The organism is Bradyrhizobium sp. TM233 (assembly GCF_036247965.1).
Lineage (GTDB): Bacteria > Pseudomonadota > Alphaproteobacteria > Rhizobiales > Xanthobacteraceae > Bradyrhizobium > Bradyrhizobium ottawaense.
In genome coordinates this window covers 1-196,544 of the sequence record NZ_BTIG01000018.1, presented here as the reverse complement: position 1 = coordinate 196,544, position 196,544 = coordinate 1, and the positions used below count along the sequence as shown (strand labels likewise).

Below are 196,544 nucleotides of genomic sequence, written 5' to 3'. Positions count from 1 at the left end.
AGTCATTTCGATCCAAGGAATTTTTCGTCCATGCCGAACTGCGAAACAGGCGGAGCAATCGCGCCGCTCTAGCCGTTATCTAAAGAGGCGTGATCGATGCGCCGACCGATTGAGACTGCACCCAGGGACGGAGAAGACATCTGGGTGGAAGATGCGACCGGGGTCGTTGACGTCGCTCGCTGGTCGCCTCAAGCAGGCAAATGGGTCTCCAAAGACGGCGCTCCAATCGACGCTGAGCCGACCCATTGGTATCCCGAAACTGAGGACATTGACCCAGACGGCGGACCATTGGGCAATCCGCTCGCAGCGGCTCTCATTTTGCTTCCTGCGATCCTGATTGGAGCGGCTTTACTGGGTGTGTTCGACACTTTCGGCGCACGAGCGATTCCGGAAAGGACGCAAATCGGCGGCGAGAATGCCCTCAGCTCCGACCAACGGCCGGAAATAGGGGCGGGGTCGCAAGCGCTCCTGCAGCGCGAAGCGAGCGGAGCCCTGACGTACACGGTGCCGGCGGGCATGGTGCAGCCTGAGCCATGGCCCGATCGAGATGCTTTGCACAGTAATGCGCGCGCCAGTGAACTGGACGGGGCGCGCAAGGAACTTGAGGAGGCGGTCCAGCACGCCCACGCCGCAAAGATTACGGCGGACGAGTTGCGGCAGTCGCTGCAACAGCAGCAGGCGCGCAACGCTGCGCTCGCGAACGAAGTTGCTGAGTTCCGCCGCGAGATCGATGCCCGCGACGCAGGATCGCGGAAGGCGGAGGATGTGGCCGCGCAGCAGAGAGAGGCGGCGCAGCGGGAGATCGCGGAACTAGAGCAGTCTCTGCAGCGCGAGCGGGAAAATAGCGCCGTCCGCGCAAGGCAGGTGAACGCCGCACAGGCAGCAGCAGCGAGCGCTGAGCAGGAACGCCACGAGACGCAGTTGCGCGCCGCCGCGCTCGCGAGCGAACTCGCCGGAATGCCGCGCCGCTTGGTTATGACGGAAGCTGCGACCCCGGAGCAAAGCCAGGCGGCGGGGCCGGAGATTGCCGAACTGCGGCAGTCCCTGCAGCAAGAGCGGGAAAAGAATGCCGTTCTCGTCACGGAAGCCAAAGCAGCGCAGGCAGCAGCTGCCGATGCCGATCAACAACGCCGCGCTCTCGAAGCGGCTCAGGCGCACGCCGCTGCGCTGGAGAGCGAACTTGCCGAAGTGCGCCGGGAGATCGAAACCCGCAACGTGCAATTGCGCGAGGCCGAAAATGCGACCTTGCAGCAGAAACAGGCCGCGAAACGAGAGATCAGTGAACTGCGGCAGACGCTGAAACAGGAACTGAGCAAAACCGAGGCCAGGGAGACAGATCTTGCACCGGGGTGGCGCTCCACCCATGAGCGCGTCCTCGCCGAGCAAGCAAATGACGCCCCGGTCTTGCCGGCGACGCGGAGCGTGGAAGTGGCGGAGCCACCGACCGCCGCGGTCCAGAACGAGGCGGAGGCCCGTTTGATCCCGCGTGCCAGGGCGCTGCTCGATCAGGGAAATATTGGTGCAGCACGCATTGTACTCGAGCTCGCGGCTGAGAAAGACATTGCGCAAGCGAGTTTCATGCTCGCCGAGACCTACGATCCGGCGGTTCTATCCGCCTGGGGTACTTATGGAACTCGCGGCGAAGCGGCCAAGGCGCGCGAACTCTACGCGAAGGCACACAGGGGCGGGATTCGCGAAGCGAAGGAACGGCTGGATGCGTTGCGACCATGAGAATGGGCTTCTTGCAGTCCGAGAGAACGAAAGCCTGCGATGGCTGAGCCGGAAGGGAACGACATGAACAAGGCGCCAAAGTCACGCTCGTTGCTCCTGCTTACCTGGTTGGTGCCGGTCGCCATGATGCTTCAAACGGCCTGCTTGGAAGCGCAAACGGCGAGAAATGCCAAGGCCGATGCACAGCTCGTCCGACGGCCGCTTCCGAACGAGAACGAAAAGGACCGGATGAACGCCTGGACGGTCGGGCTCGCCGGAGGCCTGCTCGAGGGCGCGCCGATCCGCCTCGCCGCAGAAATGGCTCGCGTCGTCGACGACGGAGCAGACCTGCATCTCCTGCCGATCGTCACCCGGGGGGCCACCGACAATCTGAATGCGCTGCTCTATTTGCGCGGCGTCGACACAGCCATCATCAATTCCGACGCGCTCGAGGAGTATAAGATCCAGGCACCGCAGATCCGAAGCCGCATCACCTATCTGCTCAATCTCTTCCCATCCGAGCTGCACATTTTTGTGCGGCCTGAAATCACAAGCCTGCAGGATCTTGTCGGCAAGAAGGTGAACTTCAACACCCTGGGAACTGCGGCCGCCTATTCAGGACCACTGATCTTCAGCCGTCTCGGGATCGATGTCGAAAAGACATTCATCCCGCATCAGCTTGCCCTGGAACAGATGCGCAAAGGCGAAATGTCGGCCGTGGTGTTCATCACATCGAAACCCGTCGACGCCTTCGTAAAGGGCCGCTGGGAGGCTGGATTCAAGTTCCTCCCGATCCGTTACGACAAGATGTTCGAGGACTATTATCTGCCCGCGACCTTGGACGCCAATGAGTATCCTAATCTGATCAAGCAGGGTGAGCGGGTCTCGACCATCGCGGTCCCGACAGCGCTTGTCGCTTTCAACTGGCCGCCAGGCTCCAATCGCTACCAACGCGTGGCTCGCCTTGTCGAGTACCTGTTCTCGCGCATCGACCGCCTGCAGGCACCAGGCTTCGATCCGAAATGGCAGTCGATCAATCTTGCGGCATCCGTCCCGGGTCTCACCCGCTTCCAAGCCGCGCAGGAATGGCTGGATCGCAAAGCGCGCAGCGTACAGGCGAGGCCATGAAGACTGCCGCTCCTCCGCTCGCTGTCGCCTTCAACGTCGCCTGCGGTATCGCCTACGCGCAAAGCACGAGCGATCCCATGGAAACACTTAGGGCTTGTTCGGCGATGGAGGGACAAGCCCGGCTGGAATGCCTGCAAGACTTATCGCGCAAGATTCCACCGTCCAGTCGGGGCAGCCGGGATGCTGGCTGGATCGTCAGCGAGACGACTTCGCCAGTCGATTATCTGCCGGTCGTCACCGCCACCGCCACTTCTGTCGGCAGCTCGGATGGCGCCGCGATGCAGCTCGCAATCCACTGCCGCAGAGGCCGCACGGAAGTCATAGTCGCCGGACCGGCGCTGTCACGCAGCGCCAACGAATACGTCATCTCCTTTCGGCTGAATGCGGATACGCCAATGCAACTCGCAGCAGCGTCGCCGTCATTCGGCTCCGGCGTCGCCTTCGGGGGCGACGTCGTAAAGCTGTTAAGCTCACTGCCCGACGACGGTCACATCGTTGTGAGCCTTTTCACCCGCACTGGCCCGGCGCAGGACGGACAATTCCTGCTCAGCGGATTCGAAAACGTGCGCAAGAAAATGGCGGCTGCATGCAAATGGCCACATGCCGTCGCAAGACCGGGTAGGTGATGGTCAGGAATTGGGAGACACGAGATGATCAATCCAAGATTGGTGATGGCAGTCATCGGCGGCTTGACGATGCTGCTTCTGGTCGGACCAGGCGCGCAGGCGCAGCAGGACACCCAGTGGATCCCGCAGGCGCGCGAGAAGAGCCAGGCGAGCAACCCGAAGCATCCGGGTGGACAGAAGCAGGTGAGCAAGCCGCGGCAGAACCACGCGATCAGGCAGGATCCTCCGAACAACACGAAGATGGCTCAGGCTACGAAGACCGAGAGTGCGAAAAAGCCGCACCGGCTGGTGCTGCAGGTCAATTCCAACGAACCTGCGATGATGAACCTCACGCTCAACAATGCGAGCAACGTCGCGCAATACTATCGCGATCTCGGTGAACCAGTGTCGATCGAGGTCGTCACCTTTGGTCCAGGCCTTCACATGCTGCGCGATGACACCTCGCCGGTAAAGCCGCGCATCGAGGTGCTCGCGATGAGCCATCCCGAAATCTCCTTTAAAGCCTGTGGCAACACGCAGGAAAACATGCGCAAGGCGGAGAACAAGGACATAAACCTGATTCCACAGGCCACGATCGTCAAATCCGGCGTCGTCCGCGTCATGGAGCTGCAGGAGCAGGGCTGGAGCTACGTCAAACCGTGAGATCCGGCGGCAAACCGGAGAGGGCGTGCGTTCGCGGGCTGTGGATTTGGGAGGCCAACCCTAAAACTGATACCGCCTCAGTCCCCCGTCCACCGGGATCACCGTGCCCGTGATGTAGCGCGCCACCGGCGAGGCCAGAAACACCGCGAGTGCGGCCAGATCCTCCGGTTCGCCCCAATAGCCGACCGGGATTTCCTCTTCCGCAAAGCGCTCGCGATAATCAGGCGCGTAGTTGCGGCGGATCTGCTCGCTCATGATGCGGCCGGGCGGGATGCAGTTGATGGTGATGCCGTGCTCGCCGATCTCGCGGGACAGGCCCTTGGCCCAGGCGTGCACGGCGGCCTTGGCGGCGAACGCCGCGTTGAGCCCTTCCGGCTCGGACTTGCCGGTGATGTTGACGATGCGGCCCCATTTGCGTTCGATCATCTGCGGCAGCAGCGCATGCGCGATGCGGCGGTAGCTGGTGAAGTTCAGCGCGATCGCCTCGTCCCATTTGCTGTCGGGGGCATCGACCGGCAGGGGGCGGCTGCCGCCGGCATTGTTGATGAGGATGTCGACATGGCCGAGCTCCTTCAACGCAAAGGCTGCGATCCGCTCCGCCGCGTCCTTGGCCATGACGTCCTGCTCGAACGGCGTGATCAGCCCGGAGCCTTCCTCCTTCACCAGCTCGGCGAGAAGATCGGTGCGCCGCGCCACGCCGACGACACGCACGCCCTCGGCGGCGAGGCCCTTGGCGATGGCCCGGCCGATGCCGATGCTCGCGCCGGTGACGACAGCGGTTTTCGATTTGAGCCCGAGGTCCATGGTCACACGCTCTCTTGTCTGGTTCTTGCTTATTGCTGTTCGTTTCCTGCCCGTCCCGCGGGCCTTGCGAATTGCCTGAGCGGGACGAGCAGTGGTAACCAAGAGCGACGTTGAAGGAAACACGAAAAAGAAAAAGGCGTTGAGCGATGGTCTGGGATCCGCAGCAATATCTGAAATTCTCCGGCCACCGGCTCCGGCCCGCCGTAGACCTCTTGATGCGGATTCCGGATTTTGGCCCGCGCGAGATTGTCGATCTCGGCGCGGGCGCCGGCAACGTGACGAAACTGATCAGGGAGCGCTGGCCAGAGGCGAGCGTGACCGGCGTCGAGGGCTCGGCCGAGATGGTTGCCGCCGGCCGCAAGGCGGCGCCGGACGTGGAATGGTCGCATGAAGACCTTGGGCATTGGAGTCCGGCGAAGCAATATGATTTGGTCTATTCCAATGCCGCACTGCACTGGCTGCCCGATCATAAGGCGCTGTTTCCATCGGTCATGGCGAAGGTGAAGCCCGGCGGCATGCTTGCGGTGCAGATGCCGCGCAACTTTCTGGCGCCGTCGCATGTGCTGATCGGTGAGACCGCGCTCGATGGTCCGTGGCGATCCAAGGTCGAGCATCTCGTGACGCCGCCGCCGGTGGAGGGGCCGGCTTTCTATCACGATCTTCTTGCGCCGATGTCGGCCAGCATCGACATCTGGGAGACCGAATATCTGCAGGTCCTCGAAGGCGAGAACCCCGTCAAGGAATGGACCAAGGGGACCTGGCTGACGCGCTATCTCGACGTGCTCGCAGGCGAGGAGAAGATCGCATTTGAAGCTGCCTATGGCGCGCGGGTTGCGAAGGCCTATCCGAAGAATGCGGCGGGGCAGACCCTGTTTCCGTTCCGCCGCCTCTTCATGGTTGTGCAGCGGAAGAGCTGATGCACTGCCGCAATGCGACATAAGGGCTCGTTCCCAACCACGGAAGCAACTGCCGGGTTGCGTAGACAGCGCTCGTCAAGATAGCTTGGCTGCGGCAAATTGGGCTTAGGTCTAGTTGTTCGGCCTGCGGATTGCTGCCACTACTGACCTGCAAAACAAAAAGCACCCGGCTTGTCTGGGGTTGTTAGGGAGGCTTCATGCGTAAACTGCTTCTTGCGGTCGCGGCGGCTGCGCTGATTCTGGCCCCTGCCGCTGCGCAGGCCCAAACTCCAATCGTCATCAAGTTCAGCCACGTCGTCGCCAACGACACCCCGAAGGGGAAGGGCGCGCTGAAGTTCAAGGAGCTCGCCGAGAAATATACCGACGGCAAGGTCAAGGTCGAAATCTACCCGAACTCCACGCTCTACAAGGACAAGGAGGAGATCGAGGCGCTGCAGCTCGGCTCGGTGCAGATGCTCGCGCCCTCGACCGCGAAATTCGCGCCGCTCGGCATCAAGGAGTTCGAGGCGCTCGACTTGCCCTGGCTGTTCAAGGACGATGCGACCTATTCCAACGCGATGAAGGGCACGGTCGGCAAGTGGCTGTTCCAGAAGCTCGAGGCCAAGGGCATCACCGGGCTGGCTTATTGGGACAACGGCTTCCACATGCTCTCCGCCAACCGTCCTCTGGTGAAGCCGACCGATTTTCAGGGCTTGAAGGTCCGCATCTCCGGATCGAAGGTCGCGGACCAGTATTTCCGCCTGCTCGGGACGATCCCACAGATCATGGCGTTCTCCGAAGTCTACCAAGCGCTCCAGACCGGCGTGGTCGACGGCTGCGAGAACACCGCTTCCAACTATCTGACGCAGAAATTCTACGAGGTGCAGAAGGACATCACCGTGTCCTATCACGCCCATCTGCAATATGCCGTCATCGTCAATGCGAAGTTCTGGTCGGGCCTGCCGCCCGACATCCGCACCCAACTCGACAAGGCGATGGCGGACGCGACCGACTACACCAACTCGATCGCGCGGCAGGAAAACGAGGACGCGCTGGCCGAGATCAAGAAGACGGGCAAGACCACGCTGCATTATCTGACTGACGCGGATCGCAAGGCATGGCAGGAAGCGATGCAGCCGACGTATAAATGGGCAAAGGGCCGAGTCGGGCAGGAAGTGCTCGATCTCGTCGCCAAGGAACTCGACGTCAAGATGAACTGACGGCCGCGCCCTGACGAGAGCAACGGCAACGGTCGGGCGTGATCGCACTCCCGGCCGTTTCGCTCTTGAATGGACGAGCCAATGCTGGGGGGACGAAGTTGCTGCGTGTGCTGAATCGTGTGCTCGATCATCTCGAGGAATGGCTGATCGCGACGATGATCGCGGCTGCGACGTCGCTCATCTTCGTCGCCGTGCTGCACCGCTACGGCGCCGGCCTGTCGATCGACATCGCCAAATGGGCGGAAGCCCGTAATCTTTCCTTCCTCGCCGTCCCGGCGCGCGCGGCGTTCGTCTGGCTTGCCGCGCTCGATTTGTCCTGGGCGCAGGAACTCTGCATCTACATGTTCATCTGGATGGCGAAATTCGGCGCCGCCTACGGCGTGCGGACCGGAATCCATGTCGGCGTCGACGTGCTCGTCAACATCCTGCCCGGCGGATCGCGCCGGCGCGTCATCACCTTCGGGCTGTTGTGCGGTGCTCTCTTCACCGCCATCGTCGCCTATTTCGGCGCCGCGTTCGTCGGGCAGATGTGGCAGACCGGCCAGCAGTCCAACGATTTGGAAGCACCGATGTGGATGGTGTATCTCACCATCCCGATCGGCTCCGGCCTGATGTGCTTCCGCTTCCTGCAGGTCGCCTGGTCGTTCCATCGCACCGGAGAGCTGCCGCATCACGACATGGCCGGCGTCGAGGGCGTGGAGGTGGACCCGGTGCATCCGGCCCCGGTCACGCCCAGCCAGGTCGTCCGGGACGAGCGCAGCCCGCTCGGCTGGATTCTGATGCTGCTGCCGGTGCTGATCGTCGCCATCTGCTTCGCTCATTCGGCTCACCTCATCACGCTGCCGCAGGGCTTGCGCGTCTTCATCGTGTTCGCACTGCTGCTCTCGCTGATGTTGACGGGCATGCCGATCTCGATCGCGCTTGGTCTCACCGTGCTCAGCTTCATGTTCACGCTGACCGACGTGCGAACGGAATCGGTGGCTCTGAAGCTGTTCACCGGCATCGAGAACTTCGAGATCATGGCGATCCCGTTCTTCATCCTCGCCGGCAACTTCCTGACTCATGGCGGGGTGGCGCGGCGGATGATCACCTTCGCGACCTCGCTGGTCGGCCATTGGTACGGCGGTCTCGCGCTGTCGGGGGTGGTGGCCTGTGCGCTGTTCGCCGCGATTTCCGGCTCCTCGCCGGCGACCGTGGTGGCGATCGGCTCGGTGATCCTGCCGGCGATGGTCGCACAAGGCTTTCCGAAGAGGTTCGGCGCGGGCGTGATCACGACGTCGGGCTCGCTCGGCATTCTCATCCCGCCGTCGATCCCGATGGTGCTCTACGCCGTCTCCACCAACAGCTCGGTCGGCAAGCTCTTCATCGCCGGCATCATCCCGGGATTGGTCCTGGCCACGCTGCTCGGCGCCACGACATTTTATCGGGCCTGGCGCAACGACTATCCGCGGATGCGCAAGGCAACGTTGTTCGAGCGCTTCGATGCCTTCCGCAAGTCGATCTGGGGCATCCTGCTGATCGTGATCGTGATCGGCGGCATCTACAGCGGCCTGTTCACCCCGACCGAAGCTGCCGCCGTCAGTGCGGTCTACGCCTTCATCGTCGCGGTGTTCATCTACAAGGACCTGAAACTGAGCGACGTGCCGCGGGTGCTGCTGTCGTCGGCAAATCTGTCGGCGATGCTGCTCTACATCATCACCAACGCCGTCTTGTTCTCGTTCCTGATGACCTACGAGAACGTGCCGCAAGCGCTGGCGCAATGGATGATCGACCAGGGCTTGGGGTGGATCGGCTTCCTGCTCCTCGTCAACCTGCTGCTGCTGCTGGCCGGCAACGTGATGGAGCCATCCTCGATCATCCTGATCATGGCCCCGATCCTGTTTCCGGTCGCGATCAAGCTCGGCATCGATCCGATCCATTTCGGCATCCTGATGACGGTCAACATGGAGGTCGGCCTGTGCCATCCGCCTGTCGGCCTCAACCTCTACGTCGCCTCGGGCATCGCCAAGATGGGCATCACCGAGCTCACCGTCGCGGTGTGGCCATGGCTGCTGACGATGCTGGGATTCCTGGTGGTGGTGACGTATTGGCCCGGCCTGTCGCTGTGGCTGCCGCGCTTGCTGGGGATGTAGCGGCGCGAGCGATGGACGCGCCCCTTGTGGGAGAGGGTGGCTTCACGAAGCGAAGCCGGGTGAGGGGGCTCTCTCCTCACGACCAGTCTTGCCAATGGAAAGAACCCCTCATCCGGCGCCCCGCACCACCTTCTCCCACAAGGGGAGAAGGGAAGAGAACACCGTCCCGGGAGGAGCGAGCATGACTGAACCCAGCAGCGAGCCGAAGGACGCGAGCGCGTCCGTCATCACGCAGCAAGCGGCGATGCTCACCGCGCTGCCGTTTTCCGACACGCGGGATTTCGACGATGCCGCGCGCGGCTTCCTTGGCACGATCGAGGATGCGGCGATCACGAACCCGCAGGGGCGGACGGTCTGGAGCCTTGCGCCCTATGGCTTCCTGGCGGACGAACAGGCGCCGCCCACGGTCAATCCGAGCCTGTGGCGGCAGTCGCGTCTCAACATGCAGCACGGCCTGTTCGAGGTCGTGCCCGGTGTCTACCAGGTGCGCGGGCTCGACATCGCCAACATGACGCTGATCGAGGGCGACAGCGGCGTCATCGTCGTCGACACGCTGACCTCGATCGAGGGGGCACGGGCCGCGCTCGATCTCTACTTTAGGCATCGCGGCCTGAAGCCGGTCGCCGCCGTCATGTTCACCCACACCCACACCGACCACTGGGGCGGCGCGCGCGGCGTGCTGGAGGAGGACGCGCTCGCCACCGGCCGTGTGCCGATCATCGCGCCGAACCTGTTCATGGAGCACGCGGTGTCCGAGAACATCATCGCAGGCCCCGCGATGCTGCGGCGGGCGCAGTACCAGTTCGGGCCGCTGCTCGCCAAGGGGCCGCGGGGTCAGGTCGATTGCGGGCTCGGCAAGTCGATGGCGGCAGGCTCGGTCGCGCTGCTGCGCCCGACCGATTTGATCATGGCGACCGGCGACAGGCGCGTCATCGACGGCGTCGAATTCGAATTCCAGATGGCCCCGAACAGCGAAGCGCCGGCGGAGATGCACTTCTTCATCCCGCGCTACAGGGTGTTGAACCTCGCCGAGAACTGCACGCACAATTTCCATAATCTGCTGCCGTTCCGCGGTGCCGACGTGCGCGACGCGCTGGCCTGGTCGAAGTACCTCAACGAGGCTTTGCAGCTCTGGGACGGTAAGGCGGAAGCGATGTGCGGCCAGCATCACTGGCCGGTATGGGGAGCTGAGCGCATCGGCGCGATGATCCGGCAGCAGCGCGATCTCTACAAATTCGCGCATGACCAGACCATCCGCCTGATGAATCACGGCCTCACCGCGGCCGAGATCGCCGAGACGATCCAGTTGCCGGAGAGCCTGGAGGGCGCCTGGCACGGCCGCGGCTATTACGGCCACATCCGGCATAACGTGAAGGCGATCTACCAGAAATACCTCGGCTGGTACGACGCCAACCCGGTCAATCTCGATCCGCTGCCGCCGGTGGAGTCGGGCAAGAAATACGTCGAGTATATGGGCGGCGCGGATGCGATCCTCGCGCGGGCGCGTGCCGATTTCGACAAGGGCGAGTTTCGTTTCGTCGCGCAAGTGCTCGGCCATCTCGTCTTCGCCGAGCCGGACAATGCGGCGGCGCGCAGTCTGCTGGCCGACACGCTGGAGCAGCTCGGTTACGCCGCCGAAAGCGCGACCTGGCGCAACGCCTATCTGTTCGGCGCGCAGGAATTGCGCCAGGGCATGCCGAAGGTGCCGGCGCGCCCGCCGATGCCGCGCGAGACGCTGGCGGCGCTGCGCACCTCCCAGCTCTGGGACGTGCTCGGCATCCGCCTCAACGGTCCCAAGGCCGAGGGCAAGCACATCGTGCTGAACTGGAGCTTTTCGGATACCGGCGAGACCTTCGTGCTCAATCTGGAGAACTGCGCGTTGACCTATACCGAGGGCGTGCAGGCGGAGGGCGCCGATGCCAGCTTCACGCTGGCGCGCGCAACGCTCGACGAGGTGATCGCCAAGTTGACGAGCTTTCCGGAAGCGGTCGCCGCCGGCAAGGTGAAGCTGTCGGGCAACCCCATGAAGCTCGCCGAGCTTATGGGCCTGATGGACGAATTCCCAAGGATGTTCGAGATCGTCGAGCCGAAGCGGGCGGTGGTGAGGTAGGGGAGGTCGTGTTGACGCGCTGAGGGCGCGTCACACCCCGCTGTCATCCCCGCGAAGGCGGGGACCCATAACCCCAGGGAGAGGTTTAGGCGCGAGCTGGTCACTCCGAGTCTTCGCCAAACAACGTCCTGTGGTTATCGCGACGAGCGCAAGCGCTCGCGCGGGCGTCCCGGATCTGCGCTGACGCTGTCCGGGACGACAGCTGAGGGTTTGGCAATTACTCCGCGCTGCTCACCAGCTTGATCCGCGGCGCCTTTTCCTCGGCGAGGCTGCGGTAGGCCGCGAGATAGTCCAGTGCCATCCGCCGCGCGGTGAAACGCGTCTCGAACTGCCTGCGGATCGCGGTGCGGTCGAGTTGGGCGAGGCGGCCGACGACGCCGGCTGCGCTGAGCACGTCCTCGACGATGAAGCCGGTCAGCCCCTCGTCGATGATTTCAGGCACCGAGCCACGGTTGAAGGCAACGACCGGCGTTCCGCAGGCCATGGCTTCGATCATCACGAGACCAAACGGCTCCGGCCAGTCGATCGGCAGCAGAAGGCCGAGCGCGCCGCTCAGGAATTCCGACTTCTCGTGATCGCTGATCTCACCGATGAACTCAACCAGCGGATTGTTCTCGATCATCGGCCGGATCAGCTCGTCGTAGTAGTCCTGATCGGCGCGATCGACCTTGGCCGCGATCTTTAGCGGAATGCCGCAATGGGTCGCGATCTTGATGGCGCGGTCGACGCCCTTCTCGGGCGCGATGCGGCCGAGCACGGCGAGGTATTCCTGTTTCGCCGGCTTCGGCGTCAGCAAATTCTCCGGAAGACCGTGATGGATCGTCGTCACCCAGTTCGCCTGCGGCACCGGCCGTCGCTGCGCATTGGAGATCGAGATGACGGGCATCTTGGAGAAGGTGTTGAACACCGGCTGATGCTCCGGCAGGTCGAGCCGGCCGTGCAGCGTGGTCAGGAACGGCGTCGGCTGCCGGTGGAACAACGACCACGGATAATAGTCGAGATGGAAGTGCAGGAAGTCGAACTCCTCGTCGTCACATTTTTGCCGCACACGCTCCAGCAGCACCATGTGCAGTGCATTGGGGTCACGCACGGAACCGTCGAGACGGAGCGCCTTCGGCCACAACGCATCCAGCTTGGCCGAGGTCTGCGAGTCGCCACTGGCGAAAAGCGTCACGTCGTGCCCGAGGGCCACCAGTTCTTCCGTCAACCAATGCACCACCCGCTCGGTGCCGCCATACAGCTTGGGTGGAACAGCCTCCGTCAACGGAGCAACCTGCGCGATGCGCATCTCACCATCTCCTTTGTGCGATCATGATCGTAGAAAGCCCCCGCGTGCCGGCACCGGCAATGCCAGCCAAGGGAACGTTCCCGCACTTGCGAAGTTCCTTCCTCCGAACGTTACTTATTAGACACGTCCGGTTTCGTCGCGATGCTGCCATCACATCTTCGCAGATCGCCCGCATCCGCATGTCGTGATGACGTTGCCCGGGAACCGAGGCGAACTGGTCGATGTTCAGTCGATCAGTAACAAAATGAAGATCAGCAGAACGGGGCGATAGCCATATGGATCAACTTTCTGGATATGCGCGCAGGCCATTTGCCTTTGTCTTGCGCTATCTTCGGATGCGAATGGCATCGCATCTGGTGATCCTGACCGCGGTCGTTGGAGCGGTTGCCTGCTCCGTAGGCACCCAGTATGGGGTCAAATCCCTTGTCGACGCCTTGTCTGCGGGTCCTTCGCAAGGCGGTGGCGTATGGCTGGCATTCATTTTACTCATGTCGCTGATCACCGCCGACAACTTCCTCTGGCGTATCGCGAGCTGGACGGCGAGCTTCACCTTCGTTCGCGTCACGGGTGATTTACGGCGTGACATATTTCGTCATCTGACCGGCCACGCGCCGAGCTACTTCTCGGACCGGATGCCCGGGATGCTGACGAGCCGCATCACGGCGACGTCGAACGCGGTGTTCACGGTCGAGAACATGTTGGTCTGGAACGTGCTGCCGCCCTGCATTGCCACAATTGCGGCAATCGCCTTGATTGGAACCGTCAGTCCTTACATGGCGCTTGGCCTGATCGTGATTGCCGGCGGCATGGTGCTTGCCATGTTCCGTCTCGCCGCCGCCGGCAAGCCGCTGCATGACGACTTCGCCGACAAGGCCGCCGTGGTCGACGGCGAGATGATTGACGTCATCAGCAACATGCCCTTGGTGCGGGCCTTCTGCGGCATCGGCCACGAGCACGAGCGGTTCGACGCCACGGTGAACCGGGAGCTCACCGCTCGCGGCCGCAGCCTGCGTTACCTGGAGAAACTGCGGCTCACGCATGCCGGCGTGACCGTGCTGTTGACGGTGGCGCTGATGGCCTGGGCCATCACCCTCTGGCAGAAGGGCGAGGCGACCACCGGCGACGTGGTGCTGGTTTGCACGCTCGGCCTTTCGATTCTCAATGCGACGCGCGATCTCGCGGTGGCGCTGGTCGACGTCACCCAGCACGTCGCGCGGCTGACCGAGGCGATTGCCACGCTGCTGGTGCCGCACGATCTGCGCGATCACCCCGACGCCGAGCCGCTGGTGAAGAGCGGCGCGGCGATCGCGTTCAACAACGTCACCTTCGGCTATCCCGGGGCTGAGAAGATCTTCGAGCGGTTCAGCCTGCGGCTCCAGCCCGGCCAGCGCGTCGGCCTGGTCGGCCAGTCCGGCGGCGGCAAGTCCACGCTGTTCACGCTGCTGCAGCGATTCTACGATGCCGACGAGGGCAACATCACCATCGACGGCCAGGACATTTCGATGGTCACGCAGCTCAGCCTGCGCGAGGCGATCTCCGTCGTGCCGCAGGACATCTCGCTGTTTCATCGCTCCATCCGCGAGAACATCCGCTACGGCCGCCCGAACGCGACCGACGACGAGGTGCTGCGCGCGGCGATCGCGGCGCGCTGCGATTTCGTCGAGAGCCTGCCCGATGGTCTCGACACCATGGTCGGCGACCGCGGCGTCAAGATGTCCGGCGGCCAGCGCCAGCGCATCGCCATCGCGCGTGCCTTCCTCAAGGACGCGCCAATCCTGCTGCTGGACGAGGCCACTGCGGCACTCGACAGCGAGTCCGAGGAAGCGATCCGCGAGGCGCTGTCGCGCCTTATGCGCGGCCGGACCGTCATCGCGATCGCGCACCGGTTGGCGACGCTGCGCAATTTCGACCGCGTGGTGGTGCTGAAGCATGGTAAGATCATCGAGGACGGCTCGCCGGAGCGTCTGATGCAGGGCCACGGGCCATATCGTGAGCTGGTCACGCGGGAAATGAGCCGGCTCGCGCAAGCCGCCGCGTAAACCCACAGTCGCGTTCTCGAGTCGGTTGCGTTTCGAAACAAGCGCAGGGGAGCAGCTCATGTCGGCCGAAGCCGTAGCCCAATTCGTCTCCGTGACGCGCACCTCCGAACAGGTTGCGGAACAGCCTTTCTACATTCCCATGACCGGGCCGTCCGCCCGGCCGCGGCGGTCCCTGAAGCACGACGACACCTTCATCGTGCTCGACAGCCATGGCGACATCGGCGCCTCCGCCGGCGGGCCGGACGGTCTCTTTCACTACGACACGCGCTATCTGGCGCGGCTGGAGCTCGTGCTCGACGACCTCCAGCCGCTGCTGCTCGGCTCCAACCTGCGCGACGATAATTCGTCGCTCACCGTCGATCTCACCAATCCCGACATCTACCGTCAGGGCCGCCTCGTCTTCCAGAAGGACCTGCTGCACATCGTGCGCACGATCTTCCTGTGGCGCGGCACGGCCTATCAGCGCATCGGCGTGCAGAACCACGGCGACGGGCGGGCCAGTTTCGAGCTGACGCTGCTGTTCGACAACGACTTTGCCGATCTGTTCGAGGTCCGCGGCGAGCGCCGCCCGCGCCGCGGGGCCGGCACGAGCAAATTGCTCGGGCCGACCGACGTGCTGTTCGAATATCGCGGCCTCGACGACACCGAGCGCACCACGGGCCTGCATTTCGACCCGCGTCCGACGCGGCTGTCGGTGAATGCCGCGACCTGGCAGATCGAGCTGGACCCGCACGAGTCCAAATCGCTGTTCGTCGCCGTATCCTGCAACCGGCCGGTCGCGGAGAAGCCCGCACGCTTCTTCAGGGGCCTGCTCGCCCATCGCCGCGAGATGCGCCGGTCCACGATGGGCGCCGCCAGCATCGAGACCTCGAACAACATCTTCAACGAGGTGCTGTGCCAGGCTATGGCCGACCTCAACATGCTGATGACGGAGACGCCGCAGGGGCGTTATCCCTATGCCGGCATTCCCTGGTACTCGACGACGTTCGGCCGAGATGGCCTGATCACCGCCCTCCAGATGCTGTGGGTCGATCCGCGCGTCGCCAAGGGCGTCTTGCGCCGGCTTGCGCATTTCCAGGCCAAGGCGGTGGATCCGCTCGCCGATGCCGCGCCCGGCAAGATCCTGCATGAGATGCGCGGCGGCGAGATGGCGGCGCTGCGCGAGGTGCCGTTCGCGCAATATTATGGCAGCGTCGATTCGACCGCGCTGTTCGTGCTGCTCGCCGGGAGTTATTTCGAACGGACCGGCGACGAGAAGACCTTGATCGAGCTATGGCCGGCGATCGAGGCGGGGCTGGCCTGGATCGACGGTCCCGGAGATCCGGACCAGGACGGCTTCGTCGAATACCAGCGCGCGACCGAGAAGGGGCTCGCCAACCAGGGCTGGAAGGACTCGTACGACGCGATCTTCCATGCCGACGGCCAGCTTGCCGAAGGCAATATCGCGCTCGCCGAAGTCCAGGGCTATGTCTACGCCGCCAAGCAGCTCGCCGCGCGTTGCGCGCTGAGGCTCGGCAAGCCCGACCGTGCGCGCAAGCTCGAGGCCGAAGCCAGGACGCTGGCTGAGCGCTTCGAGGAGGCGTTCTGGTGCGAAGAGCTCAGCAGCTACGCTCTCGCCCTCGACGGCAAGAAGCGGCCCTGCAAGGTGCGGACATCGAACGCCGGCCAGGTGCTGTTCAGCGGCATGATCCGCGAGGACCGTGCCCGCCTCGTCGCCGCCGATTTGATGCGGCCGCATTTCTTCTCGGGTTGGGGCATCCGCACGGTCGCCGTCGGTGAGGTGCGCTACAACCCGATGTCCTATCATGACGGGTCGATCTGGCCGCACGACAACGCGCTGATCGCGCTCGGGCTCGCGCGCTATGGCCTCAAGCATTCGGTCGCGCATGTCTTCAAGGGGCTGTTCGACGCCGCCACCTATATGGACCTGCGCCGGTTGCCCGAATTGTTCTGCGGCTTCCGGCGCGAGAAGCGCCGCGGCCCGACGCTCTATCCGGTCGCCTGCGCGCCGCAGGCCTGGGCCAGCGCGACGCCGTTCACGCTGCTGGAGGCGGCGCTCGGCATCGAGTTCGACGTGGCGCGCAACGAGATTCGCCTGCGCAACCCGCATCTGCCGGCGTTCCTCCACGAGGTGATCCTGCGCGATCTCAGGCTCGGCGGATCCAGCGTCGACCTTCGTGTCAGCCGACACGGCGACGACGTGGCACTGGAAGTCTTGCGCACGCGCGGCCAGATCCAGGTCTCGATCGTGCTGGCGCGCTAGCGGCGCGCAGGGAGAGTGTCATGCGTGCGATCGGAGCGTTGATCCTTGGCATAGCCATCGTCGCGGGCCTGGCGGTGACCACATCGCGCGCCGCAGATGAGCCGCCTGCAGGGCCGAGCGAGGCGAAAGCGCCGACGGCACCGTCGCCGACCTCGGCCGTCCCGGTCACGCCGAAGGACGCCGCGCCGCCGCCGTCTGTGACCATCATCGGCGCGAGCGAAGCCCATGGCGTGCTCGGCCGCGACGTACGCAGCGCCGCGGATGAGGACATGGGCCGCATCGTCGACGTCATCGTCGATCGCGGCGGCCATGTCCGCGCCGCGGCCATCGATTTCGGCGGGTTTCTCGGTGTCGGCAGCCGCAAGATCGTGGTGGACTGGAACGCATTGCGCTTCGGCAAGATTGTCAACAAGAAGGACAGCATCACGCTGGAATTGACCAAGGCGCAGGTCGCAGCCGCGCCGGAATACAAGGAAGACACGCCGATCGTCGTGCTCGGCGCGTCCGGCAGCCTTCAACCGCTGCAAGCGATCCAGTGAGGTGCCGGGAGGGCTGACCGCCTGTGCTGTTGTCGAGGAAGCCGAACCATGCAGATCGTGACGGCCGCGCCGAGCAGGACTACGTCGCCGCGCCAACGGCCGCGGGCATTCCTGCGCCGTCGCGCCAGAGCCTGCGCGGTCTCGACTGGTTCATCTTCTTCCTCGCCGACGTGCAGACCGGATTCGGTCCCTTCATCGCGGTCTATCTGACGACCCAGAAATGGACCCAGGTCGAGATCGGCCTCGTGCTGTCGATCGGCGGCATCGTCGCGTTGATCGGGCAGATGCCCGGCGGGGCGATCATCGATGCCGCGAAATCGGAGCGACTGGTCGCCGCCCTCGCAATCGCGACCATCGGCGCTTGCGCGCTGGCCTATGCCGCGATGCCGATCTTTCCCGTGGTGGTGGCCGCGGCTACCTTGCACGCGGCGGCGAGCTGCGTGCTGGGGCCGGCGATTGCGGCGATCAGCCTTGGCCTCGTTGGCCCGCTCGCGATCGGCGAGCGGCTCGGCCGCAACGCGCGCTTTGCCTCGCTCGGGAGCGGCGTTGCCGCGGCGGTGATGGGCACCGTCGGTTATCTCCTGTCGAGCCGCGCGGTGTTCCTGGTCACCTTCCTGCTCGTGATTCCGACCCTGATCGCGCTCTCGCGCATCCGCGAGCACGAGGTCGACATTGCGCGCTGTCACGGTGAGATGCCGCGCGAGGCGGCCGAGCGTGGCGACACCAATATCTGGCACCTGATCCGGCAGCGGCCGCTCATCATCTTCGCCCTCAGCGTGCTGCTGTTGCAGCTCGCGAACGCCGCGATGATGCCACTGATGGCGAGCGCGGTGACGGCGCGGTCCGCCCAATGGGCGACGGTGCTCGTCGCCTTTTGCATCGTCGTCCCGCAGGCGATCGTGGCGCTGCTGTCGCCGACGGTCGGGCGCAAGGCGCAAGCGTGGGGCCGGCGGCCGCTGCTACTGATCGGATTCGGCGCGCTGACGATTCGCGGCCTGCTGTTTGCGACCGTGCGCGATCCGTATCTGCTGGTCGCGGTGCAGGTGTTCGACGGCCTCACGGCGGCGGTGTTCGCGGTGATGATTCCGCTGATCGTCGCCGATGTCGCCTTCGGCAGCGGCCATTTCAACCTGGCACAGGGCATCGTCGGCACCGCGACCGGCATCGGCGCATCCTTAAGCACCGCGCTCGGAGGCTATGTCAGCGACAAGTTCGGCAATGCGACCGCCTTCATCGGGCTGTCCGGCGTTGCCGCGACCGGGCTCCTGCTGGTTCTTTTCGTGATGCCGGAGACGCGGCGCACGGCATGATTCGCCAGCCAAAGAAAATGGCCGGCCGAAACGCGTTCGGCCGGCCAAGTGGGTAGGGAGGAGGAAGAATAGCGAAGATCAGGCGTCGAGATGTTGCAGGCGCTGGCGGTTGCGCAGCACGATCTGGCGGGCGCCGGAGAAGCCCAGAATGCCCTGGGCGTGAAGCTGCGACAGCGCGCGCGACACGGTTTCGAGGGTGAGGCCGAGATAGTCGCCGATGTCACGGCGGCACATCGGCAGTGCCATCATGCCGGCAACGGCGAGGCGGCGGTCCATTTCGAGCAGGAAGGTCGCAACGCGCTCCATCGCGGTCTTGCGGCCCAGCAGCAGCATGTGGTCCTCGGCATGACGCAGCTCGGAGGCGGTCATCGCCCAGAGCTTGCGGGCGACCTGGACGTCGGTGCCTGCGGCCTTCTCGAGGCTGGCGCGCTTCACGAGGCGCACGGTGGTGTCGATGATGGCTTCGGCAGCAAGGCGGTGAGCGGGGCCGGATTCGAGGCCGAACACGTCGCCGGGAAGATGGAAGGCGCCGATCTGGCGGCGGCCGTCGGACAGGAGCTTGTAGCTGCTCACTGCGCCGGTCACGACCTGGTAGACATATTCGGCCGGCTCGTCTTCGCCGTAGATTTCCTCGTCCTTGCGGTAGGAGAACTCGGTGGCGACGAGGCCGACATGGCCGGTGATGGCGCCGAACTGGTCGGTGACGGGATGGGCGGGGGCGATCTTGCCAACAATCTGGGTGTTGATCGCCTGGGTGTTGAGGGTCTGGGTGAGCATCTGCGCCATCTCCGTTGTGATGACGCTTTGGTACGCGGTATCGGGGGCTTCGAAAATTTCGAGCGATATCTTAAGGGGGTCTACCTACGTAGAATCCCGTAGGTCACGCGCGGGGGCTGTCCTGAATGGCGCGGCGGATGCGCTTGACCAGGTTTTCGTCGAGAAGCGGCTTCAAAACCACGTCTTTGACGCCCGCAGCTGCCGCCCGGGTCGAAATGTTCTCGTCCGGATAGCCGGTAATCAGGATCACGGGCGTGCTGTCGTCGGCCTCGCGCAGGCGGCCTGCCAGCTCGATGCCGTTGATGTCCGGCATCTTGTAGTCGATCACGTAGCAGTCCGCCCCGCGCGAACCGCCGGCGTTGAGCAACGCAGTGCCGCTCCTGAAGGTCCGCACGGCAAAGCCGTCGGTTTCCAGCAGGAAACGCAGAGAGCCCAGGACGGCGGCATCATCGTCGACCACGTAGACAATGGGGAGCGATGAGGACGACGGCCGCTCATAATGTGAACCGACCTCGATCATGCTCCTTGGCTAGCACGGCGCCGGGAAGTAGCCTTGACTTGCCTCAATCCGGCTCGTTCTCAGTCGTTGAGCATGCCGGCTCGCATTGCGAGGCGGACCAGTTCCGACAGGCTGTTGGCTTGCATCTTGGTCATGACGTTGGCGCGGTAGACCTCGATGGTGCGCGGGCTGATGTCGTATTCGCGGGCGATCAGCTTGTTGGACAGGCCCGCGATCAGCCCTTCCATGACCTGGCGTTCCCGGGGGCTCAAGGAGGTGACGCGGGCGGCGATGTCCTGCGTGACGGCCTCGCTCTTGGCGGCGGGCTCGGCCTGGCGGATCGCCGATTCGATCATGGTGGTGAGGCGGTCGTCCTCGAACGGCTTTTCCAGGAAATCGACGGCCCCCAGCTTCATCGCCTCGACCGCGAGGGGCACGTCGCCGTGACCGGTCATGATCAGGATCGGAAACGGGCTTTGCTGCGCCTTCATCCGCTTGAGCAGCTCGATCCCGTCGAGTCCCGGCATGCGCACGTCGGAGACGACGCAGCCGAAGGCGAGGCCGGGCAGGGCGTCGATGAAGCTCTGCGCATTGTCGAACAGCGTGACGCCGAAGCCGGCGGAATCCAGCAGGAAGTTCAGCGAATCCCGCATCGCCGCATCGTCGTCGATGACGTAGATATGTCCCTTGGTGGTCATGAATCGGTTCTCGTCAGTCAGTTCTCGGCGGTCGCCGGCAGGGTGAAGCGGAAGGTCGCGCCGCCCGATGCATTGCTCTCGGCCCACATGCGACCGCCGTGAGCCTCGATGATCGAGCGGCTGATGGACAATCCCACGCCCATGCCGGTTTCCTTGGTGGTGAAGAAGGTCTGAAACAGGTTTGGCATGACGTCGCCCTGGAAGCCGGAACCGGTGTCCGAGACCTCCACCTCGATCATGTCGTCGGCGACACAGGCGTTGGCGACGACGAGCTCGCGGCGCGGCGATTGCGCCATCGCCTCCAGTGCATTGCGGAACAGATTGACCAGCACCTGCTGGATCTGCACCCGGTCGGCGAGGACGAGATCGGCGTCGGGATCGAGGCTGAAGCGGAGCTGCACGCTCTGCTCGCGCGCGCCGGCGAGCCCGAGCGCGCCGGCCTCCTCGATCAGCTTGGACAGGCTCTCGACCCGCTTCTCCGACTCGCCGCGGGAGACGAAGTCGCGCAGGCGCCGGATGATCTGGCCGGCGCGCAAGGCCTGCTCCGCCGCGCGATCCAGCGCGCTTTCGATCTTCGGCGTGTTCACGTCGGTGCTGCCGGCGAGCAGCCGCCGCGATCCCTTCATGTAGTTGCTGATCGCGGCCAGCGGCTGGTTGAGCTCGTGGGCGAGCGCGGAGGCCATTTCGCCCATCGCGGTCAATCGCGAGACGTGGACCAGCTCGGATTGCAATTCCTGGAGCCGGGCCTGGGTCTGCTGGTGCTCGGTGAGGTCGCGGACGAATCCGGTGAAATAGGGCTCGCCGGCGGATTCCATCTCGCCGATCGACAGGTGCATCGGAAAGGTCGTGCCGTCGCGGCGCTTGCCGGTCACGATGCGGCCGATGCCGATGATGTGCGGATCGTTGGTGGAGCGGTAGCGGGCGATGTAGCCGTCGTGGCGGGTGCGATCGGGCTCCGGCATCAGGATGCTGACGTTTTTGCCGATCGCCTCGTGCTCGGACCAGCCGAACAGGCGCTCCGCGGCCGTACTGAAGAGCTGCATGATGCCGTGGCCGTCGATGACGATCATGGCGTCGGGAATGGTCTGGAGGATCGAGCGGAGGTGGGTCTCGCGCGTGCGCAGCGCCTCCTCGACCTGCTTTTCCTCGTCGATGTCGAGAAAGATGCCGCTGAGATGACGCGCGGCGCCGGCTTCGTCCCGAATGAGTCCGGCCCGGGCGCGGATCCATTGCCCGCTGCCCGAGGCATTCGCGACCTTGAACGACACGTCGAAGCTGCCGCCACGCTCGGAAACGCGCTTGATCGCGCTTTCGACCCGTTCTCTGTCCGTCGGTTGAAGCCGCGACAGAAAGAGGTCGTAGCTCGCCGGCTGGTCCAGTTCGACCCCGAGCAGAGCCCTGGCGGTCTCGGACCAGTCCAATTCCCGTGTGGCGAGGTCGAGATCCCAGGTGCCGACGCCAAACCCTTCGATCCGAACGAGAAAACGTTCGCCCCGGCCGTCGTCCTGCGAGTGCGTTACGCGGGTCGGCGACAAATGATGCTCCTCATCCTGATGCGGCGGCTCCGGACGCGGTTACCGCTCCCCTAATGTCGCCTAAGGCCGGGCTGGAGGCAAGTTCTGTCGGCTTGCCGATTGACGGCAAGTCGGGCGCCGGCGCCCTCCTTGATCTATCTCATCCCGATGTCCGGAAGCGGGCGTAACTTTCACCAAAGTTTTTGCACTGGAGAATTCCGATGACATACGCGACGGTGATGGTCAGCCTGGCGCTCGACCAGCCCAACGAAGCGCGTCTTCAGGTCGCGGGCGAGCTCGCCGAGCGATTCGAGGCAGCCATCGTCGGGGTCGCCGCGGCCCAGTTCGCGCCGCCGCTCTATTTCACCGACGGCGCCGAGGCGCAAGCACTGATCGACGAGGGCGAAGCTTCGGTCAAGCGGAGACTGGCTGGCCTCGAGGCGCAATTCCGCGCCGCCACCAAGAATCGCGGCGGTCATGCGGAGTGGCGCAGCGCCATGGACTTTCCGGCGCGATTCGTCCTGGCGCAGGCGCGCTGCGCCGACATCGTGGTCAGCGGCGGGCAGAGCCCGGCCTTCTCCGATGCGTTCGCGCTCGCGAGCCCCAAGGACCTGGTGATGCAGGCCGGCCGTCCGCTTCTCGTCGTCCCCGACCGGGCCAACTGGCTCGACCTGCGCAGCGTGCTGGTGGCGTGGAAGGACACGCCGGAGGCCCGGCGGGCGGTGTCCGACGCGCTGCCGATGCTGCGCAAGGCGAGGGACGTCACCATCACCACAATTCCGGAGCGCGACGACGACCGTTCGGTCGTGATGGCCGGCGTCACCGACGTTGCCGCCTGGCTCGCCCGCCACGGCGTCACCGCGACCGCGCGCATCTACGAAGGCACCCGGAACGAAACCGCCGCCGCACAATTGGAGAAAGTCGCCGGCGACGTCGATGCCGGCCTGATCGTTGCGGGCGCCTATGGCCATTCGAGGTTTCGTGAACTGATCCTGGGAGGCGTCACCCAATATCTGGTCACGCAGACCGCCCGCAGCGTGCTGCTGTCGCACTGACGGCCGGCCGGAATCGAATCGAGGAGGACGCGCCGTGTACAGATTTCTTGAACAGACGGTCGACGGCTACATGACGCGCAACGTCAAGGCGGTGCAGCGCGACCGTGACCTGCTCGAGCTCAGCGAGATGTTCGAGACCGATGATTTCAACTCCTATCCGGTCGAGGACGACGGGCAGGTGGTCGGCATCGTCACCAAATTCGACATCCTGAAGTGCTTCGCCTTCACGCCGAGCCAGATGCTGCCCCGCTATCACGACCTGATGAGCCGCAAGATCGGCGATGTCATGACGCCCGAGTTCATCTATGTCAGCCCCGACACGCGACTGACGCGCGTGCTCCAGATCATGGTGGAGCACCGTATCAGGAGCATCATCGTGCTCGACGGTGCGCAGAAGCTGGTCGGAATCATCGCCCGCGAGGACGTCATCGCGGCGCTCAAGGCGACGGCGCGCGACTGACGGAATACGCCTGATCGGAATCCGTTATCGCCTCCGTGATTTTACGGAGGCTGCTCCCCTTTTGTACGTCGCGCCGGAGCGAAGCTCCGGCGATGGCGCCGAATGAGGGGCTCCTTCCGCGGAAAAACGTCCGATGCGGAGCCGCCCCACCCAAATGAGCTTGCTGCACGGTCGTCGCTGCCCCTCGCAAGGGGAACCGTAACCGGCTGCGCAGAAGTCTGGAAGAAACCAACAGGATCGTCGCCGGCTACGAAGAACTTAAATGCCTGTCTTGATTTCAATCAATTCCCGGTGAGGGTGGATGTGGTTTCTGGCGCTGTGTTCTTTCAGAGAGAATCCGCATGAGCCAGCCCTCCATTTCCAAATCCATGACCATCGGTGAAAGCGGCCTGGCTGTCGTGTTCGCAGTCACCGCCTTCCTCTGCGTGATCGCCTCGGCCAAGGCGCTCGATGCGCCCTTCGCCTTCCATGCCGCGCTCAGCGCGGCGGCGAGCCTTGCTGCGGTCTTCGTCATCGTCAACCGCTACCTCGACCGTCCGGCGGCGCTGCCGCCGGCGGAGATCAACGGGCGCCCCAACTACAACATGGGCCCGATCAAATTCTCCTCCTTCATGGCGATGTTCTGGGGCATTGCCGGCTTCCTCGTCGGCCTCCTCATCGCCTCGCAACTGGCCTGGCCCGCACTGAACTTCGATCTGCCCTGGACCAGCTTCGGCCGCCTGCGGCCGCTGCACACCTCCGCGGTGATCTTCGCCTTCGGCGGCAACGTGCTGATCGCGACCTCCTTCTACGTGGTGCAGAAGTCCTGCCGCGCGCGCCTCGCCGGCGATCTCGCGCCGTGGTTCGTCGTGGTGGGCTACAATTTCTTCATTCTGATCGCCGGCACCGGCTATCTGCTCGGCGTCACCCAGTCGAAGGAATATGCCGAGCCGGAATGGTATGCCGATTTGTGGCTGACCATCGTCTGGGTCGTCTATCTGCTCGTCTTCCTTGCCACCGTCATCAAGCGCAAGGAGCCGCACATCTTCGTCGCGAACTGGTTCTATCTCGCCTTCATCGTGACGATCGCGGTCCTGCATCTCGGCAACAACCCGGCGCTTCCCGTCTCGGTGTTCGGCTCGAAGTCCTACGTCGCCTGGGGCGGCATCCAGGACGCCATGTTCCAGTGGTGGTACGGCCACAACGCGGTCGGCTTCTTCCTGACCGCCGGCTTCCTCGCCATCATGTACTACTTCATCCCGAAGCGCGCCGAGCGGCCGATCTATTCCTACCGGCTGTCGATCATCCACTTCTGGGCGCTGATCTTCCTCTACATCTGGGCCGGCCCGCACCATCTGCACTACACGGCGCTGCCGGACTGGACGCAGACGCTCGGCATGACCTTCTCGATCATGCTGTGGATGCCCTCCTGGGGCGGCATGATCAACGGCCTGATGACGCTGTCGGGTGCCTGGGACAAGCTGCGCACCGATCCCGTGCTGCGCATGCTCGTGGTCTCCGTCGCCTTCTACGGCATGTCGACCTTCGAGGGCCCGATGATGTCGATCAAGGTGGTCAACTCGCTCAGCCACTACACCGACTGGACCATCGGCCACGTGCACTCCGGCGCGCTCGGCTGGGTCGGCTTCGTCTCCTTCGGCGCGCTTTACTGCCTGGTGCCGTGGGCCTGGAATCGCAAGGGGCTCTACAGCCTGAAGCTCGTCAATTGGCACTTCTGGGTCGCGACCCTCGGCATCGTCCTCTACATCTCGGCGATGTGGGTGTCCGGCATCCTCCAGGGCCTGATGTGGCGCGCCTACACCTCGCTCGGCTTCCTCGAATATTCCTTCATCGAGACCGTCGAGGCGATGCATCCCTTCTACATCATCCGCGCCGCCGGCGGCGGGCTGTTCCTGATCGGCTCGTTGATCATGGCCTATAACCTCTGGATGACCGTTCGTGTCGGCGAACAGGAAGTCCAGATGCCCGTCGCTCTTCAGCCGGCGGAATGAGGAGTTCCACCATGTCGTTCTGGACACGCCACCAAATCTTCGAAAAGAACTCGATCATCCTGATCGTCGGCATCCTGCTGGTGATCGCGATCGGCGGTCTCGTCGAGATCACCCCGCTGTTCTACCTCAAGAGCACGATCGAGAAGGTCGACGGGGTCAGGCCCTACACGCCGCTGGAGCTGGCGGGCCGCAACGTCTACGTCCGCGAGGGCTGCTATCTCTGCCACTCGCAGATGGTCCGCCCCCTGCGCGACGAGGTCGAGCGCTACGGCCACTTCTCGCTCGCCGCCGAGAGCATGTTCGACCACCCGTTCCAGTGGGGCTCCAAGCGCACCGGTCCGGATCTCGCCCGCGTCGGCGCCAAATATTCCGACGACTGGCACGTCACCCATCTGACCAACCCGCGTGCGATCGTGCCGCAGTCGGTGATGCCGGGCTATTCGTTCCTCAGCCACAGCGAGGTCGATCCGGACACGATCGCCGACCACATGCGCACGCTCAGGACCGTCGGTGTGCCCTACACGGACGACCAGATCGCGAGCGCCAGCGCCGATCTGAAGGCCCAGGCCGATCCGGAGAATGCCGGCGCCGACGCCTTCAACAAGCGCTACGCCAAGGCCGCCGTGCGCAATTTCGACGGCAAGACCGGCACGCCGACCGAGATGGACGCGCTGATCGCGTACCTGCAGATGCTCGGCACGCTGGTCGACTTCAAGATCTACAACGAGAAAGCCAATCTTCGCTGAGAAGGCATGAACGATGAAAGCTATCCTGTCAGTCCATAATCTAGCGTCCGAGCTCGTGACGACGATCTGGACGCCGGTGTTCGTCGCGATCTTTCTCGCGATCATCGCCTACGCATTTTGGCCCCGTAACAAGGCTGTTTTCGATGAAGCAGCGCACCTGCCGTTGCGGGAGGAGTGAGAGACCATGACCGACCATCATAGCGACATCGATTCCGTCTCCGGCAAGTCCACGACCGGACATGAGTGGGACGGCATCAAGGAGCTCAACACGCCGCTGCCACGCTGGTGGGTGATCTGCTTCTACCTCACCATCGTCTGGGCGATCGGCTACTGGATCGTCTATCCGGCCTGGCCGCTGATCTCCAGCAACACCACGGGCATGTTCGGCTACTCCTCGCGCGCCGACGTCGCGGTCGAGCTTGCCAACCTCGAGAAGATCCGCGGTGACAAGATGGTGGCGCTGGGCGCGGCCTCGCTCGCCGACATCGAGAAGGACCCGGCCTTGCTGGCGCTCGCCCGCGCCAAGGGCAAAACCGTGTTCGGCGACAATTGCGCGCCCTGCCACGGCACTGGCGCCGCCGGCGCCAAGGGCTATCCGAACCTGAACGACGACGACTGGCTGTGGGGCGGCACGCTCGACCAGATCATGCAGACCATCCAGTTCGGCGCGCGCTCCGGTCATACCAAGACCCATGAGGGCCAGATGCTCGCCTTCGGCAAGGACGGCGTGCTGAAGCCCGACGAGATCGTCACGGTCGCCAATTACGTGCGGTCGCTGTCGGGCCTTCCGACCCGCAACGGCTTCGATGCCGCCAAGGGCGAGAAGATCTTCGCGGAGAATTGCGTCGCCTGCCACGGCGACGGCGGCAAGGGCAACCAGGAGATGGGCGCACCGAACCTGACCGACAAGATCTGGCTCTACGGCTCCGACGAAGCGGCTCTGATCGAGACCATCAGCCAGGGACGTGCCGGCGTCATGCCGGCCTGGGAAGGGCGGCTCGATCCCGCCACCATCAAGGCGATGGCGGTCTACGTCCACTCGCTAGGCGGTGGAAAATAGCGGATCCGTGGCAAAAGGGTTCAGACGGGGGTGAACAAAAGTGCCCCCGTTTGAGCTGGATCAACTGACGCGGCGATGTCGGGTCTAGGTTTAATCGCACCTCTTCGAGAAGTTCCAAGCGATGAACAAGACCGTCAACCCGAACGAACTCAAGCCTGTGGACGACAACGGGCCGCTCTACGCAGCCCACAAGAAGGTCTATCCCCAGAGCGTCTCCGGCACGTTCCGCCGGATCAAATGGAGCCTGATGGCGATCTGCCTCGGCGTCTATTATTTCCTGCCGTTCGTGCGCTGGAACCGCGGCCTCGGCGCCCCCAGCCAGGCGGTGCTGATCGATCTTCCCAATAGCCGCTTCTACTTCTTCTTCATCGAGCTGTGGCCGCAGGAGGTCTACTACTTCACCGGCCTGCTGATCGTGGCCGCGGTGGCGTTGTTCCTGATGAACTCGGTCGGCGGCCGCATCTGGTGCGGCTATCTCTGTCCGCAGACGGTGTGGACCGACCTGTTCTATGCCGTCGAGCGTCTGATCGAAGGTGACCGGCGCGAGCGGATGAAGAAGGACAAATCGTCCGACCCGCTGAAGCTCGAGCGGATCTCCGAGATCGTGCTCAAGCATTCGATCTGGCTCATGATCGCCTGGTGGACCGGTGGCGCCTGGGTGCTCTACTTCAACGACGCACCGACCCTGGTGAAAGAGCTCGTCACCTTCCAGGGGCCGATGATCGCCTATATCTGGATCGGCATTCTCACGGCCTCGACCTATCTGCTCGCCGGCTACATGCGCGAGCAGGTCTGCACCTATATGTGCCCGTGGCCGCGCATCCAGGCCGCGCTCACCGACGAATGGGCGCTGAACGTCACCTACCGTTACGACCGCGGCGAGAAGCGTACCTCGGTCAAGAAGGCCGCCGAACTGCGCGCGCTCGGCGAGCAGGTTGGCGATTGCGTCGATTGCTACCAGTGCGTCGCGGTTTGCCCGACCGGAATCGACATTCGCAACGGACCGCAGATGGAATGCATCCAGTGCGGCCTTTGCATCGACGCCTGCGACAACGTGATGACGAAGATCGGCCGGCCGAAGCGCTTAATCGGCTACGACAACGACATCAACATCCATCGACGCCAGGAAGGCAAGGCGCCGATCTACCGGATCGTCCGGGCACGCACCATCGTCTACAGCGCGATCATCGCGGCGATCGGCGGCTTCATGGTCTATACGCTCGCGACCCGCAGCCTGCTCGACGTCAACGTGCTGCACGACCGCAATCCGGTCGCGGTCAAGCTCAGCGACGGCTCGATCCGCAACGCCTACACGGTGCGGCTGCTGAACAAGAGCGGCTACGACCGCGCCATCGCCATCGACGTGGAGGGGCCAGCCAATCCCACGATGCACGTCGTCGGCGTCGATTCGGTGACGCCGGATCGGCCGATCATCGTGATCCCGCGCGACTCCACCAGCGAGCTGCGGCTGCTCGTCACCGCGCCGGCCGAAAACAATCCGGAGAAGTCGATTCCGGTCCGCTTCCACGTCATGGATATTGGACTGGGCGTCGCCGCGAGCGCCACCGACAATTTCGTCGCGCCGTAAATCCAGGAGACCGTCATGTCATCCAAGCCGCTGACCGGAACCAAGGTCTTCCTGATGCTGGTCGCTTTCTTCGGCCTCGTGATCGGCGTCAACGTCACGATGATGAAGCTGGCGATCGCGACGCTGCCCGGCACCGACGTCGACAGCCCCTATGCGGCCGGCTTGACCTACGACCGCGAGATCTCGGCGGCGCAGGACCAGGCCGCGCGCAAATGGAAGGTCAACGCCCATATCGAACGCCGCAACGACGGCGGCGCGGTGGTCCAGGTCGAGGCGCGCGATGCCGGCGGCCAGCCGATCTCCGGACTGAAATTCGGCGGGCGCCTGGAGCGGCCGACCGACAAGCGCGCCGATCTCGCCGTCGAGCTCACCGAGGCCGGCATCGGCCTCTATCGGGGCGATGCCGCGTCCGTCGCGCCGGGCCAGTGGGACCTGGTGATCGAGGGCGAGGCGCGGGGCACGCGCGTGTTCCTGTCGCGAAACCGCGTGATCCTGAACTGAAGGACTTCGACATGCACGTCACGCGGGATTTCTCGCACTACGTCCGGACCGCGGGCGAGGGCGTCCAGCACATCGATCTCGCGGTTGAAGGCGTTCACTGCGCCGGCTGCATGGCCAAGATCGAACGCGGCCTGTCCGCCATTCCCGACGTCACGTTGGCGCGCGTCAACCTCACCGACCGTCGCGTCGCGCTGGAATGGAAGGCGGGTACGCTCGACCCCGGCCGTTTCATCGATCGCCTCGAGGAGCTCGGCTACAAGGCCTATCCGTTCGAGACCGAGAGTGCGGAAGTGGCGGAGGTCGCCGAATCGCGCTTCCTGCTGCGCTGCCTCGGCGTCGCGGCCTTCGCCACCATGAACGTGATGATGCTGTCGATCCCGGTGTGGTCGGGCAACGTCTCGGACATGCTGCCGGAGCAGCGCGACTTCTTCCACTGGCTGTCGGCGCTGATCGCGTTGCCGGCGGCGGCCTATGCCGGCCAGCCGTTCTTCCGCTCGGCCTGGCGCGCGCTGTCGGCGAAGACGACCAACATGGACGTGCCGATCTCGATCGGCGTGGTCCTGGCGCTCGGCATGTCCGTGGTCGAGACCATCCACCACGCCGAGCACGCCTATTTCGACGCGGCGATCATGCTGCTGACCTTCCTGCTTGTCGGCCGCTTCCTCGACCAGAACATGCGACGGCGCACCCGCGCAGTCGCCGGCAATCTCGCCGCGCTGAAGGCGGAGACGGCGGCCAAGTTCGTCGGTCCCGACGAGATATCGCAGGTCCCGGTGGCCGCGATTAATCCCGGCGACATCGTGCTGCTCCGGCCCGGCGAGCGCTGCGCGGTCGACGGCACCGTGATCGAGGGCCGTTCGGAGATCGACCAGAGCCTGATCACCGGGGAGACGCTCTACGTCACGGCCGAGCAGGGCACGCCGGTCTATGCGGGCTCCATGAACATCTCCGGCACGCTGCGGGTGCGGGTTTCGGCCGCGTCCGAGGCGACGCTGCTCGCCGAGATCACGCGGCTGCTCGACAACGCGCTCCAGGCGCGCTCGCGCTATATGCGCCTCGCCGACCGCGCCTCGCGGCTGTATGCGCCGGTGGTGCATGCGACTGCGTTCATCACCATCCTCGGTTGGGTCATTGCCGGCGCGTCCTGGCATGATGCGATCGTGACGGGCGTCGCCGTGCTGATCATCACCTGTCCCTGCGCGCTGGGGCTTGCCATTCCGACCGTGCAGACCATCGCCTCCGGCGCAATGTTCAAGTCCGGCGTGCTGCTGAATTCCGGCGACGCGATCGAGCGGCTGGCCGAGGCCGACCATGTCATCTTCGACAAGACCGGCACGCTGACGCTGCCCGATCTCGAAGTGATGAATGCCGCCAACATCCCCGCCGACATCTTCGAGCTCGCCGGCCGGCTCGCGCTGTCGAGCCATCATCCGGTCGCCGCCGCCGTGGCGCAGGCCGCCGCCGCCAAATCGCCTGTTGTCGGTGCGGTCGAAGAGGCCGGGCAGGGCGTCCGTGCGACCGTGGACGGCGTCGAGCTTCGCCTTGGCCGACCCTCCTTCTGCGGCGCGGAGGCGCTGGTTGGCAGCACCGTCGTCGATCCCGAAGCCTCCATCGTCGCGTTCAGCAAGGGCAGCGAGAGGTTCGTGCTCTCGGTCCGCCAGGGCCTGCGTCCGGACGCGCAGGCTGTGATCGCGGCGCTGAAGGCGCGCAACATCGGCATCGAGATTCTCTCCGGCGACCGCGAGCCGGCGGTGAAGGCCGCGGCTCATGCGCTCGAAATCCCCGAATGGCGCGCCGGCGTCACGCCGGCCGACAAGATCGCGCGGATCGAGGAACTGAAGCAGCGCGGCGCCAGGGTGCTGATGGTCGGCGACGGCATGAACGACGCGCCGTCGCTCGCGGCAGCCCATGTCTCGATGTCGCCGATCTCGGCCGCGCATCTGAGCCAGGCCACCGCCGATCTCGTCTTTCTCGGCCGGCCGTTGGCTCCGGTGGTCGCCGCCATCGACGCCTCGCGCAAGGCGCTGCATTTGATGCGGCAGAACCTTTGGCTCGCCATCGGCTACAATGTCTTGGCCGTGCCGGTTGCGATCAGCGGCGTCGTGACGCCCCTGATTGCGGCGGCGGCCATGAGCGGATCGTCGATCCTGGTCATGCTGAACTCGCTGCGCGCCCGCAGCACCTCACGGGAGATCGTGTGATGGAGATCCTGGTCATCCTGGTCCCGCTGGCCTTGATGCTCGGCGGCGCCGGTCTCGTCGCCTTTCTCTGGTCGCTCCGGAGCGGCCAGTACGACGATCTCGATGGTGCCGCCTGGCGCGCCATCGCTGACGACGAGCCGCCGCAGGAAGCCCCAGTCAAGCGCTAGTGCTTCAAGTTCAGCGCGAACAGGCCAGCGGCCGCAAGGGCTATGCCCACGCCGGTCACGCAAGCGTGCCAGCCGAAGGAATCGAACAGTCGGCCGAGAACGGCTGTGCCGACGAGCCCTCCACAGAAATAGCACGCAAGATAGGTGCCACTGGCGACCCCACGGTTCTCGGTCGCCGTCTGCCCGACGAAGCCGGTGGCCGCCGCCTGTGCAAAGAAGGTTCCGACCGCGACGAGCACCATTCCGGTGAGCACTTCAGGCAGCCGCGCAGTCAGCATCAGCGGCAGGCCGATGCCGGCAACGGCGAGCGAGCCCCAGATCGTCGGGCGCGCTCCAATGCGTGAGGCGACCCGTCCCGCCAGCAAGGTCGTGACGACCGAGGGCAGGAACACCAGATAGACAAGGCCAAGATCCATCATGCCGAGCGACAGCGGCGGTCGGACCAGAACGAAATTAACGAAGGTGAAGGTGCCGATGAAGGCGAACAGAATGCAGAAGCCAATACCATAGGCCGCGCGCAATCGCGGATTGCGCCAATGCGCGACCGTGGCTTTGAGCGGCGAAGCAGCCGGCATCATCGCATGCATCGGCTGCACGCGTCGAATCGTGAAATAGACCAGCACCGCGCCGGCCAGATTGAGCGCTGCGAACAGATAGAAATTCCAGGCAAGGCCCAGGCCGTCTGCAACGGCGGCCGAGATCACCCGGCCGACGAGATTGCTCGCGACATTGCCGGTGATGTAGGCGGCAAAGGCGCCGCCGGCGTCCATCGCGCTGCATTGCTCGCCGAGATAGGCGAGGGTGAGCGCGAAGGCGGAGGCCATGCACAGGCCCTGTGCGACGCGCAGGACGGTGAACACGGCGAGATTTGGCGCGATCGCCAGCAGGCTGGTCGGGAGCGCGAGCAGCATCAAGCTGAGAAAAATGCCGGTCCGGCGGTCGACATGCGGGCTGAGAAAGCCAACCACGAGGCTGGCTGTGGCCATGCCGAACGTGCTGGCGTTGACGGCAAAGCCCATTGCTGCGGGCGTGACGCCGTAATGGCGCGTCAGCGAGGGCAGGATCGCCTGTGTTGCGAAGAGGTCGACGACGGTCAGGAACGCGGTGAGGCCGATCACGAGCGAGCGTAGCGCCAGACCCGGCGAGTGCGCCTCCATCGTCATCGCGGCCGGCTTGATCGGTGCGGAAAGATCGGTCATGGCCTGATTGTCCTGTGAGGATGTGGCGCCCGGCATGGGGATCGCGGGCGCCACATCCATAACGGGTGCGCTGGGGCTGGAATGCGCTCGTTACATGTGGTGATCGTTGGGATCCTTGCGGACGTCGCCGACATAGAGAATGACGGTCTCCTTGCCGAGGTTCTTCCACCAATGCGAGGTGCCGTAGACCTCGGGGCGGATGTCGCCGGCCTTGTGCACGATCGGGTCGACGCAGTTGGAGGCGTATTCGACGATTTCGCCCTGCTGCACGAAGATGAGAGCGGGGCGGTCGTCATGGCTGTGCCAGGGCACGATGCCACCGGGCTCGATGGTGAGCTTGCGGAAGCGCAGCTCGCGGCCCTCGATATGCGCCGGCTGCTTGCCGAGATCGATCGCCCCGAGCGTGACGTCGGTAACGCCGACGGGTTTGTAGTCGACCATCTGCTGGGCGTTCGGCTTGATCTTACCGGCCGGGCACTCGCCGGCAACGACCGGCTGCGCCGAGAGTGTGAGCGCGCTGACGATGGCAAGGCCCGGCCAGATCAGACGCGATAGAGCGTAGCCCTTGAACATGGGGAGGTCTCCTGTGTTGGCCGCAACCCCGCTGGTCGCCGGCGATGACGGGAGCTTCATCGAGATCGCGTCGATCCTGAAATGCCGGCTTGCTCTCGATGCGATAGCGGTGCGCTATGTTGATGCGCGGCGGCTATCGATCCGATTGGGCAACGGCATTTCCGCTTTCGCGGCATTCGGCGTCCGATGGCACGGCGCCCGATTGGCGGGCGTTCACGTCAATCCGCAGGAGCCCCAATGCCGAAATTGTCCAAGACCCTGATCGCCACCGCCGCGTTTGCGGTCATCGCCACCTCGGCCTTCTCGGAGGCCGCCTGGGACTTCAAGGCCGGCATGGCCTACGTCTATGGCGGCCCCGGCAAGATGTCGGCGATGGCCATGGCTCCGGCCGAGAAGAACCACGAGGCGATGATGAAGAACGCCAAGAAGGTGCCCGACAACACCGTCTTCTTCATGAGCAACGGATCGCTGTACTCCACCTCGGGACGGCTCGATCCGACCGGCAATTTCTACGTGAACTGAACAGGCCCCGGCATCGCGGCCGCCCCCTTGCGGGCGGCCGAACCGGGAAACTAAGATTGGCCGAATGCCGGAGCAGAAGATGACATCTCTCTCGCCAGCCGATGCCGAACAGCTCAGGCTTGCTTTCCAGCGCTGCCGCGACATGGACGGCACGCTGAACGAACAGCTCCGCGCCTATGCCGATGCCAGCCGTGCGGTCTTTCCGGCCTATGGCGAGGCCGTCGATCGCCTGGTGGCGAGATTGGGCGGGAACGGCGGTGGCGAGACCGCGCCTCACCCGGGCGATGCGATGCCGGCGTTCATGCTGCCGGACGAGGCCGGGCGTCTCGTCACGCTGCCTTCGCTGCTGCAGCGCGGTCCGCTCGCCGTGATGTTCTTCCGCGGCCATTGGTGTCCCTATTGCCGGCTCAATGTCCGTGCCGTGGTCCAGGCGCTCGATCGCATCGAGGCCATGGGTGCGCAGATTGTTGCGGTCATGCCGGAGACGCAGGAATTTACCCGCCAGCTCAAGGCTGAATCCGGCGCGCCGTTTCCGGTCCTGACCGATCTCGACAACGGCTATGCGCTGTCGCTCAATCTCGCGATCTGGCTCGGTGCCGAGATCCAGCGCCTGTTGTCCTATCAGGACATGGCGAAATTCCACGGCAATGACGGCTGGATGCTGCCGATCCCGGCCGTGTTCGTGGTCGGCCGCGACGGCATCGTGAAGGCCCGCTTCGTCGATCCCGATTTCCGCAAGCGCATGGAGATCGACGATCTGCTCGCCGCGCTGGAGAGCGCGGGCAGGGAGAACTAGGTTCTCACCTTCTCCCCTTATCAAAGACCGTTCTCGCTACCCCGCGATCTCGCGCCAGTCGGCACCGCGCAGCATGCGCATCACGGCGTTCGCGACCGCCGTGCGCTGCCGGCCGGCCACGCCGTAAAGGCTGACGGTGCGGCGGGCGTCCAGGCCGGCGACGGCGGCACGCGTCAGCTTCTCCGGCAAAGGCGAGGTGTGCGGCACCATGGCGACGCCGATGTCGGCCTCGACCAGCTCGATCAGGTCGCGCTCGCTCCAAACCTCGTGGCCTTGCTCGATGCCGTGCTCGCGCAGGCTCGCGGAGATGCGGCGCGCGTGCTCGCAGAACGTCCGGTCCAACAGTTGCTCCGAGCGCAAATCGTCCAGTTCGATGCTGCTGCGGCCGGCCAGCCGATGTCTGTCGCCAACCACGAGCTCGAAGCTCTCGGTGAACAGCGGCCAGGCGTCGAGCCGTTCCCAGGCCTCGTCGATCTCGGCGGCGATGCCGAGCTCGGCTTCACCTTTCTTCAGGAATTCACCGACCTCGCGGCTGGTCCCGCGCAGGAAGCGGAATTCGAGCTGGTTGAATTGCCGCCTGATCTCGTTGAGATGCGGAATGAGCAGCGCGAGGTCGATCGAATGCGTCAAGGCGACGCGCAACGCGCCGACCTCTCCGCTTTTGAACGAGGATGCGAGCGAGCGCGCGCCGGCGGCAGCGTCAAAACACTGCTTCAGGAGCGGATGCATGCGCTGGCCGAGCTCGGTCAGTTGCGCGGCCGGCCGTTCTCGGCGGAACAGGTCGCCGCCAAGCTCGGCCTCGAGCTGCTTGATCGCGCGCGTCAGCGAGGGCTGCGTCACGTTGCACTCCTCGGCGGCGCGCGTAAAATTGAGTAGCTGCGCCACCGCGAGGAAATAGCGGACCTGGTGCATTTCCATGGATCGGCTCCCAGCAAGATCGACCTCAAATCTAGCCGATCGGAACCAGAAATGACATCCCGCGCGCGATAGCGCGGGCGTATGGACTCGGAAGCCAACTGGCATTTCAAAAGGTCCCGCGATCTCTTAAAATGATCGCGCGTAACAGTACCGCCGCGTCCGACGAAAATTCGGCCGGTGCAGGCTCACCAGGAGCGAACCATGAACGGCATGAAGGGCAAAGGTGCGGATATCCCAGGTCAGGTCGTGCTGGTGCTTCAGGGCGGCGGTGCGCTCGGCTCCTATCAGGCGGGCGTCTACCAGGCGCTGCACGAGGCCGGCATAGAGCCGGACTGGGTCATCGGCACCTCGATCGGCGCCATCAATGCGAGCCTGATTGCCGGCAACGTGCCGGAGCAACGGCTGGCGCGCCTGAAGGAATTCTGGAAGCGGATGGAGCAGACCCTGGTCTGGACCCTGGGCGGCGCCTTTCCCGACTTCAACGAGCGGCTCGCTTATTGGTCGACTGTCACCGGCGGCATTCGCGGCTTCTTCCGGCCCAATCCACTGGCGCATGCGGGCGATTCCTATCCGCTCGGTGCCGACAACGCGGGCTATTATTCGACCGCGCCGCTGGAGAAGACTCTGAGCGAGCTGGTCGATTTCGATCTCGCCAATCGCTGCGCGCCGCGCCTGACGGTCGGTGCGGCTCACGTCGGCACCAGTGAAATGCGCTATTTCGACAGCCGCAACGGTGAACTGACGGTGAAGCATGTGATGGCGTCCGGCGCGCTGCCGCCGGCTTTCCCGGCGGTGCGCATCGACGGCGAGCTCTATTGGGACGGCGGCATCCTGTCGAACACGCCGACGGAAGCGGTGTTCGACGACAATCCGCGCAGGGATTCGCTGATCTTCTCCGTGCATCTCTGGAATCCCGTCGGGGCCGAGCCGAACACGATCGCGGAGGTGCTGAACCGGCACAAGGACGTGCAATATTCCAGCCGCATTTCGAGCCAGATTGCGCGCCAGCAGCAGGCCCATCGCCTGCGCCATGTCATCAACCAGCTCGCGGCACGGCTTCCGGAGAGCGAGCGCAGCGATCCTGCGGTGAGAGAGTTGATGAGCTATGGCTGTCCAACCCGCATGCATGTGGTACGGCTGCTGGCGCCGCAGCTCGAGCGCGAGACCCATACCAAGGATATCGACTTCAGCCCGTCGGGGATCACACGGCGCTGGCACGCCGGTTATGCTCACACGCGATCGGTCCTGGCGCGCAAGCCTTGGATCGGCGAATTCGATCCGCTCGCCGGCGTGGTGCTGCACGAGCATATGGAGGAGATGCCGATTGCGGCGGAGTGAGGGATTCGTTCGTGATTGTCTTTCGCAGTGACGATTTCCCGACGGCGCGGTCTGGGCTATTGTTGCCGCGTCTTCGTGGCGAGGCTCGCAATTGGTCGCTGAGAAAGATCTCGAGGTAACGCTCGATCAGGTCCGCGCCAACGCGGCGGGACCGGTGGCGGGCGTGTTCGGCCCTGATACGCTGACCTGGCAGATCGACCGCGAGGCTGTCATCTTTCTCGGTGCCGGCCGCGCGTTGTTGCTTCAGCTGGCCCATCCCTGGGTCGCCGCCGCCATCGCCGAGCATTCGAAAACTCTGGCCGATCCGATCGGCCGCTTCCATCGCACCTTCGACATCGTCTTTGCCATGGTGTTCGGCTCGCTCGACCGTGCCTTGCGCTCGTCCCGGCAGCTGCATCGGCGGCACAGCATGATCGTCGGAGAGATGCCCGAGACGGTCGGCCCTTTCGCGGCGGGTTCGCGCTATTGTGCCAACGACATTCCGTCGCTGCGTTGGGTTCACGCGACGCTGGTCGAGACGGCGTTGATGGCGCACGATCTGGTTCTTCCGCCATTCTCGGCGGAGGAGCGCGAGCGCTACTGGACCGAGAGTCGGACGTTCGGTGCATTGTTCGGATTGACGGCGGATGACCTGCCCGCGGACTGGTCGGGCTTTACGGCCTACACTGCGGCGATGGCGCAGTCGGACACGCTGACCGTTAGCCCGGCGGCGCGCGAGATCGCCGCGCAAATCTTCAGCGGCGCGCGTCCGTGGTTGCGGCCGCCGCGATGGTATCGCGCGCTGACGGCGAGCCTGCTGTCGGAACGCTTGCGCGCCGGCTTCGGGTTTGAGCTCGGCGAGCGAGAGGTCAGATCGGCCGACAACGCGCTGCGATGGATCCGGCGCATCTATCCGACATTGCCGGACCGGCTGCGTTATGTCGGCCCCTACCAGGAAGCGCAGGCGCGCTTGCGGGGCGAGCCGCACCCGGACTGGATGACGCGCTGCCTCAACAGGGCCTGGATCGGACGGCCGCAGATGGACGCGCGCGAGAAGGGGTGACGTGCTCCGCTCTTAATCCCGTCATCCTGAGGTGCGAGTGGCGCGATGCAAATGCATCGCGCCATGAGCCTCGAAGGATGCACAGCCCCGCAGCTGCAGCCGGGCCGTCGCCCTTCGAGGGCCGCTGAAGAAGCGGCCACTTCAGGGTGACGGTGATGGATGAGTGCGCTCGCAATGACGGAGAAGGAGGAAGCGGCTTGTCTCACACCGACGCCAGCTTCCGATACAGCGCGTTGTAGCTGCCGGCCGAAGTGCTCCAGGAGAAGGACCGTCCCATGGCGCTGCGGCGCATGGTGTCGAGCTGGTCTTGCGCCATGAAAGCCGAGAAGGCGCGGCGGACGCCGCCAAGGAAGGACTCGCGCGAGGGCCTTGAGAACAGGAAGCCGGTCTCACCGTCGGTGATGGTTTCGGCAAGGCCGCCGGTCTGGTGCCCGATCGGCAGCGAGCCGAAGCGCTGGGCGTACATCTGGCTGAGCCCGCACGGCTCGAAGCGCGACGGCATCAGGGTGAAATCGCTGCCGGCAAAGATGCGACGGGCCTGGGCATCGTTGAAGCCGATTACCACCCCGATGGCGTCGGGGCGGCGGCGATGCGCGTCGATCAAGGCCTGCTCCAGCGCCGGCTCGCCGGAGCCGGTGACCACGATCTGCCCGCCGGCATCGACGATCTCGTCGGCCGCCGACAGCACGAGGTCGATGCCCTTCTGATGCACGAGGCGCGCGACGATGCCGAACATCGGGCCGCGCGACACCGCAAGCCCGAACTGCTTGCGGACGTAATCCGCGTTGGCCCTCTTGCCGACCCAGTCGCCGGCGCCGAACTGCTGGGCGAGCTGGGCGCAGGAGCGCGGGTCCCAGCTCTCGTCGATGCCATTGAGGATGCCGGTGAGTTCGGACGCGTCCGAGCGAAGTCGGAGCAAGCCCTCCAGGCCGCAGCCGAATTCGGCCGTGGTGATCTCGCGTGCATAGGTGCCGCTGACGGTGGTGAGGTGCGAGGCGTAGACGAGGCCCGCCTTGAGGAAGGACAGCTGGTCGTAGAACTCGACACCATCGATGTGGAAAGAGCTCTCCGGTGCGCCGATCCGCCGCAGCGAGTCCTTCGGGAAGAGGCCCTGGTAGGCGAGGTTGTGAATGGTCAGGATCGACGGCAGCTTGGCGCCGCGCCAGGCGAGATAGGCCGGCACGAGCGAGGCCTGCCAGTCATTGGCATGGATCAGGTCAGCTGCCCAATTCTTGTCCAGCTTGCCCATGGCGAGCTCAGCGGCGGCAGAGGCAAAGCGCGCGAAGCGGATGTCGTTGTCCGGCCAGTCGCGCCCGGACTCGTCGCCATAGGGGTTGCCGGGCCGGTCGTAGAGTTGCGAGCACAGCAGCACGTAGACCGGCAGCCCGTCCTTGGTCGCGGCCCGTCCGAGCGAGCAGGCCGGCATCTCCGCGAAGGCCGGGCAGCGGCCAACGATATGAATATGCGTGAGTTGCTCGATGATGTCGCGATAGCCGGGCAGCATGATCCGGATATCGGCGAAGGAGCGAAGGGCGCGTGGCAGGGCAGCGGACACGGCTCCAAGGCCGCCGACGCGGATGAAGTCGTCCATCTCCGTGGTGACGAACAAGACCCTCAAGAACAGCTGCCCTCTGTCGATCCCGTTTGCTGCTATGCAAGAACGGGTCCAGTTGTCCCGAAATTCTCAAAGCCCGCCCACGCGGCGCGTCTGTTCGGTAAACACTTTCCTACTCAGCCGCCGCCCTCTAGGGTCGCCGCATCAACAACAGAGAACTTCGAGAGTTCCTAGGAGACCCAAGGACGTGAGCAGGCATGCAGCTAGCAGATAAGCATGATGGGACGACGACAAAGGCCTTCGCGGGCCTCAGGGTCCTGGATTTTTCGACCACCATTGCCGGTCCTCACTGCGCGCGGATGCTTGCCGACATGGGTGCCGAGGTCATCAAGATCGAGACCGACGGCGGGGAGACGATGCGGACCCGGCCGCCGCTGCGCAAGGGGTGCAGCACCGCGTTTGGGCAGCTCAATGTCGGCAAGAAGAGCGTGGTGCTCGACCTCAAGTCCGAGGACGGCAAGGAGGCGGTGCGCCGGCTGGCCGCGACATCGGACATCCTGGTGGAGAATTTCCGCCCCGGCGTGATGCACCGGCTGCGCCTCGACTACGACAGCATGCGTCAGGTCAACCCGAAGCTGATCTATTGCTCGATCTCGGGCTATGGCCAGACCGGCCCCTCGGCCGAGCTGCCGGCCTATGCTCCGGTGATCCATGCGGCCTCCGGCTACGACATGGCGCATCTGGCCTACCAGCCCGGTCGTCATCGCCCCGACTATTGCGGCATCTATCACGCCGACGTGGTCACCGGCACCTACGGCTTCGGCGCGATCGCGTCCGCGCTCTATCAGCGCACCGTGACCGGCCTTGGCCAGCACATCGACGTGTCCATGCTGGAATCGATGCTGTCGCTGACGCTGACCGAATTGCAGAGCGCGCAATTCGCCGTGAAGCCGCCGCCGCGCCCGATGTTCGGCCCGACCGAGACGGCAAGCGGCTATGTCATGATCACGGTGGCCAGCGAGAAGACGTTCCAAGCCCTGATGCAGGTGATCAGCCGCCCCAAATGGATCTCCGATCCGCGCTTTGCGACCTATGCCGCGCGCCGCGATAATTGGGCGGAGGTGATCGACGGCGTCGAAGCCTGGTCGCGGCAGCTCACGACCGAGGCTTGTCTCGCAGCGCTCGGCGCGGCCGGCGTGCCGGCGTCGGCCTATCGCACCGTGTCCGAGGCGCTGGCCGATCCGCAGCTCGCGCACCGGCGGGCGCTCTCCGAGGTGCGGGACGAGGGTGGCTCTTTCCAGGTGCTGAACCTGCCGTTCCGGATGTCGGGTGCCGATACTACGCCGGCCAAGACGATGGCCGTGCTCGGCGAGCATACGGATGCGCTGCGCGAGGAGATCAGGCTCGCCAGTGACGCGTCAATTCCGACAGGCAAAACTGCCGCGACAGGCTGAGCACCATTACGCCGTACGTGCCGCGTGTGATCTGTCGGGTGTTCCTCTTGCCGTGGCGAGCATTTGTCGCCAATCTCCTCCCAGTCATTCAACGATCCGAAATATCGGACGAGGGATCCCGGGAGGAACCATGACGAAGATTGCTGCGGCGGCGCGCAAGCACGCGCCGATTTTCCTTGCTGCGGCATTTGCCCTGGCGACTCCGGCTGCGGCGCAGAAGCCAGGCGGCAGCATCACCGTCGGTCAGGAACTCGACATTCCCGGCTTCGACCCGCTCAAGGTTGGCGTTTACGACACGTCGACCAACACCGCTGCCGCCGCGATCTTCGACACGCTGACAACGCTCGATGACAAGGGCGAGCCGGCACCGAAGCTCGCGGTGTCCTGGACCCATTCCGAGGATTACAAGACCTGGACCTTCAAGCTGCGCGAGGGCGTGAAATTCCATGACGGCACGCCGTTCAATGCGCAGGCCTTCAAGGAGAATTTTGACCGGCAGAAAGACCCCGCCAACAAGTGCCGCTGCGCCTTCTACATCACCAACATCAAGGAGGTGCTGGCGCCGGACGAACACACCGTTGTCTTCAATCTGACCGATCCCTCCGTGAACCTGCCGGCAACGATCACCATTCAGAGCCAAAACAATGTCGTGCATTCGCCGACGGCCTGGAAGACCAGGGGCGACGACTACAACCGCAACCCCGTCGGCACCGGTCCCTACATCCTGAAATCATGGACCGCCGGCGACCGCATGGTGCTGGAGAAGAATCCCAATTACTGGGACAAGGGCCGGCCCTATCTGGACCGCATTGTCCTGAAGCCGTTGCCCGATGCGCAGTCGCGCTTCGCCTCGCTGCAATCGGGCGAGGCCGACATCATCTGGGACGACGAGAACGACGCCGACAACATCATGAAGGCGCAGAAGGACTCCAAGCTCACCGTCCACACCTACAAGGGCTCGGGTGCGCAGGTCTACGCCTTCAACACCAAGGTGGCGCCATTCGACGACGTTCGTGTGCGACAGGCGCTGGTGATGGCGATCGATCGCCCGAAGATGTCACAGGCGATTACCAATGGCCTCAGCCGGCCCGCGAGCAATCCTTACGGTGACGGCTCCTGGGTCAAGTGCAAGGACGACGGCGCGCTGCCATTTGACGTCGAGAAGGCCAAGGCGCTGATCAAGGATTACGGCAAGCCGGTCGAGTTCAAGACGCTGGTGACCGCGACGCCCCGGGGCCGCATGGTCGGACAGGTGCTCCAGCAGTTCTGGAAGCGCGTCGGCGCCAACATGGAGATCGAGCAGGTCGACCAGGCCACCATTCCCTCGCGTGCTTTCACCCGCCAGTTCCAGATGACGCCGTGGCGCATCGTCGATCTCGCCGATCCAGATCCGCAAATGTACGCGAATTTCCGCACCGGCAGCCCGCTGGCGCTCGCCGGGTATTCGAACCCCGAGCTCGACAAGCTGCTGGACCACGCCCGCGTCACCGCCGATGTCGGCCAGCGCACCGAGGATTACTGCGCCATCGGCCGCCTGATCAACAAGGAGGCGATCTGGTTCTGGACCTTCCAGAACACCTATTACGCGCTGTCGAGCGCCAAGCTGAAGGGCTTCCCGAAGATCTACAACGGCGTGATCGACGTTTCGACGACCTGGCTGGAATGACGGCGCGATGCTGAACTTCGTCGTTCGGCGACTGCTTGCCATGCTGCCGGTGCTGCTCGCGGTCTCGCTGCTGACTTTTCTGATTGCCTCGCTGCTGCCGGGCGATCTCGCTCTCGTCATCCTCGGCGATCAGGCGACGCCGGAGAACGTGGCGGCGCTGCGCCGCGACATGGGGCTCGACCAGCCGCTGTGGTGGCGTTATCTGAGCTGGCTCGGTCACGTCCTGCAAGGCGATCTCGGCCGCTCGTTCCGCACCGGGCAGTCGGTGTTGCAGGCGGTCGCCGAGCGCATTCCGGTCTCGCTCGAGCTGATGCTGATGGCCGAGTTCATCGGCCTCTTGATCGGCGTTCCCGTCGCGATCGCCTGTGCCGCGCGGGCCGGCGGCGCGTTCGACCGCTTCATGACGGGCAGCGCGTTCGCGATGCTGTCGATGCCGTCTTTCCTGATGGCGATCCTGCTGATCTATCTGTTTGCGGTCGAGCTGCATTGGCTGCCGGCGACCGGCTATGTGCCGTTCACCGAGGAGCCGCTGAGCAATCTGCGCTTCTTCGTGCTGCCGGCGCTGACGCTGGCGCTGGCGGAATGGCCTGGCATCATGCGGGTGCTGCGCTCCGACATGATCGCGACCCTGCAGGAGGACTATATCGCGCTCGCCAAGGCAAAAGGCCTCAAGCCGGCGCGTATCCTGTTCGTGCATGCGCTGAAGCCGTCGTCGCTGACTCTGGTGACGGTCACCGGCATCAATATCGGCCGCCTGCTCGGCGGCACGCTGATCGTGGAATCGATCTTTGCGCTGCCCGGCATCGGCCGGCTGCTGGTCGGGGCGATCTACACCCGCGACCTCGTCATTCTCCAGGGGGTGGTGCTGCTGGTCGCCTGCGGCTTTGTCATCGTGAACTTTATCGTCGACATGCTCTACGCCGTGCTCGACCCCAGGATCCGCCATGGCCACGCTTGAGCTGTCGATGCAGGACGAGGCGGTGCCCGTGCCGGTTGGCCGCAAGCGCAAGCTCGGCCTCCTGTTCTGGATCGCGAGCACCTGGCTCGCGATCATCCTTGCCCTCGCGATCCTCGCGCCGGTGCTGCCGCTGCAAAATCCCGTCGACATGGACATGCTGGAGCGACGTGCGGCGTTCTCCAGCGAGCACTGGCTCGGCACCGACGGGCTCGGCCGCGACGAACTCGCCCGCCTGATTTTTGGCGCGCGGGCCTCGCTGACGGTCGGGTTGATCGCACCGATGATCGGCCTCACCATCGGCGGCGCGTTTGGCCTCCTTGCCGGCTATTTCCGCGGCCGGTTCGAGACAATCGTGGTCGGCAGCATGGACGTGCTGCTCGCCTTTCCGCCGCTTATCTTCGCGCTCGCGGTGACCGCCTATCTCGGCCAGTCGGTCCCCAACCTCACCCTGATCCTCGGCGTGCTCGGCATTCCCGCCTTCATGCGTGTGGCGCGGGCCGCGACGCTGACGCTGGCGCGGCGGGAATTCGTGATCGCGGCCGAGGCGTTAGGTGCCAGCCATGCGCGCATCCTGCTGCGCGAGCTGTTGCCGAACGTGATCCTGCCGCTGCTGGCCTTCTTCCTGCTCGGCGTTGCCGTCACCATCGTCGTCGAGGGTGCGCTGTCCTTCCTCGGTCTTGGGGTGCCGCCGCCGATGGCGAGCTGGGGCAGCATGATCGGCGAGGGGCGGGACAGCCTGGACGTCGCGCCGCGGCTGGCGTTCCTGCCGGCGGCCGGATTGTTCCTCACCGTGCTGGCCTTCAATCTGGTCGGCGACACCTTGCGGGCGTTGACCGACCCGCGTCAGGGGGCGCTGTGAGCGCCCCGCTGCTGACCATCGCGGACGTCGCAGTCGAGCTGCCGACGCCGCGCGGCAATTTGCGCGCCGTGGATCATGTCGACCTGTCGCTGCAGGCGGGCCGCACCCTGGGCATCGTCGGCGAGTCCGGCTGCGGCAAGACCATGCTGTCGCGTGCGGTGCTTCAGCTCTTGCCGAAGAAGGCCAAGCTCACGGGACGAGTGATGTTCGACGGCCAGGATCTGGTGCGGCTCGCGCCTGAAAGCCTGCGGCGCCTGCGCGGGCGCGACCTTGCAGTCGTGTTCCAGGATCCCATGACCTCGCTCAACCCAGTGCTGACCATCGGCACGCAGCTGATGGAGACGATCCAGGAGCATCTCGAGCTCGATGCCTCCGCGGCACGGAAGCGCAGCATCGAGCTGCTGGCGGCTGTTGGTATTCCGGCGCCGGAGCAGCGGCTCACGCAATATCCGCATCAATGTTCCGGCGGCATGCGCCAGCGTATCGCAATCGCGATCGCGCTGTCCTGCGAGCCGAAGTTGCTGATCGCGGACGAGCCGACGACCGCGCTCGACGTGACCATCCAGGCGCAGATCCTCGATCTGCTCGCACGCGAGCAGCGCCGTCGCCACATGGCCATGATCATCATCACCCACGATCTCGGCGTGGTCGCGGGCCGCGCCGACGAGGTCGCGGTGATGTATGCGGGCAGGGTGGTGGAGCGCGCGCCAACCCAGGCGCTCTTCAAGCGCATGCACATGCCCTACACCGAGGCGCTGCTGTCGGCGATCCCGAAGCTGGATGCCGCGCCGCATACGCCGCTGCGCGCGATCTCCGGCCGTCCGCCCGATCCGACACGGCCGCTCCGTGGCTGCTCCTTCGCGCCGCGCTGCCGCTATGCCGCTAGCCGCTGTCATGAGGCCAAGCCCGACCTGAAGAGCGCCGAGATGCCTGGTCATTTCTATGCCTGCTTCCACCCGATCCAGATGGTGGAGGGCGTTGGCGCATGATGCAGCTTGCCGTGCGCGCCGAGCCGCTGCTGAACGTCGACAGTCTCGTCGTCGAGTATGGTCTCGGCAACAGGACGGTTCACGCCGTCTCGGGTGTCAGCCTCCAGGTCGCGCGCGGGGAGACGCTGGGGCTGGTCGGCGAGTCCGGCTGCGGCAAGTCGACGCTGGGACGCGCCGTGCTGCAATTGCGTCGCGCCAGGTCCGGCCGGGTGCTGTTCGACGGCGAGGACCTCACCGCGATGGAGGGCGAGGCGCTGCGCAAGATGCGCCGCCGCGTGCAGCTTATTTTCCAGGATCCGATCGCCTCGCTCAATCCGCGCCGTCGCATCGGCGACATCGTGGCCGAGCCGCTGATCATCGCCGGCGTCAAGGACGGTGCAGAGCGCAAGCGTAGGGTTCATGAGGTGCTCAGCGCGGTCGGGCTCGATCCCGACATCGTGGCGGGCCGCCTGCCGCACGAATTCTCCGGTGGGCAGTGCCAGCGCATCTGTATCGCGCGGTCGCTCGTCCTCAATCCGGAATTCATTGTCTGCGACGAACCGGTCTCGGCGCTGGACGTCTCCATCCGCGCGCAGATCCTCAATTTGCTGGAGGAGATGAAGGCGCGCTTCGGCCTGACGCTGCTGTTCATCGCGCATGATCTCGCGGTGGTCAAAGCGGTCAGCGACCGCGTCGCGGTGATGTATCTCGGCCGGCTCTGCGAGGTCGGTCCGTCCGAGCAATTGTTCGCAAAGCCTGTGCATCCCTACACGAACTTGCTGTTGCAGGCGATCCCGGTGCCTGATCCGGATGTGCGTCCCGCCGAGAGTGTGGCGGCGGGTGAGCCACCATCGCCGATTGCGCCGCCGTCGGGCTGCCGCTTCCGCACCCGCTGCCCGCGGGCCGATCAGCGATGCAGCGCGGAGATACCGGAGTTGCGCGAAGTCGGGCCCGGCCAGTTCGCGGCTTGCCATCATCCGCTGACCTGAACTAAGACCGGTTTGTCTCGCCTCGCCGGCCATGGCATGGTGGCGCGACAACGACAAGCATGCCGGGAGAACGCCGATGAAGAGTTTCAAGGTCGCCGACTTCAAGGCGCCGCTGAAGGAGTTCGACGAGGCGACGCCGCAGCCCTCGGGCACGCAGGTGCTGATCAAGGTGAAGGCCGCTGGCGTCTGCCACAGCGACCTCCACATCTGGGAAGGCGGCTACGATCTCGGCCATGGCCGCAAGCCGCTGTCGCTGAAGGATCGCGGCATCAACCTTCCGCTGACCATGGGTCACGAGACGGTCGGCGAAATCCTGGCCTTTGGCCCTGACGTGAAACCGACCGACCAGGGCGATCTCAAGCTCGGCGATGTCGGGCTGGTCTATCCCTGGATCGGCTGCGGCAAGTGCGCGACGTGCCTTGCCGGCGACGAGAACATGTGCCTGACGCCGCGCTCGCTCGGCGTCTATTGCGACGGCGGCTATTCCGATCACATGCTGGTGCCGCATCCGCGCTATCTGCTCAATCTGAAAGGCCTCGATCCCGCGTCGGCCGCGCCCTACGCCTGCTCGGGCGTCACCACCTACAGTGCGCTCAAAAAGGTCGAGCAGCATTTCGACACGCCGATCGTGATGTTCGGCGCCGGCGGTCTCGGCTTGATGGCGCTGTCGCTGCTCAAGGCGATGGGCGGCAAGGGCGCGATCATGGTCGATATCGACGCCAGGAAGCGCGAGGCGGCGGAAAAGGCCGGCGCGCTCGCCACTGTCGACCCGAAGGCGCCGGATGCGCTGGAGCAACTCGCCAAGAAAGCGGGCGGGCCGATCCGCGCCGTGATCGACCTCGTCGGCAATGCCGCGACGACGCAGCTTGGCTTCGACTGCCTGACCAAGGGCGGCAAGCTCGTGATCGTCGGCCTGTTCGGCGGCGGCGCGACCTGGGCGCTGCCGCTGATTCCGATCAAGGCGGTGACGATCCAGGGCAGCTATGTCGGAAACTTGCGCGAGACGCAGGAATTGCTCGACCTTGTCCGCACCAAGAAGGTGCCGCCGATCCCGGTGACGACAGCGCCGCTCGCCAAGGCCAACGACGCGCTGCTGCAATTGCAGCGGGGCGCGGTGGTCGGGCGCACGGTGCTGACCCCGTAGTGTATTCGTCGTTCCGGGGCGATGCGGAGCATCGAACCCGGAACCTCGAGATTCCGGGTTCGGTCCTGCGGACCGCCCCGGAATGACGCCTGAAAATACAGGAACCCCAATGTCCGCAAACAACGCCTTCCACATTGCCGTGCTCGCCGGTGACGGCATCGGTCCCGAAGTCATGGCGCCGGCGCTCGAGGTGCTGCGCAAGGTCGGCGAAAAGTCCGGCCTCGGCTTCCGCTTCACCGAGGCACCGGCCGGGGCCAACAATTATCTCGCCACCGGCAAATCGATGCCGGACAGCACCATCAAGCTGTGCGAGGAGGCGGACGCGATCCTGCTCGGGGCCTGCGGACTGCCGTCGGTGCGCTACCCCGACAATACCGAGATCGCGCCGCAGATCGAGCTGCGCTTCATCTTCGATCTCTATGCGGGCGTGCGACCCGCGCGCCTGATCCCGGGCGTGCCGAGCCCGATCGTCGGCGCCGATGCGCGCGGCATCGATCTCGTCGTGATCCGGGAATCGACTGAAGGCCTGTTCGCCTCGATGGGCAAGGGCGTCGTCACCCATGAGGACGCGCGCGAGACCATGGTGATCACGCGCAGGACCTCGGAGCGCCTGTTCGAGTTCTCGTTTCGCCTGGCCGAGCGGCGTAAGGCGCGCGGCAAGCCGGGGATGCTCACCTGCGTCGACAAGGCCAACGTGTTCAAGGCGTTTGCCTTCTTCCGCGGCATTTTCGACGAGATCGAAAAGAAGCATCCCACCGTGAAGACCGACCGGCTCTATGTCGATGCCTGCTCGGCGATGCTGGTGAAGCGTCCCTGGGATTTCGACGTGATGGTGATGGAGAACATGTTCGGCGACATCGTCTCCGACATCACCGCGAGCCTGATCGGCGGCCTCGGCATGGCGCCGTCGGCCGACATCGGCGACAAATACGCCGTGTTCCAGCCCTGCCACGGCACCGCGCCTGACATCATGGGGCAGGGCAAGGCCAATCCCACCGGCATGATCCTGTCGGCGGCGATGATGCTGGACTGGCTCGCCGACAAGCACGGCGTCGAGAGCGCGGCGGAAGCCGGCGAGACGATCGAACGTGCGGTGGATCAGGTCTATGCCGGCGGCATCAAGCCGATGGAGTTCGGCGGCAGCAACGGCACCGCGGATATCACGAAAGCGGTGTTGGCGGCGCTCTGAGAAGCAGTCGAGCCGCGGCGCCGGTTCATCTCAAAAGAAGAGGGGCCTCGCGGCCCCTTTGTCGTTCACCAGCGGCGCCAATGGTGGTGGCGATGGCCCCAGCCCCACGGGCGCGGGCCGTAGAAGCGTCGTGGGCCGCCGTAATAGCCGTAGGCGCCGTAATAGTTCGGCCGCCAGAAGCAGCGGCCCCAGGGGTTACACACCCAGCGCACCTGATCGACGTCAGCGACCGGACCGCTTGCAATCTTGTCCGCCTGCGGGATGCCATTCGGCATTGCCGCGAGCGCCCCGCCCGACGCGAGCGCCACACCGCCGATGGCGGCCAGAGCAAGAACAGCAAATTTCAGTGTCATCGCGATCTCCCTCGTTGTGGCGGGAGAACTTTCGCCAGATCAACTGGTTGCTACCGCGCTGAGCTGCAAGAGGAATTTAATCTTCCTGAACGTCGGTTCAGCTTCAACGTCCCTGGAACTGCGGCTTGCGCTTCTCCATGAAGGCCTGCCGGCCCTCGCGGAAATCCCGGGAATCCATGCAGGCATTGCCGATCGCCTTGATCGCGTCCATGTCGCGCTGGCTCTCATCCTTCAGCACTTGTGCGATGGTGATCTTGGCGGCCTTGATCGCGAGCGGGGCGTTCTGCGAGATCGTCTCGGCAATCGTCATGGTCTCGCCCCAGAGCTCGTCGACCGGGAACACGCGTTCGACGAGGCCGATGCGCAGCGCTTCATCCGAATCGATACGCATGCCCGTGTACATCAGAAGCCGAGCCCAGGACGGGCCGACCAGCGACACCAGGTGCCGCAGGCCGTCAAAGCCATAGGCGATGCCGAGCTTGGCCGCGGGAATGCCGAACTGGCTGCCACGCGCGGCGATGCGGATGTCGGCGAGCATCGCGACCTGCATGCCGCCGCCGAGGCAAAAGCCCTCGATGCAGGCGATCGTCGGCTTGGGATAGTCGGCGAGCAGTGCGCGCTGGGCGGCGCTGCGCCTGGCGTATTCCTCGGAGGCCGCCGCGTTATGGCGGGTCTTCTCGAACTGGCTGATGTCGGCGCCGGAGACGAAGGCCTTGCCGCCGGCTCCGCGCAGGATCACGACGCGCACCGTCTCGTCGTCGCGCAGGCTGGTCAAGGCCTCGCCAAATCCCTCCCACATCTCCAGCGACATCGCGTTGCGCTTGTCGGGATTATTGAAGGTGATCACGCCGATGCCGCTGGTCGTATGCCGGAGGATCTTGCCGTCGGCGTAGGGCACTTCGGTCGTGCTGAAGATGTCGGGCATCGCTTGCTCGCTGGTCATGTGCGAGGGGCAATGTGCTGCGCTGGCGCTTCCGGGGTCAACCGCGGCAGGGTGGGCGAGTCTGCATCCGCCTGTACCGGGATTGCATGGCGCGTGGTCCCGAGTGTCGCGCGCGCAAAGAAAAGGGGCGGTCGTGCCGCCCCGCAAAGGCCGCGCGCAAGCGCGCGAGCCGGAATATGCTCGTTCAATCCGGCCGCGCCCCCGTGACGCGGCGGATTGAAGATCGGCCTTGAGCAGACCGTCGGTCGATCTCAGCTCTCGTTCGCCGCGATCGATTCCATCAGCGAGACCAGCTGACGCTGCACGGTCTGGTCCTTGATCTTGCTGTAGGCGCGCAGCAGGCGGAGGCTGAAGGCCGAATCGAGGAACAGCAGGCTCTCGACTTCGCGCGCCTTGTTGTCACCGTCGTAGAAGAAGGTCACGGGCACGTCGAGGGCGGAGGCGATCTGCTGCAGTCGAGCCGCGCCGACGCGATTGACGCCCTTCTCATATTTCTGGACCTGCTGGAAGCTGACGCCGAGCTTCTCGCCGAGCTCGGCCTGCGAGATCTTCATCTCGACGCGCCGCAGACGGATCCGCTTGCCAAGCTCGATGTCCGGCTTGCCGGCACTGCGCTGCTTCATTCTTTTCGCCGCTGCTTTCATCTTCGTTTTCACCTTTGTTCTTCGGTTGAAAATCCCCCGAAGAGCTGGGTCAGGGGTTCGCCCATATACGAGTCCTTGAATTCATGCGGATGCACGAACTCTTCCTTAAACCACGGGAAGCGAGCCGGACTGAAAGCTTCGATCAGCCAATCAATCATGTGCCGCACGCGCGGAATACGGCCGCTACCAGGATGGTAGGACAACCAGATATCCAGCGGTCGGTTCAACTCGACCTCCAGTGGAATCAACTTCCCGCCAAGCGCAATGGCGTAGCTCGGGAAGACGCCGATGCCGGCGCCATTCGCGACCGCCCAGTAGTTGGCGCTCGAGACGTTGGTCTTCATGACCAGAAGGTCACGTTCCGACACGCCCGGGAAGAAGCTCTCGAAGGATTCCTTGGCGGCAAGCTGGTCGGCGAATTGCAGCACCAGGCGATGCTTGATCAATTCCGTCGCCGAGCGCGGCGCGCCATGCTTCTCGATGTACTTCTCGGAGGCCCAGAACATCAGATGCATGCGGCCGAGCCGCACCAGCTTGATGTCGAGCGCCGAAGGACGCGACAGATGGATGGCGACGTCGGCCTCGTGGCGAGAGACGTCGGCCGAGCGCATCGCGCAATGCAGGTCGACGAGGATCTTCGGATAAGCCTGCTGGAATTCAACCAGGCGCGGGGCGAGCCAGAACGTGCCGAGCCCCTCGGTGACAGCGACCCGGACCTCGCCGGACAGGGCGTTGGCCATCGAATCGCTGGCGCGCAGCACGTCGAAGGTGGCGGCCTCCATGCGCTCGACGGCGGAGACCACCAGCGCGCCTTCATCGGTCAGATGAGTGCCATGGACGTCGCGGGTGAAGAGTGTGGTGCCGGTCTGGCGTTCGAAATCGTCGATTCGCCGGCGCACGGCGTTGATCGACAAGGACAGACGTTCAGCCGCCGAGCGGAAACTGCCGCATCGGACGACTTCGAGAAATATGCGAGCCGTATCCCAATCGGAGAGGCCGCTGATGTTTGTCTTTGGGCGTTCCGCCAGAGGAACGCCCCTTTCCGCCAAGGAGTGCATACAAGTCCCTTCGGGTGACTAAACTGGCAGAATCTGGCGCAAACCACAACCACTGCGGGTTGGGGGATGATGAGTTTTAAACGTCATCCTTACTACCTCGTGGGTGGTATCTGAGTGCTGCCAAGAATTGGGAATCGGGCAGGTCGTCGCCCGGATGAGGGGTGTGGCGTGAGTTCCGTTGCGAGCCGTGAAATGGCTGCGGGATTGCAGGCGCTGTCCGCGATGAACGTGCTTGCGCGAAAGCCGCCGCCGGCTCCTTCAATGGATCAATCACAGCACGCCAGGCGTTTGCTCTCGAACTGCTTCGACCATGGCCAACGGCGCAGTGCGGCGAGGTTAGCCGGAACCGCAGTTCCGAGGCAGAAACCTACTGAAATCAGGTTCAGAGGCGCAGCGGCCTCATGCTATCCTCGGTATTCCATGGGGGCCGAAGGGGTCGTCACAACCACGTCTCGCAGGCCGAATTAACGGAAAGAACGCCGGTGTCGCATTCAGACGAACAGTTGCAGTTGGTGCTGGAAACGCTCGAGGGGTGCCGCAGGGCTCTCAACGCGTGCGACAGCCGTGAGTCGGCCGAGCTGCTGTCCATTGTCATCCTCGACGTCAGGATGAAACTCAAAGGAATTGACAGTGCCGATCTCAAGGCACTGTGCGACGAAATGCTGCGGAGCGCTGCGAGCGAGCCGCCGTCCCCTTCCAAGCAGACGCAGGACCAGCCCCGGCGTCCGCTGCTCCGCGTGGTGAAGTAGCCGCGCCGCCGAATCTCGCTTTTTGGCGAGGTTTGTGCGCGTCCCGATGCCGCACCTGTGATCGCAGGCGGCATCGGGAGGAGCCCTGGTTTCGTGCGCCTCTGTTGCGCATTCTCCGGCATCGGTTACACCAAGGCCGGTTCGGCTTCGGGCCGCGCGCATTCCCGGCGCGCCGCACCGGTGCCTGAGATGGCTCAGACGGCATCATGCAAAATGTTTCGATCCCGGCGGCGCTGATTGCCGGCCTCGTCAGTTTCCTCTCGCCCTGCGTCCTGCCCTTGGTCCCGCCCTATTTGATCTATCTGACGGGCGCCACGATCGAGCATGTCGAGAGCGACGAGCCGGCCTCGGCCTCCAAGCGCGCGATCATGATGTCGGCGCTGCTGTTCGTGCTCGGCTTCTCCACGGTGTTCGTCGCGCTCGGCGCCAGCGCCTCGCTGATCGGCGGGCTGATTCGTGCCTGGTCGGCGGAGCTGTCGATCCTCGCCGGCATCGTCATCATCATCATGGGCCTGCACTTCCTGGGACTGACGCGCATCGGCCTGTTGATGCGCGAGGGACGGCTGCCGATCCCCAAGCCTGTCGGCCTCTGGGGTGCCTATATCATGGGGCTCGCCTTCGCCTTCGGCTGGACGCCCTGCATCGGCCCGATCCTCGCCGCGATCCTTTCGGTCGCCGCCGCTGAGGCCACAGTGACAAAGGGCGCAGGGCTGCTCGCGGTCTATTCCGCCGGTCTCGGCATTCCCTTCCTGATCGCCGCTTTGATGATCGAGCAGTTCTCCGCGCTGTTCGCGCGGATGAAAGGCCATCTCGTCAATGTCGAGCGCGCCATGGGCGTCCTGATGGTGATCACCGGCATCGGCTTTCTCACCGGCGCGGTCTCGAATGTGAGCATCTGGCTGCTTGAGACGTTCCCGGCGCTGCAGACCATCGGGTAGGGCGTGATCCGGAAATGCCGGCGCGCTGATCGCGCCGGCGTCCCCGTGTGCGGTTGACTCAGGGTTTGAACACGTAGCCCGGCGAAATCGCCGCCGTCTCCGGGATCGGCGGCAGATCGGCGAACAGTTCGGGACGATCCTTCATGACCTTGAGAATGTGCTTCGGCTCGATATGCGCATTGACGTCAAAGGTCGATTTGAGGATGCCGAGCCGCGACAGCCGGTCCTCGGCGCTCCACAGCGCACGGTAGTTGTTGGCCGACAGCCGGCGGTCCGCCTGCTGGATGTTGAACTGCATCGCTGCCTCGGCGACCTCCTGCTTGAGCCCCGGAATCCAGCGTGTGGCGACTTGCGCCGCCTGCTTCGGGTTCTTGCGCATCCATTGGTCGGCCTCGGAGACGGCGGCGAGGAATTTCTCGATGGTCTCGCCGTTGGCCTGCACCCAGGGACGGAGCGCGACGTTGAAGCCGATATAGGAGATCACGTCGCCGCCTCGGATGATCTCGACCGCGCCGGGCACATCCTTGCCGGCAACGATCGGCCAGGGATCCCAGCCCGAGAACGCGTCGATACCCTTGGCGAGCAGGGCGACGGTCATGTCCGGCGGCGGCGTGTTGACCAGCGTCACGTCGTCGGGCTTCAGCCCGGCCTTCTCCAGCGTCGCCAGGATGTAGAGGTGATTGATCGTGCCGAAGGAGGCCGCGATCTTCTTGCCCTTCAGCGTCGACAGGTCGCCCTTGACGATGCCTGAACCTTCGCGCGCGATGATCGCCATGGTGGCATCGGAGCCGGCCTTGGTGGCGTTGCCGCTGTAATTGCCGAGTGCGACAAGATCCATGCCGCGCAGCACGGCGCCGATCATGGGCACGCCGACCTGCACGATCTCGCTCTCGCCGGCTTGCAGTGCGTTCAGCGCGTCGACGCCGGTCGCGTAGGGGCGTGCGATCGTGACATCGAGCCCGTACTTCTCGAAGAAGCCGCGCTCGAGTGCGATCGGCAGGCCGATCTGGTCGATGCCGGTGACCATGCCGGCCTTCAGTTTCGTCGGGGTCTGGGCGCTCGCCGGCACCATGCCGGCCAAGAGCGCGATTCCGAGCAGCAAGAGTCGTTTCATAGCCTCAGCCTCCCTCTTTTATCGGCCCCACCGCCGTCACCCAATAGGGGCGGGCGACGGCGTTGAGGTCCGTTCGTTTGACGCCGCGTAGTTCGATCGAATGCTCATCCGTTCCCGAGACGCGTCCATATTGCTGGAATGCGAGCACGTGGAAGCGCTCCGGCGTGAACGGCAGCTCGATCTGCACGTTCACTTTTTCCGATGTGCCCTTCAGGTCCGGCGAGATCTTTCCCGGCGCGGCAACCGTCAACCAGAGTTGAAACAGCGCCCATGCGGCAATGGCGCCGAGCACGATGCGGCCCTTGGGCGAGCGCAGGACGTCGGAGGCGATGCTCATGCCGCGCGCACCATCTGGAGCACGCGCGCCGAGAGCTGCTTGAAGTCGTCGTCCTTGACGAGGTCGTCCCAGACGCGGGGACGCGGCAGGTCGACCGCGATCTCGTCCAGCACGCGTCCCTTCGACAGCACCACAACGCGGTTGGCGAGAAACACCGCTTCCGGCACGTCATGGGTGATGAAGATCACCGTCGGCTTGCGCTCCTGCCAGATCCTGGTCAGCTCCTCCTGGAGCGTCATGCGCGTCTGCGCGTCGACGCTGGCGAACGGCTCGTCCATCAGCAGGACGTCGGGATTGTTGGCGAGTGCGCGCACCACGCCGACGCGCTGCTGCATGCCGCCGGAGAGCTCGTTTGGATAGCGGTGCGCCGCGTGCGACAGCCCCGCGAGCGCGAGATATTCGCGCGCGATGCGGTCGCGCTCGGCCTTCGGCACGCCGCGCATCTTCGGGCCGAAGCCGACATTGTCGAGCACCGTCTTCCAGGGAAACAGCGCGAACGACTGGAACACGACGCCACGCTCGGGGCCGGGCCCGTGCACCGGTTTGCCGTCGAGCAGGATGTCCCCCTTCGAATAGGGGATGAAGCCGGCGATCATGTTGAGGATCGTCGTCTTGCCGCAGCCGGACGGGCCGACCACGGAGATGAACTCGCCGGGCTCGACGTCCAGCGAGACGTCGTGAACGGCGGTGACATGCGCGCCTGCGTAAGGATCGAAATAGGTCTTGCCGAGATTGCGCAGCGAAAGCGTCTTCATGATGTCACCAATCCCCAGCGTTGGCCGGTCACGCGCTCGAGCGGCGCGAGGACCCAGGCGTCCACGATGTACCAGAGCAATCCGAGAATGATCATGCCGAGCAGGATCTCGACGGTGGAGCCGGCGCGGCGGGCATCGAACATCATGAAGCCGATGCCCGATGTGCCGACGATCATCTCGACCGCGATCAGCGCGCGCCAGCCATAACCGAGGCCGTTGCGCAGGCCCGTGATGATGTTGGGCAGCGCGCCCGGCAGCGTCACCTCCCAGAGCACCCGCGCGCGCGAGGCACCGAGGCTGAGGGCGGCGCGCGCGAGGTCGCGCGGCACGGATTCAACCCCGAGCACGGTGTTGAGCACGACCGGGAACAGCACGGTGTAGACGATGACGAAGGTCATCGTCGTCAGTCCGAAGCCGAACCAGATCAAGAGGATCGGCAGCCAGGCAATGTCGCCGATCGCCTGGAAGAACAGCAGCACCGGCCAGCAGATCCGGTGTGCCCAGCGGCTCGTGCCGATCAGGATGCCCAAGGGAATGCCGAGCGCCATGCCGACGGCGGCGCCGGTTGCGAGCCGGATCAGGCTGTCCTGAAGATAGTCGGGCAGGATCCCCTTGTAGGTGAGCGTGAAGAACGCGCGCAGCACATCGGCGGGGCCGGGGAAGAACGCTCGCGGAAACACCCCGGCCTCGCTGACGGCGGTCCACAGCGCGAGCACCGGGATGAAGGGAATGATGGCCGCGATCCCCGGCCAGCGCCGGGTCAGGCGGGTATAGCCGCCCCAGATTTGCAGCAGCAGGTTCATGCGCGCCTCACCAGCCCCCAGCGTTCGATGGTCGCGCGTTCCAGCGGGACCAGCAGCAGACGGTCGATCAATAGCCAGAGCACGCCGATCACGATCATGCCGAACACGATCACCTCGGTGCGATAGAAATCGCGTGCCACGAACAGCATGTAGCCGAGCCCGACATTGGTCGCGATCATCTCGGCGGCGATCAGCCCGCGCCAGGCAAAGCCGAGGCCGGTGCGGATGCCGGTGACGATGTTGGGCAGCGCCCCCGGCAGCAGCACCTCGGTCAGCAGCGCCCAGCGGCCGGCGCCAAGCGAAGCGGCAGCATTGCGCAGCGTGTGTGGAATGGTCCTGACGCCGAGCAGGGTATTGTAGGCGACGACGAAGAACACGGCGTTGAAGATCACGAAGACGATCGCACCGAATCCGTAGCCGAACCACAAGGTCGCGATCGGGATCCAGGCGATGCCGGCGAGCACCGAGAAGAAGCGGAACAATGGCGTGAGAAAGGCCGCCACCGTCGGGCTCACGCCCATGGCGATACCGAGCGGCACGGCGGTGGCGATGCCGATCAGCGTGCCGAGGCCGACGCGCAAAAGGCTGGCGCCGACATGGGCGAACAGCGTGCCGTCGCGGATCGACTCCATGGCGGCCGCGCCGACCGCACCGACCGATGGAAACACGCGCGGATTGACGTTGAACAGCGGGACGACGATCGCCCAGATCGCCACCAGCGCAAGCAGCGGCGCGACGAACATCGCAGCGCCCGCCAGCGAATTGACGCTGCGGATCAATCGCGACGATCGACCTTTCAGACTGCCCGTCACCTGCATTTGACCTCCCTGACGCTCAGCTATGCCTGTGCCGGCATTTCACGCTGATCATTCCTGACATCGTCACCGTGTCTCGCGCGATCGCGGCTGCCCGTCGGTTGCCACGACCGCGATCCCGGGCGGAGCGTGGATGTGGGGCGAGCCCTTCCTGTCACGGTCCACGACGTTTCCTCCTGCTCGTGACGCTCGACGTCCTGGCCGCGCGCACGGCCGACCCGTTGCGAGTTGCCGCGGCGATGACCGTCTTCCGGTTCGAGAGCTTCAGGCGGGTATAGCCGAGCAGGCGTTCCATCGCGGCGCGCGCCTTCTCGGGGTTGGCGCTCTCGATAGCCCGCGCCGCCGCCACGTGGTTCGGCAAATTATCCTTGAACCAGCCCCCGGGGCTTCCGACGGCGACGGTGAAGACGGTGCTCAGGATGGTGTCGATCGCGCTGCGAAAGCCCTGCAACACCGGGTTATGGGTCGCATCCAGGATGGCAAGATGAAAGGCCTTGTCGGCGGCGAGGGCGCTGGCCTGGTCCTTTGCGGTCTGCATCGCGGCCAAGGCCGTATCGATCCGCCAGCGATCGTTCCTGGTCGCGCGTTCGGCCGCAAGCGCTGCGGCTGCAGGCTCGATGATCGAGCGCACCTCCTGGATTGCCAGCAGCAGGTCGCGATCCGGTTCGTCCTGGCCGACGAGCCAGCTCAGCACGTCGCGATCGAGCAGGCTCCATTCGTTGCGCGGCAGCACTTGCGTGCCGTGGCGCGGCCGCACGCTGACGAGGCCCTTTGCGGCAAGCGTCTTGATCGCTTCGCGCACCACACCGCGCCCGACGCCGAAACGGGCTTCGAGTTCCGGCTCCGGCGGCAGGGTGGTGCCGACGGGGATGAGATCCTGGGCGATCTCGCGGCCGAGCGTCGTCAGCACGGCGCGGATGCGGCCGGGCTTGATCAGTCTGTCGGCTGGGCTCGGCCGCGCTCTTGCCACCGGTTTGGTTCTCCCCGCCGGCCTGTCGCGGCCGGTTCATTTGTATTGGCCGCCCGCCGGCCGCTTCACAATCATCCGATGTTTAACATCGGATGATTGCGTGGGGCGAGCGCAATTGTCGCAGGAAGACTGTATTGCGCTGCGATATGGCGTCAGGCCCGGAGCGGCTACCGCGCCTCGTCCAGCGTACAGACCACCGTGCAGACCACGCCGCGCGGCAGGAAGTCGACGGTGGCCTCGCCGCCGAGCTGGTCGCGTGCGCTGCGCTCGATCAGGCGCGAGCCGAAGCCGCGCTGTACCGGCGCGGTCACCGGTGGTCCGCCGATCTCGGTCCAGATCAGGCGCAGCCGCGGTTTCGGGGCATCGGCGATGATCTCCCAGTCCAGCGTCACCCGGCCGGACTCGTTGGATAGCGCGCCATATTTCGCGGCGTTGGTGGCGATCTCGTGCACGATCATCGAGAGCACCACGGCGAGCCGCGGCGATAGCGGCACGGCGGGTCCGGCCATGCGGATGCGGTCGGGACTATTCATCAGGAACGGCTGAAGCGCGCGGGCGATCACCTCCCGCAGCTCGGAGCCCGCCCATTTCTCCTGGCTCAGCAAATTATGCGCTTCGGCCAGTGCGCCGAGCCGTCCCTCGAACTTCATCCGCTCGTCCCGGCTGGCGCTGCGGAAGGTCTGCACCGCGATCGCCTGCATCAAGGCCAGCGTGTTCTTGACGCGATGGTTGAGCTCGTCGATCAGGAGATTGTGCAGCATCTCGCCGCGCGCGATCGTGGTCGCCATCCTGACCGCGAAGGTCAGGCCGGTCAGCAGCAGGATGCCGCCGATCAGGCTGGTGATCGCGATGTTGCGCCAGAGCGGCGCAATCAGCGAGCTTTCGTCGACGCCGGCGGCGATCGTCCAGCCCGTCAGCCGCGATCGTGTGTAGGCCGCGGCCAGAGCGATGCCGTCGAGCGACACCGTCGGGAGCGATGCCTCGCTGCGGCGGAACATCTCGGCATAGAGCGAGGGCGAGGCGCGTTTGCCGAAGGTCTCGCTGGGGTTCGGCGCGCGTGCAAACACGATGCCCTTGGTGTCGAGCAGAGTCACCGTCCAGAGCCGGTCGGGCCGCTGCTTCTCCACCAGCTCCTGAAAGATGCTGATAGGCGGGCTGAAGCAGAGGTCGTAGATCACCTCGCCGTCGCGGAACACCGGAACCTCGACGGTGAGCACCTGTCGCCCGTTGATCGCGCCGGTGAATAGGTCGGAATATTGCGGCGACCTGGTCGCAAATACCCTTTCGATGATCTCGAGATGGCCGCGTGGCGGCAGGCTTGCGATGTCTTCCGTTGCGGAGGAAAACAGCAGCCGGCCCTTGCGATCGGAGATCAGCACCAGCCCGCCCTTGCCATATTGGTCGAGGAAGCCGAGCGCGATGCGGCGGAAGTTCTGGAAGTCGTCGTTACGAAGCGAATTCGTCAGTGCAAGCACTTGCAAGCCGCCGGTCATCCGCTGCACCTCGGAGTCGAGCACGAGGCGCATGCTGCGCACGTTCTCCAGCACTCGGCGGGTCGCGTCGCTTCGATCCTGCTTGTAATTGTAGAACACAATGCCAACCGCAAAGACGATCAGCGGCAACATCGTTCCCGTCACCAGAAGAGCGAGCCGGACCGGCAGGGTGAGCTTTGACAAACGCGGGCGTCCCGGTTCCGGCGCAGCGGCGCCGGATTATGATTTTGGGCAGACCATACGTGCGGGACTTGCGCGGCGCCATGTTTTTCGCAGATGGCGAGCGGTTCGGAAACGAGATGTTGCAGCGCAGTCCGGGATGTCCGCGCTTCAGCTCAAGCGGAGTGCGGTCAGAAGTGCCGATCCCGGCGTCTCGATGCGAGGTCATGCGGTCAAGCCCGGGCAGGCGACCGCCTTCAAGACGGCCGCCTCACGACTTGATCAATCGATTTCCTGAACCACTGTGCGCGAGCCTGGGTCCACGAGCATCACGCGATCGCCGGAATACACGTAGCGATACTTGGTGAGCGAGGGACCCCAATCGGACGGCACGGCCTCCAGCTCGACGTCGCCCGGCACGGTCGCGCCGACGATGATCCTTTCCTTTGTCGTGATCGGGCGAAGGTGATGCCAGTGACGTAGGATTTGATCCTGGTCTGGTCTTGCGGCTCGATCTGAACCGCTGCCGTGTGACCGGTTTCGGTGATGGTCACCACAGTGGATTGCGCGAAGGCGCCGGTCGAGATCAGAACAGCCGCGGCGGATAGCAAGAGCAGCTTCTTCATCTTTGTCCTCCTCACGAGGATAAGCGCCGGTTTTGAATGAGCCGGTCGGGAAAGCGCGGCGATTGGGGGAGAAGCAAATGAAGCTGAGAATAGTAACCGCAGCGTTGATGCTTACTGCATTGTCCCTGCCCTCGTTCGCAGCCGACGAGTTCTACGTCGTGCAGGACGTCAAGACGAAGAAGTGCACCGTCGTCGACAAGAAGCCGACGGACACGACGATGACCGTCGTCAGCCCGTCGGGCACGATCTACAAATCGCGGACCGAAGCTGAAAGCGGCATGAAGACCGTGAAGGCTGCACGTCAAACTGAGGAGGATTCAAATGCCGGTATTGATCTTGTGGGCCGTGCCGGCCGTGCTGGTGATCGGCGGCGGCATCTATCTGATCGGGCATATGCACTAGGCCAGCAGTAACGGGCGAGCGGGTCCGTGCGTGCAGCGCACAGGTCCGCTCGTGGTCCGCCTCCTACGAGAGTGCGACTGCGCCCATACGGACTGGCCGCGCCGGCAGGAGCGCGAGTTGCAGTGCAGCAGGCGTGCCGGGCGTAACCCTGCGACGAAGAGTACCTCCAGCGCACGCGAAATGACTTCCGTCCGGCCGACGTTTTTCATACGCTTCCATTTCGCAAGCCGCATACCGGCTGCGCTCACGGCCCGGCTACAGGGCCGGAGCATCAAAGGGAGGGGAGACGATGAAGCGAAGGTCATTTCTCGCTGGTATCGGTGCGACCACTGCGGCGGCCACGATTGGGATGCCGTCGATCCTCAGGGCGCAAGCGCCGATCACGCTGAACGGCGCGGTCCAGTTCAACGACGATCACGCCTTCAACCGTGCACTGCTCCGGTTCGAGGAGTTGGTGAAGAAGTACTACGGCAAGCCCGTCAACTTCACCCTGCACAGGAACTCCTCGCTCGGCCTCGAGAAGCAGTATTTCGAGTACATGTCGCAGGGCAAGGCGGTCGATTACGGCATCGTCTCGCCGGCTCACATGTCGACCTTCGCCAAGGCCGCTCCCTTCATCGATGCGCCCTTCGTGTTCAAGGGCATCGAGCACATGAACAAGGTCGTCGAAGCCAATATCCTGGCGCCGATCGCCGACGAGGTCGCGGCCAAGGCCGAGGTCGTCCTGATCGGCTATTCCGGCGGCGGCATCCGCAACATCTTCGCCAACAAGCCGCTCAAGAATCTCGCCGATCTCAAGGGACTCAAGGTTCGCGTGCAGGGCGCGCCGATCTGGTCGAAGACCTTTGCGGCGGTCGGCATGAGCCCGACGGTAATCGCCTATAACGAGATCTACAACGCGATTCAGAACGGCGTGATATCGGCCGGCGAAAACGAGGCGGCCGGCGTCGAGGCGATGAAGTTCTACGAAATCGCTCCGCATCTCAACCTGACCCAGCACGCCGTGTCGATCCGGCCGATCTGCTTCTCGGTGAAGACGCTGAAGACCCTGCCGAAGGAGCTGCAGGACGCGATCATGAAGGCCGGCAAGGAGGCCGGCGACTACGGCCGTCAGCTCGAGTCGAGCGAAGAGGTCGTCAAGCTCGACACGCTCGAGAAGGCCGGCAAGCTCAAGCGCGTTCCCTTCGAGGAGCGGGACGCCATGAAGAAGCTTGCCGACCCCGTGATGGCCACCTACGCCAAGGAAATCGGTGCGGAGGGCATTTTCGAGAAGATCAACGTCGTCTGAGGTCTTTGCGTCCGCCGACAGCACGTCCGGGCAAGCCCCGCTTCTTGCCCGGAGCTGGCGGATGAGCTGCTGCACGGAGCCCCAATGTCTGAAATGCCCGTCCCGTCCACACCGTCGCTGTGGCGCCGCGTATCGGCGGCCTATGCGAAGCTGCTGGAATTCCTGCTGGCCACCTGCGTCGGCGTCCTGGTTGTTCCGGTCACGCTGCAAATCATCTCACGCTACACGCCCTTCATTCCGTCCTACATCTGGACGGAGGAGATGGCGCGCTTCCTGTTCGTCTGGACGATCATGATCGGCGCCATGGTCGGCGTGCGCGAAGCGCAGCATTTCGAGGTCGATGTGTGGCCTGACCTGTCGCGGCGGTCGGAGGCCGCGGTGCGGATCCTCGCGCGGCTCGGCATACTGGCGCTGGCGCTGGTGTTCGTATCGGCCGGCCTCGAGTTCACCCGCTTTGCCTGGAACAGGACGTCGGAACTGGCCGATCTGCCGCTTTGGCTGATTCACGTCGCCTGGCCTGTGACCGGCGTGACGTGGATCGTCTTTGCGGGTGAACAGATCATCGATGAATTGCGCATTCTGGTTGGGGCAGGGCGATGAGCGGCAATGTACTCTCTGCCGGACAGGCCGCGATGGTGCTGTTCGGGGTCTTCATCGGCTTGCTCATCGTGCGGGTGCCGGTCGCTTTCGCACTCGGCCTTGCCTGCGTGCCGATTCTGCTGATCGAGCCTCATCTCTCGATGATGATGCTCGCGCAGGAAACCTTCAACGCCTACAATTCATTCATCCTGCTCGCGGTGCCGTTCTTCCTGCTGACGGCGAACCTGATGAGCATCGGCGGCATCACCGATCGCCTGGTGGCGCTGTCGCGTTCGATGGTCGGGCACTGGCCCGGATCGCTGGCGCAGATCAATGTCGTGCTGTCGGTGTTCTTTGCCGGCATCTCGGGCTCCTCCACCGCTGATGCAGCGAGCCAGTCAAAGATCTTCATCGATGCACAGACCAAGGAGGGCTACGATCTCTCGTTCTCGATCGCCATCACCGCGGTGTCGGCGGTCCTGGCGGTCATCATCCCGCCGTCGATCCTCATGATCGTATGGGGCGGCCTGATCTCGACCTCGATTGCGGCGATGTATCTGGCCGGCATCGTGCCGGGTTTGCTGATCGCGGGCGCGCAGATGGCGACGGTGCACGTCTATGCAGTGCGCCGCGGCTACCCGACTTATCCGAAGACAAGCTGGGTCGAGATGCGATGCGCCATTTGGAAGTCAATTCCGGCGCTGATGACACCCTTCATCATCGTTGGGGGCATTCTGCTCGGCTGGTTCACCGCAACCGAGTCCGCCTGCGTCGCGGTGCTATATTCCGTCGCGCTGTCGGCGTTCTTCTATCGAGAGACAGGCATACGGGAATTGTACAAGGCCTTGCTCGACACCGGGCGCCTTGCCGGCGTGGCGCTGTTTTGCGTCGGCACCGCAAGTGCGTTTGGCTGGCTGCTCGCCTATTACAAGATCCCTCAGGAGCTGCTGGCCAACGTCTCGACATGGGGCATGGGCACCGTCTCAGCCGGCTTCTTCATCGCCTTCTGCTTTCTGGTGGTGGGCTGCTTCCTCGACGCCATCCCGGCGATCGTCATCGTCGGCACCGTGCTGGAGCCACTGGCCAGGTCCGTCGATCTCCATCCGGTCCAGTTCGCGATCATTTCCATCGTGTCGCTGGCGTTCGGACTGGTGACGCCGCCCTATGGCCTATGTCTGATGATCGCCTGTTCGATCGCAGGCGTGCGGCTGCGCTATGCTCTGAAGGACACGGTGATCATGCTGATCCCGATGCTGCTGGTGCTGGCGGCCGTCATCGTCTGGCCAAGCGTGTCGCTGTTCCTGCCGCGCCTGATCGTGCCGGAGATGCTCAAATGAGCGTCTGATGGCGCGATCCCGCGGCGGTGGGCCGCGGGATCGGCTGGATTGGTTACAGATTGCTCTCGGTGATCGCGGCGTAGACCATGCTGCGCAGCTCGCGCCGGATCGGGTAGGCGCTCGACGGCAGCACCTGCGTCATGAAGATCGCGATCAGCTCTTCGGCCGGATCGATCCAGAACGAGGTCGTGGCCGCGCCGCCCCAATTGTATTCGCCGGGGCTGCCGGCGATCAGCGTCTCGGACGGGCGCATGGTCACCGCGAAGCCGAGGCCGAAGCCGATGCCGTTATAGGCGGCCTCGGAGAACAGCGAGCGCGACACTTCGGGCAGCGCGCGGCCGCCCGGAATGTGGTTGCTGGTCATCAGGGCCAGCGTCTTCGGTCCGATCAGCCTGACACCGCCGAGCTCACCGCCGTTGAGCAGCGCGCGGCAGAAGGTGAGATAGTCTGCGACCGTCGAGCAGAGGCCGCCGCCGCCGGAGATGAAGGAGGGCGGAGTGAGGAACGAGCTCGTTGTCGGGTCGTCCTGAAGCGTCAGGCCTTCGCGGCGCTGTCCGGCATGGAAGGTCATGCCGCCACCGGGATCTGCGGAATAGCAGGCCGCGAACCGATGCGCCTTGGAGGCCGGCACGTAGAAGTCGGTGTCGGTCATGCCGAGCGGGTCGAGGATGCGTTGCTTCAGGAATTGCTCGAAGGGGATTCCCGAGATCTTGCCGACGAGATAGCCGAGCACGTCGGTCGCGACCGAGTAGTTCCAGGCCTCGCCCGGCGAGAATTCCAGCGGGATCTTGGCCAGAGCCTCGATCATGGTCTGGAGCGTGCCCGACTTCTCGACCTCGCCGATCTTTTCAGTGCGGTAGGCGGTATCGACATTGGAGCGTTGCTGGAAGCCGTAAGTGAGGCCGGACGTGTGGCGCAGGAGGTCGACGATCAGCATCGGCCTGGACGGCGGCCGGGTCAGGAAGGCCGGCGAGTTGCCGGCAACGAACACGCCGAGATCCTTCCATTCCGGAATGTATTTGGCGACGGGCTCGTCGATGGCGACGAGGCCTTCCTCGACCAGCATCATGAAGGCGACGCTGGTGAGCGGCTTGGTCATGGAATAGATGCGGTAGATGGTGTCGTCCTTGACCGACAGCTTGCGCTCGACGTCGGCAAAGCCCTGAACCGAGCTGTGCGCGACCTTGCCGCGGCGGTAGACTAGAAGATGCGTGCCCGGGAAGCGGCCGGCATCGATGTACCGGTTCTTCAGATGCGCATCGATGCGGTCGAGCGCGGCCTTGGACATGCCGACGGATTCGGGCGAGGCGGGGGTGGGGGCGAGCATCAGTTCCTCCGGGCAGTTTTGTCGATCCGTTGATAGCCAAATGGCGGCCCCATTCCAAGCCGCTCGCGCTTAACGCGGGCGGGCCGGCTGGTGTAGGCTGCCCCCTGGAACGCCTCCAGGGAGCCCCAAGGGCCCCCAAAAGGGCCAACGAGAAAACGCAGGGCAAACCATCATGACCCAGTTCAACGAGACTGATCTTACCGAGGCCGTCGTCAAGAGCTTCGACGGCACGCCCAATCCGCGCGCGAAATTCCTGCTGCAGGAATTGGTGAAGTCGCTGCACGATTACGTGAGCAAGACGGGTCTCACCTTCGAGGAATGGGACTACGCCATCGATTTCCTGACCCGCACCGGGCAGAAATGCACCGATACCCGCCAGGAGTTCATCCTGCTGTCCGACGTGCTCGGTGTCTCCATGTTGGTCGACGCGGTCAACCATCGCGACCGTGAGGGCGCCACCCAGACCACGGTGCTCGGCCCGTTCTATGTCGGAGAGCACAAAGTGACCGCGCACGGCACCGACATCTCGCCGAACAATCAAACCGGCGAGCGGATGTTCGTGCAGAGCCGCGTCACCGACCTCCAGGGCAAGCCGCTGACCAATGTCCCCGTCGACGTCTGGCATGCCGATGACGACGGCTTCTACGATTCCCAGAAGCCGAACTATGACGAGGTCGGCGCTTCGGCGCGGGCGCGCTTCATCACCGACGCGGACGGCCGCTTCTTCTTCCGTACCATCTTGCCATGCAGCTATCCGATCCCGACCGACGGCCCGGTCGGCGAGATGATCGTGCAGACCAAGCGTCATCCGATGCGCCCGGCGCATGTGCACTTCCTGGTCAACGCCAAGGGATACGAGCCGCTGATCACGCACGTCTTCATGGACGGCGACAAATATCTCGATTCCGACGTCGTGTTCGGCGTCAAGGATGATCTCGTCGCCAAGGTCGAGCCGCGCAACGATCCGGCGATGCCCGACGGAACGAAGGCGAACGGTCAGTGGCATTTGATGACTTACGAATTCCACCTCAAGCCCGGCGGCGGCATGGCGCCGACGCCGCTCGGGGTGAAGGCTGTGGAGCGGGCCTGATGGCCCGCCGGGATGCCGCGGCAGTCCGGGCGCGTACGACGTCCGCCGTACTTCTGATAGCGGCACAATGACGGACCTCAGCGGATTTCCGAGTTGGGCCATCCACGCAAGTCGTCAACCTACCAGCGATTAAACCGACACTTGGTCGACTGATCCCGATTCACTAATCCAAGTCTACCTAAGTATGGTCACTTCATACCTGCGCGCGATGGCGCCGACCGAATGCTTGGTGTTACCGATGCATCCAGAGTGAAAAGCAACGGAACCGGCCCTGTGAGCCGGCAGTTGCGGGACAAGGCCGGCGGCGTAGCGCCCGCCGGCCCTTCTCCCGAACTAGCGGGCGCCTTGCCGTTCAACCGATGCTTATTGCCATGGTTGGTGCAGAGAGTACGCCATGAGAAACATCGCCGATCTCCTGATGCGGTTCTGGCAGGGAAGCCAACCCGCGTCCAAGACTCAGATTGCGGCTATGGCTGAAAACCAGGATCGATCCAGCATGGCTGATTTTGTCAGGATCCTTCAGGCCTATGATCAAGCCCAGTAGGGCCGACCGCGTCAGTCCGTGATACGGATGTCAGAGCAAAACAAAGCCAAGACGCGGCCTCACCGCTCGACGGGCCCGTCAGCGACAGGGATCTTGAAGTCTCCGAATTCGGCCGGTGCGCGCACAATGCGTTGCACGATCACCGATCAGGGTTTGGGACCCATTCCTCCGCGGTTGAGTCCCAATGATGGGTGTCGTCGAACTGTTTCCAGAGTGGCCGCGTTGACCTACTTTCACCGTTCTGTCGGTCTGCATTCGGTGCGCGGAGTTGGACGACGAGCGCCCCAGCCTTCATCACCCATTCGCGAGCGTTATATCGGGAGTTCCATTTGATTGCCGCGAGCATTGGATGCCTCCTTCAAAGTAAGAAGCCTTCGTCATTTTAGCCCGAGCCAAGACCCAAGGATGTAAACCACTTCACAGTTGGTCAACATCTTCGACATAGCCGCCGGCGATCTCCCCACGCGGCGACCACAACTACGTTCGCTCGATATTCCGGCCTCCGGCATGGGTCACGTTGCCGCGCGATCAAAAGGCACGCGACGAAACGCAGCATTGTGCTTGCGCGCGAAGGCGCGTCCTTTTGAGAAAGCGTATTCTATCGCTGAGGGGCGGCGCGCGCGATAGAGGCCAGCGCATGCTTGAGCTTTGGAACAGCTGGTACGACACCCTGGCCTCGGTGGAGGCGCTTGCCACGGTCATCGTCATTGTCCTAGTGGCTGCAGGCGCTATCACGCTGGCGGATAGTCGGCGCCGATAAACGTGTCCGACAAAAAGATTGATTTAGGGGAGACCTCGGCAGCAATTCTCTGACAAACGGTAAAATTTCGCATGACCGTCAGAAGCTTACGCCCTAGCGGGCGTGCAGCAATGCCAGCAGCACGACGACGGCGCAGGCGAGCGCGGCCGACGTCAGCTTCCAGAACATTAGCGGGCTGCGCTCCAGGAGCGGCGTGATCCGCGTGTCCAGATAGGCCGGATTGGGCGTGCGAAGCTCGAAGACGAATTCGGACAGGTCCTCGTGCCGCTTGTAGGGATCGGGATGGAGCGCGCGGCGGAGCGCGCCGTCGATCCAGGCCGGCACATTGCGGTCGTCGTCTGCAGGGCGATATTTGAGCCTTCGCACGTCCGCCTTGCGCCGGATCCTGGCAATTTGGGCGCCGTAGGGGAGCTTTCCCGTCAGCATCTGGTAGCAGATCACCGCCAGCGAAAACATGTCGGAGCGCGGCGAGCCGCCTTGCCCGAGAAAATACTCCGGCGCCGTGTACTGGACCGTTCCCAGGATTTCGTCGGCCTCGTCCCGTGGCGCAGCCTCCGCGACGCCCGCAACCCTGACCGATCCGAAGTCGATGATCTTCGCGGTGCCGGTCTTGTCGATCAGGATATTGTCGGGCCTGAGATCCTGATGCAGCATCTCCATGCGGTGGAAGGCGCGCAGGCCCGCGGCGATCTGCTCAATGATGCCACGCACGGTTTCGAGATCGGGGCGCGGATTGTCGGTCATCCACTGCTTCAGAGTCTGCCCTTCGACGAACTCGGTCGCGACATAGAGGTAGCTGCGTCGCCTCGACTGCGACAGCGGTTTGAGCACGTGCGGGCTGTCGATCCGGCGCGCGATCCACTCCTCCATCAGGAAGCGCTTGAGATAAGCGGCATTGTCGCGCAAATCGATCGACGGCAGCTTGAGCGCGACCGGCTCCTCGGTCTCGGCATCGACGGCGAGATAGATATGGCTGCGGCTGCTGCCGTGGATTTCCCTGATAATCCGGTAGCCGTCGAACATCGCGCGCGGCTCCGGCAGCGGAGGCAGCGGCAATTGTGACGTCTGATTGAAGATGCCGGCCGGCTCGCGCTGCGGTACCGCGTCGATGCGGATAATCTGGACCGTGATGTTGTCGTCGCTGCCGCGCCGGTAGGCTTCCTCGACGATCGCCCTTGCCGCTCCGTCGAGCTCGCCTGCGTGCTCGTTCAGCGCGCTCGTGATGAAGCGCGCGTCGACGAATTCGTAGGCGCCGTCGGTCGCCAGCAGGAACGTGTCGCCGGCCTCGACCTCGAACGCGAGGTAATCGATCTCGAGCTGCGGATTGATGCCGAGCGCGCGGCCGAGATAGGTCTGCTCCGATGACACGATGATCCGGTGATCGTCGGTCAGCTGCTCGAGCGCCTTGCCGGCGACGCGGTAGATGCGGCAGTCGCCGACATGGAAGATGTGCGCGGTAGTCGCCTTGATGACCATGGCGCTGAGGGTGCAGACATAGCCCTTGTCGCGGTCATAGGCGTATTGGCTCTTGCGCGTCTGCGCGTGCAGCCAGGAATTGGTGGCGTCCAGCACGCGGCGGGCGGAGGTCTTCACCGTCCAGGATTCCGACGTGCAGTAATAGTCCATCAGGAAGCTCTTGACCGCCGACTCGCTGGCGATCTGGCTCACGCTGCTAGAGGAGATGCCGTCGGCGAGGACCGCCGAGATGCCCTTCAGGCCGAGCAGCGGCTCCTCTGGAATGAGGACGCCGTGAAAGTCCTGGTTGACGGGCTTGCGGCCCTTGTCGGAGTGCTGGCCGACCGAAATCAGGAGTCCGCGGGTCATCGTCATCACCAGGCGAGGGGAGCCTCACCCTGCTCGGGCAAGGCTCCCCTGTCGAGACGTATTCGATCAGGCCGCAACGCGGGGCTTCGCAGCCTTGTCGACCTGGCGCTTCGGCAAGGTCATGACATGCGTGGCGTAGAGGGTCATGCCGGTGAAGGCGAGGCCGCCGACGAGGTTGCCGAGCACGGTCGGGATCTCGTTCCAGATCAGATAGTCGAGGATCGAGAACTTTGCGCCGAGCAGCAGGCCGGACGGGAACAGGAACATGTTCACGACGGAATGCTCGAACACCATGTAGAAGAACACCAGGATCGGCATCCACATCGCGATCACCTTGCCGGGGACCGAGGTCGAGATCATGGCGCCGACGACGCCGGTCGAGACCATCCAGTTGCAGAGCATGCCGCGCATGAACAGCGTCGCCATGCCGGCCGCACCGTGCGCGGCGTAGCCGAGCGTCCGGCTTTCGCCGATGATTCCGATGGCGGTACCGACCTTGTCCGGCGGCTGCGTGAAGCCGAAGGTGGTGACGAAGGCCATCATGAAGGCGACCGTGAACGCGCCGGCGAAATTACCGATGAAGACGAGACCCCAGTTGCGCAGCACGCCGCCGATCGTGACGCCAGGACGCTTGTCGATCAGGGCAAGCGGCGAGAGCACGAACACGCCCGTCAGGAGGTCGAAGCCGAGGAGGTACAGCATGACGAAGCCGACCGGAAACAAGAGCGCGCCGACCAGCGGCTGACCCGTGTTGACGTTGATCGTGACGGCGAACCAGGCGGCGAGCGTGAGGATGGCGCCGGCCATGTAGGCGCGAATGATGGTATCCCGGGTGGACATGAAGATCTTGGACTCGCCCGCATCCACCATCTTGGTGACGAATTCCGAAGGCGCGAGATACGACATCAATGGTTCCTTTTGCTTCGTAAGAGAGATCGACGCACCCCTGGCGAGAGCGCGGCTGAACATCTTTGGCCGTGCGGGCTGGCTTGCCACGCATGAGCGGTATGGAGAATTGGAAGCCGTGAGAATCGCGTCACGAGGACTGAGCCGGTGAGGGCCGCGAAGCAGTGAGCTTCCGGGATGCAGCCGCCAGAGGCTGCAACAATGCGGCGAGCCGCAGTCTTCGTTGACGGCCCAGGAAATGCAAGTCGCGTGCCGTTCGGGCCAACGAGAAAGATCAAGCAATCTCAATACGATGGGTCGCTGCTTGGTTGGCTGCCGACGTGCCCTCAAGCCTTTTGCCTGGGCTACTGCACAAGTTTTGTGCGCCGCACAAGGATTGAGCAGGCCGCAAATTTCGCGTGCGGAGCGGAGGTGCGGCAGTCTGGCGCGGTCACCGTAACCTCTTCATTGTCCTCCATTTTTGGCGATGAAGGGCTTGGCATGAAGCTTGAATGGTTCCGTGCCGACGCCATTGAAGCCGTCCCGCGAGACTTCTCATCCGACTTGCCGACGCCACCAGACGGGGGTCTCCCCCGTCGTGCGTTCGCATGCGCCAAAGACGGCGCCGCCGGACGGACGGGCTGCTCGTGTGCACTGACGCCATCAATTCTGCAACGACGCAAAGGACGACATATGACCAAGCGCACCCGCAGGCCCTCCGACAACGGGCTCAGCCGCCGCCAATTGTTGAAGGCCGCAGGCTCTACCGCCGCACTTCTCGCCGCCGCCAAACTGAATTTTCCCGCCGGCGCCTTCGCGCAGGACGCTGGCCCCGAGGTCAAGGGCGCCAAGCTCGGCTTCATCGCGCTCTCCGATGCCGGCCCGCTCTTCGTCGCCAAGGACAAGGGTCTGTTCGCCAAATATGGCATGCCCGACGTCGACGTGCAGAAGCAGGCCTCTTGGGGCACCACGCGCGACAATCTCGTGCTCGGCTCCGAGGGCAACGGCATCGACGGCGCGCATATCCTCACCCCGATGCCGTATCTGATCTCGGCCGGCAAGGTGACGCAGAACAATCAGCCGACGCCGATGTACATCCTGGCCCGGCTCAATCTCGATGCGCAGTGCATCTCGGTCGCCAAGGAATATGCCGACCTCAAGGTCGGCGTCGATGCCTCGCTGCTGAAGGCGGCGTTCGAGAAGAAGAAGGCCGAGGGCAAGTCGGCCAAGGTGGCGATGACCTTTCCCGGCGGCACGCATGACCTCTGGGTTCGCTACTGGCTCGCCGCCGGCGGCATCGATCCGGACAAGGATGTCGAGACCATCACCGTGCCGCCTCCGCAGATGGTGGCCAACATGAAGGTCGGCACCATGGATGCGTTCTGTGTCGGCGAGCCCTGGCCCGGGCAGCTGGTGCACCAGGGCATCGGCTATACCGCCGTCAACACCGGCGAGATCTGGAGCAAGCATCCCGAAAAGTCACTCGGCATGCGCGCGGCCTGGGTCGACAAGAACCCGAAGGCTGCGAAAGCGATCCTGATGGCGGTGATGGAAGCCCAGCAATGGGCCGACAAGATGGAGAACAAGGAGGAGCTCGCCACCATCATGGCCAAGCGCCAGTGGATCAACTGCCCGGTCGAGGACATCGCCGATCGCGCCAAGGGCAAGTTCGATTACGGCCTTCCCGGCAAGGTGGTCGAGAACTCGCCGCACATCATGAAGTACTGGCGCGACCATGCCTCCTATCCCTTCCAGAGCCATGATCTCTGGTTCATGACGGAGGACATCCGCTGGGGCAAATACGAGGCCGGCTTCGACAGCAAGGCGCTCATCGCCAAGGTCAATCGCGAGGACATGTGGAAGGACGCGGCCAAGACGCTCGGCGTTGCGGCTTCCGACATTCCGACCTCCACCTCGCGCGGCAAGGAGACCTTCTTCGACGGCAAGGTGTTCGATCCCGAAAATCCGGCAGCCTATCTGAAATCGCTCGCGATCAAGCGCGTCGAAGTCTGATAGAGCCCGCGGCCGCCGTCAGGCGGCCGCTTCGTCCTTTCAAGCCGGAAGAGGATTTTCGATGAACATGCCTGCCACCAAGATTGAGCTTGAGACCGCGACGCCTGCTGCGAGCGCCGCACCGGTCGTTGCGATGACGCCGAAGCGTGCGCCACGCAGTGAAGCCTACGCGCGCATGGCGCGGGAGCTGGCCGTGCGCGTCATCCCGCCACTCGTCGTAGTCGTGCTGCTGACGCTGGTGTGGGAGCTGGTCTGCCGCCGCGCCGGCTCGGCGCTGCCGCCGCCGTCAAAAGTGTTCAAGGACACGAAGGAGCTGATCCTCGATCCGTTCTTCGACCATGGCGGCATCGACAAGGGCCTGTTCTGGCATCTGTCCGCCAGTCTCCAGCGCGTCGCCTTCGGCTATTCGCTCTCGGCGATCGCCGGCATCGCGCTCGGCGTGCTGGTCGGACAGTCGGTCTGGGCGATGCGCGGGCTCGATCCGCTGTTTCAGGTGCTCCGCACCATTCCGCCGCTGGCCTGGCTGCCGCTCTCGCTCGCGGCGTTCCGCGACGGCCAGCCCTCGGCGATCTTCGTCATCTTCATCACCTCGATCTGGCCGATCATCATCAACACCGCGGTCGGCATCCGCAACATCCCGCAGGATTATCGCAACGTCGCGGCGGTGGTGCAGCTCAACCCGCTCGAGTTCTTCGCCAAGATCATGATCCCGGCGGCGGCGCCTTACATCTTCACGGGCCTTCGTATCGGCATCGGGCTGTCCTGGCTCGCCATCATCGCCGCGGAAATGCTGATCGGCGGCGTCGGCATCGGCTTCTTCATCTGGGACGCCTGGAACTCCTCGCATATCAGCGAGATCATCCTGGCGCTGTTCTATGTCGGCATCGTCGGCTTCGTGCTGGACCGCATGATCGCCGGCCTCGGCAAGGTCGTCACCCGCGGCACCGCGCTGAACTGAGGGAGAAGAGCACATGACCGCTTATCTGAAGCTCGACCACATCGACAAGGTCTTTACCCGCGGTGCCGCCACCACGGAGGTGCTGAAGGAGATCAATCTCACGATCGAGAAGGGTCAATACGTCTCGATCATCGGCCATTCCGGCTGCGGCAAGTCGACCTTGCTCAACATCATCGCGGGGTTGACCAACGCCACCACCGGCGGCGTGCTGCTGGAAAACCGCGAGGTCAACTCGCCGGGGCCGGACCGCGCCGTCGTGTTCCAGAACCACAGCCTGTTGCCGTGGCTCACCGTCTACGAGAACGTGAGGCTCGGCGTCGACAAGGTCTTTGCCAGGACCAAGTCCCGCGCCGAGCGCGACGCCTGGGTCATGCACAATCTCAACCTGGTGCAGATGGCCCACGCCAGGGACAAGCGCCCGTCCGAAATCTCCGGCGGCATGAAACAGCGCGTCGGCATCGCGCGGGCGCTGGCGATGGAGCCGAAGGTGCTGCTGCTGGATGAGCCGTTCGGCGCGCTCGACGCGCTGACCCGTGCTCACTTGCAGGACTCGGTGATGGCGCTGCATCAGAAGCTCGGCAACACCATTTTGATGATCACTCACGACGTCGACGAGGCCGTGCTGCTGTCCGACCGTATCGTGATGATGACTAATGGGCCGAGCGCGCGCATCGGCGAGGTGCTGGAGGTGCCGCTGGTGCGCCCGCGCAAGCGGCTCGAGCTCGCCACCAACACCACCTATCTGAAGTGCCGCCAGCGCGTGCTCGAATTCCTTTACGAGCGTCATCGCTTCGTCGAGGCCGCGTAAACCAAAGGTTACTGGCAGAAGGTCTGCGCCTAAATAATCGACATCAAGCTCAATCCTTGTGCGCCGCACAAGGATTGAGCGAATCGCAAATTTAGCGTGCGGAAAGGCCCTGCCAGAATTTCTGGCAATACGAATAACGTCCTGAAATCCCTGTGTTTCCAGCGTGCGCGCAACTGGCACGGAAATTGAAATGTCTTTGCGCGACGCCAACGACGACGTCCCTCAACATCATCAATCAGCATCGTGAACTCGCCACCGGGGTGAAGCCTCGGAGCGCGCCTCCATGTGAGGCGGAGCCTGCAACGACGCAGCGGTGAGCCTGGAAGGGATACTCAATGACGAAGAATCCTACTTGGATTTCAGATTGGCGCCCCGAAGATGAGGCGTTCTGGAATGCGACCGGCAAGACGATCGCGCGACGCAACCTGATCTGGTCGATCGTGGCCGAACATATCGGCTTCTCGGTCTGGCTGATCTGGAGCATCGTCACCACCAAGCTGCCGCAGGCGGGCTTTCACTACACCACCGACCAGCTGTTTCAGCTCATCGCTGTGCCGGGGCTCATCGGCGCCCTGATACGCTTTCCCTATACGTTCGCGGTCACGACCTTCGGCGGCCGCAACTGGACCATCTTCAGCGCGGCGATCCTGTTCATCCCGACGCTGTCGCTTGCCTATTTCGTGAGCCAGCCCGACACGCCGTTCTGGCTGATGCTGCTGATCGCCTCGACCGCGGGTCTCGGCGGCGGCAATTTCGCCTCCAGCATGACCAACATCTCCTTCTTCTTCCCCGACAGGATGAAGGGCTGGGCACTCGGCCTGAACGCGGCCGGCGGCAATATCGGCGTCTCCAGCGTGCAGCTCCTGACCCCGATCCTGATGACGCTCGCCGTCTTCAATCTGTTCCAGGCAACCCCGGTCGACGGCATCTTCCTGCAGAATGCCGGCCTGATGTGGGTGCTGCCGATCGCGATCGCGGTGTTCGGTGCCGTGTTCTTCATGAACAACCTGACCACGGCGAAGTCGTCGGTGAAGAACCAGCTTGCGATCGTCAAGCGCAAGCACACCTGGATCATGGCGTATCTCTACATCGGTACGTTCGGCTCCTTCATCGGCTATTCGGCTGCGTTTCCGCTGCTGATCAAGACCCAGTTCCCGCAAATCACGATTGCGATCGCGTTCCTGGGGCCGCTGGTCGGCTCGCTGTCGCGTCCGCTCGGCGGCTGGCTCGCCGACAAGATCGGTGGCTCCATCATCACCTTCTGGAACTTCATCGCGATGGCAGGCGCAACGGTGGGCGTGCTCTACTTCGTCGGGCAAAAGGATTTCATCGGCTTCCTGTCGATGTTCCTGATCCTGTTCGTGACGACGGGCATCGGCAACGGCTCGACCTATCGCATGATCCCCTCGATCTTCCGCGAAGAGAACCTGTTCAGGGTGCGCGGCAAGGGCGAGGCGGCGCGCGCGCTCGCGCTGAAGACGGCGAGCATCGAGAGCGGTGCAGCGGTGGGCTTCATCGGCGCGATCGGTGCCGTCGGCGGCTACCTGATCCCGACCGGTTTCGGCAAGTCGATCGCCCTGACCGGTGGCCCGCAGTTCGCGCTCGCGATCTATCTCGCCTTCTACGCCAGCTGCCTCGGCTTGACCTGGTGGTTCTACCTGCGTCGCGGCCCGCAGGGTGAGGGCGCCTCAAGCCTTGCCCAAGCAAGGGTCTAATACTTGGCACGAATGTCGCTTCTCCCCGTACGCGGGGAGAAGACTCTCTGATGACGTTTGACCCATGAACCTTGTTCGCAACGAAGCGCACCAAGGCAAACCGAAACAGACAGGAGAACCACATGACGCCCGAACAGATCACCCTCATCCAGCAGAGCTTCGCCAAGGTCGCGCCGATTTCGGAAGCTGCCTCCGCGTTGTTCTACGACCGCCTGTTCGAGGTGGCGCCGTCCGTGCGCGCGATGTTCCCTGAAGACATGACCGAGCAGCGCAAGAAGCTGATGGGCATGCTCGCCGCCGTCGTCAGCGGCCTGTCGAACCTGGAGACGATTCTTCCCGCGGCCTCCGCGCTCGCCAAGCGTCACGTCGCCTACGGCGCAATGGCCGAACACTATCCCGTGGTCGGTGCGACGCTGTTGTGGACCCTGGAGAAGGGTCTTGGCGAAGCCTGGACGCCCGAACTGGCAAAGGCCTGGACCGACGCTTACGGCGTGCTGTCCGGCTACATGATGTCCGAGGCCTACGGCGCACAGCCGCAGGCCGCTGAATAGGAGATGCCTCGTGAGTGAACCGCTGGTCATCGTCGGTAACGGTATGGCGGCCGCGCGTCTGGTCGACGAGCTCGCCAAGACCTCGCTCGGCCGCTATGCGGTCGCGGTGATCGGCGAAGAGCCGCGGCTCGCTTACAATCGCGTGCTGCTCTCCTCCGTGCTGGCCGGCGAGACCGGCTCGCACGAGATCGAGCTGCGGCCGGCCGACTGGTGGCGCCATCGCGGCGTCACGGTCCGCTATGGCTATCGCGTCACCGAGATCGACACCGGCCGCCGCGAGCTCAAGATCGAGGGCGAGGAGAGCATGGAGTATTCCAAGCTCGTGCTCGCCACCGGATCGACGCCGCTGCGGCTCAATTTGCCGGGCGCCGATCTCGCCGGCGTGCACACTTTTCGCGATACGCGCGACGTCGACCTTTTGCTGACACTGGCCGCTGCGAAGAAGCGTGTCGTCGTGGTTGGCGGTGGCCTGCTCGGGCTTGAGGCAGCCTACGGCCTTGCCAAGGCCGGCGCGCCGGTGACGCTGCTGCATCTGATGGACCGGCTGATGGAGCGTCAGCTCGATGGGCCGGCCGCCGACCTGCTCAAGACGCTGGTCGAGCGCAAGGGCATCCGCATCCTGCTTAATGCCTCGACCGCCCGCATCCAGGGCGATGGTCATGTCGAGGCCGTCGAGCTTGCCGATGGCAGCCGCATCGAGGCCGACGCCGTGATCTTCGCCGCCGGCATCAAGCCAAACGTCGCGCTCGCGAAAGACGCCGGCATCGCGGTCAACCGCGGCATCGTCGTCAACGACGAGATGCAGACGGCCTCGCCCGACATCTTCGCGCTCGGCGAATGCGCCGAGCATCGCGGCACCTGCTATGGCCTGGTCGAGCCCGCCTATGAGCAGGCGCGGGTGCTGGCACGCCATCTCGCCGGCAAGCCCGCCGCCTATCAGGGCAGCGTGGTCTCGACCAATCTGAAGGTCTCCGGCGTCAGCGTGTTTTCTGCCGGCGACTTCATGGGCGGCGAGGGCAGCGAGAGCCTGGTGCTGACCGACCGCAGGCGCGGCACCTACAAGAAGCTCGTGATCGCCGACGGCCGGCTCACCGGCGCGGTGTTGATCGGCGATACCGTCGATGCGCTCTGGTATCTCGAGCTGATCCGCAATCGCGACAAGGTGGCGGCGATCCGGCCCGACATGATGTTCGGCCGCACGCTCGCGCTTCCTTCGAAAGCAGCTTGATATGACGGTGATCGATCCCACGCTCCGCGCCACCAAGACGACCTGTCCCTATTGCGGCGTCGGCTGCGGCGTGCTTGCAACGCCGGACGGCAAGGGCGGTGCGGCGATCGCGGGCGATCCCGACCATCCCGCCAATTTCGGCCGGCTGTGCTCGAAAGGTTCTGCGCTCGGCGAGACCGTCGGGCTGGAAAGCCGTCTGCTCTATCCGATGATCCGCTGCAAGGGCGTGCTCGAACGCGTCGCCTGGAGCGATGCGCTCGATCATGTCGCGCACCGCATGCAGCACATCGTGGCGCGCGATGGCGCGGACGCGGTCGCGTTCTATCTCTCCGGCCAGCTCCTTACCGAGGACTATTACGTCGCCAACAAGCTGATGAAGGGCTTTGTCGGCACGGCCAATGTCGATACCAATTCGCGGCTCTGCATGTCGTCGTCGGTCGCCGGCCATCGCCGCGCCTTCGGTGCCGACACCGTGCCCGGCTGCTACGAGGATCTCGATCAGGCCGATCTGCTGGTCTTCGTCGGCTCGAACGCGGCCTGGTGCCATCCCGTGCTGTTCCAGCGTATGCTGAAGAACCGTGGGGAGCGCGGTGCGCGCATGATCGTGATCGATCCGCGCCGTACCGACACGGCTGAAGACGTCGATTTGTTCCTCGGCCTCAAGCCTGGCACCGACACCGCGCTGTTCTCCGGACTGTTCGCCCATCTCGCCGACAATGGTGCGCTTGATCAGAACTACATCGCGAACAACACGTCGGGCTTTGACGACGCGCTGGCGCGAGCGCGCAGCATCGCCGGCAGCGTAGCTGCGACGGCGCTCGCGACGGGCCTCTCCGAGCAGGACGTCGCCACCTTCTTCAAGATGTTCCGCGCCACCGAGAAGGTTGTCACGCTGTACTCGCAAGGCGTGAACCAGTCGGCGCAGGGCACCGACAAGGTCAACGCGATCCTGAACTGCCATCTCGCCACGGGGCGCATCGGCAAGCCGGGCGCCTCGCCGTTCTCGCTCACCGGCCAACCCAACGCGATGGGCGGCCGCGAGGTCGGCGGCCTCGCCAACATGCTTGCGGCGCATATGGGCTTCACGCCGCCGGACATCGATCGTGTCAGGCGGTTCTGGAAGGCGCCGCGCATCGCAACCCACGAGGGGTTGAAGGCGGTGCAGCTGTTCGAAGCCATCAATCGCGGCGAGGTCAAGGCGCTCTGGGTGATGGGCACCAACCCCGCGGTGTCGCTGCCCGATGCGGACTTCGTGCGCGAGGCGTTGAAGAAGCTCGAGCTGTTCGTGGTCTCCGAGAACGTGCTGTCCAACGACACCGTCGATGCCGGCCCGCATGTGCTGCTGCCGGCGCTCGCCTGGGGCGAGAAGTCGGGCACCGTGACCAATTCCGAGCGCCGCATCTCGCGCCAGCGCTCGTTCCTGCCGGCGCCGGGCGAGGCGCGTCCCGATTGGTGGATCCTGAGCGAGACCGCCAAGCGCCTCGGCTTCGGCGACAGTTTCAATTACAAATCCACCGCCGAGATCTTCCGCGAGCACGCCGAGCTCTCGGCGTTCGAGAACGACGGTAGCCGCGATTTCGACATCGGCGCGCTGACCTCGCTGTCCGACGACGCCTTCGATGCCTTGAAGCCGGTGCAGTGGCCGGTGCGCGAAGGCGAGGCGTCGAGCGAGCGTTTCTTTGCGAAGGGCGGCTTCTTCACCAATGACGGCAAGGGCCGGTTCGTTGCGCCGGAGGTACCATCGCTGCGCGGCGAGACCGGTGCCTCGCGTCCCCTCAGGCTCAACACCGGACGCATCCGCGACCAATGGCACACCATGACGCGCACGGGACTCAGCCAGCGGCTGGGCGCGCATCTGCCGGAGCCCTTCGTCGAGATCCATCCTGATGATGCCGGCAAATACGGCATCGTTCACGACGGCTTTGCCCGCGTGACCACCGATTACGGTCAGTGCATCCTGAAGGTCGTCGTCAGTGACGGCACTCAGCGTGGCACATTGTTCGCGCCGATCCATTGGAGCGCGATGAATACCTCGCACGGCCGCGTCGGCGCGCTGGTGCAATCCTTCACCGATCCGTTCTCGGGGCAGCCGGAATCCAAGGCGACGCCGGCCGCGATCGCGCCTTATGAATTCGTCTTCCGCGGCTTTGCGCTGTCGCGAAGGCAGCTCGATCTGCCGCCGAACCTGTTGTGGACCCGCGTCACGGTCACCGGCGGCTTTGGCTATCTCTTTGCCGACAACGCGGACCTCTCGCGTTGGCCGGCCTGGGTCGAGAGCGTCGCCGGCGAGGACGTCGCCGACTATCGCGACTTCGGCGGCGGGATCTATCGTGCGGCGTCGTTCGCGGGCGATCGCATCGACACCTGCCTGTTCGTCGGCCCTGGGCATGATGCCGGCGACTGGGAGGTGGTGAAGAGCCTGTTCGTGGCCGACCTGGTCACCGACGATCAGCGCCGCATGCTGCTGTCAGGCAAGTCCAGCGAAGGCGCCGCCTCGACCGGCCCGATTGTCTGCGCCTGCTTCGGTGTCGGCCGCGGCACCATCTGCGACACCATCGCGGCCGGTGCGCGTACGGCTGCTGAGATCGGCGCGAAGCTCAAGGCCGGCACCAATTGCGGCTCCTGCATCCCGGAGCTGAAGCGCCTGATCGCAACGACGGAAGTGGCGCCGGTGAAGCAGGCGAAGGTCGCGGGCGCGGTGGGGTAGGCCTCGTGCCCCGGACGCAGCGCAGCGCGTAGCGGTGCGCTGCAGAGCCGGGGCCCATCTAGCAGCGAGTGTTTGGCCTTTCTGGGTCCCGGCTCTGCGCAGCAGCGTTTCACGCTGCAGCGCGCCCGGGACGCGAGGGTGGCGTGGACGCAGCCATTCCCCCGGCCCAATCGACGGGCCCTCGATTGTGCCCTATGGTGCTGCGGCTTCCCCCCTCAGCAATCCATAACAACCATGATGTACCTGGAAACGCCGCCGCGCCTGATCGAGACGAGGCTTTTCTCCGCGATGCCCGAAAAGTTCCGCCGCAGGGGCGTGCGGACCGATTGGGCTGATGCCAACCGGCCGAATGTGCCGACCGACAGCTTCATCGAAGGACCGTCTTTCGACAGCGACGGCAATCTCTACATCGTCGACATTCCCTTCGGCCGCATCTTTCGTATCGCGCCTGATGGCGAATGGTCGCTCGTGATCGAATATGAGGGATGGCCGAACGGGCTGAAGATCGCATCTGATGGGCGCATCCTGGTGGCCGACTACAGGCACGGCATCATGGAGCTCGACCCCAAGGCCGGTCGCATCAAGCCCGTCCTGACCGCGCGCAATTCAGAATCCTTCCGCGGCTGCAACGACCTGCATCTTGCTTCCAACGGCGACATCTATTTCACCGATCAGGGCCAGACCGGCCTGCACGACCCCAGCGGTCGCGTGTATCGTCTCGCGTCGAATGGTCGGCTCGATTGCCTGATCGATACCGGCATCAGCCCGAATGGCCTGGTGCTCGATCTCACCGAAACCGTACTGTTCGTCGCGATGACGCGCGACAACGCGGTGTGGCGGTTGCCGTTCATGAAGGACGGCAGTGTGTCCAAGGTTGGCCGCTTCTGCTCGCTGTTCGGCACCAGCGGTCCCGATGGCTTGACCATGGACGCCAAGGGCCGCCTTTTCGTCGGCCACGCTTCGCTCGGCCACGTCTTCGTGTTCGCCCCGAACGGGGAATTGCTCGCGCGGATCAAGTCGTGCGCGGGGCCGAATTGCACCAATGTCGCAATCGGTGGCGAAAGCGGGAATCGGCTCTATATCACGGAGTCGTCGACTGGCAGCGTGCTGGTTGCGGATATCGGCGGACTGTGAGCTCTAACATGAACACAAAATTCTTCGGCAAAGCCGGCGCCAAAGTCTCCGTCATCGGGCAGGGCACCTGGTATCTCGACCACGGCGACCGCAAGCGCGCGATTACGGCGCTTCAGCGCGGGCTCGATCTCGGCATGACACACATCGACACCGCCGAGATGTATGGCGATGCCGAGCTCGTCATTGCGGACGCGATCGCGGGCCGTCGTGATGAAGTGTTCCTCGTCTCCAAAGTGCTGCCAAGCAACGCGTCGCGCCGCGGCACCATCGCGGCCTGTGAGCGCTCGCTGAAGCGGCTGAAGACGGATCATCTCGATTGCTATCTCCTGCACTGGCGCGGTTCCTATCCGCTCGAAGACACCGTCGCCGCGTTCGAGGAGCTGGTGAAATCAGGCAAGATCAAATCCTGGGGCGTCTCCAATTTCGATGCTGATGATCTCGACGAAATTCTCGACGTCTCCGGCGAGGACCGCATTGCCTGCAATCAGGTGCTTTATCATCTGAAGGAACGCGCGATCGAGCATGCGGTGATCCCCTGGTGCGAGCGGCATGGTGTCGCCGTGGTCGCCTATTCCCCGTTCGGTCATGACGATTTCCCGGACGCGCGCAGCAAGGGCGGTGCCGTGCTGGCGCGCATTGCGGAGGCGCGTCGCGTGACGCCGCGTCAAGTCGCACTCAGCTTCCTCACCCGTGCGACTACGGTGTTCACGATCCCGAAGGCCTCGTCTGCCGAACATGCCGGCGAGAATGCGGCCGCCGGTGATCTCGTGCTGACGAAAGACGAGATTACGGCGTTAGATGCGGCGTTTCCGCGCGGTCCGAAGCCGCGCAGCCTGCCCATGCTGTAATGCACAAACGCCCATTATTAACCGAGCATTGACGCGCGCGGCGGCTCGCGCATATCGGCATCCTGTTTTCGGAAGTTGTGAACGCGGCGCATTTGTCGTTTTTTACAACCGTTCTCGATTCGCATTTTCCCGGGTTCCAGCCGTGACACCGCCGCCCGCCGCAGCCGCAAGGCTCGACAGTATCCCCATGCCCGTGCCGGAGAAGAAGCAGACGGCTCGCCGCGCGCCCGCGCGTGTCGACCATCCCTTCAAGGGCATTGCACTGGTGCTGTTGTCGACGGTGTTTCTCGGCACCTCCGATGTCACTGCGAAATATCTGTCGACCAGCCTGCCGTCGATCGAGATCACCTGGATCCGCTTCGTCATGTTCGCGCTGATGTTCACGCCGGTGATGCTGCCGGGCTCTCCGCTCCATGCGATGCGCACCGAGCGGCTCGGACTGCAGCTGATGCGCGGTGCCGCGCTGCTCGGCTCCTCGCTGTTCTTCATCACCGGCCTGCGGTTCCTTCCCATCGCGGAGGCCTCGGCGACCGGCTTCGTCTCGCCGCTGTTCGTCACCGCGCTCTCGATCGTCTTCCTCAGCGAGACGGTGGGCATGCGACGCTGGATCGCGACCGCGATCGGCCTGACGGGCGTGCTGATCATCCTGCGGCCCGGCTCGAGCGCGTTTCACGCCGCCGCGTTCTTCCCGATCGTCTCTGCGTTCTGCTGGGCCGCCGCGCTGATCCTGACGCGGATGATGAGCGGGCGTGAAGCCGTGCTCACCACGATGGCCTATTCCGCGCTCACGGGCGTTGCGATCCTTTCCGTGATGGTGCCGTTCGTCTGGGTTACGCCGACCTGGACCGCGATCGGGCTCGGCATCGTGATCGGCGTCGCCTCGACCGTCGGCCAGTGGATCATCGTGCTGGCCTATCGCTACGGCGATGCCTCGGTGCTGGCGCCGTTCTCCTACACCCAGCTGCTGTGGGTCAGCATTCTCGGCTTCTTCATCTTCGGCGAGGTCCCCGATCTCTGGACGGTCGTCGGCGCAGCCTTCATCGTCGCCAGCGGTCTCTACATCGCCCATCGCGAGCGTATCCGCCGCGCCCAGCTGCTGGTGCTGGAAGAGCGTTCCCCGAACCCCTGACGCAAGTTTGCGCATGCTGTCATGTGCTATCAACGGCTTCAACAATACGGGAGGAGCCGGATGCGCGCTGCGATTTTCAGGAACGGTGAGATCGTCGTCGACAGGATGGCCGAGCCGAAGCCGGGCGCGGGCCAGGTGCTGGTCAAGACGCTCGCCTGCGGCATCTGCGGCTCCGACCTGCATGCGCGCCAGCATGCACCACGGATGGTGGAGATGGCCAGGAAGACCGGTCGCACGCCGATGGATCTGTCGCGTGACGTCGTGTTCGGTCACGAATTCTGCTGCGAGATCGTCGACTACGGCCCCGGCACGGAACGCAAGTTCAAACCGGGGACGCATGTCTGCTCGCTGCCCGCGCTGGTGACGCCGGAAGGCATCAAGGGGATCGGCTACTCCAACGACTTCGTCGGCGGCTATGCGGAGCAGATGGTTCTGAGCGAGCCGCTCCTGCTCGAAGTGCCCAACGGTCTTGCGCCGGAACATGCGGCGTTGACCGAGCCGCTCGCCGTCGGCGTTCACGCCGTGGCAAAGGCCGACATCCGGGGTGGCGAGGTGCCGCTCGTCATCGGTTGCGGCCCCGTCGGGCTCGCGGTGATCGCGGCGCTGAAGATCAAGGGGCTGCACCCCATCGTCGCCGCCGACTATTCGCCGGCGCGGCGCGCGCTCGCGGCAAAGCTCGGCGCCGATATCGTCGTCGATCCCAGGGTGTCGCAGCCCTATGCGACCTGGGCCGAGCACGCGCAGATGTCGGACGCCGAGAAGGCGGCGAGGCCACCGTTCCAGGCCATGCTGCCGGCGCTGAAGCCTGCGATCATCTTCGAATGCGTCGGCGTGCCCGGGCTGCTGCAGCAGGTTTTCGAAGGCGCACCGCGCGATGCCAGGATCGTCGTGGTCGGCGTCTGCATGGAGACCGACAAGAGCGAGCCCATGCTCGGCATCATGAAGGAGCTCAACGTCCAATACGTGCTCGGCTACACGCCGGAGGAGTTCGCTGCGTCACTTCGGCTGATCGCGGAAGGGCAGGTGGATGCGGCGGCGATGGTCACGGCCGAGGTCGGCATCGACGGCGTCGCCAGGGCCTTCGCCGATCTCGCCAACCCGGAAGTGCACACCAAGATCATCGTGCAGCCGTGGCGGTGACGGTCTCGTAGTGTGGGCAAAGGCGCAAAGCGCCGTGCCCACCATGCATCCGCGTTCCTGGTGAGATTGGTGGGCACGCTTCCGCCGTCGCTCTTCGAGCTATGGCGGACAAGCCGCTTGGACCACCCTACGAAACCTTCTCAATATTTCGCCGGCACGTACATCTCCGCCGGAATGGGCCCGCGGTGATAGTCGGGGTTGCGGACACGCGGCGGCAGCACCACCGGCACGCGGCTGACCTCCTGGTATGGCATCTGGCTCAGCAGATGCGCGATGCAGTTGAGGCGCGCGCGCTTCTTGTCCACCGCGTCGACGATCCACCACGGTGAATCCGGAAGGTGCGTATGCTCGAGCATGGTCTCCTTGGCCTTGGTGTAGAGCTCCCAGCGGCTGCGGGCCTCGACGTCCATCGGGCTCAGCTTCCACTGCTTCAAGGGATCCTTGATGCGCATGGTGAAGCGGAACTGCTGCTCGTCGTCGGTGATCGAGAACCAGTATTTGACCAAAATGATGCCGGAGCGGATCAGCATCCGCTCGAACTCCGGCACCGTCTGGAAGAATTCCTGGTATTGCTCGTCGGTGCAGAAGCCCATCACGCGCTCGACGCCGGCGCGGTTGTACCAGCTGCGGTCGAACAGCACGATCTCGCCGCCCGCGGGCAGATGCGACACATAGCGCTGGAAATACCATTGCGTGCGCTCGCGCTCGCTCGGCGCGGGGAGAGCCGCGACGCGGCAGATGCGCGGATTGAGGCGCTGGGTGATGCGCTTGATCACGCCGCCCTTGCCGGCGGAGTCGCGGCCCTCGAACAGCACCACGACCTTCTTCTTCTCGCTCTGCACCCAGTCCTGGAGCTTGACCAGTTCACCCTGGAGCCGGAGCAGTTCCCGGAAATAGAGCCTGCGATCCACCGTCGGGCGGAGCGCGTCGGTCTCCTCGATGAGCTCGTCGAGCCTGGAGTCGTCGAGCTCCATCTCCAGCTCCTCGTCGAGATCGTCGGTCATTTCCCGGATGATGCGCTCGCGTTTGGCCATTTCAGGGGTGCGGTCGGATGCGGTCATGGGTCCTTCTCTCGGCTCGGGTGCCAGTCGCCGAGGACCATCGGTGGCGTTTATTGCACCCTTGTGACAGCCCGAAGCAGGACTGCGGGCATCACACCGGCAGCGCGATCGAATACTTCACCTGGCTCAGCGCAAAGCTCGACTCGATCGAGGCGATGCCGTCGAGCCGGGTCAGCTTGGTTTTGAGGAAGGTCTCGTAGGAGGCGAGGTCGGCCGCCACCACGCGCAGGAGATAGTCGCGGTTGCCGGTCATCAGATAGCATTCCAGCACCTCGTCCCATTTCGAGATCGCGCGGGCAAAGCGGTTGAGATCCTCCTCCTTCTGCCGCGCCAGCTTGATCGAGATGAAGACGCTGACATGCAGGCCGAGCGCCTTCTGGTCCACGGTCGCGACGTAGCGGCTGATGACGCCGCGCTCCTCCAACAGCTTGACCCGGCGATGGCAGGGCGAGACCGAGAGCCCGACCTTGTCGGCGAGTTCCTGCATGGTCATCCGGCTGTCGGCCTGAAGCAGCGCGAGGATCTTTCGGTCGATGGCGTCTAGCTCTGGCATTGGGATAAAACCTGCCTATTCCGGGTAATTATTAGTATGGTATCCCAATATCATCAGGTATTGCGCGAAAAATTGAGAAGTTTGGCGCTCCTCGCAGGCGTATCATCGCCCCACCTGTTTTCCGGGAGCCTTTGCCATGCCCGTCGATACCGCCCGCCTCGACACCTTGACCGCGCTGAGCCGCAAGGCGCTGTGGCTGTCGTCCTGGACCATCCACCACGCCAACCACATCCGCCCCAATGCCGACGGGTTGAAGGTCGGGGGACATCAGGCCTCGTCCGCCTCGCTCGCCACCATCATGTCGGCGCTGTATTTCCATGTGCTGCGCCCTGAGGACCGCGTTGCGGTGAAGCCGCATGCGAGCCCGGTGTTCCACGCCATTCAGTATCTGTTCGGCCGGCAGAGCCGCGAGAAGCTGGAGAACTTTCGCGGCTTCAAGGGCGCGCAATCCTATCCCTCGCGCACCAAGGACGTCGACGACGTCGATTTCTCCACCGGCTCGGTCGGCCTCGGCGTCGCGCAGACGCTGTTCGCCTCGCTGGTGCAGGATTACGTCAAGGCGCATGGCTGGATGAAGGATCGCCGCGAGGGGCGGATGATTGCGCTGGTCGGCGACGCCGAGATGGACGAGGGCAATATCTGGGAGGCGCTCGCCGAGGGCTGGAAGCACGGCCTGCGCAACACCTGGTGGGTGGTCGACTACAACAGGCAGTCGCTCGATGCCGTCGTGCGGGAAGGGCTCTGGGAAAAGTTCGAGACCATGTTCCGCAATTTCGGCTGGGACGTCGTCATCGTGAAATACGGTCGCCTGATGCGCGAGGCCTTCGCCGAGCCCGGCGGCGAGGCTCTTAAGGCTTGGATCGACAATTGCCCGAACGCGCTTTACGCCGCGCTGTGCTTCCAGGGCGGCGCAGCGTTCCGAAAGCATCTGCACGACGAGATCGGCGACCAGGGGCCGATCACGAAACTGATCGACAGCCGCAGTGACGAGGAATTGCTGGCGCTGATGTCGAACCTCGGCGGCCACGACATGGCGAGCATGCTGGACGCCTTCGAATCCATCGATCACGATCGCCCGGTCTGCTTCATCGCCTACACCATCAAGGGCGTCGGCCTGCCGTTCCAGGGCCACAAGGATAATCACGCCGGCCTGATGACGGTCGCGCAGATGGAGAAATATCGCGACAGCCAGAACATCCGGCCCGGGCATGAATGGGAGAAGTATGAAGGCCTCGCGCAATCCGCCGCCGAGCTCGATGCCTTCCTCGCGCGCGTGCCGTTCAACCAGGACGGCCGCCGCCTGAGCGCACCGGTCGTCGAGGTGCCCCAGCAGCTCGCCTTCAAGCCGTCGCCGCAGATGTCGACCCAGCAGGGCTTTGGTCTCGTCTTGAACGAGATCGCGCGCAGCGACGGCGAATTGGCGAGGCGCATCGTCACGACCTCGCCCGACGTCACGGTCTCGACCAATCTCGGTCCGTGGGTGAATCGCCGCGGCCTGTTCGCGCGCGCCGAAAAGGCGGATTTATTCCGCAGCGAGAAAATTCCGTCCACGTTCAACTGGGACTTTTCACCCAAGGGCCAGCATCTCGAGCTTGGGATTGCCGAGATGAACCTGTTCATCATGCTCTCGGCGCTCGGGCTGTCGCACCAGATCAACGGCGAGCGGCTGCTGCCGGTCGGCACGCTCTACGATCCCTTCATCGAGCGCGGGCTCGATGCGCTGAACTACGCCTGCTACCAGGATGCGCGCTTCATGGTGGCGGCGACGCCGTCAGGCATCACGCTCGCGCCCGAGGGCGGCGCGCACCAGTCGATCGCAACGCCCCTGATCGGCATGGCACAGGACGGGCTCACCTCGTTCGAGCCGGCTTTCGTCGACGAACTCGCCGTGATCATGGCTTTCGGTTTTGAGCACATGCAGCGCGAAGCGGGCGAGGGCGGCTCGGTGTACTTGCGGCTGTCGACGCGCAGCATCGAGCAGGCCCAGCGCATCATGACGCCGGAGCTTACGCAGGGCATCACCGACGGCGCCTATTGGCTGCGCAAGCCGGGCCCCAATGCCGAAGTCGTGATCGCCTATACCGGCGCGGTGGCGCCGGAAGCGATCGAGGCGACGGGCTTCGTCGGCGAGAGCCGGCGCGATATCGGCCTGCTCGCGATCACCTCGGCGGACCGCCTGCATGCGGGTTGGACCGCCGCGCGGAAATTGCGGCGCGACCGCCGCGGCGTGCAGCATCTCAGCCACATCGAGAAATTGCTGGCGCCGCTGCCGCGCGACTGCGGCATCGTGACCGTGATCGACGGCCATCCGTCAGCGCTCGGCTGGCTCGGTAGCGTCCGCGGCCACCGCGTCGAGGCGCTCGGCGTCGAGCAGTTCGGCCAGACCGGCACGATCGCTGACCTGTATCGACACTACGGCATCGATGCCAACGCAATCATCGATGCGGCCGAAAGCCTCACCACCGGCGCGCCGGTGCTGCATCGAAAGATGGCGGTGTAGTCGAGGTAACCGGCTGCATGGGCCCCGGCTCTGCAGCGCACCGCTGAAGTAGCGCTGCGCTGCGTCCGGGGCACGAGCCTGGTTAGACGCGCTCCAATCGCGTGTCCCGGACGAGGCGCGACATGAAATGTCGCGACGCTGAGCCGGGACCCAGGCCGCTTGCTTCGCTTCAAATCGCGTCCCATATTCCGCGCGTCCGCCGCAACGCTGGCCCCGCATATGGCGGGTTCAATTGCCGGCGCTTTCGTGCAAGGATGCCTGCCGAAACGCCCCCACCATGCCCCCAAGAAGAGGTTAACGATGGTCAATCGCATGCAATTCTACATCGACGGCGCCTGGGTCGATCCCGCCGTCAAGAAGTCCACCGCCGTGGTCAATCCCGCGACGGAAGAGGCGATGTACGAGGTTGCGCTGGGCTCCAAGGCCGACGTGGACAAGGCGGTTGCCGCCGCCAAGCGCGCCTTTGTAACCTTCTCCCAGACCAGCCGTGAAGAGCGTGTCGCGCTGCTCACCAAGGTCATCGAGATCTACAAGGGCCGCATCAAGGAGATCGGCGCCGCCGTGTCCGACGAGATGGGCGCGCCGCTGCCGATGGCCGAGAAGCTCCAGGCCGGCGCCGGCCTCGGCCATCTCATGACCACGCTCGACGTGCTCAAGAACTACCATTTCGAGGAGCCGGTCGGCACCGCCATGGTGCTGCGCGAGCCGATCGGCGTGGTCGGCATGATCACGCCCTGGAACTGGCCGCTCAACCAGATCGCCTGCAAGGTCGCGCCCGCGCTCGCGGCCGGCTGCACCATGATCCTGAAGCCATCGGAGTTTACCCCGACCTCGGCGCTGATCTTCGCGGAGATCCTCCATGAAGCCGGCGTGCCGAAGGGCGTGTTCAACCTCGTCAACGGCCTCGGCCCCGAGGTCGGCGCCGCCATGAGCGAGCACCCCGACATCGACATGATCTCCTTCACCGGCTCGACTCGCGCCGGCATCGATGTTGCCAAGCGCGCGGCCCCGACGGTGAAGCGCGTCAGCCAGGAGCTCGGCGGCAAGTCGCCGAACGTCATCCTCGAAGGCGCCGACCTCACGAAGGCGGTGACCGGCGGCGTGATGCACATGTTCAACAACTCCGGCCAGTCCTGCAACGCGCCCTCGCGCATGATCGTGCCGCTGTCCAAGATGAAGGACGTCGCCGCGATCGCGAAGGCCGTCGCCGACAAGACCAAGGCCGGTGATCCCCGCGCCGAAGGCACCACCATCGGCCCGGTCGTCAACCGCGGCCAGTGGGACAAGATCCAGGGCTTGATCAAGAAGGGCATCGACGAGGGCGCAACGCTCGTCGCCGGCGGTCCGGGCCTGCCCGAGGGCGTCAACAAGGGCTTCTATGTCCGTCCGACCATCTTCGCCGACGTCACCCCCGACATGACGATCGCCCGCGAAGAGATCTTCGGACCGGTGCTGACCATCATCGGCGCCAAGGACGAAGCGGAAGCCGTGCACATCGCCAACGACACGCCGTATGGCCTCGCCGGATACGTCACGGGTGCCTCGGTCGAAGACGCCAAGCGCGTCGGCCGCCAGATCCGCGCCGGCAACGTCAACCTCCAGGGCGTGCCCAACGACCGCACCGCGCCGTTCGGCGGCTACAAGCAGTCCGGCAACGGTCGCGAGTGGGGCAAGTACGGCCTCGAGGACTTCCTCGAAGTGAAGGCCGTTGCGGGCTTCAACGCGGCGTAAGCTTTTTCGCCTGAACGAATGACGCCGGAGCGGGAAACCGCTCCGGCGTTTTCTATTCGTAGCCCGCATGGAGCGAAGCGTAATGCGGGAACGGTCCCCGGATTACGCTTCGCTCCATCCGGGCTACAGGGCGGTGCGAAGCACCTATCCCCCAACCGCGCCTTGCGTATTCACATACAGCGCGTAGATCGACTGGCTCGCCGCCATGAACAGGCGGTTGCGCTTGACGCCGCCGAAGCAGAGATTGGCGCAGCGCTCGGGCAGCGCGATGCGCCCAATCATCACGCCGTCGGGCGCGAACACCACGACGCCGTCGAGTTCGGGATCGCCCATGCCCCAGCCGCACCAGAGATTGCCGTCGATGTCGACGCGGAAACCGTCGGGCGTGCCGGGGCCGGCATCGACGAAGACGCGCTTGTTCGAAAGCTTATCGCCGGAAGGCGAGACGTCATAGGCGAGAATTTTGCGGGTCGGCACGCCGCGGGATTCGATGAGGTAGAGGATTTTCTCGTCCGGCGAGAAGGCGAGCCCATTCGGCCCGAGCACACCCTCGGCCACGATGGTGGCTTTGCGGGTCTCCGGGTCGAGCCGGTAGACGTTCATGTCGATCTCGGGCTCGGCTTTGTAACCCTCGTAATTGCCGAGCAGGCCGAAGGTCGGGTCGGTGAACCAGATCGAGCCGTCCGATTTAACAACGACATCGTTGGGCGAGTTCAACCGCTTGCCGTTGAATTGATCCATCAGCACGGTGATGCTGCCGTCATACTCGGTGCGCGTCACGCGCCGGCCGCCATGCTCGCAGGTAACGAGCCGGCCCTGCCGGTCGCGCGTGTTGCCATTGGCGAAATTGGAGGGCTTCCGGAACACCGAAACCGCGCCGGTCTCTTCCTCCCATTTGATGATGCGCTGGTTCGGGATGTCGCTGCAGAGCAGATAGCGCCCGTCGCCGAACCACACCGGACCCTCGGCCCAGCGCAGGCCGGTCGCGAGCCGCTCCACCGCCGACAGTTTCAGCCAGTATTTTTCGAAGCGGGGATCGAGCGCCTTGATCGCGGAGTCGGGGTAAGAGGTCGCCGGCCGCCAGCCCGGCCGTTCCTGGGTGTGGGACGATGCCTCATTCATGTCGGTTCTCTCGTTTCGTTCCCTCTGGACAATCCTGCTATCATTAGGGACACGTGACGGCAAATCGGTCACCAACGGTGAGGGAAGACATGCCGCGTATTTTGATGACGGGAGCTTCGGGCGGAATCGGCACGAGCCTGCGAAAACTGCTGCCGCCGATCTATCCGGATCTTCTGCTCTCCGACATCAAGCCGCCTGTCGATCTCGGTGCGAACGAAAAATTCAAGGCGGCGGACCTCGCCGATCTCGCGCAATGCGAGGCGATCTGCGAAGGCGTCGACGGCATCATCCATTTCGGCGGCTATTCGGTCGAAGGCACCTGGGATCAGATCCTCCAGGCCAACATCATCGGCGGCTACAATCTGTTCGAGGCCGCCTACCGCAAGGGCGTCAAGCGCGTCGTGTTCGCCTCCTCGAACCACGCCGTCGGCTTCTATCCGCGCCACCACAAGATCGGCACCGACGTCACCCCGCGCCCCGACGGCCGCTATGGCGTCAGCAAGGTGTTCGGCGAAGCCGTCGGCGCGCTCTATGCCGACAAGCACGGGTTGAAGGTGACGTGCCTGCGCATCGGCAATTTCGGCGACATGCCGCTCGACCAGCGCCGGCTCGCGATCTGGCTGAAGCCCGACGACCTCGTGCAGCTCTGCCGCATCGGGCTCGAGCATCCCGACATCCATTTCGAAATCTTCTACGGCGCCTCCCTCAACGAGCGAGCCTGGTGGGACAACAGCCGCGCCTACGAATTCGGCTATCGCCCCACGGGCCGCGCCGAAGATTTCCGCGAGCACGCGATGGCCGAGCAGGCCAAGCTGAAGCCGGATCCGGTCGGCGACTATTTCCAGGGCGGCACGTTCTGCAGCATGGAGTTCGATGCCGACGCGAGCCGGATTATCGATTGGAATAAGCGCTGACGCCTGACGCGCGCAGGTGCGCTCCCTCGCCCCGTTCTTACGGGGAGAGGGTTGGGGTGAGGGGCGTTTCCGCGAGGACGGTGAAGTCGGGGCGCAGTACTCGACACCGTCATTGCGAGCGCAGCGACGCACTCCAGCGTCTTTCCGCGGCGGGATACTGGATTGCTTCGCTACGCTCGCAATGACGTGTTGAAGGAATGATGCCCGTCAGCAAGCATGTGACTCGCGGCGACCGCCATTGATCCAGATCAACCTCACCGCGGACATCATCCGGCTTTCGTTTCGTGCGATCGGAATTGAGAGCCACGACAATGAGAATCAAATTGTCAGCCGTCGCGATGATCGCGACGATCGTATCAGGCCCCGCGCAAGCTGCAGCGCTCACCGATGCCGAGGCGACGTTCCTAGACCAGCTGGTCATCGCCTCCGTGGTGCTCGAGCAGCGGTGCGACGGTTACGAGGTTGATGGCAGCAGCAGCGTTCAGCTCGGCGCCCGATTGCTCGGCAGTCCGGATGCGGCGATGGCCATGATCGACGCCTATGCTGCGGCCATCAAGGCCCGCGATGGCGAGAGCTACGATCCCCGCAAATTCCGTCCCGAGGTGTCCGATGCGGCCCGCAAAACCTTCAGGCGCGTCCGCACAGATCTGATCAGAAACCCGAAAAGGGCTTGCGCCGATTATGGCGAGGCGAGCATAGATCGCGGGCTACTGAGGCGGTACTGAATATCCGTGTGGCGTCACACGCTAGCGTCGCGTCTCCCCTCCAATCCTCGCCAGATAATCCTTCTTGCTGAACTGCATGTGATCCACGCACAGCTGCGCCAGCGCCCAGCTGTCGCGCCCCATCAGCAGCTCGATCATCATCTCGTGCTGGCGCCGCGATTGCGCGAGCCCTTCGCGGTCGGCGAGGTTCTTCGCGCGCATTGGCAGGGTCAGGTTCATGTAGTCCTGGAGCGAGCCCACCAGATAGGGATTGCCGCAGGCGGAGAACAGCGCGAGGTGGAAGGCGTCGTTGGCCTCGTGGATGCCGCGCAGATCCCGCAAATCGGCCTTCGCGCAATATTGCCGTTGCAGGGCGGAGAGCTCGTCGATCAGGGCTTGCGGCGCGGGCAGGGGGATCATCAGCGCGGCCTGCCGGGTCAGCATCTCCCTGACCTCGTAGATCTGACGGACCTCCTCGGCCGAATAGAACCGCACGGTCGCGCCGACATTCTTCTCGCGGCGGACGATGCCGCGGCGTTCGGCATCCACCAAGGCTTGGCGCACGAAGTGCCTGGAGGTGCCGTAGCGCGACATCAGCGCGTCCTCGGTGAGGCGCGCGGCGGGCGCGAGGCGGCCGAAGATGATGTCCTCCTCCAGCCGCGCGACGACGTCGTCCGGATCGTCGTGCCGGACCGGCATGCTGTCTGCGGTGCGAATGTCGGACATGCCCTCGGTCTCCCGGCGTCTGGCCGGCTCGTCCTGTGGAGCAGGGAAGTGGCAGATTGTCAATAATTCGAGACGAAGACGCGGCCATTAGGCGGAAAATGCGACCATATAGACCAAGCTTATTGACAATCGAGGCGCGGGCTGTACCACAATGGCAGGGTAAGGAGTGCCATGATGACGAGTGGTTTGCGCAAGGGTCTAACGAGCTATGGCGATGCCGGCTTCTCGCTGTTCCTGCGCAAGGCGTTCATCAAGGCCATGGGCTATTCCGACGACGCGCTGGAGCGCCCGATCGTCGGCATCACCAACACCTACAGCGACTACAATCCCTGCCACGGCAACGTTCCGCAGATCATCGAAGCCGCCAAGCGCGGCGTGATGCTGTCGGGCGCAATGCCGTTCGTATTCCCGACCATCTCGATCGCCGAGAGCTTTGCGCATCCGACCTCGATGTATCTGCGCAACCTGATGGCAATGGACACCGAGGAGATGATCCGGGCCCAGCCGATGGATTCGGTGATCGTGATCGGCGGCTGCGACAAGACGCTTCCGGCGCAGGTGATGGCGGCGATCAGCGCCGACCTGCCGACCGTGGTCATTCCGGTCGGGCCCATGGTGGTCGGCCATCACAAGGGCGAGGTGCTGGGCGCCTGCACCGATTGCCGCCGCCTCTGGGGCAAGTATCGCGCCGGCGAAATCGACGATGTCGAAATCGAAGCAGTGAACGGCCGCCTCGCGCCGTCGGTCGGCACCTGCATGGTGATGGGCACGGCGTCCACCATGGCCTGCATGATCGAAGCCATGGGCCTGTCGCTTCCGATGAGCGCGACGATCCCGGCACCGCATGCCGAACGTTTCCGACTTGCGGAAGCGAGCGGCAGGGTTGCCGCCGAGATGGCCAAGACCAAGGGACCGAAGCCGAGCGAGCTCTTGACGCCGGCATCTTTCAAGAATGCGCAGGTCGTGCTCCAGGCGATCGGCGGCTCCACCAACGGCCTGATCCATCTGACCGCGATGGCGCATCGCTCGCCACATCGGCTCGATCTCGAAGTGTTCGACCAGATCGGCCGCGAGGTGCCGGTGCTGGTCGACCTCAAGCCGTCGGGCGAGCACTATATGGAGCACTTCCATCACGCCGGCGGCGTGCCGAAGCTGCTGGCGCAGCTTGGCGACCTCGTCGATCTCGACGCCAAGACGATCTCAGGCCAGACGCTGCGCGATGTCGTCGCCGATGCGGAGGACGTGCCTGGTCAGGACGCGATCCGCTCGCGCGACAATCCGATCAAGACGGAAGGCGGCCTCGCCGTCCTGCACGGCAATCTCGCGCCGCGCGGGGCCGTCATCAAGCAATCGGCCGCGAGCCCCAAGCTGTTGAAACACACCGGCCGTGCCGTCGTGTTCGAATCCGTCGAGGACATGACCTTGCGCGTCGACGATCCCGATCTCGACGTCACCGCCGACGATGTGCTGGTGCTGCGCAATGCCGGCCCCAAGGGCGCGCCCGGCATGCCTGAGGCTGGCTATCTGCCGATCCCGAAGAAGCTCGCGCGCGGCGGCACCAAGGACATGGTGCGCATTTCGGATGCGCGCATGAGCGGCACCGCGTTCGGCACTATCGTTCTCCACATCACGCCGGAATCCGCCGTGGGCGGGCCGCTGGCGCTGGTGAAGAACGGCGACATGATCAGCCTGGATGTGGCCAAGCGCAGCATCGAGCTGCTGGTCGATGCAGCCGAGCTGGAGCGCCGGCGCGCTGCGTTGAAGCCGGCGGCTGCGCCCGATGAAGCGCGGCGCGGCTATGCCTGGCTGTTCAATGAGACCATCATGCAGGCCGACGAGGGCTGCGACTTCGATTTCATGCAGAGGACTGGGAAGACGACTGAGAAGGGTTGATCGACCACTCGATCGAGCGCTCAGACCGCACAAGCGGCGGGCGATACAACAGGGGGAAACGATGATTGCACGATCCATGCCAGGATTCTTACATGGGTTGGCGGCTGTGGCTGCCGTGCTGTTCGTGACCGTGGCGGGGGCACAGGAGGTGAAGCATTATCGCTTCGCCTACGACCAGCCGCGCAACACCGGCTATTCCATCGCGGGTGACCTCTTTGCCGACAAGCTCAAGGAATTGAGCAAGGGCACCATGATCATCGACCAGTATCCCGGCGCGCAGCTCGGGCAGGAGCCGCAGGTGCTCCAGCTCGTCAAAGCCGGCGACGTCGAATTCGCGATCATCTCCTCCGCCAACACCGCGACGATCTCGCCGCAGGCCGGCGTGATGTCCCTGCACTTCCTGTTCCGCGACGAGAACCACGTGATCAAGGGGCTGGCCGATCCGAAAGTGTTCGAAGCGCTCAAGACCCTGATCGACGAGACCACGCAGGGCCTGCACGTGATCGCGACGGGATCGCAGGGCGTGCGCCACATGTACTCGAAGCGGGAAATCCACAACGTCGGCGACGTCAAGGGCCTGAAGGTCCGCGTGCAGGCGACCGCGACCGAGGACACCATGTTCCCGGCCTATGGCGCCCAGACCGTGCACATGCCGTTCGGCAGCGTCTACACCAGCCTGCAGACCGGCGTCGTCGACGTCGCCGAGAACAGCATCAACGTCTACCTCGTCAACAAGCACTACGAGGTCGCGCCGGTCCTCAACATCACCGAGCACGAGGCCAACAACGCGCTGGTGTTCATCTCGGACAAGCTCTGGCAGAGCCTGTCGGCGGAGCAGAAGGGCTGGGTGCAGTCCGCCGCCAACGAGATCAGCACCAAGGAGCCGGCAAAGGCGTTCGAGCTCGAACGTACCGCGGCCGAGAAGTTGAAGAAGATGGGCGTGAAGATCGTCGACAACGTCGACAAGAAGACCTTCACGACGATCGCCGATCCCTATCTCGACAAGCTCGCCAAGGAGCTCGGCCCGCATGCCGAGAAGATCAAGGATTTGATCCGGTCGATCAACTAACGTGATGCCGGAAGACGGTGCGCTCCCTCTCCCGCTTGCGGGAGAGGGTAGGGGAGAGGGTGTCTCCGCGGAGTACCCCAATGAGGAGGCAGCCCTCACCCGGCGCTCCGCCATAGCCGAGGCTTCGCCTCGGCGTGTCCTAGAAGAAGGGCCGCCGTAGGCGGCCTATGCCTCTCCCGCAGGCGGGAGAGGTTCACTCAGCCAGCAGCCGCCGATTCGCACTAGGCCCGGGACGACGAGGACATTGATGGCCATCGCCGACAAACTGCTCGTGCAACGCCAGCGCCACCTGAAATGGCGCTGGCTCGACTGGCTCGAGCTCGCGCTGATGATCCTCTGCGGCGTGCTGTGCTTCGGGTTCTCGCTATCGGTGACCGCCGACATCGTGACGCGCACCATCGGTCATCCCTGGCTGTGGCTCCAGGAGGTGACCTCGACGCTGTTCATCTACGCGATCTTCGTCGGCACGGCGGCTGCGACCCGGCGCAACGACCACCTCTATCTCACCGCCATCTCAGAGGCCTTGCACGGCACCTCGCGCATGATCGTCGAAGTCATCATCCGCATCGTCGTGCTCGGGGTTGCGTTCTGCCTGATCTGGTACGGCTACCAGAACTATCTCCGCGGCTTCGGCAGCTTTCGCCTGCCGTCGGGAACACCGATCGCCTCGCTCTATGCAATCATCCCGCTGTCGGGCGTGCTGATCGGCCTGTTCACCATCGAGCAGCTGGTCAACGGCCTGCGCAACGGCTTTGATCATCCCGAGCCGCCTGAGGAAGATGGAACGCCCATCGTCACCGATGCGCAGCCGAGGGCGCAGCTATGAGCGCTCCTGTTGTCCTGGCGTTGATGACGGTCTGCTTCCTGTCGTTCGGCTATCTCGGCGTGCCGGTGCCGTTCTCGCTGATGGCCGGCGTCTTCATCGGCGCGATCCTGTCCGACGTCTCGCTCGCCGCCATCATCCAGAAGATCTTCGACGGCGTGGATTCCGAGGCGTTGCTGGCGATCCCGTTCTTCCTGCTGGTCGGCGAGCTCATGAGCTCGGCGAACGTGGTGGTGCGAATAGCCAACCTGTCGGTGTCGCTGGTCGGGCATATCAGGGGCGGACTGTCGCAGGTCGTGGTGGTCTTCAGCATGTTCTTCTCGGAAATGTCAGGCTCGACCACCGCCGACGTCGCCGTGATGAGCCGCGCGCTCGGTGGGCCGATGAAGCGCGAGGGCTACGAGCCCGCCTTCATCGCCGCCATCATCGCCTCGGCCTCGACCATTGCCGCACTGGTGCCGCCGAGCATCACCGCCGTGGTCTACGGCGCGGTCGGTAACGTCTCGATCGCCGGCCTGTTCATGGCGGGCGTCGTACCGGGCCTCATGATCGGCTTCGGCCTGATGATCTACTGCTACTTCTTCGGTCCCTCGGGCCTGCGCAAGCCGCGCGCCCCGCTTCGGCAGGTGGTGTTCGCGGCTGGCGATGCGGCCCTGCCGCTGATGATCCCGGTGATCCTGTTAGGGGGCATTTTGACCGGCTGGTTCACGCCGACGGAGGCGGGCGTCGTTGCCGTGGTCTGGATCGTGCTCGTCGTGATCCCCGCGCTCAATCGCGGGCACATCAAGAATATCCCTTACGATTTCTGCATTGCCGGACTGATCTTCTCGCTGCCGCTGGTCACCATCGGCGCGGCCAATGCCTTCGGCTGGATGCTCGCTTATCTGCGGGGCGCGAGCTACATCGCCGACGTTATCACCTCGATGGCAGGTAACGATCCGCATCTGATCATGCTGCTGATGGTGCTGCTCTTCACCATCGTAGGCGACTTCATCGAGCCGGTGCCGACCATCATCATCTTCATGCCGCTGGTCAACACGCTGACGGAGGCGGGTGACATCAATAGCGTCCATATGGGCGTGGTGCTGATCGCCACGCTCGCCTTCGGCCTGATCACGCCGCCTTACGGGCTGGTGCTGCTAATGGCGTCGAAATTCGTCGGCATAAGTTTCGCGAAAGCGCTACGCGCTGCGTTGCCGATCTATCTGGTGTTCCTGGGGACGATCGCATTCGCGATCTACTTCCCGAGCGTGGTGCTGTGGCTGCCGCAGAAGGTGCTGCCGGAATCGGTCGGCTGCTTCAAGTCCCCGGCGGGGACGGGCTATATCTGTCCTAAGTAACGACTTGCTCGATCCGCCATTGCGCCTGCTCGCGCACGTAACGGAACGGCGTGCCATGGCTATTCTTGAAGTAGCTGCCGCATAGCGCGTTCGCCATGCCCTGCATCACAGCGTCGTGGCAGACGAACAGCAAATTATCGTCGGGGTGACCGTCGAGCCAGGCCGAGACGCAAGCCAGCGACCGTTCCGTCATGGCGTCCCAGCTCTCGCCGTCGGCCGGCAGGATCGAGACGAGGCCCGTCGCCGACTTGACCCCGTGCTTGATCATGAGGTCGCGAACGGGTAGGCCCTCGAAGCTTCCGAAGTCGAACTCGATGATGCCGTCGTCGATCGCCAGCGGCACCGAGATCGCGGCCGCGATGATCTCGGCCGTTCGTGCCGCGCGGGCCAAGGGACTTGCAACGATTCGGCTGATGCCGGCGCCGCGCAGCATGTCCACGGCCTCGTGCGCCTGCCGGAGGCCGTCCTCATTCAGCGGATTGTCGGTCCGCCCCTGGAATCGTCCCTCGCGATTCCAGTCGGTCGCACCATGACGAAGGCCGTAGAACGTACGCGCTGGAGTCGTCACTTCGACTTGCTCGTGAACTTCTTCACGGCGGTGCGGAATTCTTCCGTGTTCATGGCCATGATGATCTTGTGCTCCTCGGCATCGAGCTGCTGCTTCACCGGCGTGGTGGCAGCCTGGTAGACCAGCTGTTTGGTGCCGGCGATCGCAGCCGGCGGGTTCTGCGCCAGCCGCTCGGCGAGTTGTCGCGTGGCCGCCTTCAGTTCGGCGGCCGGAACCGTCTTGGCGACGAGGCCCCATTCATAGGCCTGGCGCGCAGTAAAATTGTCCTCGGACAGGAAGATCTGCAGCGCCCGGCGGGAGCCGACTGTGCCGACGATGCCGACCGTCGAACCGCCGTCCGGCGACACTCCGATCTTGGCATAGGCGGGCGTGAACTTGGCGTCATCAGCGGCGATGCAGAGATCGGTGACGAAGGCGAGGCCCATGCCAGCGCCGGCGGCCGAGCCGTGGACGCTCGACAGCGAGATCTTTGGCATGCGCCTGACGATCTCGATGAAGGCGTGATAGTGCTTCAAGAGCTCGCCGACCACAGGTGTCACCGTGCCCGCTTCAGCGGCGGCACCAATCGTCTGCAGATCGCCGCCGGCCGAGAACGCACGGCCTTCGCCTTCGAGCACGACGACCCTGATGGGGTCAGCGGCTTCGATATAGGCCGCGAGCTGCTCGAGCTTCTGCGCGATCGCGAGGTTGATGGAGTTGAACGCGGCGGGACGGTTGAGCGTGATGGTCGCGATCGGGCCGTCGATTCGCAGCAGGGCGGGATCATCAGGCAGGGAGATGGGAGCTGGCATCTGAGAAAATCTCCGGCAGGGGTGGTTGCTGCAACTAAATCGCAGAAGGGCAGGGGTGACAATCCCCGGCCGCCGCCCTTGCGCGGGGCGAAACGATAGGCTCAAATGGGGCCGCCTTCGCCAAGAGACGGACACGAGCGCCGGCTCCTCGTAAGGCCAGCAACCAAAATCAGCGAGAGAGGAGACGACATGGGTTACGCTCGTGTCTTCCGGAAATGGGCCGTCCAATGAGCGACGGTCCGGTGATCATCGTCGGTGCCGGCCATGGCGGCTATCAGGTCGCGGCATCGCTGCGCCAGGCGGGCTTTTCCGAGCGCATCTGCCTGATCAATGACGAGGCGCATCTGCCCTATCAGCGGCCGCCTTTGTCCAAGGCCTATATCAAGGGCTCGGCCGGGCCGGAGAGCCTGATGTTCCGCCCCGAAAAATTCTACCAGGACCAGAAGATCGAGTTGATCGCGGGCCGCGCGGTGTCGATTGACCGCGCCAGCCACAAGGTGCTGCTCGCCTCGGGCGAGACGCTGGCCTACGGTCACCTCGTGCTGGCCACCGGCGCGCGCAACCGGCTGCTCGACCTGCCCAACGCCAATCTGCCCGACGTGAAATATCTGCGCATCCTCGACGAGAGCGATGCGCTGCGTGCGATCATGCCCTCGAAGACACGGGTCGTGGTGATCGGCGCCGGCTTCATTGGTCTCGAATTCGCCGCCACCGCGCGGATCAAGGGCCTCGAGGTCGACGTGCTCGAGCTTGCCCCGCGCGTGATGGCGCGGGCGGTGACGGCGGAGGTCTCGGAGTATTTTCAGGCGCGGCATCGCGAGGCTGGCATCCGCATTCACCTCGGCGTGCAGGCCACCTCGATCGAGGCAGAAGGCGGCAAGGTCACCGGGGTCTCCCTGAGCGACGGACGGCATCTGCCCGCCGACCTCGTCGTGGTCGGCGTCGGTGTGCTGCCGAACATCGAGCTTGCAGCTGAGGCCGGGCTGCCGGTCGCCGCCGGCATCATCGTCGACGAATATCTTTCGACGGCTGACCCTGATATCTCCGCGATCGGCGACTGCGCGCTGTTCGCAAGCCCGCGCTTCGGCGGATCGCTGCGGTTGGAATCGGTGCAGAACGCCACCGACCACGCCCGCTGCCTCGCGGCGCGGTTGACCGGCGACAAAAAGCCCTATGACAGCCATCCCTGGTTCTGGAGCGACCAGGGCGATGACAAGCTCCAGATCGCCGGCCTCACCACCGGCTATGACCGCGTCGTGCTGCGTGGCAGCGCCGCGAACAAGGCGTTCTCCGCGTTCTGCTACAAGGGTGAGACGCTGCTCGGTATCGAATCCATCAACCGCGCCGGCGATCACATGTTCGGCCGACGGTTGCAGGGCATGAATCGCTCGATCACGCCGGCGCAGGCCGCGGATGACAGCTTCGATTTGAAGAGCGCGCTGGCGTGATCAGCCAGCGCGGAGCACCGCCGCCACTTCCGTGGCCGTCGGCATCGACGGCCCCGCGCCCATGCGCTGCACGCTGATGGAGGCGGCGGCGTTGGCAAAGGCGAGGACGGCACGCAAGGGCACACCGTCAGCCAGTTGCGCGGCGAGCGCGCCGACAAAACAATCGCCGGCGCCGGTGGTATCGACCGCCTTCACGGCACGCCCGGGCACCGCGACCTCTTCGCGACCGGCAAGCGCGAGCACGCCGCGCTTGCCGAGCGTCACGCAGATGCTCTGGTCCGCGCGCGCCTGAAGCTTTCGCGCGACATCGAGGATTTTCGCGGGCTCGTCGCTGTCGGAGAGTTCAGCGCCGACGAGGAAGCCTAGCTCGGTCTCGTTCAGCACGAGGATGTCGACCAGCGCGAGCAGCTCACCGGACATCTTTTGCGCCGGCGCCGGGTTGAGCAAGGTTACGACGCCGGCCTCGCGCGCGCGGCGGAAGAACGCGGCAATCGTTGGCAGCGGAATCTCGAACTGGCTGACGGCGATATCGCCCTTCATCAGCGGCACGTCCGCGACATCATCCGCGCCGACCTGCGCATTGCTGCCGGGAATGACGACGATGGTGTTGTCGGAGGCCGCGACCGTGATGATCGCAGTGCCGGTGTGGGTGTCGGCGTCGCGCACCGAACCGAGATCGATGCCTTGCGCGCCGAGGAACGCCCTCAGCTCAGCGCCAAAGGAATCCTTCCCCAGCCGCCCGATCAGCGTGGTCCGGGCGCCGAGCCGTGACGCCGCCACCGCCTGGTTCGCACCCTTGCCGCCAGGAAAATACAGTACCTGCTGACCAGCAACGGTCTCGCCAACGCGCGGGTGGCGATCGGCGGTCGCCACCACATCCATGTTGATGCTGCCGGCGACGAAGACACGCCCCATAATTGCCCCTGTGGAATTTAAACCCTGACCTCGAACTCATGCCGGACCTTGGCGATGTCGACAAGCGTCGGTAGGCCGGCCTCGTTGCCGAGGCGCTGGATCTTGAAGGTCGAGGCCGCCCGGGCAAAATCAAAATGCTCGCGCCAGCTTTTGCCGGGGTGGGCGAGGTAGGAATAGACATAGGCGCCGTGGAAGACGTCGCCGGCGCCGTTGGTGTCGATCACGCGCTCGCGCGGGATCGGCATCGCCGGCATCACCTGCACCGTCCCGGTTTCGTCGTACCAGAGCAGGCCCTTCTCGCCCATGGTAATGCCGCCGATCCTGCAGCCGCGGCTCTTGAGATAGTCGAGCATCTTCTCCGGCGTCAAATCCATCTGCTCGCACAGGCGCTCGGCGACGATGGCGACGTCGATAAATTCCAGCAGCTCATGGGTGTTGGTGCGCAGGCCGCCGCCGTCGAGCGAGGTCAGAATGCCGGCCTCGCGGCAGACCTTGGCGTAGTGGAGCGCGGCATCGGGCTGGTGGCCATCCACGTGCAACGCGCGGCAGCCGCCGAGATTGAGCATCGGAAAGGGATGGATGTGCTCGTCGTCGCGGCAGCGGACGATGGCGCGCTTGCCGTCCTTGGGCATGATGAAGGAGAGCGAGGACTGGTTCACCTTCCGTCCGTGCAGCGAGATCGCGTATTTTGCGCACATGTCCTGGAACATGCGTCCCAGCCAGTCATTGGCCGCGGTGGCGATCAGGTCAGGCACGATGCCGAGCTTGGCGCAGCAGAACGCCGCCGTCACCGCGTTGCCGCCGAAGGAGACTGCGTAGTCCGAGGCCACGTGCTTTTCGTCGCCGGTCGGCATGTGGTCGGTGATGAAGACGACGTCGATATAGGTCTGTCCGATGAAGAGAGCCTGCATTGCTTGTCCGTCATGCGCTTTGTGGTCCAGGCCGGCCGCTTACTGTAGCACCGGTTCCGCTCAGGGATCGCTGAAATTATTCGCAAATTTGCCGCCCCAAGCGCTTGAGGTCAGCATGGGGCCGGAATACGACCATCACCGGGCAATGCCAAGCCCGGACAAACGCCGTGTTTCGGCGCATTGGTTCCAGGTCAATAAAAGGGTCGATCAAAAGGGGGACATATGATCACCGGCCTCGATCACGTCGTCGCTCTGGTCAGGGATATCGGTGCAGCCAAGGCGGCCTACCAGACGCTGCTCGCCCGCGCGCCGGCCTGGCAGAACTCCGGCGAGGGCGCCGACCGCGTGCTGTTCACCCTCGAGAACATGACGATCGAATTGATGGCGCCGAGCGGTTTCAGCGTGACCGCGGACCGGATGCGCGCGCTGCTCGACGACCAGGAGGGCATGCTCGCCAGCCTGTGCTTTCGTGTCGCAGACATGAGCAGGATGCACCGGCGACTGGAGCGGGTGGCCTTGAAGCCTGATCCCGTCACCGAGGTGGAGAGCAGCGACGCCGAATCGGGAGCCGTCCTGCATTGGAAGCGCACGCGCGCTGCCACGGAACTCACGCGCGGCGTGCGCATGTTCTTCCTCGAGCTTGCCGACGAGCGCCCGCTCTCGGTCGCGACCGACGTCGCGCCGATCGACGCGCTCGACCACGTCGTGGTCACCACCGAGGATTCCGAACGCGCCGCGGCGCTCTACGGCGCGCGGCTCGGCCTCGATTTGGCGCTCGACCGCTCGCACCAGGATTGGGGCCAGCTGATGTTCTTCCGATGCGGCGATCTCATCGTCGAGGTGGTCCGTCGGCCGGTTGCTGGCGGCGACCTCGCGCACGACCGGCTGTGGGGCCTGAGCTGGCGGGTCGCCGACATCGACGCCACGCGCGCCCGCCTGATCGCCGCCGGCCTCGACGTCACCGAGGTCCGCAACGGCCGCAAGCCCGGCACGCGGATCATGACGGTGCGGAACGGCACCTGCGGCATTCAGACGGTTCTGCTGGAGCGCTCGCCCAAGCCGGTGGATTAGGCGGCTCTTTCCGCTCGAAGACTCCCGTAGGGGTGGGCAAAGCGCAGCGTGCCCACGTCCTGCCTTTTTTGGCGAGACGACGTGGGCACGGCGCAGGCGCGCCTTTGCCCACCCTACGAAACCGGCTTGCTTGGCTTTCGCTGTCGCGAAACTATGCGGCGGCCCCCCCCTCGTGTTACACGCGTAGCCTGACCACCGCAGCGAGCACCCCGGTTTGGCGAAGGCGAAGCGAACTCTGAAATGGCAGCGCGATCCCGAGGGGATGCGGCTGCGCATTCTCGAAGCCGCCAAGCAGGAGTTTTCCGCTCACGGGCTCGCCGGCGCGCGCGTCGACCGCATTGCGGCCAAGGCCGGCGCCAACAAGCGCATGCTCTATTACCACGTCGGCAACAAGGACGAGCTGTACCTGGCGGTGCTCGAAGGCGCCTATGACAAGATCCGCAGCGAGGAGCGGGGGCTCGATCTCGAGCACCTCGAGCCGCCCGAGGCGATCCGGCGGCTGATCGAGTTCACCTGGAATTACTTCCTTCGCAATCCCGAATTCCTGTCGCTGCTCCAGACCGAGAACCTCGCGCGCGCAAAGCACCTGAAGAAATCGACCAAGGTCAAGTCGATGCACTCGCCCTTCGTCGAGATGATCCGCACCGTGGTGCGGCGCGGCGTCGACAGCGGCGACTTCCAGGTCGCGGTCGATCCGGTGCAGCTCTACATTTCCATCGCAGGGCTCTGCTTCTTCTACCTCTCGAACTCGGCGACCCTCAGCGTGATCTTCGGCCGCGACCTCTTGGACAAGAAGGCCAAGGACGAGCGGTTGGCGCATATGGTCGGCCTGGTCCTGGCCGCGCTGACCGGGCAGTCCTTCGCGTTGTTCGAGATCCCGAAAGCGCCGAAGTCGCGCGCCACGGTGGCGCAGACGGTTTAGGGCGGTCCGCTCGTTGGTGGATGTAGCATCCACCCGTTTTCTCAATCTCCGCCGTTATTGCCCGCTTTCACTGATATGACGTCGCAAGTGGAGCGGTCTCGTGCCCCGGACGCAGCGCAGCGCGTCTTCGCGGTGCGCTGCAGAGCCGGGGCCCATGGATCGACGGGACGCGTGGCTCCTGGGTCCCGGCTCTGCGCAGCAACGCAAGAGCGCTGCAGCGCGTCCGGGACACGGAGGCGACCGTTCCATTTTCAAAGCACCTCGGAACCGCCGCAAAACGCCACAGTAAATCCTCTGGACAGTATTTATCCAACGGGTTAATTTCTCTCCAGAACGAAGAAGAATGCCGGGAGTGAAAATTGGCTGAGCTGAAGCCGCAAGGTGCGGTGTCCAAGGTGCTGAATGCGGCCTGGGTTCGGCCGTTCCTGTTCCTGGTCTTCATCGTCGTGGCCTGGGATGTTGCGATCCGGCTGTTCAGGATTCCTGCCTACCAGATACCGGCGCCTCTCGATGTCGTCGCCGTCCTGCGGACCGAGTGGCCGGAACTGCTGCGCCAGTCCTGGCCGACGACCTATGCGACCGTCTGCGGTTTCGCGCTGTCCGCTCTGTTCGGCATTCCCGTCGCGATGCTGATCGCGGGCTCGAAGACGGTGGAGAGCTACGTCTATCCGCTGCTGGTGTTCTCGCAATCCGTGCCCAAGATCGCGATCGCGCCGCTGTTCGTGGTCTGGTTCGGATTCGGTATCATTCCAAAGGTCATCTCGGCGTTCCTGCTCGGCTTCTTCCCGGTCGTGGTCTCGGCCGTGCAGGGCTTCAAGTCCGTCGATCCTGACATGGTCGATCTCGCCCGCGCCATGCAGGGCAGCCGCTTCCAGGTGTTTTGTGCGGTGAATCTGCCGCACGCACTGCCTGCGATCTTCTCCGGCCTCAAAGTGTCGGTGACCCTCGCCGTCGTCGGTGCGGTCGTCGGCGAGTTCGTGGGGTCCAATTCCGGCATCGGCTACGTGATGCAGCGCTCGATCGGCACCTTCGACCTGCCGACGATGTTCGCGGCCCTCGTCATTCTCGCGCTGCTCGGCGTGATCCTGTTCTGGATCGTCGACCGGATCGAGAAGCTGGTCATTCCCTGGCATGTCAGCCAGCGCGAGGACGTGATTTTCGCTTCTTAACTCAAGCACAAACGGCCACCAACGGCCGAAGCAACAACGGCAAGGGAGAGTGACGATGAAGCGGTTGATTGGGGCTGCATCAGTGGCGCTGATGGTGTTTGCGGCCATGCCGGCGCAAGCGGCCGACAAGGTCGTGCTGATGCTCAACTGGTACGTCTATGGCGAGCACGCGCCGTTCTATTACGGCAAGGCCAAGGGCATTTACGCGGCCGAAGGCATCGACCTCGAGATCCAGGAAGGCCGCGGCTCGGCTGCGACCACGCAGGCCGTCGCCGCCAAGACCGCCGATTTCGGCTATGTCGACGTTCCCACCATGATGCGTGCCGCAATCAAGGGCGCGCCCGTGGTTGCAACCGGCGTGCTGCTGCAGACCTCACCGATGTCCGCCATGGGTTTTGCCGACAAGAACATCAAAAAGCCCGAGGACATCAAAGGCAAGACGGTGGCGATCACGCCGGCCGATTCCATGACCCAGATCTGGCCGCTATTCCTGAAGAAGACCGGCCTGAAGGAAAGCGACTTCCAGACCGTCGCAGGCGACGGCCAGACCAAGCTCAATGCGGTCATCAACGGCCAGGCCGATCTGTTGCTCGGCTACGTCATGGACCAGTCGATGAAGATCAAGGACGCGACCGGCAAGGACGTCTACCCGATCAAGTTTGCCGACTACGGCATCAACATGGTCTCCTCGGGCATCATCGCCAACGCCGACTATGTGAAAGCCAATGCCGATCTCGTCCGCCGCTTCATGTCGGCGACGACCAAGGCGGTCGAGGCCGCCGAGAAGGAGCCGAAGGCGGCGGCGCAGTCGATCCTCGATGCCAACCCCAAGGGCGGCAAGATCGACACGCTGACGCAGGGCTTTGAGCTGACGATTCCGCTGTACCGGACCGCGGAGACCAAGAGCAAGCGGCCGTTCCAGGTCACCGACCAGAACATGACGGAAACCGTCAATCTGATGGTCGAATATGGCGGGCTCGATGCCAAGGCCAAGGACAACCCGAAGGCCTTTTACACCAACGACTATCTGCCGAAGAGTGGCTCGTGAGCGATCATTCTCCGCTGTCGTCCCTGCGAACGCAGGGACCCATAACCACCGGGCTTGATTGTTGCCGAAGGTCTCTCCCTGCGTACCCGGACGCGCCGGCACGGCGTATGGATCCCTGCGTTCGCAGGGACGACGGGGGGAGAGAGCTGCGATGAACCCCGCGACCAAGCCCATCGACGTGCAGCCCGCAGCGCATCTGAGGCTGGTGAGCGACCGGGCTGCCGGTGATGCCTCGGGCATCAATCTCTCCGGCGTGTCCAAGACCTACCGGACGCGCGACGGCGACGTGCCGTCGCTGCGGCCGCTCGATTTTGACATCAATGACGGCGAGTTCTTCGTCGTGGTCGGGCCATCCGGCTGTGGCAAGTCCACGCTGCTCAAGCTGATCTCGGGCTTGCTGCCGCCGACGTCAGGCGAGATCCTGGTCGAGGGCGAGAAGGTAACGACCCCGCACGGCAATGTCGGCATCGTCTTCCAGAACGCGTTGCTGCTGCCCTGGCGCAACATCCTGTCCAACGTCATGCTGCCGATCGACATGAAGCGGCTGCCGCGGGACGAATATCTTGCCCGTGCCAAGGCGCTGTTGAAGCTGGTTGGGCTCGAAGGCTTCGAGAAGAAGCTGCCCTGGCAGCTCTCCGGCGGCATGCAGCAGCGCGCTTCGATCTGCCGCGCGCTGGTGCACGATCCCAAGATCATGCTGATGGACGAGCCGTTCGGTGCGCTGGACGCGCTGACCCGCGAGCGGATGAATGTCGAGTTGATGCGGATTCAGCGCGAAACCAGGAAGACGGTGCTCCTGATCACGCATTCGATTCCGGAAGCCGTATTCCTCGCCGACCGCGTCCTCGTCATGACCGAGCGTCCCGGCGCGGTCGCTGCGATCTACGACGTGCCGCTGCCGCGCCCGCGCTCGCTCGATGTGATGGCCGACCCGGTGTTTACGGAGCTCGTGCAGCGCATCCGCAAGCACTTCTTCTCGCAAGGGGCTTTGGATTAGGTGGGTATGGAGTTCTCTGAACGGACCATATGCACGGTGCGCTCCCTCCCCCGCCTGCGGGGGAGGGTCGGGGGAGAGGGTGTCTCCACTCGCGAGAACCCCCCAGAGGAGAAAACCCTCACCCGGCACTTCGTGCCGACCTCTCCCGCAGGCGGGAGAGGTGCACCGCACCCGTGGCCAAACCTCGCTTACCAACTTCGCCAGGCCGTAGCACCATGTCACCCCGCCTGAAGCTGCGAGACATCGCCTTCTTCGAACGTCCCGTGCAGTTCGCGCGGCCGTTCCGCTTCGGTGCGATCACCATCAATGCGACGCCGCAGCTGTTCGTGCGGGTCGAAATCGAGGTCGAGGGCAAGGGAAGCGCCGTCGGCGCAAGCGCCGAGCTGCTGGTGCCAAAATGGTTCGACAAGCGGCCGGAGCTGTCGCCGGCGCAGACGGTGGACGAGTTGCGCCGTTCGTTGGAGATCGCGCGCGAGCTTTATTTGGCGGAGACGAGTTTTCGGCCGGCGTTCGGTCTGCATGCGTCGTGCATCAGCGTCCAGGTCAAGACGTGTGCGGACGAGAATATTCCGCCACTTGCAGCGGGCTATGGTCCGGCGGAAATCGACAAGGCGATCCTCGACGCGCTGCTGCGCTCGGTTGGCGCCAGTTTTTTCGATGGAATGGCCGACAACATCGCAGGGATCGACGGGCGGATGTCGCTCGATCTGACCGGCGCCGAGATCGCCAGGTTTCTGATGGGGCGGACGCCTCTGCCGCGGGTTGCCATCCGGCACACGGTCGGCCTCGATGACAAGATTGAGGGCGAGGGCGGTGTAGCGGACGTGCGCGAAAACGCTGGGGCGCGCTATTTCAAGCTCAAGCTCTCGGGCGATCCGGAAGCAGATGCGGCTCGACTGGTCCGCATCGGCAACGAGCTCGGCAAATTGGAGCGTGACTACAAGGTCTCGCTGGACGCCAACGAGCAGTACGCCGACCTCGCCGCCTTGCGTGCATTGATCGGTCGCCTAGATGGCGACGCAGCGCTGCACGGAATCTCGACCCGGCTTCTCTACATCGAGCAGCCAATGCCGCGCGATATTACATTCCAGACAGCTCTCGGGTCGCTCGCCACGCGTGACTTCATCATCGACGAAGCCGATGATTCCTACGGAACGTTTTTGGCGATGAGGCCGCTCGGCTATCGCGGCATCTCCTCGAAATCCTGCAAGGGTCTCTACAAATCGATCCTTAACGCGGTCCGCGCCGCGCAATGGACTACCGGCGCTGAAACGTTCTTCGTGACCGGCGAGGACCTCACTTGCCAGGCCGGCCTTGCCGTGCAGCAGGATCTCGCGCTCGGCGCCTTCCTGGGCGTCACCCATGCCGAACGCAACGGCCATCACTATGTCGACGGCTTCGGCGAGACGCCCGCCACTGAAGCGCGGGCCTTCGCGGCCGCGCATCCCGATCTCTATGCCGATGCCGGGCAGGGCATCCGCCTCTCCATTCACGACGGCGATCTCCTGACGGGATCGCTTCACGCAACGGGCTTTGCGACGTCGGTCCATCCGGACTGGTCGGCGCTCCGCCCGCTCGAACAGCCAAGATCACTTCAGGAGCATTTGACATGACCACCCAACGCCTCGGCCTCATCATGAACGGCGTCACCGGCCGCATGGGGCTCAACCAGCATCTGATCCGCTCGATCGTCGCGATCCGCGAGCAGGGCGGCGTGCGCCTGAAGAACGGCGACCGCGTGATGCCCGATCCGATCCTGGTCGGCCGCAGCGCCGAGAAGGTCGAGGCGCTCGCCAAGCGCTACAACATCACGCGCTGGACCACGGACCTCGACGCGGCGCTCGCCGACAAGAACGATACCATGTTCTTCGACGCCGCGACCACGCAGGCGCGGCCCGGCCTGCTGACCCAGGCCATCAATGCCGGCAAGCACGTTTATTGCGAAAAGCCGATCGCGACGAATTTCGAAGAAGCGCTCGAGGTCGTGAAGCTTGCGAACGCCAAGGGCGTCAAGCACGGCACGGTGCAGGACAAGCTGTTCCTTCCCGGCCTGAAGAAGATCGCGTTCCTGCGCGATAGCGGCTTCTTCGGCCGCATTCTCTCGGTGCGCGGCGAGTTCGGCTATTGGGTGTTCGAAGGTGGTTGGCAGGAGGCGCAGCGGCCGTCCTGGAACTACCGCGACGAGGACGGCGGCGGCATCATCCTCGACATGGTCTGTCACTGGCGTTACGTGCTCGACAACCTCTTCGGCAACGTCCAGAGCGTGGTCTGCATCGGCAATACCGACATCCCCGAACGCTTTGACGAGCAGGGCAAGACGTACAAGGCGACCGCGGATGATTCCGCCTACGCGACCTTCCAGCTCGAAGGCGGCGTCATCGCGCACATCAACATGTCCTGGGTGACGCGCGTCTATCGCGACGATCTCGTCACCTTCCAGGTCGACGGCACGTTGGGCTCGGCGGTCGCGGGGCTCACCGACTGCATGATCCAGGCGCGGCAGGCTACCCCGAGGCCGGTCTGGAATCCCGACGAGAAGCGGCTGCACGATTTCTACGGCGACTGGCAGAAGGTGCCCGACAACGTCGCTTACGACAACGGCTTCAAGGAGCAGTGGGAGATGTTCATCCGCCACGTCTACGAGGATGCGCCCTACAAGTTCACGCTGCTCGAAGGCGCCAAGGGCGTGCAGCTCGCCGAGTGCGCGCTGAAGAGCTGGAAGGAGCGGCGCTGGATCGACGTCGCGCCGATCAAGGTCTGAGGTCCGCAGGAAGTAAGTGTTGATGCCGTCATTGCGAGCGAAGCGAAGCAATCCAGAATGCCTCCGCGGCGAGAGTCTGGATTGCCTCGTCGCTTCGCTCCTCGCAATGACGGGGAGAGGTCCGAAATCATGAACAAGCCCGTCCAACCGATGTCGTCATTGTCGCTGAAATTGCCGAAGGCCGATCGCTCGATCGAGACCTACCGGTTAGCGGCTTCGCGCACGTTCCCTGCAAAGCTCGAAGGGCCGCTGAACCGCATCGCCTTCTCGGCCGTGCACACGGTCGCCGATCCCTTCGCCGACAACGATCCCTGGCTGGCGGCTGCCGTCGACTGGGACAAGACCATCGCCTTCCGCGAGCACGTCTGGGACCTCGGTCTCGGCGTTGCCGAAGCCATGGACACCGCTCAGCGCGGCATGGGTCTGGACTGGCCGACCTCGCTGGAGCTGATCACGCGTTCGGTCGGCGCCGCCAAGCGCCGCAACGCGCTGGTGTTCTCGGGCGCCGGCACGGACCATCTCGCGGTTGAGGATGCCGGGAACCTCGACGACGTGATCCGCGCCTATGAGGAGCAGATCTCGGCGGTCGAGAAGGTCGGTGGCCGCATCATTCTGATGGCGTCGCGTGCGCTGGCAAAACTCGGCCGCAATGCCGACGATTACGCCAAGGTCTATGACCGCGTGCTGTCGCAGGTCCGCGAGCCCGTGATCATCCATTGGCTCGGCGACATGTTCGATCCGGCGCTGTCGGGCTATTGGGGCACCGGGGATCTCGACAAGGCGATGGATACGGCGGTCGCCATCATCAACGGCAACGCCGCCAAGGTCGACGGCGTGAAAGTCTCGCTGCTCGACAAGCAACGCGAGATCGACATGCGCCGTCGCCTCGACAAGCGCATCAAGATGTACACCGGCGACGACTTCAACTACGCCGAGCTGATCGCCGGCGACAGCGAAGGCTTTTCGCATGCGCTGCTCGGTATCTTCGATGCCATCGCGCCGGCGGCATCCTACGCGCTGTCGCGGCTGGCGGCCGGGGACGAGGCCGGCTTCCACGACGTGCTGGGGCCGACAGTGCCGCTGTCGCGCCACATCTTCAAGGCGCCGACGCGCTTCTACAAGACCGGCGTGGTGTTCATGGCGTATCTCAACGGCCACCAGGACCATTTCACCATGGTCGGGGGACAGGAGAGTACGCGCTCAACGTTGCATCTGGCCGAGCTGTTCCGTCTGGCCGACAAGGCCGGCCTGCTCGCCAACCCTGAACTCGCGACGCAGCGGATGAAGACCGTGCTCGCCACCCACGGTATCGAATCCTGATGCGCGATTTCTCGTCCGACCATCGCTGGCTGTCTCTCAATACGGCGACCGTTCGCAAGCAGGGTGATCTTGTCGAGATCATCAACGCCTGTGCGAAACATGGCATCCGCGCCATTGATCCCTGGCGCGACCAGGTCGCGACCGTCGGTCTCGATCGCGCCGTGCGCGCCGTGCGCGACGCCGGCCTCGAATTGTCGGGCTATTGCCGCGGCGGCATGTTCACCTCTGATGCCTCGCGCCGCGGGGAGGTACGTGACGACAATCGCCGCTGCGTCGATGAAGCCAAGGCGCTGGGTGCGCTCTGCATCGTTCTGGTCGTCGGCGGCCTGCCGCAATATTCGCGGCCGGGCAGCGAGACCTCAAAGGATCTCGTGGCGGCGCGTGGGCAGGTCGAAGAAGCGCTCGCCGACATGCTCGACTACGCCAAGCAGGCTAAGCTGCCGCTGGCGATCGAGCCGCTGCATCCCGCTTACGCTGCCGACCGCGCCTGCGTAAACACGACAAAGCAGGCGCTCGACATCTGCGATCGGCTCGACCCTGATCGTACCGGCATGCTCGGCGTCGCCCTCGACGTCTATCACATCTGGTGGGACCCGGAGCTGATGGGCCAGATCGCGCGCGCCGGCCAAGATCGCCTGCTCGCGTTCCATGTTTGCGACTGGCTGGTGCCGACGAAAGACATCCTCAACGACCGCGGCATGATGGGCGACGGCGTCATCGACATCAAGTCGGTGCGTGACGCGGTCGAAGCGCAGGGTTTCGCCGGCTATTCGGAGATCGAGATCTTCTCCCACGATTGGTGGGGCAAGCCGATGGACGAGGTGCTGCAGACCTGCATCGAACGGCACCGGACGGTGGTGTAGGTCCCACGCGCGCCGTCCTCATGGGGCTTGCGACCTGTTGCAGCGTGTTGAAGCGCGCCTTCTCCTCGCTGCTTGCGCCAGAGCCAGGTTCAGTCTCCCTCAACCCAAATTCCTGCTTCACTTAGAGCGTTGAGAATGCGTTCGATGTCTTTGGGGCCTAGTACTCGACTATCACACAGTTGATTCAATTCATCGAAGGTAATCTTGCCGTTCCGTTCACCGATCTCGATGGCTTGTCGAATGATTTCCGGCACGCTCATGTCATCTCCGTTTCAGGAGCCTCTACGATACGGGGAGGGAGTCGGTTTCCCGGCGGACAGGAGGCCACGCCGTATACGGCGCCGCGGCGGGCAGCCCGTGCTTGGCGAGTGAGCCGGTTGGAGTACCACCAACGAGAGGTGGACAGCCATCGGCTTTGAGGCAGAATGTCATCACCCGGGTGCCACAGTCTGCGCCAGATCGGATGCGGTAATCAGTGGCATCAACGATCATCAGGGACGGCGGATGGACCCGTGCCTGATGATCTGGAATGACCCCGACGTGCAATCGTCGGGACAATTGTTGTGACCGGCGTGGCAAGGCGAGCGACTTTTGCTGTCGTCAATGCGCGTGTCATTCGGCCCACTAGCTGAAAAGTCAGACGATTGCGCTATCATCGATTCACCGTCAAACACCGGACTATCACTCGTCAATTCAATCTGCGAAGTTGTGACAACACAAATGCGCTGCAAAAAAGCGAGCGCGAAGGGAGGTTCGCAGTGGAGGCAGTTGAGAAGGTGCGACGCTTGCGTGCGATGGGTTCGCTGTGCCGTCAACAGGCCGCGTACAACAGCATGAAGAAATGGAAGCTGCTCGCAGAAGCAGAGTACTGGGATCACCTGGCCGAACTCGTGCTGTCTTCTCACTTCCAAGAGTGCAACGCCGCTGGCTCGAACGAGATGGAGCGGCCTCAAACGATCACAAGCACGAATGACGCTCGACGGGAGACGATTTCCGCCACGTGAGGCCGCTGCGCAATTGCAACGGGAGAATGCGAGCGCTTCCCTTACGGGCTTGCGACCTGCTGCAGCGTGTTGAAGCGTGCCTTCTGCTCGCTGCTCAACGTGGCATAAAACCCGTCCAGGGCGGGTTCGACCAGCCTGGCGGCCGTCAGCATGGCCTCGAGCCGGTGCTGCATCGCCTCCAGCCGCCCGACTGGCGTCAGGGGCACTTCGTTGGGGCAGGCTGCCTGGAGGTCCTGAACGCCCTTCGCCGTCGCTTCGCCGAGGCGGTCGAGCGCCTCCTTCTGCTTGCCGGCGGGGTGCAGCACAGCCTCGATCCTTTGGATTGGCAGCTGGGTCAGGCCGGATTTCGGATCACCGCAGCCCTCGACGTTGGCTTGCTGCTGCGGCGAGCGCTCGCCGACATTGGGACCGAGCGCGTTGAAGCTGGCCCGCTGCTCGTCACTGAGCGAGTTGTAGAAATTCTCCAGTGCCGGTCGCACGATCTTGACGGCTTCCAGCGTCGCGCTGATGCGGTTCATCATCGCGCGCAAGCGACCAGGTGGCGTCAATGCATAAGTCTCCGCGCAGGAGTCCTTGAATACGCCGGCAGCGTTGGCCGCCGCGGTCTTCAATTCGTCGAGCAACGCGCGTTGCTCCGGCGTCGGCCGCACCGCTTTCGCGATATCGGCAAGCGGCCAGGCGGTGACGCCCTTGTCCGGTGTGCCGCACAATTGCTGTAGTGTTTGCGGGCTCACGCTCGCGCGCGGACGGGCGCGGCTGCTGCCACCGGCTTGCGGATAGTCATACGGGTTGGTGCTGGCATAGGCGGAATAGGGGCTGTCACCACCCCAGAACACGGTGTCGACGAAGTCGTCATATGCGTACGCCCAATAGCCGGGCTCGTAAGCATAGGACCAGAACGTGTAGTCAAAAATGTCGGAATAGGCGTAAGGCCAGAACACCGGCCCAAGCCACGCCACGAACACCGCGGGATGGCGGTGTCGCCAGGCCTGCCGGGGAGCCCAGCCGCTCTGGCGGGTGGTGAGCGCTGCCTGGGCTTGCGCAGGGGCTTGCTCGCGGAAGCGCTCGGCAAATCGCCCGCGCTCGGCCGCCTGCACGGCGGCGGCAGTGGCGGCTCGCCCAACTGTGGTGGACTCAGGGCCCAACCGCTGCAGGCGCGCCTGATCGCGCTGCTGCATGCTCTGTTCGCGCTGGAGCAGGCGGTTCTGCGTCTGCAGCGTCCGCTCCTGTGCACGTTGCGCCCGCACGCTTTCAGGCTTCTGCGACTGCAATTGCTGCACGCGCTGTTGCATCCGATCGATACGGCTTTGCCGTTCCGAGCTCTGACGTGTGAGCGTCTCGCGCTGCCGCTGCTGCACGATTTGCTGTCGCTGCTGGATCTGCTGCTGGTGTTGCTGCGCGCGCTGTTCCATCTGCTCCTGTCGCGACGGCCGCGCGCTCACAGCCGGTGGCGCGCTTGGGCGCGAGGGGGCGGCGATATGCGGCGTCGGCCGCGGGGCCATGGCCGGACGTTGTGGCGCTGCCGGCGCCCGGTGGAATTCAGGTCGCGGCGCCGCCACGTGCGGGGCCGCTCGCGGCGGTGGTGCTGCAAAATGGGGAGCCGGACGCGGCGGCGGTGCGGCGATGTGGGGCGCCGGGTGCGGCGCCATGGCCGGTCGCTGCGGCATGGCCGGTGGATGGAACGCCGGAGCGGCGGGACGTGCCATGGCTGGCGGCCCCGCCGGACGGGCCATGGCCGGTGGTGCTGCTGGCCGTGCTGCCGGCGCTGCGGCCGGACCGCCCCTTCCATGTCCCTGGCCGGGTCCTTGGGCGAGCGCGCCGACGCTCGTCGCCAGCATCGAGACACCGACTAAAGCAGCCGTAAGGCAAGCGCCCTGCGGAAGCATGATTGTCGCTCCCAGCTCGTAATCGCCCACGACGTTCAACGCACAGCTGGCGGAATCGTTCGTTGTTGGCCGCGGCCGGCATTGCGATCTTCCGACGCAGGCAGCCTCAGGAGAAATCCTGCGTCAGGGTGCTGGCGAGCCGCTCCAGCGCCCAGTCGACCTGGTCGCTTGTGATCACCAGCGGCGGAGCGATACGGATCGTTTGCGCATGGGTATCCTTGGCGAGGATGCCCATGCCCTGAAGCGCCTCGCAGTAGCGGCGAGCGCGGCCGGCCTCGGGATGCAGCTCGACCGCGAGCATCAAGCCGCGTCCGCGCACCTCGCGGATCGTGTTGGCGCGAATGTCTTTCAAGCCTTCCAGAAAGCGCGCGCCCTGCCTGGCCGCGTTCTCGATCATGCCTTCCTCGGTCAGCACGCGCAGCGCCGCGCGCGCCACCGCGCAGGCCAGCGGATTGCCGCCAAACGTCGAACCGTGCTGGCCGGGCCTCAATGTCCCGAGCACGTCGTTGTTCGAGAGCACGGCCGACACCGGATAGAAGCCGCCGGACAAGGCCTTGCCGAGCAGCGTCACGTCCGCCTCGATTCCCTCGTGCTGTTCGGCGAGAAGCTTGCCGGTGCGGCCGAGCCCGGTCTGGATCTCGTCGAGCACCAGCATCACGTTGTTGGCGGTGCAGAGCTCCCGCACCTCAGTGAAATAGCCGGCTGGAGGAAGGATGACACCGGCTTCGCCCTGGATCGGCTCGACCAGAAAGGCGACGGTATTTGGCGTGATTGCTGCTTCCAGCGCCGCGGCGTCGCCGAACGGGATGACCCTGAAGCCCGGCGCGAACGGCCCGAAATGTGTGCGTGTATCGGGGTCGGTTGAAAAGCCGACGATGCCCAGCGTGCGTCCGTGAAAATTGTTGGCGCAGACGATGATCTCGGCCTGGCCGTCCGGCACGCCCTTCACCTCATAGCCCCATTTGCGCACCGACTTGATCGCGCTTTCGACCGCCTCGGCGCCGCTGTTCATCGGCAGCACCTTGTGGGAGCCGGTCAGCGCCGCGATCTCTTCGTAGAAGGGGGCGAGCTGGTCGTTGTGGAAGGCGCGCGAGGTGAGCGTCAGCCTGTGAGCCTGTTCGATCATCGCCGCCAGGATCTTGGGGTGGCAGTGGCCCTGGCTGACCGCCGAATAGGCCGAGAGGCAATCGAGATAGCGGTTGCCTTCGGTATCCCAGACCCAGACACCTTCGCCGCGCGACAGGACGACCCCGATCGGCTCGTAATTATGAGCCCCAAAGCGTTGTTCCGTTGCGACGAAATCAATGACCGACGAGCTCATCTGTCGTCACTCCATTGCTGCGCGCGGCGGTGCCAACCGGCTGCACCGCCGGCCTTCAGCTTGATCTGGGTATCAACTTGCCGCCTTGGAAGTCTTCATGCGTCCGATGGTGTAGCCCGATCTGATTTGCCAAAAGTATCAGAGGGTTCCCTACTGTGCATGGGGGTGTTTTCGCAGTTTTTGTTGTCGCGCCCTCAGCGAAGCGCACAGGGGACGCTCAAGAAGCCGCGAAACCGCACCCGACCGCCCCGCACCGGCTGCCCGCTCACGGCATAATGCGGGAAGCGCGCCAGGAAGCGCGAGATCGCAATCGCGCCTTCCAGCCGCGCCAGCGCCATGCCGGCGCATTGATGCGCACCGGTGGCGAAGGCGAGATGCCGGTTCGGCGTGCGCGCGATGTCGAAGCTTTCGGGGTCCGGAAACTGCGCGGGATCGCGGTTGGCCGCCCCGATGCACAGCGTCACCGACGTACCGGCCTCGAGCGTGACGCCGCCGAGCTCGACCTTTTCCGTGGTCATGCGGTTGCCGAGCTGGTTGGAGCTCTCGTAACGCAGCATCTCTTCGACGGCGGTCTTGATCATGTCGGGATTGCCGATCAGGCGCTGCTTCTGGTCCGGATTGCGGTCCAGCGCCACGAGGCCGTTGCCGATCAGGTTGGTGGTGGTCTCGTGCCCGGCATTGAGCAGGAAGATGCAATTGTGCAGCAGCTCCTTCTCTGTCAGCCGCTCGCCATTCTCCTCACCCTGGATCAGGCGGGTCAGCACGTCGCGCTCGGGATTGCCGGGCTTGTCGCGCCGGCGTGCAACCAGCGTCTGGAGATAGCTGAGAAAATCCGTCACCGCCTTGTTGCCGCGCGCGGCGAGCTCGGGCGACACGACGGGTTCGAGCGCACCCAGGATCGCCAGCGACCAGTCGCGCAGCGGCCCGCGTTCCTGATGAGGCACGTCGAGCAGATTGCCGATCACCTCGATGGGAATGGACGCGGCGAAATCCTCGATCAGCTCGCAAGCCCCCTTGGCCGCGATGGCGTCGAGCAGGCCATCGACCAGCTTGACGATGTCAGACTCCATGCCGGCGATCGCCCGCGGCGACAGCGCGCCCATGATCAGGCGGCGCACGCGGGTATGCGCCGGCGGATCGTTGAAGACGAGGCTGGTGGTGTGATGCTCGTAGAGCGGGGAGTCGCCGTATTTCGGCGCGAACTCGCGCTTCTTGTCCGAGCCGAAAGACTTGGTGTTCTTGTAGGTGGTGACGAGATCGTCATAGCGGGTCAGGAACACGGTGCCGCTGCGCAGGCGCTTGACCGGCTCGTTCTCCCGCAGTGCACGATAGGTCGGGTAGGGGTTGTCGTAGAACTCGGGCGTCAGCTTCTCGAGGTCGAAGCTCGCCGCCAGCTCCTTCGCGTCTGCGTTCATCCCGTTATACTCGCCGGTTAAAGCCGTTATGCCGTTTTTGTTGTTCTGGTCGGCGCATGCATGCGTCTACAGTCTGCCTACCTTGCTAGCCGACCGGACAGGAAAATGCACGCCCGCGCTGACGCTGCCGACACGGCCCCGAATTGGCCAGACGATATTTTCGCGACCTTGCAACGCTTCGACGTCCGGCAGGTACCTTACGTGCCCGACGCCGGTCATTCGAAACTGATCCAGCGCGTGCTGGACTCCTCCACGATGCGCGGGATTCCGCTCACGACGGAGGAGGAGGGCGTGGCGCTGCTCGCGGGCGCCTGGGCCGGCGGACAGCGCGGCGCGTTGCTGATGCAATCGAGCGGCGTCGGCAATTGCATCAACATGCTGTCGCTGATCCCGATCCTGCGCTTTCCGTTCCTCACGCTCGTGACCATGCGCGGCGAGTGGGGCGAGTTCAATCCGTGGCAGGTGCCGATGGGATCGACCACGCAGGGCGTGTTCGAACTGTCGGGTGTCCAGGTGCTGCGGGCCTCCAGCGCGGCTGAAGTCCCCGCCGTGATCGAAGCCGCGGCATCGCAAGCCTACAACGCGCTGACGCCCACTGCCGTCCTGCTGTCGCAGCGCCTGATCGGCGCCAAGGTTTTCACCAAATGAGCAAGGCCAATCTCCTCGACCGCCGCCAGGTGGTGTCCACGCTGCTCGCGGACCGAAAGGACGTCGTCGCGATCGGAGGCCTGGGGGCCTCGACCAACGACATCTGCGCGGCCGGCGACCACGCCCGCAACTTCTACCTCTGGGGCGGCATGGGTGGCGCCGCGATGATCGGGCTGGGGCTCGCGCTGGCGCAGCCAAAACTGCCGGTGCTGGTCATCACCGGCGACGGCGAGATGCTGATGGGCATGGGCAGCCTTGCCACCATCGGCCTGCAAAAACCGTCCAACCTGTCGATCGCAGTGCTCGACAACGAGGCCCATGGCGAGACCGGCGGCCAGACCAGCCACACCTCGGCTGCCGCTGACCTCGTCGGTGTCGCGAAGGCTTGCGGCATCGAAGACAGCCAGTCGATCACGACCATGGCCGGGGTCGAGGCCTTTGCCAAAGCCGTTCACGACGTCTCTGCCGGGCCGCGTTTTGCCAATATGAAGATCGACAGCGCCAGCCTGGAGCGGATTTTGCCAAGCCGGGACGGGAGTTACATCGTCAACCGGATCCGCGGCGACCTCGGCTTCCAGCCAATCTAGGGCGGGCCTGTCCAGTCCCACCGGCGCCCAGGTCCTGCGCGCAGGCCGTGCAGGCGGGGGCAATCTCGACTAAATTAACAATGCATTCAGGTTGCGATGCAACATAGTGTTTGACTTTTTGCGTGGGTGAGTGCTTACTCACTAGCATGAGCTCATTGCGTATGACGAGCGACCTGAGGCGTCAATTGATCCTCGGAGCCGCGAAGCGCTGCTTTGCCCGACATGGCTATACCGGCACCACGACCAAGAGCGTGGCGGCTGCCGCTGCCATTTCCGAGGCGTTGCTGTTCAAGCATTTCCCGTCCAAGGCGGCGCTCTACGCCGAAATCCTCAGCGACGAATGCGAGGCCGACCCGGCGCTCACCGAGCTTCTCGAGCGGGAGCCTTCGACCGCCACGCTGGTCGAGGTGATCCGCGGCATGGTCGAGCATTTCCTGCACATCGCTGATGGTCCCGATCAGGAAGAGGCCCAGCGCCTGCGACTGATGGCCACCAGCCATTTGGATGATGGTGAATTCGCCCGCTTGCTGTATGCCAAGATCGAGACGCTGATCGGGGCGATCTTCGTCTCCTCGCTCGAACGTGCCGTTGCCGCCGGGGACGCGCGGCTATGCAGCGGCGATCCGCTCAACCTGTTCTGGTTTGCGCATCACTCGGTGGTGACTGCGGCGCTGACCAGGCTGCCGGCCACGCCCTGCCTCGCTTACGGCAAGGCTGACGACCTCGAGCGGCAGCTGTGTGAGTTTCTCCTGAGGGGTATCGGACTTAACGACGCCGCAATTGCTTCGCATCTGAGCCACAATCAGGTCGCGGATGCCGGCAAGACGGCGATTGCAGAGAGTGCATGACATGAACATCGTAACCGAACACAAGATTTCGGGCGAACCGATCGACAACAAGGCTCCCAAGCGTCCGGTCCGGCCGGTGCTCTGGTTCGTCATCATCGGCACGCTGCTGGCGGCGCTGGTCGGTGGCCTCGTCTGGTTCAATTATTTCCGCGGCCAGATGATCAAGCAGTTCTTCGCCAACAACAAGCCGCCGCCGACCGCCGTCAGCGCGGCCGAGGCCAAGTCCGAGGTGGTGCCGAACCTGCTCACCGCGGTCGGCGGCCTCGTCGCCGTGCACCAGGTCGACGTCAGTGCCGACGTCAACGGCCGCGTCACCGAGATCAAGTTCGAGCCGGGCACGCGAATCGAGGCCGGCACGCCGCTGGTGCAGCTGTTCGACGCACCGGAGCAGGGCGACCTTGCCAACTACAAGGCCCAGGCGACCGTGGCGCAGCTGTCGCTCGATCGCGCCAAGCAGCTGGCCTCGCGCCAGTTCGGTCCGCAGGCGACCGTCGATACCGCGCAGGCCGCCTACGACCAGGCGCAGGCCGGCATCGCCAAGACCGAAGCGCTGATTTCGCAGAAGCTGGTGCGCGCGCCGTTCTCCGGCGATCTCGGCATGCGCAAGGTCGAGGTCGGCCAGTATCTCACGGCCGGTACGGCGATCGTGTCGCTAACCGACCTTTCCGAGCTGTGGGCCAACTTCACCGTGACGGAAAAGGATTCCGGCAGCCTCAAGGTCGGCCAGACTGTCAGGTTGAAGGTCGACGCCTATCCGGGCCGCATCTTCGAAGGCAAGATCACCACGATCGAACCGCAGATCTCGACCGACACCCGCAACATCCGCGTGCAGGCGACGATCGCCAATCCGGAGAAGATCCTGAAGCCCGGCATGTTCGTGAGCACCACGGTGGTGCTGCCGGACAAGCCGGCCGTGATCACCGTTCCGGAGACGGCGGTCGACTACACGCTGTACGGCGACTCGGTGTTCGTGATCACCGAGAAGAAGGAAGCCGACGGCAAGACCAGCCTGTCCGCGGTGCGCACCTTCGTGCAGACCGGCAACCGGGTCGAAGGTCGCGTCGAAATCATCAAGGGCGTGAAGGCGGGCGACAAGGTCGTCGCCGTCGGCCAGCTCAAGCTGCAATCGGGCGCGGCGGTGTCGATTTCGACCGACCCGGCTCCGCAGATCCCGGCGCAGCCGCCGCGCTACTGATCCATGACACTCAAGTGATCCGGCTCGGCCGGATCACTTTTCTTGAGACATATAAATCGAGATCGCCGCGATGCGCTTTACCGACATCTTCATTAAACGCCCGGTCCTGTCGGTCGTCGTCAGCCTGTTGATCCTGCTGATCGGCCTGCGCGCGGCGATGGTGCTGCCGATCCGGCAATATCCCAAGCTGTCGAACACGGTCATCAACATCACGACCGTCTATCCGGGCGCGTCCGCGGACCTGATCCAGGGCTTCATCACCACGCCGATCGAGCAGGCGGTCGCGTCCGCCGAGGGCGTCGACTACATCACCTCGTCCTCGGTGCTCGGTACCTCGACGATTCAGGTCTACATCAAGCTGAACTTCGATCCGAACCAGGCGCTCACCGAGGTGCTGGCGAAGACGAATTCGGTCAAATACCTGATCCCGAAGGAATCCAACGACCCGATCGTCACCAAGACCACGGGCCAGACCACGGCCGTGATGTATCTCGGCTTCTCGTCCGAGGAGCTCTCAGGCTCGGCGATCTCGGATTATCTGACGCGTGTGGTGCAGCCGGTGCTGTCGACCGTCGACGGCGTGGCTTCCGCCGACATTCTCGGCGGGCAGACCTTCGCGATGCGGCTGTGGCTCGATCCCGAGAAGATGGCGGGCCGCAACGTGTCGCCGGCCGACGTCGCGGCGGCGATCACGGCCAACAACTTCCAGTCCGCGGCCGGTCAGACCAAGGGCTATCTCATCGTCTCGAACGTCTCGACGAACACCGGCCTGACCGACGTCAACCAGTTCAAGAAGATGATCGTCAAGGCCAAGGACGGCGGCTTCGTGCGGATGGAGGACATCGGCACCGTCGAGCTTGCCGCCCAAAGCACGGATGCAAGCGTCGCCTTCAACGGCGAGCACGCGATCTTCATCGGTGTGCAGGCGACCCCACAGGGCAACCCGCTGACACTGGTCAAGGGCGTGCGCGCGCTGTTCCCCGAACTCGAGCGCAATCTGCCGCCGTCGATGAAGATGAAGGTCGCCTATGATTCGACCAAGTTCATCCAATCCTCGATCGACGAGGTGGAGAAGACGCTCGGCGAAGCCGTGATCATCGTGATCGTGGTCATCTTCCTGTTCCTGGCCTCGCTGCGGTCGGTCATCATTCCCGTCGTCACCATCCCGCTATCGATGATCGGCGTCTGCACCCTGATGCTGGCGCTGGGATTCAGCTTCAACCTTCTGACGCTGCTCGCGATGGTGCTCGCAATCGGCCTCGTGGTCGACGACGCCATCGTCGTGGTGGAGAACATCCATCGCCATCTGGAGGAGGGCAAGACGCCGGTCCAGGCGTCGCTGGAAGGCGCGCGCGAGATCGTCGGCCCGATCATTTCGATGACCATCACGCTCGCCGCGGTGTACGCCCCGATCGGCTTCCTCGGCGGCCTCACCGGTTCGCTGTTCCGCGAATTCGCCTTCACGCTGGCCGGCTCGGTGATCGTGTCGGGCGTGATCGCGCTGACATTGTCGCCGATGATGTGCTCGGTGCTGCTCAAGAACACCGAAGAGGGCCGCTTCGCCAAGGTCATCAACAAGGTATTCGGTGCACTGACGCGCTGGTATGGCCGCAGGCTCGACCGCTCGCTCGACTACAAGGCCATCACGGGCCTGTTCGCGGTGACGATCCTCGGACTCGTCGGCTTCCTCTACATGCACACGTCGAAGGAGCTCGCGCCTGAAGAAGATCAGGGCATCGTGTTCGCGGTGACCAAGGCGCCGAAATACGCCAACATCGACTATGTCGATTTCTACGGTGAGAAGCTCGACAAGGAATTTTCGAAATTCCCCGAGACCGATCTGCGTTTCGTGCTTAACGGCATCAACGGCCCGCAGGGCGGCATCGCCGGCATGCTGCTCAAGCCCTGGGAGGAGCGCAAGCGCTCGTCGATCCAGTTGAAGCCGCTGGTGCAGGCCGAGCTCTCCAAGATCGAGGGCGTGCAGGCCTTCGCGTTCAACCTGCCGCCGCTGCCGGGTGGGCCCGGCGGCTTGCCGGTGCAGATGGTGATCAATTCCACCGCCGGGTTCCAGACGGTCTATGAGCAGATGGAGAAGCTGAAGGACGCTGCGCGCAAGAGCGGCATGTTCATCGTCTCCGACAGCGATCTTGCCTACAACCAGCCGAACGTGAAGGTGACGATCGATCGCAGCAAGGCCCAGGATCTCGGCGTCAACATGCAGAACCTCGGCGCCACGCTCGCGGTGCTGCTCGGCGGCAACTACGTCAATCGCTTCAATCTGGAGGGCCGGTCCTACCAGGTGATCCCGCAGGTGCCTCGCGCCAAGCGGCTGTCGCCGGAATCGCTCGGCGGCTTCTATGTGACGACCAACACCGGCCAGCAGCTTCCGCTGTCGACGGTGGTGTCGATCGAGACCAAGACCGATCCGAATTCGCTGACGCACTACAATCAGCTCAATTCGGCGACGTTCTCGGCTGTGCCGATGCCCGGCGTGACCGTCGGCGCGGCAGTCGACTTCCTCGAAAGCGAGGCCAAGAAGCTGCCGCAAGGCTTCAGCCACGACTATCTCGCGGATTCTAGGCAGTACGTGCAGGAAGGCAATCAGCTCGCGATCACCTTCGGCTTCGCGCTGATCATCATCTTCCTGGTGCTGGCCGCGCAGTTCGAGAGCTTGCGTGACCCATTGGTGATCATGATCTCGGTGCCGATGGCGATCGTCGGTGCGCTGATCCCGCTGTTCTTCGGCGTGGCGACCATGAACATCTACACCCAGGTCGGTCTGCTCACCCTGGTCGGCCTGATCACCAAGCACGGCATCCTGATGGTGGAGTTCGCCAACGAGCTCCAGGTCAACGAGCGGCTCGACCGCCGCTCGGCCATCGAAATGTCGGCCCGCATCCGCCTGCGGCCGATCCTGATGACGACGGCAGCGATGGTGACCGGCCTGATCCCGCTCCTGACCGCGTCCGGCGCGGGCGCGGCCAGCCGCTTCTCGATCGGCCTGGTCGTCGTCGCCGGCATGTCGATCGGCACGCTGTTCACGCTGTTCGTGCTGCCCGCGGTCTACGTGGTGCTGGCGACCGACCATCGCGCGGCGGCCGATTCCGAGCGGAACAAGCAGGTCAACGAGCTCGACCTCGGCTCCAAGGCCCTGCGGCCGACCTGAAGCCGCTGGCTAGCAAGCGATCCAGAGGGCGGCAGCGGCGGGTCCGCTGCCGCCCTTTTTCGTTGCGCCCGGGCGCCGGTTTCAATGGGCGGGGGCCTTATCCCGCGCTTGCGAAAGACAAGGTCCCGTCTTCTTGCTAGGTTTCGGGTGATGAGCCTTTCCCTCCATCCCGACACCCCGCAAGCCAGGACGCTGCCGAGCGTGGCCTCGGATGGCGTCGCTGCCGGCGGGGGAACGGGGCGAGGGATCAGGACCCGGCTGTTCACCAAATATGTCGCGCTGTTCGTGGCCGTCGTGGCCATCGCGCTTCTGGCCAACGGCCTGTTCGAGGTCTTCTTCTATTATCGCGAGCACAAGGCTTCGCTGATCCGGGTCCAGCACGAACAGGCCGAGGCGGCCGCGGCGAAGATCGGCCAGTTCGTCAAGGAGATCGAGAGCCAGCTCGGCTGGACCACGCAACTGCCGTGGTCGGCGGGCTCGATCGAGCAGCGCCGGTTCGACGCGCTGCGGCTGCTGCGTCAGGTGCCCGGGATCACCGAGCTCGCCCAGGTGGATTCGACCGGCAAGGAACGGTTGCGGGTCTCGCGGCTCGCCATGGACGCGATCGAGAGCGGGATCGACCTGTCCAAGGATCCGAAGTTCACCGAGGCGGTCGCGCACAAGGTCTATTACGGCCCGGTCTATTTCCGCCGGGAGTCCGAGCCCTACATGACGCTGGCGCTGGCCGGAGCGCGCAGAGACGCCGGCGTCAGTATTGCCGAGGTCAATCTCAAGCTGATCTGGGACGTGGTCTCGCAGATCAAGGTCGGCCAGCACGGGCATGCCTATGTCGTCGGCCCGGAAGGGCGCCTGATCGCGCATCCCGATATCAGTCTCGTGCTGCGCAACACCGACATGTCCGGCCTCGCGCAAGTGCGCGCCGCGCAGTCCGCCGGCGGCACCATGCCGGACGCGCTCGAGGAAGCGCGCAACATCCAGGGACAGAAAGTCCTGACCGCATCGGCGCCAATCGAGCCGTTGCACTGGACCATGTTCGTCGAGCTGCCGGTCGAGGAGGCCTATGCATCGCTCTATGCCTCGCTGCAGCGGCTTGCGATCGTGCTGCTCGCGGCGTCGATCTTCGCGGTGCTTGCGGGGATATTTTTGGCTCGCCGCATGGTCGGGCCGATCCAGGCGCTACGCAGCGGTGCGGAAAGGATCGGCGGTGGCGACTTCTCCCAGCGCATCTCGATCCGGACGGGCGACGAGCTCGAAGGGCTGGCCGACCAGTTCAACGACATGGGCGCGCGCTTGCAGGAATCCTATGCCGACCTCGAGAACAAGGTCGAGCAGCGGACCGCGGAACTCCGCCAATCCCTGAACGATCTGCACGCCGCCCAGGATCGCCTGGTCCAAACCGAGAAGCTGGCCTCGCTCGGTCAGCTCACCGCCGGCATTGCTCACGAGATCAAGAACCCGCTCAACTTCGTCAACAATTTCTCCGCGGTCTCCACCGAGCTGATCGACGAGCTCAAGGAGGCCCTGCAATCGGCTGCGCTTGACGGGAAGACCAGGGAAGAGGTCGACGAGCTGACCGGCATGCTCAGGAGCAATCTCGAGAAGGTGGTGCAGCACGGCAAGCGGGCCGATTCCATCGTCAGGAACATGCTGATGCATTCGCGCGAGGGTTCCGGCGAGCACCGTGCCGTCGACATCAATGCGGTCGTGGAGGAGAGCCTCAATCTCGCCTATCACGGAGCGCGGGCCGAACGTCCCTCCTTCAACGTCACGCTCCAGCGCACGTTCGATCCCGCTGCCGGCATGGTCGACATCTATCCGCAGGAGATCACGCGCGTCCTCCTCAACCTGATCTCGAACGGCTTCTATGCCACTGCCAAACGCAAGGAGAGCGCGGGGGAGGCCTTCGAGCCGACATTGAGCGCTGCAACCAGGGATCTCGGCGGCAGGGTCGAGATCCGGATCCGTGACAATGGCACGGGAATTCCGCCCGAGGTGAAGGAGAAGATGTTCAATCCCTTCTTCACCACCAAGCCGGTCGGCGAGGGCACCGGGCTCGGCCTGTCCATGAGCCACGACATCGTCGTGAAGCAGCACGGCGGCACCATCGACGTGAACACCACACCCGGTGTATTCACCGAGTTCATCATCACCCTGCCGCGCACGATGGCAGCGGACGGCACTTCCGGAGGCAAGTCGTGAACGTTTACATCCTGGTCGTCGACGACGAGCCCGACGTCGAGGCGCTGTTCCGGCAGCAATTCCGGCGCGAGCTGCGCGCCGGCCGCTTCCAGATGGAGTTCGCCTCCTCCGCGCCCGATGCACTCAAGCGGGCCGCCGAGGTTCGCGATCCCTCGTTGATCCTGATCCTGTCCGACATCAACATGCCCGGCATGAGCGGGCTCGACATGCTGCCGAAGGTGCGTGCCGCGCATCCGGACGTTCCCGTCATCATGATCACGGCCTATGGCGACGCCGAGACGCGGCGGAAGGCGATCGAGCGCGGCGCCGTCGGGCTCCTCACCAAGCCGATCGACTTTGCCTTGCTGCGGCAGGAGATCGACACGAGGCTCGAGCAAGCCGCATGAGCGCGACCATCCTCTTCGTCGACGACGAGCCGGATCTCGAGACGCTGGTCCTGCAAAAATTTCGCAGGCAGATCCGCGACGGACAGGTCGCCATCATATTCGCTCGCGACGGTCTCGAGGCGCTGGCCTCGCTCGAGCAGAATCCGCAGGTCGACATGGTGGTCTCCGATATCAACATGCCCAGGATGGACGGGCTATCGCTGCTCGCGAAACTCCAGGAGGCCGAGGACAAGAAATCGACCATCATCGTCTCGGCCTATGGCGACATGAGCAATATCCGCACCGCCATGAACCGCGGCGCGTTCGACTTCCTGACCAAGCCGATCGACTTCGCCGATCTGGAGGCCACGATCGAGAAGACCATCCGCCATATCGAGATGCTGCGCGAGGTGCGGCGGCGTCAGATGGAAGCCGAGCGCGCCCATGCCGCGCTATCGCGTCATTTCTCGCCCGAGCTTGCCAAGCGTCTGGCCGCCAGCGGCGACGGCGAGGGCATCGAAGTGCAGTGGCGCGATGTCGCCACCATCTTCACCGATATTACCGGCTTCACCTCGTTGGTCGAGAGCGCGCCGCCCGAGACGTTGGGCAAGCTGCTCAACGAGTATGTTGGCGGCATGACCGAAATCGTCTTCGTCCATGAGGGCACGGTCGCAAAGATCATCGGCGATGCGATTCAGGTGCTCTTCAATGCGCCCGGCGATCAGCCGGATTATGCCACGCGCGCGGTCGCTTGCGCCCATGAGCTCGATGCCTGGGCTCAGGACTTTCGCGCGCGCCAGAGCGCCATGGGCGTGGCCTTCGGTGCCACCCGCATCGGCATTCATGCCGGTCCCGCGCTGGTCGGGAATTTCGGCGGCAATCGCTTCTTCGACTACACCGCGTATGGGGACTCCATCAATATTGCGGCGCGCCTGGAGGCCGCGAACAAGCATCTGGGCACCCGCATTTGCGTCAGCGCCAGCGTCGCCGAGGCGGCCGAGAATTTTCAAGGCCGCCCGGTGGGCGAACTGATGCTGCGCGGACGCAGCGAGCCGTTGCGCGCGTTCGAGCCGCTGCCTCCGGCCAAATACGAGGCCCCCGAGACGGCGCTGTATTCGGAGGCTTTTGCCAAGATGGAGGCCGGCGATGCCGCGGCCATGCCGGCCTTTGCCGCGCTTGTCGGCATGCACGCGGACGATTCCCTGGCCGGCTTTCACCTGAAGCGCCTGCTCAACGGCGCCAAGGGCATTCGCATGCAACTGGAATAGGGGTTCGACATGATGCGTGACTTCTCTGCCGGCAATTATCGTTTCATTCCGTCCGTGTTCCAGTATTCGGCAGGCGCGGCCGCGGACGACGGCTACGAAATCGAGCGTGTCCGCTTCGACCGCCTGGTCCCGCTCGCGGAAGGGTTCGCACTGGCTGCGAAATTCATTCAGGAGGCAGGGCGTCCGCTGACGGCGTTCTGTGCCTGCGAGCTGCGTTCACCGGCAGCCTTCAGCGAAGAGGGCTTTCGCGCGTTCAACCTGCACTACGTGAAGACGCTGTCCGAATGGGGCATCTTCGACGGCACCACCAATCCGGTGGCGCGCAGCAATGTCTGTCCCGAGATCGATCCGCCGACCGAGCCGTCGTTCTATGCGTTCTCGTTCACGCGGCCGACCCGCTCGAAAGCGCCATCCTTCGTGATATCAGGCGGTGCCGAGGCGCGCGAGGGCAGGGGCACCTATGTCGAGCGCACCGTGCGCTACCGCGATCTCAGCCCGGAGGGGCTGCGGGAGAAGGTGCGCTTCACCACGACGTCGCAGATGGAAAGCCGGATGGCGGCCTTCGGCTTCGGCTGGAACGACACGACTGCGGTGCAGGCCTATTCCGTGCACGACTTCCACCATGCGCTCGTCGACGAACTGGTTCGCCGCGGCGCGTTGCGCTCCGGCCTGACCTGGCATTTTGCCCGCCCGCCGGTGGTCGATCTCGAATACGAGATGGATTGCCGCCGCGTGATGCGGGAAGCGGTGATCTAGCGCTGCCGCGGGTCTAGCGCGTCGCGCAGGCCGTCGCCGAGCAGGTTCAGCGACAGCACCACGAGGAAGATCGCAAGCCCCGGCCAGATCGCCATCCACGGCGCCTGCGTCAGGAAGCGTTGCGCGGCATTGAGCATGCTGCCCCAGGACGGTGCCGGCGGCTGCTGGCCGAGGCCGAGGAACGACAACGCGGCTTCGGCGATGATGGCGGCGGCGATCGACAGCGTTGCCTGCACCAGCAGCGCGGGCAGGATGTTCGGCAAGATATGCGACAGCGCGATCCGCCATGGCGGATTGCCGAGCGCGCGCGCGGCCTCGACATAGTCCTCGGCCTTGACGACGAGCACTTGGCCGCGGGTCAGGCGGATGAAGATCGGCGTTGCGGAGATGCCGATCGCGATCATGGCATTGCCGAGGCTCGGCCCGAGGAACGCCGCCAGCGCGATCGCCAGGATCAGGAACGGACAGGCCAGCATCGCATCCGTGATCCGGCTGATCAGCGCATCGACGAGGCTGCCACGATAACCGGCGACGAGACCGAGCGGCACGCCGATGCCGAGCGCGATCGCAACCGAGATGAGGCCCGCGAGCAGCGAGGCGCGCGCGCCGTAGACGACCCGGCTGAAGATGTCGCGGCCGAGCTCGTCGGTGCCGAACCAGTGCGCCGGCGTGGGCGGCTTGCGCACCAGGCTCCAGCTCGTCGCGATGGGATCGTAGGGCACGATCAGCGGGGCCAGCACTGCAAGCACGATGAACATCGTGAGCACGGCGAGCCCGAACACCGCCGCCTTGCGCTTGAACAGCCCCCGGCGCGCGCGGCGGGCCGGGCTATCCAGCTCGTCGGCCTGCGTGAGAGAGCCCGGCAGCGCGGCGTCGGTCATGGATCTAGCCCCGCAGCCGCGGATTGACGAGAATATAGGCGATGTCGGCAACGAGATTCAGCGTGATGTAGATCGTGGCCGTCACCAGCACGACGCCTTGCACGACGGCGTAGTCGCGGTTGAAGACGGCATCCACGATCAGCTTGCCGAAGCCGGGGATGGAGAAGATCTGCTCGGTTAGGACGGCGCCTGACAACAGCGTGCCGAGCTCGAGCGCGCCGAGCGTGATGACGGGCGTCAGCGCATTGCGCATGGCGTGCTTCAGGATGACCGAGCGCTCCAAGAGTCCCTTGGCGCGCGCGGTGCGGACGTAATCGCTTTCCAGCACCTGCAGCATGGCGCTGCGGGTGTGCCGCATCAGGACCGCGGCAATGGCATTGCCGAGCACGAAGGCCGGCATGATGGTGGCAGCCAGGCTCGCGCGCCAATTCTCGGTGAGCGGCACGTAGCCGGAGGCCGGCAACCAGCCGAGCTCGATCGAGAACAGGAAGATCAGCATGATTCCGAGCCAGAAGTTCGGCGTCGAGATGCCCCACAGCGCAAACAGGTTCGCGCCGTAATCCCAGGCCGTGCCCTTCTTCACCGCAGAGACGATGCCGGCGGGAATGCCGATGCAGAACGCGATCACGATCGCCATCGAGCCGAGCTGGAGCGTTACCGGCAGCTTCTGCGCGATCAGCTCGCGCACCGGCATCTTGTTGCGTAAGGACTCGCCGAAATTGCCGGTGAGGACTCCCTTGAGCCAGTAGACATATTGCACGGGGATCGGCTGATCGAGCTTGTACTGCTGCCGGATCTGCTCGATCGCGGCGGGATCGCGTTCCTCGCCGGCCATCACCAGGGCCGGATCGCCGGGCAGCAATTGCTGGAGCGAAAAGATCAGCACCGACACGAAGAACAGTGTCGGCACGATCTGCGCGACGCGGTGGGCAAGGAAGTTCAGCATGGCCCCACGCGTTTCCCGGCTGATGCCGCGATCACTTGAACTTCAACCCGACCACGCGCACGAGGCCGTCGGGCATCTGCCGGTAGCCCTCGAGCTTCTTCGTGTGCGCGATCAGGAGCGTGCGATGATAGATGTAGATGATCGGCAGGTCGTCGAGCAGGATCTTGGTCAGCTTGGCGTAGATCGCCTTGCGCTCCTCGACATTGGACGTCGCCCGTCCGTCTTCCATCAGCTTGTCGGCCTCCGGATTCGCGTACACGCCGTCGTTCTGCGGTGCCTTGCTGCGCATGAAGATGTAGGAATTGCCGTCCGGATCGATGCGACCGCTCCAGTTGATCTGGAAGACCTGGAACTCGCCGGCCTGCGCCTGCTTGAACGTGGTCGCGAATTCGACGACGCGGACCTTGATGTCGAAGCCTGCTTCGGCGGCCATGGACTGCACGACCTGGGCGACGGCCTCGTACTCGGTGCCCTTTGGCACCATGTAGTCGACGGTGACGGGCAGGCTGACGCCGGCTTCCTTCAATAGTGCCTTGGCCTTGGCGACGTCGCGCCCCGGAATGGGGAAAGCCTTCTGATAGTATGGATGCGTCGGGCTGACCCATTGATTGCCCGGCGTGAACTCGCCGTTGAAGACGACCTGGTTGATAGCCTCGCGATCGATGGACAGGCTGAGTGCCTGGCGCACCTTCGCCGATTGGCTGAGTGGCCCCTTGGCCTTGTCGTTGCCGATGTTGATCGTCAGGCCCTGATAACCGAGCTCGGGCGCCGTCGACAGCACCAGCTTGGGATCGGCCCGGACGTCCTTGATGTCTGTGGCCAGCACGCGCTCGATCAGATCGAGTCCGCCGGACTTGAGGTTGGCGAGGCGCACCGTGGCGTCGACGATCGGCAGGAACACGACGCGATCGATATGGATGTTGTCCTTGTTCCAGTAGTCGGCGAACTTCTCGAACACCATGCGATCCTGCTGCACGCGTTCGACGAATTTATAAGGACCGGCGCAGACCGGATGCAGGCCGAACTTGTCACCGGCCTCCTTCGCCGCCTTGGGCGAGACCATCATGCCGGAGCGGTCGGTGAGCTGGGCGATCAGGGGCGAGTACGGCGTCTTCAGCACCAGCTTGATGGTCAGGGGATCGACGACCTCGACATGGTCGACGCTGGCGAGCTCGGATTTGCGGAATGAGGTCGGCAGCGTCATGTGACGCTCGATCGAGAATTTTGCGGCTTCGGCGTCCAGCGGCTCGCCATCGTGGAATCTGACGCCTGGCCGGAGCTTGATCGTCATCTCCTTGCCGTCGGCCGACGTCTCGTGGGACAGCGCGAGCTGCGGCACGATGTTGAGCTTCTCGTCGATGTCGAACAGCTTGTCGCAGAACGCGGAGAACACGATGCGGCCGACATAGGTGCGGCCGACGCTGGGGTCGAGGATATCAGGGTCTTCGGCGATCCCGATGCGAAGCGTGGTCTGAGCCTGGGCTGTGCCCACCAGCGACGTCAGCAAGGCCGACGCCAGGATTGTCAAACGCATAAAGCTCATCGCTCTCAACCTCTGTTTCACGTCTATGCGGGGTCCGTCCCCAACGAACTAACCCCGCCGGCGCGTGCTGCTTCCGGACCGCCGTTGAAGGCGGCAACCAATTTTTCAAGAACCGGCGAGAAACCGCCGTCCATGGGGACGATGGCCGCGGAGGAGGGCAGTTCCGACGTTCGGTGGCAAGCCGTTGCATGTCCGATGCCATCCGAGACAAGCTGAGGCATTTCGCTGCGGCAGCGGTCCACGACATATGGACAGCGGGTGTGGAAGCGGCATCCCAGCGGCGGATCCAGCGCGCTGGGGACCTCGCCCTGGAGCACAATTCGGCTGCGCTTTGCCCGCGGTTTAGGCACGGGGATGGCGGACAGCAGCGCGCGGCTATAAGGGTGCCGGGGCGCGGCAAACAGCGCGTCCGCCTCCGCCGTCTCGACGATCTGGCCGAGATTCATCACCGCGACGTGGTCGGCGATGTGCTTGACCACGGCGAGGTCATGCGAAACGAAGATATAGGCGAGGCCGAGCCGGTCCTGCAGCTCGCGCAGCAGGTTCAGGATCTGCGAGCGGATCGAGACGTCGAGCGCCGAGACCGGCTCGTCGCAGATGATCAGTTTTGGCTCGACCGCGAGGGCGCGGGCTATGGCAATGCGCTGGCGCTGGCCGCCGGAGAATTCGTGCGGATAGCGCCGCGCCAGCCTCGGCTCCAGCCCGACCAGCCGCAAGATTTCCGCCACGCGCGCGCGCCGCTCTGCCGGCGGCACGAGATCGTGCAGCGCCAGCGGTTCGGTCAGGATCTGGCCGACAGTCATGCGCGGATTGAGCGAGGCGTAGGGGTCCTGGAAGATGATCTGCGCTTCACGGCGGAAGGCCCGGAGCGCATTGGGATCAAGCGAGAGGAGGTCGCGGCCGTCGAACCGGACCGTGCCTGCGTCCGGCTCGATCAGCCGCAGCACGAGGCGGCTGACGGTGGATTTGCCGCAGCCGGATTCGCCGACCAGCGCCAGCGTCTTTCCGGCGTCGAGCGAGAAGCTGACGCCATCGACCGCTTTCACATGTGCCAGCGCGCGCGCGAACAGCGAGCGCTCGGCGACGAAATGCTTGACCAGACCTGTAACCTCGAGCAGAGCGGTCATCGTTCGTGATCCCGACGAAACTCAGCCTCGTGTCCCGGGCGCGGCGCAACGCGAAGTGTTGCGACGCTGAACCGGGACCCAGTCTGCCGCCACATGGGCCCCGGTTCAGCGGCGCACCACCGCGCTGCGCTTGTGCTGCGCTGCGCCCGGGGAACGGGAAGAGAGAAGGAGGCCATCACGACACCAGGCGTTCGAGCGGCGCGCGGATGCAGCGCGAGAGGTGGCCGGGGCTGACTTCGATCAGCGGTGGCGGCGCTGTGGAGCAGGCGTCCAGCACGAACGGGCAGCGCGCGGCGAAGCGGCAGCCTGCCGGCGGCTGCGCCATGTTCGGAACCATACCCTCGATCGTCGCAAGCTGTTCGGCGCGATGGTCGAGCCGCGGGATCGAGCCGAGCAGGCCGACGGTGTAGGGGTGCTGCGGCACCGAGAACAATTCGTCGACCGGCGCGCGCTCGACGATCTCGCCGGCGTACATCACCGCGACCTCGTCGCAGACCTCGGCCACCACGCCGAGATCGTGCGTGATCAGGATGATGGCGGCACCGCTTGCCGCTTTCAACTCCCGCATCAGCTCCAGGATCTGGGCCTGCAAGGTGACGTCGAGCGCGGTGGTCGGCTCGTCCGCGATCAGCAGGCGCGGGTCGCAGGCCAGCGCCATCGCGATCATCACGCGCTGGCGCATGCCGCCGGAGAGCTTGTGCGGATATTCGTCGATCCGCCGCTCGGGCGAGGGGATGTGGACGCGGCGCAGCAGCTCGATCGCCCGCTCGCGCGCGCTTTTCCGCGAGCCGCCGCGGTGGCGCAAAATGGTCTCGATGATCTGGTCGCCGATGGTCAAGCTCGGATTGAGCGAGGTCATCGGCTCCTGGAAGATCATCGCGAGCCGGTTGCCGCGCAGATTGCGCAGGGTCTGGTCCGGCGTCTGCAAGAGATCGAGGCCGTCGAAGCGGATCGCGCCGGAAATTTCCGCGCTTTGCTTCGGCAGCAGGCCCATGATCGCCAGCGAGGTCACGCTCTTCCCGCAGCCGGATTCGCCGACGAGGCCGAGCGTCGCGCCGTTGGCGACGCTGAGATCGACGCTGTCGACCGCGTGGGTGATGCGGCCGTCGTCGCCGTGGAAGCGGATGCGAAGGTCCCTGATCTCGATGAGAGGGCTCGAACTCATGATTGCCTTGCACGCGCTGCTTGGATGCTGGCGTCAATGACGCTGCGGTCGGTGTTGCCGGCCGGGTTCCGTCGCGTCGGCATGGAATCGCGAAAATGCACCCAGAGCTCGTGGCTGACGTGTTCGAGTCGCTCGAGCTCGCCGAGCGGATCGGGATGGTCGTCGGCGCGAATGTCCAGCGCCGGCCATTCCTCCTCGCCGTGAATCAACAGCGCAGCGGACTGCTTGCCGCGCTTGTCGCCGCCGGCGGCTTCCCCGGCGCGCATCGCGGCGAGCAGGCGGCGCGGGAAGGGCAGGCTGTTATTGGCGATGTAGGTCTTTGCGGTCTCGTCGAGCACGTCGGCGCCCGCCAGCATGTTGCCGGCGATGGAAAAGCCGCTGCCTGCGATGTGCCCGCACCAGTCGACGCAGTCGCGCCCGGTATGCGCGGCGATCTCGCCGCTCGAATCCATGATGTGGATCTGACGGCTCTCGCGGCCATCGTCGGTCGCGAGCAGCGCGGCCAGCACGTCGTGCGCATTGAGGCCTTCCCGCAGCAGCCTGACCCCGTCGATGCCGTAATAGGGATTGACGAAGGCCTGCGTCGCGATGGCGCCGACGCCGGCGGCAATATACGGCACGCGTGCGCCGACGGCGAAGAAGCGGGTCGCAACGGCGATGCCGAACTGGCCGGTGGCAGGGTCTCGCGCGATGATCGACCAGGTCATGTGCTGCCTTCAGCGTCCCGCGGCGTAACCTTGCATGCCGCGCGGATTGGCGGCGGCGCGCCGGCGCCGACCCACGCGCGAGGCTGCGGTGAGGCGGCCTTCGGACCAATCGGGGCCGACCTCGACGATGTGTCCGCGCTCGCGCAGATTCTCGATCGTCGCCTTGGGCACGCGGTTCTCGACCACGAGCACGCCGGGCCGCGCGGTACGCGGCCAGAACGAGATCGGGAAATGCTCGGAATGCCAGGCCGGCGCGTCGATCGCTTCCTGCAGATTGAGATTGCAATGGACGTGGCGCAGGAAGAACTGGGTGATCCACTGATCCTGCTGATCACCGCCGGGCGAGCCCCAGGCGAGATACGGCTCGCCATCGCGCAGCGCCATGGTCGGCGACAGCGTGGTGCGTGGCCGTTTGCCCGGCGCGAGCGAACCGGGTTGGTTCTCCTCCAAATCGAACATTTGCGCGCGGCTACCGAGGCAGAAACCCAGCTCGGGAATGACAGGTGAGGATTGCAGCCAGCCTCCCGACGGCGTCGAGGACACCATGTTGCCGGCTTTGTCGATGATGTCGAAATGCACGGTGTCGCCGCGCACCTCGCCGAAGCGCCCCACGGTTGGCTCACCGGCGCCGAGCGCGCCAACGGCCTCGCGCTGGCCTTCGGCGCGGCGCAGCTTGACGACACCGCCAAAGCCCTCGACCGCGCCGGGGCGAAAGTCGAGCGACGCCTTGTCGGTGACGAGCTTGCGACGCTCGTCGTTGTAGGCATCCGACAGCAGCGTCGCGATCGGAATCTCGCTGAACTTGGGGTCGCCGTAGAATTTCTCGCGATCGGCAAAGGCGAGTTTTGCGCATTCGATCTGGAGGTGAATGAACTCAGGCCCGGTCGGGTCGAGCCCGTCGAGGGCAAAGCCCTTCAGCAGCGCGAGCTGTTGCAGCGTCACCGGACCCTGGCTCCAGACGCCGGCCTTGCAGACGGTGTAGCGGCCATAGTCATAGGTGAGCGGCGCCTCGATCGTCGGCTGCCAGCGCGCCATGTCGTTGGCGGAAAGCACGCCGCGATGCGGCGAGCCGCTGACGTCCATCACCTCCTGGGTGCGGCAGAACTTGTCGATGGCTTCGGCGACGAAGCCTTGCGACCAGGCCTTTCGTGCGCGCTCGATTTCGGCGTCGCGGCCACCGCCGCCGCTCTCGGCCTCGCTGAGAATCCGTGCGTAGGTCGCGGCCAGCGTCTCGTTGGTAAAGAGAGTGCCGGGCTTCGGCACCTCGCCGTTGGGGAGATAGACCGCGGCGGAGGTCGGCCAGTGCTTGCGGAATAATTGCTCGACGGTCTGGATCGTGGCGCAGGCGCGCTCGACCAGCGGATAGCCGTCGCGGGCATAGGCGATCGCGGACTCCAGCACGTCGCGCACCCGCATCGTGCCGTAGTCGCGCAGCAGCATCATCCAGGATTCGAAGGTGCCGGGGACGCAGGCCGCGAGCAGGCCGGTGCCGGGCACCATGTCGAGGCCTTCGCTCTTGTAGTGCGCGATGGTGGCGCGTGCCGGTGCCGGGCCCTGGCCGCAGATCACCTCGGTGCGGCCGCGCTTCACGTCGTGCACGATGACAGGCACGTCGCCGCCGGGGCCGTTGAGATGCGGCTCGACCACCTGCAGCGTGAAGGCGGTGGCAACGCCGGCGTCGAAGGCGTTGCCGCCCTTCTCCAGGATGGCCATGCCGACTGCGGTCGCGATCCAGTGCGTGGTGGCGACGACCCCGAACGTGCCCTCGATCTCGGGGCGGGTCGTGAACGGATCGGGATTGACGATGCTGGCCATGGATTACCTCATTTGCGGCGCGCGCAATTGATCACAGGCGATGCCGCGCCGCCAATGCGCTGCCGGCATGGCACGCGCGCGTCACGCCGGGACCGGCGCGGTGTTGACGGCGTGGCAGGCGACGCCGTCGATCAGTTCCGGCGTTTCCTTGCGGCAGAGATCGAACGCCAGCGGGCAGCGCGGATTGAAGGCGCAGCCGGGCGGCGGATTGATCGGGTTCGGGATCTCGCCCTTCACCGGAATGCGCTGGCGGCCGCTCATGGCAAGATCAGGCACGGCGCCCAGCAGCATCTTGGTGTAGGGCATGCGGGGACGTGCGAACAACTCCTTGCCTTCAGCGATCTCGACGATGCGGCCGAGATACATCACGCCGACGCGGCTCGCCATGTGACGGACCACGGCGAGGTTGTGGCTGATGAACATGTAGGTCAGGCCGAACTTGTCCTGGAGGTCGCGCATCAGGTTCAGGATCTGCGCCTGCACGGAGACGTCGAGCGCCGAGGTCGGCTCGTCGCAGACGATGAACTCGGCATCGGAGGCGAGCGCCCGCGCGATTGCGATGCGCTGGCGCTGGCCGCCGGAGAATTCGTGCGGAAACTTCAACCGGTCGTCGGGATGCAGGCCGACGAGGCTGAGCAGCTCGCCGACGCGCGCCTGGATGTCGCGCTCGCCCTGGATCAGGTCGAAGGCGCGGATCGGCTCGGAGATGATGGCATCGACGCGGAAGCGCGGGTTCAGGCTCGCGTAGGGATCCTGGAAGATCATCTGGATGCGGCGGCGCAGCTTCCTGCGCGCCGGCGCCTGCCGCGGATCCGTCATCGAAACGCCGTCGATCAGCACGTCGCCCGAGCTCGGCGGCAGCAGTCCCACGACCATCCGCGCCACCGTGGTCTTGCCCGAGCCGGACTCGCCGACCAGCGCAAACGTCTCGCCCTTCCTGATATCGAAGGTGACGTGATCGACCGCCTTGAGATATTCCAGATGCCCGCCTTCGAGCACGCGGTTGAGCCAGGGCTTCGAGACGTCGAACACGCGGCGCAGATTTGTGGCCTGGACGAAGGAAGCGCTCATGCCGCGCTCTCCGCCGGCACGTTGTCATAGAGATGGCAGGCGACCGATTGCGCACCGCGCGGCAGCGGCTCGGGTCGATCGACACGACAGCGGTCGAACGCGAACTCGCAGCGCGGGTTGAACGAGCAGCCGCGCGGGATCGCCGACAGCCGCGGCATCGAGCCGGGAATCTGCATGAGACGCTTGTCGTCGCCGGCCAGCGTCGGGATCGCGCCCATCAAGCCCTTGGCATAGGGATGCAGTGGATTTCTGACGACATCCTGCACCGGGCCGATCTCGGCGACACGGCCGGCATACATCACGGCGACGCGGTCGGAGGTCTCCGCGATCACGCCCATGTCGTGCGTCACCAGCATCACGGCGGTGCCGTGGTCGCGGCCGAGCCGCTTGATCAGCGAGATGATCTGCGCCTGCACGGAGACGTCCAGCGCGGTGGTCGGCTCGTCCGCGATGATCAGCTCGGGCTCGGCGCAGATCGCCAGCGCAATCACGACGCGCTGGCGCATGCCGCCGGAGAATTCGTGCGGGTAGCCGTCGATGCGCTTTTCCGGCGCGGGAATGCCGACCTCGGCAAGCAGGTCGATGGCGCGGCGGCGGGCGGCCGTCTCGGACAGATTCAGGTGAGTTCGGATCGTCTCGATGATCTGGTCACCGACCCGATAGAGCGGATTGAGCGAGGTGAGGGGGTCCTGGAAGATCATGCCGATCCGCTTTCCCCGGATGCGGCGCATTTCCTCCGGCGGCAGATTGTCGATGCGCAGGCCGGCGAGGCGGACCTCGCCGCCCGCGATCCGGCCAGGCGGGTCGATCAGGCCGATCACGGCGAGGCCGGTGACCGATTTGCCGGCGCCGGATTCGCCGACCACGCCCAGCACTTCGCCCTTGGCGATGTCGAAGGAGACGCCGTCGATGGCGCGCAGCGTGCCGCGGCGGGAAGCGAACTCCACCTGAAGGTTGCGGACGGAGAGGATGGGCTCGGTCATGGGTGGGGCGCTCTTGTCGAAGTTTTGCTCATCGGAGCTTCGGGTTGAGCGCGTCGCGCAGCCAGTCGCCGAGCAGGTTGATCGACAGGATCAGCCCGGCCAGCGCGATGCCGGGGAAAGCGACGATCCACCATTCGCCCGCGAACAGATAATTGTTGCCGATGCGGATCAGCGTGCCGAGCGAGGGCATGGTGTCGGGCAGGCCGACGCCGAGGAAGGACAGCGTCGCCTCGGTGATGATGGCCAGCGCGAGGTTGATGGTGGCGATGACCAGGATCGGGCCCATCGTGTTCGGCAGCACGTGCCGCAGCATGATCTTTGGCGCGGGCAGGCCGATCAGCTGCGCGGCGGCCACGTAGTCCTTGTTCTTCTCGACCATCACGGAGCCGCGCACCGTCCTTGCATATCCCACCCAGAAACTCAGGCCGATCGAAATCACCAGCACCACCAGCATGCTGGTGGCATCCAGACGGTTGCCGAGGATCGATTTGGCGATGCCATTGACCAGCAGCGCGATCAGAATGGCGGGAAAGGTCAGTTGCACGTCGGCGATCCGCATGATCACGCCATCGACCGCGCCGCCGAAATAGCCGGCGATCAGGCCGAGCCCGATGCCGAGCGCGCCGGCGAAGACCACACCGGCGACGCCCACGGCGAGCGAGATGCGCATCCCGTAGAGGATGGCGGAGAACACGTCGCGGCCCTGCTCGTCGGTGCCGAGCAGGAACGGGCTTTGGCCGTCGGCGGTCCAGAGCGGCGAGATGCGCGAGTTCATCAACTGGAGCTGCGCCGGATCGAACGGGTTCTGCACCGCGAGCGCCGATGCAAAGATCGCGAGCAGGAAGAGCAGCACGGTAATGGCCGCCGCCGCCATGGTCAGCTTGGAGCGGCGGAACGAATAGAAGATGTCGCTGTCGAGGGCGCGGCTGAGCCAGCTGCGACCGGCATGCGCGAGCGGCGCGCTCTGCTTGTCGGAATTGGAGGCGACGGCGTCGGACATGCAGGGGCCTTATGTAGCGCGGCCGACGGTCGCGCGCAGGCGCGGATCGACAACGGTGTAGAGGATGTCGACCACCAGATTGATGGTGACGAAGATCAGCGAGACCATCAGCAGGTAGGCGGCCATGATCGGGATATCGACGTTTTGCACGGCCTGCACGAACAGGAGTCCCATGCCCGGCCATTGGAACACGGTTTCGGTGATGATCGAAAATGCAATAACCGAGCCAAACTGAAGACCGGCCACGGTGATCACGGGAATCAGCGTGTTCTTCAGCGCGTGGCCGAAATGGATGGCGCGGGTGGTCAGCCCGCGGGCGCGGGCGAAGCGGATATAGTCGGTTCGCAGCACTTCCAGCATCTCCGCGCGCACCAGCCGCATGATCAGGGTCATCTGGAACAGGCCGAGCGTGATCGAGGGCATGATCAATGCCTTCAGTCCCGACAGCGTGAGCAGGCCCGTGCTCCACCAACCGAGCTTGATCACCTCGCCGCGGCCGAACGAGGGCAACCAGCCCAATGTCACCGCGAACAGATAGATCAGGAGAATGCCAATCAGGAAAGTCGGCAACGAGATGCCTACAAGCGAAACCGCCTGGAATAATTTGGCCAGCACGGTGTCGCGCCTCAGCGCCGAATAGACGCCCATCAGGATGCCGAACACCATCGCAAACACGGTGGCGCAGATCGCAAGTTCCAGCGTGGCCGGCATACGTTCCATCAACAGGGTCGAAACCGGCTGGCGGAACTGGTAGGAGACGCCAAACTTGAATTGCGCGGCGTCGGCGAAATAACGCACGAACTGCACCGGCACGGGATCGTCGAGGCCGAGCGACTTGCGCACGGCTTCGCGTTCGGCTGCCGACGTGTCGATCGAGACGATCTGGTTGACGGGGTCGCCGGCGAAACGGAACATCGAAAAGGCGATGATGCCGACGGCGAACATGACGCCGATGGCCTGAACGGCGCGGCGAAGAGTGAAAGCGAGCATGCCTTCCACTATCCTTGGGTGTGCGTGCGGTCGACGTCTTTGTCAGCCGGAAAAGGAAAGGTCCCGGACGCCTGACGCCGCCGGGACCTCGTGTTAACTGATGCTATTCCTTCTTGGTCGCCCAATGGAACATGACCAGATTGTCGGCGCGCTGCGGCAGGTTTACCTTTTTCGATACGCCCCAGGCCAGCGCCTGCTGGTGCAGCGGGATGTAGGACCAGTCCTTGTTGCCGATTTCGTAGGCCTGCTTGATCAGCTGGTTGCGCTTGGCGGTATCGGTTTCGACCAGCACCTTGTCGGTGATGGCGTCGAACTCCTTGTTGCAGTAGCCGCCGAGATTGGCCTCGCCGCGTGAGGATTTCGCATCGTCGCGGCAGCCCATGATGTCGTAGAGCACGTTGTGGGAGTCCATCGTGCTCGGCGTCCAGCCCAGGAGGTAGAACGAGGTCTGGTAGCCGCCCTGCTTCAACACCTTGGCGAAGTACTGCGCCTTCGGTTGCGCCAGCAGATTGATCTTGACGCCGATGCGGGCAAGCATGCCGACGACGGCCTGGCAGATCGCGGCGTCGTTGACGTAACGGTCGTTCGGACAATCCATCGTGACCTCGAAGCCGTCGGGATAGCCGGCTTCGGTGAGGAGCTTCTTGGCTCCATCGGGGTCGAATTTCGGCCGCGTGAACTCCTTGGACAGCACGAACAACTCCGGAGCGATCATCAGCGCCGATGGCGTCGACAGCTCGCGCATCACGCGCTTCTTGATCAGCTCGATGTCGATCGCCTTGTAGAAGGCTTCACGGACGCGGACGTCCTTGAACGGGTTCTTGCCCTTGATGTTGGAGTAGAGCAGCTCGTCGCGCATCTGATCGAAGCCGATGAAGATGGTGCGCAGCTCCGGCCCCTTCAGCACCTGGGCGTTGGGGCTGGAATCGACGCGGGAGATGTCCTGGATCGGCACCGGCTCGATGACGTCGACTTCGCCCGAGAGCAGCGCAGCGACGCGGGTTGCGTCCGAAGCGATCGGGGTGAAGACGATCTCCTTCAGATTACCCTCGACCTTGCCCCAGTAATTGGGGTTGGCCTTGAAAACCGTTTTCACGCCGGGCTGATGGCTTTCGATGGTGAACGGACCGGTGCCGTTCTCGTGGAGCGAGGCGTAGCTCGGCGTGGTCGCCGCCACCGGCGTCGGATCGACGACGTTGTTCTCCTCGGCCCATTTCTTGTCCATGATGTACCAGACATCCCACGAGTTATGCAGGATGGGATTGGGCGAAGGCAGGACGAAGTCGACGGTGTAGTCGTCGACCTTCACGACCTTGACGTCGGGCGCAAGGCGGGTCTGCATATTGGACCCTTTCTTGCGGACGCGATCGGCGGAGAATACGACGTCGTCGGCGGTGAAGGGGTCGCCGTTGTGGAATTTCACGCCCTTGCGCAAATGGAAACGCCAGCGGGTCGGCTCCGGAGTTTCCCAGCTTTCCGCCAGCGCCGGAATGATCTTGAGGTCCTTGTCGCGCGCGGTGAGTCCTTGATAGACGTGACCGAGATGGGCGTGGGTGGTGCTTTCGTTGAGCGTATAGGGATCGAGGGATTTCAGGTCACCCTGGTTGGCATAACGCAGCGTCTGGCTCGACGCCGGCGCGACCGTCAACGCAAGCGTACCGGCGAGCGTCGCCGCAAACAGACTTCGACCGACTGACATTCTTGACCCTCTCCACTCTGCCGTGCCGATGATTTTTGATTGTTCGGCAGGGCTGATTGATCCATGTTGCCCAGAGTTCTCGACCGGTGCAAGCGCCATTCCAGCAAGGAACGCGCCAAGTTGCACCGCTGTGCAGCAATGCTGACCATGCCGCCCGGCATGGAGGACCGCGTCTTTCGACTTTGGTTGACTATATCGGCGGATTGCGGGACGGGGCATGTCGCGCCTGCATCAGGTCGCTTGCGTCGCACCACAACTCGCGGCGATACTGCCGACAGGCCGCTCGAATCTCATCCGGAGGGGACATGAAAGTTAATATCGAAATCGACTGCACCCCCCTCGAGGCCCGCCAGTTCTTCGGTTTGCCTGACGTGGGACCGATGCAGACGGCGGTGATGGACAAGCTGCAGCAGCAGGTGCTCAGCAACATCGAGAAGGTCTCGCCGGAATCGCTGATCCAGAGCTGGTTCACCTTCGATCCCAAGATCGCGGAGCGGTTTCAGGACATGTTCGTCACGATGGCGGGCCTCGGCGGCACGCGCAGCAGCGACAAGAAGAAATAATGCCGTCCGGGCCAGACGGGCGGCAGGCCCCGGGCGGGCTCCGTCCGCCGGGGCTCGCCCTGCTGCTTGCAGAAGCGCGCGGCCTGTTCGAGCTCAATGCAAGCCTGTTGCTGTCGCCGATCCTGATGCGAGCGCCGAGGGGCGATGGCCATCCGGTGCTGGCGCTACCGGGCTTTCTCGCCAGCGACCTCTCGATGGTGCCGATGCGGCGCTATCTCAGCGAGCTCGGCTATGAGGCACAGGCCTGGCGGATGGGCCGTAATCTCGGCGGCCTCGGGCGGATGCGGGACGCCCTGCGCGCCCGTCTCGCCGAGATCCATCGCGCGAGCGGACGCAAGGTCAGCCTGGTCGGATGGAGCCTCGGCGGCGTCTATGCCCGAGATCTCGCGCTGTGGGCACCCGACATGGTTCGCTATGTCATCACGCTCGGCAGCCCGTTTGCCAACGACGTGCGGGCGACCAACGCGACGCGGCTCTACGAGGCGCTGTCCGGCGAACGGGTCGAGGATCTTGCCGAGGCTCGCGAGGCGATCGCCGGCGATCTGCCGGTGCCGGCGACGTCGATCTATTCGCGTGCCGACGGGGTCGTGAACTGGCGGACCTGCCTGCTCCGTCCCTCCGATCGTGCCGAGAACATCGAGGTGCTCCTGGCGAGCCATATCGGGCTCGGGGTGAACCCCGCGGCGCTATGGGCCGTGGCGGACCGGCTGGCGCAACCGGAAGGGGAATTCTCGCCATTTGACCGGGCAGGGCCGTTTGCCATTGCATATGCCCCGCCGGAACAGGCAATATCGACCTGACGAGAAGCGCCAGAAGGCGCCCGTCAAATTTGTTGCGGGAGGGAATTATGGCTGACGGTAAGAAGCTGTCGTCGCTGGACGCGTCGTTTCTCTATCTGGAAACGCCGGAGATGCCGATGCATGTCGGGAGCATGGCGATCTTTCGCCTGCCCGACGATTACAAGGGCGACTTCTTCGAAGACTTCAAGGCGATGATCGTCTCGCGCCTGCACATCGCGCCGATCCTGAAGGCGCGGCTGGAGAAGGCGCCGCTCGACATCGATCATCCCTCCTGGGTCGAGGACGATCAGTTCGACATCGACCGTCACATCTTCCGCGCCAGCCTGCCGCAACCGCGCGACCGCGCCACGCTCGAGCGCATCGTCGGCTGGATGCACGCCAAGCTGTTGAACCGCGCCCGCCCGCTCTGGGAGTTCTACGTGTTCGAGGGCATGAAGGACAACGAGGTCGGGCTCTATTCCAAGATGCACCATGCCGCCATCGACGGCGGCGCCGGTGCGGCGCTGACCAACATGATCTACGATATCTCGCCGATCCCGCGGAAGGTCGATCCGCCAGCGGCTGGCAGCAAGCCTGGACAGGAGCCGCGTGACATCGCGGCGAACCTGCTGGATTCCTACCAGCAGCTTTTCAACCAGCCGCTCGACGCCGGCAAGGCCGCTCAGAACCTGCAATTGCCGCGCACCGGCAAGAGCGACATCGGCTCGATCCTGTTCGACAACGCGATGTATCAGATCGAGAGCGCGGTGCGCTTCGCGGGCAATATCCCGACCATGGTCAAGAGCGTCTCCGATGTGCTCGGCAAGGTCGCCGATCCCAAATCGCGCGAGAGCCTTGCCAGCATGGTGTCGCCGCCGACCATGCTGAACAAGACCATCTCGTCGGAGCGAAGCTTCGCAGGTGTGTCGATCCCGCTGTCTCGCGCGAAGGCGCTGGCCAAGCAGGCCGGCGGCAAGCTCAACGACGTCGTGCTGGCGCTCGCCTCCGGCGTGGTCCGGCGTTACCTGAAGGAGTACAGCACGCTGCCGGCGAAATCGCTGACCGCGGCGGTGCCGATCTCGCTGCGCGAGGAGGGCAACACCGAAGCCAACAACCAGGTGTTCGGCATGATCTGCGCGATCGCGACCAACATCGACGATCCCAAGGCGCGGCTGGAAGCCATCATCGCGCAATCGACCAAGTCCAAGGAGATGTCGCATCCCCTGCGCGCGCTGATGCCCCAGGTCTCCAACATCTCGATGCTGGGCGCGCCGATCATGGTGCAGATCCTGGCGCTGCTCTACAGCCGCTCGAACCTGTCGGACGTGCTGCCGCCGGCCGCCAACATCACCGTGTCCAACGTGCCGGGGCCACGGCAGACGCTTTACGCTGCCGGCGCGGAGCTATTGCACATCTTCCCGGTGTCGATCTCGACGCACGGGCAGGCGCTCAACATCACCGTGCAGAGCTACCGCGACCAGCTCGATTTCGGCTTCATCGTCGGCGCCAACATCATTCCGCATGTGCAGGTGATGTGCGACATGCTGCCGGAGGAGTTTGCCGCTTTGGAGGCGGCCTACGCGCCGCCGGCGACCGACATCAAGGGCGCTGCGGAATAGGAATCTCGTGATGATTGACATGCCGCCGCTCAAGTTCGCGACGACGAACGGAATCCGCATGGGCTATTACGAGGCGGGCCCGGCCGACGACAAGCCGCCGATCGTGCTGTGCCACGGCTGGCCCGAGCTCGCCTTTTCCTGGCGTCACCAGATCAAGGCGCTGAGCGAGGCCGGCATCCGGGTGATCGCGCCGGACCAGCGCGGCTATGGCGCGACCGACCGGCCCGAGCAGGTCGAGGATTACGACATGGAGCATTTGACCGGCGATCTCGTCGGGCTGCTCGATCATCTCAACATCGAGAAGGCCATCTTCGTCGGTCACGACTGGGGTGGCTTCGTCGTCTGGCAGATGCCGTTGCGGCACCCCTCGCGCGTGGCCGGTGTGGTCGGCGTCAACACCCCGCATTGGGACCGCGCGCCGATCGATCCCATTGCGCTGTTCCGCCAGCGCTTCGGCGATCAGATGTACATCGTCCAGTTCCAGGATCCCGCGCGTGAGCCGGACAAGATTTTCGGCAGCCGCGTCGAGCAGACGTTTGACGCCTTCATGCGCAAGCCGCTGGCCCGGCCGCCGGCGAAGCCGGAAGAGCCGCCGATCGCAGGCGTCGGCGCCTCGGCAAAAACCAATCTGGCCTTCCCGCAGATGATCGCGGCCTATGACGCCAAGGTCGATCCGCGCACGCCGATCCTGTCGGCCGACGAGAAGAAGGTGTTCGTCGACACGTTTACGAAGACCGGCTTCACCGGCGGCATCAACTGGTATCGCAACTTCACGCGCAACTGGGAGCGCGCGAAGGGGCTGGATCATCACGTCCATGTGCCGTCGCTGATGATCATGGCCGAGAACGATGCCGTGCTGCCGCCCTCGGCGGCCGACGGCATGGAGAAGCTGATCGGCGATCTCGAGAAGTATCTGGTGAAGGACAGCGGCCATTGGACGCAGCAGGAGAAGCCGGAAGAGGTCAGCGCCAAGCTGATCGAATGGCGTAGAAGGCGGTTTGGGTGACGACGCAGTCGTCATCCCGGGGCGATGCGTAGCGTCGAACCCGGGATCTCGAGATTCCGGGTCTGGTCCTTCGGACCATCCCGGAATGACGCAAGGCAGGGGAAACGCACGTCAATGTCATCCAAGAATCGTCTGGACCCGATCCCGCATCCGCCGACCAAGCCCGTGGTCGGCAACATGCTGTCGCTGGACTCGGCAGCCCCCGTTCAGCATCTGACCCGGCTCGCCAAGGAACTCGGTCCGATCTTCTGGCTCGACATGATGGGCTCGCCGATCGTGGTCGTGTCAGGCCACGATCTCGTCGACGAGCTCTCCGACGAGAAGCGTTTCGACAAGACGGTGCGCGGCGCGCTGCGGCGCGTGCGCGCGGTCGGCGGCGACGGCCTGTTCACGGCCGATACCAAAGAGCCGAACTGGAGCAAGGCGCACAACATCCTGCTGCAGCCGTTCGGCAACCGCGCCATGCAGTCCTATCATCCGAGCATGGTCGATATCGCCGAGCAGCTCGTCCAGAAATGGGAGCGGCTCAACGCCGACGACGAGATCGACGTCGTCCACGACATGACGGCGCTGACGCTGGACACCATCGGCCTGTGCGGTTTCGAGTACCGCTTCAACTCGTTCTACCGGCGCGACTACCATCCCTTTGTCGAGTCGCTGGTGCGCTCGCTCGAAACCATCATGATGACGCGCGGCCTGCCGTTCGAGCAGCTCTGGATGCAGAAGCGGCGCAAGACGCTCGCCGAAGACGTCGCCTTCATGAACAAGATGGTCGACGAGATCATTGCCGAGCGCCGCAAGAGCGCGGAAGGGATCGACGACAAGAAGGACATGCTCGCGGCGATGATGACCGGCGTCGATCGTTCGACCGGCGAGCAGCTCGACGACGTCAACATCCGCTACCAGATCAACACGTTCCTGATCGCGGGCCACGAGACCACCAGCGGCTTGCTGTCCTACACGCTCTATGCGCTGCTCAAGCATCCGGAGATCCTCAAGAAGGCTTACGACGAGGTCGACCGTGTGTTCGGCCCCGACGTCAATGCGAAGCCGACCTATCAGCAGGTGACGCAGCTCACCTACATCACGCAGATCCTGAAAGAGGCGCTGCGGCTTTGGCCGCCCGCGCCGGCCTATGGCATCTCGCCGCTGAAGGACGAGACGCTCGGCGGCGGCAAGTACAAGCTTCGCAAGGGCACGTTCACGACGATCCTGGTGACGGCGCTGCATCGCGATCCCAGCGTCTGGGGTCCGAATCCGGATGCGTTCGATCCCGAGAATTTCAGCCGCGAAGCGGAAGCCAAGCGGCCGGTCAATGCCTGGAAGCCGTTCGGCAACGGCCAGCGCGCCTGCATCGGCCGCGGCTTTGCCATGCACGAGGCCGCGCTCGCGCTCGGCATGATCCTGCAGCGCTTCAAGCTGATCGATCACCAGCGCTACCAGATGCACCTGAAGGAAACCCTGACGATGAAGCCGGAAGGCTTCAAGATCAAGGTGCGTCCGCGCGCCGATCGCGAGCGTGGCGCCTATGGCGGACCTGTCGCGGCTACGTCTTCGGCGCCAAAGGCACCGCGTCAGCCGACCGCGCGGCCCGGCCACAACACGCCGATGCTGGTGCTGTACGGCTCCAATCTCGGCACCGCCGAGGAACTCGCGACGCGCATGGCTGATCTCGCCGAGATCAACGGCTTTGCGGTGCATCTCGGCCCGCTCGACGACTACGTTGGCAAGCTGCCGCAGGACGGCGGCGTTCTGATCATCTGCGCCTCCTACAACGGCGCGCCGCCCGACAACGCGACGCAGTTCGTCAAATGGCTCGGCGGCGATCTGCCGAAGGATGCTTTCGCCAATGTGCGCTATGCCGTGTTCGGCTGCGGCAACAGCGACTGGGCTGCGACCTATCAATCGGTCCCGCGCCTGATCGACGAGCAGTTGTCGGCGCATGGCGCGCGCGCGGTCTATCCGCGCGGCGAGGGCGATGCGCGCAGCGATCTCGACGGCCAGTTCCAGAAATGGTTCCCGGCGGCGGCCCAGGTCGCGACCAAGGAATTCGGCATTGACTGGAACTTCACCCGCACCGCCGAGGACGATCCGCTCTATGCGATCGAGCCGGTCGCGGTGAGCGCCGTCAACACCATCGTCGCGCAGGGCGGCGCGGTGGCGATGAAGGTGCTCGCCAACGACGAGCTTCAGAACAAGAGCGGGCTCAATCCGTTGGAGCGCTCGACGCGCCACATCGAGGTGCAACTGCCGTCCAACGTCAGCTACCGGGTCGGCGATCATTTGAGTGTCGTCCCGCGCAACGATCCGACGCTGGTGGACTCAGTCGCCCGCCGCTTCGGCTTCCTGCCGGGCGACCAGATCAGGCTGCAGGTCGCCGAGGGGCGCCGCGCACAGTTGCCGGTGGGAGACGCCGTGTCGGTCGGCCGCCTGCTCAGTGAGTTCGTCGAGCTGCAGCAGGTGGCGACGCGCAAGCAGATCCAGATCATGGCGGAGCACACCCGCTGCCCGGTCACCAAGCCGAAGCTGCTGGCCTTCGTCGGCGAGGAGGCTGAGCCGCTCGAGCGTTACCGCAATGAGATTCTCGCCAGACGCAAATCGGTGTTCGACCTGCTGCTGGAATATCCGGCCTGCGAATTGCCGTTCCACGTCTATCTGGAAATGCTCTCGCTGCTGGCGCCGCGCTATTACTCGATCTCGTCCTCGCCGTCGGTCGACCCGGCGCGCTGCAGCGTCACGGTCGGCGTGGTCGAAGGGCCGGCCGCCTCCGGCCGCGGCACCTACAAGGGCATCTGCTCGAACTACCTCGCCAACCGGCGCGCCGGCGATGCGATCTACGCCACCGTACGCGAGACCAAGGCCGGCTTCCGTCTGCCCGACGATTCGTCTGTGCCCATCATCATGATCGGCCCCGGCACGGGACTTGCGCCGTTCCGCGGCTTCCTCCAGGAGCGCGCCGCGCGCAAGGCGAAGGGCGCCACCCTCGGACCCGCGATGCTGTTCTTCGGCTGTCGTCATCCCGACCAGGATTTTCTCTACGCGGACGAGCTGAAGGCGCTGGCGGCAAGCGGCATCACCGAGCTGTTCACGGCGTTCTCGCGCGGGGACGGACCGAAGACCTATGTGCAGCACGTGCTCGCCGCGCAGAAGGACAAGGTCTGGCCTTTGATCGAGCAGGGCGCGATCATCTATGTCTGCGGCGACGGCGGCAAGATGGAGCCGGACGTGAAGGCGGCACTGGTCGCGATCCACCGCGAGAAGAGCGGCCGCGACGCCGCCGTCAGTGCGCGCTGGATCGAGGAAATGGGCGCGAAGAACCGCTACGTGCTGGACGTCTGGGCGGGAGGGTGACTGTCTTCCCGGTCGTGCTAAACCTCTGGCATGATTCCCTGGGAAAAAATCGACACCGCCAAAATCCCCGGCTCCGACGAAGAGCTCCGCCTGATGCGGCGGGGCAAGGAGTTTTCCATCAAGCTCGGCACCAACGAGCTGATGAACAACCGCCTGTCGGGCTCGGAAGCTGCGCTCGCGACGCTTGCAGCGAAGCAGATCGAGAAAGTCGCCAAGCCCGTCGTCCTGATCGGCGGCCTCGGAATGGGCTTTACGCTGCGTGCAGCGCTCACCGTGCTTGGAGCCAAGTCAAAGATTGTGGTCTCCGAGTTGGTCCCCGCGGTGGTCACGTGGGCGCGGGGCCCGATGGCGGAGGTGTTCGGCGACAGCCTCGATGATGCCAGGGTCAGCATTCGGGAAACCGACGTCGGCGAAATCATCCGGGCGCAGCGGACGGCTTTCGACGCCATTCTCCTCGACGTCGACAACGGGCCGGAGGGACTGACCCGCAAGGGCAATGATGCGCTCTATAGTTCGAGCGGGCTGAAGGCGGCGAAGACGGCGCTGCGGCCGGGCGGCGTGCTCGCGGTCTGGTCGTCGGGACCCAACCCGGCCTTCACCAAGCGACTTCGCAGCGCCGGTTTCGACGTCAACGAGGTCAATGTCCGCGCGACCGGCAGGGGCGGCGGTGCGCGCCATGTGATCTGGATGGCGAAGAAGAGTTAAGCTGCCTGCGCCGCCGCGCCATGCGCGTGCTTGTCGATGGCGCCGATGATCTCAGGCCAGAACCGCATCGGCAGTGCATGGCCCATACCGTCGATCATCAACAATCTTGCGTTCGGGATTGACGCCGCCGTGTCCTTGCCGCCCTCAGGCCGCACCAAGGGATCGACGGTACCGTGGATCACGAGCGTCGGCGTCTGCACGGCATGCAGCCGCTCCTTGCGGCTGCCGGACGCGAGCACCGCGCGGAGCTGGCGGCCGACGCCGGCCGGATTGAGCCCGCGCGCGAACACGCGCTCGGCGCGTTCAGGGTCGAGCGCTTCCTCTTCCGGAAAATGTCCGGCGCGCAACACCTTCCAGGTCTGGCCGTAGCGGACGATGAACTCTTCCTTGCTGCGCGGCGGCGGCGCCATCAGCATTGCGGCGGCCTCGCGCGTCGGCGGCGGCACGCGCGGATTTCCTGTCGTGGACATGATCGAGGTCAGCGAGCGCACGCGGTGCGGAAACGACAGCGTGACCTCCTGCGCGATCATGCCGCCCATGGACGCCCCGACCAGATGCGCCGATCTGATGCCGAGCGCATCCATCAGCCCGACCATGTCTTTCGCCATGTCGATCAGCTTGTAGGTCGCGGCGACGGGAATCCTGAGGAAGCGCAGCTTGAGCAGCTCGAGCGGCGTCAACCGCTTGCCGCCCGTCAGATGGCTCGACTTGCCGATGTCGCGATTGTCGAAGCGGATCACGCGGAAGCCGCGCGCGGCAAGCTGCTCGCAGAACGCATCGTCCCATTGGATCATCTGCGCTCCGAGCCCCATGATCAGCAGCAGCGGCTCGGCATTGTCGTTGCCAAAGATCTCGTAGCAGATGTCGATGCCGTTGGCGCGGGCGGTCTGGGGCGGCTGATGGGCGTTCACGGGCGCGTTCCCTCAAGCGTTTGACTGATGCTGTATCGCACGGTTTCCCGTTGCAATGAAAGCCGCGCGCGGCACCGAGCCGCTGCTTGCCGGTTGACCGGCACGGCGCAACGGTGTGGTATGGCAAAAAAGAAGGGCATCGCAGCTCTCGACATCTGGAGGACGCCGATGACCGACAAGACCAATGACCCGGTCGCCATGTGGCAGAAGATGATGGGCGAGATGGAGAAGGGGTTCAATTCCTTCGCCAACCAGGCCATGTCGTCGCCCGAGTTTTCACAGGCGATGAACCGTGCGGGGGGAGTTGCTGCAGGTGCTCAGAAGCAGCTCGGCGAACTCATGGAGAAGTATCTGGTCTCCATGAACCTGCCGAGCCGGGAGCAGGTCACTGGCCTTGCCGAAAGGCTGCAAGCTATCGAAGGCCAGATCGGTGAGATCAAGTCGCTGCTGAGCCAGATGGCTGCAAGCGCCGGCGTGTCTCAGGGCGCCGATTCCGCATTGCGGCCGCCGCGCACCAAGCGTCCGCCGTCTGAGGGCGGAGAGCAGGCATGAATGCAGCTCCCGGACTTGATTTCGCATCCATCCCGGAGCGCATCCAGAGCGAGGTCCAGCGCGCGATCCAGCGCAGCATCAAGGGCGTTGAATATTTCTCGACCTCGGGCCCCTCGCTCGGCTCGACGCCGAAGGACGTGCTGCATTCACGCGGCACCATGAATCTCTATCACTATCGGCCGATGTCGGACGAGATTTACCGCATACCGGTGCTGATCGTGATGGCCACCACCAATCGCGGCTACATCCTCGACCTCGTGCCCGGTCAGAGCTTTATCGAATTCCTGCTCAAGCGCGGTTACGACGTCTATATGCTCGATTGGAGCGCGCCGCGGCCGGAGGAGAAGAGCCTGCGGATGGAGGACTATGTTCTCGACTTCATTCCGGACTGTGTTCGCCGGGTGCAAGCTGATTCCGGCGAGCAGGACGTCTCCGTGATCGGCTATTGCTTCGGCGGCGTGCTGTCGCTGCTCTACGGCGCGATCCACCAGAACGGGCCGATGAAGAATCTGATCTGCTTCACCACGCCGATCGACTTCCGCGAGATGAAGCTGTTCTCGAACTTTTCGGACCGCCGCTATTTCGACGTCGACCGTCTCGTCGACAGTGTCGGCAACGTGCCGCCGGAGATGATCCTGTCCTCGTTCGAGATGCTGCGTCCGGCCTCGCGCACGGTCAGCCAGATTCAGCTCTGGGAAAACATCTGGAACGACGAGTTCGTGAAGTCCTACCGCATGTTCGACCGTTGGGCGACCGACACGCTGCCGCTGGCGGGCGAGTATTTCCGCACCATCACCAAAGACCTGATGTGGGACAACAAGCTGTTCAACGACACCATGTCGGTCGGCGGCCGCACCGCGAAGCTCGAGGACATCAAGGTGCCGATCCTGCATGCGGTCGCCGAGCACGATCACATCGTGCCGTATGAGGCCGCCAAGCACCTGATCGCGAAGATCGGATCTGCGGACAAGGAAGAGGTGATGCTGAAAGGCGGTCACGTCTCGCTTGTCGCCGGCGCCAACGCCGTGAAGCGGCTATGGCCGAAACTGGACTCCTGGCTGGGGAAGAGATCGACATGAGTGAGCAGCGTTCCTATCCGCGTCACGTCAAGACCGACGCCGGCGATATCGAGATCCGCCTGATGTCGCCTGCGGACGAGGCCGCGGTGCTCGCGTTCGGCAAGGGGCTGCCGACCCACGACCTGCTGTTCCTGCCGCGCAATATCAGCGAGCCGAAGGTGCTGTCGGCCTGGGTCAAGGAGATCGAGCGTGGCGCGATCACGAGCCTGCTCGCGGTGAAAGACGGCAAGGTCGTGGGCTGCGGCACGCTGGTGCGCGATCCGCATTCCTGGTCGCCCCATGTCGGCGAGATCCGCATGGTGGTCTCGCTCGATGTGCGCGGGAAGGGGGTAGGGCGGGCGCTGTCGCAGGAGACCTTCGCGCTCGCGCTCGGCGCGGGCCTGGAAAAACTCTCGGTCCAGATGACGGTCGATCAGCAGGCGGCGATTGCGGTGTTCGAGAGCCTCGGCTTCAAGGCCGAAGCGTTGCTGCGAGACCACGTCCGGGACGTCGACGGCAAGACCCATGACATCGTCGTGCTCGGCCACAACATCGCGCAGGTCCAGGCCCAGATGGAGGCTTACGGGCTGCCAGGCGCCGTCCAGCACTAAAACGCGCCGTCCAGCACCAGGACCGCCGTCCAGCATCGGGGAGAGACGGTCCGACCGTTGTCCGGGAACCGGCCTGGTCACGGAGGCATCATATTGCTTCCCGTTAAGACTGTTCACAGTTTCGTGATGTCGCACTGCAATATGAATATTGCATCGCACAATTAACTATGCCATATAAGTCGTGCCCCGGGCCATCGAGGACGGGGTGAGCCCATAGCTCAGACCAATGAGGATGGAGAGAACCCCATGACCACTGAAACCAACACCGCTTTCGAGGGCTTCAAGGACGCTTTCAAGAACATCCAGAACCTGGAAGTTCCCGAGGCCGCCCGCGAGTTCGTCAAGAAGACCGCCAACACCGCCAAGGACCGTGCTGCCGAGGTGTTCGCTGGCTCCGAGCGCGTGACCGCCGCCGTCGAGAACGCGGTGACCGAGTCCGTCACCGAGGCCGGCAAGATCAGCCGCAATATCCAGCAGGCGATCTATGACGACGCCCAGGCGTTCTTCGCCGGCATCGACAAGCTTGCTTCCGCCAAGTCGGTCAGCGAAGCCGTCGAGATCCAGTCGAGCCTGCTCCGCGCCCGCGGCGAAGTGTTCGTCTCGCGCGCCAAGGCGACCGCCGACTATTTCGGCCAGCTCGCCGCCAACGGTGCGAAGTCCGCTCAGGACAATTTTGCCAAGGTCTACAACAAGACCGCCTGATCCGGCGCCCTGAGTCAAAACTGAATTTGAGGCCCGCTTCGGCGGGCCTTTTGTTCTTCTCTTGCGTTCCCCGGATGCAGTGCAGCGCGCCCCCTGGCGATGCGAAGCATCGTCCAGTGGCGTGGTGCACTGCTGATCCGGGGGCCATCCTGCATCGGATGCTTGCTGGATCCCGGCTCTGCGGTGCATCGTTTGCACGCTGCACCGCGTCCGGGACACGCGGAGACTGACACGCTAAGTATCCGCTATGACCCCTCCCGCCGCCTTCTCCTTCGACACCCCCGGCGATGCCGAACGCGCGGCCGAGTTGCGCCGCGTGAAAGCGCTGGCGACGCTGGTGCTGGCTTCGACGCTTGCCCTGTTCGTCGTCGCGAAGTTGCTGCTGAATGCGCATCCCGTGTTCGGCTTCATCGCCGCCTTCGCGGAAGCCGCGACCATCGGCGGCCTCGCCGACTGGTATGCCGTGGTTGCCCTGTTCAAGCGGCCGCTTGGCCTGCCGATCCCGCATACCGCGATCATCCAGAGCAACCAGGCCCGCATCGCCGACAAGCTCGGCGAATTCATCCAGGTACATTTCCTCGAGGCGGGTCCGGTCGAGGCCAAGCTGAAGGAGATCGATTTCGGCTCCTTCGTTGCCGACTGGCTGCGCGACCGCAAGCGCAGCGACGATCTCGCGCGCTTTGCGCTCCGCCTGTTGCCTGAGGCCGTCTCGGCGACGGAGAGCTCGGGCCTGATGACCTTCATCATCCGCCGCATGTCATCGCAGCTCCAGGCCATCGACCTTGCGCCGCTTGCCGCCGGCACGCTGCGCGGTTTCGTGGCGGAGGGGCGCCATCAGATCCTGTTCGACGATCTCCTGCGCGTGATGCACGAGACGCTGAACCAGAAAGAGACGATGGGGATGATCCGCGAGAAGGTGCGCGCGGAATTGCCGACCCTGCTGCGGCTCTACCGAGCCGACAAGTTTCTGGTGAACAAGATCGTGGCCTCTGCCACCGCGTTCTTCAATGAAGTGCGCAGCGATCCCAAGCATCCCTTCCGCGGCGAGTTCGACCGCATGGTGCTGAGCTTCGTCGACCGGCTCGGCACTGACCAGGCCTATATCGACCGCATCGCCGGCTTGAAGCGTGACCTCCTCGCGCGGCCTGAGCTTGCCGACCTCGCCCGCACCGTCTGGGCCAACACACGCTCCTTCATCGAGCGCAGCGCGAGCGGCGAGACGCAGGTGCTGCAGCATCATCTCGCCGGCATGTTCGTTTCCGCCGGCGATGCGCTCGCCGGCGATGCCGAGCTGCGCGACGAGATCAACAAGGGGCTGGTGACGGTGCTGCGCAGCTTCGTCGCCGACCAGAAGAGCGGCGTCTCGATCTTCATCTCCGACCAGGTCAAGGCCTGGGACATGGCGCAGCTGATTTCGCTGATCGAAATCAACATCGGGCGCGACCTGCAATACATCCGCTTCAACGGTTCGCTGATCGGTGGACTCGCCGGGCTCGCGCTCTACTCCGTAGAATTCCTGCTTCGATTGCTGTGACTTTTGCGTCACGGCCGTTAGCATTAACGCGCGGGCCTATTGTCGGCTTTCGTCTCTCCCGCTTGAATGTCGGGAACCGGCCGCCTAGCTGATTCATGTTGCGCTGCGGAACGATCAAGAAGCCGGCGTATTGGAATTCATGCCCATTTGCCGGCATCGCGCCCGGCGCCTTCTCAGGGGAAACATTGATGACCGCTACTGCCCAGACGCTGCGTCCGCCGTCCCGAACACTGATGTTTATGGAAGGGCGCGCGATCCACGAGTTCGGTGCGTTCCTCGGCGCGCTGCCGCTGCTGAGCCTCGCGCCGCGCGGCGATGGGCACCCGGTGCTGGTGCTGCCGGGCCTCGTCGCCTCCGATGAATCCACGCGTGCGTTGCGCACGTTTCTGACCAGCAAGGGGTATGCGGTGAGCGGCTGGCGCCAGGGCCGCAACTATGGCCTGCGCGAGGGCGTGCAGCATGCCATGGTCGATCTGGTCGAGGAGCTCAGCGACACGCATGGCCGCAAGATCAGCCTGGTCGGCTGGAGCCTCGGCGGCCTCTATGCGCGCCAGCTCGCCAAGATGATGCCCGAGCGCGTGCGTCAGGTGATCACGCTTGGCAGTCCCTTCGCGGGCAATCCCCGTTCGACCAATGCCTGGCGCGTCTATGAATGGGCGAGCGGTCGGAAGTCGGACGAGGTCGATCCGCGGTTCGGCGGCGAGCTCGCGGTGCCCCCGCCGGTGCCGACCACCGCCATCTTCAGCCGCACCGACGGCGTCTGCGCCTGGCAGGGCTGCATGGAGAAGAAGGGAGCCCAGACCGAGAGCATCGAGGTCGAGAGCAGCCATTGCGGCATGGGCCATCATCCCGCCGCGGTCTATGCGGTCGCCGACCGGCTCGCACAGAAGGAAGGCCAGTGGCGGCCGTTCGACCGCAGCGGCTGGCGCAGCTTGGCCTATCCAGATCCGCATCGGTGAGCTCTTTCTTCGCCTCTCCCCGCGTGCGGGGAGAGGTCGGAATTTGCGAACAGCAAATTCCGGGTGAGGGGGAGTCTCCGCGAGTCCATCCATCGGCGAGTTTGCTGAAGCAGCCCCTCACCCCAACCCTCTCCCCGTAAGAACGGGGAGAGGGGGAGTAAGGGCGTCGCACCCGTCCATTGTCGCGCCCGCATCAAACGCGCTATGCCTCGCGTATGGCGCATCCGCTTTCCCGCATCATCGACCAGCTCAAGCGTGAACCGTCGCGCACCGGCTCCATCGTCATCACCGTGTTCGGCGATGCCATCGTGCCCCGCGGCGGTTCGGTGTGGCTCGGCACGCTGCTCGAATTCTTCGACGGTCTCGACATCGATAGCGGCGTGGTGCGCACCACGATGTCGCGGCTTGCGGCCGATGGCTGGCTCACGCGGGAAAAGGTCGGCCGCAACAGCTTCTATCGGCTCGCCGAGAAGGGCCGCCAGACCTTCGAGGCCGCGACACGCCACATCTACGATCCGCCGCCATCCGACTGGACCGGGCGCTTCGAGCTGCTCCTGATCGGCAATGGCGGAGATCGCGACGTCTCGCGCGAAGCGCTCCGTAACGCCGGCTTCGGCAGTCCGCTGCCGGGGGTTTGGGTCGCGCCGTCGGGCCTGCCGGTGCCGGATGAAGCCTCAGGCGCGATCCGTCTCGAAGTCTCGGCCGAGGATGACAGCGGGCGTCGCCTGCTCAGCGCAAGCTGGCCGCTGGATCGCACCGCGGATGCCTATCTGAAATTCATGAAGACGTTCGAGCCGCTGCGCGCCGCGATCGGCCGCGGCACGGATTTGTCCGAGGCCGACGCGTTCACGGCGCGCATCCTCCTGATCCACTACTATCGCCGCGTCGTGCTGCGCGATCCGCTATTGCCCGAAAGCCTGCTGCCGACGAACTGGCCGGGCAGGGCGGCACGGAACCTGTGCGGCGAAATCTATCGCGCGCTGCTTGCCTCTTCCGAACAATGGCTTGATGAACATGGAACCAACGAGAAGGGGCCATTGCCGCCGGCGCGAAAGCTTCTGGAAAGGAGGTTCGGGGTCTGATTTTATGTTACAGAAATATCTTGCATGACATGATTTTTGTTATACATTGCCTCCCAATAAAACGGGAGGATGCGCATGTATACCCAGGCGCTCAACACGGCCGAGGCGGATGACCGCAGCCCTGAGGACGCGGCCAGAGCTGCGCAGTTCCAGGGCCGCATCGACGCCGAGGAACGCATCGAGCCGAACGACTGGATGCCCGCGGCCTATCGCAAGACGCTGACACGCCAGATTTCCCAGCACGCCCATTCCGAGATCGTCGGCATGCTGCCGGAAGGTAACTGGATCACGCGTGCGCCGACCCTGCGCCGCAAGGCCGCGCTGCTCGCCAAGGTGCAGGACGAATGCGGCCACGGGCTCTATCTCTATGCCGCCGCCGAGACGCTCGGTTCATCGCGCGAGGAGCTGGTCGATGCCATGCTCGCGGGCAAAGCCAAGTACTCCTCGATCTTCAACTATCCGACGCTGACCTGGGCCGATATCGGCACCATCGGCTGGCTGGTCGACGGCGCCGCAATCATGAACCAGATCCCGCTGTGCCGCTGCTCATACGGCCCCTATGCACGCGCGATGATCCGGGTCTGCAAGGAGGAGTCGTTCCACCAGCGCCAGGGCTACGAGATCATGCTGACGCTGTGCCGCGGCTCGGACGAGCAGAAGGCGATGGCGCAGGATGCGCTGAACCGCTGGTGGTGGCCGGTGCTGATGATGTTCGGCCCGCCAGATAGCACGAGCCAGCACAGCGACACCTCGACGAAGTGGAAGATCAAGCGCTTCTCCAATGACGAGCTGCGCCAGAAATTCGTCGATGCAACCGTGCCGCAGGCGCAATATCTCGGCCTCACGATTCCCGATCCCGGCATGATTCAGGATGCGGACGGCCACTGGCGCTACAGCGAGATCGACTGGACCGAATTCAAGCAGGTGCTCGCCGGCAACGGCCCCTGCAATCGCGACCGCATGGCCGCGCGCCGCAAGGCGCACGCCGACGGCGCCTGGGTGCGCGAAGCCGCGGCGGCCTATGCCGCCAAACGTGCGCATCGCCAGACTGCGCAAGCCGCCGAGTAGGGAGATCGATATGGCCACGCCGAACACGCCGCTGTGGGAAGTCTTCATTCGCAGCCGGAACGGGCTCGCGCACAAGCATGTGGGATCGCTGCACGCGAGCGATGCCACCATGGCGCTGCAAGCCGCCCGCGATATCTACACCCGCCGCGGCGAGGGCCTGTCGATCTGGGTCGTGCCGTCGACTGCGATCACCGCGAGCGATCCCGCCGAGAAGACCATGATGTTCGAACCGGCGGAATCGAAGATTTACCGGCATCCGACCTTTTACGAGGTGCCGGAAGAAGTGGGACATATGTGATGCCGGTCGCCAACATCGAGGTCTCCGAAACACCGCTGGTGCTCTACGCGCTGCGCCGTGCCGACGATGCGTTGATCCTCGGCCATAGGCTGTCGGAATGGTGCGGGCATGCGCCGATGCTGGAAGAGGACATGGCGCTCTCCAACATCGCGCTCGACCTGATCGGCCAGGCGCGCGAGCTCTATACCTACGCCGCCACGACCGAAGGCGGGGATAACGACGAGGACAAGCTCGCTTACTTGCGCGACGTCAGGCAGTACCGCAATCTGCTGCTGGTCGAGCAGCCCAATGGCGACTTCGCCCAGACCCTGGTGCGACAGTTCTTCTATTCCGCGTTCGCCGACCTCTACTGGCGCGCGATGATGAATTCGCGCGACGCGACATTGGCCGCGATTGCCGCCAAGTCGGAAAAGGAGAGCGCCTATCATCTGCGCCACGCCTCGGAGTGGCTCATCCGCCTCGGCGACGGCACCGATGAGAGCCACGCCCGCGCGCAAGCCGCGATCGATCATCTCTGGGCCTTCACCGGCGAGATGTTTGCCGTCGACGACGGCGAGCGCGCCCTGATCCATGCCGGTATCGCGATCGATCCCGGCACCTTGCGTGGTCGCTGGTTGCAGACGCTTTCCAGTGTCGCCAGCGAAGCCACGCTGGTCTTGCCGCAGAACGACTGGATGCAGCAGGGCGGCCGCGCGGGCCGGCACAGCGAACATCTCGGCCATCTCCTGTCCGAGCTGCAATCGATGCAGCGCACCTTTCCGGGGCTGACATGGTGAGCGTGCTCGACCGTGACAGCGAGCTGCACCGGCGCGCCTGGGACGCTGCGGCGAGCGTGGTCGATCCGGAGATTCCGGTCCTGACCATCGCCGATCTCGGCGTGCTCCGGGATGTCGCCTTGGCCGGCGACCACGTCGAGGTCGCGATTACGCCGACCTATTCCGGCTGCCCGGCGATGAACATGATCGCGCTGGAGATCGAGCTGGCGCTGGAGCGCGCCGGTTTTAGCAGTCCAAAAGTCCGGACCGTGCTGTCGCCGGCCTGGACCACCGATTGGATGACCGAGGAGGGCCGCCAGAAGCTGCGGGCCTACGGCATCGCGCCGCCGCAAGCCTCGAGCTCGCGCCGCGCGCTGTTCGGCGCGCAGGCCGTGGCGTGCCCGCAATGTGGCTCCGGGGACACCGAGCTGCTCTCCGAATTCGGCTCGACCTCCTGCAAGGCGCTGTGGCGCTGCAAGGCCTGCCGCGAACCTTTCGATTATTTCAAGTGTCATTGACCATGTCAGCAGCCGCACCCCGCTTCCATCGACTGGCCGTCAGCGACCTTCGCCGCGAGGCGTCCGACGCCGTCTCGATGACCTTCGCCATCCCCGGCGATCTCGCCGGCGATTACGCTTTCACGCCCGGCCAGTACCTCACGCTCCGCACGACGCTCGACGGAGAGGAGGTGCGCCGCTCCTATTCGATCTGTTCCGGCCCCGATGACGGCGAGATTCGTATCGCCGTGAAGAAGATCGACGGCGGCGCGTTTTCGAACTGGGCGGCGGACGAGCTGAAATGCGGCGACCAGCTCGACGTGATGACGCCGACCGGGCGCTTCGGTGCAGTCCCGCCGGCGGATAGTGGACGCATCCATGTCGGCTTCGCCGCAGGCTCCGGCATTACGCCGATCCTGTCGATCGTGAAGGGCACGCTCGCGCGCGAGCCGGACAGCCGCTTCTTCCTGTTCTACGGCAACCGCACCACCGACAACATCATGTTCCTCGAGGCGTTGGAGGAGCTGAAGGACCGCTTCATCGATCGCCTCTCCATCTTCCACGTCATCTCCGGCGAAGAGCAGGACATCCCGATCCTGCATGGCCGGCTCGACGGCGACAAGGTGAGGGTGCTGCTGCGCTCGCTGGTTCCGGCGGCTAGCGTCGATCATCTCTACATCTGTGGCCCTCTTGGCATGAGCGAGGACATCGAGACCACCTGCCGCGAGCTCGGCATCGCGAAAGAGCGTATCCACGTCGAGCGCTTCGTCTCCGAGTTCGGCGGCAAGCCGCGGCCGAAGAAGGCGGTGGCGCCCGACGCGCCGCCGAAAGCGATCGCCTCGCTGATCATCGACGGCAAGCGCCGCGACGTTCCGGTCGCCGAGGACGAGGCGATCCTCGATGCCGCGCTGCGCGCCGGCGTCGATCTGCCCTTCGCCTGCAAGGGCGGCATGTGCTCGACCTGCCGCGCCAAGCTGGTCGAAGGTGAGGCGCCGATGGACATCAACTATTCGCTGGAGCCGTGGGAGCTGAAGGCCGGGTTCGTCCTGACCTGCCAGGCCAAGCCGTCATCGGAGCGGGTCGTGGTCGATTATGACCATGTCTGAGCAGGCATGTCAGACGCTGACGATGCAAATGCGTCGCATTATTTGACAGTTTTGGCCAACCAGCAGAACATCATGGGCAAACATCTGGCCGGGAGAAGCGCGTGAACGTCAAAGCTGCCCTGTCGCCCGAGGATATTTCCCGCGCCTGCGCCGAGGCGATGTGGGCGGAGGACGATGCCTCCAAGGGGCTCGGCATGGAGATCGTCGAGATCGGCCCCGGCTTCGCGACGCTCGCGATGACGGTGCGGCCGGACATGGTCAACGGCCAGCGCATCGCCCATGGCGGCTTCATCTTCACACTCGCCGATTCCGCCTTCGCCTTTGCCTGCAACTCGCGCAACGAACGCGTGGTCGCCGCGCAGGGGCAGATCACCTTCATCAAGCCGGGCAAGCTCGGCGATCGCCTCGTTGCGAAGGCACGTGAGATCACGCGCGGCGGTCGCTCCGGCATCTATGACGTGCGCGTCACCGTCAGCGACACCGTCATTGCGGAATTCCGCGGACATTCGCGCGTCATTCCCGGCACGTGGCTGCCGACGCAAGACCAATAATCAATCAAGAAAAACAAATCGATGGTGGGAAACGAGGATGGCTTTGACGAGACTCAAGGAAGGTGGCAGCGCCTATAGCGCCGAGATGGACGCGCATGAGCGTGCCTCGCGCGACGAGATCAGGGCGCTGCAGAAGCAGCGGCTGACCTGGTCGCTGAAGCACGCCTATGACAACGTCGCGCATTATCGCAAGGCCTTCGACGGGGCCGGCGTGCATCCGTCCGATTTTCGCGAGCTCTCCGATCTCGCGAAATTCCCCTTCACGGTGAAAACGGATCTGCGCGACAACTATCCCTTCAACATGTTCGCCGTGCCGCGCGAAAAGCTGGTGCGCGTGCATGCGTCCTCGGGCACGACCGGCAAGCCGATCGTGGTCGGCTATACCCAGGCCGACATCGACACCTGGTCGGACGTGATGGCGCGCTCGATCCGCGCGGCCGGCGGCCGTACCGGCATGATCATCCACAACGCCTACGGCTATGGGCTCTTCACCGGCGGCCTCGGCGTGCACTACGGCGCTGAAAGACTCGGCTGCACCGTGGTGCCGATCTCGGGCGGCATGACCGAGCGGCAGGTGCAGCTCATCAACGATTTCCGGCCCGACATCATCACGGTGACGCCGAGCTACATGCTGGCGATCCTGGACGAGTTCAAGCGCCAGAAGCTCGACCCGCGCCAGTGCTCGCTCAAGGTCGGCATCTTCGGCGCCGAGCCCTGGACCAATGCGATGCGCGGCGAGATCGAGGACGCCTTCGACATGGATGCGACCGACATCTACGGCCTCTCCGAGGTGATCGGCCCCGGCGTCGCGCAGGAGTGCATCGAGACCAAGGACGGCCTGCACATCTGGGAGGATCATTTCTACCCCGAGGTGATCGACCCTGAAACGGGTGCGGTGCTGCCGGATGGTGAGAAGGGCGAGTTGGTCTTCACCTCGCTCACCAAGGAAGCCTTCCCGGTGATCCGATATCGCACCCGCGACCTGACGCGGCTGCTGCCGGGTACGGCGCGGCCGGGCATGCGGCGGATGGAGAAGGTGACGGGCCGCTCGGACGACATGATCATCCTGCGCGGCGTCAACCTGTTCCCGACCCAGATCGAGGAGGTGCTGCTCGCGACCGATTGGTGCGGCGGCCACTTCATCCTGGAACTGACCCGCGAAGGCCGTATGGACGAGCTGACCATCATCGCGGAGGCGCGATCCGAAAGCTGGGACGGCCGCGGTCTCCTCGACCACGCCGACCGGATTTCGACGCACATCAAGAACACCATCGGCATCAGCTCCAGGGTGCAGGTGGTCGCGCCCGCCACGCTGGAACGCTCGCTGGGCAAGGCCAAACGCCTCTACGATAAGCGGCCCAAGGACTGATTTGACCGATTGACTTGACCGATTGACTTGATCGGCCCCAAAGGCGACAAGGCCCGCGAGAAATCGCGGGTCTTTCCATGTCGCCAGCCGATACCAAAACCGTCGAAGCGCGTTGCGTGCGCCTCAATGCCAAGGCCGAGAACGCCGCCGCGGTCGCGCCGGTGGTCGAGCGCCACACGCTAACGCGCGGCCCCAATGATCTCCTGATCGAGGTGAAGGCCGCCGCCGTCAATCCCTCCGACGTGAAGGCCGCGACCGGGTTGATGCCCTATGCCGTGTTCCCGCGCACGCCGGGCCGCGACTATTCCGGCGTGGTGATCGACGGGCCGGCCGGCACGGTCGGCCGCGAGGTGTTCGGCTCCTCCGGGGATCTCGGCATCCGCCGCGACGGCACTCACGCAACCCATCTCGTCGTCGAAGCTGACGCCGTCGTCGATAAGCCGAAGGCAGTGTCCTGGGAGGAGGCCGCCGGCATCGGCGTGCCCTTCGTCACCGCGATGGAAGGTTTTCGCCGCGCGGGCGTGGCGAAGAGCGGCGAGACGGTTCTGGTGTTCGGCGTCAATGGCAAGGTCGGCCAGGCCGCGGTGCAGATCGCGACCTGGCAGGGCGCGCGCGTCATCGGCGTGGTACGCAAGGCAGAGGCTTACGAAGGCCACGCCAACGCTTCCATCGAGGTGATCGACGCGTCCGCGACCGACGTCGCCACGCGCGTGCGCGAATTGACCGGCGGCAAGGGCGCCGACATCGTCTTCAATACCGTCGGCGATCCCTATTTCCAGGCCGCGCACAAATCGCTCGCATTGCGTGGCCGTCAGATCCTGATCGCCGCGATCGACCGCATCGTGCAGTTCAACATCCTCGAATTTTATCGGGGCCAGCACACCTATGTCGGCATCGACACCCTCGGCCTGTCGTCGGCCGCGACAGGCGCGGTGTTGCGCGATCTCGGCCCGGGCTTTGCGAGCGGCCAGCTGAAGCCGTTCCCGATCAAGGCGAATGCCGTCTATCCGCTGGAGCGCGCCAAGGAGGCGTATGTCGCGGTTGCCGGCTCTTCGCGGGATCGCGTGGTCCTGAAGCCGTAATGATGGATTCGTCCGCAGCACTCGTCACCTTCGCCGGCCTCGCCATCGGCCTTGTCTACGGCGCCGTCGGTCTGCTCAGCGGCTTCTGCCTGATGAGCAGCATGCGCGGCTGGCTCGCGGAGGGAGACGGGCGGCTGGTGCGGACCTATGCGCTGGCGATCGCCGTTGCGATCGCCGCCAGCCAGTTCCTCGCCGGCAACGGCATGGCCGATTTGGGCAAGTCGATCTACCTGCAGCAGACGTTCTCGGTGCCGGTGCTGTTCCTCGGCGGAGTGCTGTTTGGTTACGGCATGGTGCTGTCGAACGGCTGCGGCTCGCGCGCGCTGGTGCTGCTCGGCCGTGGCAATCTCCGCTCCTTCGTCGTCGTGATCGTGCTCGCCATCGCTGCGCAGATGACGCTCAAGGGTCTGATCGCACCGGCGCGCATCGCGCTGGTTCAGGCCTCGCAAACCACCGTCAGCGCCAATTCGCTGCCGTCCCTGCTGGCGACGCTTGGTCCAGCTGAAGCTCTTTCGCGCGCGCTGGCTACCGCCGTGCTCGTCGTCGTGCTGATCCTGTTCGCCTTCGCGCATCCGACGTTCCGGCGCTCGCCGGGCCAGATCGCGGCGGGCGTCGTCGTCGGCCTGCTCGTCGCCGCCGGCTGGTTTGTCACCGGCTATCTCGGTGCCGACGACTTCAATCCCGTTCCGGTGACCTCGCTCACCTTCATCGCGCCGATCGCGGACGCGCTGCAATATGCCATGCTCTCGACCGGCCTGGCGCTCAATTTCGGCATTGCGACGGTCGCCGGCGTCCTCGCCGGCAGCCTCATTACCGCACTCGCCACGGGCCGCTTCAAGCTTGAAGGCTATTCCTCGCCCCGCCACATGCTGCGCTCGGGCAGCGGCGCCGCGCTGATGGGCATCGGTGGTGTGATGGCGTTCGGCTGCTCGATCGGGCAGGGGCTCACGGGCGTGTCGACGCTGGCGCTGGGCTCGTTCGTCGCGCTCGCCGGCATCCTGCTCGGCACGACCGCAGGTTTGCGTGGCGTGCTGCGGGTTCAACCGCTCGCGATGGCTTGACCGCGCAACAGCCGGTCGCCGAGCGTCGCAAGTCCGATGCCGGTGACGATCAATCCGGCCGCGACGGCGAGGCTCATGTCGAGGGGCTCGCCCAGCAAGATCGCCGCACTGGCGATGCCGACGAGCGGCGTCCCAGTGGTGCCAAGCGACGTCGTCAGCGCCGAGATGCTCTTGTTGACCATCGACATCGCCCAATAGGCCAGCGCGGTTCCGATCAGGCCGGAGTACAGGAACAGCATGGCCAGCCGCCATGACCATTCCACGTGCGGCAGCCCGTCGATGACCATCGCCAGGGTCGAGAGTATGACCGTGGCCACGAGCACCTGCCAGATCAGGAGCTGGAGCGGGGAGGCGATCCAGCGATGCGCGCGGATGTAGATGATATTCGCAGCCCACGAGATCGCGGCCAGGATGACCATGCCGGCGCCGAGCACGACGTTGGCGTTGCTCCAGTCTATTGAGGACGGATTCAGGATCACGGCGAGACCGATCAGTCCGAGCAGGGCGCCGGCAAGCTTGGGTGCGGTCAGTGTGTCCTTCCCGAGCAGGGGCGCCGCAATCGCGACCCAGAGCGGCGTGGTGTAGCCGAGCACGATGCCCTTGCTTGCGGGCAGGAAGCGCAGGCCGGCCGCGACCAGAATGGAGAAGAGCGTCATGTGCAGCAGCGCGACGCTGAGGACCACCGGCACGTCGCGCCGCTCCGGAATCACGAGATTGTTGCTCAGTCCGAGGATGACAAACAATCCTGCGAGCGCGATCCAGCTCCGGATCGCCGAGCTCCACAGCGGCGGGACGAGCTGCACCAATTGCTTCGTCACCGACCAGTTCACGCCCCAGGCCAGCACGACGATGAGGAACAGGCCGACGGCCGCGCGGGGGGACAGGGAGTTCATCGCAAGATCCTTGAAGCAGTCCGGTCTGGCAGGTAGCATCCGCGCTGGTACCCACAAAAGCGCCAGATCAGAAAGGATTAAGGTGCCAGTTCCGGATGATATGATCTCGGCCTTGATCGGCCTGAACCGGACCGGCGACGACGGCCTAGTGGCTCAACTGACGAGCCAGCTCCGAGGCTTGATCGCGACGGGCCGCCTCGGCAAAGGCCGCACGCTCCCGTCAAGCCGCCGGCTCGCCAGCGATCTCGGCGTTTCCCGCAACACCGTCACCTATGCGTTCGAGCAGCTCGCCGCGGAGGGATATCTCGAGGCGTCGCACGGCCGCCGCCCGGTGGTCACCGTCGACGGCGGCGAACGACGTGAAGGAACGGATGCCGTTGCGTCGCGCGTGCGCTCCGGCAAGCCGCGGCTTTCACCCTGGGCCTCGCAGCTCAAGAAGACCGACTGGCCGATGTCCTATCAGGCGCCGCTAAGACCGTTGCGTCCAGGGCTTGGAGATGCGCGCGAGTTTCCGAACGAGATCTGGGCTCGCTGCCTGCGCCGCAGCGCCGTGCGTGCGGCCAAACGCGAGCTCGGACCGCTCAATCGAACGCGCCTGCGTGAGGCGCTCGCGCATTATCTGGCCGCCGGCAGAGGCGTTCGCGCCGCGGCAGAGCAGATCATGATCCTGCCGAGCGCGCAGGCCGCGCTGACCTTGATCGCGGCTGTTCTCATCTCCCCCGGCGACGAGGTCTGGGTCGAGGATCCCGGCTATCCCGGCGCGGCCGCCGCGTTCCGTGCCTCCGGCGCGCGCGTGACCGGCATGAGGCTGGACGCGCAGGGCATGCAGCGGATGCCGGGTCTCGCGGCCCCGAAATTGATCTTCATGACGCCATCGCACCAGCATCCCACCGGACGGCTGATGTCGCTGGCGCGCCGCACCGAATTTCTCAGGCTATGCAGGCCCGGCAGGACCTGGATCGTGGAGGACGATTACGACGGCGAATTCCACTATGACAGCCGGCCGGTGCCGGCGCTGCAGGGGCTCGATGCCCTTGGCCGCGTGTTCTATGTCGGTACCTTCTCGAAGGTGATGACATCGGACATCCGGCTCGGCTATCTGGTCGTGCCGCCGGCATTGGTCGGCGCGTTTGAAATCGCACAGCGGCACATCGGGCTGATCGCCGCGAGTCACGTCCAGGAAGCGCTGGCCGAGTTCATCGCTGACGGGCATTTCCTCGCGCATCTGCGCCGGATGCGCCGGCTCTATCACGCGCGCCGCGACCACCTCGTTGCAGGACTGCAGCGCCATCTGGGCGAGATGCTCTCGGTCGAAGTGCCCGCGGGCGGCATCCAGCTCGTCGCCCGTTTCAAACGCGGCACCGCCGATCGGGCGGCAGTCAAACGACTGGCTGCCGCGGGCGTCGAAACGCGGGCGCTGTCCAGCCTGGCGCTGGACCGGCCGCGGGATCACGGCCTGCTGCTCGGTTTTGCGGCCTGGCGCGAGAACGAGATCAGCGCGGCAGTGCGGACAATGGCATCCTGCTTCTAGCGCAGCCGGCTAATCCACGGCCTTCGTCACGATGCGGATCTCCGACGTCAATGTCCGGTGCACCGGGCACTTGTCGGCGATCTCCATCAGCTTCCTGCGCTGCTCGGCATCCAGCGCGCCGTCGATCGCGATGTCGCGCTCGATCTGGTCGAGCATGCCCTCGCGTGTCTCGCACTCCGCGCAATCCTTGGCGTAGATTTTCGAATGCTTCAGCGTGACGGTGACGCGGTCGAGCGGCAGCGACTTGCGGTCGGCATAGAGACGCATGGTCATGGAGGTGCACGCGCCCAAGCCGGCGAGCAGGAAATCGTAGGGCCCGGGGCCGGCGTCCTCGCCGCCGGCAGCCACCGGCTCGTCCGCCACAAGCCGATGCGGGCCGACGCTGATGACTTGGTTGAACTTGCTCTTGCGGGTCTCCCGTACCACGACCTGGCGCGGCGCCTCGGGTAGATCCATCGCCTTCGCGGGTTTTGCGGTGTCGATGTAGCGGCTGGCCCAGGTCGCGATCAGATCGGCCGCATAGAGCGCGTCGGCGGGCCTGGCGAGCAGATGGTCGGCATGGTCGAGCGAGACGAAGCTCTTGGGGTGCCTGGCTGCAACGAAGATCTTGGTCGCATTATCGATGCCGACGGTGTCGTCGACCGGCGAGTGCATCACCAGCAACGCCCTGTGCAGCCCCGTGATGTCTTTCATCAGTTCGTGCTCGGCGATGTCCTCGAGGAACTCGCGCTTGATCCGGAACGGGCGTCCCGCGAGCGAGACCTCGACCTCGCCGTGTGCGCGGATGTTGTCGATATGCTCCCTAAAGAGGCCGGTCACATGCGCCGGATCGGATGGGGCCGCGATGGTCACGACCGCTGTGGCCTCGGGAATTCTTCCGGCTGCCGCCAGGATGGCAGCGCCGCCGAGGCTGTGGCCGATCAGAAGCGACGGCGCCTTGCGGGTCGAACGCAGATGATCGGCTGCGCGGACGAGATCGGCGACGTTGGACGAAAACGTCGAATTGGCGAAATCGCCTTCGCTCGAGCCGAGCCCGGTGAAGTCGAAGCGCAGCACCGCGATGCCCTTGGCGGCCAGCGCGACCGAGATGCGCTTGGCGGCCAGCGTGTCCTTGCCGCAAGTGAAGCAGTGCGCAAACAGCGCGTAGGCCGCGGGCTCGCCGTCCGGCAGCTCCAGCGCGGCCGCAAGCTGATGGCCGCCTTCGCCCGTGAATTGAAAGCGTTCCGTCGGCATGGGCTTCCCCTCGTTCCTGCTTGAATTCTAATCGTCGGAATAGCGCTGCTCGGCCCAGGGGTCGCCGCGATTATGATAGCCGCGGACCTCCCAGAAGCCCGGCGCGTCCGCGGTCAGGAATTCGATGGCCTGGAGCCATTTCGCGCTCTTCCAGAAATAGAGATGCGGCACGACCAGCCGCACCGGGCCGCCATGCTCCTCCGTCAGCGGCTGGCCGGACCAGCTATGGGCGAGCAGCGCGTCCTCGGCGGCAAAGTCTTCCAGCGCGAGGTTGGTGGTGTAGCCGTCATGGGAATGCAGCGTCACGAAGCGTGCATCCTCGCGCGGCTGGCAAGCCGCGAGCAGCTCGCGCGTGGCGAGCCCTTCCCACTCGTTGTCGTAGCGCGACCAGGTGGTGACGCAATGGATGTCGGAGGTGAACCGCGCCTGCTTCTGCGCGATGAATTCGGCGAATGTCCAGAACACGGGGCTCTCGATCGCGCCATAGACGTCGAGCCGCCAACGGTCGCGCGACACCGGCGGCACGACTCCGAGGTCGAGCACAGGCCAGTCCTTGGTCAGGTGCTGGCCGGGCGGCAGCCTTTGATCCTCCGGTCGCGTGATCTTCCCTGTGAGAAAGCGGCCCTCGCGCGCCCATTTCTCCTTGGTGCGCGTCAGCTTGCTGTCGGATGGCGTCTCGTCAGCCATGGTCTACTCGTGCCGGTGCATTGCCGAAGTGTGCTTGGTGTCGCGCATGGTAGCATAGATGATCAAGGACAGGCAGATGATGCCGCTGAGGTAGAAATAGAACCATTCCTCGTGCCCGATGCTCTTGAAATAGAGCGCGATCGCCGGCGCCGTGCCGCCGAAGACCGAGACCGTGATGGCATAGGGCAGGCCGACGCCGAGCGCGCGGACATTGGTCGGGAACAGCTCGGCCTTCACCACCGCGTTGATCGAGGTATAACCGGCGACGAACAGCCAGGCACAGCAGATCAGGACGAACGCGACGAAGGGCGACTTGGTCTCCTTCAGCGTCATCAACAGCGGTACGGTCGCGAGCGTGCCGGCTACACCGAAGAAGATCAGCAGCGGCTTGCGTCCGATCTTGTCGGAGATCGCGCCGTAGATTGGCTGGAGGACGGTCGCGAAAACCAAAGTGCCGAAGATCACGAAAGTGGTCTGGTCCTCAGTCAGCCCGACCGAAAGCTTGACGAAGGTCTGCATGTAGGTGGTGAAGGTGTAGAACGCCGCGGTACCGCCGGCGGTGAGGCCGACCACCAGCAACAGCTCGCGCGGATAACGCAGCAAATTGGTGATCGAACCGGTCGGCTTCACCACCTTCTTGGCTTCCTCGAACGCCTCCGTCTCGTGCAGGCCGCGCCGCATCACCGCGGCAAAGATCGCGAGCGCTGCGCCGATCGCAAAGGGAATACGCCAGCCCCAGGCCTTCAGCTCCTCCGGGGTGAGAAAGACCTTTTGCAGGAGCAGCAGCACGATGATCGCGGTGAGCTGGCCGCCGATCAGGGTGACGTATTGGAAGCTCGAATAGAAGCCGCGGTGCTTGGGATCGGCGACCTCGCTGAGATAGGTGGCGCTGGCGCCATATTCGCCGCCGAGGCTCAGGCCCTCGATGACGCGTGCGAGCGCGAGGATGACGGGCGCGGCGAACCCGATCGTGGCATAGGTCGGCGTCAGCGCAATGATCAGCGAACCAAAGCACATGAAGACGACAGAGAGCGTGAGCGAGATGCGTCGTCCGAAATGGTCGGCGAGATAGCCGAAGAACCAGCCGCCCAGGGGCCGCATCAGGAACGTCGCCGCGAAAACGACGGCGACATTCAATTGCTGGACGACGGGGTCGTTGCCAGGGAAGAAGGCTGGAGCGAAATAGAGCGCGAACGCCGTATAGGCGTAGAAATCGTACCACTCGACGAGATTGCCGATCGAGCCGATGAAGATCGCCTTGATCCGCCGCTTGGCGTCGGCGATATCGATGTGGTCGGAGGCCGGTTGGATTGCTTGTTCAGTCACGTCCGGCCTCTCCGTTGTCTGGAAAGGCCTACATCGCCTTTCCGAACAAGAATGGCAACTGGCGGGGGCCCCGCACCGTGCCCTGTGACCAGGTCACGGTGCCTGCCGGATCGAGCCGGAAGTCTGGAATGCGCTTTAGCCATTCCTCCAGCGCAACCTGCATCTCCATGCGCGCCAGGTTGGAACCGACGCAGCGGTGAATGCCGAGGCCGAAGGCGGCGTGGCGGTTTTCGCGACGGTCGATCACGACTTTGTCAGCGTCCGGAAACATCTTGGGATCGCGATTTGCGGCCGGGAAGGACAACAGCACCATGTTGCCCGCCTTGACCGGGCAGCCCGAGATCGTCGTCTCCTTGATCACCTCGCGGGCCATCGTCACCGGCGAATAGGCGCGCAGCAGCTCCTCCACCGCAGTCGGGATCAACGCGGGCTCGGCGATCAGCCGCTCGCGGTCGGCCGGCGTCTTCGCAAGATGCCAGAGCGAGGAACCGATCGCGCTCCAGGTGGTGTCGATGCCGGCGATCAGAAGCAGGCGCAGCGAGCCCAGCACGTGGGACTCTTCCAGCGGCTGACCTTCCTTGTCCTTGGCGTTCATCAGATAGGAGATGAGATCGCTGGTCGGCCTCGATCTGCGCTCTTCGATATGCGTCCTGAAATAGGCGCTCATCTCCTGCACGGCCTGGAGCAGCTTGCTCTCGTCCTTGATGCCGAGCTCGAGGATCATGTGGATCCAGTTGATGAAGAGATCGCTGTCGCTCTCGGGAATGCCGAGCATGTGCGCGATGGCCCGAACCGGGATGTACTTGGCGTAGCGCGCTGCGGCGTCGACTTTGCCATCGGCGATGAACCCGTCGATGAGCTCGTTGCAGATCGCGCGCATCCGCGGTTCCAGCTTCTTCATCGCGTCCGGCGTGAAAGGAGGCAGCAGCAGCTGCTTGGCCGGCTTGTGCACGGGCGGGTCCGAAGTGATCGGCGGCGCGGCGTTCCTCGCCACCTCGGGACGGACGTCGCGCACGATGATGCGGCGCGAGGAGAAATGCTCGGTGTCGTTGGCGATCTCGCGCACGGCCTCGTAGGTCGTCGGCATGTAGCAGCCGAGGAAACGCTCGGTGTGCACGACCGGGCTCGCTACGCGCAGCTCGTCCCAGATCGGGAAGGGATCCTCCGTCCATTGTGGATCGGTGTGGTCGAAATCATGGACCCAGTCGGTCACGGGCGGATGGGCGGCGGGCTGGCTGACGTCGGACATGTAGGGGATCTCTTGCTCGTGTTCGCTGAAAGGACGCGGGCTAAAGGCCGCGCTACTCCTCGATCACATCGATTGCGATTTCCGGGCAGTTGGATTTGGCAAGCCAGGCCTTGTCTTCGAGCCCGGGCGGGACCGTGCCGTCGCCGGCTTCGTGTGCGTTGCCAAACTCGTCGAGCTCGAAAAGTTCCGGCGCGAGCGCTTTGCAACGCGCGTGGCCCTGGCATTTGTCGGGATCGACGTGAACCCTCAGTCGCTCGGTCATGGCAGCATCCTCGGTCGTGCGCGCGCGGGGCCTGCAGGGCGGCGCGTTCCTCATGTCAATTTTATCCGCGGCATCGACCGCGGGCTTTAAGTTATATGCTATTACATTCGCGCCAGCCTTTCCCTGTCAAGGGTAAACTTGTAGGCTCGACCACAACATGCGCTCACAACTCGCCCGCAAGCCCGCGAACACCTACCATCATGGCGACCTTCGCGATGCTCTGATCAAGGCCGCATTGCGCGAGGCGGAGCAGGGCGGTGCCGAGGCGATCAGCATCAAGGCGCTGGCGAAGCAGCTCGGCGTCTCGCAGCCCGCGCCGTACCGGCATTTCGCCGACCGCGAGGCATTGCTCGCGGCGGTGACGGCGGTGGCATTCCGGCAGCTCAGCGGGGTCTTTCGGGAGGCGATGGCGAAACCGTCAAAGCAATCGAAACTGTCGCGGCTGGCGCAGGCCATGCTCGAATTCGGATTGCGACGGAACGGCATCTACCGCCTGATGTTCGCGTCCCGCACCGTGTCGTGCGCCACCAAGGGCAGCGAGCTGCATGAGGCTACGCGCGAGACCTTTTCGCTCGTGATCGAAGCCCTGGAAGTGCCCGCCGTCGGCTATTTGCGCGAACGCCAGGCGCTCAAGATCTGGGCGGCGTTGCACGGCGTGGTGATGCTGGCCGAGCAGGGCCTGTTCACCGGCGAGGCCGCGCATGCCACCCGCGAGGAACTGGTCGAGGATTTCGTCAGCGAAACGAAGGCCGCGCTTGCCGCTGCGATCAAGGGCGAGCGGCGTCGGAAAAAGACCGGCACCTAAGCTCTCATCGCCAACAGCGTCATCAGTTTGTCGACGGCGCTATCAGGCGTGGTCACGACGGGACGGCCGGTTGCTTCCGCTACCAGAGGCGCCGTCGAGGCGATGCTGAACTGGGCCAGCGCGATGACGTCGCAATCGCGCAAATCGCGCGAAGCTTCCACAATCAGCCGGTCGTGCGTAGCGCGGTCGCCGCGGTCGAGCGCCGCCAGCGCGCCCTCGGCAAGCTTCGGCACGATTTGGACGGAGGCCGGAAACTCCGGCGGCATCGACGCCAGGGTCGGCGGAAAGGTGGAAAGCAGGCCGATCCGTGTGCCCATTGTCACCGCCCGCGCGATCATGGCTTCGTTGGGCTTGAGCACCGGCATCGGCGCATGCGCGCGTGCGACCGCCTCGATGCAGGGGCCGAAGGCCGAGCAGGTGAACAGGATCGCGTTCGCCCCGGTCGCCGCCGCATAATCGCCGAGCGCGAGGAACCGCGCGGTCATGGCATCGTTGAGCGCGCCGTCGCGGGCCAGATCCGCCGACAGGCTGTCGTCGAGCAGGTTCATCAGCCGCGCCTCTGGCCAGGCCTTGGCGAACGCCGCTTCGATCGGGGCGATGGAATGCTTGAGGGCGTGGATCAGGGCGATACGCATGGGATGTCTCGTCTCCCTCGCCCCGCTTGCGGGGAGAGGATCGGGGTGAGGGGGAGTCTCCGCGGGGACGGTGAGAGTTGGACTCGCGGAGAGTCCCTCTCACCCGAACGCTGCGTGGTCGACCTCTCCCCGCAGGCGGGGAGAGGTGAACTCCCTACTTGAACGGCACCGCGTACATCAAGCCGCCCTTGCTCCAGAGGCCATTGAGGCCGCGGTCGAGCTTGAGCGGACTCGCCTTGCCGACATTGCGCTCGTAGATCTCGCCGTAATTTCCGGTGACCTTGATCGCAGTGACCAGCCATTTGTTGTCGAGCCCGAGCCGCGAGCCGAGGTCGCCGGAGGCGCCTAGCAGCCGCTGGATCGCCGGCGTCTGCGACTTCGCCATCTCCTCGACATTGGCCTGCGTCACGCCGAGCTCCTCGGCCTCGATCAGGCCGTAATGCAGCCAGGTGACGATGTCGCTCCAGACCTCGTCGCCGTTGCGGGTGAAGGGCCCAAGCGGCTCCTTGCTGATGGTCTGCGGCAGCACGACGTAGTCGGCCGGGTTCGGCGCCGCGGTCGTCACCGCGCCCGCGAGCGCGGAGGCGTCCTGGGTCATGGCGTCACAGCGGCCGCCGAAGAAAGTCTGGTACATGGTGTCGACGCGGTCGAACACCAGCGGCTTCCAGTCGATGCCGTTGGCGCGGCCGTAATCGCCGAGCGTCACCTCGTGCGTGGTGCCTTGAGCCACGCAGACGGTGGCGCCCTTGAGGTCTTTGATGTCCTTGACGCCCAGATCCTTCTTCACGACGAATCCCTGGCCGTCGTAGAAGTTGATCGGGCCTTGCCGCAAGCCCAGCGTCACGCCGCGCAGATAGGTCTGCGTCGAGTTGCGATAGAGCACGTCGATCTCGCCCGATTGCAGGGCGGTGAAGCGGTTCTGCGCGGTCAACGAGACGTAACGTACCTTGTTGGCATCACCCAGCACGCCGGCTGCGAGCGCGCGGCAGTAATCGACGTCGAGACCTTTGTAATTGCCTTGCGAGTCCGGCGCCGAGAAACCGGCAAAGCCGGCACTGACGCCGCACACCAGCGTGCCGCGGCTCTTCACCGTGTCGAGCGTCGCGGCGGATGCGACAACCGTCGATGCCGCGAGGATGCTCGCTGCGATAACCACTTTCCTCATCATACTACTCTCCCCTCAGTGATTGACACTACGCAACACGTTGTCGACGGCCGTGCCGAGCTTGTCGACGATCAGGTCGATCTCGTCCGCGGAAGCGATATAGGGCGGCGCCAGCAGCACGTGGTCGCCGCGCACGCCATCCACGGTGCCGCCGCCGGGATAGCAACCGAGCCCGTTGGCGAAGGCCTCCGCCTTGATCTTCTGATTGAGTTTGAGCGCGGGATCGAACGAGCTGCGGCTGGCGCGATCAGAAACCAGCTCGATCGCCCAGAACAGCCCGCGTCCCCTGATGTCGCCGACATGGCGGTGATTGCCGAAGCGCTCGGTCAGGCGCTGTTCGAGCTGCTTGCCGCGCTCCTTGACACGGTCGAGGAGGCGATCCTCGCGGATCACCTCCTGCACCGCCAGTGCGGCGGCGCAGGCGAGGGGATGTGCGAGATAAGTGTGGCCGTGCTGAAAGGCGCCTGAGCCGGCGCGGATGGTGTCTATGATCTTGCCGCTCGCCAGCATCGCCCCAATCGGCTGGTAGCCGCCGCCGAGGCCCTTTGCGATCGCCTGGATGTCGGGCGCGATGCCTTCCTGCTCCCAGGCATGCGTGGTGCCGGTGCGGCCCATGCCGCACATGACCTCGTCGAGGATGAGCAGCGCGCCGTGCCGGTCGCAGATCTCGCGCACCGCCCTGAAATAGCCGTCCGGGGCCGTCACGGCGCCAGCGGTGGCGCCGACGACCGACTCGGCGAGGAACGCCGCCACCGTATCAGGGCCAAGCCGCTGGAACTCGGATTCCAGCTCGGCCGCCAGCCGTGCCACGAACTGCGCATCGGATTCACCGTCGCGCTTCTCGTGATAGGCAAACGCCGGCGTCACATGACTGAAGGCGGCCGAGAGCAGCGGCGCATAGGGCGCGCGGCGCCAGGCATTGCCGCCGGCCGCAAGGGCGCCCAGCGTGTTGCCGTGGTAGCTCTGTCGCCGTGCGATGAAATGCTGCCGCTGCGGCTCACCGCGCTCGATGAAATATTGCCTCGCGAGCTTGATGCTCGCTTCGATCGCCTCGGATCCGCCGCTGACGAAATAGGCGTAAGCGAGACCGCCGGGTTCGTGCCCGACCAGCGTCTCGGCGAGGGCTTCGGCGGGCTCGGACGAGAAGAAGGCGGTGTGCGCATAGGCCAGCGTCGAGGCCTGCTTCGCCATCGCCGCGATCACGCGTGGATGCTGGTGGCCGAGGCACGAGACGGCCGCGCCGCCGGAGGCGTCGATGATGCGGCGCCCATCCTCGGCGAAGAGATAGACGCCTTCGCCGCCGATCGCCTTGGGCGGCGTCTCGCGCAACGAGCGGTGCAGCACGCGGCTGGTGCGAGGGGCCATGGGTCAACCTTTCTCCGAAACGTAGATGGAGGCAGCAGTGAGCCGCGCCTCGGTAGTCTCCAGGCGCTTCTTCGCAGCCATGCCGCCCAGCGAGAACGTCACCGCAGCGAGCGACTGCGCGATCGCGATCGCGCCGGTGAGACTCGGGAAGAAGCCGGGAGAGGAGGCCGCCTCGAACAGCAACACGTGGTCGGCACCCTCGGCCATCGGTGCAGAGAGGCTGTCCGCGATGGCAATCAGCGTTGCGCCGCTGTGATGGGCGGCTTGCGCGACGCGGACGCTCGCATGGGTATAGGGCAGGAAGCCGATGACGATGACGGCCTCGCCGGGCCGAAAAGCGCCGAGATCGAGATCGTCCGGGCCGGATACGCCGACGAGCTGCACCTGTTCGGGACGGAACAGCCGCAGCTCGTAGTTCAGGAGTTCGGCAACGCTGCGGCAGCTGCGGTAGCCTGCGATCCAGATCCGCTTGGCCTCATGCAGGGAGCGCGCGGCCTCCGCAATCGGCTGGGCCGGAATGCGCGGAAGACCGGCTGCCTCGGCTTCGAGCTTGTCGGCGACGAGCGCGACATCGGCATTCGGGCCGGGCCGGCGGCTTCTGGCGCGGCCGGAGAAAGGCGAAGTCTGTGATGGTCGCCGCGCCTCGGTCAGCGCCGCGCGCAATTCGTCCCAACCGGAATAGCCGATCGCCTTGGCGAGGCGCGTGAACGCGGCGGGATCGGCGCCGGCTTCGGCCGCGAGGTCACGCATCGAGCGAGTGGTGGCGTCATAATCGTTGGCGGCGACGAAGCGTCCGACTTCCTGCAGCCGCATCGGGAGCGATGGCAATGCAATGCGCAGTTCGCTCAGCGGCGAGGATTTCGCGGGCTCGGCCATGAAACATTTGTTGCACGAATTATAGATTGGTGCAACAGTTGACGTGCGTTGGCCGGAAATCGTCGCTCTTCAAGAAGGATTTTTGCGCTGTGACCACGGACGCTCGGAGACCGCCGCGCCGCCGCCTGTTCGGCGCATGGGGACGCCGCGAGCTGCAGGGCCTGTTCTGGCAGGTGCTGGTGGTCGGGATCGCGGTCGCGGTCATCGGCTTCCTCTGGTCCAACACCGTCACCAACCTCTCGGCGCGCCGCATCACCACCGGCTTTGCCTTTCTCGGCCGCGAGGCCGGCATGCCGATCGCCGACAGCCTGCTCGCCTATAATCCGAGAGACACCTATCTCTGGGCCTTCGCGGTCGGCATCGGCAACACCTTGCGCGTCGCCGTGATCGGCATCGTGCTCGCGACCATCCTGGGCACGCTGATCGGCATCTCGCGATTGTCGGCCAACTGGCTGCTGTCACGACTTGCCGCCGTCTATGTCGAAACGCTCCGCGATATTCCGCTGCTGCTTCAACTCCTGTTCTGGTATGTGCTGATGCAGGCGCTGCCGGCCGCGCGCGCGGCTTGGCGGCCGCTCGAGGGCGTGTTCCTGTCCAATCGCGGCCTGATCCTGCCGGCAATTCCGCTTGGTCCGCCGCAGCTTTGGGTGCTCGGCACGGCGGTGTTCGGCCTTGCCGTGGTCTATCTCATCCGGCGATGGCTGATCGTGCAGCAGATGCGCGATGGCAAACCGCGGCCGCTATGGCCCTTTGCGGTGAGCTTCATCCTCGCGTTGCCCGTGCTGGTGTCCATCCTGCTTCGCGTGTCCTGGACAATCGAGTGGCCGGCGCTACGCGGCTTCAATTTCGTCGGCGGGCTGACGCTTGCCCCGGAATATTTCGCGCTGCTGATCGCACTTGTCACCTACACCTCGGCCTTCATTGCCGAGATCGTGCGCAGCGGCATCCAGTCGGTGCCACGCGGACAGTGGGATGCCGCCAACGCGCTCGGCCTGCGCCGCAGCTTCATGCTGCGACAGATCATCCTGCCGCAGGCGCTGCGCGTCATCGTGCCGCCGATGACGAGCCAGTATCTCAACCTCACCAAGAATTCCTCGCTTGCAGTCGCGATCGGCTACCAGGACGTGGTCTCGATCGCCAACACCACGCTGAACCAGACGGGGCAGGCGATCGAGGCGATCGCGCTGATCATGGCGGTGTTCCTGACCATCAGCCTTTCCATCAGCTTCTTCATGAACTGGTACAATTCGCGCATCGCGCTGGTGGAGCGCTGAGCATGACCGCGATCGCCGACATGCCGGACGTGCCGCGCGCCGCCCGCCGTCCGCAGATCGGAAACCCCGTGCTGCGCTGGCTGCGCACCAATCTGTTCTCGTCGATCCCGAACGGCATTCTCTCGGTCGTGCTGCTGGCGATCCTCGCCAAGGGCATCGTCAGCTTCGTGCAGTGGGGCATCGCCAATGCCGTGTGGCTGACGCCGGCGAACGATTCCAGCGCCTGCCGCGCGGTGCGCGGCCTCGGCGCCTGCTGGGCTATCATTCCGGAAAAGTACCGCTTCATCCTGTTCGGCACCTATCCGTTCGACGAGCAGTGGCGGCCGGCCCTGTCGGTCGTGCTGTTCATCGCGCTGTTCTATCTCTCCACCCGCCGCGCCCTGTGGCGGCGCGAGCTGGTCTTTCTCTGGATCGGCGCGCTCGCGCTCATCAGCGTGCTGATGTGGGGCGGCGTGCTCGGCCTCTCCTTCGTCTCGCAGGATCGTTGGGGCGGCCTGCCGGTCACGCTGATCCTGGCGACGTTCGGCCTTGCATTCGGCTTTCCGCTCGGCATCCTCGTCGCACTCGGCCGGCGCTCAAAACTGCCGGCGATCCGCTCACTCAGCGTGCTCTATGTCGAGCTGATCCGCGGTGTGCCGCTGGTGAGCCTGCTGTTCATGGCGAGCGTGATGTTCCCGCTGTTCATGCCCAGTGGATTCAACATCGACAAGCTCTTGCGCGCACAGATCGCGATCATCCTGTTCGCGGGCGCCTATCTCGCCGAGGTCATCCGCGGCGGCCTTCAGGCCGTGCCGCGCGGGCAATATGAAGCGGCCGACGCGCTGGGACTGTCCTATTGGCGCAAGCACCGGCTGATCGTCCTGCCGCAGGCGATCCGCCACGTCATCCCGCCGCTGGTCAACACCTTCATCGCTTTCTTCAAGGACACCAGCCTCGTCCTCATCATCGGCATCTTCGACCTGCTGACGACGGCGAAGACCGCGATCATCGATCCCGCCTGGCAGCAGTTCTCGGTCGAGGTCTATATCTTCGTCGCCGCGATCTACTTCATCTTCTGCTTCGCGATGTCGCGCTACAGCCGCAGCCTCGAGGCGACGAGTCGAACGTGAGGATCTCGTGTCCCGGACAAGGTGCAGCGCATCAGCGCTGCGCCGCAGAGCCGGGACCCAGAAGATGCACGGGAAGTCGTGGAAGGATGGGCCCCGGCTCAGCAGCGCACCGCCGAGGAGGCGCTGCGTTGCGTCCGGGGCACGAGAGTGAGATTACTTCTTCACCTTCGGATCGATCGGCGTCGTGCCGCGCAGGCCCAGAATATCCTCCAGCACCTTCGCGCCGGCGAGCACCTGCGCATCGCCCCTTGGTGCGCCGACGACCTGCACGCCGACCGGCAGGCCGGACGCCGTGAAGCCGCACGGCAACGACAGCGAGGGGCAGCAGGCGAGCGTGATGGCGTAGACGATGCCGAGCCACTCGACGTAATTGTCGAACCTCTTGCCGGCGCATTCGGCGACATAGCGGTGTTCGATCGGGAAGGGCGGCACGATCGTGGTCGGCGTCAGCAACAGATCGTAGCTCTTGAAGAATTCGACCGCCCGCGCAGTCATGCCGACGCGCTGGGCCTCGGCTCGTTCGAGCTGCTCGACCGTGAGCTTGAGGCCTTCCTCGATGTTCCAGATCACCTCGGGCTTGAGCAGGTCGCGCTTGGTGCGCAGCAGATTGGCCTTGGTGATCGCGAAATCGAAGGCGCGCAGCACGTGGAAGCATTCGTGCGCCTCGCGCCAGTCCGGATGCGCCTCCTCGACGATGGCGCCGGCCTCGGCAAAGCGTTCCGCCGCCTTGCGCGTGATCGCCTTCACCTCGGGATCGACGGGCGTGATGCCGAGATCGGGCGAATAGGCGATGCGCTTCGGTTTCCTGCCCGCCTGAGTCGCCGACAGGAACGAGGTCGTGGGCGCCGGCAGCGACAGCGGATCGTCCGCATAGTCGCCGCTCATCGCATCCAGCAGCAGCGCGAGATCCTCGACGTTGCGCGCCATCGGGCCGACCACACCGAGATTGCGATCGATGCCGGATTTGGGGGTATGTGCGACGCGGCCGATGCTCGGGCGCATGCCGACGATGCCGCAGAAAGCCGCTGGGCTGCGCAAGCTGCCGCCCATGTCAGAGCCCTGCGCCAGCCAGGCCATGCCGGTGGCCAGCGCCACCGCCGCACCGCCGGACGAGCCCGCCGCGGATTTTGAAGTATCCCAGGGATTGAGGGTTGCGCCGAACACTTCGTTGAAGGTGTTGGCGCCGGCGCCGAATTCCGGCGTGTTGGATTTGGCGTAGACGACCGCGCCATTGGCTTCGAGGTTCTCGACCATGAGGTCGGACTTGGCGGGGATGTTGTCCTTGAAGATTGGCGAGCCCTGCGTGTTCAAGACGCCCGCGACGTCGGTCAGATCCTTGATCGGCACCGGCAGGCCCGCGAGCAGCCCCCGCGCCCCGGCGGGTTTCCGCATCAAAGCCTTGGCGCTGTCCCGCGCGCGGTCGAAACACAGGGTCGGCAGCGCATTGACCTTGTCGTCGACCTCGCTGATGCGCTTCTCCACGACCTCCAGGAGCTCGAGCGGCGAGACATCGCCGGACCGCAGCTTGTCGACGACGGCGCAGGCGGTTTCGTGGATCAGGTCTTGAGACAATTATTCTACTCCTATGCTCATTTTTGTCGTCATTGCGAGCGCAGCGAAGCAATCCAGACTGTCACCGCGGATACATTCCTGGATTGCTTCGCTGCGCTCGCAATGACGAGGATAGAGTTAGCCCCAGCCAGCGCTGATGCCGCCGTCGACCGTGTAAATCACGCCCGACGTATACCCGGCACGATCCGACGCCAGGAACGCCATGAGGTCGCCGATCTCGCGCGCATGCGCGGGACGGCCGAGTGGCAGGCTCTTCTGGAATTCCTTGTAGCGGCTCTCGTCGCCGAACTGGTGCTTGGCCCGCGTCTTGAGCAGGGTGACGTGGCGATCGGTGCCGACAGGGCCAGGATTGATGCCGACGACGCGGATATTGTCGGCGAGGCTCTTTCCGCCGAGCGCGCGGGTGAAGGCCATCAGCGCGGCATTGCCGGCGCTGCCGCAGATATAGTTGGCGTCGAACTTTTCACCGGCCGCCCCGATGTCGTTGACGATGACGCCGCCACCGCGTCCCTTCATCTGCGCGTAGATTTGCCGCGTGAGGTTGATATAGCCGAACACCTTCAATTCCCAGGCGTGGCGCCAGGTGGCTTCGTCGATCTTGTCGATCGAGCCGCCGGGGATGTCGCCGGCATTGTTGACGAGCACGTCGATGTCGGCGGATTCCTTCGCGAGTCGCGCCAGATCCTCGGCCTTGCGAAGATCGACGATACTCGTTGCGGCATCGATCTGGTGGGCGGAGCGCAGGCGCTCGGCCAGCGCCTTGAGCTGGTCGCCGTTGCGGGCGGCGAGCAGGAGGTGCGCGCCTTCCTCGGCAAACGCCTCGGCCGCAGCAGCGCCAATGCCCTTGGACGCGCCGGTGATCAGGACGCGCTTGCCACGCAGATGCAGATCCATGAGGGTACTCGCAGGATGGGAACAGGATGAAATCAGTAGGCGCTCGGCTGCGCCATGGTCAACATTGCAGTGCAGCGTTGCGCTGCCGCTGCGTTTGGTCCATTGCAGTGCGGTCAAAAGGCGGCGGCTGCCGGACCAACCAAGGACGTTCTCGATGAGCAAGAAACAATACCGGATCGCGGTCATTCCCGGCGACGGCATCGGCAAGGAAGTGATGCCCGAGGGCCTGCGCGTCCTGGAGGCGGCGGCGAAGAAGCACGGGGTCTCCCTGCATTTCGACCATTTCGACTTCTCGTCGTGGGACTATTACGAGAAGCACGGCCAGATGATGCCCGACGACTGGAAGGAGAAGATCGGCAAGCACGATGCGATCTATTTCGGCGCAGTCGGCTGGCCGGCCAAGATTCCGGACCACGTCTCGCTGTGGGGCTCGCTGATCAAATTCCGCAGGGAGTTCGACCAGTATGTGAATTTGCGCCCGGTGCGCCTGATGCCCGGCGTGCCGTCGCCGCTGGCGGGCCGCAAGCCCGGCGACATCGATTTCTGGGTGGTGCGCGAGAACACCGAAGGTGAATATTCTTCCGTCGGCGGCCGCATGTTCCCCGACACCGACCGCGAGTTCGTGACCCAGCAGACGGTGATGACCCGCACCGGCGTCGACCGCATCCTGAAGTTCGCCTTCGAACTCGCGCAGTCGCGGCCGAAGAAGCACTTGACCTCGGCGACCAAGTCCAACGGCATCTCCATCACCATGCCCTATTGGGACGAGCGCGTGGAGGCGATGGCCAAGAAGTTTCCGGGCGTGAAGTGGGACAAGTACCACATCGACATTCTCACCGCGAACTTCGTGTTGCATCCGGATTGGTTCGACGTCGTGGTCGGATCCAATCTGTTCGGCGACATCCTCTCCGACCTCGGTCCGGCCTGCACCGGCACGATCGGCATCGCGCCATCCGGCAACATCAACCCCGACGGCGATTTCCCCTCGGTGTTCGAGCCGGTGCACGGCTCGGCGCCTGATATCGCAGGCCAAGGCATTGCCAACCCGATCGGCGCGATCTGGTCGGGCGCCATGATGCTCGAGCATCTCGGCGAGAAGGAAGCTGGCAAATCGATCGTCGACGCGATCGAGCGCACGCTCGCCGAACGCACGCTTCGCACCAAGGACCTCGGCGGCAATGCCGACACAACGGCTTGCGGCAAGGCGGTCGCGGATATGGTGGATTGACGGAGAATGCGTAGGGTGGGTTACGCCTGCGGCTAACCCACCCTACGATTTCTATTTCGTTCTCGATCAACCCGCGATCTTCTCGATCGCCGCCTGATCCAGCCCGAACTTCTTCCCGGCCTCGATGATCTCCTGCCAGGTGGTCGGGTCGACTGGAACGCCTTCGGCGAGGCGCTTCCTCTTGGTCTCGCGTTCGGGGTCGCCGGCGATCTTCACCTTGTCGACGCCGGGGGCTGGCGGAGAGCCAGTGTGCCAGGCGACGAAGCTCTCGACCTCGCGCGCGAGGTTTTCGCCGGTGCCGAGCTTGCCCGGGTCGATGATGATCGAAAGCATGCCGTTGAGGACGTTGTACTTGCCGTCTGAAGGGCCCTTGACCACCTGCCCGCCGGAGAGCGCGCCGCCGAGGATTTCGCACACCAGCGCGAGGCCCGAGCCCTTGTGCTCGCCGAAGGGGAGAATGGCGCCGTACGGCGGGATCACGGTGTAGCGCGGATTGACCGTGGGCTTGCCTTCGTTGTCGATGATGGTGCCCGGATCCAGCTCGACGCGCTTGTTGTGGGCGACGCGGGTCTTGCCTTGCGCGATCCTGCTGGTGGCGAAGTCGAGAACGATCGGATCCTTGCCCCTGCGCGGGATGCCGACGCAGAACGGGTTGGTGCCGTGGCGCGCATCGCTGCCGCCCCAGGGCGCCACGATCGGGCGCGAGATCACGTTGACGAAGTGGATCGAGACCAGCCCGTGATCGATGCACTGCTCGGCCCAGTGGCCGATGCGGCCGATGTGGTGCGAGTTGGAAAGACCGACGAGGCACACGCCGTTTTTCTTGGCGCGCTCGGCCGCCAGCTCCATCGCTTCATGGCCGATGACCTGCCCGTAGCCGGTGAGGCCGTCGAGAGTGAGGAGCGGACCGGTGTCGAGCACGATCTTGACGTGCGCGTTGACGGCGAGGCCGCCATTGGTGACGCTCTGGACATAGCGCGGGATCATGCCGACGCCGTGCGAGTCGTGTCCTCTGAGATTGGCCTCGACGAGATTGGTGGAGACGAGCTCGGCCTCGCGGTCCGAGGAGCCGCCGGCCTTGACGATGGCGTGGATGGCGTTGGTGAGCGGCTCTGCCTTGATGGTACGATAGTCGGCCATTGTTGTTGCTCTTGTCCCTTCACGATTTGGCAGGAGCGTAAGGTGGGTTAGCCGAAGGCGTAACCCACCACTTCTGTCTCCGCGGAAACCAAAGAGGTGGGTTACGCCAAGCAGATGCGCTTTGCGCATCTGCAGGGCTAACCCACCCTACGAATTCACGATCCGGCGGCAGTGCTCCCATGCCGCGCCAATCAGGTTCTCGCTTGCCTCCGGCGTACGGAACGCCGAATGCGCCGACAGCGTCACGTTCGGCAGTTTTGTGAGCGGATGATCGCCCGGCAGCGGCTCGACGTTGAAGACGTCGAGGCCGGCATGGCGGATGTGGCCGGACTTCAGCGCATCGATCATGGCGGCCTCGTCGACAACAGCGGCGCGGGCTGTGTTGATGAGGATGACGCCGGGCTTCATTCTTGCGATCTTCTCGCGCGTGATCATGCCGCGCGTCTCGTCGTTGAGCAGCAGATGCAGCGACACGACGTCGCTCCTGGCCAGCACGCTGTCGAGATCGGTGAACTCCACATTCGGATGGCTCTTCGGCGAGCGGTTCCAGGCGATCACCTTCATGCCGCTGCCCGACGCGATCCGCGCGACCTCGGCGGCGATGCCGCCGAAGCCGATCAGACCGAGCGTCTTGCCGGTGAGCTGCATGCCATCCTCGCGCAGCCAATTGCCACCGCGCATCTCGCGATCCATCATGGCGATCACTCGGGCCGAGGCCCACATCAGCGCGATCGCGGATTCAGCCACCGCCGTGTCGCCATAGCCCTTGATCAGATGCACGGAGATGCCGAGCTCAGCGAGCTCTTCCGGATTCATGTAGCTGCGCGCGCCGGTGCCGAGGAACACGACGTGCTTGAGACCCGTGCACTTCTTTGCGACCTCGGTTGGCAGCGCGGTGTGGTCGACGATGGCGATCTCGGCGCCGTCGAGGATGTCAGGGTATTGCTCGGGCTTGATATCGGGGTCCCTGTGGATCCGCACCTTGGGATCCCCTGGCTTCTCCAGCCGTTCCATGATCACGGCAAGCGCTTCATTGGCGTCGACGAAAACTCCGCGCATGGCTCTCTCCGGTCAGGACGCGACGCCGGCGATCGCCAGCACGGTATGCATGAGAACGTTGGTGCCCGCGGCGCAGTCCGGCTGGGTGGCATCCTCCAGCTCGTTGTGGCTGATGCCGTCCTTGCAGGGCACGAACACCATCGCCGCCGGCATGATCGTGTTGAGGTTGCAGGCGTCGTGACCGGCACCGGAGGTGATGCGGCGCGAGGAATAGCCGAGCGTCTTCGCCGCGTTCTCGACCGCCGCAATCAGCTTGGGATCGAAATGCGTCGGCGGCTTGCGCCAGACCAGGTCGATCTTGACCTCGACCTTGCGGCGCGCGGCGATCTCCGCAATCGCGGTGCGCAGATCGCGATCGAGCGCATCCATGATGGCGCCATCCGCGCTGCGGCAATCCATGGTGAAGGCGATCTCGCCGGGAATGACGTTGCGCGAGGGGTTTGCGATCACGGCCTCGCCGATGGTGCCGACCGCGTTCGGTCCGAGCTTCTTCGCGATGGATTCCATCGCCAGCACGATCTCCGACAGCGTCGCCAGCGCGTCGCGGCGTAGCGGCATCGGCGTGGATCCGGCATGGCTCTCGAAGCCGGAAATCTTGCCGTCATACCACAGCACGCCCTGGCCGGAATCGACCACGCCGATGGTCTTGCCCTCGGCCTCCAAAATCGGGCCCTGCTCGATGTGCAATTCGACGAAGCAGCCGAGCTTCTGGAAGCCGACCGGCTTGTCGCCGCGATAGCCGATGCTGTCCAGCGCCTGGCCGACGGTGGTGCCCTCGGCGTCCTTGCGCGACAAAATGTCGTCGGTGGTGAAGTCGCCGACATAGGCGGCGGAGGCCATCATCGCGGGTGCGAAGCGCGAGCCTTCCTCGTTGGTCCAGTTGACCACGCAGATAGGTGCTTCGGTCTCGATGCCGGCATCGTTCAGCGTGCGGATCACCTCCAGCGCGCCGAGCGTGCCCAGAATGCCGTCATACTTGCCGCCGGTCGGCTGCGTGTCGAGATGCGAGCCGATGCCGACGGGCGGCTTCGACATGTCGCGGCCCTTGCGCAGGCCGAATTGTGAGCCGAGTGCGTCGGTGTGCACTTCGAGACCAGCGTCCTCGCAGGCCTTGCGGAACCAGTCGCGAACCATCTTGTCTTCGCTGCTCAGTGTCAGCCGCCGCACGCCGCCTTTGGCCGTCCCGCCGAATTGCGCGGTCTCGTGGATGGAGCCCCAGAGGCGGGCGGAATCGATTTGCAGATTGGTGGCGGCTCGGCTCATGCGGTGGGTCTCTCGATTGTCCGGCGCCTTTTTCAATGACGCGCCAGCGCGGGCGCGTCAACTGCGAGGCTGCTCTGCGCAATCTGCCGTGCAAGCTCGGCGACGCGCTCCACGGCGACGACGTCGGGCGAGGCGAGCCAGCTTGCGGTGAAGGTCAGCGGTGCGATCGCAAGATCGGTGTCGAGCAGCTGCAGCCGCCCGTCGGCGAGCTCGTTCTCGACGATCGCATCGGGGATCACGGCGACGCCGAGGCCTTCGACCGCCATGTGGATAACGGTCGCGAGCGATGCGGACGCGTGCAGCCGGATCGGCGGCAGCTCAGGCCGGTCGAATACCTCGCGCACGACCTCGTAAGGCTTGGTCTTGCGCGGGAAGGTGATGATCGGAAACCGCGCGAGCTCCGCCGGTGTCACCCGGCCCTTGCCGAGGCCGAGCGAAGGGCTTGCGAGGAAGCCAATCGGGTAATCGGCGAGCACGCGATTATGCACGCCGGACGCCGACAGCGGTCCGACCACGAAGGCAAGCTCGATCTCCTGCGCGAGCAGGCGCGCGGTGAGGTTCGGCGTGATGTCGACCTCGATCTCCAGTGACAGGTTCGGATAGACCTGGTTCACGCTCTTCACGAGGCGCGGCAGCCAGGTGTGCACGATGGTCTCGGCGACGCCGAGGCGCATCACGCCGCGCATCGCCGAGCGGTCGCCGACCTCGGCCATCATCTGCGCGCGCAGGCCGATCAGCTTCTCCGCATAGACCATCATTTGCCGGCCGCTCGGTGTCGGCGAGGCGACGCGATGGTCGCGGTTGAGGAGCTTGACGCCCATCTCGCGCTCGAGCTGGGCGATGCGTTGGGAGATCGCCGGCTGGGTCGTATTGAGCCGTGCTGCGGCGCCGCGGAAGCTGCCGAGCTTTACGACCCAGAGAAAAGTCTCGATCGACCTGAAGTCCAGCATTGGAAGGATTTTCCTCGTCGATAAAATAGATTTATCGATATCGATTAGAAAGGACGATTAGACTTTATAGCACGCTTGGTGTTGGCTGTCTTTGTCGAGTTTATAGGCAGGTCGATTACATGACTGTTTTGGTGGCAGTGCAGCAAACTGAAACGCCCGACGCCCTTCCGAGCCGCAAGGCGCGGCTTGCCTACCGGCAAGGGCTGGTCGCCTCCACCGCCGGAATCGCCCCCGGCTTCGTCCAGGGCAATCTGGCGATCCTGCCGGTGGAATATGCCAGCGCCTTTCATCGCTTCTGCCAGCTCAATCCGAAGCCGTGCCCGATCATCGGCATGTCCGATGTCGGCAGTCCGTACATCCCTTCGCTCGGCGCCGATCTCGACATCCGCACTGACGTGCCGCGCTACCGCGTCTGGCGCGACGGCGAGGTCGTCGACGAGCCGACCGACGTGACGAAGCATTGGCGCGACGATCTCGTGACCTTCGTGCTCGGCTGCTCCTTCTCGTTCGAGGAGGCGCTGCTCGACGAGGGCATGCCGATCCGGCACATCGAGCGCAATGTGCGCGTGCCGATGTATCGTACCAACATCGCCTGCGGCGAGGCCGGTCCGTTCGCCGGTCCCATGGTGGTGTCGATGCGCCCGTTCAAGCCGGCGGATGCGATCCGCGCGGTGCAGATCACCTCGCGCTATCCCGCCGTGCACGGCGCGCCCGTCCATCTCGGCCATCCACATCTGATCGGCATCAAGGACATCGCCAAGCCGGACTATGGCGATCCGGTGCCGGTCGCCGACGACGAGATTCCGGTGTTCTGGGCCTGCGGCGTGACGCCGCAATCGGTGATCAATGCCGCCAAGCTCCCGTTCGCGATCACGCATTCGCCCGGCCTGATGCTGGTGACGGATCTCAAGAACAGGACCATGGCCGTGATTTAATGGGCAGCGTATGCTGCATGTTCGGGCTTTACTGCATCCATCAATCGCTTCATTCGATCAGCCGAAATTCAGGACAGGGGACTTTGCCATGACGATCACTCGCCGCGACGTGTTGTTGGGAGCCACCGCGACTGCCGCACTGGTGCCGCTGGCGGCGCGCGCACAGACTTCCGAAGTCGTGATCGGCGTCATCTATCCGTTCTCCGGCGGCAGCGCGCAGCAGGGCGTCGATGCGCAGAAGGCCTATGAGACCGCGCTCGAGGTCATCAACAAGGACACCGATTTCGACCTGCCGCTGGCGAAGGGCGAGGGCCTGCCGGGCCTCGGCGGCGCCAAGGTCCGCCTCGTGTTCGCCGATCACCAGGCCGATCCGCAGAAGGGCCGCGCCGAAGCCGAGCGCCTGATCACGCAGGAGAAGGTCTCCGCCATCATCGGTACCTATCAGAGCGCCGTCGCCGTCACGGTGAGCCAGATCTGTGAGCGCTACCAGGTCCCGTTCGTCTCCGCCGACAATTCCTCGCCCAGCCTGCACCGCCGAGGCCTGAAGTATTATTTCCGCGCCGCGCCGCATGACGAGATGTATTCGGCCGCCATGTTCGACTTCTTCGACGCCATGAAGAAGAAGGGCAAAAAGATCGAGACGCTGTCGCTGTTCCACGAGGACACGATCTTCGGTACCGATTCCGGCAACGCCCAGGCCAAGATCGCCGGTGAGCGCGCCTACAAGATCGTCACCGACATCAAGTATCGCGCCAACTCGCCCTCGCTCTCGGCCGAGGTGCAGCAGCTCAAGTCCGCGAATGCCGACGTGCTGATGCCCTCCAGCTACACCACCGACGGCATCCTGCTGGTCAAGACCATGGCCGAGCTCGGCTACAAGCCGAATGCGATCGTGGCGCAGGACGCCGGCTTCTCCGAGAAGGCGCTCTATGATGCCGTCGGCGACAAGCTCGAAGGCGTGATCTCGCGCGGCACGTTCTCGCTCGACCTCGCGCAGAAGCGCCCGATGGTCGGCAAGATCAACGAGATGTTCAAGACGCGGTCGGGCAAGGACTTCAACGACCTCACCTCGCGCCAGTTCATGGGCCTGATCATCCTCGCCGACGCCATCAGCCGCGCCAAGTCGACCGACGGCGAGAAGATCCGCGACGCGCTGGCGGCGACCGACATCCCGGGCGAGCAGACCATCATGCCCTGGAAGCGCGTCAAGTTCGACGAGATGGGCCAGAACAACGACGCCGACCCGGTGCTGCTGCAATATATCGGCGGCAAGTTCGTCACCATCTTCCCGCCGCAGGCCGCGATCGCCGAGGCGGTCTGGCCGATGAAGTAAGACTGGGACGCGGGAGCTTAGATGCAGCTCCCGCCCTCATCCTGAGGAGCGGGCGTAGCCCGCGTCTCGAAGGACGGGGGCTGGCCATCCTCCGAGACGCGCGCTTGTGCGCGCTCCTCGGGATGAGGATTTATTTCGGGGGACGGACTTTTGACAGCCCAAGCCATTATTCAAAGTCTCGCCAGCGGCCTCCTCATGGGGCTGCTGTACGGATTGATCGCGGTCGGCCTCGCGCTGATCTTCGGCCTGATGGATGTCACGAACTTCGCCCATGGCGAGTTCCTGATGATCGCGATGTACCTGTCCTTCTTCCTGTTCGCGTTCTTCGCCATCGACCCCTTGCTGTCGGCGCCGTTGGTCGCCGCGGCGCTCTTTATCTTCGGAGCGGTGATCTACTTGCTCATTGTGCGCTTCGCCATGCGGGCCAAGGCCAACGCCGGCATGGTGCAGATCTTCACCACCTTCGGCCTTGCCATCGTGATGAGGGGCCTGGCGCAGTTCTTCTTCACGCCGGATTATCGCAGCATTCCGCAATCCTGGCTCGGCGGCAAAACCATCTCGATCGCCGGTATCTTCCTGCCGGAGCCGCAGCTGGTCGGTGCCCTGGTCTCGATCCTCGCCTTTGCCGGCCTCTACTTCTTCATCCATCGCACCGATTTCGGCCGCGCGCTGGAAGCCACTCGTGAAGATCCCGGTGCGGTCGCGCTGGTCGGCATCGACAAGAACCGCGTGTTTGCGTTCGGCTGGGGCCTTGGTGCCGCGCTGGTCGGTCTCGCCGGCGCGATCATGGCGAGCTTCTTCTATATCTATCCCGATGTCGGCGCGTCCTTTGCGCTGATCGCCTATGTCACCGTGGCGCTCGGCGGCTTCGGCAGCGTGTTCGGCGCCTTCGCTGGCGGCATCATCGTCGGTCTCGTCGAAGCGGTCACCGCGCTGGTGCTGCCGCCGTCGCTGAAATCGGTCGGCATCTACGCGGTCTATCTGCTGGTCGTCTTCATCCGGCCGCGCGGCCTGTTCGGATCGATCTGATGGACAAGGATTTTGCAGCGCGGCGCCGCCGCGACCTCATCATCGCCGCGGTGCTCGCCGTGATTGCCGCAGCGACGCCATTGTTCGTGAAGGACGTCGTCGTCCAGAACATCCTGATCCTGACGCTGATGTACGCGGGACTGTCGCAGAGCTGGAACATCCTGTCCGGCTATTGCGGGCAGATCTCGCTCGGGCACGCGCTGTATTTCGGCCTGGGTGCCTACACCACCGAGCTGCTGTTCACGAAGTTCGGCGTGCTGCCCTGGTTCGGCATGCTGGCGGGCGGCGTGGTGTCGGCGCTGATCGCGATGGGGCTCGGTTATCCCTTCTTCCGCCTGCGCGGCCATTACTTCGTGATCGCCACCATCGTCATCGCCGAGATCGGCTTGCTGCTGTTCCACAACTGGGAATGGGCCGGCGCCGCGATGGGCATCACCATTCCAATCCGCGGCGACAGCTGGCTGAAATTCCAGTTCCTGCGCACCAAGCTGCCGTACTTCTATTTCGCGCTGGCGCTGTGCTGCCTCGCCTGGTTCGTCACCTGGTGGCTGGAGAACTCCAAATGGGGCTTCTGGTGGCGTGCGGTGAAGGACAATCCGGACGCGGCCGAGAGCCTCGGTGTCGACGTGTTCAATTCCAAGATGGGCGCGGCCGCCGTCTCCGCCTTCCTGGTCGCGGTGGGTGGCAGCTTCTATGCCCAGTTCGTCTCCTACATCGATCCTGAAAGCGTCATGGGCTTCCAGTTTTCGTTGCTGATGGCGCTGCCCGCCGTGCTCGGCGGCATCGGCACCCTGTGGGGCCCGGTGTTAGGGGCCGCCATTCTGATCCCGCTGACGGAGCTGACCCGCTTCAAGTTCGGCGGCTCGGGGCGCGGTGTCGACCTCATCGTCTACGGCACGCTGATCGTCCTGATCTCGCTGGCCTTGCCGCGGGGGCTGCTCAGCCTGTTCTCCCGCCCGAAGAAGACGGGGGCCGCCCGATGACCGCGCTTCTTGAAACCCGCGGCGTCTGGCAGCGGTTTGGCGGCCTCGTCGCCAACAGCGACGTCTCGATCTCGGTCGGCCGCGGCGAGATCGTCGGCCTGATCGGACCCAACGGTGCCGGCAAGTCGACGCTGTTCAATCTCATCGCCGGCGTGTTGCCGCCGACGCAAGGCTCGATTCTCTTCGACGGCGAGGACGTCACCCACATGCCGGCGGCCGAACGCTGCCAGCGCGGGGTGGGGCGCACCTTCCAGGTGGTCAAGAGCTTTGAGACCATGACTGTCATCGACAACGTCATCGTCGGTGCCCTCGTGCGCAACACCGTGATGCGCGAGGCGCGCCGCAAGGCGCATGAGGTCTTGGAGTTCACCGGCCTTGCCGCGCGCGCGGACGTGCTCGCCAGCGACCTCGTGCCGGCCGAGAAGCGCCGCCTCGAAGTCGCCCGCGCGCTCGCCACCGAACCGAAACTACTGCTGCTCGACGAAGTCCTCACCGGCCTGACGCCGACCGAGGCGCAGACCGGTGTCGCGCTGGTGCGCAAGGTGCGTGATGCCGGCATCACCGTGTTGATGGTCGAGCACGTCATGGAGATCGTGATGCCCTTGGTCGACCGTGCCATCGTGCTCGATCTCGGCAAGGTGCTGGTCGAGGGCAAGCCCGCCGATGTCGTCCGCGATCCCAAGGTGATCAGCGCATATCTGGGAGATCGTCATGCTCAGCGTGCGTGAAGTCACGACCGCCTATCAGGGCCTGGTCGCGATCTCCGCGGTCTCGATCGAGGTCCAGAAGGGTGAGATCGTCTGCGTCGCCGGTGCCAACGGCGCGGGCAAGTCGACGCTGCTCAAATCCATCGCCGGCGCCGAGCGTCCGCGTTCCGGCACCGTAACCTTCGACGGCAAGCGCCTCGACGGCATGGCGCAGCACCACATCACCGCCACCGGCATCGCCTATGTGCCGGAGAACCGCCGTCTGTTTCCGCGCCTCTCGGTGCGCGACAACCTTCGTCTCGGCAGCTATCTCTACCGCGGCGAGGCGAATCGCGAAGAACCGCTCGGTCTCGTCTTCGAGCTGTTCCCGCGCCTGTCCGAGCGCCTCGAGCAGCGCGCCGAAACGCTCTCCGGCGGTGAGCAGCAGATGCTCGCCATCGGCCGCGCGCTGATGACGCGCCCGCGCCTGTTGATGCTGGACGAGCCCTCGCAGGGCATCATGCCGAAGCTGGTCGACGAGATTTTCCAGGCGGTAAAGCGCATCCGCGACGCCGGCATGACCGTGCTGATCGTCGAGCAGCGCATGGCCGAGTGCCTGGAGATCGCCGACCGCGCCTACATCTTGCAAACCGGCCGCGTGCTGATGCAGGGGCCCGCGGCCGAGATCCGGGGCAATCCGGACGTGAGGAAGGCGTATCTGGGGCTGTAGGCGTTGACGCCATCGCCGCAATCTCCGCCGTCATCCTGAGGTGCGCGCTCTTGCGCGCCTCGAAGGATGAGCCGCAAACGCCTGGAGCCCATCCTTCGAGGCTTCACCTTGCGATGCATCGCATCGCAAGGCTCGCACCTCAGGATGACG

Annotated in this window: 179 protein-coding genes and 2 pseudogenes; 115 read left to right on the top strand and 66 right to left on the bottom strand. The window is 64.6% G+C overall.

The genetic code is table 11. The features are described 5' to 3' along the window. Positions 1 to 96 precede the first annotated feature (96 nt). Genes AABA86_RS28395 through AABA86_RS28380 form a run of 4 tightly spaced genes read left to right on the top strand, consistent with a single transcriptional unit; the run spans position 97 to position 4,106 of the window. A complete protein-coding gene (locus AABA86_RS28395) occupies positions 97 to 1,731 on the top strand; it encodes a hypothetical protein (protein ID WP_338309169.1) in 1,635 nt (544 codons plus the stop codon). A 39-nt stretch (positions 1,732 to 1,770) separates the two neighbouring features. Further along, positions 1,771 to 2,838 carry a TAXI family TRAP transporter solute-binding subunit gene (locus tag AABA86_RS28390; protein WP_246550178.1) on the top strand — a complete coding sequence of 356 codons (1,068 nt, stop codon included), beginning with the start codon at positions 1,771 to 1,773 and terminating at the stop codon, positions 2,836 to 2,838. After that, the gene (locus AABA86_RS28385; RefSeq protein ID WP_338309167.1) at positions 2,835 to 3,464 is read left to right on the top strand and encodes a hypothetical protein; all 630 of its coding nucleotides are present in this window, start codon (positions 2,835 to 2,837) and stop codon (positions 3,462 to 3,464) included. Before AABA86_RS28390 ends, AABA86_RS28385 begins: the two co-directional genes overlap by 4 nt. Positions 3,465 to 3,488: 24 nt before the next feature. Next, positions 3,489 to 4,106: a DsrE family protein gene (locus AABA86_RS28380; RefSeq protein ID WP_338309166.1), complete on the top strand. Its 618-nt coding sequence runs from the start codon at positions 3,489 to 3,491 to the stop codon at positions 4,104 to 4,106. 60 nt (positions 4,107 to 4,166) lie between these two features. Here AABA86_RS28380 and AABA86_RS28375 read toward each other — a convergent pair whose 3' ends face one another. Beyond that, positions 4,167 to 4,910 carry an SDR family NAD(P)-dependent oxidoreductase gene (locus AABA86_RS28375; RefSeq protein WP_212248148.1) on the bottom strand — a complete coding sequence of 248 codons (744 nt, stop codon included), beginning with the start codon at positions 4,908 to 4,910 and terminating at the stop codon, positions 4,167 to 4,169. Between the two features lie 146 nt (positions 4,911 to 5,056). Here AABA86_RS28375 and AABA86_RS28370 point away from each other — a divergent pair, with 146 nt between their 5' ends. The 5 genes and pseudogenes from AABA86_RS28370 (at position 5,057) to AABA86_RS28350 (ending at position 11,268) form a co-directional block, all read left to right on the top strand. Further along, positions 5,057 to 5,827, top strand: coding sequence for a methyltransferase domain-containing protein (locus AABA86_RS28370; protein ID WP_338309165.1), 771 nt, complete (start codon positions 5,057 to 5,059; stop codon positions 5,825 to 5,827). A gap of 197 nt (positions 5,828 to 6,024) precedes the next feature. Next, complete coding sequence (locus tag AABA86_RS28365; RefSeq protein WP_212247842.1) at positions 6,025 to 7,026, top strand: DctP family TRAP transporter solute-binding subunit; 1,002 nt, start codon at positions 6,025 to 6,027, stop codon at positions 7,024 to 7,026. 155 nt (positions 7,027 to 7,181) lie between these two features. Then, positions 7,182 to 7,658 (top strand): annotated as a pseudogene (locus AABA86_RS28360) (TRAP transporter small permease); the annotation flags it as partial. Between the two features lie 219 nt (positions 7,659 to 7,877). Beyond that, positions 7,878 to 9,158: a TRAP transporter large permease gene (locus AABA86_RS28355; protein WP_246550205.1), complete on the top strand. Its 1,281-nt coding sequence runs from the start codon at positions 7,878 to 7,880 to the stop codon at positions 9,156 to 9,158. A 181-nt stretch (positions 9,159 to 9,339) separates the two neighbouring features. After that, on the top strand, positions 9,340 to 11,268 hold the full coding sequence (locus tag AABA86_RS28350; RefSeq protein ID WP_338309164.1) for an alkyl/aryl-sulfatase: 1,929 nt from the start codon (positions 9,340 to 9,342) through the stop codon (positions 11,266 to 11,268). 217 nt (positions 11,269 to 11,485) lie between these two features. On the opposite strand, the gene AABA86_RS28345 is transcribed toward AABA86_RS28350, so the two are convergent. Next, a complete protein-coding gene (locus tag AABA86_RS28345) occupies positions 11,486 to 12,556 on the bottom strand; it encodes a glycosyltransferase family 4 protein (protein ID WP_212247849.1) in 1,071 nt (356 codons plus the stop codon). A gap of 275 nt (positions 12,557 to 12,831) precedes the next feature. Between AABA86_RS28345 and AABA86_RS28340 the strand changes: the two genes are divergently transcribed. The 4 genes from AABA86_RS28340 to AABA86_RS28325 are packed head-to-tail and all read left to right on the top strand — an operon-like array spanning position 12,832 to position 18,707. After that, positions 12,832 to 14,595: an ABC transporter ATP-binding protein gene (locus AABA86_RS28340; RefSeq protein ID WP_338309162.1), complete on the top strand. Its 1,764-nt coding sequence runs from the start codon at positions 12,832 to 12,834 to the stop codon at positions 14,593 to 14,595. Positions 14,596 to 14,653: 58 nt separating this feature from the next. Continuing rightward, positions 14,654 to 16,858 (top strand): amylo-alpha-1,6-glucosidase, encoded by a 2,205-nt coding sequence (locus AABA86_RS28335; protein WP_338309161.1) that lies wholly within the window; start codon positions 14,654 to 14,656, stop codon positions 16,856 to 16,858. Positions 16,859 to 16,878: 20 nt separating this feature from the next. Beyond that, a complete protein-coding gene (locus AABA86_RS28330; RefSeq protein WP_212247853.1) occupies positions 16,879 to 17,397 on the top strand; it encodes a PRC-barrel domain-containing protein in 519 nt (172 codons plus the stop codon). Between the two features lie 23 nt (positions 17,398 to 17,420). Further along, positions 17,421 to 18,707, top strand: a complete 1,287-nt coding sequence (locus AABA86_RS28325; protein ID WP_338309160.1) for an MFS transporter — start codon at positions 17,421 to 17,423, stop codon at positions 18,705 to 18,707. Positions 18,708 to 18,785: 78 nt separating this feature from the next. Here the strand turns inward: AABA86_RS28325 and AABA86_RS28320 are convergent, their stop codons facing one another. From AABA86_RS28320 to fixL, 4 genes are all read right to left on the bottom strand, one after another. After that, positions 18,786 to 19,484: a helix-turn-helix domain-containing protein gene (locus AABA86_RS28320; protein WP_338309159.1), complete on the bottom strand. Its 699-nt coding sequence runs from the start codon at positions 19,482 to 19,484 to the stop codon at positions 18,786 to 18,788. A 103-nt stretch (positions 19,485 to 19,587) separates the two neighbouring features. Beyond that, on the bottom strand, positions 19,588 to 20,004 hold the full coding sequence (locus AABA86_RS28315) for a response regulator transcription factor (protein WP_212247855.1): 417 nt from the start codon (positions 20,002 to 20,004) through the stop codon (positions 19,588 to 19,590). A 59-nt stretch (positions 20,005 to 20,063) separates the two neighbouring features. Continuing rightward, positions 20,064 to 20,681: a response regulator FixJ gene (fixJ, locus tag AABA86_RS28310; protein ID WP_212247856.1), complete on the bottom strand. Its 618-nt coding sequence runs from the start codon at positions 20,679 to 20,681 to the stop codon at positions 20,064 to 20,066. A 17-nt stretch (positions 20,682 to 20,698) separates the two neighbouring features. After that, on the bottom strand, positions 20,699 to 22,216 hold the full coding sequence (fixL, locus tag AABA86_RS28305; RefSeq protein WP_338309158.1) for a sensor protein FixL: 1,518 nt from the start codon (positions 22,214 to 22,216) through the stop codon (positions 20,699 to 20,701). A 200-nt stretch (positions 22,217 to 22,416) separates the two neighbouring features. Here fixL and AABA86_RS28300 point away from each other — a divergent pair, with 200 nt between their 5' ends. The 10 genes from AABA86_RS28300 to ccoS all read left to right on the top strand — a co-directional run bounded on the left by AABA86_RS28300 (position 22,417) and on the right by ccoS (position 31,964). Then, complete coding sequence (locus AABA86_RS28300; RefSeq protein WP_212247859.1) at positions 22,417 to 23,250, top strand: universal stress protein; 834 nt, start codon at positions 22,417 to 22,419, stop codon at positions 23,248 to 23,250. 34 nt (positions 23,251 to 23,284) lie between these two features. Next, positions 23,285 to 23,710: a CBS domain-containing protein gene (locus tag AABA86_RS28295; protein WP_028143087.1), complete on the top strand. Its 426-nt coding sequence runs from the start codon at positions 23,285 to 23,287 to the stop codon at positions 23,708 to 23,710. A 341-nt stretch (positions 23,711 to 24,051) separates the two neighbouring features. Then, positions 24,052 to 25,701: a cytochrome-c oxidase, cbb3-type subunit I gene (gene ccoN, locus AABA86_RS28290; RefSeq protein ID WP_212247861.1), complete on the top strand. Its 1,650-nt coding sequence runs from the start codon at positions 24,052 to 24,054 to the stop codon at positions 25,699 to 25,701. Between the two features lie 11 nt (positions 25,702 to 25,712). Then, positions 25,713 to 26,447: a cytochrome-c oxidase, cbb3-type subunit II gene (gene ccoO / locus AABA86_RS28285; protein WP_212247868.1), complete on the top strand. Its 735-nt coding sequence runs from the start codon at positions 25,713 to 25,715 to the stop codon at positions 26,445 to 26,447. A gap of 13 nt (positions 26,448 to 26,460) precedes the next feature. After that, positions 26,461 to 26,625: a cbb3-type cytochrome oxidase subunit 3 gene (locus tag AABA86_RS28280; RefSeq protein ID WP_018322742.1), complete on the top strand. Its 165-nt coding sequence runs from the start codon at positions 26,461 to 26,463 to the stop codon at positions 26,623 to 26,625. Between the two features lie 6 nt (positions 26,626 to 26,631). Continuing rightward, positions 26,632 to 27,507, top strand: coding sequence for a cytochrome-c oxidase, cbb3-type subunit III (gene ccoP, locus AABA86_RS28275; protein WP_212247870.1), 876 nt, complete (start codon positions 26,632 to 26,634; stop codon positions 27,505 to 27,507). Positions 27,508 to 27,628: 121 nt separating this feature from the next. Further along, positions 27,629 to 29,095 carry a cytochrome c oxidase accessory protein CcoG gene (ccoG, locus tag AABA86_RS28270; protein WP_212247872.1) on the top strand — a complete coding sequence of 489 codons (1,467 nt, stop codon included), beginning with the start codon at positions 27,629 to 27,631 and terminating at the stop codon, positions 29,093 to 29,095. Between the two features lie 15 nt (positions 29,096 to 29,110). Continuing rightward, the gene (locus tag AABA86_RS28265; protein ID WP_338309157.1) at positions 29,111 to 29,596 is read left to right on the top strand and encodes a FixH family protein; all 486 of its coding nucleotides are present in this window, start codon (positions 29,111 to 29,113) and stop codon (positions 29,594 to 29,596) included. Positions 29,597 to 29,607: 11 nt separating this feature from the next. Continuing rightward, positions 29,608 to 31,797, top strand: a complete 2,190-nt coding sequence (locus AABA86_RS28260) for a cation-translocating P-type ATPase (RefSeq protein WP_338309156.1) — start codon at positions 29,608 to 29,610, stop codon at positions 31,795 to 31,797. Next, entirely contained in the window at positions 31,797 to 31,964 is a 168-nt protein-coding gene (gene ccoS, locus AABA86_RS28255; RefSeq protein WP_008138466.1) for a cbb3-type cytochrome oxidase assembly protein CcoS, read from the top strand. Before AABA86_RS28260 ends, ccoS begins: the two co-directional genes overlap by 1 nt. Here the strand turns inward: ccoS and AABA86_RS28250 are convergent. Together AABA86_RS28250 and AABA86_RS28245 are read right to left on the bottom strand one after the other, a co-directional pair. Next, positions 31,961 to 33,163, bottom strand: a complete 1,203-nt coding sequence (locus AABA86_RS28250; RefSeq protein ID WP_338309155.1) for an MFS transporter — start codon at positions 33,161 to 33,163, stop codon at positions 31,961 to 31,963. The genes ccoS and AABA86_RS28250 overlap by 4 nt on opposite strands. 90 nt (positions 33,164 to 33,253) lie before the next feature. Next, complete coding sequence (locus AABA86_RS28245; protein WP_212247885.1) at positions 33,254 to 33,736, bottom strand: cupin domain-containing protein; 483 nt, start codon at positions 33,734 to 33,736, stop codon at positions 33,254 to 33,256. 237 nt (positions 33,737 to 33,973) lie between these two features. Here AABA86_RS28245 and AABA86_RS28240 point away from each other — a divergent pair, with 237 nt between their 5' ends. Both AABA86_RS28240 and AABA86_RS28235 read left to right on the top strand, forming a co-directional pair. After that, complete coding sequence (locus AABA86_RS28240) at positions 33,974 to 34,258, top strand: hypothetical protein (RefSeq protein ID WP_038946988.1); 285 nt, start codon at positions 33,974 to 33,976, stop codon at positions 34,256 to 34,258. 79 nt (positions 34,259 to 34,337) lie between these two features. Then, on the top strand, positions 34,338 to 35,054 hold the full coding sequence (locus AABA86_RS28235; RefSeq protein ID WP_212247887.1) for a peroxiredoxin-like family protein: 717 nt from the start codon (positions 34,338 to 34,340) through the stop codon (positions 35,052 to 35,054). A 36-nt stretch (positions 35,055 to 35,090) separates the two neighbouring features. On the opposite strand, the gene AABA86_RS28230 is transcribed toward AABA86_RS28235, so the two are convergent. Next, positions 35,091 to 35,972: a LysR family transcriptional regulator gene (locus AABA86_RS28230; RefSeq protein WP_212247889.1), complete on the bottom strand. Its 882-nt coding sequence runs from the start codon at positions 35,970 to 35,972 to the stop codon at positions 35,091 to 35,093. A gap of 201 nt (positions 35,973 to 36,173) precedes the next feature. On the opposite strand from AABA86_RS28230, the gene AABA86_RS28225 reads away from it, so the two are divergent. Further along, positions 36,174 to 37,310, top strand: a complete 1,137-nt coding sequence (locus AABA86_RS28225) for a DUF3734 domain-containing protein (RefSeq protein ID WP_212247891.1) — start codon at positions 36,174 to 36,176, stop codon at positions 37,308 to 37,310. Positions 37,311 to 37,401: 91 nt separating this feature from the next. After that, the gene (locus tag AABA86_RS28220) at positions 37,402 to 38,352 is read left to right on the top strand and encodes an oxygenase MpaB family protein (RefSeq protein WP_212247893.1); all 951 of its coding nucleotides are present in this window, start codon (positions 37,402 to 37,404) and stop codon (positions 38,350 to 38,352) included. A 202-nt stretch (positions 38,353 to 38,554) separates the two neighbouring features. Here AABA86_RS28220 and glgA read toward each other — a convergent pair whose 3' ends face one another. Further along, the gene (gene glgA / locus AABA86_RS28215; RefSeq protein WP_212247895.1) at positions 38,555 to 39,970 is read right to left on the bottom strand and encodes a glycogen synthase GlgA; all 1,416 of its coding nucleotides are present in this window, start codon (positions 39,968 to 39,970) and stop codon (positions 38,555 to 38,557) included. 194 nt (positions 39,971 to 40,164) lie between these two features. Here glgA and AABA86_RS28210 point away from each other — a divergent pair, with 194 nt between their 5' ends. The 8 genes from AABA86_RS28210 to AABA86_RS28175 all read left to right on the top strand — a co-directional run bounded on the left by AABA86_RS28210 (position 40,165) and on the right by AABA86_RS28175 (position 49,134). Further along, positions 40,165 to 41,361, top strand: coding sequence for a CaiB/BaiF CoA transferase family protein (locus tag AABA86_RS28210; protein WP_338309154.1), 1,197 nt, complete (start codon positions 40,165 to 40,167; stop codon positions 41,359 to 41,361). Between the two features lie 130 nt (positions 41,362 to 41,491). After that, complete coding sequence (locus AABA86_RS28205) at positions 41,492 to 43,027, top strand: ABC transporter substrate-binding protein (protein WP_212247899.1); 1,536 nt, start codon at positions 41,492 to 41,494, stop codon at positions 43,025 to 43,027. 7 nt (positions 43,028 to 43,034) lie between these two features. After that, entirely contained in the window at positions 43,035 to 43,985 is a 951-nt protein-coding gene (locus tag AABA86_RS28200) for an ABC transporter permease (RefSeq protein WP_338309153.1), read from the top strand. Continuing rightward, entirely contained in the window at positions 43,972 to 44,844 is an 873-nt protein-coding gene (locus AABA86_RS28195) for an ABC transporter permease (RefSeq protein WP_212247903.1), read from the top strand. The genes AABA86_RS28200 and AABA86_RS28195 overlap by 14 nt, the downstream gene beginning before the upstream one ends. Next, complete coding sequence (locus AABA86_RS28190; protein ID WP_338309152.1) at positions 44,841 to 45,833, top strand: ABC transporter ATP-binding protein; 993 nt, start codon at positions 44,841 to 44,843, stop codon at positions 45,831 to 45,833. The genes AABA86_RS28195 and AABA86_RS28190 overlap by 4 nt, the downstream gene beginning before the upstream one ends. Beyond that, on the top strand, positions 45,830 to 46,801 hold the full coding sequence (locus AABA86_RS28185; RefSeq protein ID WP_212247909.1) for an ABC transporter ATP-binding protein: 972 nt from the start codon (positions 45,830 to 45,832) through the stop codon (positions 46,799 to 46,801). Before AABA86_RS28190 ends, AABA86_RS28185 begins: the two co-directional genes overlap by 4 nt. 76 nt (positions 46,802 to 46,877) lie before the next feature. After that, positions 46,878 to 47,945 carry an alcohol dehydrogenase gene (locus tag AABA86_RS28180; protein ID WP_212247911.1) on the top strand — a complete coding sequence of 356 codons (1,068 nt, stop codon included), beginning with the start codon at positions 46,878 to 46,880 and terminating at the stop codon, positions 47,943 to 47,945. Positions 47,946 to 48,054: 109 nt separating this feature from the next. Beyond that, positions 48,055 to 49,134: an isocitrate/isopropylmalate dehydrogenase family protein gene (locus tag AABA86_RS28175; protein WP_212247919.1), complete on the top strand. Its 1,080-nt coding sequence runs from the start codon at positions 48,055 to 48,057 to the stop codon at positions 49,132 to 49,134. 65 nt (positions 49,135 to 49,199) lie between these two features. Here the strand turns inward: AABA86_RS28175 and AABA86_RS28170 are convergent, their stop codons facing one another. The 4 genes from AABA86_RS28170 to AABA86_RS28155 form a co-directional block, all read right to left on the bottom strand. Beyond that, on the bottom strand, positions 49,200 to 49,487 hold the full coding sequence (locus AABA86_RS28170; RefSeq protein ID WP_338309151.1) for a hypothetical protein: 288 nt from the start codon (positions 49,485 to 49,487) through the stop codon (positions 49,200 to 49,202). Positions 49,488 to 49,590: 103 nt separating this feature from the next. Beyond that, entirely contained in the window at positions 49,591 to 50,412 is an 822-nt protein-coding gene (locus tag AABA86_RS28165; protein ID WP_338309150.1) for an enoyl-CoA hydratase, read from the bottom strand. Positions 50,413 to 50,681: 269 nt separating this feature from the next. Continuing rightward, positions 50,682 to 51,053, bottom strand: a complete 372-nt coding sequence (locus tag AABA86_RS28160; RefSeq protein ID WP_020608151.1) for a helix-turn-helix domain-containing protein — start codon at positions 51,051 to 51,053, stop codon at positions 50,682 to 50,684. A 29-nt stretch (positions 51,054 to 51,082) separates the two neighbouring features. After that, entirely contained in the window at positions 51,083 to 52,132 is a 1,050-nt protein-coding gene (locus AABA86_RS28155; RefSeq protein ID WP_338309149.1) for a LysR family transcriptional regulator, read from the bottom strand. Between the two features lie 482 nt (positions 52,133 to 52,614). Between AABA86_RS28155 and AABA86_RS28150 the strand changes: the two genes are divergently transcribed. Next, positions 52,615 to 52,881 (top strand): hypothetical protein, encoded by a 267-nt coding sequence (locus AABA86_RS28150; RefSeq protein WP_338309148.1) that lies wholly within the window; start codon positions 52,615 to 52,617, stop codon positions 52,879 to 52,881. A gap of 206 nt (positions 52,882 to 53,087) precedes the next feature. After that, positions 53,088 to 53,819 (top strand): cytochrome c biogenesis CcdA family protein, encoded by a 732-nt coding sequence (locus AABA86_RS28145; protein ID WP_338309147.1) that lies wholly within the window; start codon positions 53,088 to 53,090, stop codon positions 53,817 to 53,819. A 58-nt stretch (positions 53,820 to 53,877) separates the two neighbouring features. Here AABA86_RS28145 and AABA86_RS28140 read toward each other — a convergent pair whose 3' ends face one another. The 8 genes from AABA86_RS28140 to AABA86_RS28105 form a co-directional block, all read right to left on the bottom strand. Continuing rightward, complete coding sequence (locus AABA86_RS28140) at positions 53,878 to 54,933, bottom strand: ABC transporter substrate-binding protein (RefSeq protein ID WP_212247930.1); 1,056 nt, start codon at positions 54,931 to 54,933, stop codon at positions 53,878 to 53,880. 4 nt (positions 54,934 to 54,937) lie between these two features. After that, complete coding sequence (locus AABA86_RS28135; RefSeq protein ID WP_338309146.1) at positions 54,938 to 55,270, bottom strand: hypothetical protein; 333 nt, start codon at positions 55,268 to 55,270, stop codon at positions 54,938 to 54,940. Then, positions 55,267 to 56,025, bottom strand: coding sequence for an ABC transporter ATP-binding protein (locus tag AABA86_RS28130; RefSeq protein ID WP_338309145.1), 759 nt, complete (start codon positions 56,023 to 56,025; stop codon positions 55,267 to 55,269). The genes AABA86_RS28135 and AABA86_RS28130 overlap by 4 nt, the downstream gene beginning before the upstream one ends. Beyond that, on the bottom strand, positions 56,022 to 56,828 hold the full coding sequence (locus AABA86_RS28125) for an ABC transporter permease (protein ID WP_095426387.1): 807 nt from the start codon (positions 56,826 to 56,828) through the stop codon (positions 56,022 to 56,024). The genes AABA86_RS28130 and AABA86_RS28125 overlap by 4 nt, the downstream gene beginning before the upstream one ends. Continuing rightward, positions 56,825 to 57,646, bottom strand: a complete 822-nt coding sequence (locus AABA86_RS28120; RefSeq protein WP_038947001.1) for an ABC transporter permease — start codon at positions 57,644 to 57,646, stop codon at positions 56,825 to 56,827. The genes AABA86_RS28125 and AABA86_RS28120 overlap by 4 nt, the downstream gene beginning before the upstream one ends. A 151-nt stretch (positions 57,647 to 57,797) precedes the next feature. Further along, positions 57,798 to 58,613: a FadR/GntR family transcriptional regulator gene (locus AABA86_RS28115; protein ID WP_338309144.1), complete on the bottom strand. Its 816-nt coding sequence runs from the start codon at positions 58,611 to 58,613 to the stop codon at positions 57,798 to 57,800. Positions 58,614 to 58,780: 167 nt separating this feature from the next. After that, positions 58,781 to 60,238 (bottom strand): sensor histidine kinase, encoded by a 1,458-nt coding sequence (locus AABA86_RS28110; RefSeq protein ID WP_338309173.1) that lies wholly within the window; start codon positions 60,236 to 60,238, stop codon positions 58,781 to 58,783. Positions 60,239 to 60,547: 309 nt separating this feature from the next. Beyond that, a complete protein-coding gene (locus tag AABA86_RS28105; RefSeq protein WP_338309143.1) occupies positions 60,548 to 60,685 on the bottom strand; it encodes a DUF1236 domain-containing protein in 138 nt (45 codons plus the stop codon). A gap of 283 nt (positions 60,686 to 60,968) precedes the next feature. Here AABA86_RS28105 and AABA86_RS28100 point away from each other — a divergent pair. From AABA86_RS28100 to AABA86_RS28085, 4 genes and pseudogenes are all read left to right on the top strand, one after another. Further along, positions 60,969 to 61,201: pseudogene (locus tag AABA86_RS28100) on the top strand (hypothetical protein). A gap of 381 nt (positions 61,202 to 61,582) precedes the next feature. After that, the gene (locus AABA86_RS28095; protein ID WP_338309142.1) at positions 61,583 to 62,581 is read left to right on the top strand and encodes a TRAP transporter substrate-binding protein; all 999 of its coding nucleotides are present in this window, start codon (positions 61,583 to 61,585) and stop codon (positions 62,579 to 62,581) included. An 84-nt stretch (positions 62,582 to 62,665) separates the two neighbouring features. Next, positions 62,666 to 63,181 carry a TRAP transporter small permease gene (locus AABA86_RS28090; protein WP_212247940.1) on the top strand — a complete coding sequence of 172 codons (516 nt, stop codon included), beginning with the start codon at positions 62,666 to 62,668 and terminating at the stop codon, positions 63,179 to 63,181. Beyond that, on the top strand, positions 63,178 to 64,497 hold the full coding sequence (locus AABA86_RS28085; RefSeq protein ID WP_212247942.1) for a TRAP transporter large permease: 1,320 nt from the start codon (positions 63,178 to 63,180) through the stop codon (positions 64,495 to 64,497). Before AABA86_RS28090 ends, AABA86_RS28085 begins: the two co-directional genes overlap by 4 nt. A gap of 52 nt (positions 64,498 to 64,549) precedes the next feature. Here AABA86_RS28085 and AABA86_RS28080 read toward each other — a convergent pair whose 3' ends face one another. After that, positions 64,550 to 65,824 carry a serine hydrolase domain-containing protein gene (locus AABA86_RS28080; protein WP_338309141.1) on the bottom strand — a complete coding sequence of 425 codons (1,275 nt, stop codon included), beginning with the start codon at positions 65,822 to 65,824 and terminating at the stop codon, positions 64,550 to 64,552. 172 nt (positions 65,825 to 65,996) lie between these two features. Between AABA86_RS28080 and AABA86_RS28075 the strand changes: the two genes are divergently transcribed. Further along, the gene (locus AABA86_RS28075; RefSeq protein WP_212247945.1) at positions 65,997 to 66,914 is read left to right on the top strand and encodes an intradiol ring-cleavage dioxygenase; all 918 of its coding nucleotides are present in this window, start codon (positions 65,997 to 65,999) and stop codon (positions 66,912 to 66,914) included. Between the two features lie 394 nt (positions 66,915 to 67,308). After that, the gene (locus AABA86_RS28070) at positions 67,309 to 67,458 is read left to right on the top strand and encodes a hypothetical protein (protein WP_212247946.1); all 150 of its coding nucleotides are present in this window, start codon (positions 67,309 to 67,311) and stop codon (positions 67,456 to 67,458) included. Positions 67,459 to 68,311: 853 nt separating this feature from the next. Here the strand turns inward: AABA86_RS28070 and AABA86_RS28065 are convergent. After that, positions 68,312 to 70,048 carry a bifunctional protein-serine/threonine kinase/phosphatase gene (locus AABA86_RS28065; protein ID WP_212248158.1) on the bottom strand — a complete coding sequence of 579 codons (1,737 nt, stop codon included), beginning with the start codon at positions 70,046 to 70,048 and terminating at the stop codon, positions 68,312 to 68,314. Positions 70,049 to 70,108: 60 nt separating this feature from the next. Next, on the bottom strand, positions 70,109 to 70,948 hold the full coding sequence (locus AABA86_RS28060) for a formate/nitrite transporter family protein (RefSeq protein WP_092259682.1): 840 nt from the start codon (positions 70,946 to 70,948) through the stop codon (positions 70,109 to 70,111). A gap of 672 nt (positions 70,949 to 71,620) precedes the next feature. On the opposite strand from AABA86_RS28060, the gene AABA86_RS28055 reads away from it, so the two are divergent. From AABA86_RS28055 to AABA86_RS28005, 11 genes are all read left to right on the top strand, one after another. Next, positions 71,621 to 72,940, top strand: coding sequence for a CmpA/NrtA family ABC transporter substrate-binding protein (locus AABA86_RS28055; protein WP_212247947.1), 1,320 nt, complete (start codon positions 71,621 to 71,623; stop codon positions 72,938 to 72,940). A gap of 61 nt (positions 72,941 to 73,001) precedes the next feature. Further along, on the top strand, positions 73,002 to 73,898 hold the full coding sequence (gene ntrB / locus AABA86_RS28050) for a nitrate ABC transporter permease (RefSeq protein WP_338309140.1): 897 nt from the start codon (positions 73,002 to 73,004) through the stop codon (positions 73,896 to 73,898). Between the two features lie 13 nt (positions 73,899 to 73,911). Beyond that, on the top strand, positions 73,912 to 74,706 hold the full coding sequence (locus AABA86_RS28045) for an ABC transporter ATP-binding protein (protein WP_212247949.1): 795 nt from the start codon (positions 73,912 to 73,914) through the stop codon (positions 74,704 to 74,706). A 335-nt stretch (positions 74,707 to 75,041) separates the two neighbouring features. Then, positions 75,042 to 76,421 carry an MFS transporter gene (locus AABA86_RS28040; RefSeq protein ID WP_338309139.1) on the top strand — a complete coding sequence of 460 codons (1,380 nt, stop codon included), beginning with the start codon at positions 75,042 to 75,044 and terminating at the stop codon, positions 76,419 to 76,421. Positions 76,422 to 76,543: 122 nt separating this feature from the next. Continuing rightward, positions 76,544 to 76,972, top strand: coding sequence for a globin family protein (locus tag AABA86_RS28035; RefSeq protein WP_212247951.1), 429 nt, complete (start codon positions 76,544 to 76,546; stop codon positions 76,970 to 76,972). 10 nt (positions 76,973 to 76,982) lie between these two features. Then, positions 76,983 to 78,200, top strand: a complete 1,218-nt coding sequence (locus AABA86_RS28030; RefSeq protein ID WP_338309138.1) for an NAD(P)/FAD-dependent oxidoreductase — start codon at positions 76,983 to 76,985, stop codon at positions 78,198 to 78,200. Position 78,201: 1 nt separating this feature from the next. Next, positions 78,202 to 80,907, top strand: coding sequence for a nitrate reductase (locus AABA86_RS28025; RefSeq protein ID WP_338309137.1), 2,706 nt, complete (start codon positions 78,202 to 78,204; stop codon positions 80,905 to 80,907). Between the two features lie 237 nt (positions 80,908 to 81,144). Continuing rightward, positions 81,145 to 82,041, top strand: coding sequence for an SMP-30/gluconolactonase/LRE family protein (locus tag AABA86_RS28020; RefSeq protein ID WP_212248160.1), 897 nt, complete (start codon positions 81,145 to 81,147; stop codon positions 82,039 to 82,041). An 8-nt stretch (positions 82,042 to 82,049) separates the two neighbouring features. Then, positions 82,050 to 82,889 (top strand): aldo/keto reductase, encoded by an 840-nt coding sequence (locus tag AABA86_RS28015; RefSeq protein WP_338309136.1) that lies wholly within the window; start codon positions 82,050 to 82,052, stop codon positions 82,887 to 82,889. Between the two features lie 187 nt (positions 82,890 to 83,076). Next, positions 83,077 to 84,018: a DMT family transporter gene (locus AABA86_RS28010; RefSeq protein ID WP_338309172.1), complete on the top strand. Its 942-nt coding sequence runs from the start codon at positions 83,077 to 83,079 to the stop codon at positions 84,016 to 84,018. Positions 84,019 to 84,078: 60 nt separating this feature from the next. After that, positions 84,079 to 85,158, top strand: a complete 1,080-nt coding sequence (locus AABA86_RS28005; protein WP_338309135.1) for a zinc-binding dehydrogenase — start codon at positions 84,079 to 84,081, stop codon at positions 85,156 to 85,158. A 140-nt stretch (positions 85,159 to 85,298) separates the two neighbouring features. Here AABA86_RS28005 and ppk2 read toward each other — a convergent pair whose 3' ends face one another. Together ppk2 and AABA86_RS27995 are read right to left on the bottom strand one after the other, a co-directional pair. Beyond that, the gene (gene ppk2, locus AABA86_RS28000; RefSeq protein WP_338309134.1) at positions 85,299 to 86,219 is read right to left on the bottom strand and encodes a polyphosphate kinase 2; all 921 of its coding nucleotides are present in this window, start codon (positions 86,217 to 86,219) and stop codon (positions 85,299 to 85,301) included. Between the two features lie 91 nt (positions 86,220 to 86,310). Continuing rightward, positions 86,311 to 86,772, bottom strand: a complete 462-nt coding sequence (locus tag AABA86_RS27995; RefSeq protein ID WP_212247960.1) for an Lrp/AsnC family transcriptional regulator — start codon at positions 86,770 to 86,772, stop codon at positions 86,311 to 86,313. A gap of 136 nt (positions 86,773 to 86,908) precedes the next feature. Between AABA86_RS27995 and AABA86_RS27990 the strand changes: the two genes are divergently transcribed. Together AABA86_RS27990 and AABA86_RS27985 are read left to right on the top strand one after the other, a co-directional pair. Beyond that, a complete protein-coding gene (locus tag AABA86_RS27990; RefSeq protein ID WP_338309133.1) occupies positions 86,909 to 89,272 on the top strand; it encodes a transketolase in 2,364 nt (787 codons plus the stop codon). 300 nt (positions 89,273 to 89,572) lie between these two features. Then, complete coding sequence (locus tag AABA86_RS27985) at positions 89,573 to 91,003, top strand: aldehyde dehydrogenase family protein (protein WP_338309132.1); 1,431 nt, start codon at positions 89,573 to 89,575, stop codon at positions 91,001 to 91,003. A gap of 144 nt (positions 91,004 to 91,147) precedes the next feature. Here the strand turns inward: AABA86_RS27985 and AABA86_RS27980 are convergent, their stop codons facing one another. Continuing rightward, on the bottom strand, positions 91,148 to 92,125 hold the full coding sequence (locus AABA86_RS27980) for an SMP-30/gluconolactonase/LRE family protein (RefSeq protein ID WP_338309131.1): 978 nt from the start codon (positions 92,123 to 92,125) through the stop codon (positions 91,148 to 91,150). An 89-nt stretch (positions 92,126 to 92,214) separates the two neighbouring features. Here AABA86_RS27980 and AABA86_RS27975 point away from each other — a divergent pair, with 89 nt between their 5' ends. Beyond that, entirely contained in the window at positions 92,215 to 93,039 is an 825-nt protein-coding gene (locus AABA86_RS27975; protein WP_338309130.1) for an NAD-dependent epimerase/dehydratase family protein, read from the top strand. 311 nt (positions 93,040 to 93,350) lie between these two features. Further along, the gene (locus AABA86_RS27970; protein WP_038947021.1) at positions 93,351 to 93,764 is read left to right on the top strand and encodes a hypothetical protein; all 414 of its coding nucleotides are present in this window, start codon (positions 93,351 to 93,353) and stop codon (positions 93,762 to 93,764) included. 21 nt (positions 93,765 to 93,785) lie between these two features. On the opposite strand, the gene AABA86_RS27965 is transcribed toward AABA86_RS27970, so the two are convergent. Further along, entirely contained in the window at positions 93,786 to 94,469 is a 684-nt protein-coding gene (locus AABA86_RS27965) for a GntR family transcriptional regulator (protein WP_038947022.1), read from the bottom strand. Positions 94,470 to 94,643: 174 nt separating this feature from the next. Here AABA86_RS27965 and AABA86_RS27960 point away from each other — a divergent pair, with 174 nt between their 5' ends. From AABA86_RS27960 to AABA86_RS27945, 4 genes are all read left to right on the top strand, one after another. Then, complete coding sequence (locus AABA86_RS27960; RefSeq protein WP_212247973.1) at positions 94,644 to 96,362, top strand: IlvD/Edd family dehydratase; 1,719 nt, start codon at positions 94,644 to 94,646, stop codon at positions 96,360 to 96,362. Positions 96,363 to 96,423: 61 nt separating this feature from the next. Further along, positions 96,424 to 97,431, top strand: a complete 1,008-nt coding sequence (locus tag AABA86_RS27955; protein ID WP_338309129.1) for a TRAP transporter substrate-binding protein — start codon at positions 96,424 to 96,426, stop codon at positions 97,429 to 97,431. Positions 97,432 to 97,678: 247 nt separating this feature from the next. Next, complete coding sequence (locus tag AABA86_RS27950; RefSeq protein WP_338309128.1) at positions 97,679 to 98,257, top strand: TRAP transporter small permease; 579 nt, start codon at positions 97,679 to 97,681, stop codon at positions 98,255 to 98,257. Then, a complete protein-coding gene (locus tag AABA86_RS27945; protein WP_038947027.1) occupies positions 98,254 to 99,594 on the top strand; it encodes a TRAP transporter large permease in 1,341 nt (446 codons plus the stop codon). Before AABA86_RS27950 ends, AABA86_RS27945 begins: the two co-directional genes overlap by 4 nt. On the opposite strand, the gene AABA86_RS27940 is transcribed toward AABA86_RS27945, so the two are convergent. Both AABA86_RS27940 and AABA86_RS27935 read right to left on the bottom strand, forming a co-directional pair. Beyond that, entirely contained in the window at positions 99,587 to 100,162 is a 576-nt protein-coding gene (locus AABA86_RS27940) for a histidine phosphatase family protein (RefSeq protein ID WP_038947028.1), read from the bottom strand. The genes AABA86_RS27945 and AABA86_RS27940 overlap by 8 nt on opposite strands. After that, entirely contained in the window at positions 100,159 to 100,953 is a 795-nt protein-coding gene (locus AABA86_RS27935) for an enoyl-CoA hydratase/isomerase family protein (RefSeq protein ID WP_338309127.1), read from the bottom strand. Before AABA86_RS27935 ends, AABA86_RS27940 begins: the two co-directional genes overlap by 4 nt. 227 nt (positions 100,954 to 101,180) lie before the next feature. Between AABA86_RS27935 and AABA86_RS27930 the strand changes: the two genes are divergently transcribed. Continuing rightward, positions 101,181 to 102,401: an NAD(P)/FAD-dependent oxidoreductase gene (locus AABA86_RS27930; protein ID WP_338309126.1), complete on the top strand. Its 1,221-nt coding sequence runs from the start codon at positions 101,181 to 101,183 to the stop codon at positions 102,399 to 102,401. Here the strand turns inward: AABA86_RS27930 and rbsK are convergent, their stop codons facing one another. Together rbsK and AABA86_RS27920 are read right to left on the bottom strand one after the other, a co-directional pair. Continuing rightward, positions 102,402 to 103,316: a ribokinase gene (rbsK, locus tag AABA86_RS27925; protein WP_338309125.1), complete on the bottom strand. Its 915-nt coding sequence runs from the start codon at positions 103,314 to 103,316 to the stop codon at positions 102,402 to 102,404. It abuts the gene before it with no gap. A 17-nt stretch (positions 103,317 to 103,333) separates the two neighbouring features. Then, positions 103,334 to 104,227 (bottom strand): sugar kinase, encoded by an 894-nt coding sequence (locus AABA86_RS27920; protein ID WP_038947033.1) that lies wholly within the window; start codon positions 104,225 to 104,227, stop codon positions 103,334 to 103,336. A gap of 222 nt (positions 104,228 to 104,449) precedes the next feature. Between AABA86_RS27920 and AABA86_RS27915 the strand changes: the two genes are divergently transcribed. The 9 genes from AABA86_RS27915 to AABA86_RS27875 all read left to right on the top strand — a co-directional run bounded on the left by AABA86_RS27915 (position 104,450) and on the right by AABA86_RS27875 (position 114,378). Then, positions 104,450 to 105,298: a VOC family protein gene (locus AABA86_RS27915; protein ID WP_338309124.1), complete on the top strand. Its 849-nt coding sequence runs from the start codon at positions 104,450 to 104,452 to the stop codon at positions 105,296 to 105,298. Positions 105,299 to 105,512: 214 nt separating this feature from the next. After that, on the top strand, positions 105,513 to 106,220 hold the full coding sequence (locus AABA86_RS27910) for a TetR/AcrR family transcriptional regulator (protein ID WP_338309123.1): 708 nt from the start codon (positions 105,513 to 105,515) through the stop codon (positions 106,218 to 106,220). A gap of 359 nt (positions 106,221 to 106,579) precedes the next feature. Next, complete coding sequence (locus AABA86_RS27905; protein WP_338309122.1) at positions 106,580 to 107,389, top strand: ABC transporter permease; 810 nt, start codon at positions 106,580 to 106,582, stop codon at positions 107,387 to 107,389. Positions 107,390 to 107,444: 55 nt separating this feature from the next. After that, the gene (locus tag AABA86_RS27900; protein ID WP_338309121.1) at positions 107,445 to 108,437 is read left to right on the top strand and encodes an ABC transporter substrate-binding protein; all 993 of its coding nucleotides are present in this window, start codon (positions 107,445 to 107,447) and stop codon (positions 108,435 to 108,437) included. Positions 108,438 to 108,588: 151 nt separating this feature from the next. Next, positions 108,589 to 109,434 carry an ABC transporter ATP-binding protein gene (locus tag AABA86_RS27895; RefSeq protein ID WP_338309120.1) on the top strand — a complete coding sequence of 282 codons (846 nt, stop codon included), beginning with the start codon at positions 108,589 to 108,591 and terminating at the stop codon, positions 109,432 to 109,434. A gap of 215 nt (positions 109,435 to 109,649) precedes the next feature. After that, positions 109,650 to 111,047 carry a hypothetical protein gene (locus tag AABA86_RS27890; RefSeq protein ID WP_338309119.1) on the top strand — a complete coding sequence of 466 codons (1,398 nt, stop codon included), beginning with the start codon at positions 109,650 to 109,652 and terminating at the stop codon, positions 111,045 to 111,047. Further along, the gene (locus AABA86_RS27885; protein ID WP_338309118.1) at positions 111,044 to 112,195 is read left to right on the top strand and encodes a Gfo/Idh/MocA family protein; all 1,152 of its coding nucleotides are present in this window, start codon (positions 111,044 to 111,046) and stop codon (positions 112,193 to 112,195) included. Before AABA86_RS27890 ends, AABA86_RS27885 begins: the two co-directional genes overlap by 4 nt. Positions 112,196 to 112,324: 129 nt before the next feature. Next, positions 112,325 to 113,515, top strand: coding sequence for a dihydrodipicolinate synthase family protein (locus tag AABA86_RS27880; protein ID WP_338309117.1), 1,191 nt, complete (start codon positions 112,325 to 112,327; stop codon positions 113,513 to 113,515). Next, entirely contained in the window at positions 113,515 to 114,378 is an 864-nt protein-coding gene (locus tag AABA86_RS27875) for a sugar phosphate isomerase/epimerase family protein (RefSeq protein ID WP_338309116.1), read from the top strand. Before AABA86_RS27880 ends, AABA86_RS27875 begins: the two co-directional genes overlap by 1 nt. A gap of 89 nt (positions 114,379 to 114,467) precedes the next feature. Here the strand turns inward: AABA86_RS27875 and AABA86_RS27870 are convergent, their stop codons facing one another. Continuing rightward, positions 114,468 to 114,638, bottom strand: a complete 171-nt coding sequence (locus AABA86_RS27870) for an RNA polymerase sigma factor region1.1 domain-containing protein (protein ID WP_212248001.1) — start codon at positions 114,636 to 114,638, stop codon at positions 114,468 to 114,470. A 498-nt stretch (positions 114,639 to 115,136) separates the two neighbouring features. On the opposite strand from AABA86_RS27870, the gene AABA86_RS27865 reads away from it, so the two are divergent. Next, positions 115,137 to 115,382 (top strand): hypothetical protein, encoded by a 246-nt coding sequence (locus AABA86_RS27865; protein WP_338309115.1) that lies wholly within the window; start codon positions 115,137 to 115,139, stop codon positions 115,380 to 115,382. A gap of 41 nt (positions 115,383 to 115,423) precedes the next feature. Here AABA86_RS27865 and AABA86_RS27860 read toward each other — a convergent pair whose 3' ends face one another. From AABA86_RS27860 to AABA86_RS27850, 3 genes are all read right to left on the bottom strand, one after another. Beyond that, the gene (locus tag AABA86_RS27860) at positions 115,424 to 116,794 is read right to left on the bottom strand and encodes a Spy/CpxP family protein refolding chaperone (RefSeq protein ID WP_338309114.1); all 1,371 of its coding nucleotides are present in this window, start codon (positions 116,792 to 116,794) and stop codon (positions 115,424 to 115,426) included. A gap of 580 nt (positions 116,795 to 117,374) precedes the next feature. Further along, the gene (gene rocD, locus AABA86_RS27855; protein ID WP_338309113.1) at positions 117,375 to 118,589 is read right to left on the bottom strand and encodes an ornithine--oxo-acid transaminase; all 1,215 of its coding nucleotides are present in this window, start codon (positions 118,587 to 118,589) and stop codon (positions 117,375 to 117,377) included. Between the two features lie 194 nt (positions 118,590 to 118,783). Then, entirely contained in the window at positions 118,784 to 120,004 is a 1,221-nt protein-coding gene (locus AABA86_RS27850) for a cytochrome P450 (protein WP_338309112.1), read from the bottom strand. Between the two features lie 105 nt (positions 120,005 to 120,109). On the opposite strand from AABA86_RS27850, the gene AABA86_RS27845 reads away from it, so the two are divergent. From AABA86_RS27845 to cnbZ, 9 genes are all read left to right on the top strand, one after another. Then, positions 120,110 to 120,652, top strand: a complete 543-nt coding sequence (locus AABA86_RS27845) for a phosphonopyruvate decarboxylase (RefSeq protein WP_338309111.1) — start codon at positions 120,110 to 120,112, stop codon at positions 120,650 to 120,652. Beyond that, a complete protein-coding gene (locus AABA86_RS27840; RefSeq protein WP_338309110.1) occupies positions 120,649 to 121,239 on the top strand; it encodes a thiamine pyrophosphate-dependent enzyme in 591 nt (196 codons plus the stop codon). The genes AABA86_RS27845 and AABA86_RS27840 overlap by 4 nt, the downstream gene beginning before the upstream one ends. A gap of 161 nt (positions 121,240 to 121,400) precedes the next feature. After that, positions 121,401 to 122,087 (top strand): TetR/AcrR family transcriptional regulator, encoded by a 687-nt coding sequence (locus tag AABA86_RS27835; protein ID WP_212248008.1) that lies wholly within the window; start codon positions 121,401 to 121,403, stop codon positions 122,085 to 122,087. A 1-nt stretch (position 122,088) separates the two neighbouring features. Further along, on the top strand, positions 122,089 to 123,282 hold the full coding sequence (locus AABA86_RS27830; protein ID WP_338309109.1) for an efflux RND transporter periplasmic adaptor subunit: 1,194 nt from the start codon (positions 122,089 to 122,091) through the stop codon (positions 123,280 to 123,282). Positions 123,283 to 123,352: 70 nt separating this feature from the next. Beyond that, positions 123,353 to 126,448: a MexW/MexI family multidrug efflux RND transporter permease subunit gene (locus AABA86_RS27825; RefSeq protein WP_212248019.1), complete on the top strand. Its 3,096-nt coding sequence runs from the start codon at positions 123,353 to 123,355 to the stop codon at positions 126,446 to 126,448. Positions 126,449 to 126,598: 150 nt separating this feature from the next. Then, the gene (locus AABA86_RS27820) at positions 126,599 to 128,647 is read left to right on the top strand and encodes a sensor histidine kinase (protein WP_338309108.1); all 2,049 of its coding nucleotides are present in this window, start codon (positions 126,599 to 126,601) and stop codon (positions 128,645 to 128,647) included. After that, on the top strand, positions 128,644 to 129,033 hold the full coding sequence (locus AABA86_RS27815) for a response regulator (protein WP_018315558.1): 390 nt from the start codon (positions 128,644 to 128,646) through the stop codon (positions 129,031 to 129,033). Before AABA86_RS27820 ends, AABA86_RS27815 begins: the two co-directional genes overlap by 4 nt. Continuing rightward, entirely contained in the window at positions 129,030 to 130,280 is a 1,251-nt protein-coding gene (locus tag AABA86_RS27810; RefSeq protein ID WP_338309107.1) for an adenylate/guanylate cyclase domain-containing protein, read from the top strand. The genes AABA86_RS27815 and AABA86_RS27810 overlap by 4 nt, the downstream gene beginning before the upstream one ends. Before the next feature lie 9 nt (positions 130,281 to 130,289). After that, positions 130,290 to 131,036, top strand: coding sequence for a 2-amino-5-chloromuconate deaminase CnbZ (cnbZ, locus tag AABA86_RS27805; RefSeq protein ID WP_338309106.1), 747 nt, complete (start codon positions 130,290 to 130,292; stop codon positions 131,034 to 131,036). On the opposite strand, the gene AABA86_RS27800 is transcribed toward cnbZ, so the two are convergent. The 12 genes from AABA86_RS27800 to AABA86_RS27745 form a co-directional block, all read right to left on the bottom strand. Next, positions 131,033 to 131,917, bottom strand: coding sequence for an ABC transporter permease (locus AABA86_RS27800; RefSeq protein WP_338309105.1), 885 nt, complete (start codon positions 131,915 to 131,917; stop codon positions 131,033 to 131,035). The two genes, cnbZ and AABA86_RS27800, sit on opposite strands and share 4 nt — an antisense overlap. Positions 131,918 to 131,921: 4 nt before the next feature. Then, entirely contained in the window at positions 131,922 to 132,863 is a 942-nt protein-coding gene (locus tag AABA86_RS27795; RefSeq protein WP_338309104.1) for an ABC transporter permease, read from the bottom strand. A gap of 31 nt (positions 132,864 to 132,894) precedes the next feature. Further along, a complete protein-coding gene (locus AABA86_RS27790) occupies positions 132,895 to 134,406 on the bottom strand; it encodes an ABC transporter substrate-binding protein (RefSeq protein ID WP_212248037.1) in 1,512 nt (503 codons plus the stop codon). Positions 134,407 to 134,429: 23 nt separating this feature from the next. Next, positions 134,430 to 135,533, bottom strand: a complete 1,104-nt coding sequence (locus tag AABA86_RS27785) for an ABC transporter ATP-binding protein (RefSeq protein WP_338309103.1) — start codon at positions 135,531 to 135,533, stop codon at positions 134,430 to 134,432. A gap of 175 nt (positions 135,534 to 135,708) precedes the next feature. Continuing rightward, positions 135,709 to 136,698 (bottom strand): ABC transporter ATP-binding protein, encoded by a 990-nt coding sequence (locus AABA86_RS27780; protein ID WP_338309102.1) that lies wholly within the window; start codon positions 136,696 to 136,698, stop codon positions 135,709 to 135,711. After that, complete coding sequence (locus AABA86_RS27775) at positions 136,695 to 137,405, bottom strand: DUF1028 domain-containing protein (RefSeq protein WP_338309101.1); 711 nt, start codon at positions 137,403 to 137,405, stop codon at positions 136,695 to 136,697. The genes AABA86_RS27780 and AABA86_RS27775 overlap by 4 nt, the downstream gene beginning before the upstream one ends. Before the next feature lie 9 nt (positions 137,406 to 137,414). Continuing rightward, positions 137,415 to 139,220, bottom strand: a complete 1,806-nt coding sequence (locus tag AABA86_RS27770; RefSeq protein ID WP_338309100.1) for a gamma-glutamyltransferase family protein — start codon at positions 139,218 to 139,220, stop codon at positions 137,415 to 137,417. A gap of 81 nt (positions 139,221 to 139,301) precedes the next feature. After that, entirely contained in the window at positions 139,302 to 140,291 is a 990-nt protein-coding gene (locus AABA86_RS27765; RefSeq protein ID WP_338309099.1) for an ABC transporter ATP-binding protein, read from the bottom strand. Further along, positions 140,288 to 141,274 (bottom strand): ABC transporter ATP-binding protein, encoded by a 987-nt coding sequence (locus AABA86_RS27760; RefSeq protein ID WP_212248053.1) that lies wholly within the window; start codon positions 141,272 to 141,274, stop codon positions 140,288 to 140,290. Before AABA86_RS27760 ends, AABA86_RS27765 begins: the two co-directional genes overlap by 4 nt. Before the next feature lie 28 nt (positions 141,275 to 141,302). After that, the gene (locus AABA86_RS27755; RefSeq protein ID WP_338309097.1) at positions 141,303 to 142,274 is read right to left on the bottom strand and encodes an ABC transporter permease; all 972 of its coding nucleotides are present in this window, start codon (positions 142,272 to 142,274) and stop codon (positions 141,303 to 141,305) included. Between the two features lie 9 nt (positions 142,275 to 142,283). Next, on the bottom strand, positions 142,284 to 143,264 hold the full coding sequence (locus AABA86_RS27750) for an ABC transporter permease (protein WP_212248055.1): 981 nt from the start codon (positions 143,262 to 143,264) through the stop codon (positions 142,284 to 142,286). 103 nt (positions 143,265 to 143,367) lie between these two features. Beyond that, on the bottom strand, positions 143,368 to 144,963 hold the full coding sequence (locus AABA86_RS27745) for an ABC transporter substrate-binding protein (RefSeq protein WP_038947053.1): 1,596 nt from the start codon (positions 144,961 to 144,963) through the stop codon (positions 143,368 to 143,370). Positions 144,964 to 145,268: 305 nt separating this feature from the next. Here AABA86_RS27745 and AABA86_RS27740 point away from each other — a divergent pair, with 305 nt between their 5' ends. The 6 genes from AABA86_RS27740 (at position 145,269) to AABA86_RS27715 (ending at position 152,986) form a co-directional block, all read left to right on the top strand. Beyond that, positions 145,269 to 145,526 (top strand): DUF6489 family protein, encoded by a 258-nt coding sequence (locus AABA86_RS27740; RefSeq protein ID WP_028135213.1) that lies wholly within the window; start codon positions 145,269 to 145,271, stop codon positions 145,524 to 145,526. Next, positions 145,526 to 146,326, top strand: a complete 801-nt coding sequence (locus AABA86_RS27735; RefSeq protein ID WP_212248056.1) for an esterase/lipase family protein — start codon at positions 145,526 to 145,528, stop codon at positions 146,324 to 146,326. Before AABA86_RS27740 ends, AABA86_RS27735 begins: the two co-directional genes overlap by 1 nt. 47 nt (positions 146,327 to 146,373) lie before the next feature. Then, positions 146,374 to 147,924: a WS/DGAT/MGAT family O-acyltransferase gene (locus tag AABA86_RS27730; RefSeq protein WP_028143433.1), complete on the top strand. Its 1,551-nt coding sequence runs from the start codon at positions 146,374 to 146,376 to the stop codon at positions 147,922 to 147,924. 10 nt (positions 147,925 to 147,934) lie between these two features. After that, positions 147,935 to 148,930, top strand: coding sequence for an alpha/beta fold hydrolase (locus AABA86_RS27725; protein WP_338309096.1), 996 nt, complete (start codon positions 147,935 to 147,937; stop codon positions 148,928 to 148,930). A gap of 114 nt (positions 148,931 to 149,044) precedes the next feature. After that, positions 149,045 to 152,281, top strand: a complete 3,237-nt coding sequence (locus AABA86_RS27720; protein WP_338309095.1) for a bifunctional cytochrome P450/NADPH--P450 reductase — start codon at positions 149,045 to 149,047, stop codon at positions 152,279 to 152,281. Between the two features lie 30 nt (positions 152,282 to 152,311). Next, positions 152,312 to 152,986, top strand: coding sequence for a spermidine synthase (locus AABA86_RS27715; RefSeq protein ID WP_212248060.1), 675 nt, complete (start codon positions 152,312 to 152,314; stop codon positions 152,984 to 152,986). Here AABA86_RS27715 and AABA86_RS27710 read toward each other — a convergent pair. Then, positions 152,983 to 153,897 (bottom strand): alpha/beta fold hydrolase, encoded by a 915-nt coding sequence (locus AABA86_RS27710; protein WP_338309094.1) that lies wholly within the window; start codon positions 153,895 to 153,897, stop codon positions 152,983 to 152,985. The genes AABA86_RS27715 and AABA86_RS27710 overlap by 4 nt on opposite strands. Positions 153,898 to 154,065: 168 nt before the next feature. Here AABA86_RS27710 and AABA86_RS27705 point away from each other — a divergent pair, with 168 nt between their 5' ends. The 16 genes from AABA86_RS27705 to AABA86_RS27630 all read left to right on the top strand — a co-directional run bounded on the left by AABA86_RS27705 (position 154,066) and on the right by AABA86_RS27630 (position 168,182). Next, positions 154,066 to 154,449: a hypothetical protein gene (locus AABA86_RS27705; protein ID WP_338309093.1), complete on the top strand. Its 384-nt coding sequence runs from the start codon at positions 154,066 to 154,068 to the stop codon at positions 154,447 to 154,449. Further along, a complete protein-coding gene (locus AABA86_RS27700) occupies positions 154,446 to 155,528 on the top strand; it encodes a PHA/PHB synthase family protein (RefSeq protein WP_212248063.1) in 1,083 nt (360 codons plus the stop codon). Before AABA86_RS27705 ends, AABA86_RS27700 begins: the two co-directional genes overlap by 4 nt. Continuing rightward, positions 155,525 to 156,118: a GNAT family N-acetyltransferase gene (locus AABA86_RS27695; protein WP_211382739.1), complete on the top strand. Its 594-nt coding sequence runs from the start codon at positions 155,525 to 155,527 to the stop codon at positions 156,116 to 156,118. Before AABA86_RS27700 ends, AABA86_RS27695 begins: the two co-directional genes overlap by 4 nt. A 246-nt stretch (positions 156,119 to 156,364) precedes the next feature. Next, the gene (locus AABA86_RS27690) at positions 156,365 to 156,820 is read left to right on the top strand and encodes a phasin (protein ID WP_212248064.1); all 456 of its coding nucleotides are present in this window, start codon (positions 156,365 to 156,367) and stop codon (positions 156,818 to 156,820) included. Positions 156,821 to 157,067: 247 nt separating this feature from the next. Beyond that, positions 157,068 to 158,354, top strand: coding sequence for a DUF445 domain-containing protein (locus AABA86_RS27685; RefSeq protein WP_038947065.1), 1,287 nt, complete (start codon positions 157,068 to 157,070; stop codon positions 158,352 to 158,354). Between the two features lie 188 nt (positions 158,355 to 158,542). Next, entirely contained in the window at positions 158,543 to 159,313 is a 771-nt protein-coding gene (locus AABA86_RS27680) for an esterase/lipase family protein (protein ID WP_338309092.1), read from the top strand. 215 nt (positions 159,314 to 159,528) lie between these two features. Continuing rightward, a complete protein-coding gene (gene paaX / locus AABA86_RS27675; RefSeq protein WP_212248067.1) occupies positions 159,529 to 160,395 on the top strand; it encodes a phenylacetic acid degradation operon negative regulatory protein PaaX in 867 nt (288 codons plus the stop codon). A 75-nt stretch (positions 160,396 to 160,470) separates the two neighbouring features. Beyond that, a complete protein-coding gene (gene paaA / locus AABA86_RS27670; RefSeq protein ID WP_212248068.1) occupies positions 160,471 to 161,463 on the top strand; it encodes a 1,2-phenylacetyl-CoA epoxidase subunit PaaA in 993 nt (330 codons plus the stop codon). Positions 161,464 to 161,473: 10 nt separating this feature from the next. Next, positions 161,474 to 161,761, top strand: coding sequence for a 1,2-phenylacetyl-CoA epoxidase subunit PaaB (gene paaB / locus AABA86_RS27665; protein ID WP_338309091.1), 288 nt, complete (start codon positions 161,474 to 161,476; stop codon positions 161,759 to 161,761). Continuing rightward, a complete protein-coding gene (gene paaC / locus AABA86_RS27660) occupies positions 161,761 to 162,537 on the top strand; it encodes a 1,2-phenylacetyl-CoA epoxidase subunit PaaC (protein WP_338309090.1) in 777 nt (258 codons plus the stop codon). Before paaB ends, paaC begins: the two co-directional genes overlap by 1 nt. After that, on the top strand, positions 162,531 to 163,034 hold the full coding sequence (gene paaD, locus AABA86_RS27655) for a 1,2-phenylacetyl-CoA epoxidase subunit PaaD (RefSeq protein WP_338309089.1): 504 nt from the start codon (positions 162,531 to 162,533) through the stop codon (positions 163,032 to 163,034). Before paaC ends, paaD begins: the two co-directional genes overlap by 7 nt. Positions 163,035 to 163,036: 2 nt before the next feature. After that, positions 163,037 to 164,119, top strand: a complete 1,083-nt coding sequence (paaE, locus tag AABA86_RS27650) for a 1,2-phenylacetyl-CoA epoxidase subunit PaaE (RefSeq protein ID WP_338309088.1) — start codon at positions 163,037 to 163,039, stop codon at positions 164,117 to 164,119. A 101-nt stretch (positions 164,120 to 164,220) separates the two neighbouring features. After that, complete coding sequence (gene paaI, locus AABA86_RS27645; protein WP_338309087.1) at positions 164,221 to 164,670, top strand: hydroxyphenylacetyl-CoA thioesterase PaaI; 450 nt, start codon at positions 164,221 to 164,223, stop codon at positions 164,668 to 164,670. Between the two features lie 37 nt (positions 164,671 to 164,707). Beyond that, positions 164,708 to 166,039: a phenylacetate--CoA ligase PaaK gene (paaK, locus tag AABA86_RS27640; RefSeq protein ID WP_212248073.1), complete on the top strand. Its 1,332-nt coding sequence runs from the start codon at positions 164,708 to 164,710 to the stop codon at positions 166,037 to 166,039. Between the two features lie 77 nt (positions 166,040 to 166,116). After that, the gene (locus AABA86_RS27635) at positions 166,117 to 167,121 is read left to right on the top strand and encodes a quinone oxidoreductase family protein (RefSeq protein ID WP_338309086.1); all 1,005 of its coding nucleotides are present in this window, start codon (positions 166,117 to 166,119) and stop codon (positions 167,119 to 167,121) included. Positions 167,122 to 167,123: 2 nt separating this feature from the next. Beyond that, positions 167,124 to 168,182: a YeeE/YedE family protein gene (locus AABA86_RS27630; protein ID WP_338309171.1), complete on the top strand. Its 1,059-nt coding sequence runs from the start codon at positions 167,124 to 167,126 to the stop codon at positions 168,180 to 168,182. Here the strand turns inward: AABA86_RS27630 and AABA86_RS27625 are convergent. After that, positions 168,161 to 169,075: a DMT family transporter gene (locus AABA86_RS27625; RefSeq protein ID WP_338309085.1), complete on the bottom strand. Its 915-nt coding sequence runs from the start codon at positions 169,073 to 169,075 to the stop codon at positions 168,161 to 168,163. The two genes, AABA86_RS27630 and AABA86_RS27625, sit on opposite strands and share 22 nt — an antisense overlap. Before the next feature lie 100 nt (positions 169,076 to 169,175). Here AABA86_RS27625 and pdxR point away from each other — a divergent pair, with 100 nt between their 5' ends. Beyond that, on the top strand, positions 169,176 to 170,606 hold the full coding sequence (gene pdxR / locus AABA86_RS27620) for a MocR-like pyridoxine biosynthesis transcription factor PdxR (protein WP_338309170.1): 1,431 nt from the start codon (positions 169,176 to 169,178) through the stop codon (positions 170,604 to 170,606). Positions 170,607 to 170,615: 9 nt separating this feature from the next. Here pdxR and AABA86_RS27615 read toward each other — a convergent pair whose 3' ends face one another. Genes AABA86_RS27615 through AABA86_RS27595 form a run of 5 tightly spaced genes read right to left on the bottom strand, consistent with a single transcriptional unit; the run spans position 170,616 to position 175,363 of the window. Beyond that, positions 170,616 to 171,839 (bottom strand): bifunctional alpha/beta hydrolase/OsmC family protein, encoded by a 1,224-nt coding sequence (locus tag AABA86_RS27615; protein ID WP_338309084.1) that lies wholly within the window; start codon positions 171,837 to 171,839, stop codon positions 170,616 to 170,618. A gap of 27 nt (positions 171,840 to 171,866) precedes the next feature. After that, positions 171,867 to 172,526 (bottom strand): sulfite oxidase-like oxidoreductase, encoded by a 660-nt coding sequence (locus AABA86_RS27610; protein WP_212248080.1) that lies wholly within the window; start codon positions 172,524 to 172,526, stop codon positions 171,867 to 171,869. A gap of 3 nt (positions 172,527 to 172,529) precedes the next feature. Next, entirely contained in the window at positions 172,530 to 173,852 is a 1,323-nt protein-coding gene (locus AABA86_RS27605; RefSeq protein ID WP_338309083.1) for an MFS transporter, read from the bottom strand. Positions 173,853 to 173,880: 28 nt separating this feature from the next. After that, positions 173,881 to 175,101, bottom strand: coding sequence for a cytochrome P450 (locus tag AABA86_RS27600; RefSeq protein WP_338309082.1), 1,221 nt, complete (start codon positions 175,099 to 175,101; stop codon positions 173,881 to 173,883). A gap of 52 nt (positions 175,102 to 175,153) precedes the next feature. Continuing rightward, complete coding sequence (locus AABA86_RS27595; protein ID WP_100181354.1) at positions 175,154 to 175,363, bottom strand: ferredoxin; 210 nt, start codon at positions 175,361 to 175,363, stop codon at positions 175,154 to 175,156. A 157-nt stretch (positions 175,364 to 175,520) separates the two neighbouring features. Between AABA86_RS27595 and AABA86_RS27590 the strand changes: the two genes are divergently transcribed. Further along, positions 175,521 to 176,168, top strand: coding sequence for a TetR/AcrR family transcriptional regulator (locus AABA86_RS27590; protein ID WP_338309081.1), 648 nt, complete (start codon positions 175,521 to 175,523; stop codon positions 176,166 to 176,168). Here AABA86_RS27590 and AABA86_RS27585 read toward each other — a convergent pair. From AABA86_RS27585 to AABA86_RS27570, 4 genes are all read right to left on the bottom strand, one after another. Continuing rightward, positions 176,165 to 176,803 carry an aspartate/glutamate racemase family protein gene (locus AABA86_RS27585; RefSeq protein ID WP_338309080.1) on the bottom strand — a complete coding sequence of 213 codons (639 nt, stop codon included), beginning with the start codon at positions 176,801 to 176,803 and terminating at the stop codon, positions 176,165 to 176,167. The two genes, AABA86_RS27590 and AABA86_RS27585, sit on opposite strands and share 4 nt — an antisense overlap. Positions 176,804 to 176,957: 154 nt before the next feature. Continuing rightward, on the bottom strand, positions 176,958 to 177,971 hold the full coding sequence (locus tag AABA86_RS27580; protein WP_338309079.1) for an amino acid ABC transporter substrate-binding protein: 1,014 nt from the start codon (positions 177,969 to 177,971) through the stop codon (positions 176,958 to 176,960). Between the two features lie 12 nt (positions 177,972 to 177,983). Then, positions 177,984 to 179,333, bottom strand: coding sequence for an aspartate aminotransferase family protein (locus AABA86_RS27575; RefSeq protein ID WP_338309078.1), 1,350 nt, complete (start codon positions 179,331 to 179,333; stop codon positions 177,984 to 177,986). Positions 179,334 to 179,336: 3 nt separating this feature from the next. Next, entirely contained in the window at positions 179,337 to 180,209 is an 873-nt protein-coding gene (locus tag AABA86_RS27570) for a MurR/RpiR family transcriptional regulator (RefSeq protein ID WP_212248090.1), read from the bottom strand. 89 nt (positions 180,210 to 180,298) lie between these two features. Between AABA86_RS27570 and AABA86_RS27565 the strand changes: the two genes are divergently transcribed. Together AABA86_RS27565 and AABA86_RS27560 are read left to right on the top strand one after the other, a co-directional pair. Beyond that, complete coding sequence (locus AABA86_RS27565; RefSeq protein WP_338309077.1) at positions 180,299 to 181,483, top strand: amino acid ABC transporter permease; 1,185 nt, start codon at positions 180,299 to 180,301, stop codon at positions 181,481 to 181,483. 2 nt (positions 181,484 to 181,485) lie between these two features. Next, positions 181,486 to 182,592 (top strand): amino acid ABC transporter permease, encoded by a 1,107-nt coding sequence (locus tag AABA86_RS27560; protein WP_338309076.1) that lies wholly within the window; start codon positions 181,486 to 181,488, stop codon positions 182,590 to 182,592. A 153-nt stretch (positions 182,593 to 182,745) separates the two neighbouring features. Here AABA86_RS27560 and AABA86_RS27555 read toward each other — a convergent pair whose 3' ends face one another. Both AABA86_RS27555 and AABA86_RS27550 read right to left on the bottom strand, forming a co-directional pair. After that, a complete protein-coding gene (locus tag AABA86_RS27555) occupies positions 182,746 to 184,164 on the bottom strand; it encodes an amidase (protein ID WP_338309075.1) in 1,419 nt (472 codons plus the stop codon). 117 nt (positions 184,165 to 184,281) lie between these two features. Then, positions 184,282 to 185,058 (bottom strand): SDR family oxidoreductase, encoded by a 777-nt coding sequence (locus AABA86_RS27550; RefSeq protein ID WP_338309074.1) that lies wholly within the window; start codon positions 185,056 to 185,058, stop codon positions 184,282 to 184,284. 154 nt (positions 185,059 to 185,212) lie between these two features. Here AABA86_RS27550 and AABA86_RS27545 point away from each other — a divergent pair, with 154 nt between their 5' ends. Beyond that, on the top strand, positions 185,213 to 186,286 hold the full coding sequence (locus tag AABA86_RS27545; RefSeq protein WP_247325299.1) for a tartrate dehydrogenase: 1,074 nt from the start codon (positions 185,213 to 185,215) through the stop codon (positions 186,284 to 186,286). A gap of 66 nt (positions 186,287 to 186,352) precedes the next feature. On the opposite strand, the gene AABA86_RS27540 is transcribed toward AABA86_RS27545, so the two are convergent. The 4 genes from AABA86_RS27540 to AABA86_RS27525 form a co-directional block, all read right to left on the bottom strand. After that, entirely contained in the window at positions 186,353 to 187,426 is a 1,074-nt protein-coding gene (locus AABA86_RS27540) for a malate/lactate/ureidoglycolate dehydrogenase (RefSeq protein ID WP_338309073.1), read from the bottom strand. Positions 187,427 to 187,573: 147 nt separating this feature from the next. Next, positions 187,574 to 188,485 carry an NAD(P)-dependent oxidoreductase gene (locus AABA86_RS27535; protein ID WP_212248101.1) on the bottom strand — a complete coding sequence of 304 codons (912 nt, stop codon included), beginning with the start codon at positions 188,483 to 188,485 and terminating at the stop codon, positions 187,574 to 187,576. A 12-nt stretch (positions 188,486 to 188,497) separates the two neighbouring features. Further along, positions 188,498 to 189,748 carry a Zn-dependent hydrolase gene (locus tag AABA86_RS27530; protein WP_212248104.1) on the bottom strand — a complete coding sequence of 417 codons (1,251 nt, stop codon included), beginning with the start codon at positions 189,746 to 189,748 and terminating at the stop codon, positions 188,498 to 188,500. A 32-nt stretch (positions 189,749 to 189,780) separates the two neighbouring features. Continuing rightward, positions 189,781 to 190,698 carry a LysR family transcriptional regulator gene (locus AABA86_RS27525; protein WP_094975306.1) on the bottom strand — a complete coding sequence of 306 codons (918 nt, stop codon included), beginning with the start codon at positions 190,696 to 190,698 and terminating at the stop codon, positions 189,781 to 189,783. 119 nt (positions 190,699 to 190,817) lie between these two features. Here AABA86_RS27525 and AABA86_RS27520 point away from each other — a divergent pair, with 119 nt between their 5' ends. The 6 genes from AABA86_RS27520 to AABA86_RS27495 all read left to right on the top strand — a co-directional run bounded on the left by AABA86_RS27520 (position 190,818) and on the right by AABA86_RS27495 (position 196,394). Next, entirely contained in the window at positions 190,818 to 191,633 is an 816-nt protein-coding gene (locus tag AABA86_RS27520; RefSeq protein ID WP_338309072.1) for a putative hydro-lyase, read from the top strand. Between the two features lie 88 nt (positions 191,634 to 191,721). Then, on the top strand, positions 191,722 to 192,966 hold the full coding sequence (locus AABA86_RS27515; RefSeq protein ID WP_212248107.1) for an ABC transporter substrate-binding protein: 1,245 nt from the start codon (positions 191,722 to 191,724) through the stop codon (positions 192,964 to 192,966). 195 nt (positions 192,967 to 193,161) lie between these two features. Beyond that, the gene (locus tag AABA86_RS27510; protein ID WP_246550223.1) at positions 193,162 to 193,995 is read left to right on the top strand and encodes a branched-chain amino acid ABC transporter permease; all 834 of its coding nucleotides are present in this window, start codon (positions 193,162 to 193,164) and stop codon (positions 193,993 to 193,995) included. Next, entirely contained in the window at positions 193,995 to 194,978 is a 984-nt protein-coding gene (locus AABA86_RS27505) for a branched-chain amino acid ABC transporter permease (RefSeq protein WP_212248111.1), read from the top strand. Before AABA86_RS27510 ends, AABA86_RS27505 begins: the two co-directional genes overlap by 1 nt. After that, positions 194,975 to 195,706, top strand: a complete 732-nt coding sequence (locus AABA86_RS27500) for an ABC transporter ATP-binding protein (RefSeq protein WP_028143389.1) — start codon at positions 194,975 to 194,977, stop codon at positions 195,704 to 195,706. The genes AABA86_RS27505 and AABA86_RS27500 overlap by 4 nt, the downstream gene beginning before the upstream one ends. Further along, positions 195,690 to 196,394, top strand: a complete 705-nt coding sequence (locus AABA86_RS27495; protein WP_212248113.1) for an ABC transporter ATP-binding protein — start codon at positions 195,690 to 195,692, stop codon at positions 196,392 to 196,394. Before AABA86_RS27500 ends, AABA86_RS27495 begins: the two co-directional genes overlap by 17 nt. The last annotated feature ends 150 nt before the right edge of the window (positions 196,395 to 196,544 follow it).

Bases quoted from the DNA above. Each gene is read 5' to 3' on its own strand.
- AABA86_RS28395 (WP_338309169.1), top strand. From the start codon at position 97: ATGCGCCGACCGATTGAGACTGCACCCAGGGACGGAGAAGACATCTGG.
- AABA86_RS28390 (WP_246550178.1), top strand. From the start codon at position 1,771: ATGGCTGAGCCGGAAGGGAACGACATGAACAAGGCGCCAAAGTCACGC.
- AABA86_RS28385 (WP_338309167.1), top strand. From the start codon at position 2,835: ATGAAGACTGCCGCTCCTCCGCTCGCTGTCGCCTTCAACGTCGCCTGC.
- AABA86_RS28380 (WP_338309166.1), top strand. From the start codon at position 3,489: ATGATCAATCCAAGATTGGTGATGGCAGTCATCGGCGGCTTGACGATG.
- AABA86_RS28375 (WP_212248148.1), bottom strand. From the start codon at position 4,910: ATGGACCTCGGGCTCAAATCGAAAACCGCTGTCGTCACCGGCGCGAGC.
- AABA86_RS28370 (WP_338309165.1), top strand. From the start codon at position 5,057: ATGGTCTGGGATCCGCAGCAATATCTGAAATTCTCCGGCCACCGGCTC.
- AABA86_RS28365 (WP_212247842.1), top strand. From the start codon at position 6,025: ATGCGTAAACTGCTTCTTGCGGTCGCGGCGGCTGCGCTGATTCTGGCC.
- AABA86_RS28350 (WP_338309164.1), top strand. From the start codon at position 9,340: ATGACTGAACCCAGCAGCGAGCCGAAGGACGCGAGCGCGTCCGTCATC.
- AABA86_RS28345 (WP_212247849.1), bottom strand. From the start codon at position 12,556: ATGCGCATCGCGCAGGTTGCTCCGTTGACGGAGGCTGTTCCACCCAAG.
- AABA86_RS28340 (WP_338309162.1), top strand. From the start codon at position 12,832: ATGGATCAACTTTCTGGATATGCGCGCAGGCCATTTGCCTTTGTCTTG.
- AABA86_RS28335 (WP_338309161.1), top strand. From the start codon at position 14,654: ATGTCGGCCGAAGCCGTAGCCCAATTCGTCTCCGTGACGCGCACCTCC.
- AABA86_RS28330 (WP_212247853.1), top strand. From the start codon at position 16,879: ATGCGTGCGATCGGAGCGTTGATCCTTGGCATAGCCATCGTCGCGGGC.
- AABA86_RS28320 (WP_338309159.1), bottom strand. From the start codon at position 19,484: ATGCTCACCCAGACCCTCAACACCCAGGCGATCAACACCCAGATTGTT.
- AABA86_RS28315 (WP_212247855.1), bottom strand. From the start codon at position 20,004: ATGATCGAGGTCGGTTCACATTATGAGCGGCCGTCGTCCTCATCGCTC.
- fixJ (WP_212247856.1), bottom strand. From the start codon at position 20,681: ATGACCACCAAGGGACATATCTACGTCATCGACGACGATGCGGCGATG.
- AABA86_RS28300 (WP_212247859.1), top strand. From the start codon at position 22,417: ATGACATACGCGACGGTGATGGTCAGCCTGGCGCTCGACCAGCCCAAC.
- ccoN (WP_212247861.1), top strand. From the start codon at position 24,052: ATGAGCCAGCCCTCCATTTCCAAATCCATGACCATCGGTGAAAGCGGC.
- ccoO (WP_212247868.1), top strand. From the start codon at position 25,713: ATGTCGTTCTGGACACGCCACCAAATCTTCGAAAAGAACTCGATCATC.
- AABA86_RS28280 (WP_018322742.1), top strand. From the start codon at position 26,461: ATGAAAGCTATCCTGTCAGTCCATAATCTAGCGTCCGAGCTCGTGACG.
- ccoP (WP_212247870.1), top strand. From the start codon at position 26,632: ATGACCGACCATCATAGCGACATCGATTCCGTCTCCGGCAAGTCCACG.
- ccoG (WP_212247872.1), top strand. From the start codon at position 27,629: ATGAACAAGACCGTCAACCCGAACGAACTCAAGCCTGTGGACGACAAC.
- AABA86_RS28265 (WP_338309157.1), top strand. From the start codon at position 29,111: ATGTCATCCAAGCCGCTGACCGGAACCAAGGTCTTCCTGATGCTGGTC.
- AABA86_RS28260 (WP_338309156.1), top strand. From the start codon at position 29,608: ATGCACGTCACGCGGGATTTCTCGCACTACGTCCGGACCGCGGGCGAG.
- ccoS (WP_008138466.1), top strand. From the start codon at position 31,797: ATGGAGATCCTGGTCATCCTGGTCCCGCTGGCCTTGATGCTCGGCGGC.
- AABA86_RS28250 (WP_338309155.1), bottom strand. From the start codon at position 33,163: ATGACCGATCTTTCCGCACCGATCAAGCCGGCCGCGATGACGATGGAG.
- AABA86_RS28245 (WP_212247885.1), bottom strand. From the start codon at position 33,736: ATGTTCAAGGGCTACGCTCTATCGCGTCTGATCTGGCCGGGCCTTGCC.
- AABA86_RS28240 (WP_038946988.1), top strand. From the start codon at position 33,974: ATGCCGAAATTGTCCAAGACCCTGATCGCCACCGCCGCGTTTGCGGTC.
- AABA86_RS28235 (WP_212247887.1), top strand. From the start codon at position 34,338: ATGACATCTCTCTCGCCAGCCGATGCCGAACAGCTCAGGCTTGCTTTC.
- AABA86_RS28230 (WP_212247889.1), bottom strand. From the start codon at position 35,972: ATGGAAATGCACCAGGTCCGCTATTTCCTCGCGGTGGCGCAGCTACTC.
- AABA86_RS28225 (WP_212247891.1), top strand. From the start codon at position 36,174: ATGAACGGCATGAAGGGCAAAGGTGCGGATATCCCAGGTCAGGTCGTG.
- AABA86_RS28210 (WP_338309154.1), top strand. From the start codon at position 40,165: ATGCAGCTAGCAGATAAGCATGATGGGACGACGACAAAGGCCTTCGCG.
- AABA86_RS28205 (WP_212247899.1), top strand. From the start codon at position 41,492: ATGACGAAGATTGCTGCGGCGGCGCGCAAGCACGCGCCGATTTTCCTT.
- AABA86_RS28200 (WP_338309153.1), top strand. From the start codon at position 43,035: ATGCTGAACTTCGTCGTTCGGCGACTGCTTGCCATGCTGCCGGTGCTG.
- AABA86_RS28195 (WP_212247903.1), top strand. From the start codon at position 43,972: ATGGCCACGCTTGAGCTGTCGATGCAGGACGAGGCGGTGCCCGTGCCG.
- AABA86_RS28185 (WP_212247909.1), top strand. From the start codon at position 45,830: ATGATGCAGCTTGCCGTGCGCGCCGAGCCGCTGCTGAACGTCGACAGT.
- AABA86_RS28180 (WP_212247911.1), top strand. From the start codon at position 46,878: ATGAAGAGTTTCAAGGTCGCCGACTTCAAGGCGCCGCTGAAGGAGTTC.
- AABA86_RS28175 (WP_212247919.1), top strand. From the start codon at position 48,055: ATGTCCGCAAACAACGCCTTCCACATTGCCGTGCTCGCCGGTGACGGC.
- AABA86_RS28170 (WP_338309151.1), bottom strand. From the start codon at position 49,487: ATGACACTGAAATTTGCTGTTCTTGCTCTGGCCGCCATCGGCGGTGTG.
- AABA86_RS28165 (WP_338309150.1), bottom strand. From the start codon at position 50,412: ATGCCCGACATCTTCAGCACGACCGAAGTGCCCTACGCCGACGGCAAG.
- AABA86_RS28160 (WP_020608151.1), bottom strand. From the start codon at position 51,053: ATGAAGCAGCGCAGTGCCGGCAAGCCGGACATCGAGCTTGGCAAGCGG.
- AABA86_RS28155 (WP_338309149.1), bottom strand. From the start codon at position 52,132: ATGCACTCCTTGGCGGAAAGGGGCGTTCCTCTGGCGGAACGCCCAAAG.
- AABA86_RS28145 (WP_338309147.1), top strand. From the start codon at position 53,088: ATGCAAAATGTTTCGATCCCGGCGGCGCTGATTGCCGGCCTCGTCAGT.
- AABA86_RS28140 (WP_212247930.1), bottom strand. From the start codon at position 54,933: ATGAAACGACTCTTGCTGCTCGGAATCGCGCTCTTGGCCGGCATGGTG.
- AABA86_RS28135 (WP_338309146.1), bottom strand. From the start codon at position 55,270: ATGAGCATCGCCTCCGACGTCCTGCGCTCGCCCAAGGGCCGCATCGTG.
- AABA86_RS28130 (WP_338309145.1), bottom strand. From the start codon at position 56,025: ATGAAGACGCTTTCGCTGCGCAATCTCGGCAAGACCTATTTCGATCCT.
- AABA86_RS28125 (WP_095426387.1), bottom strand. From the start codon at position 56,828: ATGAACCTGCTGCTGCAAATCTGGGGCGGCTATACCCGCCTGACCCGG.
- AABA86_RS28120 (WP_038947001.1), bottom strand. From the start codon at position 57,646: ATGCAGGTGACGGGCAGTCTGAAAGGTCGATCGTCGCGATTGATCCGC.
- AABA86_RS28110 (WP_338309173.1), bottom strand. From the start codon at position 60,238: ATGTTGCCGCTGATCGTCTTTGCGGTTGGCATTGTGTTCTACAATTAC.
- AABA86_RS28095 (WP_338309142.1), top strand. From the start codon at position 61,583: ATGAAGCGAAGGTCATTTCTCGCTGGTATCGGTGCGACCACTGCGGCG.
- AABA86_RS28090 (WP_212247940.1), top strand. From the start codon at position 62,666: ATGTCTGAAATGCCCGTCCCGTCCACACCGTCGCTGTGGCGCCGCGTA.
- AABA86_RS28085 (WP_212247942.1), top strand. From the start codon at position 63,178: ATGAGCGGCAATGTACTCTCTGCCGGACAGGCCGCGATGGTGCTGTTC.
- AABA86_RS28080 (WP_338309141.1), bottom strand. From the start codon at position 65,824: ATGCTCGCCCCCACCCCCGCCTCGCCCGAATCCGTCGGCATGTCCAAG.
- AABA86_RS28075 (WP_212247945.1), top strand. From the start codon at position 65,997: ATGACCCAGTTCAACGAGACTGATCTTACCGAGGCCGTCGTCAAGAGC.
- AABA86_RS28070 (WP_212247946.1), top strand. From the start codon at position 67,309: ATGAGAAACATCGCCGATCTCCTGATGCGGTTCTGGCAGGGAAGCCAA.
- AABA86_RS28065 (WP_212248158.1), bottom strand. From the start codon at position 70,048: ATGACGATGACCCGCGGACTCCTGATTTCGGTCGGCCAGCACTCCGAC.
- AABA86_RS28060 (WP_092259682.1), bottom strand. From the start codon at position 70,948: ATGTCGTATCTCGCGCCTTCGGAATTCGTCACCAAGATGGTGGATGCG.
- AABA86_RS28055 (WP_212247947.1), top strand. From the start codon at position 71,621: ATGACCAAGCGCACCCGCAGGCCCTCCGACAACGGGCTCAGCCGCCGC.
- ntrB (WP_338309140.1), top strand. From the start codon at position 73,002: ATGAACATGCCTGCCACCAAGATTGAGCTTGAGACCGCGACGCCTGCT.
- AABA86_RS28045 (WP_212247949.1), top strand. From the start codon at position 73,912: ATGACCGCTTATCTGAAGCTCGACCACATCGACAAGGTCTTTACCCGC.
- AABA86_RS28040 (WP_338309139.1), top strand. From the start codon at position 75,042: ATGACGAAGAATCCTACTTGGATTTCAGATTGGCGCCCCGAAGATGAG.
- AABA86_RS28035 (WP_212247951.1), top strand. From the start codon at position 76,544: ATGACGCCCGAACAGATCACCCTCATCCAGCAGAGCTTCGCCAAGGTC.
- AABA86_RS28025 (WP_338309137.1), top strand. From the start codon at position 78,202: ATGACGGTGATCGATCCCACGCTCCGCGCCACCAAGACGACCTGTCCC.
- AABA86_RS28020 (WP_212248160.1), top strand. From the start codon at position 81,145: ATGTACCTGGAAACGCCGCCGCGCCTGATCGAGACGAGGCTTTTCTCC.
- AABA86_RS28015 (WP_338309136.1), top strand. From the start codon at position 82,050: ATGAACACAAAATTCTTCGGCAAAGCCGGCGCCAAAGTCTCCGTCATC.
- AABA86_RS28010 (WP_338309172.1), top strand. From the start codon at position 83,077: ATGCCCGTGCCGGAGAAGAAGCAGACGGCTCGCCGCGCGCCCGCGCGT.
- AABA86_RS28005 (WP_338309135.1), top strand. From the start codon at position 84,079: ATGCGCGCTGCGATTTTCAGGAACGGTGAGATCGTCGTCGACAGGATG.
- ppk2 (WP_338309134.1), bottom strand. From the start codon at position 86,219: ATGACCGCATCCGACCGCACCCCTGAAATGGCCAAACGCGAGCGCATC.
- AABA86_RS27995 (WP_212247960.1), bottom strand. From the start codon at position 86,772: ATGCCAGAGCTAGACGCCATCGACCGAAAGATCCTCGCGCTGCTTCAG.
- AABA86_RS27990 (WP_338309133.1), top strand. From the start codon at position 86,909: ATGCCCGTCGATACCGCCCGCCTCGACACCTTGACCGCGCTGAGCCGC.
- AABA86_RS27985 (WP_338309132.1), top strand. From the start codon at position 89,573: ATGGTCAATCGCATGCAATTCTACATCGACGGCGCCTGGGTCGATCCC.
- AABA86_RS27980 (WP_338309131.1), bottom strand. From the start codon at position 92,125: ATGAATGAGGCATCGTCCCACACCCAGGAACGGCCGGGCTGGCGGCCG.
- AABA86_RS27975 (WP_338309130.1), top strand. From the start codon at position 92,215: ATGCCGCGTATTTTGATGACGGGAGCTTCGGGCGGAATCGGCACGAGC.
- AABA86_RS27970 (WP_038947021.1), top strand. From the start codon at position 93,351: ATGAGAATCAAATTGTCAGCCGTCGCGATGATCGCGACGATCGTATCA.
- AABA86_RS27965 (WP_038947022.1), bottom strand. From the start codon at position 94,469: ATGTCCGACATTCGCACCGCAGACAGCATGCCGGTCCGGCACGACGAT.
- AABA86_RS27960 (WP_212247973.1), top strand. From the start codon at position 94,644: ATGACGAGTGGTTTGCGCAAGGGTCTAACGAGCTATGGCGATGCCGGC.
- AABA86_RS27955 (WP_338309129.1), top strand. From the start codon at position 96,424: ATGATTGCACGATCCATGCCAGGATTCTTACATGGGTTGGCGGCTGTG.
- AABA86_RS27950 (WP_338309128.1), top strand. From the start codon at position 97,679: ATGGCCATCGCCGACAAACTGCTCGTGCAACGCCAGCGCCACCTGAAA.
- AABA86_RS27945 (WP_038947027.1), top strand. From the start codon at position 98,254: ATGAGCGCTCCTGTTGTCCTGGCGTTGATGACGGTCTGCTTCCTGTCG.
- AABA86_RS27935 (WP_338309127.1), bottom strand. From the start codon at position 100,953: ATGCCAGCTCCCATCTCCCTGCCTGATGATCCCGCCCTGCTGCGAATC.
- AABA86_RS27930 (WP_338309126.1), top strand. From the start codon at position 101,181: ATGAGCGACGGTCCGGTGATCATCGTCGGTGCCGGCCATGGCGGCTAT.
- rbsK (WP_338309125.1), bottom strand. From the start codon at position 103,316: ATGGGGCGTGTCTTCGTCGCCGGCAGCATCAACATGGATGTGGTGGCG.
- AABA86_RS27920 (WP_038947033.1), bottom strand. From the start codon at position 104,227: ATGCAGGCTCTCTTCATCGGACAGACCTATATCGACGTCGTCTTCATC.
- AABA86_RS27915 (WP_338309124.1), top strand. From the start codon at position 104,450: ATGATCACCGGCCTCGATCACGTCGTCGCTCTGGTCAGGGATATCGGT.
- AABA86_RS27900 (WP_338309121.1), top strand. From the start codon at position 107,445: ATGAAGCGGTTGATTGGGGCTGCATCAGTGGCGCTGATGGTGTTTGCG.
- AABA86_RS27895 (WP_338309120.1), top strand. From the start codon at position 108,589: ATGAACCCCGCGACCAAGCCCATCGACGTGCAGCCCGCAGCGCATCTG.
- AABA86_RS27890 (WP_338309119.1), top strand. From the start codon at position 109,650: ATGTCACCCCGCCTGAAGCTGCGAGACATCGCCTTCTTCGAACGTCCC.
- AABA86_RS27885 (WP_338309118.1), top strand. From the start codon at position 111,044: ATGACCACCCAACGCCTCGGCCTCATCATGAACGGCGTCACCGGCCGC.
- AABA86_RS27880 (WP_338309117.1), top strand. From the start codon at position 112,325: ATGAACAAGCCCGTCCAACCGATGTCGTCATTGTCGCTGAAATTGCCG.
- AABA86_RS27875 (WP_338309116.1), top strand. From the start codon at position 113,515: ATGCGCGATTTCTCGTCCGACCATCGCTGGCTGTCTCTCAATACGGCG.
- AABA86_RS27870 (WP_212248001.1), bottom strand. From the start codon at position 114,638: ATGAGCGTGCCGGAAATCATTCGACAAGCCATCGAGATCGGTGAACGG.
- AABA86_RS27860 (WP_338309114.1), bottom strand. From the start codon at position 116,794: ATGGAACAGCGCGCGCAGCAACACCAGCAGCAGATCCAGCAGCGACAG.
- rocD (WP_338309113.1), bottom strand. From the start codon at position 118,589: ATGAGCTCGTCGGTCATTGATTTCGTCGCAACGGAACAACGCTTTGGG.
- AABA86_RS27850 (WP_338309112.1), bottom strand. From the start codon at position 120,004: ATGAACGCAGACGCGAAGGAGCTGGCGGCGAGCTTCGACCTCGAGAAG.
- AABA86_RS27845 (WP_338309111.1), top strand. From the start codon at position 120,110: ATGCACGCCCGCGCTGACGCTGCCGACACGGCCCCGAATTGGCCAGAC.
- AABA86_RS27840 (WP_338309110.1), top strand. From the start codon at position 120,649: ATGAGCAAGGCCAATCTCCTCGACCGCCGCCAGGTGGTGTCCACGCTG.
- AABA86_RS27835 (WP_212248008.1), top strand. From the start codon at position 121,401: ATGACGAGCGACCTGAGGCGTCAATTGATCCTCGGAGCCGCGAAGCGC.
- AABA86_RS27830 (WP_338309109.1), top strand. From the start codon at position 122,089: ATGAACATCGTAACCGAACACAAGATTTCGGGCGAACCGATCGACAAC.
- AABA86_RS27825 (WP_212248019.1), top strand. From the start codon at position 123,353: ATGCGCTTTACCGACATCTTCATTAAACGCCCGGTCCTGTCGGTCGTC.
- AABA86_RS27820 (WP_338309108.1), top strand. From the start codon at position 126,599: ATGAGCCTTTCCCTCCATCCCGACACCCCGCAAGCCAGGACGCTGCCG.
- AABA86_RS27810 (WP_338309107.1), top strand. From the start codon at position 129,030: ATGAGCGCGACCATCCTCTTCGTCGACGACGAGCCGGATCTCGAGACG.
- cnbZ (WP_338309106.1), top strand. From the start codon at position 130,290: ATGATGCGTGACTTCTCTGCCGGCAATTATCGTTTCATTCCGTCCGTG.
- AABA86_RS27800 (WP_338309105.1), bottom strand. From the start codon at position 131,917: ATGACCGACGCCGCGCTGCCGGGCTCTCTCACGCAGGCCGACGAGCTG.
- AABA86_RS27795 (WP_338309104.1), bottom strand. From the start codon at position 132,863: ATGCTGAACTTCCTTGCCCACCGCGTCGCGCAGATCGTGCCGACACTG.
- AABA86_RS27790 (WP_212248037.1), bottom strand. From the start codon at position 134,406: ATGAGCTTTATGCGTTTGACAATCCTGGCGTCGGCCTTGCTGACGTCG.
- AABA86_RS27785 (WP_338309103.1), bottom strand. From the start codon at position 135,533: ATGACCGCTCTGCTCGAGGTTACAGGTCTGGTCAAGCATTTCGTCGCC.
- AABA86_RS27780 (WP_338309102.1), bottom strand. From the start codon at position 136,698: ATGAGTTCGAGCCCTCTCATCGAGATCAGGGACCTTCGCATCCGCTTC.
- AABA86_RS27775 (WP_338309101.1), bottom strand. From the start codon at position 137,405: ATGACCTGGTCGATCATCGCGCGAGACCCTGCCACCGGCCAGTTCGGC.
- AABA86_RS27770 (WP_338309100.1), bottom strand. From the start codon at position 139,220: ATGGCCAGCATCGTCAATCCCGATCCGTTCACGACCCGCCCCGAGATC.
- AABA86_RS27765 (WP_338309099.1), bottom strand. From the start codon at position 140,291: ATGAGCGCTTCCTTCGTCCAGGCCACAAATCTGCGCCGCGTGTTCGAC.
- AABA86_RS27760 (WP_212248053.1), bottom strand. From the start codon at position 141,274: ATGACCGAGCCCATCCTCTCCGTCCGCAACCTTCAGGTGGAGTTCGCT.
- AABA86_RS27755 (WP_338309097.1), bottom strand. From the start codon at position 142,274: ATGTCCGACGCCGTCGCCTCCAATTCCGACAAGCAGAGCGCGCCGCTC.
- AABA86_RS27750 (WP_212248055.1), bottom strand. From the start codon at position 143,264: ATGCTCGCTTTCACTCTTCGCCGCGCCGTTCAGGCCATCGGCGTCATG.
- AABA86_RS27745 (WP_038947053.1), bottom strand. From the start codon at position 144,963: ATGTCAGTCGGTCGAAGTCTGTTTGCGGCGACGCTCGCCGGTACGCTT.
- AABA86_RS27740 (WP_028135213.1), top strand. From the start codon at position 145,269: ATGAAAGTTAATATCGAAATCGACTGCACCCCCCTCGAGGCCCGCCAG.
- AABA86_RS27735 (WP_212248056.1), top strand. From the start codon at position 145,526: ATGCCGTCCGGGCCAGACGGGCGGCAGGCCCCGGGCGGGCTCCGTCCG.
- AABA86_RS27730 (WP_028143433.1), top strand. From the start codon at position 146,374: ATGGCTGACGGTAAGAAGCTGTCGTCGCTGGACGCGTCGTTTCTCTAT.
- AABA86_RS27725 (WP_338309096.1), top strand. From the start codon at position 147,935: ATGATTGACATGCCGCCGCTCAAGTTCGCGACGACGAACGGAATCCGC.
- AABA86_RS27720 (WP_338309095.1), top strand. From the start codon at position 149,045: ATGTCATCCAAGAATCGTCTGGACCCGATCCCGCATCCGCCGACCAAG.
- AABA86_RS27715 (WP_212248060.1), top strand. From the start codon at position 152,312: ATGATTCCCTGGGAAAAAATCGACACCGCCAAAATCCCCGGCTCCGAC.
- AABA86_RS27705 (WP_338309093.1), top strand. From the start codon at position 154,066: ATGACCGACAAGACCAATGACCCGGTCGCCATGTGGCAGAAGATGATG.
- AABA86_RS27700 (WP_212248063.1), top strand. From the start codon at position 154,446: ATGAATGCAGCTCCCGGACTTGATTTCGCATCCATCCCGGAGCGCATC.
- AABA86_RS27695 (WP_211382739.1), top strand. From the start codon at position 155,525: ATGAGTGAGCAGCGTTCCTATCCGCGTCACGTCAAGACCGACGCCGGC.
- AABA86_RS27690 (WP_212248064.1), top strand. From the start codon at position 156,365: ATGACCACTGAAACCAACACCGCTTTCGAGGGCTTCAAGGACGCTTTC.
- AABA86_RS27685 (WP_038947065.1), top strand. From the start codon at position 157,068: ATGACCCCTCCCGCCGCCTTCTCCTTCGACACCCCCGGCGATGCCGAA.
- AABA86_RS27680 (WP_338309092.1), top strand. From the start codon at position 158,543: ATGACCGCTACTGCCCAGACGCTGCGTCCGCCGTCCCGAACACTGATG.
- paaX (WP_212248067.1), top strand. From the start codon at position 159,529: ATGGCGCATCCGCTTTCCCGCATCATCGACCAGCTCAAGCGTGAACCG.
- paaA (WP_212248068.1), top strand. From the start codon at position 160,471: ATGTATACCCAGGCGCTCAACACGGCCGAGGCGGATGACCGCAGCCCT.
- paaB (WP_338309091.1), top strand. From the start codon at position 161,474: ATGGCCACGCCGAACACGCCGCTGTGGGAAGTCTTCATTCGCAGCCGG.
- paaC (WP_338309090.1), top strand. From the start codon at position 161,761: ATGCCGGTCGCCAACATCGAGGTCTCCGAAACACCGCTGGTGCTCTAC.
- paaD (WP_338309089.1), top strand. From the start codon at position 162,531: ATGGTGAGCGTGCTCGACCGTGACAGCGAGCTGCACCGGCGCGCCTGG.
- paaE (WP_338309088.1), top strand. From the start codon at position 163,037: ATGTCAGCAGCCGCACCCCGCTTCCATCGACTGGCCGTCAGCGACCTT.
- paaK (WP_212248073.1), top strand. From the start codon at position 164,708: ATGGCTTTGACGAGACTCAAGGAAGGTGGCAGCGCCTATAGCGCCGAG.
- AABA86_RS27635 (WP_338309086.1), top strand. From the start codon at position 166,117: ATGTCGCCAGCCGATACCAAAACCGTCGAAGCGCGTTGCGTGCGCCTC.
- AABA86_RS27630 (WP_338309171.1), top strand. From the start codon at position 167,124: ATGGATTCGTCCGCAGCACTCGTCACCTTCGCCGGCCTCGCCATCGGC.
- AABA86_RS27625 (WP_338309085.1), bottom strand. From the start codon at position 169,075: ATGAACTCCCTGTCCCCCCGCGCGGCCGTCGGCCTGTTCCTCATCGTC.
- pdxR (WP_338309170.1), top strand. From the start codon at position 169,176: ATGATCTCGGCCTTGATCGGCCTGAACCGGACCGGCGACGACGGCCTA.
- AABA86_RS27615 (WP_338309084.1), bottom strand. From the start codon at position 171,839: ATGCCGACGGAACGCTTTCAATTCACGGGCGAAGGCGGCCATCAGCTT.
- AABA86_RS27610 (WP_212248080.1), bottom strand. From the start codon at position 172,526: ATGGCTGACGAGACGCCATCCGACAGCAAGCTGACGCGCACCAAGGAG.
- AABA86_RS27600 (WP_338309082.1), bottom strand. From the start codon at position 175,101: ATGTCCGACGTCAGCCAGCCCGCCGCCCATCCGCCCGTGACCGACTGG.
- AABA86_RS27595 (WP_100181354.1), bottom strand. From the start codon at position 175,363: ATGACCGAGCGACTGAGGGTTCACGTCGATCCCGACAAATGCCAGGGC.
- AABA86_RS27590 (WP_338309081.1), top strand. From the start codon at position 175,521: ATGCGCTCACAACTCGCCCGCAAGCCCGCGAACACCTACCATCATGGC.
- AABA86_RS27585 (WP_338309080.1), bottom strand. From the start codon at position 176,803: ATGCGTATCGCCCTGATCCACGCCCTCAAGCATTCCATCGCCCCGATC.
- AABA86_RS27580 (WP_338309079.1), bottom strand. From the start codon at position 177,971: ATGATGAGGAAAGTGGTTATCGCAGCGAGCATCCTCGCGGCATCGACG.
- AABA86_RS27575 (WP_338309078.1), bottom strand. From the start codon at position 179,333: ATGGCCCCTCGCACCAGCCGCGTGCTGCACCGCTCGTTGCGCGAGACG.
- AABA86_RS27570 (WP_212248090.1), bottom strand. From the start codon at position 180,209: ATGGCCGAGCCCGCGAAATCCTCGCCGCTGAGCGAACTGCGCATTGCA.
- AABA86_RS27560 (WP_338309076.1), top strand. From the start codon at position 181,486: ATGACCGCGATCGCCGACATGCCGGACGTGCCGCGCGCCGCCCGCCGT.
- AABA86_RS27550 (WP_338309074.1), bottom strand. From the start codon at position 185,058: ATGGATCTGCATCTGCGTGGCAAGCGCGTCCTGATCACCGGCGCGTCC.
- AABA86_RS27545 (WP_247325299.1), top strand. From the start codon at position 185,213: ATGAGCAAGAAACAATACCGGATCGCGGTCATTCCCGGCGACGGCATC.
- AABA86_RS27540 (WP_338309073.1), bottom strand. From the start codon at position 187,426: ATGGCCGACTATCGTACCATCAAGGCAGAGCCGCTCACCAACGCCATC.
- AABA86_RS27535 (WP_212248101.1), bottom strand. From the start codon at position 188,485: ATGCGCGGAGTTTTCGTCGACGCCAATGAAGCGCTTGCCGTGATCATG.
- AABA86_RS27530 (WP_212248104.1), bottom strand. From the start codon at position 189,748: ATGAGCCGAGCCGCCACCAATCTGCAAATCGATTCCGCCCGCCTCTGG.
- AABA86_RS27525 (WP_094975306.1), bottom strand. From the start codon at position 190,698: ATGCTGGACTTCAGGTCGATCGAGACTTTTCTCTGGGTCGTAAAGCTC.
- AABA86_RS27520 (WP_338309072.1), top strand. From the start codon at position 190,818: ATGACTGTTTTGGTGGCAGTGCAGCAAACTGAAACGCCCGACGCCCTT.
- AABA86_RS27515 (WP_212248107.1), top strand. From the start codon at position 191,722: ATGACGATCACTCGCCGCGACGTGTTGTTGGGAGCCACCGCGACTGCC.
- AABA86_RS27510 (WP_246550223.1), top strand. From the start codon at position 193,162: ATGGGGCTGCTGTACGGATTGATCGCGGTCGGCCTCGCGCTGATCTTC.
- AABA86_RS27505 (WP_212248111.1), top strand. From the start codon at position 193,995: ATGGACAAGGATTTTGCAGCGCGGCGCCGCCGCGACCTCATCATCGCC.
- AABA86_RS27500 (WP_028143389.1), top strand. From the start codon at position 194,975: ATGACCGCGCTTCTTGAAACCCGCGGCGTCTGGCAGCGGTTTGGCGGC.
- AABA86_RS27495 (WP_212248113.1), top strand. From the start codon at position 195,690: ATGCTCAGCGTGCGTGAAGTCACGACCGCCTATCAGGGCCTGGTCGCG.